Origin of the sequence: Streptomyces sp. Ag109_O5-10 (assembly GCF_900105755.1) — a bacterium.
GTDB lineage: Bacteria > Actinomycetota > Actinomycetes > Streptomycetales > Streptomycetaceae > Streptomyces.
This window is the reverse complement of sequence record NZ_FNTQ01000001.1, coordinates 5,533,364-5,764,049: the sequence shown is the minus strand read 5'-3', so window position 1 is coordinate 5,764,049 and position 230,686 is coordinate 5,533,364. Positions and strand designations below refer to the sequence as shown.

Here is a 230,686-nt window from a genome sequence, read left to right as displayed (position 1 = left end):
CGCGCACGGCCTCCTTGAGGGTGCCGGTGAGGTTCTCGGGGTTGGTGTTGTCGGCGATCCAGCGCAGCGGCGAGTCGGCGGGGGCGCCCACCAGGTCCTCGCGGGCGGAGTGCACGACCCCGCGGATGTCGGCGACGACGGCGTTCTTCACGCCGGCCGCGAGCAGCAGCTTGAGGATGGCCGTACCGGCCGCGCCGGCGCCGGACATGACCACCTGGATGTTCTCCATCGCCTTGCCGGTGCAGCGAAGTGCGTTCGTCAGGGCGGCGAGGACGACGATCGCGGTGCCGTGCTGGTCGTCGTGGAAGACGGGGATGTCGAGGGCCTCGCGGAGGCGGGCCTCGATCTCGAAGCAGCGGGGCGCGGAGATGTCCTCCAGGTTGATGCCGGCGAACCCGGGGGCGATCGCCTTGACGATCTCGACGATCGCGTCGGTGTCCTGGGTGTCGAGGCACAGCGGCCAGGCGTCGATGCCGGCGAACCGCTTGAAGAGGGCCGCCTTGCCCTCCATGACCGGCAGAGCGGCCTTCGGGCCGATGTTGCCGAGGCCCAGGACCGCGGAACCGTCCGTCACAACCGCAACGGAGTTGCGCTTGATGGTGAGGCGGCGCGCGTCCTCGGGGTTCTCCGCGATCGCCATGCACACGCGGGCCACGCCCGGGGTGTAGATCATGGAGAGGTCGTCACGGTTGCGGATGGGGTGCTTGGACTGCATCTCGATCTTGCCGCCGAGGTGCATGAGGAACGTACGGTCCGAGACCTTGCCGAGGGTGACGCCCTCGATGCCGCGCAGCTGCTGCACGATCTGGTCGGCGTGCGCGGTCGAGCTGGCGGCGATGGTGACGTCGATACGGAGCTTCTCGTGGCCGGACGCGGTGACGTCGAGGCCGGTCACCGAGCCTCCGGAGGACTCCACGGCGGTGGTGAGCTGCGAGACGGCGGTTCCGCTCGCGGGCACCTCCAGCCGGATGGTCATCGAGTAGGAGACGCTGGGCGCCGTTGCCATGGCCGACTTCCTTCGTTGTTCACCGTGTCGCTGGTTTTGCCGTCCGATCGTCGCACCTACCGTCGGGTAGGCGTTAGCCGGGCCTGATTACGTACGTATTGTTCGCGCAAAAAGAGGCCCACGTCACTGGGTGACGTGGGCCTCTTCCTGCGTTCATGACACCGACCCGCCATGCTCGCCTCGCGGCAAGTGGTCGCTCGTAGCGACGAAGGTTGGGCCCGGGGGCTTGGATCGGGCCGGTGTCACGACAAGGCTAACAAACAGATCCCGCGCGGCCATTCCCGTCCGGGGACTTCACAGGAAAACCCTGGCGGAACCAGCCGAACGGGCCTGCCACGGACCGCGGGAAGCGGCCCCGCCGTCAGTCCCTGAGCAGGTCCGGCACCCCCGCCGCGTCCGGCACGTCCCGCTCCCCGGAGACCACCGTCAGCTGCTGCGTCGCCCGGGTGAGGGCCACGTACAGCACGCGCAGCCCGGCCGGCGACTCGTCGGCGATCTCCGCGGGCGAGACGACGACCGTGGCGTCGTACTCCAGGCCCTTGGCCTCCAGGCTGCCGAGGGCCACCACCCGGTCGCCGAGCCCGGCCAGCCAGCGGGCGGCCTCGGCGCGCCGGTCCATGGCGACGACCACGCCGACCGTGCCGTCGACCAGGTCGAGCAGTCGCTCGGCCTCGGCCCGCACGGTCTTCTCGAGCGAGTCGCGAGCGACGCTGAAGCGGGGCTCGACGCCGGTGGAACGGACCGCCGAGGGGGCCTTGGAGCCGGGCATGGCGAGGGCCAGGACCCGGGCCGCGAGGTCGGCGATCTCGGACGGGTTGCGGTAGTTCACCGTGAGCTCGAAGCGGCGGCGCGGGCGGCTGCCCAGGGCCTCGTCGCGGGCCTCGGCCGCCTCGTCGGGGTCGGACCAGGAGGACTGGGCCGGGTCGCCGACGACCGTCCAGGTCGCGTGCCGGCCGCGGCGGCCGACCATCCGCCACTGCATCGGGGTGAGGTCCTGCGCCTCGTCGACGATGACGTGGGCGTACTCGACCCGTTCCTGGGCGAGCCGCTCGGCGCGCTCGCGCTGCGACTCCTCGCGCACCGGCATCAGCTCCTCCAGGCCGGTGAGCTGGTCCAGCGGGTCGAGGTCGCGCCTCTTCCGGGGGCGGGCCGGGGTGCCGAGGATGGCCTGGAGCTCGTCCAGCATGGCGATGTCGTGGACGGTGAGGCCGTCCCGCTTCAGGGAGCGGGCCACCCGGCGGACCTCGCCGGGGTTGAGGATGCGGCGGGCCCAGCGGCCGAGGCGTCTCTCGTCGGCCATGGCGGCTAGGACGGCCTGCGGGGTGAGCTCGGGCCACCAGGCGTCGAGGAACTCGATGAAGGGGTCCTCGGCGAGGATGTCCTCGTCGAAGGAGGAGCGCAGTTCGGCGGCGAGCTCCGGGTCGGTGTGCCGGCCGGCCGCGCCGGAGCGGGCCCACAGGGCGTCCAGGAGGAGCTTGCGGGCGCGGGGGCGGAGCAGGTTGACCGGGGCCGTGCCGCCCAGCGCGTTGTGCCGGATGCGGTCGAGTTCCTCGGCCTCCAGCTCCAGGCGGCGGTTGAAGGCGACGACCCTGAGCCGGGTCGGTGAATCGTTCGGCTCCAGGGCGCCGCGGGCGGCCCTGCGCAGCACCCGGAGCATCCGGGAGGAGCCCTTGGCGCGGGCGGTGGCCGGCGTGTCGTACAGGGTGGCCTCGGCGCCGTCGACCAGGGAGCCGATGGCGCGGATGGCGACCTGGCCCTCCTCGCCGAGGGACGGGAGGACGCCCTCGGTGTAGGCGACGAGGAGCGGGGTCGGGGAGACGATCAGGATGCCGCCCGCGTACCGGCGCCGGTCCTGGTAGAGCAGGTAGGCGGCGCGGTGCAGGGCGACGGCGGTCTTGCCGGTCCCGGGGCCGCCCTCGACGTAGGTGACGGAGGCGGCGGGGGCGCGGATGACCAGGTCCTGCTCGGCCTGGATGGAGGCGACGATGTCCCGCATGGTGTGGCTGCGGGCCTGGCCGAGGGCGGCCATCAGCGCGCCGTCGCCGATGACGGGCAGTGTGTCGCCGTCGAGGAAGGCGGTCAGCTCGGGGCGCATCAGGTCGTCCTCGACCCCGAGCACCCGGCGGCCCTTGGAGCGGATCACCCGGCGTCGTACGACACGCCCGGGATCGACCGGGGTGGACCGGTAGAAGGGCGCCGCGGCCGGGGCCCGCCAGTCGATGACCAGCGGGGCGTAGTCCTCGTCGAGGACGCCGATGCGGCCGATGTGCAGGGTCTCGGCGATGTCGGCGGTGTTGTCGTCGCGGACCGCGCCCTCGGCGGGTTCCACGGCGGTGTAGGCGCCGTCGGGACCCTTCTTGCCGTCCTTGCCGAGGAGCAGGTCGATGCGGCCGAAGAGGAAGTCCTCGAACTCGTTGTTGAGCCGGTTCAGGTGGATACCCGCCCGGAAGACCTGCGCGTCGCGTTCGGCGAGCGCGCCGGGGGTTCCTACCTGACCGCGTTTGGCCGCGTCCTCCACCAGGAACTCCGCCTCGTGGATCTTCTCCTCGAGACGGCGGTACACCCGGTCGAGGTGTACCTGTTCGACGCTGATCTCACGGTCTCGGACGGAATCCTGGGCCGCGTCCTGGAGCGAGTCCTGGACGGAGTCCTGTGCGGAATCCCGATCCGAGCCGTGAGAGCCGACCGCGGATTGCTGAGCCTGAGCGGCCACCGGGCCCCCTTCTGACGTGCTGGGCAGCCGTCAACCGTACGCGAAGGGGGCCCGCCGAAGCTACGCGCTGACCGAGACGAGCTTCTTCCCGTCGAAGGTCATGACCTCGAAGTGGTCGATCTGGTTGGGGGTGAAGGCGGCCCCGCCGTGCACGTAGAGGGGCTCCTTGGCCTTCGCCGACGCGGCGTCGGTGATGCCGTATCCCCAGGTCGGGACGGACCAGGACGTCACCGTCTCGCGCTCGCCGTTCTTGCCCACGGCGATCAGCGAGCACTTCTTCGGGCCGGTGACGTTCTTGAGCTGGAGGACCGCGTGGGTGCCCCAGTCCTTCTTCTCCAGGGCGACGGTCGCGGTGACGTGGGTCGTCGGGTCCGTGGCCGTCTTCTTGTCGGTCATGGTCTGGAAGGCCGCCTGCGCGGGTCCCGTGGCCATGTCCGCGGTGCCGCTGTCCGAGGAACCGCTCAGCGCCACGCCGGCCGCCGTGCCGCCGGCGATCAGCACGACCGAGGCGGCCAGTGCGAAGATGTTCCGCCTGCTGCGGACCTTGCGCTTCTCGGAGACCTCCACGACGAGTTTCTCGACCATCCGCGGGCTGGGCCTCGCGGACAGCGACTCACCGATGGACGGATTGCTTCCGGAGCCCGGCAGATCCGCCAGGGCCGCGAGCATGGGCTCCATTCCGGCCAGCTCGTCGAGCTGCTGGGCACACCATTCGCACCCGGCCAGATGGGCCTCGAAAGCGGTTGCCTCGGCGTCATCGAGAATCCCGAGCGCGTACGCGCCGACAGTCTCGTGCTCATTGGGCACCGGAGATTCCTGCATAGCACCAGACATACCCGAACCACCTGTGCCGAACCCGCCGTGCCCCCCGTACACACTCATCACGCCGTCACCCCCCGCTCCTCCAGTGCCAGCTTCATCGACCTGAGGGCATAGAACACCCGCGAACGGACGGTGCCGCTGGGTATACCCAGCGTTTCGGCCGCCTCGTTGACGGTACGCCCCTTGAAGTACGTCTCGACGAGCACCTCCCGGTGGGCCGGGGTCAGGTCGTCGAGCGCGTCCGACAGCGTCATCAGCCACAGCGCCTTGTCGATCTCGTCCTCCGCGGGGATGACCTCCAGCGGCGACGGATCGACCTCCTGCGGCCGGGCCTGCCGGCTGCGGTGACCGTCGATGACGATGCGGCGAGCGACCGTCACCAGCCAGGGGCGTACAGATCCGGTCGCCCGATTGAGCTGGCCGGCGTTCTTCCAGGCACGGATGAGTGTCTCTTGCACGACGTCCTCGGCGCGTTGCCGATCACCGGCGACCAGCCGAAGGACATACGCAAGGAGAGGTCCGGCGTGCTCCCGGTAGAGAGCACGCATCAGCTCCTCATCAGGCTCCGAGGGCTGGGACATGCGATGTCGGGCCCTCGATCCACGTTCATTGGCCACGGCCGCATCCTTGCGCACGCCCACCTCCGGTGTCCGGGGGTTCCCCCAGTCGGTCGCTCCCCCACCGGTACGGAAGTGACTCGCGGTGTGTTCAACAAGACCCCACATTTTTCCGCGAGGTGACATGACGAGCGGGACATGACCCCACATTCCCACCGCGTGATCTTTACATTTCCGACACAACGTCGAAGGCGGCCGGGCTGCCCGTACTCACCCGTCACCAAACGGAGTGTTGTCGAAATCACTTTCGCGGAGCTTCGATGAAGATCCGGCAGAAGCCGCGAATGGGGCGGGAGTTGGCGTGCGGGGTGACGGCGGTCACGCGCGGGCGAGGGCGGCGCGGCGCCGGTGCCGGGCCACCCGCTCGCGGTTCCCGCAGACCTCGCTGGAGCACCAGCGGCGCCTGCGCCCCCGTGAGGTGTCCAGATACACCAGAGGGCAGTTGTCGCCCTCGCACTCCCTGACCGCCGCCCGCGCGACGGGATCGGTGAGCAGCTCGACCGTGTCCCGGGCGACGGCGGCCAGCAGCGCCGCACAGCCCGGCGGCCCGGCCAACTCCCGGACCAGGTAGCCGTCCTCGCCGGGCACGGCGCGCGGGGCCGGGGGCGCCGCGGCGCGGGCGACGTCGTTGACCCGGGCGAGCGCGAGGCCGTACGACCGGACGCCCGGGGTGTTCGTGCCCCGCACCAACTGCCCCACGGAGCCCCGCAGTTCCCGGAAACCGACCAGCCAGCCGGCGTCGGCGTGGGCCAGCGGGGTGCCCGGCGGGACGAGTCCGGATCCGGTGATCCAGGCCCGCAGCGGTTCGAGCCCGTCGAGCCGTTCGCCGGGATGCGTGGTCGCGAGCAGATCGAGACAGATCCGCCCGGCGTCGAAGCGCAGCTCGGACGCGGACGCGGTCGCGGCCGTACCCAGTGCCATGTGCCTGTCACCGCCTAGGACAGGGGAACCGTTCCGTTCACAGTGCCCGGTGCGGCGGGCAGCCGGAAGTCCTCGTACCGGTGTTCCGCCTTTCCGCTGGTCCGCCTTTCCGCGGCGTTCCCGTGCGACCCCGCCCGCAGCGGGGTCGCCGGAGCCCGGGACGCGGGCCGTCCCCGTTCGGTCCGGATACCCCGGCAGGCCTCGCCGCCCCCCGCCGCGGGCCGTGACCCTGTGTCCTGCGAACGCACAGCGAGCCGCCCCAGGGGGGACCCGTGAGGGACGGCGGTTCAGAAAGGACAGTTCATGAGCATGCGCACCCGGGTCGTCGCGATGGCGACGGCCGTACTGCTGGGCGCCGGCGGTCTGGCCCTGGCGCCGGCCGCGACCGCCGCCGCGCCCTACCACGGCATCGACGGGGGCGGCGCCGTCACCGACGACTGGCAGGACGAGGAGAACCTCGGCGTCGACGACTACGCCGAGAGCAACGCCACGGCCCTGTGGGAGACCGTGCTGTGGGCGGACGGCGCCCAGTACCAGGACGACGACGGCGACTCGCACCCGTTCGAGAAGAGCAAGATCGACGGCTCGTTCGGCCCCGAGACCGAGTCGGCCACCCAGTGGTGGCAGGAGCACTTCGGCCTGTCGGACAACGACGGCGTGGTCACCGAGCAGAGCTGGACCTTCGCCCAGCAGCGGCTCACCGGCCCGGCCGCGGGCAGCGCCGTCACGTTCCACGGCACCGCGCACAACGCCACCCTCAAGCGGATCAGCAACAAGTACCGGGTGCGCATCAAGGGCACCGGTTCCTGGAAGATCGCGTACTACGACCAGCGCGGCTGAGCCGGCCGCCGGGGCGGGCGGCCACGGTGTCGCCCGCCCTGCGGGGCAGCGCCCACAGCAGCCCGGCGGCCAGCACCGCGGCGAGGGCGGACGCGACGACGGCGGCGATCCGCCACCGCCGCTGCCCTGTGGGGGCCTCGGGTGGCCCGGCGGAGTCCGGCGGCCGGGCCACCGCGTCCGCCGCCGGCTCCGACGCGCCCTGCGGCCACGCCTGCTCGGCCAGCTCCCACAGCGCCAGCAGCCGCGCCTGGTCCCCGCCCGCCAGCCCGCACAGCACCTGCGCCGCGCTCCTCGGCGGCAGTCGGTCCCCGCTCAGATAGCGCTGCCAGGACGACTTGCTGTACGCGGTGCGCCGGGCCAGTCCGGCGAGGCTGAGCCCGGTACGGCCCTTCAGGACCCGCAACTGCTCGACCAGATGCCGAGCCTCTCGCGGCAGCGTGGTCGGCAAGGGCTGCCAGCGTGTCATGTTCCGTCCCCGTCCCCCGTGTGCCGTCCCCCGTGTGCCGTGGTCCGGCGCCAGCGTGCCGCGCACCGGCCGGAATCCGGCAGAGCGCACACCCGCGGAGCGGGGCACGGCTCGCCGCACGCGCGCGGTCGCACGGGACGGCCCGGCGCGCCCGGGAAGGGACGGGCCGGAGTGACGGGTCACCGGCCGCCCGCTACGGCCCGCCGCCGCCGGGCGGTCCCCAGAACGTCGTACGCCGGTCAGCCCGTCCGCTCGTCGCCCGTGGCGAGGAACCGCCGCACGTACTCCCCCGGCGGCAGCCCGCTCTCCCGCATGAGGGAGAAGACCTCGGCCCCCTCGCCCGGCGACCCGTCGATGCGGAACGACTCGACGAAGCGCACGTACTCGACGTCGTCGAGCGCCTCGCAGTACTCGATCGCCTCGCTCTCCGCACGGCCGATCGCCTCGTCCGGCGAACCGGCGGTCCACAACGTGACCCGCTCCTCGTACACGCCGAGGACGCGGTGCCGGAACACGCACCGCACTCCGTACCAGGCCGAGTCCGCTTCTCCGGACATCGCCGTCCCCCCCTCTGTCGGCAACGACTGCGCAGGTCACGGTGATACCAGTCCGGGTATCCGGTCACGACAGCGCCCCGGTTCGAGCGCCGACGGCCCCGGCAGCCACGACGTCGTCCCCCATTTCCCCCGTCCCCCCATGACCGGGGCCGGCGGCCAGGGGCCGTCGGCTCAGGCGTCCGCGTACTTCGCGTCCGCCGCCGGGTCCAGCGCCAGCCGGTACCCGCGCTTGACGACGGTCTGGATCAGCTTCGGCGCGCCGAGGGCCGTACGCAGGCGGGCCATCGCCGTCTCCACCGCGTGTTCGTCGCGGCCGGCACCCGGCAGGGCCCGGAGCAGTTCGGCGCGGGCCACCACCCAGCCCGGCCGCCGCGACAGCACCCGCAGCAGGGACATCCCGGCCGGCGGCACCGGCTTCAGCGCGCCGTCGACGAGGACCGCGTGCCCCCGGATCTCGACGCGGTGACCGGCGATGGGCAACGCCCGTGCCCGCGAAGGCAGTTCCTGGCAGAGGAGCTGCACGAGGGGGCCGAGCCGGAAGCGCTCCGGCTGGACGGTGTCGACGCCGAGGGCCTGGAGCGGCAGGGCCGTCACGGGTCCGACGCAGGCGGGGACGACGTCGTGGCCGAGGGCGGCGAGCAGGTCGCCGAGGAGTCCGCGGTGCTCGGCGCGGGAGACGAGGGAGGCCGCGGCGGGCGCGCTGGTGAAGGTGATCGCGTCGAGCGAGCGGGAGACGACGGCGTCCAGGAGCCGGTCCACCGGGCCCAGGTCCTCCGGCGGCATCCACCGGTACACCGGCACCGGCACCACCTCCGCGCCGGCCGCCCGCAGCGACTCCACGAACCCCGGCAGCGGCTCCCCGTGCAGCTGTACGGCGATCCGCCGGCCGTCCACGCCCTCCTCCAGGAGCCGGTCGAGCACCTCGGCCATGGACTCGGAGGACGGCGACCACTCCTCGGTCAGCCCGGCGGCCCGGATCGCCCCCTTGACCTTGGGCCCGCGGGCGAGGAGTTCCACGTTCCGCAGCCTTTGCAGCAGTTCCTCTCCGAAACCCCACCCGTCGGCGGCCTCGACCCACCCCCGGAACCCGATCGCGGTGGTCGCCACGACGATGTCCGGTGCCTGGTCGATGATCTCCTTCGTGGCGGCGAGCAGCTCGCCGTCGTCGGCCAGCGGCACGATGCGCAGGGCGGGGGCGTGCAGCACGACGGCACCGCGCCGCTGCAGCAGCGCTCCGAGCTCGTCGGCGCGGCGCGCGGCCGTGACCCCCACGGTGAACCCCGCGAGGGGGCCGGGCCGACCGGGGTCCGGCCGCTGCTGCTGTTCCTCGTCCATGGCTGCACTCCTAGCTGACCCGCATGCCGAACGAGCCTGTCAACGGCGCATGACAGGCTCGGTTCGGGTTCATGTCACCAGTGTTACGTCACACCTCGGCATAGCTGAGCTGCGCCTTTGCCTCCGTGGCGGCCGCGGCACGCTCCGGCGCGGCCGGCCGGCGAAGGTATACGGCCCAGGTCACCGCGAAGCACAGGCCGTAGAAGACCAGGAAGGCGACGAAGGCGCCGGTGCCGGAACCGTAGGAGAGGAACGACTGCCGGAAGGCGAGGTTGATGCCGACGCCGCCGAGCGCGCCGACCGCGCCGATGAGCCCCATGGAGGCACCCGAGAGCCGCCGCCCGTACGTGACCGCCTCCTCACCTTCCAGCCCCTTGGCGAGCGCCTTGGTGTGGAAGATGCCGGGGATCATCTTGAACGTCGAGCCGTTGCCGATGCCGGCGAGCGCGAACAGCAGGACGAACGCGACGACGAACAGGGGCAGCGACTTCCGCATGCCGGCGGCTACCAGGACGGCGGTGGCGGCGGCCATGCCGACGTAGTTGTACAGAGTGATCTTCGAGCCGCCGTACTTGTCGGCGAGCCAACCGCCCACAGGACGGACCAGGGAGCCGAGCAGGGGGCCCATGAAGGTGAGGTAGGTGGCCTGGAGCGGCGTACGGCCGAACTGGTTCGTGAGCACCTGCCCGAAGGCGAAGCTGTAGCCGATGAACGACCCGAACGTCCCGACGTAGAGGAAGGACATGATCCAGGTATGGGCGTCCTTGGCGGCGTCCACGGCGGCGCCGGTGTCGTTCCTGACGTTCTCGATGTTGTCCATGAACAGGGCGGCGCAGACGGCGGCGACGACGATCAGCGGGATGTAGATCCCGAGCAGCACGCGCGGGCCGCCGTTCGCACCGATGACCGCGAGGGCCACGAGCTGGATCGCGGCGACACCGACGTTGCCGCCGCCCGCGTTCAGCCCGAGGGCCCACCCCTTCTTCCGCAGCGGGAAGAAGGAGTTGATGTTGGTCATGGAGGAGGCGAAGTTACCGCCGCCGATCCCGGCGAGGAGCCCGATCCACAGGAACGTGTCGAACGAGGTCCCCGGCTTCATCACCGCGAACGCGGCGACGGTCGGGACGAGGAGGAGGCCGGCCGAGACGATCGTCCAGTTGCGGCCGCCGAAGATCGCCACGGCGAAGGTGTACGGAACGCGGGCGACGGCACCGACCAGCGTGACCATCGAGGTCAGCAGGAACTTGTCGGCCGGGGTGAGCCCGTACTCCGGGCCCATGAAGAGCACCAGCACGGACCACAGAGTCCAGATCGAGAACCCGATGTGCTCGGAGAGGACCGAGAAGACCAGGTTCCGCCGGGCGACCTTCTCGCCGGTCGCGTTCCAGAACGCCTCGTCCTCCGGATCCCACTCCTGGATCCAGCGACTACGGGAAGTGGGGGTAGGGGCTGGGGCTGGGGCCGTCATGACGCCTCCACGGTGCTCCGCGTGCTCGGTCTGCTACGAGTGACTAGGCCACGAAGGTAGGGAGGCGTCGTTTCCGCGCTGTGGCTCCGGGTGACCGGAAGGGAACGTTGCTCTCACCCTGGGCAGGGGGCGGGTGAGAGGTCGTCCGGGGCGGGTCCGGTCGACGGGGCGTCAGCGGGGCGGGTACGGAGGCTGCTGGGGCTGCTGGGGCTGCTACGGCTGCTGCTGGTAGGGGCCGGGGGTGTACGGACCGGCGGGCGGCTGGGGAGCGCCGTACGGACCGGCGGGCGGCTGGGGCGGGGCGTAGGGGCCGGGGGCCGGCTGGGGCGGGGCGTAGGGGCCGGGGGGCTGCTGACCGTAACCGGCGCCGTAGGGGCCAGGGGGCTGCTGCGGCCAGGCCTGCGGGGCCGGAGCGGGCGCCGGCATGGGCATGGACGTCGGCATGGACGTCGGCATGAACGGAGGCATGGACGTAGGGATTGGCATCGGCATCGGCGTGCCGGGGGGCAGATACCGCACCCGCCCGCCCTCGCCCGTCACCGGCACGAACCCGGCGGCCTGGAGCCGCTGCGCGAACTTGGCGTTGCGCCCGCGCGTGACGAAGAACCCGAGCCCCATGACCGCCATGAGCAGAACCCATACGACCCCGGAGACGACGAAGGCGCCCGCACTCCCGCCGGCGCGCGCCGCTGCCAGCACCAGCCCGAGGGTGATGCCACCGGCACCGAGCAGCATGCGCTTCTCGGCGTTCTTCCCGGTGAGGTCGAACTGGATCCGGGCCTTGAGGAGTTCGACGGCGTCCGGGACGAGGGGCGGCAGCGAGACGCCGTCGGCGGCGTTCGGGTACTGCGCCCAGTTCTGCGCGGCGCGCGCACGCCCCTGCGGGCTGTGGTCCGGCACGATCAGGAGCTTGAGGACGTTGTTGCGGGAGCCGGTGTGACGGGCGTCGGCGTACTCGTACCCGAACTGCTGGGCGACGAAGGCGAGCCGGGCGAGCTTCTTCACGGAGGCCCAGGCGTTGGTGAGCTCGACGGGCTCCCCACTGGCCATCAACTGGAACATCTTTCGTACTTGCCGCGCGCTCATCGCATCCGCTCCCCGTCGGCCGAGCCATTCTTTTCACTTCTGCAACCAAGGAAGTGTTCCATGCGGCATGCACCGAGAGAACGGCCACCGGTTGGATTGACCCGGGCTTGACTCACCGTCAGCGCTGGCGGACCTCGAACCAGAGCAGCTTCCCGGCACCGCGGTCCAAGGGCCCAACGTCCCCGACGGACAGGCTGCCCCACGAGTCCGCGTACTCCTGCACGAGCCGCAGGCCCCGCCCCTGCTCGGCTTCCGCCGGGACGTACGGCACACGGTCCCGGGGAGACTCCCTGAAGGGGGCGGGGATACGCGGGTGACTGTCCCAGACCCCGACCCGCAGCCGTCCGTCCGCGAGAGCGGTGAGCCGGAGGGAGGCGGGGCCGCGTGTGTGCCGGTAGGCGTTGGTGACCAACTCCGAGGCCAACAACTCGACGGCGTCGAGGGCCTCGCCTCTGCCATGACCACTGAGCACCGCTCGTACGGTCATACGTGCGACGCGTGCCGCGCGGGGATCACGGGGCAGGCGAAGGGCGTACGTCCAGGTGTCGGGCAGGAATACGGTGTCCACGAGGACCTCCGCCGAGAGACGGGACTCGGGTTCGCCCAACGACCACGCCGAGCGGTGGCTCTGCCGCGGGGGTGCGCTTCCGGCTTATGGGCGGGGGGAGTTGGGCGGTACAGGCACTACAGTAGGCCGCGATTGGGAGATACATCTCCACAATCAGGAAGATGTGCCCGCGTTTACCTCTTGTGGGTTATAAGAGAGCCGCACACCAGCCGGGAAGGACATGCCGTGCCGCCGACCAGCAACCCCACTCTGCGTCAACGGCGTCTCGGTACCGAGCTGCGCAAACTCCGTGAGCGATCCGGCCTCACCGTCACCCAGGCCGCTGCGCTCCTGGGCGTCAACCAGGGGCGTGTCAGCATGATCGAGACAGGCCGCAGCTCCCTCAGCTCCGACCGGGTCCGGTCACTGGCCTCGGCGTACGACTGCTCGGACGGGGCTGTGGTCGACGCCTTGGCCGCGATGACCGGACGCCGGACTGGCGGCTGGTGGGAGGAGTACCGGGAACACCTCCCGGCCGCGTTGGTCGACCTGGCCGAACTCGAGCACCACGCGACCGGTTTGCGGGTCGCCCTCGCGATGCACGTACCCGCATTGCTGCAGACCGCCGACCATGCCCGTGCCCTTTTCCGGGCCGTGGTGCCGCCCATGCGGCAGTACGAGATCGAGCATCGCCTCACGCACCGCATGAAACGACAGGGGATCCTCCACCGCGAGAAGCCGCTTCCCTATACGGCGATCATTCACGAGTCGGCTCTCCGCATCCGGTTCGGAGGCTCCGACGTCAGGCGCGGCCAGCTCAAGCACCTCCTCGACATGGGCGAGCTGCCGAACGTGACCGTCCGGGTGATCCCCTTCGATGCGGAGTACTACCCGAGCACGGGCCAGTCCTTCGACTACGTCGAGGGCCCGGTCCCCCAGCTCGACACGGTGCAACTCGACACCCATCACGGCGGGTGCGGATTTCTCGACGGGGAGGCGCAGTTGAGCAAGTACCGTGCCGTGCTGGACCACATGGAGTCCTGCGCGCTCGGCCCCGCCGAGTCGCACGACTTCGTCCACAGCCTCATCCAGGACATCTGAGAGAGACCGTGCACATACTCCACTGGCGGAAGTCGACCTACAGCGGCGACAGCTCGAACTGTGTCGAGATAGCCACCTCCCCCGCCGCCGTCCACATCCGCGACTCGAAGCGCCCCGTGGGCCCTCACCTCAAGGTCAGGCCCCCCACCTGGACCCACTTCCTCTCCTCCTTGGTGCAGCCCCGGTAACGGTGATCGCATGGGAACGGACATCCACGGCTGGATAGAGTGCCGCACCTGGCGCGAGGGCCTGCCCCACGACGAGACGGCGTGGGCCCCGGCCATCAGCCTCCCGATGCTGGGGATGCCGAGGGACTACGACGGCTTCGCCTGCCTCTTCGGCGTACGCGACTTCGACGCCACCTGGCACCCGGTGGCGGCGAACCGAGGCCTACCGCCGGACACGTCCCCCGAGGTCCGCGAGGAGCACGCCGCCTGGACGGGATCGGCGTTCGCAGAGACCTGGCTGACCTGGCCGGAGGCGAGGGCGATCGACTGGACGGAGCCGGCGGTCCCCCGCACCACCCACATCGCCCGCTATCACCGCGCCCCGGACGGCACCCTCCGCCTGGTCCACCACCACGACTGGAGCAGAGGCTTCGCTCGGGCGAGCGGCGTCAACACGCTCACCACGTCCCCCGCGGACCTGGCCGGCCTCCACCCCGAGGGCACGGAATGGACCACCGGCACCACGGTCTACCGAACCGAACGCCTCCGCCGCCGTGACGCGGTCCCGGAGGACGGCCCGTGGGCGCCGGTGTGGACGGTGATGGAAGCGTTGGCGGGGGTGCACGGCGAGGAAAAGGTGCGGTTGGTTGCGTGGTTCGACGAATGACCTGTCGCCTGAACGCCGTGCACCGCACCGCTCAGCAGTCACGCCACCGGCTACGGCGATGTCACCTCCAGTGCAGCGACTTGGCAACCGCCTCGAACAGCTCGACCATGGCGTCGGCGAACATGTCCAGGGGAGTCGAGAAGGTGAGCAGGAGGACCGCTTCGGTGCCCGGGACGCCGACGGCGTAGTCGACCACTGTCACCGGCAGCCGGCTGCCGGAGGAGTCATCGGCTTCCGGGACCGTACGGGTGCGACGCGTGGTCGCCGGGCCGGCGAAGGGTAGTTCGACGGCCGTGACCTGTTGCGAACGGCCTTGGGCGTCCAGGCGGAAACCCTGGTCCGGAGGGACGACGGTGACCAGGAGTGAGGAGGACAGGGGCACCGGCCCGATGGACGTCGTGGAGATGTAGAGCTCCACACCACCGTTCTCGTAGCCCTCTTCGGCACGGGCGAGAAGCGCTTTGCTGAATTCCCGCTTGAGCAGTACCGCATCATCCTGACCCTCGAAGACCCGTTCGGCCAGTGCTTTGATCGGCCCTTTCCAGCCGTCGGGCTCAAGCGGAATCCGGAACCAGCCGTCCGGAACAACGAGGCCGTAGTCGGTGGGCGGGGCGAGCCCGCCATCGGTGGGCCCGTGGGCGACGGCGTCCGGCATTCCTCAGTCTTCCTTGACTTCAGCGAGTTCCAGCGACTCGGCCAGCGTCTGGGCCAGTTCCAGCAACGCTTCACCGAAGACGAGATTCGTCCACGACATGCGGAACACAAGGACGTTGTCGACCTGCGGCGGAATCACCGCGTAAGTAACCGTCTCCATCATCGTCTTCTTCTTGAAGAGCGAGCCGGTCTCGACGGAGAGGAGTTCCTGGACCCGTACCCCCTGGCCGGCAGGCAGATTGACCTCTGTCACGCTGCGCCGCTCAGGAGACGTGGGCAGAACATCGTTCAGGAGGTCGGGGAGTCGGTCCAGGGACCGGTAACCGTCCCCGTCGTAGTCATGGACCTCGTAGACGGCGGTCAGTGCTTTGGCCGCGTCGAGCACATAGGCATAGGCGAAGGTGGGGTCACCCAGATCAGCCGTCTCCGCCACACGTGCCAGCGTCGAGGCCAGTTCGCGGAGCTCGCTGCGCGGAGCCTCCGCACCCAGGTGGTCCCTGGCAGCCTGCTTCGCCCACTCGCCGAACTCAGCGTTCTCACCCACGGGAAGCCTGATACAGCCCTCCGGCTCGGAGATCAGGCACTGCCACACCACGTCAACGCTCACCCGGAAATCGTCCTCGCGGTCAGGAGCCCACTGTCCAAGCGGACTTCCACTTGTTGTACGGGTTGTTCCACTCCGTGAGGCCATGGAGCTTGTCATTCCCGTCGATGACTGTCGCCGCGACAGTGTAACCAAGCCACCTCTGCCCAGCAGATCGCACATAGTCGGTGAACTTCACACCGCCCATGCTTTCGAACTTGCCGAGAATCGGAACCTCTTTCAGTGCCTTGCTGGACTCGACCCACTCCGGGTTACCAAAAGGCCTGGCTCCCCGCCAAGCGTCCCTGCCGAAGAGTTTCCCCACGTCCTTGAAGTCCTTGAGGCCCTTCACGGCATCCGCCGTGTCCTGGTAGATCACCTTGGGATTCAGGACGTGCTTGAACTCCCTGAGTTTCCCAAAGGCTCCCGGCAAGTCGCCCGCGAGTCTCCGCGACGCCTCCTCGGCGGCCTGGTTCGCGGCTTTGGCGGCCTTGCCCTTCAGCGTGTTGGCCGCCTTCGCCGATCTACCGGACAACGAGTTGGCGGCGAGAAAGTCCGCCCGGGCGGAACGACTCGCGGTCTGCACTCCCCGTACACCGGCGGCAGCCGCCTTGCCCGCGCTCAGTGCGGCGCGTCCCAGCCCGAGCGTGAGCAGGGCCACGCCGTCCAGAACCAGGTCGGCGATGCTCGCGTCGCCCGAGAAGACGAGCACCAAATGACAGGCGAGGGACACCACGGTCGCGAGGAGAGCAATCGCGTCCAGGACACCCGCCAGCGCCCAGCCGATCACCGGGATCCAGCCCACCAGCAGCGAGGCGAGGGCACAGGCTGTCGCCACCCAGCCGGCGATGTCCGCGATGCTCTTGAGCGCTCCCTTGATGTTCTCCCAGGTGGAGTCCTTCAGTTTGTCGTGGTCGATGAGTGCCTCAAGAGCGCGAGCCGCCTTCTCCCCGGCCCGGTTGCGGGCGTTCTTGGCGTCGTGCACCCGCTTGATGGCATCGTTGACACGACCGTCGACCTCGTCTCGCTTCGTGGTCAGATCGTGCTTCTTCTGCTCGTAGTCGCCTGCGGACTTGTCCAGGGCGTCGAGCGACTTGTCGAGACGATCCCGCTCCTCGCGGTCGCGCTCGGCGTCGTTACGCGCCTTGTCCGCGGCCTGCTGGGACGACGCCAGGACGGAGGCGTACTTCTCGTCCGGCCGGTCCGTCTGCTCACCCAAGAGGTCGGCAGCCGTCTCGAAGCGATCCAGGACCTTCTTCAGCCGTCCGGCAGTCCCCTCGGCCGTCTTGCGGAACTCGTTCGCGGCATCACTCTGCCAGCCGTCCACACCGCAGAGGGCTTCGATGTTGCCCGTCTGTCTCCTGATGGCATCGGCCACCGAGCGGAATCGCCGACCCAGCTTCGCCACAGCCTCGGGGTCCCCGGACACCGGGTCGGAGTCCAGCTCGACCGGTGACCAGTCTTTCGGACGGGACATCATCCCCCTTGTCTCTGGGGCTTCTTCTCCTGCTTGCGGACCGCGTTGGCGAGGTCGGTGTCTATCTGCTCGTAGGCCTGGGCCGCGGCCTTCGTGATGGCCGCGAGCTTGGCCAACTCCCCTTCGAGCTTCCCTCGCTTGTAGTCCCAGTTGTCAGCGAAGTCGTCGAGCCGGTCCGTGAGCTCCTCGTGACCTACGACCTCCCGGCTCCAGCCGTACTCGCTCTTGTCATCGAGCCCTTGCAGCTCCTCGACGATCTTCTCGATACCCGTGGAAACACTCTTGAGCACGTCGAGATCGTCGATCCTGGTCCGATCGCCCACGACGCCTCCTACGGCCGGAAGGCTCCGGCCGGCTCATCGCTCACCTGTTGACGGACTGGATCTCCTGCACGATGACATCCTGGGTGGCCCCGAAGGTCCCGTCGTCCAGGTTTCCGCCCGTCCCTCCCGTGCCCGTCCAGCTGATCTTCCAGGTGATCGTGGCCTTGAGCGGGTACGAGCCCGTGCCCGAGGACCGCAGGTACTTCACCCCGCAGGGTGGCGTCTCACCGGCCTTCCCCTTGGCGTAGGCCTCACCGATGCTGCCGTTCCTGAACTCGCAGACACCCGAAGCGGGATACGTCACCGCATCCGAGGTGCCAGGGTCGATCTTGAGGGAGTACGGCGTGGCGGTGGTCGTGGCGCTGATGCCCAGCACGGGAACGGACGCGGTGACGGAGACAGGCTTGAACTCGGCACCGTCCAGCCAGGCCCAGGTGGGGAGGTTGACCTTCGTCTTGTCGGCCGGGGCCAAGGTCACCTTCGTACTGGGGACGCGGATCTCGTTGTAGGCGAGCTGCGAGAGGATCTCCGGGGTGACCGCCTGGGGTATGTCCGCCGGCGGGTTGTCACCCGTGTCCACCCAGAAGATCGGTTTCGTGCAGTCAAGCGCGCCGGGGTCTCCCTCACGTCCCTTCGTGACGTACGAGTCCCACCAGTAGCCCTTACCGGCCTTGTCCTTGTTGAAGTCCTTGTACGGCTTCCCATTGACGTAACGGTCACGCTGCGTGGCATCCCACTCGTAACCGGTCGAGTCGGCCTCCCAGATCGGCGTCAGGTAGGCCTCAAGGGCGCCGGGTGAGAATTTGGGCGCGTAGTAGCAGGCCGGAGGGGTCCAAGTCGTGGTCGGCGTCACTGCGCCGGTCGTTGCGCCGGAACCGTTCTTGGAGAGGTCATAGACGACGCCTGCCGTCGCCGAGATGTCGCCTTTGCCGTCACTTCCACCGGATGTATTCGTATTGGGATCGCCGTTTGTGCTGCCCCCGGGTCCGTAGCCCGCGAACGCCTGGGCCGGGCAGGCCAATAGAGCCATTGCGGCGAGTATGACAATTGCTGAGTTCCGGTACCTCATGGCTGGCATACCGAGCTCCCCCGCTGCGACGTCAGCTTCTCAGTGATCCAGACACCCTGCTTGTTGAGTTGAAGCAGGCTGCTGTAAAGGACGTAGTCGTCCTTCGAAGCCTTGGTGACCTCCGTCTTCCCGGTCTTCAAGCTCTTGTTGTAAGCCTTGGTCTGATCCTCGCAGTAGACAAGACCTGCGGTCCCATCGTCGTTGATCTGAACCTTGGCATCGAAGTACCGCTTGGCTCCGGTAATCCGGCCTTTGTAGTCGACAAACTCCTGAATGAATTTCTGGCTACCGGCAGCGGCCAAGCCCTCGGAGTAGAAGCGGTAGGCCTTGTCGAGCGGAGCCTGCTTGGCGATCGCCATATCCACGGCCTTAATGAACTGCTCACTATCACCGAGGACGGCATCCTTCTTGCTGTCGCCCGTCTTTGCCCACTCAAATGTATACGTCAGATCCGACGGCAACGTGATCTTCGGACGACCGCCGGTGGCCGCCGAAGCCGAAGCACTGGGCGAAGCCGAAGTCGACGCCCCCGTGTCCGCCCCCGCGATCTTGTCGTTCGACTTGGACTTGCCTCCGTCACCTCCGCCGCACCCGGCAAGCAGCAGTGCGGCCGCCACACCGGCGGTGGCTGTCGTGAGCAAGCGGCGGGAACGGCGGGTCACGGTGGGCTCCTGGTGGGGCGGTTGGGGTCTGCGAAGCAGCGAATACGGTATCGGGGTCCATCCGGAATGCACCAGAGCGATTTGCTGCACATCGGCCGAACGAACCGCACACGGCACACCATAGCCGGGCAACTCGCCGCCTCTACCACGGCTTTGGTGCCGTCCCGTGACATCGTCGCGACCCTCGGTTGGCCTCCGCAAAGGGCTGCCGACAGGGCAGGCTCCCGGAACACGGGACGACCCGCAGGTCCAGACGGGGGCACCGATCCGAGCCGTAGCCGCCGATCCGAGCCGTAGCCACAGATCGGCCTTCACCTCGTACGGGCGAGCCCTGTAACTTCACGTGTGCACAGGTTTGTTGATGAGGCGTACGCGACGGGGGTTGCGGGATCATGGCGGGGTACCGACCGGCGGACTGGCATCCACTCGACCTGGACAAGGACCCCACACCCGGCGACCCACAACGCGTCCGCACCCTCGCCCAGCAGCTCCACACCTTCGCCGACGACGTCTCCGACGCCCTGCGTCTGGTCAAGGGCATGGCCGGCGAGGACACCCTTCTGCAGTGGGCCGGCAAGTCGGCCGAGGTGTTCAAGGAGCAGTTCAAGGACGTCCCGAAGAACCTGAAGAAGCTGAAGAAGTCGTACGAGATGTGCGGCGATGCACTTGCGGACTACTGGCCGAAGCTGGAGCGGGCTCAGGCCCTGGCCGACAGGGCCCTGGTCAAGGCCAAGGAGGCGCAGTCTGACCTGTCGTCGGCCAAGTCCCGTCTGTCGTCGGCCGATTCGTGGGTGACCCGGGCCACCAAGGAAGCCGACAAGTACAAGGACGATCCCACCGGCAGCAAGTCGGACGCCGACAAGCCGGACGAGGGCAAGGTGCGGGCCGCCACCCGGGACGTGCAGAGCGCCAAGTCCGCCCATACTCAGGCCCAGTCGGACGTCACCACCGCCCAGAGTGCCCTGGACGCCGCGAAGAAGATGGCCGAGGACGCGCGGAAGATGCGCGACGACGCGGCCGGGGAGGCGAAGCGGAAGATCGACGAGGCCTCCGACGCGGGGATACCGAACCGGCACTGGTGGCAGGACGTCGGGCACTGGTTCGAGGACAACTGGGACACCATCGTCACCGTCTGCAAGGTCGTCGTCGCCGTCGTCGGGATCATCGCGATGATCATCGGCGGGCCGATCCTCGGTGCCATCGTGCTGGTGGCCGCGCTCGTGGTGCTCGCGGACACCCTCTACAAATACTCCAAAGGCCAAGCGTCCCTATGGGACGTCGCGTTCGCCGCCATGGACTGCATACCCGGCGGCAAGGGCATCACCTCCCTCGGCAAACTCGCCAAGGGCGTCAAGGAGATGAAGAACCTCCGCGGCGGCATGAAGGCCATGAGTCTCGCCGTCCGCGGGCTGGGCAAGAACGCCCGCAGCATGCTCGCCGAGGGGGGCGAGGGGGCGTTCAACCGGCTCAAGAGCGTCGTGCGCTCCAAGGGCAGCGACCCCGTCGACATGGCCACCGGCGCGATGTACCTCCCGCAGACCGACATCGAGCTGCCCGGCCTGCTGCCGCTGGCATTCACCCGCCACGTCGCCTCCGACTACCGCTGCGGCTGGTGGTTCGGACCGAGTTGGGCCTCGACGCTCGACGAGCGTCTGGAAATCGACGAGCGCGGCGTCGTCCACGTCACCGAGGACGGCCTTCTCCTCGCCTACCCCCACCCCACCGCACCGCACACCCCGGTCATGCCGGAGGCCGGCCCCCGCCGCCCCCTGACCCGCCACGACGACGGCGGCTACCGCATCACCGACCCCCTCACCGGCCACACCCGGCACTTCGCGCGCCCCGCCGCCGACGGCACCGCCCTGCTCACCCGGATATCCGACCGCAACCAGCACACCATCACCTTCGAGTACGACGAGCACGGCACCCCGCTCGCCATCCGCCACTCCGGCGGCTACCACCTCAAGCTCACCACCGACGAAGGACGCGTCACCACCCTCGCCCTGGCCCAGGCCGCCGAGGACGGCTCGGACATCGTCATCAAGCGCTACGGCTACACCGACGGCAATCTCACCGAGACCGTCAACTCCTCCGGCCTGCCCCTGCGCTTCACCTACGACGACCGTCTGCGCGTCACCTCCTGGACCGACACGAACAACAGCCGCTACGCCTACGCCTACGACGACCACGACCGCTGCGTCGCCGAGGGCGGTGAAGCCGGTCACATCGCCATCACTCTCGACTATGACGGCACCGACCCCGCCTGGCCCGGCTGCCGCGTCACCACTCTCACCACCGTCGAAGGCGCCGTCACCCGCCGCTTCGTCGTCAACGCCAACAGCCAGGTCATCGCAGAGATCGACCCTCTCGGCCACACCACCCGCACCACCTACGACCAGCACCACCATGTTCTGACCAAGACCGACGAGCTTGGCCAGACGACCCGCTTCGCAATCAACGCGTACGGTCAGCCCACCAAGATCACTCGCCCGGACGGGCGAGAAATTCGTGTGGAGTACGACAACTTCTGCCTACCCACCCTGGTCGTCGGTCCCGACGGGGGTGTCAATCGGTGGAGCTATGACGATCGTGGCAACCGCATCGTCGCAAGCAACTCTGCTGGAGTGGTCACTCGTTTTTCGCACGACGGCTGGGGCCGACTCACCTCAGTCACCGACGGGCTCGGCCACATCACGACGGTCGTGTGTAACCGCGCAGGTCTCCCTGTGGAGATCAGCGACCCATCGGCCGCCACAACCCATCACGCCCGAGACGCCTTCGGCCGGCCTGTCACCATGACAGACGCGACCGGTGCCGTCACCCATCTGAAGTGGAGCGTCGAAGGACGGCTCCTTCGTCGTACGGCACCCGACGGCACCACGGAGTCATGGACCTACGACGGTGAGGGCAACTGCACCAGCCACGTCGACCCCATGGGCGGGACGTCGCACTTCGAATACACCCACTTCGACCTGCTGACCGCCCGCACCGGTCCAGATGGGGCTCGGTACGAGTTTGTCCACGACACCCAACTGCGCCTCACCGAGGTCGTCAGCCCCCGAGGTCTGAAGTGGACATACGAATACGATGCGGCCGGCCGGCTTGTTCGCGAGACGGATTTCGACGACCGCACCCTCACCTTCGCGTACGACGCGGCGACTCGACTTGTGTCCCGCACGAACGCCCTTGGTCAGACGGTCGAGTTCGAGCGAAGCGCGTTGGGACAGGTCATACGGAAGGACGCGGCAGGTCAGGTAACCACGTACGTCTACGACGAGGCGGACCGCTTGACCCAAGCGATCGGCCCCACGTCGGCGCTCACCCTCGTGCGTGATCCTCTCGGCCATGTGCTTTCGGAGACCGTCTCCGGCCGCACGACGCGGTACGAGTACGACTCGCTCGGACGTCGTATCGCTCGCACAACCCCCAGTGGGGCGCGCAGCAGTTGGGCGTACGACGCATCGGGAAACCGCACCGGCATGGTGTCGTCCGGCCGGTCGGTCGACTTCGTCTACGACACGGTCGGCCGTGAACTGGCCCGCACCGTCAGCGGAGCCCTGACCCTGGAACAGTGCTACGACCCCGCTGGGCGCCTGACGAATCAGACGCTGACGGATTCGCAGGGCAGCCTCATCCAGCATCGGACATATCGGTACCGCGCCGACGGTAACGTCATCGGCATCGACGACCGTCTGGCCGAAACCCACAGCTTCGAGCTGGACGGGGCAGGCCGCGTGACCGCTGTTCGGGCCGAAGACTGGACGGAGCGGTACGCCTACGACGAGATGGGCAACCAAACCACTGCTGAATGGCCGACGGCTCACGAAGATCTGGGGGCGGTAGGCGACCGCGAGTACACAGGCACACGCATCACCCGCGCTGGACACGTTCGCTACGAACACGACGCTCTCGGCCGCATCGTGATGCGTCAGAAACCGCGGCTGTCTCGCAAACCGGACACCTGGCGCTACGCATGGGATGCCGAGGACCGCCTCACTTCGGTCATCACTCCGGACGGCACACAGTGGCGTTATGAGTACGACCCGTTGGGCCGTCGCGTAGCCAAGTTCCGCATGGCCGACACCGACGAGGAGATCGTCGAGCGCGTCGACTTCACTTGGGACGGCACCGTTCTGTGCGAACAGACGACGAGTGCCGTCGGTCTCCCCAACCGCACGACCCTCACCTGGGACCACCAGAACCGCCGTCCCATCGCGCAGACCGAACGCATCACCGCGGACGAGATGCCTCAGGAGGAGATCGACTCCCGCTTCCTCGCCATCGTCACCGACCTGGTCGGCACACCGACCGAACTCGTCGACGAACATGGCCGGGTCGCCTGGCGTTCTCTGAGTACGGTCTGGGGAAAGAGCGCCCGCTCTCAGAGCGGTACTGCTTATACCCCACTCCGCTTTCCTGGACAGTACTACGACCCGGAGACAGCCCTCCATTACAACTACTTTCGCCATTACGATCCGGAAACAGCCAGGTATCTGACAGCGGACCCGTTGGGGCTCACCCCGGCTCCGAACCCGATGGCGTACGTTCACAACCCCCTTACGTGGACAGATGCGCTCGGACTCGCGCCGGACTACCCACTGGGCGAAAGAGGGAACCCCTTCGGCAGCAGAGCAGACGCCGAGAGATCCGCGTTCGAAGTTGCCGGAGTGCCGCACGGGACCACTCCGGACGCAGAGTGGGTGGTCATGGGGGACAAGAATTACAAGAACATGCCGGGATACGTTTACTCCAAGGATCCGACACACTGGGGAAATTTTCGCCAGTTCGAGACGGATAACGGCGCGCGTGTCATCGTGGAACACACTCACGACCCGGCTGGCCCCCACTTCCACGCAGGCGCACCCAAGGGACAGACTCCAGAAGAGCGGAGCCGTAACTTCGTCAACTTCGGCTGGAATAATACTCAGGAAGGGTACAGCACCATGGAGCGCTACCGGGCCCTGGACAAGCCTGGCGGAGACCATCACTTTTTTTACCAGCAATGAGTTTCAGGGGTTGCCATGGATGCAGAAATCAAGTCCCGATTCACGAACGCCGGCCTGGAAGTGGTCGCTCGATACACAGGCGATGACGGCCCGTCCGCGGAAGAGGCGTTTCGTCGGGTCGTGCACGTCGATACCACACCGGTACAGAGATTGCAGAAGCGCGGACCGGACGCGGCTCACCGGGTCGACGATGCCTGGAAGGCCCGTGCACGTGAAGGAGGAGTCGTAGCCGATGATGGATCGTTTCTTGCAGCGGCCAGTATGAGCTACGGGTGGGTTCAGGTCAGGCTCACCCCGAGGACCAATATTTCCGCGTTGGCGGACCAGGGAGGGGAACTCCTCTTCATCGCCCGTTCCTTGAGCGGTCACCGGGTCTGCGCAGCCAGTACCGAAGGCTCCGAATACTGGATCCTTGAATTGGATTTTCCCGAACAGGAATAGCAGGGCGATCGACAGGACGGGTGTCCGCCGCCCAACCGAGGAGAAGCCGTCAACGAGGCACCCCCGCCGTCGGGCTTCGACCTAGGGCACATGGACGTCCGCCGCGACCGGGGAGAGGCGAGTTCGCGGGACCGCTCGCGAGCGCCGTGCACACGGGGACAAAGCGCTTCGCGAGAGGCCGGCTCCCGCTGCTGCCCGAGGAGGACGCGGGGCGAGAGGATCTGGAGAAGTCCCTGAACGAGTTCGGGAGTTTCGTGGAACAGCTACGTCGAGGGGAACGCCGGTGAGCAGTAGTGCCCCCGACCCCTGGGTGGTCCTTGTTCAGGAGGAGTCCGCCGAGGTCCGGCGGCAGTTGTCCGAACTGGCAGAAAAGGGCGGCCGAGTCCACCACTTCGACGCCCGCGACCTGATGACCGCGCAGGGCGTCTTCCGCGCCTTCGCGGAAACCCTGCGCTTTCCCGGCTACTTCGGCGGGAACTGGGATGCCCTGGTCGACTGCCTGGGCGACCTGTGCGGCGAGGTCACAGGAGGAGGAGCGGGGATCGCGGGCGTGGTGCACGGCGCGGATCTCCTGCTGCGGACGGAACACTTCCCCCTGTTCGTATCGGTTCTCTGCCAGGGCGCCGACCGCGCGAACTCGGCGGTGGACCTCGACGGCGACCCTCTGGACCGACCCGCCGTCGCCGCACACTTCTTCCTCGAATTCCGCGATTTCGATGGCGAGAAGATCGCGGCCCGTGTTGAGCAGCCCGACCTGATCGTCACCCTGGGGGACGGGTTCGTGCGAGCGGCACTGAATCCCGAGGAATGGCACTGAGGGAGCCCTGAGTCTCCGGCTGATCAGCGCGCCCGCCGGCGAGCTCGTCGCCTCTCCGGTCCGCTCGGCCACAGCCGTGCCCGGCGCCCCGCCGCAACGTCCTCGACCCACCCGAACGCCACCACCGCCACCCCGATCAGCGGCCAGACCACCACGAACATCCAGAAGCCGTAGGTGGAGTCGAGCAAAGACGCCGCCCGGTCCGATCCCATGAAGGGGAGGTTGTAGGCCTGGTCGGTGATCGGGACCGTTGCCGTGATCAGCATGTTGTGCCAGAGGTAGATCGTCACCGCGCGGTTGTTGGACACGGTGACGAGTCTGTCCCAGCGGCGGAGGCGCGGTGGCAGTTCCCGCCAGGACGGGGCGTACTGCAACAACACCACCACCGCCCCGAACGACCAGCAGGCCTGGGCCAGCGGGATGTCGTTGAGGTCCCAGCCGTCGGGGCCCTGGTGGCCCGACGCCCACCACAGGCCCGCCGCCATCACGAGGCAGGACAGCGAGACCGCCGCGTAGCGCGGGACGCGGGCCAGTGTGCCCTCCTGGTGGGCGAAGCCCAGGATCCAGCAGCCGCCGTACACCGCGAAGTCGGTCACCGCGTTGCCCGTCTCGCCGGGGATGGAGATCAGGCCAGTGCCGATCGCCGCCGTCAGTGCCAGGGGGGCCAGGACCGTCGGCAGCGGGGCCCTGCGGAACGCCCGCAGCAGCAGCGGCGACAGCAGGACGAACCACAGGTACGCGCGCAGGTACCAGAGCGGGCCCGCCGCCTGTTCCGCCCACGTGTCGTCCAGCAGGCCCGCCGCCGAGCCGAGGTGTTCGGGGTACGGCGGAGCGCCGATCGGGAGGACGTAGAAGGCGAGTCGGGACCAGCCCCTCCAACCGCCGCCCACGTCCGGGTCCTTGAAGGGGTGCCAGCCCGCCGTGAACATCATCGTCAGCAGGACCGCGCCGAACAGCCAGAGGGGTGGCAGGAGACGGCGGAGCCGGGAGCGGATCACGCTGCCCGGCGGGCGGTTCAGGCTGCGGGCCATCAGGGAGCCGGCCAGCGCGAACATCACGCCCATCGAGGGGAAGAGGACGGTCAGCCAGGGCCAGCCTAAGAGGTGGTAGACCACCACGCGGAGCAGGGCCAGGGAGCGGAGGAGGTCGAGGTAGCGGTCCCGGCCGCCGCCGGTGCCGGGCCTGCCCGGTGCGACCGGGGTCACTGCTGCCTGGGTCATGCCGCCGGCCTCTCCCCCGCGGCGCGCGGCGCCGCCCCCACCAGGCCCGTCCGCCGCAGCTTCTGCCAGCGCAGGCGGCCGCCGGTCAGCGCCGTGATCCAGGACTGGAGGAGCACGACGTACATGAGCTGGCGGTAGAGGATCTGCTGGAGCGGGAGCGAGACGAGGTGGGTCATGCGTTCGCGGTCCAGGCGGAAGGCGTAGGCCGCGCAGACCGCCTGGACCGCCAGGATCCCCAGCCAGGCGCCGATCGTCTTCTGTGTCGGGCCGAAGACGATGCCGTAGAGGAGGAACGCGTCGATCAGCGGGGCGAGGAGTGGGGCCACGACCATGAACAACGACACCAAGGGCAGTCCCACCCTGCCGAAGCGGCCGGACGGGCCGCGGTCCAGCAGGGCGCCGCGGTGTTTCCAGATCGCCTGCATCGTGCCGTACGACCACCGGTAGCGCTGGGACCAGAGCTGGGAGACCGACTCCGGGGCCTCCGTCCAGGCCCGGGCCCGTTCCGCGTAGACCACCCGCCAGCCCGCGCGGTGGATCGCCATCGTGATGTCGGTGTCCTCGGCGAGGGTGTCGTCGCTCATGCCGCCGACCTGTTCGAGTGCGGTACGGCGGAACGCGCCGACCGCGCCTGGGATGGTCGGCATGCAGCGCAGCACGTCGTACATCCGGCGGTCCAGGTTGAAGCCCATCACGTACTCGATGTGCTGCCAGGCGCCGATCAGCGAATCCCGGTTGCCGACCTTGGCGTTGCCGGCGACCGCGCCGACGCCGGGATCGGCGAAGGGCTGGACCAGTTCCCCTACCGTGGCCGGTTCGAAGACCGTGTCGCCGTCCATCATCACGACGATGTCGTGCCGGGCGTTGCGCAGGCCCCGGTTGAGGGCGGCAGGCTTGCCCTCGTTCTCCTGGCGGATCACCCGGACGCCCGGCAGGTGCAGGTTCTCCACGATCCGTGCCGTGCCGTCCGTCGACCCGTCGTCGACGACGAGGACCTCGACGGGGTGTTCGCTCGCGGTCAGTGAACGGACCGTGCTCTCGATGCACTTGGCCTCGTTGTAGGCGGGCACGAGGACGGAGACCGGTTCGGTCACGGGGCGGCGGCCCCAGCGGAAGCCCTTGCGGCGGACCCTGCGGGCGTGCAGGGCGGAGAGCCAGAGCATGAGGGCGAAGCGGGCCAGCACCGACGCGCCGACCACCGCCAGGCCGACCACCAGCAGGCCCGTGATGCCGTCCGCCGCCTGGACCAGGAAGATCCAGGCCCTGCCCTGCCAGAGGTCGGGGCCGGTGACCGGGGTGTGGGCGCTCGGGGCGTGCAGGGCCTCGGTGAGGTTGTCGAAGCTGTAGCCCTGCTTCTGCAGGAGGGGCAGGAACCTGTCCAGGGCCTCGACCGTCTGGTGGCGGTCGCCGCCCGAGTCGTGCATCAGGACGATCGCGCCCTTGCCGTCGCGCGGGGTGGCGTTGCGGACGATCCGGTCGGCGCCCGGCTTGCGCCAGTCCTCGCTGTCGATGTCGTTGACGACCGTGATGTAGCCGCGGGTGCCGATGTACCGGGTCACCGGCCAGGACCGGTTGTCCATCGCGTCGGCGAAGGAGGAGTACGGCGGCCGGAAGAGGGAGGTACGGACGCCTGCCGCGCCGGTGATCGCCAACTGGGTCTGGGACAGCTCCCAGTCCATGCGCCGCTTCGACTGGTACGACAGGTCGGGGTGGCTGAAGGTGTGCACGCCGACCTCGTTGCCCTCGGCCACGATGCGCCGGACCAGCGCCGGGTAGCGCGAGGTCATGGTGCCGGTGACGAAGAAGACGGCGTGCGCGTGGTGCTTCTTCAGGACGTCCAGGACCCTCGGGGTCCAGGCCGGGTCGGGGCCGTCGTCGAAGGTGAGGACCAGGTGGTGGTCGGGGAGGCGGAGGGAGGTCGTACGGCCGTTGCGGGTGTCGACGACCGGGCCGCCGTCCAGGATCTTCGCCGGGACCCTGTCGGTGGCGGCCTCGGGACGGATGCGGTGGTCGGCGAGGATCTCGCTGTGCACGTAGCCGCGCAGCATCAGCATCGCCATCAGGGCGGCGAGGACGAGGACCGGCAGCGTCAGGCGCAGGGAGAGGCGGCGGCGCCGGGCGGAGTCGCCGGCGGTCGAGCGGCGCCGGGCAGCGCCGGCGGTCGACCGGCGCCGCGGGGCGCCGGCGGTGGAGCGGCGTCGCGGGGCGTCGGCGGTCGGGCGTCGCCGCGCGGCGTCCGCGACGGCCGGGCGGCGCCGGGTGCGGGGCGCCATCACAGGACGGGAGCGGAGGTGGAGGCGCCGTGGGTGCGGGTGTGCCGGTGCGCGCCCTGCGCGACCGGGCCGCCGGTCGGGGCGGCCGACTCACTGGGCGATGCCGGGGGCGGCGAGGAGGCGGGAGAGGCGGGCGGTTCCGAGGAGGGCGGCACCGTGGAGGGCGGGGCGGACGTGGACGACGAGCCCGGCTTGGGCGAGGAAGCCGTCGCCCCCGCGGACGACGTCACCAGCGCGGACGCCGACGCGCTCGGCCCGGTGGACCCCTTTCCGTTCCCCGGCGTCCGGGAGGAGGCGCCTGACGACGGGGTCGTGCCGCCGCGTACGGCCGGGCCGGCCACCGAGGCGCCGTCGTCCGAGGTCCGGGGCGAGTGCGCGGGCCGCGGCGAGTCGTCGACCTTGCCGGCCGGCCTGTCTGCGTTCTGCCCCGGCACCGGCAGCCAGGGCGCGTCGGAACTCCCGGACAGCAGGGTGACGACGATGACCACCGCGTAGACCGCGCAGGCGAGGCCGAGGGCGATCCCCGCCCTGCGGAACCGGCGACTGCGGCGCCCCGACGCGTCGACGAAGACGGGGGCCGGGACGAGGACGTCGGGAGGGCCCGAGCCATCGGAGGCACCCGCGCCCCGGGAGGCGCCGGAGACCTCCGCCGCGGCGGACCCTGTCGGCCCCGTCGGTCCTGTCGGCCGTATTCGTACGACACCGACGTCGTTCTGGACGGTCACCTCGTCCGGGTCGTGGACGGGGTCCGGGTCCGGGCCACGCAGGAACACCGGGATCGGCGGCTCGACCACGCTCCACGGGTCCCGTAACGCGGCGGTCCGCAGCACCTCGGTCGCCCCGCCGGCTCCACCCGCTCCCGCCGACGCGCCGCCGTCACCCTCACCGCCACCGGCGCCGGGTATGCCCGCCTCCACCCCGTCGTCCCCCGCCACCGGCACATCCCGGGCGTCCAGGGCCACCTGCGGCATGTCGGGTTGGGTTTCTTCTCGCCAATTCTTCACGCGCGTACATCCCCCCACGGGAGTGTTCCGGGCGCACTGACGAACCCGAGCACACGTCAACGGAACGGGCCCCCACCCGCTCCGAGCGCCCCCTTGCAACTCTCCGCGCTCGGGCCCATGAAGCTAGCGCACGGGGGAGATCCGTGTTCCCGATGTGTCATTTGTGGTCGTCCATCACCTCTTGATCACTGGCTGGAATCCATCCATCGGGCGGACGCCGGAGCCACCGTTCCGCCCGCCCGATCTCGGCGGCGGCCCGCCGCAACGCGTCGACTCCCGGATGTACCAGCCCCTTTCGCCACACGAGCGACACAGGCGACAACGGGACCGGATCGACCAACGGCCGCGACACGCTCCCAGGTATGGCCGGAAAACCCACTACCGCGAGGATGGGATACCGATCCTTGGCCATGACTCGCCGGAACTCCTCCTCTCCGACAGCCAGCGGCAGCGGCGGCGCGACCGCGGTGTCTCGCCCCCCGAAGAGGTGAAAGGCCAGGTCGGTCCATTCCAGGGTGCGCTCGTTCCCCGCGCCGGCGTATATCGTCTCGCCCGCGAGCGCGGCCAGCGGCACCGCGTCCAGGGCCGCGAGCCGGTGCTCGGAGGGGAGAATTACGGCCATGGGTTCGAACCGCACGGGCTGGTGTTCGAGCCCGGAGCGCAGCGCGGGGTCCAGTCCCGCGAACCGCCCGAAGGACGCGTCGAGCCGCCCCGCGAGGAGTTCGGCCGCCGCCCCGGTGAGCCCGCTCTCGTAGCGGGCCATCAGCTCGCAGTCCGGGGCGAGTTCGCGGGCCCGGTACAGGACGCGGCGGGCGGTCTCCAGGCCCGGGGAGTTGAGGTCCACCAGCAGCGGCCGGGCCTGCCCGAACGCGGCGAGCAGCGCGTCCTGGGCGGCCAGCACCCGACGGGCGTACGGCAGCAGCCGGGCCCCGTCGGCGGTGAGGCTGACCTGCCGCGTGCTGCGCAGGAACAGCTCGGCGCCCAGCTCCCGCTCCAGCCGCCGTACGTCACGGCTGAGCGCCTGCTGGGCGACGTACAGCCGGGCGGCGGCTCGGGTGAAGTGCAACTCCTCCGCGACGGTCACGAAGACGCGCAGCAGCCGGGGTTCGATGTGGGCGGGCGAGGCGGGTGCGGACATCTCGCGAACTTACAACACAGGTGCGTGAATCGGCGCCGAGCAGGTGTTGGACCCCTTGATCGGTCCGGGGCGACGGTGGTGTCCATGCCGAAACCGACCCAGCCGGGCCCCCGCGAGATCATCCACACCGTCACCGCCGACTCCCTCGTCACCGTCGACTTCAGCCCCCGGTTCGACGGCCCGTCGCAGCCCCACCCTCGCCCCCGCCTTCGCCCACCCGGCCCCTACCGCCGCCTCTTCGCCCTCCCCGGCACCCGGGCCTTCACCGCCGGGAACCTGCTGGCCCGGCTGCCCATGGGCATGTTCAGCGTCAGCGCCGTCGTGATGATCGCCGGGTCGCGCGGCTCGTACGCCCTCGCCGGTGCCGTCACCGCGACCGGCCTCGCCGCCACCGGTCTCGCCGGGCCCTGGATCGCACGGCTCGTCGACCGGTACGGGCAGGCCCGGGTCGCCGTACCCGCGACCGTCACCGCCGTGCTCGGCAGCCTCGCCCTGCTGCTCTGTGTCCGCTACGGCGCCCCGGACTGGACGCTGTTCGCCGCCTACGCGGCCACCGCCACCACCCCCAACCTCGGCGGCATGTCCCGCGCCCGCTGGGCCCACCTGCTGCGCGACGACCCGGGCGCCCTGCACACCGCGAACTCCTTCGAGCAGGCCGCCGACGAGCTGTGCTTCATGCTCGGGCCGGTCCTCGCCTCCTTCCTGACCGGCACGTTCTTCCCGGAGGCCGGCACGCTGGTCGGCGCGGTGCTGCTGCTCACCGGCGCGCTGCTGTTCGCCGCCCAGCGGGCCACCGAGCCACCGATTCGGCCCGGGCCGGCCGGCACGCGCACCCCGCTGCGCATCGGCCCGCTGCTGGTCTGCTTCGTCGCGACCGGCGCGGTGTTCGGTTCGATGGAGGTCGTCACCATCGCCTACGCGGACGCCCAGGGCCACCGTTCGGCGGCCGGTGCCGTACTGGCCCTCCAGGCGGCCGGTTCGTGCGCGGCGGGGCTGCTGTACGGGGCGCTCCGGCCGACGGCACGGGCCGAACACAGGCTGCCGGTCTGCCTGTTGTCCATGGCGGCGCTGATGTCGCTGCCGCTGCTCGCCGCGCGCGCGTTCGACAGCCTCTGGGCTCTCGCCCCCGCCCTGCTCGTGGCCGGCATGGCGACCGCCCCCACCATGGTGACCGCGATGACCCTGGTCCAGGACCGTACCCCCGAGGGCCGCCTGAACGAGGGGATGAGCCTGGTCGTCACCGCCCTGCTGACCGGCATCGCCTGCGGCTCCGCGCTCGGCGGCTGGGCGGCGGACCACGTCTCGCCGACGGCCGCCTTCGTCACCCCGGCCGCGGCGGCCGTCGCAGCCCTGGCCGTCAACGCGGTCAGTCGAATCGCTTCGCCCAATTCCCGCCGCACCCATTGACGCCTACACAGCCCGCACCTACCGTCCATCGTCGAAGCGCTTCGACGTCCTCCATCGAACCAATTCGACGTGGGACGAGCACCATCCATCCGACTCCCCGGAGGCATTGGATGTTGACGGCACGAAGGCGGACCACGACCGCGGCGGCGATCCTCGCCGGATCGCTGCTGCTCACCTCCTGCGGCGGCTCGGGCGGCAGCACGTCCGACGGGAAGACGCTCAGGCTGTGGCACTACGAGGGTCCCACCAGCGCGATGGGCGTCGCCTGGAACGAGGCGATCAAGGAGTTCGAGGCGACCCATCCGGGCGTGCGGGTGAAGTACGAGGAGAAGAGCTTCGAGCAGATCCAGAAGACCGCGCAGATGGTCCTGAACTCCTCCGACGCCCCGGACATCATGGAGTACAACAAGGGCAACGCGACGGCGGGCCTGCTCTCCAAGCAGGGGCTGCTCACCGATCTGACCGCCGAGGCGGCCAAGCGGGGCTGGGACAAGAAGCTCAGCGCGGGCGTACGCACCACCAGCCAGTACGACGCCGACGGCGTGATGGGCTCCGGCAAGTGGTACGGAGTGCCCAACTACGCCGAGTACACCATGGTTTATTACAACAAGGACCTGTTCGCGAAGTACGGGATCGCCGAGCCGAAGACGTTCGACGACCTGACGGCGGCCATGGACACGTTCGTCGCGAAGGGGATCACCCCGCTCGCCGACTCCGGTTCCGAGTACATGGCCCAGCAGTACCTCTACCAGCTGGCGCTCTCGAAGGCCGACCGCTCGTGGGTCGACGCCTACGAGCTGTACCAGGGCAAGGTCGACTTCCACGACCAGGCCTGGACGTACGCGGCGACCACCTTCGCCGACTGGGTGAAGAAGGGCTACCTCGCCAAGACGTCGTCGGGGACGACCGCCGAGCAGGCCGGGGTCTCCTTCATCCAGGGCAGGTCGCCGATCCTGTTCTCCGGCAGCTGGTGGTACGGCCGCTTCCAGTCGGAGGCCAAGTTCGGCTGGGGCAGCTTCCTGTGGCCGGGCTCGGACCTCACGCTCGGCTCCGGCGGCAACCTCTGGGTCGTGCCGAAGAACTCCCAGAACAAGGACCTCGCCTACGACTTCATCGACATCACCCTGTCGAAGAAGATCCAGAACCTGCTCGGCAACAAGGGCGGAGTCCCGGTCGCCGCGGACGCGAGCGCCGTCACCGACCCCAAGTCCAAGGAACTCATCGCCCACTTCAACACCGTCAGCAGGCGCGACGGCCTCGCCTTCTACCCCGACTGGCCGGTCGCCGGCTTCTACGACACCCTCGTCTCCGAGACCCAGAAGCTGATCACCGGCAGCGAGAAACCGGACGCCTACCTGAGCAACCTCCAGGCGGCGTACGACAAGGGCACCAAGTGAGGGGGGTGCGCCGGGACTCGTACGCTCCCTTCCTCCTCCCCGGCGCCCTAGCCTTCCTCGCCGTGGTCGTCGTCCCGTTCCTGATGAACACGGGCGTGAGCTTCACCGACTGGCAGGGCGTGGGCAGCCCGCACTGGTCCGGGCTCGCCAACTACCGTGAGCTGCTGCACGACTCCGAGTTCTGGGCGTCCTTCCGGCACAGCCTCTTTATGGTCGTCGCGATGGCCGCGGTCCCGACCGCGCTCGGCCTCCTCCTCGCCGCCGCCCTGTTCGACTACGTCGGCAAGCACTTCGGCACCCGGATCGCGGCCGTCCTGCGCGCCTGCTTCTACCTCCCGCAGGTGCTGCCGGTCGCGGTCGCCGGCATCGTCTGGAGCTGGATCCTGGCCCCCGACGGCGGCTCCCTCAACGCCCTGCTCAAGGCCGTCGGGCTCGGCTCCTGGCAGCAGGACTGGCTCGGCGACCCGGACCTCGCCCTCTACACGGTCATGGGTGTGCTGGTCTGGGTGCAGATCGGCTTCCCGCTGGTCGTCTTCATGGCCGGGCTCGGCCGCGTCGACCCCCAGCTGTACGAGGCGGCCGAGCTGGACGGCGCCGGCTGGTGGCGCCGCTTCCGGCACGTCACCCTTCCGCAGATCCGCCCCGAGGTGTACGTGGTCCTGACCTGGTGCACGATCGCCGCGCTCAAGGTCTTCGGCGCGGTGTACGTCCTGACCAAGGGCGGTCCGGGCGGGGCCACCGACGTCCCCTCCTACTTCTCCTTCACCACGTTCTTCGAGAAGACCCAGGTCGGCTACGGCTCGGCGATCTCCACGGTCCTCACGGTGATCATCCTGGGCCTGGCCGTGCTGGGCCTGCAGCTGCAGAACCGCGCGGAGGCGACATGACCGCCCTGCGCCGCTACCCGGTGCTCCTCGCCCTCTGCCTCGCCGCCCTCTTCATGGTCGTCCCGTTCCTGATCGTGGCGGTCAACGCGGTCAAGTCCCCCGCGGAGTACTCCCAGAACGGCCCGCTGAGCCTTCCCCACGGCCTCTACCTCGACGGCCTGAAGGACTTCTGGCAGCGCGTCGACTACACCCGGAAGCTGGTCAACTCCGTCCTCATCAGCGGCTCGGTCGCCCTGCTCGCCACCGCCCTGTCCGTCCTCAACGCCTACGCGATCGGCATCGGCCGGATCAGGGGCCGCACCTGGGTGCTGGCCTTCTTCGTCCTCGCCAACCTGCTGCCGCAGGAGGCGCTGGTCTACCCGCTCTACTACCTGAGCAAGCAGGCGGGCCTCTACGACACCCGGCTCAGCGTGATCATCGTGTTCACGGTGATCCAGTCGGCGTTCGGGACGTACCTCCTCTCCGCCGTCCTCGGGCAGTTCCCGCGCGAGATCGTCGAGGCGGCCCGGATCGACGGCGCGAACAAGTGGCAGATCCTGGTCCGGATCGTCGTCCCCGTGAGCCGCCCGACCCTGGGCGTGCTCCTGGTCTTCTTCTTCATCTGGACCTGGAACGAGTTCCTGCTGCCGCTCGTCATGCTGATCTCCAACGACAACCAGACGATCTCCGTCGCCCTCGGCGTCCTCCAGGGCCAGCGCCTGATGGACGCCACCATGACCAACGCGGCCGCCCTGCTCGGCGTGCTCCCGGCCGTCGTCTTCTTCCTCGTCTTCCAGCGGACGCTCACCCGGGGGATCGCCGTGGGGGCCGTCAAATAGGAGGTTCGTGCGTGAAGTTCACCGACGGCTACTGGCTGCTGCGCGAGGGCGTCACCGCGGCCCACCCGGTCGAGGTCCTCGACGTCACCGCCACCGACGGCGCTCTGGAGATCCACGCCCCGACCCAGCCCATCCGCCACCGCGGCGACCTGCTGAGGGGACCGCTCCTGACGATCAGCGCGCACGCCCCGATGCCCGACGTCGTCGGCGTCACCTTCACCCACTTCGAGGGCGAGCGGCCACACGGACCCCAGTTCGAGCTCCAGAAGGGCGACGTCGCGTCGCAGGTGGCGTACGACGACGAGTACGCGACCCTGACCTCCGGCGCGCTGACCCTGCGGCTGAGCCGGACCGCCCCCTGGCGGCTGGACTTCCGCGCCGGCGGCCGCACCCTCACCTCCAGCGGCCCCAAGGGCATGGGCATCATGCGGGACGCCGCCACCGGCGCCCACTACCTGCGCGAGCAGCTGAACCTGGGGGTGGGCACCGCGGTCTACGGCCTCGGCGAACGCTTCGGCCCGCTGGTCAGGAACGGCCAGGTCGTCGACATCTGGAACGCCGACGGCGGCACCGCCACCGAACAGGCCTACAAGAACGCCCCCTTCTACCTCACGGACGCGGGCTACGGCGTCTTCGTCGACCACCCGGGGAAGGTGTCGTTCGAGGTCGGCTCGGAGGCGGTGTCGCGGGTCCAGTTCAGCGCGGAGTCACAGCAGTTGACGTACTACGTCATCCACGGCCCGACCCCCAAGGACATCCTGCGCACGTACACGGCCCTGACCGGCCGCCCGGCGCTGCCGCCCGCCTGGTCGTTCGGCCTGTGGCTGTCCACGTCCTTCACCACCTCGTACGACGAGAAGACGGTCACGTCCTTCATCGACGGCATGCGGGAGCGCGGACTGCCGCTGTCCGTCTTCCACTTCGACTGCTTCTGGATGCGGGAGTTCAACTGGTGCGACTTCCGCTGGGATCCGCGGGTGTTCCCGGACCCGGAGGGGATGCTGGGGCGGCTGCACGAACGCGGACTGCGGGTGTCCGTCTGGATCAACCCGTACATCGCGCAGCGGTCGCCGCTGTTCGCCGAGGGGAAGGAGCTGGGGCACCTGCTGCGGCGACCGGACGGGAGTGTGTGGCAGTGGGACCTGTGGCAGCCGGGGATGGCGCTGGTGGACTTCACGTCGCCGGCGGCGCGTGACTGGTACGCGGGCAAGCTGGAGGCCCTGCTGGCGCAGGGTGTCGACTGCTTCAAGACCGACTTCGGGGAGCGCGTCCCGGTGGACGTGGCCTGGTCCGACGGCTCGGACCCCGAGCGGATGCACAACTACTACACCTATCTCTACAACCGGACCGTCTTCGAGGTGCTGCGCAAGCACCGGGGGGAGGGCGAGGCGGTCGTGTTCGCGCGGTCGGCGACGACCGGGAGCCAGAAGTTCCCCGTGCACTGGGGCGGGGACTGCGAGGCGACCTACGAGTCGATGGCCGAGTCGCTGCGCGGCGGCCTCTCGCTGGGCCTGTCCGGCTTCGGGTTCTGGAGCCACGACATCGGCGGCTTCGAGGGCACCCCGACACCCGCGCTGTTCAAGCGGTGGCTGGCCTTCGGGCTGCTGTCCTCGCACAGCAGGCTGCACGGGTCGTCGTCGTACCGGGTGCCATGGCTGTTCGACGAGGAGTCGGTGGACGTGCTGCGGCACTTCACGCGGCTGAAGCTGAGCCTGATGCCCTACCTGTACGAGGCCGCGCGCACCGCCTCAGCGGAGGGGGTGCCGGTGATGCGGGCCATGGTGCTGGAGTTCCCGGACGATCCGGGGTGTGCGCATCTGGAGCGGCAGTACATGCTGGGGGCGGATCTGCTGGTGGCGCCCGTCTTCGACGACGAGGGGTATGTGACATATTACTGTCCGCGCGGCACCTGGACCCATCTCCTGACCGGCCGGACGGTCACCGGCCCCGGCTGGGTCCGCGAGCGCCACGACTTCCTCAGCGTCCCCCTCCTGGTCCGTCCGGGCGCGGTGATCCCGGTCGGCGCGGTGGCCGACCGCCCCGACTACGACCACGCCGACGGGGTGACCCTGCGGGCGTACGGCCTGGAGCGCGGCGCACAGGTCACGGTCCCGGTCGGGGACGTCACCTTCACCGTCGTACGCGAGGGGAACACCCTGCGGGCCTCGTGCAGTGAGCCGGTTTCGGACTGGAGCCTGGCGGCCGGGGAGCGGACGGCGCGGGCGTCGGCCGGTACCGGGTTTCTCTCGCTGGAGCTGGGCTGATGGTGAAGATCACGGACGTGGCCCGGCACGCCGGGGTCTCCCCCAGCACCGTGTCCTACGCGCTCAGCGGCAAGCGTCCGATCTCGGAGGAGACCCGGCGCCGCATCCAGGCGTCCATCCGCGAACTCGGCTACCGCCCCGCACGCCGGCGCCCGCGCCCTGGCCAGCAGCCGCTCCAACGTCCTCGCCCTGGTGATCCCCTTACGCACCGGGATCCACGTGCCGGTGGTGATGCAGTTCGCGGTGTCGGTGGTGACCACGGCCCGCCGGTACGACCACGACGTGCTGCTCCTCACCCAGGAGGAGGGCGAGGAGGGGCTGCACCGGGTCGCCGACACGGCGCTGGTGGACGCCCTGATCGTGATGGACGTGCAGCTGCACGACCCGCGGCTGCCGCTGCTGCGCGCGCTGGAACGGCCGTCGGTGCTGATCGGCTTTCCTGCTGACGCGACCGGTCTGACCTGCGTCGACCTGGACTTCAGGGCGGCCGGTGAGTTGTGCGTGGAGCGGCTGCGGGCCTCGGGCACCGGGTGGTCGCGCTGGTCGGCTCGCCGCCGGAGGTGTACGTCCGGGAGACCGCGTTCGCCCAGCGGGTGGTCCAGGGTTTCACGGCCGCCGCCGACCGCAACGCGATGGCGTCCTCCCTCCACCCCTGCGAGGCCACCCCGGCCGGGGCTCGCCGGGTCGCCGAGCAACTGCTGCGCGAGCAGCCGGCGTTGACGGGAGTCGTCGTCCACAACGAGGCGGCCCTGGAGCCCCTGGTCGACGCCTTCGAACACCTCGGCCTCCGCGTCCCCACCGACCTGTCGATCACCGCGATCTGCCCGGACGAACTGGCGGCGGGCCTGCGCGTCCCGGTGACCTCGGTGGCCCTGCCGGCCACGGAACTCGTCGAGCGGGCGGCGGAGTTGCTGATGCGGAAGCTGGGCGGCGACGGGGAGGTGCCGGAGGCGACCCTGCTCGCGCCCCGCCTGACGGAGCGGGCGAGCACGGCACCGCGCGAGGCTCTCTGACGGCACACGCGAAACGGCGTTCCGTTCCGGGAACCACCCCGGAACGGAACGCCGTCCTCCGCGTCACCGAATACGCCGGCTAGCCCTGATCGACCATGAACTTGACGGCGTCCACCACGTACTCGCCGTAGTGAAGGGCCGAGCCCAGTTCCTCGAGCCGTGCGTAGTGCTCCGGCGAGACCGCCGCGCCGTGTCCGGTACCGGATTCCGCCATCGCCCGCAGCAGCAGCCGGAAGGCCAGGTCAGGTGTGCAGTGCCGGAGGCACTCGGCCAGGTCGCGCCTGACCTCGTCCGGCACGAACCGGGCGGCTGCGATCTCGGCGAGCACCGCGTCCGCCAGTTCCTCACCACCGGTCGTGCCCGGCACGTCGGGCGGGCCGACGCCGTCCGCCGTGTTCCTGGCCAGCCAGGCGTCGCAGAGCGCGATGAGCGTCTCCATCCACTGGGCCCCCGACGTGACACCGGTGGGCCCTCCGGAGAAGAAGGCCGGCCTGGTCGCCGTCCCGGCCAGCCACAGCGCCTCGATCGTTGTCGAGGGAAGGCGCAGCAGCAACCGCGCGTCGTGCCGGACCGCGAGAACGGCGCCCGGGGCCAGCTCGTCCCACAGGTGGTACTCGGCCGCCGCGCGCGCCGTGGGCCCGTTGTGCGACCAGTCCTCGTGGAACTGGCTCATCAGCCATGTCAGGCCGAAGTCGAACTCGTCTGTCCGGTGCACGTGTCGTCACCTCCTGGATCGGGAACTAGACCGGAAACGCCGTGAACACATAGAAGCCGTTCTTGTGTCCTTTCGCTCTCTTGAGCACGATCTTGTACGTGTTCCCGGCGGGGGCGATACTACGATCCGCCTTGGCCACGTAGCCGAGGGAGCCCGACCCGAAGGTACCGGTCAGCGGCTTCTCCCGCGCGCTGCCGCGGAGCCACTTCTGGATCTCCGCCGCCTTGCCGGCCAGGGCGTCGTCCACGACCGCCTGGGCCGTCGCGAGGTCCTTGAACACGCCGTTGGGGCCACCCTTGCTGACAGCGAGGTCGATCGCTCTCTGCTGGGAGGTGACGAACCCGGCTGCCGTACCGGCCGTGTGTTCGTCGAGGGTGTGCGCCAGCCCGCTGAACTCCCGCGCGTCGGCAACGAGGTTGTTGCAGTTGTGGACGAGAACCGGGTCGGCGCCGGCCACGACGTAGAAGGTGTGCAGGCCGGACACCGTCAGGTCGAACACGGTCACCGGCGCCGCGTCGTTCCGGTCGAGCACCGCGGTCACTGCGCGACGGGTCCCGTTGGGGGCCCGCAGGCTGTCGTCGGCGCGCAGGTCGGACGCCAGGGTCCAGCCACGGCCGTCGACGTAGAACCGGTGCCCCGGTGTGCTCGTGAGGCGACCGCCGCCCGTCAGGGTGATGGTCAACAGCTCCCGGGCCGGATGCGAGAACGTGTCGGTGACCGGCTCGCCCACGGTACGCCCGGTGGCGGGGTCGGTGGCCAGCAGCAGGTCGCCGAATCGCACGTCGCGGATGGCCTTGCGGCTGCCGTCGGCGAGGACCACTTCGGTGCCGCCGGGGAAGCTGTTCGTCGGGCACGCCGTGCGCAGTTCCTCGTAGACCTGTGCGTTGTGCTCGATCTCGGAGAGCGTGCGGGCGTCGACGTCCAGTGCGCGCAGCGCCTTCAGGGCGTCGTCGATGCCGATGCCGGTGCGCAGGGCGGTGTCGACGGCGCGGATCGCATCGGTGATCTTTCCGATCGGGCCGCCCAGCGGAAGCCAGGTGGCGGCCCAGGCGCAGTCGCCGTAGCTGCCGTCACCGGTGCCGGTGACCTTGTGCCAGCATCCGGTGAAGTCGTCGATGATCGAATGGTAGAGGCCCGTCCACAGGTCCTTGGTCGCCTCCCAGGAGGAGATCTTGACGTTCTTCTTCAGGCCCTTGAACGTCTTGGTGGTGAGGAAGTACGTGTCCTCGGCGGGGCAGCCCGCCTCGGTCGCCGGGACGTCGGGGTTCTCGCAGTAGTAGTAGCTGACGACCGCGTCGAAATGCACTTCGAAGACCAGGTCGCAGGGCAGGTGGGAGCAGTCGTCCGGCAGCCGCTGCGGGTCGCCCTGCTGCTTGATGTCGTCGATGACGGAGAACACGCCGCCGACCCCGGTTCCGGTCCCCGCGCCGGTCTGGACCTGCTTGTTCGCGTCGGCGGCCGCCGCCTGGTCGGCCGCCTGCTGTGCCGACTCGGCGTACTTCTGGGCGTCCTTGGCCGCCTCCTCGGCCGCGGTGGCCTCGGCGTCGGCGCGGTCGGCCGCGGCGCGGGCGTCCTTCGCGGACTGCTCGGCCTCGGCGGCCGCCGTGCGGGCCGCGTCCGCGTCGAGGGCGGCCTGGTCGGCGGAGGCACGGGCGTCCTTGGCGTAGCCCTCGGCGTTGCCGGCCGCCTGGTCGGCGGCCGCCGCGTCGGCGGTGGCCTGCTGGTCGTACTCGATGGTGCGCGCCAGTGACTTCTGCGCGTCCGCCGCGTACTGCGCCGCTTCGGACGCGTAACCCAGCGCCTCCTTCGAGGACCTGCGGGCGTCGGCGGCGTGACCGGCCGCCTCGGCGGCGATCGTGTACGCGGCCTTCGCGTCGCCGGTCGCCGAGTCGGCGAGGCTCTGCGCCTGTGCGGCGTTCTTCTGCGCGTTGGCGGCGTGCGCCTCGGCGACGGCCTGCTGCTGCTGGGCGATCGTCTTCGACGACTGGCCCGTCAGGACGGCGAGTCCCGCCGCGGAGTCGGTGTCCACGTAGGGCGAGCCGAGCTGGATCGCGTCGTTGGCCGGTGCGGCGACCTGCTGCGCGGAGGCTCCGGCGTCCTCGGCCGCCTGCGCGGTGGTGTACGCGTGACCGACCGCGTCGGCCGCGCCGGCGACCGCCTTGACGGCCTCGGCCTGGGCCGCGTCGGCCTGCTTCTTCGAGTCGGCCGCGTGCTGCTCCGCCTCGTCGGCCAGCTTGACCGCGGTACGGGCCGCGTCGGCCGAGGCCTGGGAGGCCTTGATGGCGTCCGCCGCCGCGCTGGTCGCGGTGCGCACCGCCGCGTCCGCCTTCAGCTTGGCGGCCTGGGCGTCGTCCGCGTCGGAACGGGCCCGCTTGGCCGCCGCCTCGGCACGGGTCGCCGCGGCGTCGGCGTCGGCCGCGGCCTGGCTCGCCGCGTCGGCTTCGGCACGGGCCGACGTCGCCGCCGTCTCCGCGTCGTCGGCCGCCTGGTCCGCCTGGTCGGCCGCCGCCCGTGAGTCGGTCGCGGCGTCGTCCGAGTCGTGCGCGTCGGCGTAGGCGTCCTTGGCGTCGGCCTTCGCGCGGGCCGCGTTCGCCTTGCTCTGCGCGTCCCACGCGTCGTCCGACTTGCCCTTGGCCCGGTCCCGTGCGGCCTCCGCGTCCTGACGCTTGGCGCGGGCGGTGGACTCGGCGGTGTCCGCCCGGTCCTTGGCGTCGGCGGCGGTCTTCGCGTACCCCTCGGCGTTCGTCTTGTGCTGCGCGGCCTCGGCCTGCTTGGCCGCGGCGGTCTCCTTCTCCGCCTTCGCCGTCTGCTCCTCGGCCTCGGCCGAGAGCCGCTTCGCGTGCGCGGTGGCGGCGGCCGCCTTCGCGTCGGCCTCCGCCTGCTGGGTCTCGCCGAGCTTCGCCTTCGCGGTGTCCCGCGCGGCCTTGGCGGTCCGCGCCTGTACGGCGGCCGCGTCGGCGGCGGCCTTCGCCTGTGCGTTGGCCTCCTGTGCGGCGGCCGTACGGAACGCGGCCTTCGACTGGGCCGCCTGGGTCACCGCGCGGGCGGCGATGGTCGCGCTGTCCCCGGCGGACGCCTTGGTCGCCGCGTAGGCGGTGTCGCCGGCCTTGGACAGGGCGTCGAGCGCGGCCGCCGACGCCTTGGTGACCTGGGCCTTCTGCTGTCCGACGAGCAGGCCCCGGCCGCGCGGGGCGCCCGCCTGGTCGGCGATCGTGTAGGCGGCCTGGGTGGCGGTGTCCGTGTCGGTGGCGGCCTTCTTCGCCGCGGTCACCTGCGCCTTGAGGAGGTCGAGCTGGGTCTTGGCCGCGGTCTGGGCGTCGGTGACGCCCTTCTTCGCCTTGTCGAACTGGGCCTTGGCCGGGTAGCCCAGCTTGTCGGTGCCGTTGTGGCCGGAGGGGGCGAAGTCGAACTTCTGCGGGTCGGTGCCCTTGCAGTCCCACATCCGCGCGTCACGGCCGTTGTCGTAGGTCGCGAGGTCCAGGCAGTTGCCGGTGCCCGGGTTGTACAGGCGGCTGGTCCCGTGGGTGCCGTACTCCCACTTCTGGGCCGCGCTCTTGCCGTTGCAGGTCGAGATCTGCACGACGGTCCCGTTCGCGGTGCCGCCGCCCTTCACCTCCAGGCACTTGCCGGAGTTGACGTTGACGAGCGCGTCGCCGCTGATCGTCCACTTCTGCCCGGCCGAGCCGTTGCAGGTGTAGATCTGCACCGGCGTGCCGTTGTCCTTCTTGCCGCCGCCCACTTCGAGGCACTTGTCGGCGGCCCCGTGCGCGTGCACGATCATCGGGCTGTCGCCGATCCAGCCGGGGCCGCCGGCCGACCAGTAGTCCTGCCAGCGGGCGAGGCGGTCGGCGATCCAGGACTGGCCGAGCAGTTCGCCCAGCGCCTTGGAGCCGGTGGCGAGCGCCTTGGTGGCGTCGCGGTTCGCGTTGAGGATCCGGTCGCGCTGGCCGGCCTGGGCGGCGATCTCCCGCTGCCACTCGGCGGACGCGTCCGCGACCTCCCTGCCGAGGACCCGGTTCGGGTCGACGGGGCTGAGCCAGTCGCAGGAGGCGAACCGTGACTTCAGGTCCTCCACGGCGATGCGGTACTCGACGCTGCCCGGCTCGGGCGCGGTGCGGGGGAAACCACCGGAGGAGAGGAAGACACGGGCGTCGTCGGTGCCTGTCGGAGACAGGGAGGAGTTCACCAGGCCGTCCCACGCCTGGTGTTCTGCGTAGGCCTGCTGCCACTGCGGGGCGGGGAGCGAGGGGTCCGGGTCACCGCCGTAGAGCGGGGTGCCGAGGTCCTTGACCGCCTTCACCGTGGCGCCGTCGGCCTTCGGGGTCGGGTCCTTGTAGAAGTCGTCCTCGGCCTTCCAGAACTGGGCCGCGATCCACTGGCCCAGGCCGGTCTGCTCGAAGAAGCCCGGGCCCGTGCCGGTGGTCCCCGGTGGCCAGTGGAATCCGGTCTCGGTGAACCCGGCCGGGGTGCTCAGGCCGTCGAGCGGCTTCTCCCAGACGTCGACGTACGCGTTGAGGGCGTCGCCGGCCTTGTCGGCGGCGTCCTTGTCCTTGTCGTACGCCGTCGACAGCGGGGTGGTGTTCCAGTACTCGCGGTTCGCCGCGGTGTGCAGCTTGTCGGGGGTCTGGTCGAGCCCGTCCTGCGCGGTGCTGAACATCGCGGTGCCGCCCGTGCGCAGCACCTCGGCCATCAGGCACTGGTCCTGGCGGAGTTGCTCGGCGGCCTTGGCGTCGAAGCCGTCGTAGCTGTCAGCCACCGGGCTGAAATCGGGCGCCCGGTGAGGGGTGAGGTCCGGTCGGCCGGCGACCGTGGCGAGTACGGCGAGCGCGAGGACGGAGGGGACGAGTCGGCTGAGACGGCCCGTTTTCCGCGTAGGGGGCATGACAAGGCCGGGTCTGGAACGCAAAGGAGCACCCCGTTTTTCCATGAAGAGGGCAGGCGGGGGCCCCGCTGGAAGAGGTGACGTGTGCCCGTGGCGACGGTCAGAGCCGCCGGCCCCTCCCCATGGCGACGATGTTCCCCCGGTCGCTGATGGACGCGCGCGGAAGCGGAGTGGTCAGCTCGGCTCAGCACACGCATCAGACCTTAGTAAGTCTGTGCGATATTTGTGAATGGTTTTTGACCAGCCGGATCAATCATCTTCACACGACCGCGCTGCGTCCCCCTGTGGCCCCGCGAACACGACGAGGGCCCGGTGGTCTGTGACCACCGGGCCCTCGCAACATGGAGATTGTGGAGATGGCGGGAATCGAACCCGCGTCCAACGGTGCGGAACCAGGGCTTCTCCGTGTGCAGTTCGCTGTGATTTTCTCAGCCCCGGCGATCACGCGAACAAGTCGCCGACGGGCTCAGTCACTGTTAGATTTCCCTCTTCACCCCGTGACCGGGATCAAGGTTTAGTCCCCTAGCTGATGCCAGGATCCGGGTCGGGAACAGCCCCGGGCTGACACTCCCTGTATAGGAGGCTCGCTGTCGCTACCTGAGATCAGGCAGCGAGGGCGAAGGCCTGCTGGGAGGAATCGCGCTTGGAAGTGGCGATTATTTTTTTCGGCCTGTGGTTTACGAGATCATGGCCGCTTTCTCGACACGCTTCCCCTGCCTCGACATCCGCTGTCGAAACCGATCATCCCCATGTTGATTTTTCAATCTTCACACCGGCTTCCCCCGGTGTTGGTGCCATCGTACGTGAACAACGCACGCCGATGCCACTACATTCCCGCGGGCCTAGGCCTCCCGCTGGCGCCGCTTCGCCGCCGCGATGGCGCGCCCCGCCTCCCGGCGGTCCTGCTGCTCGCGCAGGGTCTGCCGCTTGTCGTACTCCTTCTTGCCTCGCGCGAGGGCGATCTCCGCCTTGGCCCGGCCGTCCCTGAAGTACAGGGCGAGGGGCACGATCGTGTGACCGGTCTCCTGGGCCTTGGCCTCCAGCTTGTCGATCTCCTCCCGGTGCAGCAGCAGCTTGCGCTTGCGGCGCACCGAGTGGTTGGTCCAGGTGCCCTGGCTGTACTCCGGGATGTGGGCGTTGTGCAGCCACGCCTCGTTCCCGTCGATCTGCACGAAGCCGTCGACCAGCGAGGCCCGGCCCTGCCGCAGCGACTTCACCTCGGTGCCGGACAGGACGAGGCCGGCCTCGTAGGTGTCGATGATCGCGTAGTCGTGCCGCGCCTTCTTGTTCTGCGCGACGATCTTGCGCTTGCCGCCCTTCTCGCCGTCCCTGGCTTTGGCGGCCGTCCCCTGCTGCTTCTGCTGGGACTCTTTCGGTACGTACATTCCCTTGGCCATAGTGCCCTCCATTTTCGCACTACGGAGGGGGTGCGAGGGAAGCGGTTAAGCGGGCTACTAGGTGCTACGAGGGGTCGCCCAGTCCGCTCAGCACGGTCTCCGCCCGCTCCAGCGCCCCGGAGGACACCTCCAGGTCGGGGGTGATCCCCCGGCCGTCCACGGCGTGATCCGAGGGGGTGCGGTAGTGACCGACGGTGAGCTCGGCGACCGAGCCGTCGGGAAGGCGGGTGGGCATCTGGATGGAGCCCTTGCCGAAGGTGCGGGAGCCGAGGACGACCGCGCGGCCGCGGTCCTGGAGGGCGCCGGTGAGCATCTCGGCGGCGCTCATGGTGCCGCCGTCGACGAGCGCGACCAGGGGTCGCACGGTGTCGCCGCCGGGTTCGGCGTGCAGGGAGCGCTGGGCGCCGTTCACGTCGTAGGTGGCGACCAGGCCGCCGTCGAGGAAGGCGGAGGCGGCGGTGACGGCCTCGCTGACCAGGCCGCCGGAGTTGCCGCGCAGGTCGAGGACGATCCCGCCGTTGGCCGGGGCCTCCCGGACGGCGGTGCGCACCAGCTCCCCGGAGCCCCTGGTGAAGGCGGAGACCTTGATGACGGTGATGCCGGGGGCCGGCTTGCGCACGGTCACCGAGTCCGTCGAGAGCAGCGCCCTGCGCAGGGTCTCGCTCCACGCGCGCGTGCCGCGTTCGAGAGCGAGGGTGACGGTCGTACCGGCGCGGGCATCGGTGGCGTCGCCGCGCAGTAACGAGACGACGTCGGTGACGGGCCGCCCGTCGACGTCCTCGCCGTCGATGCTGCGCAGCCGGTCGCCCTTCCTGATCCCCGCGGCGGCCGCGGGCGACCCGGCCTGCACCTTGGCCACGTCGATCCGCCCGTCCGCCGTCCGCCGGGTCCACAGCCCCACGCCCGTGTACTGGCCGTCGAGTGCGTCCTCGAACTCCCGGTACTCGCCCTCGGAGTAGACCGCGGCCCACCGGTCCCCGCTGCGGCTCACGGCCCGTTCCGCCGCCTCCATGGGGGACTTGCCGTCGGCCATCGCCTCGGCGGCTGCCTTCGCGACGTCCTCGTGCCCGGCGGCCGGACGTGCGGCCCCGGTGGGCGTCTTGCGGTCGGACTGCCCGGGGTCCGGGAACGCCCCGGTGGCCGCCCCGGTCACCAAGAGCCCTGCGAACACCAACGTCAGAGCCGCCCCCCGGCGAACCCGGCGGGGCTGACAGAACAGCTCTCGGCCTGACATGCGGGTGAGTCTAGGACAACGCAAGAGGGCCGCACGGGCTGTTGCCCGTACGGCCCTCTTGGCATGCGTCACACCTTCAGGTACTTGCGCAGCGCGAAGAACGCGGCAAGCGCGGGCATCAGAAGGCTCGTTGCGAGGATCAGCGGGAGCTTGGTCAACACCGCGTCCCAGCCGATGAAGTTGATCAAGTTCAGCTTGTGGGACAGGTCCAGGCCGTGATCGATGATGAAGTACCGGGCGATCACGAGGAATCCGCAGGCGACCGTGCCGCCGATCAGGCCGGCGACGGCGGCCTCCGCGATGAACGGGGCCTGGATGTAGAAGCCGGAGGCGCCGACCAGGCGCATGATGCCGGTCTCGCGCCGACGGCTGAACGCGGAGACGCGCACCGTGTTGACGATCAGCATCAGGGCGACCACCAGCATCAGGGCCATGACCATGCGGGCCGCCCAGTTCATGCCGTTGAGCAGGCCGAAGAGGTTGTCGAGGATGCCCTTCTGGTCCTGGACCGACTGGACCCCGTCACGGCCGTCGAAGGCGGTCGCGACGACCTGGTACTTCTCCGGGTCCTTGAGCTTGATCCGGTACGACTCCTGCATCTGGTCCGGCGTGAGCGAGTCGGCGAGCGGCGAGTCGCCGAACTGCTCCTTGTAGTGCTTGTACGCCTCGTCCTGGGACTCGTAGGTGACCTTCTCGACCACCGACATCTTGCCGAGGTCGGCCTGGATCTGCTTCTTCTGGTCCTCGGTGACGGCGCCCTTGGCACAGTTGGGGTCGGACTCGGCGTCGCTCTTGTTGCAGAGGAAGATCGAGACGTTGACCTTGTCGTACCAGTAGCCCTTCATGGTGTTGACCTGGTCGCTCATCAGGAGCGAGCCACCGAAGAGCGCCAGGGACAGGGCGACCGAGACGACGACCGCGAAGGTCATCGTCAGATTGCGGCGGAGACCGACTCCGATCTCCGACAGTACGAACGAGGCGCGCATGGCGTCGGGTTATGCCTTTCCGTGGACGGTCGCGGTCAGTGCTGGTAGCCGTAGACGCCTCGGGTCTGGTCCCGGACGAGGCGGCCCTTCTCCAGCTCGATGACGCGCTTGCGCATCTGGTCCACGATGTTCTGGTCGTGGGTGGCCATGATCACGGTGGTGCCGGTCCGGTTGATGCGGTCCAGCAGCTTCATGATGCCGACCGAGGTCTGCGGGTCGAGGTTGCCCGTGGGCTCGTCCGCGATCAGCAGCTTGGGCCGGTTCACGAAGGCGCGCGCGATGGCCACGCGCTGCTGCTCACCGCCGGACAGCTCGCCGGGCCTGCGGTCCTCCTTGCCGCCGAGCCCGACGAGGTCGAGCACCTGGGGCACGGACTTGCGGATCTCGCCCTTCGACTTGCCGATGACCTCCTGGGCGAAGGCCACGTTCTCGGCGACCGTCTTGTTGGGCAGCAGGCGGAAGTCCTGGAAGACCGTCCCGAGCTGGCGGCGCATCTGCGGCACCTTCCAGTTGGACAGCCGGGCGAGGTCCTTGCCGAGGACGTGCACCTGGCCGTGGCTGCACCGCTCCTCGCGGAGGATCAGCCGCAGGAAGGTGGACTTTCCGGAGCCGGAGGATCCCACGAGGAAGACGAACTCGCCCTTCTCCACTTCCAGGGAGACGTCCCTGAGTGCGGGGTGGGTCTGCTTGGGGTAGACCTTGGAGACATTGTCGAATCGGATCACGGATGCACCACGGGTCGCCGGGGGTAGATGAGCGTGACCATACGCGAGTCGGGTGAGGAAGCGCAGGCGCCGGTCACAGTTGGGTGAGGCTTGTGCGGTTTTGTTCCGGGGCAGTCTTTCCGGAGCACCCAGGAGGGCCGGTGTGAGGTCCGCGGACGGCCGCGCCCTTTCCGGGGGAACCTGGCACAGTGGGAGGGGAACGTTCTCGTTCCGCGGAACGTTGTGTGGGTAATGGCCGGTGCTAGGAGGGCGAGCGCATGACGTACGACCGGTTGGTGTGCGCGAACTGCGCGGCGCCCGTGAGCGAGGGCCGGTGCCCCGTGTGCCGTGCCAATCGCGAGCGTCTTCAGCAGGAGAGTTTCCTCGGCGGTCTGAACCCGATGGCACTCATCGGGCTGCTGGCGGTACTGATCGCCGCGGTGGCGCTGCTGGCGGCGCACCAGACCGCGTAACGAAGCTCACACGCGAAGCTCACCCAAGAGCGACCGAGGGGCCCTGAGCCGCTGCTCAGGGCCCCTCGTCCGTTGCGGTGCGCATACGCTCCGTGAGCGGACGACTACCGTCAGGCGGCAGCGCCGCCGCGTCCGCCCACGAGACGCGGCAGGACGCGGAAGCCGATACCGCCGGCGATCATCGTGGCGGCGCCGACCAGGAGGAAGGCCGTCTGCCCGGCACCGGTCTCGGCGAGCTGCTTGCCGCCACCCTGGGCCTCGGTGTTCGAGGACCCGGTGTCGGTGAGCGCCGAGGTGCCGGCCTCCTGCGCGGAGGTGCCGGAGTGGCCGTCGGTGCCGGTACCGCCGGAGGTCGAACCACCGGTGGACGAACCACCCGAGGTCGAACCACCCGAGGTCGAGCCGCCGGAGGTCGAGCCGCCGGTGGACGAGCCACCCGAGGTCGAGCCGCCGGTGCCGCCGCCGCCCGTGGTCGAACCACCGGTCGTCGAACCGCCGGTGGTCGAGCCGCCGGTGTCACCACCGCCGGTGGTCGAACCGCCGGTGTCGCCGCCACCGGTGTCCGTACCGCCGGTGTCGGTGCCACCCGTGTCCGTACCGCCGGTGTCCGTACCGCCGGTGTCCGTGCCACCGGTGTCCGTACCGCCCGTGTCGGTACCACCGGTGTCCGTGCCACCCGTGTCGGTACCACCGGTGTCCGTACCACCCGTGTCCGTGCCGCCGGTGTCCGTGCCGCCGGTGCCGCTGGTACCCCCGTCGTCACAGGTCGGGTCCACGACGATGTCGCACGGTGCGCCCGTGCCCCCGTCGTCGTCGCCGGTGTCGACGGTCGCGCCGACACCGCTGTCGGTCACGCTCACGCCGATGTCCAGGGCGGAAGCGGCGCCGGCGGCCGTGAGAGAGGCGCCGGCTGCGATCACTGCGCCGGCGGCTATCCGCGCGACGCGGAGACGCGTCTTCTTCGTCATATGGTTGCTACCCCCAGTAGCTGATCGTCAGTGCGGCGGCGCTCGGGGCCGGTGCTCGACGGAGACAGCTACGAATATTCAAGGCCCCCGGTTCACATGCGCCCCAGAGATACGCATGCCACACTTCACCCTTCCGATTTTCCAAGGGCACGTCAAGGCCGTTGCGCGCGCGATGTCCAGTTGCGCACCCAATGCCGGGAGTTGAAGCGTGTGAGTGTGACGTAAACCCCAGACATACGAGAACTGCCGCCCGGTGGGCGGCAGTTCCAGATCGGTCGACTCACCCTGGGCGAGTCGACAAAGCTACTTCTCCTGCTGCTTGCGCCAGCGAATTCCGGCCTCCAGGAAGCCGTCGATCTCGCCGTTGAACACGGCCTCGGGGTTGCCGACTTCGTACTCGGTGCGCAGGTCCTTGACCATCTGGTACGGGTGCAGCACGTACGACCGCATCTGGTTGCCCCAGGAGTTGCCGCCGTCGCCCTTGAGGGCGTCCATCTTGGCCTGCTCCTCCTGGCGGCGCCGCTCCAGGAGCTTGGCCTGGAGGACGTTCATCGCGGTGGCCTTGTTCTGGATCTGCGACCGCTCGTTCTGGCAGGAGACCACGATCCCGGTCGGGAGGTGCGTGATGCGCACGGCGGAGTCGGTGGTGTTGACGCCCTGGCCGCCGGGACCGGAGGACCGGTACACGTCGATCCTGAGCTCGCTCTCGTCGATCTCGACGTGGTCGGACTGCTCGACGACGGGGAGCACCTCGACACCGGCGAAGGAGGTCTGCCGTCGGCCCTGGTTGTCGTACGGCGAGATGCGCACGAGGCGGTGCGTGCCTTGTTCCACGGAGAGGGTTCCGTAGGCGTACGGCACCTGCACGGCGAAGGTGGTCGACTTGATGCCGGCCTCTTCGGCGTACGACGTCTCGATGAGCTCGGTCTTGTAGCCCTTCTGCTCGGCCCAGCGCAGGTACATGCGCTGCAGCTTCTCGGCGAAGTCGGCGGCGTCGACGCCACCGGCCTCGGCACGGATGTTGACCAGGGCTTCCCGGGAGTCGTACTCCCCGCTGAGCAGGGTGCGGACCTCCATCTCGTCCAGCGCCTTCTTGACGGCGGCGAGCTCGGACTCGGCCTCGGCGCGGGTGTCCGGGTCGTCCTCCTCGTCGGCCATCTCGAAGAGCACCGCGAGATCGTCGATCCGTCCGCGCAGCACCTCCGCCTTCCTGACCTCGGCCTGGAGGTGGCTCAGCTTGCTGGTGATCTTCTGCGCCTCGTCCGGGTTGTCCCACAGGGACGGCGCGGCCGCCTGCTCCTCGAGCACGGCGATGTCTGCCCTCAGCTTGTCGAGGTCCAGAACGGCCTCGATCGACTCCATGGTCGAGGAGAGGGACTTGAGCTCTTCGGATACATCGACGACTGCCACGCCTCCAGCGTAACGGCTCCGCCAACCGAGGATGGCCGACGGGCACCACCGCCCGTTCGCGGGTCCGGGCCGACCCCGGGTCCTTGCCGGGGTCCGCGGCGAAGCCTCGCGGCGGGTGGCCCACGGCCCACCGAGCCAAGCGGGCGCCGCTCCCCCACGGGGTCCGGGGCAAAGCCCCACACGGCGGTGACCCCACGGCCTACCGAGCCGGACGAACGGCCAGGCCACCCCCCACGACCCCACGGGGTCCGGGGCGGAGCCCCGTGGCGGTGGGCTGTTGCCTACCGGGTCGGGTGGGTGGGTGGGAAAGGCCGGCGGAGCCACCGGCAGGTCACGGCGTTGACGAGCTGTGCGTCTCCTTCGGCGGAGCCGAGTCGTCGCCCGACGTCGCCAGCCACGCCCCGACGCCGACAGCGGCCGCCACCGCGACCCCCGCCACCGCGAACGTCACCCTCCGTCGTCGCGCCGCGACCCGGTGCCGTGCCGACCCCGGCCGCGGAGCCCCCGACGCCCTGGGCACCCGCGCCGTGCCCCGGGCGCCGCCCGCCAGCTCGTCGGGGCCCGGTACCCGCATCGACGTGTGCGTGTCCCGGTTGGAGTCCGGCTTCGCGCCCGGCACCAGGGAGACGGCCCCCCGGCGCCGTACCCGCTGCTCCTCCGCGGCGGGCGCGGCGGCGGCCGACGACTCCTCGGTCTCCTCCGGCGTCTCCGTGTCCGGCTCGTCGACGTCCAGCGGCGGCATCCCGGCCAGCATCGGCAGCTGCTCCCGCAGCCGCGCGGCCAGCTCGGAGGCCCGCAGCCGGGACGCCGGCGCCTTCGCCAGGCACTGGACGAGCAGCTGCCAGAGCTCCTCGGGGATGCCGGGGAGGGGCACGACGGTCTCGGTGACGTGGCGGCGGAGCACCGCGCCGGGGTGGCCGCCGCCGAACGGGGTGAAGCCCGCGAGGAGCTCGTACAGGACCGTCGCGAGGGCGTAGATGTCCACCGAGGCGCGGGGCGGCAGGCCCTCGACGATCTCCGGGGCCAGGTAGTCCGGCGTGCCGATGATCTTCGTGGCCCGGGTCCGCTTCGGGGAGTCGATGAGCTTCGCGACGCCGAAGTCGGTCAGCAGGGCGGGGTGGGCGCCACCGGGGCCCAGCGGGCCCTGCATGTCGAGGAGGACGTTCTCCGGCTTCACGTCCCGGTGGACGACGCCCGCCGCGTGCGCCGCCGCCAGCCCGTCCGCGACGTCCGCGACGATGGCGACGGCCGCCTCGGGCGCGAGCCGTCGCTCCCGGTCCAGGCGGGTGCGCAGGTCCGTGCCGCGGACCAGGTCCATGACGAGGGCGAGGTCGTTGCCGTCGACGACGAGGTCACGGACGGACACCACGTGCGGGTGGTCGAGGCCCAGCAGTGCCGTGCGCTCCTGCACGAAGCGGCCCACCAGCTCCTCGTCGGACGCGAGATCCTCGCGCAGCAGCTTGATGGCGACGGGCCCTTCCGGCCCCTCGCCCAGCCACACCGTGCCGGCGCTGCCCCGCCCCAGGATCTGGTTGGCGGTGTACCGGCTGCCGATCTTCCGTGCCAAGACTGCTCCTACAGACGCGTGTTGCCGACAAAAGTACGCGTCCGGCGAGCCAACCTTCACCACAGAGGCGGAAATCACCCGCCAGGTGTCGACAAATCCACAGAGTCGCGGCCGGTTCCGGCAGTCAGTTGCCGGAACCGTTGCCCAGGTTGCTGATGAAGCTGCCGATCGACTTCGTCCAGTCCTTCAGCTGGCTCCAGTAGCCCTCGCCCTGTCCGACCCACGTGTGCACCGGGGTCAGGTCCCAGATCAGCCAGCCCGCGACGAACAGGATGACGACCAGGAACAGGCAGCCCTTGAGGCAGCCGAGCCCCGGAATCCGCATCGGGTTGGCGCTGCGCTGCCGCGGCTCGCGCGGGGCCCGCTGCGGCTCGGCCGGGGGCGCGTAGCGCTGCTGGGGCTGCTGCGGCGGGGCGTACTGCTGCGGCCGGCCGCCGCCGTACCCGGCGGGCTGCTGGCCGTACCCGCCCTGTCCGCCCTGCTGTCCGCCCTGCTGTCCGCGCGGCTGCGGGCGGCGTACCGGCTGCTGCTGCGGAGCCTGGCGCTGCGGCGGCTGCTGCGGCCGGGCCACCTGGCGCTGCGGCCGGCGACGGAGGGGGTCCTCGCCGGGGTCGAGGTACTGGACCTGGGTCTGCTCGTTGCGGTCGCGGGCCGCGCGGAGCTGGGTCTGCCAGGGGTGCGGCTGCTCGGGCTGCTGCTGGCCGGGCTGCCCCGGCCGGCCCTGGGGCATCGGCGGCATGACGGCCGTCGGGTCGGCGGCGCCGGTGTTGGGGAGCACCGCGGTCGGGTCGGCGGCGCCGAACGGCCCCGGCCCGCCGGTGTGCGGCAGGACGCTGGTCGCGGCGTTCGGGTCGTACGCGCCCATCGGCGTGCCGGTGTTCGGCAGCACCTGGGTAGGGTCGGCCGAACCCGGCACGGCAGCCGGTGCCGGGTCGGGGGCGAGCAGCGCGCCGACGCCCTCGGCGGCCGCGATCTGCGCGGAGTTCGCGTGCACGCCCACGCCCTCGGCGACGACCCGCAGGCCGCGCGCGAGGTTCTCGGCGCTCGGGCGGTCGTCGGGGTTCTTGCGCAGGCACCGTTCTATGACCGTCCACAGCGGGTCGGGGACGGTGGAGGGGCGGCGGGGCTCGGCGCTGAGGTGCTGGTGCAGGACTTCCAGGGCGCTGCCGCCGGAGAACGGCGGGCGGCCGGTGACCAGCTCGTACAGCAGGATGCCGGCGCCGTAGATGTCGACGGCGGAGGTCTGCGGACGGCCCTCGGCGGACTCCGGGGCGACGTACGCGGGCGTGCCGACGAACTCCTGGGTGCGGGTCAGCCCCGGGGAGTCGGCGAGGCGGGCGATGCCGAAGTCGGTCAGCATCGGGTGCATCTGGCCGTTGTACTGGGCGAGCAGCACGTTGGCGGGCTTCAGGTCGCGGTGCACCACGCCGTCGGCGTGGCTGACGGCGAGCGCGTCGGCGACCTGGGCGGTGAGCAGGGCGGCGGCGACGGGGGTGAAGGGGCCGTTCTCGCGCAGGTAGCGGTGCAGGTCGGGGCCGTCGACGAGGTCCATCACCAGGGCGAGGAGATCACCCTCCACGACGAGGTCCCGCACCCGGACGATGTTCGGGTGGGTGAGCCGGAGCAGGACGGAGCGCTCCCTGAGGAAGCGCATCACGATGTCGGGGTCGCTCGCGAGCTCTTCCTTGAGGACTTTGATCGCGACGGTCTCGCCGGGCTGGCCGGGCACGGCCGCCTCGGCGCCCGCGGTCTCCCGCTGGCGGGCACGCCAGACGGTACCGGTGGCGCCGCGTCCCAGCGGCTCCTCCAGGAGGTACTTGCTGCCTACCGGCCGCACGTCATGCGCTCCCTGCTGCTTGCTGAATGGCTGGCTGCTGAATGTCTCCGACCCGTGTGTCCGACCCACTCTAGTGCCGTGGTGCCTGGGAACGGGCTGTCGTCCGGCTCTGCTTTCCCCTCCCCGGTAGGGGGCCGATAAGCGTCCCGACGTATCCCCATACGTTGGCGTTCCGGCCTCCGTTCGATGGAAAGACGCTTGCTTCGGTCCGCTGGTTGCCGGGCTCGGACGTGACCGATCTCAAGTGATCGCGCGCACGGTATTGGTCAGGCACTTTTGGGGGCAGAGCTGACCAATCAAGATCACTTACCATCGGGGCGTGGGCGCGTTGTCAGTGGCAGGTGCGAGGATGCGCTTGACAGCAGAACTGGCCGACGTGCTCGTGGCGGTGGGGGGAATTCCGCGCCCGCGCAGAAGGGACCGCTGACGGCGATGCAGATCCGGCTGACCGTCGTAGACCCGCTGGGCCCTGCCGCGCAGCGGGGCCGGGCCGCGAGCCGGGACGTGCTGGTGACGGCGCCCTCGGGCACGGACCTGGCCGCGGTGGCGTCGGGGCTGGCCTCGGCGGTCACCGGGGACGGCAGTCTGGGCGGCCGGGAGCCGAGCGGTGCCCCGGTCGTGCTGTACGCCGGGACGGAGCGGCTGGACGCCCGCCGCCGGATCCTGGGCGAGCCCCCGCTGGTCGACGGCGCCGTGCTGTCCCTGGGCGCCCCCGCGGCCCCCGAGCCGCATCCCGAGCTGGACGACGCTCCGACCCAGCTGCACGTGATCGCCGGCCCGGACGCGGGCGGGGTGCACCTCCTGCACGGCGGCCAGATCACCATCGGCCGCTCCGCCGAGGCCGACGTCCCGCTGGACGACCCGGACGTCTCCCGGCTGCACTGCGCGGTCACGGTCGCCGCCGACGGCCGGGTCTCGGTCGCCGACCTGCACTCCACCAACGGCACCGCCCTGGACGGCACCCGCGTCACCGACCGCCCGGTCCGCCTCACCCCGGGCTCGCTCCTGCGCATCGGGGAATCGGCCCTGCGGCTTACGCCGTCCGGGGGGCCGGGGGCCCGGGTGGGCACGGAACCCGACGGAGACGGGTGCGTGCGGGTGCTGACGGGCGGCGGGGAGACCTACGGCGACGGTTCCGCCGCCGTCGGGAGCGGCACGGCCGCACCGGCCGGCCGTACCCACCACGCCTACGGCACGGCGGGCTGGGGAGCCGCCGGCGGGGCGGCCGGCAGCCAGGAGCACGGCCTGGCGGAGCCACCGGTCGTACCGGCTCAGGGGGACGCGCCGGGGATCGAGAGCCGGGGCGGGCAGCCGTCGGCCGACCGCGCCGACGGGCCGCCGTGGACCGGGCGGGCAGGTGGGGCCGGGGCCGGCGGGCACGCGGGCGGATTCCCGTCGTCCGCGCAGCAGCGGGGCGAGCCACCGTCGGCCGGCCGCGAGTACGACGGAGACCGGCACGGACACCGGTCGACCGGGAACCGCGGCACGCTGCCGGGCCCGCGCGGCGCCGCCGGGTACGACTCGGGCGCCGCACACGGACCCGAGGACGCGTACGGCGCCGGTGCGCCCCACGGGCACGGGTCGGGAACCGCATACAGCGCCGGTGCGCCCCACGCCTCAGCCGCCCCGTACGACCCCGACCCGGCGCAGGGCCCCGGCACCGCACCCGGCTCCCGCGTCGGCCATCTCCCAGGCGACACACACGCAGGCCACTCCGGAGTGCTGGACGACCGCCCGGGTCCCTCCGGCAGCGCCGCGGACGCCGGAAGCAGCCGAAGCTCCACAGGCGCGGGAGGCACCGCCGCCCGCCCCACGGCCCCCGACCCCGCCGAGGGCACCGCTCTCGCCCTCGACCCCGCCGACGCCCCGGCCCCCTCCGGCAGGCGCAAAGGCACCCCCCTCCGCGGCACCGAGGCCCCCGCCCTGCCCGGCCCCCGCAGGCGCGGCGGGCTCGGAGCCTGGGCCCGGCGGCTGGCCGGCGGCCGCGGTGAGCCCCCGTCGGCCGCCGACGCCGAGACGGCGCCGCAGGACGGCCCCGCCGCGTCCCCCGGTGTGCCCGCCCGGCCGGAGACCTGGCCCGACCCCGCCGCCCTGCTGCTGACCGCGCTCGGTCCCGGCCCCCGCCTCTGGGAGCGCGGCCCCGGCCACCCGGAGGCGCTCACCGTCCGGCTCGGCACGGCGGACCGCCCGACCCCCGACGGCTCGGGCCTGCTCCCCGCCGTCCCGGTCACCGCCGATCTGCGCGAGGCCGGCGGCCTCGGCCTGGCCGGTCCGCGCACCCGCCTGGCCGGCCTGGCCCGCGCGGTCCTGGCCCAGCTCGCCGCTCTGCACTCGCCCGACCTGCTGGAGATCGTCCTGATCAGTGCGGACCGGGCCCGCCCCCTGGAGGAGCGCACGGCCGAATGGTCCTGGCTCGGCTGGCTCCCGCACGTCCGCCCGGGGCACGGCCAGGACTGCCGCCTGCTGCTGGCCTACGACCGTGAGCAGGCGGCGGCCCGCGTGGAGGAGCTGCTGCGGCGTACGGAGGAGCTGTCCGCCGCCCGCAGACCGGCCACCCCGTCCGACCGCCCCACCCCCGCGCCGGTCCCCGCTCCGGCCCGTACGGCGGCGGACGCCGCGTCCCCCGAAGCCGCCAAGGGCCCTTCCTGGGCCCGGCACGACCTGGGCACCGACGACGACGGCAAGGGCGGTTTCCCGGGCCCGTACACGGTCGTCGTCGTGGACGGCGATCCCGGCGGCTCCGCACTGCGCGAGGCGGTGGCGCGGCTGACCGTGGCCGGGCCGCGTGCCGGGGTGCACGTCCTCTGCCTGGCGGAGACGGTCCCCACCTCGCCCACCTCCCCGGTCGACCGGACCTACGAGGAGGCGTGCGCGGTGACACCGACGTTCCGTGAGTGCGGGGCGGTGGCCCTGCTGAGCGGCGACGTGGCGACGGCGCTGCACCTCATGCGGGTCTCCGCCGGCGGCCGCACCGGCCAGGCCGGTCCCGCCGGCCCGGTCGGTCCCGGCACCCTGGCCGCGGTGGACGCGGTCTCCGCCGCCTGGGCCGAGCGGTTCGCGAGGGCGCTGGCCCCGCTGCGCCCCGACGGCCCCGGCGCCGACCGGCACCCGCGCATGGCCGCCCCGCTCCCCCGGTCCGCCCGGCTGCTGGACGAATTGGGGCTGGCCAGGGCCACCCCGGCCTCGCTGATGGCCCGTTGGGCGGACGCGGCCGACGACACCGAGTCGCTGGGCGGCCGGGCCCGGGCGGTGCTCGGCGCGGGACCGCGCGGCCCGCTCACCGCCGACCTGGTGGCCGAGGGACCGCATGTGCTGGTCGAGGGCCCGCCCGGCAGCGGCCGTACGGAGCTGCTGCGGGCGGTGGTCGCCTCGCTGGCCGCCGCCGAGCGCCCCGACCGGCTCGGGATCGTCCTCATCGACGGCCGCGACGGCGTCGGGACGGGCGCCGGGCACGGCGAGGGCCTGCGGGTCTGCACGGACATACCGCATGTCACGACGCACCTGACCGCCAACGACCCGGTGCGGATGCGCGAGTTGGCGCAGTCGCTGAGCGCCGAGCTGAAGCGGCGGGCCGAGTTGCTGGGCCGTTCCGACTTCGCCGACTGGCACGCGCAGCGGGAGATCTCCGGCCGTATCGTCCCGCAGCGCGCCCGTCCCGCCGCCTCGGGCGCCGCCGACATAGAGGCCCCGCCGAGTTCGACGCTCCGGCTGCGCCCGGCGGCCGGTGCCGTGGCCCGTGGCCGTACGGAGGCGCCGCCGCCCCCGCTCCCCCGGCTCGTGGTCGTGGTCGACGACCTGGACGCCCTGGTCTCCCCCGCGCTCGGTTCACCGGGCCGGCCGGCCGCCGGCTCCGTGATGCGGGCACTGGAGGCGGTGGCGAAGGAGGGCGAGCGGCTCGGCGTCCACCTGGTCGCGGCGGCCGGCACCGGCGGCCGTACCGCGGAGACGGAACCGGCCCGGCAGGCCACCCTGCGCGTCGCCCTGGACACCCCGTCCGACGGCCCCGACGAGCCGGCGCCGGGCCGTGGCCGCCTGACCACCCCGGACGGCCGCACCACGGCGTTCCAGACGGGCCGCGTCACGGGCCGCATCCCCCGCACGGCGACCCAGCGCCCCACGGTGGTCCCCCTCGACTGGCAGCGCATGGGCGACCCCCCGACCCGCCGCCCCGTCCGCGAACTCGGCAACGGCCCGACCGACCTGGCCCTGCTGGCGAGCGCGGTGGAGCGAGCGGCGAAGGAGGTCTCCGCGGCGGAGGTCCCTTCCCTTCTGTGATCGGGAGCACAATCCCGGGTCACTGATCACAACGCGATCACGATCTCCCGCGCTGACCTGTCGGCCCACTTGCCGCGTGCGCGGCCCCCGCGTACACCGGAGCGCACGGGACAGAGTTCTGACGTTCAACGAAGAACGACGAACGGGGAAGTGATGCGCGGTAACAGCAGCACCGTCCGGACACACAGGGCCCTCGCCACACTCGCCGCCCTGCTCGCGGGATCCCTCGCGCTGGCCGCATGCGGAAGCAACGACAAGAAGTCCGGCGGCGACACCAGCACCGGCGCCACCCGGTCCAGCACCCTCAGCCTCCCGAAGCTCGACGGCACCACCCTCGAAGTGGCCGCCGTCTGGACCGGGCAGGAGCAGAAGAACTTCAAGCAGGTGCTCGCGGAGTTCGAGAAGCGCACCGGTGCGAAGGTCACCTTCGTGCCCGCCCAGGACCCGATCATCAACTTCCTGGGATCGAAGATCGCGGGCGGCCAGCCGCCGGACATCGCGTTGCTGCCGCAGCCGGGCGCGATCAAGCAGGCCGTGCAGAAGGGCTGGGCGAAGCCGCTGAGCGCCGACACGGTCACGGAGGTGCAGAAGAACTACTCGCAGGGCTGGCAGGACATAGGCAAGGTCGGCGGGAAGCAGTACGGCGTCTACTACAAGGCCGCCAACAAGTCGCTGATCTGGTACAACGCGAAGGTCTTCGAGAACGCGGGCGCCAAGGAACCCAAGACCTGGCAGGACCTGCTGACGACGGCGCAGGCGGTGTACGACTCGGGCGTCACCCCGTTCTCGGTCGGCGGCGCCGACGGCTGGACGCTGACGGACTGGTTCGAGAACGTGTACCTCTCCCAGGCGGGCCCGGAGAAGTACGACCAGCTCGCCCAGCACAAGATCAAGTGGACCGACCCGTCGGTGAAGCAGGCGCTGACCACCCTGGCCCAGGTCTGGGGGAAGAAGGGGTACGTCGCGGGGAACGCGTCCGGCGCGCTGCAGACCGAGTTCCCGGCCTCGGTCACCCAGACCTTCACCGGCGGCGACCAGCCGAAGGCGGCCATGGTGTACGAGGGCGACTTCGTGCAGGTCAACATCGGCGAGACCAAGGCGAAGGTGGGCACGGACGCCAAGGTGTTCCCGTTCCCGTCGGTCGGCTCAACGGCCCCCGTGGTCTCCGGCGGTGACGCGGCGGTGATCTTCAAGGACTCGAAGGGCGCCCAGGCGCTGGCGAAGTTCCTGGCCTCCCCGGACGCGGCGACGATCCAGGCGAAGCTCGGCGGCTACCTCTCGCCGAACAAGAGCGTGCCGAACTCGGCTTACCCGAACGAGGTGCAGCGCACGATCGCCAAGTCGCTGATCGCGTCCGGTGACGACTTCCGCTTCGACATGTCCGACCAGGCCCCGCAGGCGTTCGGCGGCACCCCGGGCAAGGGCGAGTGGAAGGACCTCCAGGACTTCCTGCAGAACCCGACGGACGTCGCGGGCACCCAGGCGAAACTGGAGAAGGACGCGGCGGCCGCCTACGGCAGCGGAAGCTGACCCGGCGATGGCCGCACCCTCGACCACGGCCCCCGCTCCACCGGGCCGCCGCAGAAGCGTGACCGGCACCCGCAGGAGCGTGGCGGTTCTCTTCCTCCTCCCCGCCCTGGTGCTGCTCGGCGCGCTCGTGGTCTACCCGATCGGGTACTCGCTGATCCGCAGCTTCTACAACGCGAACGGCGACGGGCTCGCCGGCTTCGACAACTACAAGGCGATCTTCACGGACGACGGCATCCGCACCGCCCTGAAGAACAACGTGATCTGGGTGGTGTTCGCGCCGACCGTCTCCACGGCCCTCGGCCTGATCTTCGCGGTGCTGACCGAACGGGTCCGCTGGGGGACGGCGTTCAAGCTGGTCGTCTTCATGCCGATGGCGATCTCGATGCTGGCCGCCGGGATCATCTTCCGCCTCGTCTACGACCAGGACCCGGGCAAGGGCGTCGCCAACGCGGTCTGGGTCGGCATCCACGACACCTTCGCCCAGTCCTCCGCGTTCCCGAACGCCCACCCGGGCCGCGAGTCGCCCCTCAAACCGGACCAGGGCGGCTTCATCACGGCGGCGACCGTCCACACCGGGCAGACCGTCACCCTCCCGCTCGTCGGCGTCGCCCCCGACCAGATGCCCGACGGCGCCAAGAAGGCGGTGGCGGCGAAGGCCGACCCGGGGAAGATCACCGGCACCACCTGGCAGGACTTCACCCGCGGCAAGGGCGTCGGTACCCTCGGCGCCCCCGACCCGTCCGAGCTCGGCTACGACGGGATGCGGATCGAGGCGGTCAAGGGCGGCAAGGTGGTGGCATCGACGAAGGCGGCGGCCGACGGCACCTTCACGCTGCCCGCCGCCGCCGACGGGGCACAGCTCCGGCTGCCCGCGAGCAACTTCAAACAGCCCTACAACGGCGTCGACTGGCTCGGCCCGTCCCTCGTCACCCCGGCCATCATCGGGTCGTACGTGTGGATGTGGGCCGGCTTCGCGATGGTGCTGATCGCGGCCGGCCTGGCCGGGCTGCCCCGGGAGCTGCTGGAGGCGGCGCGGGTCGACGGAGCGACCGAGTGGCAGGTGTTCCGCAAGGTCACCATCCCGCTGCTCGCACCGGTCCTCGCGGTGGTCACCGTCACCCTGATGATCAACGTCCTGAAGGTCTTCGACCTCGTGTACATCATCGCGCCGGGCTCCTCGCAGGACGACGCGAACGTGCTCGCCCTGGAGCTGTACCGCAAGGGCTTCTCGGAGGGCCAGCCGGGCATCGCGAGCGCCATCGCGGTGTTCCTGCTGCTGCTCGTCATCCCGGTGATGTGGTTCAACGTGCGCAGGCTGCGGCGGGAGGAGCGGCGATGAGCTGGCTGCTGAACAAGATCAACGGCGGTCTGGTGCGCGTCCTCCTGATCGTCGTCGCCCTGTTCTGGCTGGTGCCGACGATCGGGCTGCTCGCCTCCTCGCTCCGGTCGCCGGACGACATGAGCGCGAGCGGCTGGTGGCACGTCTTCGCCAAGCCCTCCCAGCTGACGTTCGACAGCTACCAGAAGCTCCTGGAGAACGGTGACATCACCCACTCCCTGTGGAACACGGTCCTGATCACCGTCCCGGCGACGGTCCTGGTCGTGGTCATCGGGGCGCTGGCCGGTTACGCGTTCGCGTGGATGGAGTTCCCTGGCCGGGACTGGTGGTTCCTGGTCGTGGTCAGTCTCCTGGTGGTACCCGTCCAGGTGGCGCTGATCCCGATCGCCGAACTCTTCGGGAAGATCGGCCTGTTCGGGACGATCTTCGGGGTGATCCTCTTCCACGTCGGCTTCGGGCTGCCGTTCGCGGTGTTCCTGCTGCGGAACTTCTTCGCGGAGATCCCGCGCGAGCTGCTGGAGGCGGCCCGTCTCGACGGAGCCGGTGAACTGCGGCTGTTCGCGCGGGTGGTGATGCCGCTCGGCGGGCCGGCGATCGCGAGCCTCGGCATCTTCCAGTTCCTGTGGGTGTGGAACGACATGCTGGTCGCGCTGGTGTTCACCAAGTCGGGCACCCAGCCGATCACGGTCGCGCTGCAGACCCAGGTACGCCAGTTCGGCAACAACGTCGACGTCCTCGCGCCCGGTGCCTTCATCTCGATGGTGATCCCGCTGGCCGTGTTCTTCGCGTTCCAGCGGCAGTTCGTGTCCGGAGTGATGGCGGGCGCGGTCAAATAACCGCACAAGCGGTCGTCAGCAGGGGCGGGCCGGCCACCGGCCCGCCCCCGCCCGTTCACGGAACGTAACCCACATGACCTAACGAACCGTAACCAAATCATTCCATTGGCCGTTCCCGGGCAGAACGCCCGCGCCGACCGACCCATGGATGCCCCTTGCCCAGGTTCAGTGTCATTGTCCCCGCGTACCAGGTCCAGGCGTATCTGCCCGAGTGCCTGGACTCGGTGCTCTCGCAGTCGTACCCCGATCTGGAACTGATCGCCGTGGACGACCGCTCGCCGGACGCCTGCGGCACGATCATCGACGAGTACGCGGCCAGGGACGCGCGGGTGAAGGCCCTGCACCTGCCGGAGAACCAGGGCCTGGGCGGGGCCCGCAACGCGGGGATGGCCCAGGCGCGCGGCGACTACCTCCTCTTCCTGGACAGCGACGACACGCTGACGTCGGACGCGCTGCGGGCGATCGCCGACCGGATCAAGGAGACGGGCGATCCGGACCTGCTCGTGTACGACTACGCGCGGACGTTCTGGACCGGCCGGGCGGAGCGCAACAAGCTCGCGGCGCAGCTGGCCGAGGAGGGTCCGGCGCCCTTCCGGCTCGAGGACCGGCCCGGTCTGCTCCGCGTGCTCATGGTGGCCTGGAACAAGGCCTACCGGCGGGAGTTCGTCGAGGAGAACGGCCTCGGCTTCCCGCCCGGCTTCTACGAGGACACGCCGTGGACCTACCCGGCCCTGCTGACCGCCGGGTCGATCGCGACCCTCGACCGGGTCTGTGTGCACTACCGGCAGCGACGGCAGGGCAGCATCCTCTCCACCACCAGCCGCAAGCACTTCGACATCTTCGAACAGTACGACCGGGTCTTCGCGTTCCTCGCCGAGCGGCCGGAACTGGCGAGCTGGCAGCCGGTGTTGTTCCGCCGCATGGTCGACCACTTCACCACGGTGTTCACCAGCCCGAACCGGCTGCCGAAGAGCAGCCGCGGCGAGTTCCTGCGCACGGCCCGCGCCCACTACCGGCGTTACCGGACGGGCGGCTCGAACGTCCCGCTCCGCACCCGGCTCCGCCACGGCCTCGTCCACTACGGCCTGCACCGCACCTACGGCGCCCTGCAGTGGGCGATGTCCGCCCGCCGCCGCGCGGTCAAGGCCGGCGTGAAGTCCGTCCGCGGTCTGCGCTCGGCCCTGCTCCAGCTGCACTACCGGATCCAGCTGCGGCTCCCGCTGCGCGCCGACCGCGCGGTCTTCGCCGCCTACTGGAACCGCGGGCACGGCTGCAACCCGGGTGCGCTGGAGGCGGCGTTCCGCACCCACGCACCGCACGTCCGCACGGCCTGGATCGCCCGCCCGGAACACCACCACACGATCCCGCCGGGCCCGCGCCGGCTGCGGCCGGGCACCTTCGCCTACTGGACGGCGCTGGCCCGCTCCAAGTACCTGGTCAACAACGTCAACTTCGACCGGCGGCTGAAGAAGCGCCCCGGCCAGGTGTTCGTGCAGACCCAGCACGGCACCCCGCTCAAGCACATGGGCCTCGACCTCCAGGAACACCCGGCGGCCGCCACCGGCATGGACTTCGAGGAGCTCCTGCGGGGCGTCGACAAGTGGGACTACGTCCTGTCCGCCAACCGCCACACCACCCTGACCTGGGAGCGCGTCTACCCCGGCGGATACCGGACCCTCGAGTACGGCTACCCGCGCAACGACGTCTTCCAGTCGGCCACCTCGGCCGACGTCACCCGGATCCGGCAGTCGCTCGGCGTCCCCGAGGGCGCGGTCGCCCTCCTGTACGCCCCCACCCACCGCGACTACCGGCGCACCCAGCGGGCCGCCCTCGACCTGGACCGGATCGTGCGCCGCCTCGGCCCGCGGTTCGTGATCCTGGCCCGCGCCCACTACTGGCACGGCGGCCCGCTCGCCTCCGGGGGCCGGGTGATCGACGTCAGCGACCACCCCAGCGTGGAGTCGCTCTGCCTGGCCGCGGACGCGCTGGTCACCGACTACTCCTCCCTGATGTTCGACTACGCCAACCTGGACCGGCCGATCGTCGTGCACACCGAGGACTGGGACGCCTACGACGCGGCCCGCGGCACCTACTTCGACCTGCGCTCCAGCCCGCCGGGCGCGGTCGCCCGCACCGAGGACGAGCTGATCGACATCTTCGCCGGCGGCCACTGGCGCGGCTCCCGCTCCGCCCAGCTGCGCGCCGCCTTCCGCGAGCGGTTCTGCCGGTACGACGACGGACGCGCCGCCGAGCGGGTCGTACGGCACGTGGTGCTGGGCGAGACGGCCGGGCTGCCGGAGTTCATCCCGCTGACGGACCGGCACCCCGTGCCCTCGGCGGCCTCGGGGCTCACCCACTCCCCGCTGGCCACCGTTCCGCAACCTTCCGGCCATCTGCCCGTCACCGAGAGCCGTTGATCGCCGTTTGCCTTGCAGGGAGTTCTCTCATGCCCCCCAGCACCTCGCGGCCCACTCCGTCCCGGCCGTCCACCTGGCGGCCGACGGGAAGGCCGGGCCGCAGGCACACCTGAGAAAGAGCAGCATGCCCCGCTTCAGCATCATCGTCCCGTCCCACGGGGTCGCCGGCCGGCTGTCCCAGGCGCTGGACTCGGTCCTCGGCCAGTCCTTCGGCGACCTGGAGCTGATCCCGGTCTGCGACGCGCCCGACGCCCCGGCCGCCTCGGTCGCCGCCGCCTACGCCGAACGGGACTCCCGGGTGGCGCCGGTGCACTCACCGCCGTCCGCCGGGCTGAGCGGGGCCCGGAACACCGGGATGCGGGCGGCGCACGGCTCGTACCTGCTCTTCCTCGACGGCGACGACGTCCTGGTCCCGGGCGCGCTGGCGCTGCTGGACGCCCGGCTCGCCGAGACCGGTGACGTGGACGTCCTGTACGCCGAGCACGAGCGCGCCCCCTGGTGGGAGGGCGAGCCGGGCAACCCGGCGGCGCCCTTGCTGGCGGGCGTCCCGAGCGGCGCGTTCGCCCCGGACCGGGCGCCGCGGCTGACGGGCGTGGCCCTGCCGGCCTGGAGCGCGGTCTACCGCCGGTCCTTCCTGACCGAGCGGCGGCTGAGCTTTCCGGACGGGCACTTCACGGACCTCGGCTGGGGCGGCCTGACCACCGTCGCCGCCGAGCGGATCGCGGTGCTGCGCTCGGTGGTCGTACGGCACCGGCTGCGCCGGCAGGGCAGCCGGCTCAACCTGCCGGGGCCGCACCAGCACGAACTCCTCGACCAGGCGGAGCTGGTGCTCGAGCGGGCGGCCGCGCTGCCGGGCGACCGGGCGCGGGCGCTGTTCGAGCAGGTCTTCGCGGTGGTGCTGCGGACGGCCGCGCGGCCGGAGCGGATGCCGTCCGGGCACCGGGCGTTCTTCCGGCGGGCGGCCCGGCTGCACCGCGCCCACCGCCCCGAGGGGTTCCGGATGCCGGGCGGGAGCGTGGGGGTCCAGCACCGGCTGCTCGCGGCGGGCGCGTACACGGCGTTCCGCGCGCTGCGCGGCGCCAACCGGATCACGGCCGGGGCCGCCGGACGGCTGCCGCGCCCGCACATGCCGCTCACCCGGCTCCGGTACGCCCTCGACCTGCGCCGCCCGCTGGACCCGAACCTCGCCGTGTACTGCGCGTACTGGGGGCGCGGCTACGTCTGCAACCCGGCCGCGATCCACGCCGTGGCCCGCGAACTCGCCCCGCACATCCACTCGGTGTTCCTGGTCGAGGCCGGCCAGGAACACAGCGTGCCGGACGACGTGGAGTCCGTGGTGATCGGCAGCCACCGGTACTGGGAGGTGCTGGCCCGCGCCAAGTACCTTGTCAACAACGCCAACTTCGCCGAGGGGGTCGTCAAGCGGCCCGGCAGCGTCCATGTGCAGACGCAGCACGGCACCCCGCTGAAGAAGATGGGCGTCGACCAGTCGACGTACCCGGTGGTCGCCGCGCGGACCGGCAGCTTCACCAAGCTGCTGGGCCGCGTCGACCGCTGGGACTTCAACCTCTCCTCCAACCGCCACTCCACCCAGACCTGGGAACGCGCCTTCCCCGGCTCCTACCAGACCCTGGAGTACGGCTATCCGCGCAACGACGTCTACTACACGGCCTCCGGCCACGACGTGGTCCGGGCCCGCCGCAGGCTGGGCGTCCCCGACGGCAGGACGGCCGTGCTGTACGCCCCGACCCACCGCGACCACCACACCGGCTTCGAGCCCGGCCTCGACCTGGAGGCGTTCTGCGAGGCGGCCGGCGAGGACGTCGTCGTGCTGCTGCGCGCGCACTACTTCTACGACCGGGGCCGGGCGGCGGGCACCGGCCGGGTCATCGACGTCACCGCGCACCGCTCCGCCGAGGACGTCTGCCTGGCCGCGGACGCGTTGATCACCGACTACTCCTCCATCATGTTCGACTACGCGAACCTGGACCGGCCGATCGTGGTCTACGCCGACGACTGGGATGTCTACCGGCAGACCCGGGGTGTCTGCTTCGACCTGATGGCCGAGCCGCCGGGCCCGGTCGCCCACACCCCCGAGGAGCTGGCCCGGATCTTCCGCGAGGGCTCCTACCGGGGCCCGGAGTCCCGGCAGTTGCGCGCCGAGTTCCGCGCCCGGTACTGCCAGTTCGACGACGGCCTGGCCGCCGAGCGGGTGGTGCGGCGGGTGTTCCTCGGCTGGCCGCCGGAGGAGATCCCGAAGGTGATCCCGCTCGCCGAACGCCTGCCCGCCCCGGCCGCGACCCTCGTCAGGAGCTGACCGTGCCCCGACTCAGTGTGATCATCCCCTGTTTCAAGGTGCAGGGCTTCCTCCGCGAGTGCCTCGACTCGGTCCTGGAGCAGTCCCTCCACGACATCGAGGTGATCGCCGTCGACGACCGCTCCCCGGACGGCAGCGGCGCGATCCTCGACGAGTACGCGGCCCGCGACCCGCGCGTGAGGGTCCTGCACCTGCCGGAGAACGTCGGCCTCGGCCGCGCCCGCAACGCCGGAATCCCGTACGCCACCGGTGACTTCCTCCTCTTCCTGGACAGCGACGACACCCTCACGCCGGGGGCGCTGCACGCGGTCGCCGACCGGCTGGCGGAGACCGGCGACCCGGACGTGCTGGTCTTCGACTACGCCCGCACCTACTGGTGGGGCGGGACCCGGCGCAACGCCCTGGCGGAGGTGCTGAGTGCCACCGACGGCGTCTTCACGGCGGCCGAACGCCCGGAGATCCTCGACCTGTTGATGGTGGTGTGGAACAAGGCCTACCGGCGCGGCTTCGTCGAGGAGAACGGCTTCCGGTTCCCGCCCGGCTACTACGAGGACACCCCCTGGACCTTCCCGGTCATGCTCAGCGCGGGCCGGATCGCCACCCTCGACCGGATCTGCGTCAACTACCGGCAGCGACGGCAGGGCAGCATCCTCTCCACCACCAGCCGCAAGCACTTCGACGTCCACGACCAGTACAAACGGGTCTTCGCCTTTGTCGACGCCCACCCCGAACTGGCCGGCTGGCGGCCCCGCCTGCACCGGAGGATGAGCGAGCACTGCCTGGACATCCTCGCCAAACCGGACCGCCTGCCGCCCGCCGCCAGGGCCGAGTTCTTCCGGCGGACGGCGGAGCTGTACCGGGCGTTCCGGCCGGAGGGGGCCGAGCCCGGTGACCTCGGTGACCTTGACGTGCTGGCGGGGTCGTACACGTCGTACCGGCTGCGGGAGCAGGCCGGGCGGGCCAAACGGGCGGGCGGCGGGCAGGCGCTGCGGGTGCGGCGGGCGGCGGGGGCCGGGGCCCGGCGCGCGCTGACCTCGCTCCGCGGCCGACGCCCGTTGGACGAGGACCTGGTCCTGTACTCGGCGGCCTCGCACCAGGGGCTGCGCGGCGACCCGGCGGCGGTGTACCGGGCGGCCCGGGTGATCGCCCCGCGGCTGCGCGGCGTCTGGGTGGTGCGGGACGCGGAGGTCGCGGCGGAGCTGCCGGCCGGCGTGGACCACGTACTGCTGGACTCCCCGGAGTACCTGCGGCTGACCGCCCGCGCGAAGTTCTTCGTCAACGACGTCAACTGGCCCGGCGCGCTGGTGAAACGGCCCGGCAGCGTGCACGTCCACACCCACCGGGGCACCCCGCTCAAGTACCTGGGCGCCGACCTGCTGGGCAAGCCCGGCGCCCGGCTCGGTTTCGACGTGCCGCAGATGCTGCGCCGGGCCGACCGCTGGGACCACAGCCTGGTCGCCAACCGCCACTCGGAGCTGGTGTGGGAGCGGGCCTACCCCTGCCACTTCGCGTCGGCCCGCACCGGCAGCCCGCGCAACGACGTGCTGGTCACCGGCGGCCCGACGGACTTCCGGGCCCGGCACGGCATTCCGGCCGGCCACACCGTGGTGCTCTACGCGCCGACCCGCCGCGACTACGTACGGGGCGGTCACGTCGACCGGATCGACCTGGCCCGGTTCGCCGCCGACCTCGGGGAGGGGCACACGCTGGTGGTCCGCCTGCATCCGGCCCTCGCGACCGGTCCGGCGCGCGGGCTGGGCCTGGCCGAACTGCACCGGCGCGGCGTCGTGGTCGACGCCACCGGCGAACCGCACGCCGAGGAGGTCATGCTGGCCTCGGACGCCCTGGTCACCGACTACTCCTCGATCATGTTCGACTACGCCAACCTGGACCGTCCGATCGTGGTGCACGCCGACGACTGGCCGACGTACACCGCGAGCCGGGGCGCCTATCTCGACATCACCGCCGAGGCGCCGGGCCATGTCTCGCGCACCTACCGGGAGCTGGCGTGGCTGTTCGCCTCGGGCGGCTGGCGGGACGAGGAGTCGGCGCGGCTGCGGGCCGATTTCCGGTCCCGGTTCTGCGAGTTCGACGACGGCCGGGCCGCCGAACGGGTCGTACGGACGCTGCTGCTCGGCGAGGCGATGCCGGATCCGCCCGGCCGGGTGCCCGGTCCGGCCGGGGCGCGTGACCTGCTGGCGTCGACGTGAGACCGCGCACCTGGGTGCTGGTGCTGGCCGCCGTCTTCGCCCTGCTGCAACTCGCCGACGTCACCGGCCGGGACACGCCGGACTCCAAGAACTACGTGTCGTACGCGCTGACCCTGGCCGGGGCGGGCCAGCGGGAGGCGGCGGTCCGGACGGTGGACTGGGTGTGCGCCGGCAAGGCGTCGGCGGCGGAGCGCGCGCGGCGCGTGGACGTGCTGCGCTTCCGCGCACCGAGTCCGGCGGGCCGGGTGTTCGCGGAGTGCCGGGCCGGTGAACTACGGCGGGTGGAGCGGCGGTTGCGGGCCGGGGGCGCGCAGACGGACGGGCACGTCGTGCCGTTCGTGGCCCCCCGGCTGCGGCGGATCTTCGAGGTGCGGCCCGGGTACCCGGTGTTCCTGGTGCCGTTCGTCACCGTGTTCGGGGTGACCTGGGGGGTGTGGCTGGCGAGTGTGCTGGTCGCGGGCGCGGGCGGGGTGCTGGTCTTCCTGGTGCTGCGGACGGTGTCCGTGCCGGTGCCGCTCGCGCTGACCGGGCAGGTCCTGTACTACGTCCTGCCGGTCGGCACGACCGCGATGCGGCCGATGACGGAGGGCCTGATGCTGGCCCTGACCCTGACGGCGCTGTGGGGGTGCGCGCGGGTCCTGACGGGCCGGGCGGGGACGGTGCCGGTGGCGGGCGCGTTGCTCGCGCTGGTCGCCGTGAAGCACTCGCAGGCGCTCTTCCTCGGCGCGTGCCTGGCCGGGGCCGCGGCGGTGGTCGCGTTGTGGCGACGCCGCCGGCACGGGCCGCGTCCCGGCGGCGGACGAAGTCCCGGTAGCGGGCGGAGTCCCGGGCGTGGGGTGGCCGCAATCGCGGTGGTGGGGTGCGGGGCGGTGGCGGCCACCCTGCTCCTGGCCCGGTTGCTGCGCTACCCCTCCGAGGCGGAGAGCGTGCAGGACCTCCTGACCGGCCACTACACCCACCCGGACCGGGTCCACCCGTGGCCGGAGTTCCTCCATCTGGAGTTCGGCTTCTGGGTCGAGTGGCTGCGGCGGCAGCTGACGGAGCCGCTGTTCCTGGCCCTGCTGGCGGCCGGGGCGTGGGGAGCGCGGCGGCGGCCCGCCTTCGGCGTCTTCCTGCTGGCGGCCGCCGGGACCGGGATCCTCACCCAGGCCGGACACCCCGACATCACCGTCTTCGGCGACCGGATGATCGTACTGGCGTGGCTGCTGCCGGTGGTGGGCGTGCCGCTGCTCCTCGAACCGCTGGTGCGCAGGCCGGTGCCGGTTCCCGTACAGGGGGCGCCCAGGGCGGTCGGCGTCACTCGATGAGGTGATGGACGGCAGCGCGGCCGGGGCGGACGGGAACACTTGGCAAATGGTCCGTCCCGTCCGTTTCCGCCGGTGAGCACCGGCGCCCTGCTCCGGCGCGCCACGCCCGGCTCCACCGCCCTGCGCGGCGGCCGCGTCCGCAGGCTCACCCCCTACCAGGTCTTCGGCCTGCTGTTCTGGCTGCTGATGACCCTGGCGTACTGGCGGGTGCCGCCGTGCTGCGAGGCCGGGCTGCACGCGGCGGCGGTGGTCCGGCTGCTGGCCGGCCTGACGGACACCGCCGCCTCCCCCTACGTACTCGCCCAGGCCGCGCTCGCCCGGCTGACCGGGCTGACGGGGTGGCAACTGCTGCGGGTGTGCGGCCCGCTCAATCTGCTGGTCCTGCTGACGGGCCTCGGCCGGCTGGTGCGCGTCCTCACCCCGCGCCCCTGGGCGCCGGTGCTGGCGCTGGGCTTCGTGTCCGTGCTGTGGGGCACGCGGCCGGCGTGGGGCGGGGGCTCACTGGCCCTGCTGCCGCTGACCGGCAGCCTCGGCTACCCGTCCGCGTTCGCCCTCGGCCTGACCCTCTGGGCCTGGGCCCTGACCGGTGCCCGCGCCCGCGATCTGCGCCGGGTGCGCTACGTCGGCCCGAGCGGCCTGCGCAGCCTGTCCGGATACGCGGCGCTCGGCCTGCTGTACGGGACGGTGACGCTGGTCGACCCGGTGACCGGGGTGGGCGCGGCGGCCGGGGCGCTGGCGTTCGTGACGGGGTGGCAGCGGGGGTGGCGGGCCGCGGTGTGGGAGCGGTGGGCGCTGCTGTGCACGGTGGCGACGGCCGTGCTCGCCTTCGGGACGCACGCGCGCGTGCCGCCGCCGTCGGCGTACGGGCCCTATGCCGGCCTGGGCGAGTGGGCCGGCCAGTGCTGGCTGGCCCTGCTCGGGATCCCGGCGCTGTGGCTGCGGGCCCGGCGGGCGGGCAGCCCGGTGCAGCGGGGGGCGGTGGGGCCCGCGGCCTGGCGTGACCCTCTCGTGCTGCTGTTCGCCCTGGAATGCCTGGTGCTGGTGTGCGGTCGGCTCGCCGGGCTGCTCGGGCTCGTGCTGCTGGCGCCGCAGTGCGCGCTCGCCCAGGAGCTGGCGGCGGAGCGACCCTGGTGCCGGTGGCGGCGGGTGCTGGGCTGGGCCGCGGCCGGCGGGGTCTGCCTGGGGTTCGTGGCCGCGCAGGCCGGGGCGGTCGTACCGCGCTCGGTGGACCCGGTCGGCTTCGCGCAACCGCCGCGCTGGCCGTCGTACGACTGGGCGGCCCGGCACATCGGGCCGGGCGAACCGGTGGTCACGGACGCCTACTACGCCGTGCGGCTGCTCCCCGGGTACGGCATCGCGCTGACCGACGGCCACGACCACCGCCCTCGGGTGCGCTGGCTGCTGCTGACGCGGCAGGAGCGGCTGCCCGCGGGGGCGGTGGTCGTGGACTGGAGCCGGCGAACCGGGGAGGTGCTCGCGCGGCTCACCCGGACGGGGGACACGTCCCCGGTACCGCTGGTCACCCGATCGGTTACTCGATGACGAGCTCGACCGGGATGTTGCCCTTGGTGGCCTTGGAGTAGGGGCAGAAGTCGTGGGCCTGGTGGACCAGCTTCTCGCCGGTCTCGTTGGCGAGCGCCTCGGGAAGCTCGACGCGCAGGGTGACCTTGAGCGCGAAGCCGCCGTCGGACTCGTCCTTGCCGATGCCGACCTCGGCGGTGACGGAGATCTCGCCGGTGTCGACCTTGGCCTGGCGGCCGATGGCGCCGAGGGCGCTGGCGAAGCAGGCGGCGTAACCGGCGGCGAAGAGCTGCTCGGGGTTGGTGCCCTGGCCGTTGCCGCCCAGCGCGGGCGGGAACGCCAGCGCGAGGTCCAGCTGGCCGTCCGAGCTGACCGCCCGTCCTTCCCGGCCGGTGGCGGTGGCGGCTGCGGTGTAGATGGCGTCCATCGAAGACCATCCCTCTCGAAGTGCTCGAAGTATCGGAGTCCGGCGGCTCCCGTTCCCGCCGCCCTGACGACCACAAGTAGAGCACACAATTCAATTGCCCACAACTAAATGACTCGCAAGCGCTACGCTTGAGCCATGACCGCGACGACCCCGCTCCCCGGCTCCGCCCCGAGCCCCGCCCCCGAGGCGGAGTGGCTCCGCCTGGACCGCCAGATCTGCTTCTCCCTGCACGCGGCGTCCCGCGCCTTCAACGGTGTCTACCGCGTGATCCTCAAGGACCTCGGGCTCACCTACCCGCAGTACCTGGTGATGCTGGTGCTGTGGGAACAGGGCGACCTCCCGGTCAAGAAGCTCGGCGAGCACCTGCGCCTGGACTCCGGCACGCTGTCCCCGCTGCTCAAGCGCCTGGAGGCGGCGGGCCTGGTGCGCCGCGAACGCAGCACGCGCGACGAACGCTCGGTGGAGGTGCGCCTGACCGAGGAGGGCGCCGCGCTGCGCGAACGGGCACTGGAGGTGCCGCGGCGGATCGTGGCGGCGACGGGCTTCGACGTGGAGGAGATCCGGGACCTGAAGGAGCGCCTGGACCAGCTGACGGGGACCCTGGACGCGGCGGCCGCGGAGGCGCCCCTTTAGGGGCGCGGGGCTGTTGCCGCTGTGCGGCTGCCGCCGCGTGGGCGCGACCAGTCCCCGCCGGTCTGCACTGCGGACTCCTCCGAACCCGCCCGAATCGGCCGCACATACAGCCGCAGCGCGATCCGGTCGATCACCATTTCCTGCCGCAGCACGAACTCCTGGTTCAGCACGGCCCACTTGGCCCGCTCCGTCGCGAGCCGCGGCCGGTACCCGCTCACCAGCGCGTACTTCTCCATCACCGCCCACACCTCGTCCACCCCTGCCAACCGCCGCCGCAGTGTCCCCACCCCCACCTCACGCCCGTACAACGTCCCCGACCGCGGCCCCGGCTCGGCCAGGGCGACGTCCTTCGTGGACCTGAAGTCGGCGGGATAGGCGAGCTCCGCCCCCCGCGCGTGGGCCGGCAGGAACAGCACGGGGTCGCCGGGCCGCAGCACACGGGCCACGGCCGCCGCGACCGCCCCGAGGTCGTCGGGACGGGTGCCCGGCACCCGGTCCGCCCGCAGCAGCGGCACCTGGTGGGTGAAGGCGAGCAGCACCGCCAGGACCCCGGCCAGGGTGAGCGCGGGCGACCTGGGCGCCGTCTGCGCGCCGTGGGACCAGAGCCGGCCCAGCACCCGGGCGACCTGGTCCGCGCCGAGCGCCACCAGCAACGGCGCCCCGGCCAGCGCGTACAGCACGTACCGGTCGACGTACAGCGGGGTGAGCTGCGAGGCCAGCATCAGTGCCACCGGCGGCAGCACCGCGAGGGGCAGCGCGACCGCCGCGAGGGTCACCTCGCCGCGCCGGCCCACCAGCCGCGTCAGCCCCAGCAGCCCGAGCGCGAGGCACGCCCAGTACACCCCGTCGGTCGGTCCGAGGTACTGGCGCAGCAACTCCTGGGCGGTCTCCACGTCCGGCTCCCGCAACCAGGCCACCTGGGCCGACTGCCCGCGCGAGACCACGACCATCGGCAGCAGCGACAGCGCCACGCCCCCGGCCGCGCAGCCCCACCTGCGCCACACCCTTCCCGACGAACGGGCCAGCGCCAGGGTTCCCGCGTGCGCGAGCAGCAGCAGGACGGCGAACTCGTGCAGCCAGCAGGTGAGTACGAGCACGGCGCCGTACCACCACCACAGCCGCCGCCCCTCCTCCCGCACCGCCCGGACGAGGAGCAGCGTGGCGCCGGTGGCCCCCGCGGCGACCAAAGCGTACGAGCGGCCCTCCTGCGCATAGTGGCCGACCAGCGGGGTGACCGCATACAGCAGCCCGGCCCACAGGCCGACGCGCGGCCGGGCCAGGCGCATGCCGAGGGCGGCGACCAGGGCCGCGGTGCCGGCCGCCGCGCACACCGAGGGCAGCCGCAGGACGACCTCGCCGGGGTGGCCGGGGTCGGCGGCGAGGACGACGTGCATCAGCAGGTAGTACAGACCGTGCACGGCGTCGACCTCGTGCAGCAGCCGCCAGATCTGCGGCACCGTACGCCGGGCGACCTGGTAGGTGACGGCCTCGTCGCGCCACATGCCGCCGCGGTGCAGCCCCCAGAACCCGACGGCGAGCATCACCGCGGCCGGGACGGCCACGGCGAGGAACCGGGCGGCCCGCGGCCACCGGGGCGGGCCGCCCAACGGGCGCGGCCGACTCCGTGGAGCCGGCCGGCTGTCGTCTTCCGTTCGTGTCGTTCGCGGATGTGCTTTTACGAGAGGCCCGATACTCACCACGGCCCGATCTTTTGCGATTAGCCAACCTTTGCCGGGTAATGACGGCGTATCGGCATGGATACACCATCCGCGCGGCTTACGCTCGCGGTCGATGAATCGCCACCCGTGCACTCCGCTTCCGCGCGTCTTGTTCGCCTCTTCTGTTCGACTCCCGCGTCTGCGCCGCCCGTCCGGCGCCTCGCGTCTCTCCCCCCGGCTCCCCCCGCGCCGCGTCCCGCCGCTCCTCCGCCTCGCCGTCGCCTGGGCCACCACGCGCGCGCTGATGCTGTGGCTCCTCGCCCACAACAACGAGCGACGCCTGGGACACGGATCGGTCGCGCGCGAAGTGTGGCGGCTCTACTTCCACTGGTACGGCGTGCTGTCGCACGGCGCGTTCCCGGCGCACGACACGCTGTGGCAGTACCCGCCGGGTGCCGGCGCGGTGCTGCTGGCGCCGGGGCTGGTGCCGGAACTGAGCTACTTCCAGGCGTTCGTGGCGCTCACCCTGGCCACCGACGCCCTGGTCACGGCGGCACTGGCCCGCGCGGGCCGGCGCCCCGGCCGCACCCTGCTCGGCGCGGCCCTGTGGACCGGCGGCCTGCCGCTGCTGCTGCACCTTCCGCTGGCCCGCTACGACGTGGAGGTCACCGCCTTCGCCGTGCTCTCCCTGCTGGCGCTGGAGCGCTCCACGCGCGCGTGCGGTGCGCTCGCGGCACTGGGCGCGCTGGTGAAGGTGTGGCCGGCACTGGTGCTGCTCGGCCTGGAGCGCGGACGCCCGACCCGCAGGGCGTGGCTGACCGCGGCCTTGACCGGAACCGTGACCCTGGCGGTCTTCGTGGTGTCGTTCCGCAACCCGCTCGCGTTCCTCCGCCAGCAGGGCGGCCGGGGCGTGCAGGTCGAGTCGCTCGGCGGGACCGCGCTGAGCCTCGCGCGGCACGCGGGCTGGCGGGGCACCACCCGCTACCAGTACGGCGCCATCGAGCTGGTCGGCCCGCACGTGCGCGCGGTCGCGACCGCGTCCCTCGCGCTCACCGCGGCCGCCTTCGCGCTGCTGCTGCTGTGGCGGATCCGGGCCCGGCACTGGACGCCGGCCACCCCCTACGACGCGGCACTGAGCGCCGTTCTCCTCTTCACCGTCACCAGCCGGGTGATCAGCCCGCAGTACATGATCTGGCTGGTGGGCCTGGCCGCCGTCTGCCTGACCTCGCGGCACACCACCCAGCGGCCGGTCGCCGCGCTGGTCCTGGCGGCGACCGCGCTGAGTGCCGTCGCCTACCCCGCGTACTACGCCGAGGTGGTCCACTGCACCTGGACCGGCTGCCTGCTGATGCTGGCCCGCAACGGCCTGCTGGCCACCGCCGCCGTGCTCTCCCTGACCCGGCTGTGGCGCGCCACCCGCCGCCGCGAGGACACGTCGGGTGTCCGCATGACCGCGGTGCGTCAGTACGCCCGTCCGCGCATGTCGGCGGCACCTGGTTCACTGAGGAGTGACCGCGGCTGACCAAAACGCGGGCGGACGAAACACCACGGGCCAACTCACGGAGGGGACGGCCGCACATGACCTGGCTGATCACCGGCGGCGCCGGTTACATCGGGGCGCATGTCGTACGCGCGATGGCGGAGGCGGGCGAGCGGACGGTGGTGTACGACGACCTGTCCACCGGCATCGCCGAGCGCCTGCCGGAGGACGTGCCGCTGGTGACGGGCTCCACGCTCGACGGTGAGAAGGTCGCGCGGGTCCTGGCCGAGCACGAGGTCACCGGGGTCGTGCACCTGGCGGCGAAGAAGCAGGTCGGCGAGTCGGTGGACCGTCCGCTGCACTACTACCACGAGAACGTCGAAGGCCTGCGCGTCCTGCTGCAGGCCGTGACGGAGGCCCGGGTCCCGTCCTTCGTGTTCTCCTCCTCCGCGGCGGTCTACGGCATGCCGGACGTCGAGCTGGTGACAGAGGAGACGCCGTGCGTGCCGATGTCGCCGTACGGCGAGACGAAGCTGGCGGGCGAGTGGCTGGTCCGCGCGACGGGCCGGGCCACCGGCCTGGCCACGGCCTCGCTCCGCTACTTCAACGTGGCCGGCGCGGCCCGCCCGGAACTCGCCGACGTCGGCGTCTACAACCTGGTCCCGATGGTCTTCGAGAAGCTCACGGAGAACGCCCCGCCGCGCATCTTCGGCGACGACTACGCGACCCCGGACGGCACCTGCGTCCGCGACTACATCCACGTGGTGGACCTCGCCGAGGCCCACGTGGCCGCGGCCCGCGCCCTCCAGGCCGAGCCGGGCCGCACTCTCACCCTCAACATCGGGCGCGGCGAGGGCGTCTCGGTCCGCGAGATGATCGACCGCATCAGCACCGTCACCGGCTACGACCTCCCCCCGGCCGTCACCGCCCGCCGCCCCGGCGACCCGGCCCGCGTCGTCGCCTCCGCCGACCGCATCACCACCGAACTCGGCTGGAAGGCCAAACACGACGTCCACGACATGATCACCTCAGCCTGGTCCGGCTGGCTGCGCCTGCATCCGGAGGCGGGCCGGGGCTGAGCCCGCGTACCCTGCGGGGATGCCCCGCCTGACCCGCCCCTCCCGCCTCGACCGTGTCCTGGGCGCCGTCATCGGTTCCGCCGTCGGCGACGCCCTGGGCGCTCCCTTCGAGTTCGGCCCCGAGGGGGCCTTCTCCGCGCGGTTCCCGGGGGAAGGTCACGGTGGCGAGATGTGCGGGGGCGGCGGGTGGGAGCCCGGCGAGGCGACCGACGACACGCAGATGGCCGTGCTGGTCGGGGAGTCCCTGGTGGAACGGGGCGGGCTCGAACTCCCGGACGTCTTCGGGCGGTTCCAGCGGTGGGCGGCGGCCGAGCCGAAGGACATCGGGCTGCAGACCGAGGCCGTGCTCGGCAGCGGAGACCCGTGGGACCTCGCCGCCGCCCTGCACTTCCAGACCAGCCGGCGCGCCGCGGGCAACGGAGCGTTGATGCGTGCCGCGACGTCCGGGGTGTACTTCGCGGCCCTGGGCCGGGACGGCACCATGGACGCCGGCCGCCGGCTGGCGGCGCTCACCCACGGGGACCGGGCCGCCTGGGAGGGCACCGCCATCCTGCACGAGTTGCTGCGGATCGCCCTGTCCGGAGACGACCCGCTGACCGCCGTTCCGGAATCGCTGGATGCGGTCCATCCCGGTCACCGTGACAGGTACGCCATCGTCCTCGACCCCGGCTGGCACCCCGACCTCGCGACCGAGTTCAACGGCGCCGTGTGGCCCTGCCTCGGCTCCGCGGTGTGGGCGCTGCGGACCACCTCCTCCTACGAGGAAGCCGTCCGGGCAGCCGTCGACCTGGGCGGCGACACGGACACCGTCGCGGCGGTCACCGGCGCCCTGGCCGGTGCCGTCCACGGCGTCGGGGCCGTACCGGAGCGGTGGACGGACATCCTGCACGTGCCGCTGCCCGGGTTCGGCGACCGGGTGCTGCGGACGGCGGACCTGTCGGCACTGGCCCGCCGCCTCGGGTCCTGAGGCCCCGTCACTCCACCGTCCTGCGGGCCCGTTTGAGTTCCTCGGAGACGGCCCAGACGTCGGCCACCGGGCCCACGTGGGCGAGTTTGTCGGGGTTGAGGACCAGGCGGACGGCCTGGATGTGGCCGTCGAGGATGTCGAGGGAGAAGGTCTGGAGGACCCTGCCCTGGCGGTCGCGGAGGATCGCGCCGGGCTGGCCGTTGACCTCGTGCCGCTCGGCGGTGACCTCGATGCGGGCCAGCGCCGGGAAGACGGCGGCGAGGAGCCGGGCCACGTTCTGGGCGCCCAGGACCGCGCGGGCCAGCTGCGGGGCCTTGCCGCCGCCGTCGCCGACCAGCGACACGTCGGCGGCGAGCAGGTCCTGGAGGGCGGCCACATCGCCCTCGTGGAGGGCCGCGAAGAAGCGCGCGGCCAGTTCCTCGCGTTCCCTGCGGTCCGCCTCGAAGCGGGGGCGGCCCTCGGCCATGTGGCGCCGGGCCCGCACCGCCAGCTGGCGGCAGGCCGACTCCGAGCGGCCCACCGCCGACGCGACCTCGGGGAAGCCGAAGTCGAACACCTCGCGCAGGACGAAGACCGCGCGCTCCAGGGGGCTGAGCCGTTCCAGGAGCAGCAGGGCCGCCATCGACACCGAGTCGGCCAGCTCCGCCGACCTGACCGGGTCCTCGTAGGGGTCGGCGAGCAGCGGCTCGGGGAACCAGGGTCCGACGTACTCCTCGCGGCGGACCCGGGCCGAGCGCAGTACGTCGATCGAGATCCGGGTCACGGCGGCCGACAGGAAGGCCTTCGGCGACCTGATCTCCGCCGGTGAGCCGGCGAAGCGCAGCCAGGCCTCCTGGACGGCGTCCTCGGCCTCGACGACGCTGCCCAGCAGCCGGTACGCGATCGAGAACAGCAGCGGCCGCAGTTCCTGGAACTCCTCGGTCCTGGACTTCATGTCCACTCCCCCATGCCCATGCCCATGTCCCGTCGAAAGTGCCAGAAGTTCCGGACGTTCAGAAGGAGCCCGGGCCGAACCGGCCCACCGCGACGACCAGCGCGAGGATCAGATAGAAGAGGTTCAGCGCCACGAACGCCCGCTCCCCGCGCCGGCCGTGGGTGATCATCGCACCGGTCATCAGCAGGACCCAGGACGTGGCGGTCACCGGCACCAGTACCGGCGCGACGCCGGTGACGGCGGGCACGACCAGGCCCGCCGCGGCCAGCAGCTCGAGGACGCCCAGCGTCCGTACGAAACCGTCGCCGACGTCACCGGTCCAGCCGCCCCCGTGCGCCGCGGCCAGCTTCTCCCTCGGCACGAACGTCTTGCTGATCCCGCCGGCCAGTGCCACCGCGGCGAGCAGCCCGGCGGTGATCCACAGCGCGAGGTTCATCGTCCACTCCCTGTTCGAGGATGCCTGCGCCCTCTACGACGAGACGGCCGCGCGGCCTGTGACATCCCCGGTCCGAGTGGTCACAGCGCCTTGAGCGCCTCCGTGGTCCCGCGGGCCAGCGCCGCCAGGTACCCCTTCGGCAGCTTGGGGGTGCGGATCACCACCGAGCGCCAGTACAACGGACCGGAGATCAGGTCCATCGCAAGGTCGTCGTCGATGCCCTCGGCGAGTTCACCACGCCGCTGCGCCGCCTCGATGATCTTGCTGGCGACGCCCTCCTGGCCCTCGCGCAGCGTCTTCTGCATGGCCTCGGCGATGTCGGGGTTGCGGGCCGCCTCGGCCTGCAGGTCGGGGATGATCTGGGAGGCGACCGGGTGGCGCAGCGCACGGGAGGTGACCTCGTACAGCAGCCGCAGGTCGCCCTCCAGGGAGCCGGTGTCGGGCACCGGCAGGCCCAGCACGGCGAGGGCGGAGACGACGTCGAGGACCAGGTGCAGCTTGGAGCGCCAGCGGCGGTAGACGGCGGTCTTGCCGACGCCGGCGCGGCGCGCGATGCCCTCGATGGACATCCGGGCGTACCCGACCGCCGCGAGTTCCTCGAAGACGGCGGCCCGGATGGCCTCGGTCACGTCCTCGCGGAGGACGGCCGCCCCGGCGGGGGCTCGTCGGCGCGGACGCGTCTGGGACTCCTCGGCGTTCGTCGTCATGCCTCACAGCATAGGGGCGTAACGACGAAACGGTTGCGTTCCGACGGCTCTCACCACCCGATCGCCGCAACCGCTCCTGCTGAACGACACCCAGCTCACCGCCGTATCGAACACCGCTCCGGTCCGCCCTCCACAACGAATCGGTCGCGGCCCGACCTCGGGAGTGTCACGGCGCACACGTCTCCGTGACGACGAAACGGTTGCGTTCCGACGCCAACTCGGCCTACGCTCCCGTTGCGACGAAACGGTCCCGTCCCGACGTAAGAAAACGTGAAGAAAAGCGTAAGTGAACGCCGGGTGACGGGGCCGGGCGATCAGCCGGACGCCGCAGCACCCCCACCCCCCGAGTGAGAAAGCAGCGGATGTGACCCAGGTTCTCCACACACCGCCCCCGACTCCGGTCACGGCCGAGGACGACCTCGCGGCGCTCGCCGCCCGGCACGGCCTCTCGGTCAGCGGCGCCCGCCCCTCCCTGCCGGCGTACATCCGCCAGCTGTGGGAGCGGCGCCACTTCATCACCGCTTTCGCCACCGCCAAGCTCACCGCCCAGTACGCCCAGGCGAAGCTCGGGCAGGTCTGGCAGGTCATGACCCCGCTGCTGAACGCGGCGGTGTACTACTTCATCTTCGGTGTCCTGCTGCACACCAAGAAGGGCGTGCCGGACTACATCCCGTTCCTGGTCACGGGCGTGTTCATCTGGACGTTCACGCAGAGCTCGATCATGGTCGGCACGCGCGCGATCTCCGGCAACCTCGGCCTCGTCCGGGCCCTGCACTTCCCGCGGGCCGCGCTGCCGATCTCCTTCTGCATCCAGCAGCTCCAGCAGTTGCTGTTCTCCATGGCCGCCCTGGTCGTCATCCTGCTCTGCTTCGGCGTGCCGCTGGCCGCCTCCTGGCTGCTGGCGATCCCGGCGCTGATCCTGCAGTTCAGCTTCAACGCCGGCGTGGCGATGATCATGGCCCGGTGGGGCGCCAAGACCCCGGACATCGCCCAGCTGATGCCGTTCGTGCTGCGCACCTGGATGTACGTCTCCGGCGTCATGTGGAACATCGACAAGCTGACCGGCCAGCACAGCGGCCTGCCGAGCTGGGTGAACCCGGTACTCAAGGCGCAGCCGGCCGCGGTCTACATCGACCTCATGCGCTACGCCCTGATCGACAGCTTCCACGCGCACCAGCTTCCGCCCCACGTCTGGGTCCTCGCGACCGGCTGGGCCCTCGTCGCCGGCGTCGGCGGCTTCATCTACTTCTGGAAGGCTGAGGAGACGTACGGCCGTGGCTGAGAACGCGAGCGACACCCCCAGCATGACCGACACCCCCTCCGTGCGTGAGTCCCGCACCGTGAGCGACGTCCCCACCGTCATCTGCGATGGCGTCGACATCGTCTACCGGGTCAACGGGACCGGCTCCGGACGCGGCTCCGCCACCGCCGCCCTCAACCGCATGCTGCGCCGCAAGCAGGTGGAGCAGGCGGCCGGCGTCCGCAAGGTGCACGCGGTCAAGAACGTCTCCTTCGTCGCCTACAAGGGCGAGGCGATCGGCCTGATCGGCACCAACGGATCCGGCAAGTCGACCCTGCTCAAGGCGGTCGCCGGCCTGCTCCCGGTGGAGAACGGCGCCATCTACACCGACGGCCAGCCCTCGCTCCTCGGCGTCAACGCGGCCCTGATGGGCGACCTGACCGGCGAGAAGAACGTCTACCTCGGCGGCCTCGCCATGGGCATGTCCCGCGAGGAGATCAAGGAGCGCTACCAGGACATCGTCGACTTCTCCGGCATCAACGAGAAGGGCGACTTCATCACCCTCCCGATGCGCACCTACTCCTCCGGCATGGGCGCCCGGCTCCGCTTCTCCATCGCCGCCGCCAAGGACCACGACGTCCTCCTCATCGACGAGGCCCTGGCCACCGGTGACGCGTCCTTCCGCATGCGGTCCGAGGAGCGGATCCGCGAGCTGCGCCAGCACGCGGGCACGGTCTTCCTGGTCAGCCACAACAACAAGTCCATCCGCGACACCTGCGAGCGGGTGCTGTGGCTGGAGCGCGGTGTGCTGCGCATGGACGGGCCCACCGAGGAGGTCCTCGCCGAGTACGAGGCCTTCACCGGCGACAAGTCCGACAAGACCAAGGCGAAGCCCAAGCCGTAGCCGAAGGCCGCCGCCCAGCCTTCCTGGGGCAGGTCCCGCCCACGGACGCGACATGAAAGGCGCCCCGAGCCGTCACCGGCTCGGGGCGCCTTTCATGTCGTACGGACACGACTGCGGCTGCGCTCCTACGAATGTGTGCGCAGCAGCGTCCGCATGGTCCGCATGGCCACCGAGAGGTTGGCCAGGTCGAAGGAGTCCGAGCTGCGGATCTCCTCCAGGGTGGTGCGGGCCCGGCCCAGGATCGCGGCGTTCTTCTGCTCCCAGGCCTGGTAGCGCTGCTCGGGCGTCGACGCGCCGTTGCCCGCGGCGAGCACGTCGGCGGTGAGCATCGCGTGGGCCGAGTACAGGTCCTCGCGGATGGAGGCGCGGGCCATCGACTGCCAGCGGTCGGCCCGCGGGAGCTCGATGATGCGGTCCATCAGCTGGGTGACGCCGAGCCGGTCGGCGAGGTCGTAGTAGACCTCGGCGACGTCCAGCGCCTCCTTGCCCGTGCGGTCGGCCACCGAGACGATGTCCAGCGCCGGGAACGCGGAGGAGAAGCCGGCCACGCGGGTGGCGAGTTCGGCGGGCACGCCGGCGCCGGTCAGCTCGTCGTACACGTGCTGGTACCACTCCAGGTCCGCGCCGCGCAGCAGCTTCGGCAGCTGCTGCCAGACCTGCTCGACCCGCTCCGAGAAGAAGTCGACGGTCTCCAGGAGCTGGAGCGGCTGCGGCCGGTTGTTGAGCAGCCAGCGGGTGCCGCGCTCCACCAGGCGGCGGGAGTGCAGCCGGATCCGGGTCTGGACGGCCGCGTCGACCTTGTTGTCCAGCTCCTCGACCGCGTCCCACACCGGGGCCGAGCGGAAGATCGCGCGGGCCGCGGTCTGCGCCCGCACGATCTCCTCCATGGAGGCCCCGGTCTCCTCGCGCAGCCGGTGCAGGTAGGTCGTGCCACCGGTGTTGACCGTGTCGTTGACCAGCACCGTGGTGGTGATCTCGCGGCGCAGCGGGTGGGTGGCGAGCGCGGCGGCGAACCGCTCGCGCAGGGCCGTCGGGAAGTACGCGTGCAGCAGGCTGCTCAGGTACGGGTCGTCCGGCAGCGTGGTGGCCAGCAGCTCGTCGGCGACCGTGATCTTCGTGTACGCCATCAGCACGGCCGTCTCCGGGCCGGTCAGACCCTGGCCGGTGCCGATGCGCTCGCGGATCTGGCGGTCGGAGGGCAGGAACTCCAGAGCCCGGTCGAGGTGGCCTTCCCTGACCAGGTGGCGCAGGAACCGCTGCTGGGCGTGGAGCATGTCCCCGGACTGGGCGAGCGCATTGGCGATCGCCACGTTCTGCGCGTAGTTGTTGCGCAGCACCAGGGCGCCGACCTCGTCGGTCATCTCGGCGAGCAGCTTGTTGCGCTGCTTGACCGTCATGTCGCCGTCCGCGACCACGCCGTTGAGCAGGATCTTGATGTTCACCTCGTGGTCGGAGGTGTCCACGCCGGCGCTGTTGTCGATGGCGTCGGTGTTGATCTTGCCGCCCTGGCGGGCGAACTCGATCCGGCCCAGCTGGGTCAGGCCCAGGTTGCCGCCCTCTCCGACGACCTTGACCCGCAGGTCGGCGCCGTCGACGCGGATGGCGTCGTTGGCCTTGTCGCCGACGTCCGCGTTGGACTCGGTCGACGCCTTGACGTAGGTGCCGATGCCGCCGTTCCACAGCAGGTCGACCGGTGCCGCGAGGATCGCCTTCATCAGGTCGGCCGGGGTCAGCTTGGTGACCTTCTCCTCGATGCCGAGGGCCTCGCGGATGTGGCTGTTGACCGGGATGGCCTTGGCGCTGCGCGGGAAGATCCCGCCGCCCTGCGAGAGCAGGTCGGTGTCGTAGTCGCCCCAGCTGGAGCGGGGCAGGTCGAACAGGCGGCGGCGCTCGGCGTAGGAGGTGGCCGCGTCCGGGTTCGGATCGATGAAGATGTGCCGGTGGTCGAAGGCGGCGACCAGGCGGATGTGCTCGCTGAGCAGCATGCCGTTGCCGAACACGTCGCCGGACATGTCACCGATGCCGACGACCGTGAAGTCCTCCGTCTGGGTGTCGACGCCCAGCTCCCGGAAGTGCCGCTTCACGGACTCCCAGGCACCGCGCGCGGTGATGCCCATGCCCTTGTGGTCGTAGCCCGCGCTGCCGCCGGAGGCGAAGGCGTCGCCGAGCCAGAAGTTGTAGCTGCCCGCGACCTCGTTGGCGATGTCGGAGAACGTCGCGGTGCCCTTGTCGGCCGCGACCACCAGGTAGGTGTCGTCCTCGTCGTGCCGGACCACGTCCTGCGGGGGCACGACGTCGCCGGCCACCATGTTGTCGGTGATGTCGAGCAGTGCCGAGATGAACGTCTTGTAGCTGGCGATGCCCTCCGCGAGCCACGCGTCCCGGTCCACGCCCGGGTCGGGCAGCTGCTTGGCGACGAAGCCGCCCTTGGCACCGACCGGCACGATGACGGTGTTCTTCACCATCTGCGCCTTCACCAGGCCGAGGATCTCGGTGCGGAAGTCCTCACGCCGGTCGGACCAGCGCAGACCGCCGCGCGCGACCTTGCCGAAGCGCAGGTGCACGCCCTCGACGCGCGGCGAGTACACCCAGATCTCGAACGCCGGACGGGGCGCCGGGAGGTCCGGGATGGCCTGCGGGTCGAACTTCATGGAGACGTACGAGTGCGGCTTGCCCTCGGCCGTCTCCTGGAAGAAGTTGGTGCGCAACGTCGCCTTGATGACGGTCAGGAAGGAACGCAGGATGCGGTCCTCGTCCAGGCTCGCCACCTGGTCGAGGGCCGCGTCCAGCTCTTCCAGGAGGGCGTCGGTGATCTCCAGGCCGGCCTTCTGCCGGTCCGGCGACATCCGCGCCTCGAACAGGGAGACGAGCAGCCGGGTGGTGTGGACGTTGTTGCGGAGGGTGGTCTCCATGTAGTCCTGGGAGAACGTGGAACCGGCCTGCCGCAGGTACTTGGCGTACGCCCGCAGCACCATCGCCTGCCGCCAGCTCAGGCCGGCGCTCAGCACCAGGGCGTTGAAGCCGTCGTTCTCCGCCTGGCCGGTCCACGTCGCCGCGAACGCGTCCTGGAAGCGCTCACGGCCGTCGTCGCCCAGGTAGTCGCCGTTGCCGCCGCCGGACACCTTCGGCATGCGCAGCCCGAAGTCGTAGATCCACGCGGTCGTCCGGTCCGAGCAGCGCAGCTCGTACGGCCGCTCGTCCGTCACCTCGACGCCCAGCCGGCTCAGGACCGGCAGCACGGCCGACAGGGAGATCGCCGCGCCCTTGCGGTAGATCTTGAAGCGGCGCTCGCCGGGGGCGGCGCCGACCGGCTCGTAGAGGCTGAGGGCGAAGTCGTTGCCCGGTTCCTCGGTGAGCCGCTCCAGGCGGACCAGGTCGGCGACCGCCGCGCGCGGGGTGTGGTCGGCCTTGTAGCCCTCGGGGAAGGAGTTGGTGTAGCGGCGCTGCAGCTCGGCCGCGCGCTCCTCGCCGCACTCGGCGTTGAGCGCCTCGGCGAAGGCGTCCGACCAGGAGCGGGCCGCCTCGACCAGGCGGGCCTCGATGCGGTCCTTGTCGGCGTCGGACAGCTCGGGCAGCTCGGTGCCCTGCGGGACACGGACGACGAAGTGCAGCCGGGAGAGGATCGACTCGGTGTTCCAGGCGGTGAAGTCGACGCTGGTGCCGCCGAGCTCCTCCTTCAGGATGTCGATGATCCGCAGCCGGACGCCGGTGGTGTAGCGGTCGCGCGGGAGGTAGACGAGGGCCGAGTAGTAGCGGCCGTACTCGTCCTGGCGCAGGTACAGCCGCAGCCGGCGGCGCTCCTGGAGGTAGAGCACGCTCGTGACGATCGACTCCAGCTCCGGGACCGGGGTCTGGAACATGTCGTCGCGCGGGTAGGTCTCCATGATCTGCATCAGGTCGCGGCCGTCGTGGCTGTTGGGCGAGAAGCCCGCCCGCTCCAGCACCTCTTCGACCTTGCGGCGGATGACCGGCACCCGGCGCACCGACTCGGTGTAGGCGGCGGACGAGAACAGGCCCAGGAAGCGCCGCTCACCCACCACGTTGCCGTCCGCGTCGAACTTCTTGACGCCGACGTAGTCCAGGTACGACGGCCGGTGCACGGTGGCCCGGCTGTTCGCCTTGGTCAGGACGAGGAGCTTGTGCTCACGGGCCTTGGCGCGCGCGTCGGCGGGGAGCCGCTCGAAGGAGGGGCTGACCGGGTGGCCCTCCTGACCGGCGTGCTGCGGGTCGGAGCGCAGGATGCCCAGGCCGGTGCCGGGCACGGCGGCCAGCGAGTCGTCCTCGCGCAGCTGGTACTCGCGGAAGCCGAGGAAGGTGAAGTGGTCGTCGGCCAGCCAGCGCAGCAGCTCGCGGGCCTCCTCGACCTCGGGGCGCGGCAGGTCGGCCGGGACCGGCTCCTCGCCGAGGTTCTCGGCGACGCGGACGGCCGCCTCCCGCATCTTCTCCCAGTCCTCGACGGCCTCACGGACGTCGGACAGCACGCGCAGCAGGTCGGCGGTGATCTGCTTGAGGTCGGAGCGGTCGGTCTCGCGGTCGATCTCGACGTGGATCCAGGACTCGGTGTACGTGTCGTGCGGCAGTTCCTCGCCCATGGCCGGGGTGGGGAGCACCTCGATCATGTTGCCGGTGAGGTCGCGGCGGACGGCGATCTGGGGGTGGATGACGACGTGGATCCCGCGCCCCTGCCGGGTCAGCTCATTGGTGACCGAGTCCACGAGGAAGGGCATGTCGTCGGTGACGACCTCCACCACGGTGTGGGTGCAGGTCCACCCGTTCTCCTCGACGGTCGGGGTGTGGACCCGGACGTTCGCGGTGCCCTGCGGGCGGGTCTCGGCGAGGCGGTAGTGCGAGACGGCCGCGCCGAAGACGTCGACCGGGTCGCGGTCGGCCAGGTCCTCCGGTGCGGTGTGCAGGTAGTAGCGCTGGAGGAACGCAAAGACGGACTCCTGATCCGCCTCTCCCGTCGTCCCAGTCGGTAGGTGCCCCCCGGCCGGGCTGTTCTCAGCTACCCGGGCGGCCCGATCGAGCAGCTCGGCCTTGGCTTCGTCCAGCTTGGTCTGCATTGTCCTCTGGCTCCTGTCGCGCGCCATTGCGTGACGTAGAAGGAAGTACGGGCTCTTCCCCCTGCGGCTCGACGCCACGGCCGGGGTCTCCGGTCTGCTCCGACGCTATGCCGCAAGGTGAGACGAGCGGGGGGTATTGAGCCATATTTGAGCCGCTCCGCAGGTGTGATGCTGCTCTCGGCAGCGCTCCTGCCTGGGCCGCCTTCGGCGCCCTCCGCCCGGGGAGACCAGCGACCGCCACCCGGTCACGGAGGTGTTCCGTGCTCACCGGGCGCAGGGCAGGGGCACCGATGCCCCCGCGAACTATCGCGCTGATCACGCCACCAAGGCTATCGCTCCCGACCGGGGGGCCGTCATGAGCCGTATGTGTACAAAACAGGGGGTGGAACTTTGACGTTCTGCACAGGGGCGCCGCGCCTGCTCGGTTGATGTGGGGGTTGGGGGGTGGCTGAAAACCGATGGTAATGGTGCGGACGCGTGGGGGCTGCTCGCGCAGTTCCCCGCGCCCCTTTGGGGCGCGCTGCCCGGCCGCGTCCATCCAGCCGCGGGCAGTCGTGCCGCTGGGGCGACGGGGGTCCCCCGCTCGAGCGAAGCCGAGAGTGGGGGAGGGTGGGCGCGGCCGGCACCCTGCAAGCGCCGGTAAGCGTCCCCACCCCCCGGCCCCAGCCCACCGGCACAGGCTCACGCCACCAGGCGCTCCGCCTCCTCAACGGCCTCCGCCAGCGAGTCCACGACCGGCACTCCGGCCTGCTCGAGGCTCGCCCTGCCGTGCGACCCGCCGGTGTACAGCACCGCCTTCGCCCCCGCCGCCCGCGCCGCCACCGCGTCGTCCGCCGCGTCCCCGATCACCACGGTCCGACCCGGCCGCACATCCGCCAGCTGCCGCAGATGCCGCACCATGTGCTCGGCCTTGCTGCCCCCCGACGGTCCGACCCGACCGTCCACCCGTATGAAGTGCGGCTCGATCCCGAACCCGCGCACCAAAGGGACCAGTTCGTCATGCGCATACATGCTCAGCAGCGACTGGCTGCGCCCCGCCGAACGCCACCCCGCCAGCAGCTCGGCCGCCCCTTCGGTCAGCCCGCACCTGACGCGGTGCTCGGCGTAGTACCGGTGAAAGATCACGTCCATGACCTCCCACTCGGCCTCCGTCGGCAGCCGCCCCATCAGCCGCTCGTAGAACTTCGGCACCGGCACGCAGTACAGCGCCCGGTACTGGTCCAGTGTGATGGGCGCCAGGCCCAGCTCGGCCGAGGCCGCGTTCGTCGCCCCGATGATCGCGTCGTTGTCGTGGAACAGCGTCCCGTTCCAGTCCCAGACAATGTGTGCGCTTTCGTGCTTCCCCATGCCAAAAACGCTACCCGCCGTCACTGACAATCAAGACCGTCGGCACATCACCGCAGGTCACAGGCGCCCTCGTCGGGCCGCGTCCGTCTCGCCTCAGCCGTCGAGCCCCACCAGGCTCGGGATCTCCTGCGTGGCGTACCAGAGCAGCTCATGGTCTTCGGCCCCGTCCACGACGAACTGGGCGTCGTCGTCACCGCCGTCCGCAGCCGCGAGCGCCCCGGCGGCCGCCGTCACGTCCTCCTCGGCGTCGTCGGAGTCGACGTGCACCGAGGCCGCCCGCGCCAGCGCCACCGTCCCGGTCACCCGGACCTCGCCCAGCGCGGCCGGGTCGAGCCCGCGGTCCGGGTCGGCCGCCGCCGCGCCGTCGGGCACGTCGACGGCGACCACGACCCGGCGCCGCGCCGCGCCCGGGTCGGCGGCCAGCAGTCGCAGGGAGGCCAGCGCGGCCCGGTTGAGCGCGGCGTACTCCAGTTCCTCTATGTCGTCGGAGAGGTACCACTCGCGCAGCGCCGGGGTGACCGCGTAGGCGACGAACGGACCGGTCCCCAGCTCGCCCGTCTTGTGCGCCTCGGCAAGCCCGGGGAGGGTCAGGGGGACGTAGACGCGCATGGCTGGGCCGCTCTCTTCCGGACTCTTCACTCTGCTTCGGCATGGCCCCCGGGGAAGGCCTGGCGCCTTCCGGAGGGCCTTCAGGATACGTGCGGGCGTCCCCTTTCGGGTCCCGGGCGGTGACGTCGGGGGCGTCCACCCGGCGCCCCTGGATTCACCCGGTACTGCCGCCCGCCCAGCGGGTTTCCGGCACCTCCGGCCACTCGGATAGGTGAACATTCCCGGACCTCCGGCACGGACCGCCGTCGCCTTGCTGACGCCCTCCCGGCCCCGTACAAGATCCGTAACCGAAAGTTACCTCCCGGTACCCGCCGGGCCCGCCGAACGGGGACCCCCATGAACAAGGTCATGACCAGGACCGCCCAGCTCCGCCCGGCCACCCGGCCCCCAGGCCGCCGCGACTCCCGCCGTCCCGGCGCCCCCTCCTCCCGCCGGCCGCTCACGCCTCCGGCGGCCCCGCCGGGCCCCCGTCCCACCGACCTCTTCGCGGAGCGTCTGCTGGCCGTCCTGAGCGGCCGCCGCCCCGTCCACTGGATGCTCCGGCACACCGCGGGACCGGCCTACGACGACCTGGCCCGCCTCGCCGAGCGCGGCCCCCTGCGCAACCGCGGCGCCGACCCCGTCGTCCGCGACATCGGCTACTACGTCCCCCGCTCCGGCGCCCTGGAGGTCTTCGCCCGCATCGCCGCGGGCGACCGGCTGCGCGCGCTGGCCTTCCGCCTGGAGCAGGGCGTGGACCTGCGCTGGCGCTGCACGGCGGTGGAGATGGGCGGCCCACGCCCGCCGCACGGCCCCTGACGGCCGGAGCCCGGCCGGGGGCCCGCCGTGACCACCCCATGCCGAAGGGCCGGCCCCCCTGTCCAGGGTGACCGGCCCTCGCGAACGCCCGTAGGCGCCGGGTTACTTCCTGCGGCCGCGGCGGCTCTTCGCCTGCTTGCGACGCTCGGCGCGCGTCAGGCCGTCGGCCTCGGAGCGGGCCGGCTCGTCGTCGTAGTCGAAGTCGCCCTCGACGATGCCGCCCTCGCCGTCCACCGTGGCGGCCGAGAAGTGCATGCCCCGCCGCTGCGGCGCCTCGAGACCCTTCGCCCGGATCTCGGGACGGGAACCCGCCTGGGCCGGCACCGCGTCCTGGACGCCCTCCACCGCCTCGACGTCCTCGACCGGGACCTCCTCGACCTGCTGCTCGACCTGGACCTCCAGGTTGAACAGGTAGCCGACGGACTCCTCCTTGATGCCGTCCATCATCGCGGTGAACATGTCGAAGCCCTCGCGCTGGTACTCCACCAGCGGGTCCTTCTGGGCCATCGCCCGCAGGCCGATGCCCTCCTGGAGGTAGTCCATCTCGTAGAGGTGCTCGCGCCACTTGCGGTCCAGGACCGACAGCACGACCCGGCGCTCCAGCTCACGCATGATCTCGGAGCCGAGCTGCGCCTCACGCGACTCGTACTGCTCGTGGATGTCGTCCTTGATGGACTCGGAGATGTACTCGGCGGTCAGGCCCGCACGGTCGCCGGCCGCCTCCTCCAGCTCTTCGACGGTGACCTTGACCGGGTAGAGCTGCTTGAAGGCGCCCCACAGGCGGTCGAGGTCCCAGTCCTCCGGGAAGCCCTCGGCGGTCTCCGCGCCGACGTACGCGTCGATCGTGTCGTCCATGAAGTGGTGGATCTGCTCCTGCAGGTCCTCGCCCTCCAGGACGCGGCGGCGCTCGCCGTAGATGACCTCGCGCTGGCGGTTGAGCACCTCGTCGTACTTCAGGACGTTCTTACGGGTCTCGAAGTTCTGCTGCTCGACCTGCGACTGCGCGGAGGCGATCGCGCGGGTGACCATCTTGTTCTCGATCGGCACGTCGTCCGGCACGTTCGCCATGGACATCACGCGCTCGACCATCTGGGCCTTGAACAGGCGCATCAGGTCGTCGCCGAGGGAGAGGTAGAAGCGGGACTCGCCGGGGTCGCCCTGACGCCCGGAACGGCCGCGCAGCTGGTTGTCGATCCGGCGCGACTCGTGCCGCTCGGTGCCCAGGACGTAGAGCCCGCCGAGTTCCTTGACCTCCTCGAACTCCGCCTTGACCGCCCGCTCGGCCTTCTCCAGGGCGGCGGGAAGGGCCTGCGCCCACTCCTCGATGTGCTCGTCGGGGTCGAGGCCGCGCTGGCGCAGCTCCGCCTCGGCGAGGTCCTCGGGGTTGCCGCCGAGCTTGATGTCCGTACCACGGCCCGCCATGTTGGTGGCCACCGTGACGGCGCCCTTGCGGCCGGCCTGGGCGACGATCGAGGCCTCGCGCTCGTGGTGCTTGGCGTTGAGGACCTCGTGCTGGATGCCGCGCTTGGAGAGCTGCTGCGAGAGGTACTCCGACTTCTCCACGGAGGTCGTGCCGACCAGGATCGGCTGGCCCTTCTCGTGCTTCTCCGCGATGTCGTCGACGACCGCCTCGAACTTGGCGACCTCGGTGCGGTAGATCAGGTCCGACTGGTCCTTGCGGACCATCGGCCGGTTCGTCGGGATCGGGACCACGCCGAGCTTGTAGATCTGGTGGAACTCGGCGGCCTCCGTCATGGCCGTACCGGTCATGCCGGACAGGCCGGGCAGCTCCTTGCCGCTGTGGTCGTGGCGCTTGTAGAGGCGGAAGAAGTTCTGCAGGGTGATCGTGGCGAGCGTCTGGTTCTCGTCCTTGATGTCCACCCCTTCCTTCGCCTCGATCGCCTGGTGCATGCCCTCGTTGTAGCGGCGGCCGGCGAGGATACGGCCGGTGTGCTCGTCGACGATCATGACCTCGCCGTCGAGGACGACGTAGTCCTTGTCCCTCTTGAAGAGCTCCTTCGCCTTGATGGCGTTGTTCAGGTAGCCCACCAGAGGCGTGTTGACCGACTCGTAGAGGTTGTCGATGCCCAGCCAGTCCTCGACCTTGCTGACGCCGGACTCGTGGATGGCGACGGTGCGCTTCTTCTCGTCGACGTCGTAGTCGCCGGTCTCCTCCTGGCCCTTGAGCGGGTTGCCGGCCTCGCCCTTCTTCAGGCGCAGGACCAGCTTGGCGAAGTCGCCGTACCACTTGGTGGCCTGGTCGGCCGGGCCGGAGATGATCAGCGGCGTACGGGCCTCGTCGACCAGGATGGAGTCGACCTCGTCCACGATGGCGTAGTTGTGGCCGCGCTGGACGAGCTCGTCCTGGGCCCACGCCATGTTGTCGCGCAGGTAGTCGAAGCCGAACTCGTTGTTCGTGCCGTACGTGATGTCACACGCGTACTGCTCGCGGCGCTGGGCCGGCGTCATGTTGGCGAGGATGCAGCCGACGGTCAGGCCCAGGAACTTGTGGACGCGGCCCATCATCTCGGAGTCGCGCTCGGCCAGGTAGTCGTTGACCGTGATGAGGTGGACGCCCTTGCCCGCCAGCGCGTTGAGGTACGCGGGCAGGGTGCCGACGAGGGTCTTGCCCTCACCGGTCTTCATCTCGGCCACGTAGCCGAGGTGGAGGGCCGCACCGCCCATGATCTGCACGTCGTAGTGGCGCTGGCCGAGGGCGCGCTTGGCGGCCTCGCGGACGGTGGCGAACGCCTCGGGGAGCAGGTCGTCGAGGCTCTCACCGTCGGCATAGCGCTGCTTGTACTCATCGGTGAGGGCCCGCAGCTCGGCGTCGGAGAGGTCGACGAAGTCCTCTTCGATGGAGTTGACCTGGTCCGCGATGCGGTGCAGCTTGCGCAGGATCTTGCCTTCGCCTGCACGCATGATCTTCGAGAGGACGGACACGGGGGTTAGTCTCCTTGCCGGTCGGGCCTGGGAGGGTCGGTTTCCATTTGACGTACTGAGCAACGGCCATCGTATGCGAGGACCCGGCCGTGTCGGGAGGCCTGGCGGTCCGACGACCGTCCGCCGCTTTCCTGCGGGCCCTGCGAGCCCGTTTCACGCTTCACCCGGGACAACGGCCGGGATACACGGATAGTGCCGCGCCGGAGCCAGGAATTGCGCGAAATGTGATCACTTGCTCACGGAGAGCGAAATCGATGGCGTACCGGACGGGGGGCGAGCAGAATCAGCCGATGGAACCCGTCACGCTCACCACCCCTCGTCTGCTGCTGCGCGCGGTCGGCCCGCAGGACACCGATGCGGTGTACGCGGCCGTCCAGGATCCCGACATCCAGCGCTGGACGACGATTCCCTCGCCCTACCTCGCCGAGCACGCCCGCAGCTTCACGGAGCAGATGGTCCCCGACGGCTGGTCCGAGGGCTCGATGTTCACCTTCGGGGTCTTCCTGCCGACGGGCGGGCTGGCCGGGATGCTCGCCCTGACCATGCGCTCCCTCGGCACGGCCGAGGTGGGTTTCTGGACCGCCAAGGAGCACCGCGGCCACGGCTACACCGCCGAGGCCACCCTCGCGGCCGCCCGCTGGGCGTTCACGCGGATGGCTATCGACCGGGTCGAATGGCGTGCCGAGGTCGGCAACCACGCCTCCCGCGCGGTCGCGCAACGCGCCGGCTTCACCCTCGAGGGCACCCTCCGCTCCTCCCTCAACAACAAGGGCGTACGACGCGACTGCTGGGTCGGCTCCCTGCTCCCCTCGGACCTGGGCCTGCCCTCCGCGGCGCCCTACCTGCCGACCCCCTCGCAGGGCTGAAACCCCAGCTCGCGCGGGACTGTCAGTGCCACCCTCTATCGTCCGACCCATGACGACCCTCCCGCGCCCCGCCGCCGTCCTCTCGGCGGACGAAGCCCGTCGTATCGCGCTGAAGGCACAGGGCTTCCTCGGCGCCCCCGACCGCCGTGCCGGCGTCCGGGGCGTGCTCCGCCACCTCGGCGCGGTCCAGCTCGACACCATCTCGGTCCTCGCCCGCTCCCACGAGCTGATCCCGTACGCCCGCCTCGGCCGGGTCGGCCGCCGGACGGTCGACGCCGCCTACTGGACGGACACGCACGCCTTCGAGTACTGGTCGCACGCCGCCTGCATCCTTCCCATCGAGGAGTGGCCGCACTTCGCCTTCCGCCGGCGCGCCTACCGCGACCGCCCGCACTGGAGCCACGACCTCCCGGACGGCGTCTACGACCAGGTCATCAAGCAGTTGCGCGGCGAGGGTCCGCTGACCGCGACGGAGCTGGGCGGCGCGAAGAAGACCAGCGAGTGGTGGGACTGGTCCGGCACCAAGGTCGCCGTGGAGCGCGCCCTGATGTACGGCGAGGTGGTGTGCGTCGAGCGGCGCGGCTGGAAGCGGGTGTACGACCTGGCCGAGCGCGCCGTCCCGGCCGAGCTGCTCCACGACGAGCTGGACGACGCCGAGTGCCTGCGCCGCCTGGTCCGGCTGGCCGGTCAGTCGCTGGGCGTCGGCACGCGCGCGGACATCGCCGACTACCACCGGCTCAAGGGTGAGCAGGTCGACGCGGTGATCGCCGACTCGGGTCTGGTCCCGGTGGAGGTGGAGGGCTGGGGGAAGCCCGCCTGGGCCGACCCGGCGGCCCTGGCCGCACCCCCGCGCGGCCGGCACCGTACGACGCTGCTCTCCCCGTTCGACTCCCTGATCTGGGACCGGGCGCGCACGGAGCGGATCTTCGGCTTCACCCACCGCCTGGAGGCCTACGTCCCGAAGCCGAAGCGGGTGTACGGCTATTACGCGATGCCGGTGCTGGCCGGCGGCCGGCTGGTGGGCCGGGTGGACCCGGCGCGCGAGGCGGGCGGCGTCCTGGTGGCCCGCCAGGTCACGCTGGACGGCCCGAAGGCGGTACCGGCGGTGGCGGAGGCACTGGTCGAGGCGGCGAGCTGGGTGGACTGCACGACAGTGCGCGTGGAGCGCGTGGACGCCCCCGGGCTGCGCGAGCCGCTCCTCAAGGAAGTGGCCCGTGCCCTGATCGCCGCGCTGCGCTGACCGTTACCCGCGTCGAGGCCGAATGCGGTTACCTCAGCGGATTTCGAGGATCTTCTCCCGCATCGCGTAGACCACCGCCTCCATCCTGGAGTGCAGCTGCAGCTTCTCCAGGATGTTGCGCACATGGTTCTTCACGGTGTTCTCGGAGATGAACAACTCCTTCGCGATATCGCGGTTGTTCATCCCGGTGGCGACCAGCTTGAGCACTTCGAGTTCACGGTCGGTCAGCCGCGGTGCCGGCACCAGCCGGCGCTCGTCGGTGCGCTGGATCATCGACTTGAACTCGGTGAGGAGTTTCGACGCCATGGACGGGCTGATCTGTGACTGGCCGTCGGCCACCGCGCGAATTGCGGTGGCCACCTCGTCGGTGGAGATCTCCTTGAGGAGGTATCCGGTCGCGCCCGCTTTGATCGCGTCGTAGAGGTCGGCTTCCTCGTCGCTGATCGTCAGCATGATGATCTTCGCGCTGGGCGCGACCTCCTTGATGGAGGTGCAGGCCTCGATGCCGCCGCGCTTGGGCATCCGGACGTCCATCAGCACGATGTCGGGCAGCAGGTCGGCGGCCTTGTCGACGGCCTCCGCGCCGTCACCCGCCTCTCCGACGACCTGGATGTCCTCCTCGGCGGCGAGCACGATCTCCAGTCCGCGGCGGAAGAGGGCATGGTCGTCGACGACAAGGACTCTGATCGGTTCCTTGCGTGGAGTACCGCCCGCGTCCGGGCTGATGCCGACGACGCCGCCGTCGGCATCACCGTCCCGCATCGGTCCGAAGCTGTCCGCCATCGTTCCTCCCCCTGAAGGCTGTGGCCTGTGGTGCTGTGCCATCCGCCAACCCAAGGCAGCGGCCCACCGGTTGGTCCGCCCTGGCCATGATTCCATGTCCGGACGACAACGGGGTGACCGAGCAGGGCGCGAAGTGGTCGCACACCGGTGCCCCTGGGGGCGCACACGCGCTTCCAGGGGCACGGGCTCACCTGCCGGCCGGGCCGGTCAGCCGCCCAGCGTCCCGCCCGCCGCGGGCGGTTGCACCTCGGCGACCATCGGGTCCGTGTTGAGGTGGATAACACCGTAGTCGTACGCGTGCCGCCGGTAGACGACACTCGGCTCCTTGCTCTCGGAGTCGACGAACAGATAGAAGTCGTGTCCGACCAGTTCCATCTCGTAGAGGGCCTGGTCGAGGGTCATCGCAGCGGCGACATGCGTCTTCTCGCGGACGACCAGGGGGCCTTCGCCCTGCACCTCGAGGGAGCCCACCTTCTTCGTGGGCACTCCGTCCGCGTCCTCGGAGTGGACGGGGGTGCCGTTCCCGTTGAGCGTCGCCGCGCCCGGGACGTGGTCGGGGACCTCGGCCGCCGAGATCCGCCGCGCGCCACGGCGGGAGAACCGCTTGTCGTGCTGCTTGCGCAGCCGCGCGTCCAGCTTCTCCGCCGCCAGGTCGAGTGCCGCGTACGGGTCACTGGCCGCTGCCTCCGCCCGGATCACCGGACCGCGGGAGCGGAGCGTGATCTCCACTCGGTCGCAACGGTCGGCCTGTCGGGGGTTGGGCTCCTTGGACACCTCGACGTCGAGGCTGATCACCTTGCCGTCGAGCTTCTGGATCTTCTCCAGCTTCAGCTTCTCGGCCACGTGCTTGCGGAACCGCTCGGGCACCTCGGTCTTGCGGCCCTTGACGACGATGTCCACGCAGAACTCCGTTCCCGGATCACTCCGCTGCACTGCGGAGCATCTCCCTTTTTGCACCCAGCCCCGGTGAACCCCGGAGCCTCGGACTCGGCGACTTCACCTCCTCCCCCATGGGCAAGATCTACACCCCGGCACCGCGATGATTGCGGAAAACCCGCGGTACGGCATTCGGATAGGGGGACATGGCCTGCGGCTTTCTCCCTCACAACCGAACATATCTCGCCCGGACGGATGTCGTCACCCTCTACTGATGCGTACCTCCATTCAGGTGAATTGATCCCGTCACTACCTGCAACGATGTACGTTCGCGGTCAGTTCCGGTTCATTTCGAAAGAATCCGGTGCGGCCGCGACCACAGCGGCACGCACCGGCCCTGCGAGGCCGTTCACCTCGGCCTTTCCCGATGCGTTCCGTGCCCACTTCGCCCGCTCTTCCGCCGGTCCGGTCTTCCGTTCCTCCCTTCCTGCCCAGGCCGCGCGCCGATACACAGCCGTTGTCGTCTCTCCTGCCCCTTCGGCCTGTGTCGCCTCCCGCACCGCACGCGCCGCCTCCGCGAGGGTGGCGCCCGTGGTGACGAGGTCGTCGACCAGGACGACCCGGCCCCCGGCCAGCAGCCGGGCGCCGCCCGCCGTCACCTCCAGCGCGCCCGCGAGATTCGCGTACCGCTGCCGGGCGTTGAGCCCCGACTGGTCGGCGACGGCCCGCCGCTGCCTCAGCACCGGGACCACCCGGGCCGGGGTCCCGGCACGCCGCAGCTCCGCGGCCGCCGCGAGGGTCATCCGCCGTACCGGATCATGACCCCGGGCCCGCACGGCCCACGGTGCGGACGGTACGGGGACGAGCAGCACGGGCCCGGACGCGCCGGTGCCACCCGCCGTACCGTGCCAGGAAGCGACGGTCCGTACCGCCCGGCCGTCCCGAAGCCCGGCCGGGCCGTCCTGGAAACCGGCCCGCAGCCCGGCCCGCACCGCTCCCGCCAGCGCCGCGCCCAGCGCACCGGCGAGCGCCAGTGCACCGCGCTCCTTGTGGGCGAGGAGAGCCGCCCGTACCTCGTCCGCGTAAGGGGCCGCCGCGTACACCTGCGGCAGCCCGGACGGCTCCGGCACCGGTCGCACCCGGCGCGGTACGGCCCCGCTCAGGGCGGCACGGCACCCGTCGCAGAGCACCGTGCGAGACGTCCCACAGCCTCCGCACTCGGCCGGTAGCACCAGGTCGGTGAGGTCCTGCCACCACCCCCGCATGTGCCCACTGTGCCAACGACCGGCCCGACCGGCCACCCTTGTGGACAACTGTCTGTGGACAACTCCGTGAGACCCGCACAGCCCGTCACCCACACAGGTGAGAAGGGACGTTGCCGTTCCGGAGAACGGTGGCCCGGGGCGCCCGACGGCCCTCGTCCCCCCGCGCGAACGGCCGCCGCCACAGAACAGCCGCCCCGCCGGCTCGGCGCCGGACCGGGACGGCCTCTCATCGACAGCGCGGGGCTCGGCCCGGCGCGGGGGCTCAGCCCGGATAGACCGGCACCGACCCGTCCTTGACCACCTTCTGCCACTGGTCCCCGGACGGCAGCCGGACGATCCCGTCGTCATGCGAGTCGGCCACCAGCGGCACCCGGTCGTCCTCGGACGCGGCGATCGCCAGGACGCCCGTGAGCGCCGCGGGCGCCGGCCCGTCCGGCGTCGAGCCGTCGATCTGGACGTACCGCGTCTGCTGCACGCCGCCCTGCTCGCGCCCGACCACCACGAGCCTGCTGTCCCCCGCCCAGGACATCGCGGTGACCTCCTCGGACCCGGGGGTCGCGGAGCGCAGTTCCAGGACCGACACCTCCTGCTGGTCGTCGGACTTGGTGCGCTCGATCCGCCCGACGAGCAGCGACTGCTTGCCGTCCTTCTCGACGACGAGCGCGATCCGCACCCCGTCCGCGGCGACCCGCAGGTCCTTGATGCGGCCGTCCAGTTCGGGCATCTGCACGGCCACAGGCTGGCCCACGCCCTGCGCCAGCATGTACAGCTGCGGCCTGGCGGGATCCCGGTCGGCCACCCACAGGTCACCGCGGGCGTCCCAGCTCGGCGCCGTCAGCCGGTCGTCCTCGGTCGCACCGTGGCTGGTCAGCACGGCGCCGCCCAGCGAACCGTCCGGCGCGAGCGAGGTCACGTACAGGGACCTGCCGTCGCTGCTGACCCCGGCCGCCCTCCGCTCGTCGCGGGCGACCGCCACCGTCCCCAGCGGCTTGGCGCCCGTGCCGAACGGGCCCGGTACCGCGACCGCGCTGGTGCCGGTGGCGCCGGCCGCCATCCGCACCAGCCGGTGCTTGCCGTCGAGGAAGTACAGGTAGTCGGGGCGCTTGGTGGACGCACGCCAGGCGGTCGACTCGGCCTGCTCCTCGGAGATGTCGCACATGCGGGCGCCGTTGACGGACTGCAGCGCGACCGAGTCCACGGTGGGCGTCAGGTTGCGCAGCGTGAAGAGCAACTGGGTCGCCATCTCGCCGCACTTGACGGAGCCGATCCGGGACGCCTTGACGTTGAGCGGCACCGTGAGCCGGTTCTGGTCGTCCGGCGTCAGCCCGGACACGCCCTTCTTCAGCGCCGTACGGGTCGGGAAACTCGACCGGACCACCGGACCGAGCCAGGTGGTGGGACCGCTGAGCAGCGACCGCACCAGCTGGGTCGTCGGATCCACCCGGCTGCGCACGAAGACGGGATCTGCGACGGCCACCGGCTGACCGGTCTCCCCGGCCGACGTGTCCGAGGCGAAGTAGTACTTGTTGACCGACGTGTAGTTGCGCTGGAAGTCGGACCTGCCCATCACGACACCCTGCGGCAGCGAGTCGATGCGCCACTGCCCGCTCTTGGCGTCCCTCGTCAGATGCACGGTCCTGCGGTACGACCCGTCCGCGGGCGTGTACGCCTGCTGCGCGTCGACGGTGGCCACCCGGCTGCCCTGGAGCGTGTAGGTGATGCTGTTCGTGCCCTCGCGGCCGGCCGGGCGCGGGTCCGTCTGAATGCTCGGCCCGTTGGCCAGCACCATGGCCTGCGACTCCGGCTGCCAGATCTTCGCGGTGGCCTTGGTCAGGTACTGGCGAGCCGTGTCGTAGTTCGGATCGTCACTGGTCAGGGCCTCCAGAAAGCCCTGCACGATCTCCGTGGACGAGGCGTCCTGCTGCGGCGGCATGGCGAAGACCCGCACCTGCGTGTCCTGCCGCGGCGTCGACTCGACGTTCCGCAAATCGCCGCTGTCCGGCATGGAGGCACAGCCCGCCAGAACCACGGCCCCACAGGCGGCGTACGCCACCGCGCGCGCCGGTCTGCGCCGGGCGCTCCCCTCGCGGTCAGCGCCCACGAAATGCCTCCCCTGGCTTGTTCGACTCATCCGCCCCGTCGTCCTGACCCGACTCGGGCCGGCCCTCCTGACGCCGGACGCCCTGGGCCGGCCGGGGCACCACGCGCGCGCCGTTGCCGGGCAGCGCGGTCGGGTCGGCGGTGGGGGCCACGGCGGCCGTCCGCTGCGTCATCGGGGCGAGCGACGCCCCATGGCCGCCGCCGGGCTGCACCGGCACGGTGGCCCGCTTGTCCTCGCCGCCGCTCGGCAGCCCGGCCTCGCCGAGCCCCCGGTTGCGCCGGGAGTCCTTGGGCTCCAGAGGTATCGGCGAACCCCGCAACGGCTCGTCCGCCGTCCTGGGCAGCGTCAGCCGGAACTGCGAGCCACCGCCCGGTTCCCCCCACGCCTGCAGCCAGCCGCCGTGCAGCCGCGCGTCCTCCAAGGCGATCGACAGCCCCAGACCCGTACCGCCGGTGGTACGCGCGCGTGCCGGGTCGGCCCGCCAGAAGCGGCTGAAGACGCGGGTCGCCTCGCCGGGCTTGAGCCCGACACCGTAGTCGCGCACCGCGATGGCGACCGCCCCGCCGGCCGAGGCCAGCTTGACGACGACGTCCTTGCCCTCGCCGTGCTCGACGGCGTTGACGACCAGGTTGCGCAGCACCCGTTCCACGCGCCGGGGATCCGCCTCGGCCACCACGGGCTGCAGATCGCCGACCACGCGTATGCGCGTGCCCTTGCGCTCCGCGAGCGGCGCGGCCCCGCTGACCACGCGCCGTACGACCACCCTGAGGTCTATCGGCTCCGCTTCCAGCGCCGCCGCACCCGCGTCGAAGCGGCTGATCTCCAGCAGGTCGGCGAGGAGCGACTCGAACCGGTCCAGCTGGTCGGCGAGCAGCTCCGCGGACCGCGCGGTCACCGGGTCGAAGTCCTCGCGGGCCTCATGGATGACGTCGGCCGCCATCCGGACGGTCGTCAACGGCGTCCGCAGCTCGTGCGAGACGTCCGACACGAACCGGCGCTGCATCCGCGACAGGTCCTCAAGCTGCTGGATCTTCAGCTGGAGGTTCTGCGCCATCTTGTTGAAGGCCTCGCCGAGCCGCGCGATGTCGTCCTCGCCGGTGACCTTCATCCGCTCCTGGAGCCGCCCGGCCGACAGCCGCTCGGCGATCCCGGCCGCCATCCGCACCGGAGTGACGACCTGCCGTACGACGAGCCAGGCGATGGCCCCGAGGAGAACGACGACGAACAGCCCGGCGGTCGCCAGCGTGCCCTTGACCAGGCTGAGGGACTTCTCCTCCTGGGTGAGCGGGAAGAGGTAGTACAGCTCGTACGGATCGTTGTTCAGGTCGCTGACCTGCTTGCCGATGACCAGTGCGGGCTGCGACTCCTTGTCGTCCGTGTAGATGATCCGGGTATAGCTCTGCGCGGCCGTCGTATTGCCGTTGATCCGCGTGCGCAGGTCGTCGGGCACGCTGGCCGTCGGGTCGACCTGCCCGGACGCGCGGGTGCGCCCACCGCCGCTGTTGTTGTCACCCGCGGGCAGCGTGACCACGTCGAAGGCGCCCTGGCCGCCGCTGGAGAGGGACTCGACGAGGTCGCTCATCCACGAGGTGACGTTCTGCGACTGCCGGCCGTCCGCGGACACCGCGGCGTCGCCGGTGCCGGTCGCTGCTTCGTCGGCCTTCTGCTTGGCCACCGCGAAACCACCGGTGGCCTGGCTCTGCGAGGCCTTCACCTTGGCGTCCAGCAGGCCGTTGCGCACCTGACCGATGACGACGAAACCGAGCAGCAGGACGACACCCAGCGACATCAGCAGGGTCGTGACGACGACCTTGAGCTGGATGTTGCGCCGCCACAGCCGCATGACCGGCAGCAGCGGCCGCCGCACCCAGCGCACGAACAGGCGCAGCACCGGACTGCCCTGAACCCCGCCCTGGAGCAGTCCGCCCTCGAAGAGCGGCCGCCAGCGCGTACCGAACCGCTTCCCGCCGACAGGCCGCTCCGGACGGTCCCCGGACCGGCCGGGGGCCGAAGCGGCACTGTCACCGGACATGTCAGCTCGGTCCCGCCTTGTACCCGACACCACGCACGGTCACCACGATCTCCGGCCGCTCCGGGTCCTTCTCGACCTTGGAGCGCAGCCGCTGGACGTGAACATTGACAAGGCGGGTGTCCGCCGCGTGCCGGTAGCCCCAGACCTGTTCCAGGAGCACCTCCCGCGTGAACACCTGCCACGGCTTGCGGGCGAGCGCGACCAGCAGGTCGAACTCCAGCGGGGTCAGCGCGATCGACTGCCCGTCCCGCTTCACCGAGTGCCCGGCCACGTCGATGACCAGGTCACCTATGGCGAGCTGTTCCGGCGCCGGCTCCTCCGACCTCCGCAGCCGGGCCCGGATCCGGGCGACCAGCTCCTTCGGCTTGAACGGCTTCACGATGTAGTCGTCCGCGCCCGACTCCAGGCCCACGACCACGTCGACGGTGTCGCTCTTGGCCGTGAGCATCACGATCGGCACCCCGGACTCCGCCCTGATCAGGCGGCACACCTCGATACCGTCCCGACCGGGCAGCATCAGGTCCAGGAGCACCAGGTCGGGCTTGGTCTCACGGAAAGCGGCCAGCGCCTTGTCGCCGTCGGCTACGAAAGACGGCTCAAAACCTTCACCACGCAGCACGATGCCGAGCATCTCGGCCAGTGCGCTGTCGTCGTCGACGACAAGGACTCGTCCCTTCATAAACGACATCATCCCATTCTCATAACGGTGAAGGTTGCGCAGGTGACCAGGGTCACCGGCCAGTGACCTTAGTCGTACTGGAGCGTCACTGTCTGCCCCCGTCCGCCGACGTCGATGCCAGCGGTGCATGTCAGCTCGCCCGCCCAGTGACCGTGCCGAGGTTACCGATCGCGCTACCGCAACTGTCCGAGCTCAGCCGCGCAGCCGCGCTCTGCTGTCAACCGAGACGGAAGGAGAACTGCTCTGCCGGGGAACCTCGCGCCCATCGTCCACACAGATGTGCCGACGCTGCCCCCACGCACGCCCTCTACGGACTCGCGGCCGGGAACGGTGCCCCTCCATCCGGTGCCGGCCGATCCCCCGCCGCAGGCTCTGTTCCGACCGGGGCCATGATGTGCCGTGCTCGGCTCATGCGCCCGGCGGAGCGGAGCGCAGCCGGCTTGACCATGCCGCGGGTGATCAAGGATGAGGGACTCAGCAGGACGAACCCGAAGGGGCTGCGGAAATCCGCGGCACGCTCCTGGTGCATCTCACAGTCCACCCCCGGATCGTGAAGGCGATTCTGCGACACAGCCGGATCGCCACGACGACGGACATCTACGCTGAAGCCCTGGACCCGGAGGTGAGCGCCGCGGTGGGACAGCTCGACCACCTGCCTCGGCAGCCGGCTCGGATCCGGGAGCTGGGAGCCGATCGGTCCGAGTCCGACGCTCGTTGATGTAGCCGTTGGATGTCACGGCCCCTTGGCCTGCGAATCACCGCAGGCGGAGGGGCCGGTCCCGTCGGTCGAGCCGACGTCATCCATTGGCTAAATCGTTACCTGGCGTGACCTGGCGCACAGCTCCGCGAGAGCCTCAGCCGTCACGGGCGAAACGACGCCCTCCTCGGTGACGATCGCCGTCACCAACTCGGGCGGCGTCACGTCGAACGCCGGGTTGTACGCCTGGGTCCCCAGGGGGGCCACCGGTATCCCGCCTCCCGGTCCCGTCACCGGCACCTGCGGTGCTGTGAGCTCGGTCACCTCGTATCCGGGGCGCTGTTCGACCTCGATGGAGGCCCCGTCCGGTGTCTCCGGATCCACCGTCGTCAACGGCGCCACCACGATGAACGGCACATGGTGGTACCGCGCGAGCACCGCGAGCGGATAACTCCCCACCTTGTTCGCCACCGATCCGTCGGCCGCGATCCGGTCCGCTCCGACCAGCACCGCGTCCACCTCCCCCGCCGCGAACAGCGAACCGGCCGCGTTGTCGGTGAGCAAGGTGTACGCCATGCCGCTGCGAGCCGCCTCGTATGCCGTCAGGCGAGCGCCTTGCAGCAACGGACGCGTTTCGTCCACCCAGAGCCGCCGCAGCCGCCCCGCCCGGTGCGCCCTGAGGGCCACCGCGAACGCCGTGCCCTCTCCGCCGGACACCAGCGAACCGGTGTTGCAGTGGGTGAGGATCCGGTGCCCTCCGCCGGGCAGCAGCTCCTCCAGGAGCGCCAGCCCGTGCCCGGCCATCCGGGCGCTGGCCTCGGCATCCTCCCGGTGCAGCGCCCGCGCCGCGTCCAGCGCCGCCGCGGCCGCCGCCCCGCCGTCCCCGCTCTCGGCCAGGGCGGACCGGTACGCCGACGCGGCCCTGCGCACCCCGGCCGACAGGTTCACGGCCGTCGGCCGGGCGCTCGACAGCGCCGAGGCGGCCTCGTCCACGTCGAAACCCCGCGCGGCGGCGAGCGCCACGCCGTACGCCCCCGCTATCCCGAGCACTGGCGCACCGCGCACCGCGAGCGAACGGATCGCCTCGACCAGCGCCGACGCGTCCGTGCACACCAGCTCGACCTCCTCCACCGGCAGTCTGGTCTGGTCGAGAAGGACCACCACGGGACCTTCGGGCGGCTCCTCCCACCGGATCACTGGCATTCCCGTCGGCCGCTTGTCCTCGCCGGTTTGCGCGTACTGATCAGCCATGCGCTCAGTCTGCCCCGTATCCGGCGGACAATTGAAGGTGCGCAGCCTCTACCGCGGCCGGTCACTGGGCGCCCACCCCATGGCACGATGGCAGCCAACCTGCCACCGCGCTCGCGGACGGGCACCGTGAAGGAGCTTCGATGAACGACACTCCGGGCTGGGCCTCGCCCGGATCCGCCCCGTCCGACGGGCGGGAACCCGGCGCGTCCGCCCCTGCCGACCGCCCCGTCCCCGCAGGGCCTGTCCAACCGCCCACCGATCAGCCGCCCACCGATCAGCCGGCCACGGATCCACAGGGCTCCGGCTCGCAGTGGTCCACGGAACAGCCGCCGCCCGGCCAGTGGTCCACGCCCACCGGCGCCCCGGCACCGGGCCAGGCACCGCCGCCCCCACCCCCGGGCCCCGGCTGGGGCGGCCAGCCCCCCGGCGGCGGTTACGGAGGCTACGGAGGCCCCGGCGGATACGGCGGCCCCGGTGGCTACGGCCCTCCCGGGGGCTACGGAGCCTGGGGCGGCGGCTGGGGCGGTCCCCCGCCCGCCGCCAAGCCCGGCGTGATCCCGCTGCGCCCGCTCGGCGTCGGCGAGATCCTCGACGGCGCCGTCTCCACCATGCGCACCTACTGGCGCACGGTCCTCGGCATCTCGCTGACCGTCGCCGTCATCACCGAGGTCGCGGTGATCCTCCTCCAGGGCCTCGTCCTGAACGACACCCAGACCACCGACGCTCTCAACGACCCGAGCGCCTCCCTCACGGAGATCAGCCGCGCCGCCGGCGAGGTCGTGATCAGCTCGGGCGCGGTCCTGCTGATCACCCTGGTCGGCACCATCATCGCGACAGCCCTGCTGACGACCGTCACCAGCCGCGCCGTGCTCGGCAAGTCCGTCACCATCGGCGAGGCCTGGCGCGACGCCCGCCCGCAGGTCTTCAAGCTGTTCGGCCTCATCCTCCTGACCGGGCTCATCGCGGTCGGCGTCCTGCTCGTCGGCGCACTGCCCGGCATCGTCGTCGCGCTCGCCGGCGGCCCGGGCGGCGCCATCGCCGCCCTGCTCGTCCTCGGCATCCTCGCCGGTGCCGTCGTCACCGTGTGGCTGATGGTCCGCTTCTCGCTGGCCTCGCCCGCCCTGATGCTGGAGAAGCAGGGCATCACCAAGTCCCTGGGCCGCTCCACCAAACTCGTCCGCGGCTCCTGGTGGCGGGTCTTCGGCATCCAGTTCCTCGCCTCGATCATCGCCAACATCGTCTCGTCGCTCGCCGTGATCCCCTTCACCCTGATCGGGGCCTACGCCGGCGGCAACGGCCTGACCGGCTTCCTGGAGAGCACCAACAACAACTACGGCTGGACGTTCCTCGTCATCGGCGGCATCGGTTCGGTGATCGGCTCCATGCTCACCTTCCCGATCAACGCGGGCGTCACCGTGCTCCTCTACATCGACCAGCGCATCCGCCGCGAGGCCCTCGACCTCGAACTGGCCCGCGCCGCAGGCGTCGAGAACTACGGCGCCGGCACCCCCGGCACCGTCCCGGGGAGCTGATGCGGTGAGCCTGACGGGGGGAGTCCTCGCAGCGGTGCCCGCAGCCCTGCCGCGCGCCGCCGACGAGGCCGTACGAGGCCTGTCGCGAGCCCGGCACACGGCGCTGTGGGCGCTGACCGGCTCGGACGGCCAACCACCCGTGACCATCCCGCGCGACCCGGCACGGGAGGCGGCACGGCGTGAACTGTCCAAGCGGATGTACCACGAGAACGACCCGGGGCTGTTCCAGCGCGCCCTGAACGCCGTCCTGGACTGGGTCGACCGCCTGCTCTCCGCCGCCGCGTCCGCGACGCCCGGAGGCGCACTGGGCCTGGTCGTCGTGGTCCTGGCCGTCATCGCCGTCGTGGGTGCCCTGTGGTGGCGCCTGGGCACCCCCCGCCGCCGGCCCGTCTCCGCCGCCACCCTGTTCGACGACCGCCCCCGCAGCGCCGCCGAACACCGCGCGGCCGCGGAGGCACACGCCGCCCAGGGCCACTGGAACCAGGCCCTCCAGGAACGCATGCGCGCCGTCGTCCGCGCCCTGGAGGAACGCGCCCTGCTCGATGTCCGCCCCGGCCGTACCGCCGACGAGGCCGCCGCCGAAGCGGGCCGCGCCCTGCCCGCCCACACCGACCGGCTGCGCGCCGCCGCCCGGGAGTTCGACGACGTGACGTACGGCGGCCGCCGGGCGACCCAGGCGTCGTACGACCGCATCGCCGAACTCGACCACGACCTCGAACGCACCAAGCCGGTCCTCACGGGCAGCGCCAACAGCTCCAGCAGCGCCCACAACCCGGCCCACAACGCCCGCCAGGGGGCCGCCGAATGACCACCGGCGTAGCCTTCCCGGCCACCTCCACCACGCCCACCACCCGCCAGGTGTGGACCCGCAGCCGGGGCATCGTCCTCGCCCTGGTGCTCGTCCTCGCCGGAGCCGTGGCCATCGCCGTGATCCGCTCCGACACCCGGCACGGCGACCTCGACCCACGCTCCGCCGATCCCTACGGCAGCCGCGCCGTCGCCGAACTCCTCGCCGACCGGGGCGTGGACACCCGTGTGGTCACCACCCTGGCCGAGGCCCGCGCCGCGACCGGCCCCGACACCACCCTCCTCGTCGCCGTCCCCGACCTGCTGACCCCGCACCAGCAGTCCCTGCTGCAGGGATCGACGGCCCGGTCGGGCGGCCGCACCGTGCTGGTCGCGGCCGGCAGCACGTCGGTCGAACGGCTCGCCCCCGGCGTCACCGCCGACCCCGCCAACAGCGACCGCTCCACGCTCAACCCGCACTGCACACTGACCGCGGCCCGGCGGGCGGGCAGCGCCGACACCGGTGGCATCCGCTACACCACCACCCACCTCGACGCGAACACCTGCTACCCCAGCCAGCGCCTGGCCACGCTCCTCCGCATCCCCGCGGCCTCCGGAAACGGAGACACCGTCGTCCTCGGCGCGCCCGACATCCTGCTCAACGACCGTCTCGACAAGCAGGGCAACGCCTCGCTCGCCCTCCAGCTCCTCGGCTCCCGCCCCCATCTCGTCTGGTACCTCCCCTCGCTCTCCGACGCCACGGCCACCGGCACCGGCGACCAGAAATCCCTGTTCGACCTGCTGCCCTCCGGCTGGCTCTGGGGCACGCTCCAGCTCTTCATCGCCGCCGCAGTCGCCGCCCTCTGGCGGGCACGCCGGCTCGGCCCCCTGGTGCCCGAGAAACTCCCCGTGGCGATCCGCGCCTCCGAGACCGTCGAAGGCCGCGCCCGCCTCTACCGCAAGGCCAGCGCCCGCGACCGCGCGGCCGCCGCTCTTCGCTCCACCGTCCGCACCCGTCTCGCCCCCCTCGTAGGCGTCCCCGTCTCCCAGGCACACGCGCCCGAGGCCCTGCTCCCCGCCCTCTCCGCGCACCTGCACGGCGACGGACGGACCCTGCAGGCCCTGCTCTTCGGACCGCCGCCCGCCGACGACGCGGCCCTCATCACCCTCACCGACCAGCTCGACGCCCTCGAAAGAGAGGTACGCCGTCCATGATGGACCCGACCACTGACAACGCCGGGAACACCGGGAACCCGGCCGACGCCCGGGCCTCCCTGGAGGCCCTGCGCGCGGAGATCGCCAAAGCCGTGGTCGGCCAGGACCCCGCCGTGACCGGCCTCGTCGTCGCGCTCCTCTGCCGCGGACACGTTCTCCTCGAAGGAGTCCCCGGAGTCGCCAAAACGTTGCTCGTCCGCGCCCTCGCATCCGCGCTCGAACTGGAGACCAAACGCGTCCAGTTCACCCCCGACCTCATGCCGAGCGACGTCACGGGTTCCCTCGTCTACGACACCCGTACCGCCGAGTTCTCCTTCCAGCCCGGCCCGGTCTTCACCAACCTGCTCCTCGCGGACGAAATCAACCGCACTCCGCCCAAGACCCAGTCGTCCCTCCTCGAAGCCATGGAGGAACGTCAGGTCACCGTCGACGGCGTCCCGCGTCTCCTTCCCGATCCCTTCCTGGTCGCCGCGACCCAGAACCCCGTCGAGTACGAGGGCACGTATCCCCTCCCCGAAGCCCAGCTCGACCGCTTCCTCCTCAAGCTGACGATCCCTCTCCCTTCCCGCCAGGACGAGATCGACGTCCTGACCCGCCACGCCGAGGGCTTCAACCCGCGCGACCTGCGCGCCGCCGGCGTGCGCCCCGTGGCAGGCCCCGCCGACCTCGAAGCCGCCCGAGCCGCGGTCGCCAAGACGAACGTCTCCCCCGAGATCACCGCGTACGTGGTCGACATCTGCCGCGCGACCCGCGAGTCGCCGTCCCTCACCCTCGGCGTCTCCCCGCGCGGCGCCACCGCCCTCCTGGCCACCTCACGCGCCTGGGCCTGGCTGACCGGCCGCGACTACGTCATCCCCGACGACGTCAAGGCCCTCGCCCTGCCCACCCTCCGCCACCGCGTCCAACTCCGCCCCGAGGCCGAGATGGAAGGCGTGACCGCCGACTCCGTCATCAACGCGATCCTCGCCCACGTCCCGGTCCCCCGCTGATGCCCCTCACCGGACGCGCCGCCCTCGTCGCGGCCATCGGATCGATCCCGATCGGCATCTGGGGACCGAGCTGGACGGGCATCCTCGCCGTCGACGGCACACTGGCTCTGGCCTGCGCCTGCGACTTCGCCCTTGCCGCTCCGGTACGACGCCTCGTGCTCACCCGCTCCGGCGACACGTCCGCCCGCCTGGGCGAGACGGCGGACGTCACTCTGACGGTGACCAACCCGTCCCGGCGACCACTCCGGGCCCGGCTCAGGGACGGCTGGCCGCCGAGCAGTTGGCAGTCCGGCACCGAGGTCGAGGCCTCGCGCCACCAGCTGACCGTCCCCCCGGGCGAACGCCGGCGTGTCACGACCCGCCTGCGCCCGACCCGCCGCGGCGACCGCCAGGCGGACCGCGTCACTGTCCGCTCCTACGGCCCCCTCGGCCTGTTCTCCCGCCAGGGCGGCCACCAGGTGCCCTGGACCGTACGGGTTCTGCCCCCGTTCACCAGCCGCAAGCATCTGCCGTCGAAACTCGCCCGATTGCGTGAGCTCGACGGCCGCACCAGCGTGCTGACCCGCGGCGAGGGCACAGAATTCGACAGCCTTCGCGAGTACGTTCCCGGTGACGACACCCGCTCCATCGACTGGCGGGCAACGGCCAGGCAATCGGCGGTCGCGGTACGCACCTGGCGTCCTGAGCGTGACCGGCACATCCTTCTCGTACTCGACACCGGACGCACCTCCGCCGGCCGAGTCGGCGACGCGCCCCGCCTGGACGCCTCCATGGACGCGGCCCTCCTCCTCGCCGCCCTCGCCTCGCGCGCGGGCGACCGGGTGGATCTCCTCGCCTACGACCGCAGGGTCCGCGCTCTGGTCCAGGGCCGCGCCGCAGGCGACGTCCTCCCCTCCCTGGTCAACGCGATGGCCACGCTGGAGCCCGAGCTCGTCGAAACGGATGCCCGCGGCCTCACCGCCACGGCACTCCGCACGGCTCCACGGCGGTCCCTGATCGTCCTCCTCACGACGTTGGACACCGCTCCGGTCGAACAGGGTCTGCTTCCCGTGCTCTCCCAACTCACCCAACGACACACGGTTCTCCTCGCTTCCGTGGCCGACCCGCACATCGCCCGCATGGCGACGGCTCGTGGTGACGCCGACGCGGTGTACGAGGCAGCGGCGGCCGCACAGGCCCAGAGCGAACGGCACCGGACCGCAGAACAACTCCGCCGACATGGCGTGACGGTCGTGGACGCGACGCCTGACGACCTCGCTCCCGCGTTGGCAGATGCGTATCTGGCATTGAAAGCGGCGGGCCGGCTCTGATACTCGAATGGCCGGAGCCGCAGTCGGCTCCGGCCATTCCTTAAACGCAAAAGAGCCCCACACCGTGAGGTGTGGGGCTCTTTCCAATATTTGTTCGGCGGTGTCCTACTCTCCCACAGGGTCCCCCCTGCAGTACCATCGGCGCTGTGAGGCTTAGCTTCCGGGTTCGGAATGTAACCGGGCGTTTCCCTCACGCTATGACCACCGAAACACTATGAAGTTAGACCGGAAAAAGACACGGTCGTTGCCTCAGAACTAACACAGTGGACGCGAGCAACTGAGGACAAGCCCTCGGCCTATTAGTACCGGTCACCTCCACCAGTTACCTGGCTTCCAGATCCGGCCTATCAACCCAGTCGTCTACTGGGAGCCTTACCCCATCAAGTGGGTGGGAGTCCTCATCTCGAAGCAGGCTTCCCGCTTAGATGCTTTCAGCGGTTATCCCTCCCGAACGTAGCCAACCAGCCATGCCCTTGGCAGAACAACTGGCACACCAGAGGTTCGTCCGTCCCGGTCCTCTCGTACTAGGGACAGCCCTTCTCAAGACTCCTACGCGCACAGCGGATAGGGACCGAACTGTCTCACGACGTTCTAAACCCAGCTCGCGTACCGCTTTAATGGGCGAACAGCCCAACCCTTGGGACCGACTCCAGCCCCAGGATGCGACGAGCCGACATCGAGGTGCCAAACCATCCCGTCGATATGGACTCTTGGGGAAGATCAGCCTGTTATCCCCGGGGTACCTTTTATCCGTTGAGCGACGGCGCTTCCACAAGCCACCGCCGGATCACTAGTCCCGACTTTCGTCCCTGCTCGACCCGTCGGTCTCACAGTCAAGCTCCCTTGTGCACTTACACTCAACACCTGATTGCCAACCAGGCTGAGGGAACCTTTGGGCGCCTCCGTTACTCTTTAGGAGGCAACCGCCCCAGTTAAACTACCCATCAGACACTGTCCCTGATCCGGATCACGGACCCAGGTTAGACATCCAGCACGACCAGACTGGTATTTCAACGACGACTCCACAACCACTGGCGTGGCCGCTTCAAAGTCTCCCAGCTATCCTACACAAGCCGAACCGAACACCAATATCAAACTGTAGTAAAGGTCCCGGGGTCTTTCCGTCCTGCTGCGCGAAACGAGCATCTTTACTCGTAGTGCAATTTCACCGGGCCTATGGTTGAGACAGTCGAGAAGTCGTTACGCCATTCGTGCAGGTCGGAACTTACCCGACAAGGAATTTCGCTACCTTAGGATGGTTATAGTTACCACCGCCGTTTACTGGCGCTTAAGTTCTCAGCTTCGCCCACCCGAAAGTGAGCTAACCGGTCCCCTTAACGTTCCAGCACCGGGCAGGCGTCAGTCCGTATACATCGCCTTACGGCTTCGCACGGACCTGTGTTTTTAGTAAACAGTCGCTTCTCGCTGGTCTCTGCGGCCACCCCCAGCTCGAGGAGCAAGTCCTCTCACCAAGCGTGGCCCCCCTTCTCCCGAAGTTACGGGGGCATTTTGCCGAGTTCCTTAACCATAGTTCACCCGAACGCCTCGGTATTCTCTACCTGACCACCTGAGTCGGTTTAGGGTACGGGCCGCCATGAAACTCGCTAGAGGCTTTTCTCGACAGCATAGGATCATCCACTTCACCACAATCGGCTCGGCATCAGGTCTCAGCCTTGATGTGCGACGGATTTACCTACCGCACGGCCTACACCCTTACCCCGGGACAACCACCGCCCGGGCTGGACTACCTTCCTGCGTCACCCCATCACTCACCTACTACAAGTCTGGTCCGTCGGCTCCACCACTCCCCTCAACTCCGAAGAGATCAGGGCGGCTTCACGGACTTAGCATCGCTCGGTTCGATGTTTGACGCTTCACAGCGGGTACCGGAATATCAACCGGTTATCCATCGACTACGCCTGTCGGCCTCGCCTTAGGTCCCGACTTACCCTGGGCAGATCAGCTTGACCCAGGAACCCTTAGTCAATCGGCGCACACGTTTCCCACGTGTGAATCGCTACTCATGCCTGCATTCTCACTCGTCAACCGTCCACAACTACCTTCCGGTGCTGCTTCACCCGGCAGACGACGCTCCCCTACCCATCCCAGAAGGCGTTGGCCCTATATTCTGGAATGACACGACTTCGGCGGTACGCTTGAGCCCCGCTACATTGTCGGCGCGGAATCACTAGACCAGTGAGCTATTACGCACTCTTTCAAGGGTGGCTGCTTCTAAGCCAACCTCCTGGTTGTCTCTGCGACTCCACATCCTTTCCCACTTAGCGTACGCTTAGGGGCCTTAGTCGATGCTCTGGGCTGTTTCCCTCTCGACCATGGAGCTTATCCCCCACAGTCTCACTGCCGCGCTCTCACTTACCGGCATTCGGAGTTTGGCTAAGGTCAGTAACCCGGTAGGGCCCATCGCCTATCCAGTGCTCTACCTCCGGCAAGAAACACACGACGCTGCACCTAAATGCATTTCGGGGAGAACCAGCTATCACGGAGTTTGATTGGCCTTTCACCCCTAACCACAGGTCATCCCCCAGGTTTTCAACCCTGGTGGGTTCGGTCCTCCACGAAGTCTTACCTCCGCTTCAACCTGCCCATGGCTAGATCACTCCGCTTCGGGTCTTGAGCGTGCTACTCCAACGCCCTATTCGGACTCGCTTTCGCTACGGCTACCCCACACGGGTTAACCTCGCAACACACCGCAAACTCGCAGGCTCATTCTTCAAAAGGCACGCAGTCACACCACAAGGATGCTCCCACGGCTTGTAGGCACACGGTTTCAGGTACTATTTCACTCCCCTCCCGGGGTACTTTTCACCATTCCCTCACGGTACTATCCGCTATCGGTCACCAGGGAATATTTAGGCTTAGCGGGTGGTCCCGCCAGATTCACACGGGATTTCTCGGGCCCCGTGCTACTTGGGTGTCTCTCAAACGAGCCGTCAATGTTTCAGCTACGGGGGTCTTACCCTCTACGCCGGACCTTTCGCATGTCCTTCGCCTACATCAACGGTTTCTGACTCGTCTCACAGCCGGCAGACTGCAAAAGAGAGATCCCACAACCCCGTATACGCAACCCCTGCCGGGTCTCACACGCATACGGTTTGGCCTCATCCGGTTTCGCTCGCCACTACTCCCGGAATCACGGTTGTTTTCTCTTCCTGAGGGTACTGAGATGTTTCACTTCCCCTCGTTCCCTCCACACTGCCTATGAGTTCAGCAGCGGGTGACAGCCCATGACGACTGCCGGGTTTCCCCATTCGGAAACCCCCGGATCAAAGCCTGGTTGACGACTCCCCGGGGACTATCGCGGCCTCCCACGTCCTTCATCGGTTCCTGGTGCCAAGGCATCCACCGTGCGCCCTTAAAAACTTGGCCACAGATGCTCGCGTCCACTGTGCAGTTCTCAAACAACGACCAGCCACCCGTCACACACCGCTTACGCGATGCTTCACCGGGGCCGGCGACTGAAGGAAGATCATTCCCTCAGACACCCAACAGCGTGCCCGGCCAACTCCCGTCCGGAGATCATGCGTTCCACGCTCTGACGAGCAGTACTAGCAGCCTCCGACCCGAAAACCTGGCCGAGTAGTCAACGTTCCACCCATGAGCTGACCACCGTCGGACATCTGCCGACGTAGTGGCTCTGGCTGCCTCGCGGCAGCTAGATGCTCCTTAGAAAGGAGGTGATCCAGCCGCACCTTCCGGTACGGCTACCTTGTTACGACTTCGTCCCAATCGCCAGTCCCACCTTCGACAGCTCCCTCCCACAAGGGGTTGGGCCACCGGCTTCGGGTGTTACCGACTTTCGTGACGTGACGGGCGGTGTGTACAAGGCCCGGGAACGTATTCACCGCAGCAATGCTGATCTGCGATTACTAGCGACTCCGACTTCATGGGGTCGAGTTGCAGACCCCAATCCGAACTGAGACCGGCTTTTTGAGATTCGCTCCACCTCACGGTATCGCAGCTCATTGTACCGGCCATTGTAGCACGTGTGCAGCCCAAGACATAAGGGGCATGATGACTTGACGTCGTCCCCACCTTCCTCCGAGTTGACCCCGGCGGTCTCCCGTGAGTCCCCAGCACCACAAGGGCCTGCTGGCAACACGGGACAAGGGTTGCGCTCGTTGCGGGACTTAACCCAACATCTCACGACACGAGCTGACGACAGCCATGCACCACCTGTACACCGACCACAAGGGGGCGCCTGTCTCCAGACGTTTCCGGTGTATGTCAAGCCTTGGTAAGGTTCTTCGCGTTGCGTCGAATTAAGCCACATGCTCCGCCGCTTGTGCGGGCCCCCGTCAATTCCTTTGAGTTTTAGCCTTGCGGCCGTACTCCCCAGGCGGGGAACTTAATGCGTTAGCTGCGGCACCGACGACGTGGAATGTCGCCAACACCTAGTTCCCACCGTTTACGGCGTGGACTACCAGGGTATCTAATCCTGTTCGCTCCCCACGCTTTCGCTCCTCAGCGTCAGTAATGGCCCAGAGATCCGCCTTCGCCACCGGTGTTCCTCCTGATATCTGCGCATTTCACCGCTACACCAGGAATTCCGATCTCCCCTACCACACTCTAGCTAGCCCGTATCGACTGCAGACCCGAGGTTAAGCCTCGGGCTTTCACAATCGACGTGACAAGCCGCCTACGAGCTCTTTACGCCCAATAATTCCGGACAACGCTTGCGCCCTACGTATTACCGCGGCTGCTGGCACGTAGTTAGCCGGCGCTTCTTCTGCAGGTACCGTCACTCTCGCTTCTTCCCTGCTGAAAGAGGTTTACAACCCGAAGGCCGTCATCCCTCACGCGGCGTCGCTGCATCAGGCTTTCGCCCATTGTGCAATATTCCCCACTGCTGCCTCCCGTAGGAGTCTGGGCCGTGTCTCAGTCCCAGTGTGGCCGGTCGCCCTCTCAGGCCGGCTACCCGTCGTCGCCTTGGTGAGCCATTACCTCACCAACAAGCTGATAGGCCGCGGGCTCATCCTTCACCGCCGGAGCTTTACAACCCAGGAGATGCCTCCCAGGCTCATATCCGGTATTAGACCCCGTTTCCAGGGCTTGTCCCAGAGTGAAGGGCAGATTGCCCACGTGTTACTCACCCGTTCGCCACTAATCCCCACCGAAGTGGTTCATCGTTCGACTTGCATGTGTTAAGCACGCCGCCAGCGTTCGTCCTGAGCCAGGATCAAACTCTCCGTGAATGTTTACCCGTAATCGGGTCGACACCACGAGAGCGGAACAGTCGGAGGAATGATCCGACCGTTCACAGCGTCCTCGCTGTGTATTCTTCAAAGGAACCACGCCCCGACCATGACGGCCGGAGACGGGGTATCAACATATCTGGCGTTGACTTTTGGCACGCTGTTGAGTTCTCAAGGAACGGTCGCTTCCTTTGTACTCACCCTCTCGGGCTTTCCTCCGGGCTTCCCTTCGGTGTTTCCAACCTTACCAGATCCGTTTTCCGTTCCGTTCCCGGTCGGAATTCGTTTCCGGTGGCCGTTGGAGGGCCTTTGCCTTATCGATTGCCTTTCGGCTCTCTTTCGGCGATTCCGACTTTATCAGAAGTTCCTGGCCGGTCTGACCGGCCACTCATTTCTGAGTAAATCGGAGGTGGCTTCAATGTCTCGGAGAGAACTCTCCGTTGTGAAGCAAGATCGATTCTAACGATCGGCCCTGAACCTGTCCAGTTCTAGGCAACTGTTTGAATCTACCTCCCCATCCCACCCGTGTCAACGGGTCTTCCGGGGCGAAGAGGAGACTAGCAGCTCACGGGAGGTCTCCGCACATCAGGCGGCCGTAGGAACGAGCGCGCTGCGCTCGGCCTCTTCGAGGTCACCTGTCTCACCGGCCCGGGCGGCGCGGCCACCGACGACGAAGACGTAGGCCAGGAAGGCCAGCTCGGCCACCACTCCGATGCTGATGCGCGCCCAGGTCGGCAGGCCGGACGGGGTGACGAAGCCTTCGATGGCGCCGGAGACGAACAGGACGAGCGCCAGCCCGATCGCCATGGCCACGGCGGCGCGTCCTTCTTCGGCCAGGGCCGTACGGCGACTGCGTGGGCCTGGGTCTATAAGGGTCCAGCCGAGGCGGAGTCCGGTGCCCGCGGCCACGAAGACCGCAGTGAGTTCCAGCAGCCCGTGCGGGAGGACCAGGCCCAGGAAGGTGTCGAGGCGGCCGGCCGAGGACATCAGGCCGAAGCCGACGGCCAGGTTCAGCATGTTCTCGAAGAGGATCCAGAGGACGGGGAGACCGAGAAAGACGCCCAGGACCAGACACATCGCGGCGGCCCTGGCGTTGTTGGTCCACACCTGGGCCGCGAAGGAGGCGGCGGGGTGGCTGGAGTAGTAGGTCTCGTACTCGCCGCCGGGGCGGGTCAGCTCGCGGAGCTGGCTGGGGGCCGCGATGGTCGACTGCACGTCCGGGTGGGTGCCGATCCACCAGCCCAGAAGGATCGCGATGGCCGTGGATATGAGCGCGGTGGGCACCCACCAGTGGCGGGAGCGGTAGACGGCGGCCGGGAATCCCTGTCCGAGGAATCGGGCGACATCGCGCCAGGACGCGCGGCGGGTGCCTGTCACGGCACTGCGCGCGCGTGCCACGAGCTGGCTGAGGCGTCCGGTGAGCTGTGGATCGGGGGCGCTGGACTGGATCAGGGAAAGGTGGGTGGCGGTGCGCTGGTAGAGCGCGACGAGTTCGTCGGCCTCTGCTCCGTTGAGGCGTCGCTGGCGGCGGAGGAGCGCGTCGAGGCGGTCCCACTCGGCTCGGTGTGCGGAGACGAAGACGTCGAGGTCCATCGGGTCTGCCTGCTCCTCGGCTGGTCGTCGACTGCCTGTCGTAGCAATGTCGCAGCTGTCAGCTTGTCGTACTGCGGCGAGATGCGCCCTCAGCTTGGCAGACTTGTGCTGTACAGGGCGGACCAGGGGAAGGCGGCGGGCGTGAGTGAGCTGGTGACGGGCGAGGCGGTGGCGCTCGAACTGCGTCCCGCGAGGCTGCCCAGCAGGGCACTCGCCGTGATGCTCGACCTGCTCGTGGCCTTCACCGTGTACATCGGTGTGTCGATCGGTCTGGCGGCGGCCACGGCCTCGCTGGACGACGCGGCGCAGGTCGCCCTGGCGATCGCGGCCTTTCTGCTGGTGCTGGTCGGCGCGCCGATCGCGGTGGAGACGCTGAGCCACGGGCGTTCGCTCGGGAAGTTGGCGTGCGGGCTGCGGGTCGTGCGGGATGACGGCGGGCCCATCCGGTTCCGGCATGCGCTGGTGCGGGGCGCTCTCGGCGTGGTCGAGATCCTGGCGACGTTCGGGGTCGTCGCGTGTATCGCCTCGCTGGTCTCGGCTCGTGGACGGCGGCTCGGGGACGTGTTCGCGGGGACCCTGGTGGTGCGGGAGCGGGTGCCCGTCGGGCAGACCCGCTTCGTTCCGCCGCCTCCGCCCTGGCTGGCGGGTCGTTTCGCCGAGCTGGACCTGTCGGCCGTTCCCGATGCGCTGTGGCTCGCCGTCCGGCAGTACCTGACGCGGATGCAGCAGCTCGATCCGCAGGTCTCGTGGTCGATGGCCGCGCAGCTCGCGGGGGATCTCGCGACGCGGACGGGTGCCCCGGCTCCGACGGACATTCCGCCGGCCGCGTATCTGGCGGCGGTGGTGCAGGAGCGACAGGCCCGGGAAACCCGGCGGGCCTTCGCCGGCCAAGCTGCTCCGTCCGCCGGTGCCCCGAACGCGTACGCGCCCCCGGCACCCCTTTCGCCCCCGGCCCACGCACCCGCACCCGCACCCGCACACATGCCCATTCCCATGCCCATGCCTGCCGTGCCTGTCCCGCAGCCGCCGGCCGGGCCCGTGGCTCCTCCCGCGGCGGCGGCCGAGCGGCCGGCCACCGGGTTCGCGCCGCCGGCCTAGGCGTGGCCCCGCCCGTCGGATCCGCAGCTCAGTCCGCGGGGTCGGTGAAGAACGTCGGCGGTGACCGCAGGTCCTCCAACTCGATTCCGGGGGCCGCCAGAACCACGTCGCCGGCGAGGTGAACAGGGTGCTGTTCGCCGGTGTCCAGGGCTGTGACCTGGTATTCGTCCACGGTCAGCGGGCCGTTGTCAGTGGCGTGTGCTTCTCTTTTCAGCAGGGCCCAGGACTGGTCCACGGTGCGCGGGGCGAGGACCGGGGCCGTGAAGGCCACGAGGCGTACGCGGGTCGCGGCGGCGGAGGGGGTGAGGCGCAGGAGACGGGCGGTGGCGACGAGGAACGCGGGGGACGTGCCGGTGAAGGCGTGGGCGCGCACATTGCCTTCGGTGGCGTGGGCGCCGGTGGGGTCCGTGCGGACCCAGGTGACGCCGTCGAGGGCGGCGCCACGGACCTGCCAGCCCCCGGCGTGGAGTTCCAGGCGGATGGGGCGGCCGAGGTCGTCGAGGGCGAGATCGACGGAGCCGCTGTGGTCACCGGAGGGGGTGGTCACTTGGGAGACATAACGCCAGCCGGAGGGGCCGGGGGCGCACTGGAAGTGTTCTTCGCCGAGGGGGGTGTGATCGTGCGGATCGTGGAGCGAATAGCGGCCGCGGGGCATGGGGGTCCTGGGGCTTGACGGGGCGTGGGTCCGGCGCTCGGACCCGCGGTACGGCCGCGCGGGCGGTCGGCGGGCCAGGGCGGGCCAAAGGGGCAGGCCCCCGGCACGGGGGTGCGGGGGCCTGTCTCGGCGGACCGGAGGACCCGCCGCCGGGAGAGCGCGTCAGTGCACGGGTGCGCGCTCCCGGTGGGCGGGACTCGGACTCAGTAGCGGTAGTGGTCCGACTTGTACGGACCCTCGACCTTCACGCCGATGTACGAGGCCTGCTCGGGGCGCAGCGTCGTGAGCTTCACGCCGAGCGCGTCCAGGTGCAGGCGGGCGACCTTCTCGTCGAGGTGCTTGGGCAGCGTGTAGACGCCGACCGGGTACTCGTCGGGCTTGGTGAACAGCTCGATCTGGGCCAGGGTCTGGTCCGCGAAGGAGTTGGACATCACGAACGAGGGGTGGCCGGTGGCGTTGCCCAGGTTCAGCAGGCGGCCCTCGGAGAGGACGATGATCACCTTGCCGTCGGGGAACTTCCAGGTGTGGACCTGCGGCTTGACCTCGTCCTTGACGATGCCGGGGATCTTGGCGAGGCCGGCCATGTCGATCTCGTTGTCGAAGTGGCCGATGTTGCCGACGATGGCCTGGTGCTTCATCTTGGCCATGTCCGAGGCCATGATGATGTCCTTGTTGCCGGTCGTGGTGACGAAGATGTCGGCCTTGTCGATGACCTCGTCGAGGGTCGTGACCTGGTAGCCGTCCATCGCGGCCTGCAGGGCGCAGATCGGGTCGATCTCGGTGACGATCACGCGGGCGCCCTGTCCGCGCAGGGACTCCGCGCAGCCCTTGCCCACGTCGCCGTAGCCGCAGACGACCGCGGTCTTGCCGCCGATCAGGACGTCGGTGGCGCGGTTGATGCCGTCGATCAGCGAGTGGCGGCAGCCGTACTTGTTGTCGAACTTCGACTTGGTGACGGCGTCGTTGACGTTGATCGCCGGGAACAGGAGGACGCCGTCGCGCTGCATCTCGTACAGGCGGTGGACGCCGGTCGTGGTCTCCTCGGTCACGCCGCGGATCTCGGAGGCGAGCTGGGTCCACTTCTGCGAGCCGTCCGTGATGGTGCGGTGCAGGAGTTCGAGGACGACGCGGTGCTCGTCGGACTCGGCGGTGTCGACCGAGGGGACCTTGCCGTCCTTCTCGTACTCGACGCCCTTGTGGACGAGGAGGGTGGCGTCACCGCCGTCGTCGAGGATCATGTTGGGGCCGCCGGTGGGGCTGTCCGGCCAGGTCAGGGCCTGCTCGGTGCACCACCAGTACTCCTCCAGGGTCTCGCCCTTCCAGGCGAAGACCGGGATGCCCTGCGGGTTGTCGGGCGTGCCGTTCGGGCCGACGGCGATGGCGGCGGCCGCGTGGTCCTGGGTGGAGAAGATGTTGCAGGACGCCCAGCGGACCCGCGCGCCCAGGGCGACCAGGGTCTCGATCAGGACGGCGGTCTGCACGGTCATGTGCAGGGAGCCGGTGACGCGGGCGCCGGCCAGCGGCTGGGTCTGGGCGTACTCCTTGCGGATCGCCATCAGGCCGGGCATCTCGTGCTCGGCGAGGGTGATCTCCTTGCGGCCGAAGTCGGCCAGGGAGAGGTCGGCGACCTTGAAGTCCTGTCGGTTGTCGACAGTCGTCATTGCGAGCTGCTCCTCGGGTTGGGTCGAGGGTGGGTACGGCTGGTCTGCGCGGCGGCGGACACAGGGTGCCCGAGAAGAGGACACAGGCATGCCCGCGTACGCGCAGCGCAGTCCGTCGGAGGCCCTCTCTCCCTCGGACGGTCCGCCTGGGACCGCCCGACCGCCATCAGCAGCGACGTCTGGCTCCGTCCCAAGCTACACCGGAGGAGCGGGCCGCCCCCAGTCCGCCTCCGAACAGATCACGCCGTTCGAGGGGGTCAGTGGCCGGCGGGGTGGGGGGTCGGGCCGCCCGGGGTGGCTTCCGGGTCGGCACCCTTGGCGGCTTCCGCCTCGCTGTAGATGTCGGGTTCCAGGTAGATCACGCGGGCGATGGGGACCGCGGTGCGGATGCGGGCCTCGGCGGCGTTGATGGCCCTGGCGACCTCGGCGGCCGTGTCGTCGTGCTGCACTGCGATCTTGGCGGCGACGAGGAGTTCCTCGGGGCCGAGGTGGAGCGTGCGCATGTGGATGATGCCGGTGACGGTGTCGCCGTCGACGACCGCGGCCTCGATCTTCCTGACCTCCTCGGCGCCGGCGGCCTCGCCGAGCAGGAGGGACTTGGTCTCGGCGGCCAGGACGAGGGCGATCAGGACGAGCAGGACACCGATGCAGACGGTGCCGATGCCGTCCCAGACGCCGTCGCCGGTGAGTACGGCGAGGCCGACGCCGCCGAGGGCGAGGACCAGGCCGATGAGCGCGCCGAAGTCCTCCAGGAGGACGACGGGCAGTTCGGGGGCCTTGGCGCGGCGGATGAACTGCGACCAGGACAGCTTGCCGCGCAGTTCGTTGGATTCCTTGATGGCCGTCCTGAAGGAGAAGCCCTCGGCGATGACCGCGAAGACGAGGACGCCCACCGGCCAGTACCAGTGTTCGACCTCGTGCGGGTGGCTGACCTTCTCGTAGCCCTCGTAGATGGCGAACATGCCGCCGACGGAGAAGAGCACGATGGAGACGAGGAAGGCGTAGATGTACCGCTCGCGGCCGTAGCCGAAGGGGTGTTGCGGGGTCGCCTCGCGCTGGGCCTTCTTGCCGCCGATGAGCAGCAGGAACTGGTTGCCGGAGTCGGCGAGCGAGTGGACGCCCTCGGCGAGCATCGACGAGGAGCCGCTGAACGCGAACGCGACGAACTTCGATGCCGCGATCGCGAGGTTGGCGCCGAGTGCCGCCACGATCGCCCTGGTGCCGCCTGACGCGCTCATGAGTTCGCGTTGCCCCTTCTCGTTCTCGTCTTCGCCGGTTCTCGTCGCCGCCGGGACCCGTCTTTGCCCGTGCTTTGCCGGTGGGCCATTCTTGCAGCCCCCGTGACGGGAGATACGGCCCCCCTCAGACGACGACCGTGGCCCGGAACACCGTGCCCGCGCCCGACACCTCCGCCTTCTCGGCCGCCGGGACGAACACGGAACGGCCGGGGGCCAGGTCGTACTCGCCGACGCGCACCGCACCGGCCGTGCAGAGCAGGATCTGCGGGGTGGGCAGGGTCAGGTCGTGGGCCACGGTGCCCTCGGGCAGGACGTACCGGGAGAGCCGGAACTCGTCGATCGGCGTCTCGTAGACCTCCTCGCCGTCCGGGGCCGCCTCGGGACGCAGGACGCCGGCGTCGCCCGCCTCGAAGCGGACGATGCGCAGGAGTTCGGGGACGTCGATGTGCTTGGGGGTCAGCCCGCAGCGCAGGACGTTGTCGGAGTTGGCCATGATCTCGACGCCGAGACCGTTGAGGTAGGCGTGCGGGATGCCGGCGCCGAGGAAGAGGGCCTCGCCGGGCTGCAGACGGACGTGGTTGAGGAGCATGGCGGCGATCACGCCGGGGTCGCCCGGGTAGTGGTGGGCGATGTCGGCGTAGGGCAGGTACTCGCCGCCCAGGCGAGTGCAGGCGGCCGTGGCCTCGGCGACAGTGCGGGCCATCTCCTCGCGGTCGGCGGTCAGGATCGCGGTGAGGACCTCGCGCAGGGCCGCTTCCTCGGGGTGGGCGCGCAGCAGGTCGACGTACGGCTTGAGGGAGTCCACGCCGAGGCCGTCGAGGAGTTCGGCCGTCCGCTCCGGCGCGCGGAAGCCGCACAGGCCGTCGAACTCGGTGAGCGCGCAGATCAGTTCGGGCTTGTGGTTGGCGTCCTTGTAGTTGCGGTCCGGGGCGTCGACCGGGATGCCGCGCCGCTCCTCGTCCTCGTAGCCCTCCCTGGCCTGCTCCAGGTCGGGGTGCACCTGGAGGGAGAGCGGGGCGCCGGCGGCGAGGATCTTGAGCAGGAAGGGCAGCCGCGGACCGAACCTGGCCACCGCCTCATCGCCGAGTTCGGCCTTCGGGTCCGCGTCGATGACCTCGACGAGCGTGCCGCGCGCGGTGCGCGAGGGGGCGCCCGGGTGAGCGCCCATCCACATCTCCGCCTGCGGTTCACCGCTCGGCTCGACCCCGAGCAACTGCGGGATGGCGGTCGGGGAACCCCAGGCGTAGGGGCGGACGGTGTTGTCGAGGAGGTCCATGACGTCTCTCTGCGGTTTCTCTCTGCGGGCGGGGCGGGCGGGCGGCAGGCGTGGGCAACGGCGTGGCGCGGCACGGCTCACCTGTTCACCGTGTGTTCGCCCACCGGTTCGCCCTCGGTACGGCCCTCAGGCCGTCTTTCGTACGGCGGGTCAGGTGCCGGTGTCCACTTCAGGCCCCCGAAGCGAGCGCCAGGTAAACGGCGGCGAAATCCGTGACGGCGATCAGTTCCGCCAGGGTCTCCAGCTCGTCGCCCGCCTCGGGTTCCAGCTCGCTGATGGCGGTGTCGTGACTGAGGGCGAGGTCGCGGGCCGCGGGTGCGGCGGTGAGGCCGCCGATGGGGCGGTCACGGAGCAGCACCACGCGCGCGTGCAGCGCGGGCGACTCCTCCACGCGGTCGCGGAAGAAGTCGTCGGGGTCGGCGCTGGCGGCGAGCGGCCCGGCGAGCAGGGCGGTGTGGGCGGCCAGGGCCTCGGGGAGCTCGGCGACCAGGGCGGGGCGGCCGGCCAGTTCGGCGAGTGCGGCTGCGAAGCGGCGGCCGGCCGGGCCTGCCGACTCGCCCTCGGTCCAGACCACGGGGAGCGCGTCGGCGAGTTCCGCGGCGAGGGTCTTGGCCGGATTGCTGTAGGTCACGATGGCCGGACCGCAGCGCTCGGCGATGTGGTCGAGGCGGTCGGCGACCTTCTCCAGGGCGTCCGGCGGGGCGGCGAGCAGGCCGACGCGGTCGAGGAGCGCGAGCAGCGGGGTGAGCAGCGCCCACAGGACGCCCGGGGAGGAGCCGGCGAGCGGCTCGCCGTGGTCGTACGGGGCCGTCGCCATCGGCATGAACAGGCCGTGGGCGCCGGCCACCGCCTCGGCGAGCGGGGTGTCGGCGGGGGCGACGGCGGCGACCGAGCAGCCGCGTCGGTAGGCCTGGTCGGCGAGGAGGGAGAGGCTGGGTTCGGTGCCGTCAGGGGTGGCGATCAGCAGCAGGTCGACGGAGCCGGCCCAGCCGGGGAGTTCCCAGCGCAGGGCGCCGGCGGCCGGGGCGACGCCGGTGGGCGCGAGCCGGGTGACGGGGCTGCCGGGGCCGGCCAGCGTGCCGAGGAGGTCGGCGGCGTGGGTGGCGGCGACGCCGGGGCCCGCGATCAGGACGGCGCGGGGGCGGCCGTCCGGCTTCAGCTCCTGGACACCGGCCTCGGTGGCGTGCCGGGCGGCGGTACGGACGCGGGCGCCCGCCTCGGCCGCACCGCGCAGCAGACCTCGGCGGTCGGCGTCCGCGAGGGCCTCCGGGGTGTCGAGCAGCGTTTCGTCGAGCATGGAGCGGCCTCCGGTTGCCGGGGTCCTGGTGTTTCGCGGTTGTGGGGTCCCGCTGCCTACGCCGGGCGGCGGGCCTCGTCGACGAGGAGCACGGGGATGCCGTCGCGGACCGGGTACGCCAGGCCGCAGTCCTGGCCGGTGCAGATCAGCTCGGGGTCCTGCTCCTTGAGGGCGGCGTGGCAGGCCGGACAGGCCAGGATCTCCAGGAGGCCGGCTTCGAGCGGCATGCGGGTTCCCTTCGGAGTGGATGTTCGCGTGCGGTCAGGTTACCGCCGGTGGGGTGGGTTGGGCTGGCCGTGGCTGAGGACGGCCGTCGGCCGGGGTGACCGGCCAGGGGGCTCGGCCCCCTGCCCCCGAGACCTTTGCCCGCACACCACCCGACTCGGTCGATCGAGAAGCGAGGGCGGGGCGAGGGGAATCGGCCGGTTGAGAGGGCCCGGGACACCGGGGGCCCGGACGCCGATGGGGGGGCGATGTGCCGTCTGCGGACTGCGGCGCCGTTGTGGCTGGTCGCGCAGTTCCCCCCGTCCCTTCGGCCGCTGGACGTGCTGCCTAAGGGACGAGGGGATTCCGCCGGACCCGTCCGGCGTCGTGGCGAGGAGTCAGGGTCAGGCCCTGATGATGGCCAGTACCTCGTCGCGCACCTTCGTCATCGTCGCCTCGTCCCTTGCCTCCGCGTTCAGGCGGAGCAGCGGTTCCGTGTTGGAGGGGCGGACGTTGAACCACCAGTCGGCGGCGCTGACGGTGAGGCCGTCGAGGTCGTCGAGGGTGACGTCGTCGCGGTCGCCGTAGGCCGCGCGGATCGCGGCGAGGCTGGCCTGCTGGTCGGCGACCGTGGAGTTGATCTCGCCGGAGCCGGTGTAGCGGTCGTACTGGGCGACGAGGGCGGAGAGGGGGCCGGGCTGGCCGCCGAGGGCGGCGAGGACGTGCAGGGCCGCCAGCATGCCCGTGTCGGCGTTCCAGAAGTCCTTGAAGTAGTAGTGGGCCGAGTGCTCGCCGCCGAAGATCGCGCCGGACCTCGCCATCTCGGCCTTGATGAAGGAGTGGCCGACGCGCGTGCGGACGGGGGTGCCGCCGTTCTCCCGGACCACCTCGGGGACGGTCCAGGACGTGATCAGGTTGTGGATGACGGTGCCCTTGCCGCCGTTCCTCGCCAGCTCCCGTGCGGCCACCAGAGCCGTGATCGCCGAGGGGGAGACCGGTTCGCCGCGCTCGTCCACGACGAAGCAGCGGTCCGCGTCGCCGTCGAAGGCCAGGCCGAGGTCGGCCGACTCGGCGCGTACGCGGTCCTGGAGATCCACGATGTTGGCGGGGTCGAGCGGGTTGGCCTCGTGGTTCGGGAAGGTGCCGTCCAGCTCGAAGTACATCGGGACCAGGGTCAGCGGCAGGCCCTCGAAGACCGTCGGGACCGTGTGGCCGCCCATGCCGTTGCCCGCGTCGACCACGACCTTCAGCGGGCGGACGGAGGTCAGGTCCACGAGTGAGCGCAGGTGGGCCGCGTAGTCCGACAACGTCTCGCGGGAGGTGATGGTTCCCGGCGTGGCGGCCGGCTCGGGGGCGCCCTCCTGCGACCAGCGCTCGGCCAGCTCCCGGATCTCCGTCAGGCCCGTGTCCTGGCCGACCGGTGCGGCTCCCGCGCGGCACATCTTGATGCCGTTGTACTGCGCCGGGTTGTGCGAGGCCGTGAACATCGCGCCGGGCAGGCCGAGGGCGCCCGAGGCGTAGTACAGCTGGTCGGTCGAGCAGAGGCCGATCTCGGTGACGTCGACGCCCCGGGCCGCCGCACCGCGCGCGAAGGCGCGGGACAGACCGGGCGAGGAGGGCCGCATGTCGTGGCCCACGACGATCGCGGCGGCACCGGTCACCTGGACGAACGCGGCACCGAACAGTTCGGCGAGCGTCTCGTCCCACTGATCCGGAACCACTCCGCGTACGTCGTACGCCTTCACGATCTGTGACAGATCAGCTGCAGCGGCCACAGGCCAACCCTCCTGGATTACTTTTGGTCGCCCCAAACTACCTGTCCCGGATCCGGGTCCGGCATCGGCTCCCCCAGCGGATCCGTCACGGACACCTGGCTGTGATCTGCGGTGATCCGGTGCGGACCGGATCCGGAACGGTCTCAGTCGGTCATGGTCGGCCCAAGTCGGCCGCAGTCGGCCCCCGTCCCCGCTCCCGTCCCGGCGCACGGCAGCATCCGGCCCAGCACCGGCAGCATCCGGCCCAGCACACCGCGGGAACTGTTGGCGGCCGCCGGGAGCTCGGGCGAGTGGCCCGACGCGTGGGCGGCGCTCATCTGGAGGGCTCCGAGCTCACGGTGGCGACAGCGCGCCGCAACTCGCGTACGGTCGCCGCGCGTTCCGCGACGGTCACGCGCGTGTGCACGCGCAGGACGGCTGCGTGGCGACGCCGGCGAACAGGACCAGCGAGCGTGCGACCCGTGGAGACGACCGGCCAGGTGAAGAGATTTCCTCCGACCGATTCGCCCTTCGGGTTGACGACGTCCAGGAGCGGCCAGTCGTAGACCCGGTTCGCCTTCGCCACGGCCAGTCCCTGGAGACGTGGTCGGAGACAGCCGAACACTGGGCGGCGGGGCGGCGAAGGCGACTCCGCACGCCAGGGCCGCGACCCAGGTCCCGCGGAGCCCGCGCACATGCGGACCCCGCCGAGCAGGATCAGGACGGTCAGCAGCGGAAGGACGGCGACGAGGGCGGGCAGGCCGAGCAGTGCGCATCACGAAATGCGCTCGAGCGGCTAACGGCTAGCGGCGGCCTGAACGCGTGTGTCAGTTGTCCGGTGACCGCAGTACCCGCAGGTGGCCGCGCCGGGCGACCTCCATCGGGTCCGCGCCGCGACCGCCGCCGCCCGCCTCGGCCGCCCGCTCCTGGGGGCGGGCCGCCTCGCGCACGGCGTTCGCCAGCGCTTCCAGGTCGTCCCCGCTCGGACGGGCGGGAGCCGAGCCGTCGAGGAGCCGGACGACCTCCCAGCCGCGCGGCGCGGTGAGGCGCTCGGAGTGCTCGGCGCACAGGTCGTAGCAGTGGGGTTCGGCGTAGGTGGCGAGCGGGCCGAGGACCGCGGTCGAGTCGGCGTAGACGTACGTCAGCGTCGCGACGGCGGGTCGGCCGCAGGCGGTTCGCGAACAGCGACGTACAGGGCTCACGACGTTGGACGGTACCGCACTCTTGAGCGGGCCGCGACGACTCTCCCCCAGGTCACTCCACCGTGTCGTACTGTGAAACGCCCCACACACCCCTTCCGACACGCCCTGCTGACCTGCGTGGAACGGATCGTAGGGGGTCAGGGTCGGCACCTCATTCGTTCACGAGTCGGTACAAACACCGCCAATTGGCTTGAGTTCGCCGGTCTCGTGGAGATACGGAAACGAGCCCAACCTTGGCCGGAATGGTCATCCTGTGACATGCCGTCCCGGGCGGTGTCGGTGCGAGGAGCGGCGCGGCCGGAGCCCGCGAGGACTACGCTTCACCAGTGATGGACAACCGTGTACCGCCCCGTGCCGCCGGCCCCGGGCCCCGTCGACGCGACCGCCACGGGCGGGGCATGCGCGGGCCGATCGCACCACCTCAGGTGCCGCTGGCCGCGAGCCGCGCCGACGTGTTCGCGGACTTGGTGCAGGACTCCGTGGATCGCCTGGAGCGGCGCTGGCCGCAGCTGGCCGACATCGATTTCCTGGTGCTCGAAGTGCCCCGGCTGCAGGACCGGCACGGCGAGAGCTGGGACGACGAGGGGGTGCCGCTGGGCGGCATCATTCCCGCGCGCGAGGGACGCCGGGCGCGCGTGGTCGTCTACCGGCGGCCGGTCGAGATCCGCACCAAGGGGCGCGACGAGCGGGCCGCGCTGGTGCACGAGGTCGTGGTGGAGCAGGTCGCCGAGCTGCTCGGCCTCACCCCGGAGACCGTCGACCCCCGTTACGGCGAGGACTGAGTCCCCGGCGGCCGCCCGCGGCCGTCCCGGTCCCCCTTCGCGCGCCTACTTCTGCAGCACCGCCACGTCCTGGTCCGCCTCCGGCACGGCCACCGTGCCGCGGTCGTCCGGGAGGGTCTGGATCGTGAAGCCGGGGACCCCGCCCTCGGTGGCCGCCAGGGTGCGGGCGCCGTAGACCGGGCCGCCGGAGACCGTCTCCACGGTCAGGGCGTAGGTGCCCTTCAGCCCGGACGGGACCGGGGCGTCGACGTTCTGGGTGGTGCCGGACTTGATCGTGAACGTCTTGGACACCGCCGTGCCGCCCTCACTGCCCGCCGACGCCGTGACCTTGACCTGAGCGGTCGCGGTGGGCGCGGTCAGGGAGAGGGTGGTGCCCTTGCCGCTGTTGTCGGCGGACGTCGCGCGCGTGCCGACCGGGGCGGTCGCCGGGATGTACGCGGTCTCCTGGTTGCTGCCCTTGCCGCGGGTGACGCGCAGCGCGGCCACCACCGGGACGGACTGGTCGGAGGGGGTGAGGATCAGCGAGCCCGCCTCGCCGCGCGTGACGTCGCCGAGGTCGGTCGCGGTGGTCATGCCCGCCTTGACGTGCAGTGTCTCGTTGCCGGCCGGGGTGATCGTGCCGTCCGGGGAGGCGAGGCGCACCTTCAGGTCCGCGTCGTTGTCGCCGGTGGTGAAGGCGATCAGCCGGACGTCGGTGGCGTCCTTGGGGATGCCGGGCAGCACCAGGCTGCCGGACGGGTCGGCGGAGGCGGCCAGCCAGTCGCCGCCGGTCTTGTCGTCCAGGGCCTGCACGCTCGCGCCGACCCGGCCGCTGCGCACGCTCACGTGGACGGTCAGGTCGGTCTGCCGCTCGTCGGTGAGCGTGGACAGCAGGACCGGCTCGCCGGCGTGCGGCGGGACCGTGATGCCCTCCCCCACCGAGGACTTGAGCTGGCCGTCCTTGCCGTACAGCTCGACGTCGACCACGGCGGCGCTGTCGTCGGGGTTGGTGAGGTGCACGTAGTCGGTGCGGCTCGCGGCGGTGCTGGCGCCGGGGAACCAGAAGTCGGTGTCGGCCGCCGTGCAGTTGACCCCCTGGAGGCCGCGCCCGGAGCCCGCGGCGACCTCGGTGGTCTCCTGGACCGTCCAGCCGGGCGCGTACTTGCCCTCGGCGGTGCCGACGTAGGCGGGCTCGTCGGCGCCGGAGGCGTCCCCGGTGGCCGGCGTGCCGGGCGTCTTGGGGCTGAGGACGGGCTTGGCGGCCTTCTTCTTCTTGCCGCCGCTGCTCCCCGTCCCGTCCGCCGACTGCTCGGTGGCGGCCTGGAGGCCGGCCTTGCCGTCGCTCGTGGTGCCCTTGGTGACGGGCGTGAACGACGTGTACGAGGTCTCCGCGATGTCGGACAGGCTGGGCGCCGGGCACAGCAGCGTGGAGCGCTCCACCGGCAGCTGGGCGGCCGCCTCCGCGGTGTGCGCGGGGGTGGCGGCCGGCGCGCTGAGCTCGGCGAACCCGGTGACCGCCGCGAGGGCGGCCGTACCGGCGAGCAGGGACAGGGTGGTGCGGTTCACTGCTGGCTCCCGTCGTGGTGCTCGCCGCCGGTGCCGTGCTGGTGCTGGGCGCCCGGGTCGTAGGCGGGGTCGTAGGCCGGGTCGTAACCCTGCTGGTACGTCGGGTCGTACGCCGCCTGCCCCTGCTGGCCGCCGTAGGCGTACGGGTCGTACTGGCCGGTCTGGTAGGGGTCGTAGGTCTGCTGGTCGTAGCCGCCGGTCTGGTACTGGCCGGTGCCGGCGCCCTGGTACTGGTCGGCGTAGCCGGTGTCGTAGCCGTCGGCCTGCGGATAGGACGCCGGGTCCCACTCGTCGTACGACTGCTGCTGCGGGACGGCGGCCCGGCTCTCGTCCGCCGGGGCCGTCGCCGGGAAGCCGGTGCCCTCCGCGGTCTCCTGGAACTCCTGGGTCTGCGGGGTCTCCTGCAGCTCCTCCTCGGCCTCGGCCTGGGCGCGCAGTCGGCGGGCGCGGCGGCCCTCGCCGTCGACGGCCTGGGCCGGGATCGGCTGCTCCTCGGGGAGGTCGTCGTCGACGTCACGGCGGCGGCCGGGCAGGGCGAGGACGACCAGGACGACGGCGAGCGCGCCCTGGACCCACAGCCAGAGGATGTGGGTGAACGGCGTGTCGTAGGTGACGTCCAGCTTCCCGCCCCCGGAGGGGAGTTCGAAGCCCTGGGCCCAGCCGTCGACGGTGGTGCGGGTCAGCGGCTTGCCGTCCAGGGTGGCCGTCCAGTCCGGGGAGGCCGAGTCCGCCAGGCGCAGGACGCGGCCGTCGGCGCCGGCCGGGACGGTGGTGTGGATGTCGACGGGGCCGGCCGCAACGGAGACGGCGGTACCGGAGCCGTTCGCCGGCACGATCGTCGCGCGGGAGACCTGCTGGTCGACGCGCCACAGGGCGCCGCCGTTCTGCTGGCTGAGCCGGGACAGGCCGGGGGTGGCGTCGAGCACGCGCGTGATGTCGCGCGGCGCGCCCTTGTGGACCAGGACGTAGCGCACCGCGAACCCGCCGAGCTGGTCGGCCTGGTCGGCTCCGGAGCCGGCGACCAGGTTGGCGACGACCTTGTCGAGCTGGGCGTTCTCGCCGTCGGCGGCGGCCACCTCGGCGTCGCCCATGCGGGCGCCGGAGCCGCGTACCAGCATGTAGGTCACCCGCGCGGTGCTGTCGCTGTCCAGGACAAGGGTGCGGACCTGGTCGGTGGTGGAGCTGTCCTCGGCGACGAAGGCGGGCACCTGGGTGGGGTCGCGGCGCTCGACCGGGCCGTCGGCGCCCGCGATCATCCAGCCGGCGGCGAGCAGCAGCGGGCCCGCGGCGGCGGCGAAGGCGATCAGGGCGGCGACCGGCTGGCGCCAGCCGAAGCTCTGCTCGGCGACCCGCGAGCGGGCCCCGTCGGCGCCGAGGGCGGCGGCGGACAGGATGGCGATGCCGTAGACGAGGGTCGCGGGGCCGGCCCAGGTGGACTTGTTGGACAGGACCGCGAAGACCAGGCCGACCAGGGCGATCGCCCAGGCGGTGCGGATCGCCGACTGGCGCTCGGAGCGCAGCAGGGCGGCGAGCGCGGCCAGGACGACGCCGACGAGCAGCAGCCCGTCGACGGTGCCGGGGCCGCCCGGGCTGGCGCCGAGCAGGTCGAGGGCGGAGGCGGCCGAGGAGCCGTACTCCAGGCCGGCCTCCCGGAAGAAGCCGAACGGCAGCAGGGTCAGCGACCAGGGGGCGAGGACCAGCAGCGGCGTGCCGAGCTGGGCCAGCAGCCGCAGGCCGGAGGCGACCAGGTCGGAGCGGCGCACGGCGAGCACGGCGAGGCCGAGGACCAGGGCGATCGGCCAGACGATCGGCGTGAACGCGGTGGTGAGGGTCAGCAGCAGCGCGTACGCCCAGGTGGCGCGCCAGCTGCCGCGGGCCCCGGAGGCGTGCGTGAGGCCGCTCGCCGCGATCCCCGCGCGGGCGATCAGCGGCAGCAGGACGGCGAGGACGGCGGTGCCGATGCGGCCCCCCGCGAGGGCGCCGGTGGCGGCGGGCAGGAAGGCGTAGGCGATGGCCGCCCAGGCGCGCAGCAGGCGCGAGGTGACCAGCGGGCGGGAGGCGAAGTAGGCGGTGAAGCCGGCCAGGGGCACCGAGGCGACCAGGAGCACGGTGACCGCGAGCCCGGTCGAGCCGAACAGCAGTGAGGCGAACGAGGCGATGATCGCGAGGTACGGCGGCGCGGCCGGGGTGCCGCCGGCGCCGACCGCGTGCCAGGCGTCCAGGTAGCGCGACCACAGCTCGCTCGCGGCGGCCGGGGCGGGCAGCAGCGAGCCGCCCGCGAGGGCACCGGAGCCGAGCAGGGCGCGGCAGGCGACGAGCGAGAACAGCAGCAGCACCAGGAAAAGCACAGGCCCCGGTTTGCGGGCGATGCGCTTGAGCCGGGCGAACTGCTCGATCTCCAGGAAGTCGGCGTCGTCGCCGCCGGGCCCGGACTCGACCGCACCGCCGTGCCGGCCGGCCGCGGAGATCTCGTCGTCGGCGCCGAAGAGGTTGCCCGCGACCTGTTCGACGGTGGCCCGGACGGTGGCGCCGGGCGGCGGGAACAGGGGGCGCAGCTCGCCCTTGTCGAGCTGGGAGCGGCCGCGCCTGCGCCGCCCGGCGATGATCCGCTCGGGTCGCAGCAGGGTGCCGAGGAGGCCGCGGATCTCGTCGAGGGCCTGTCCGGGGACCTTACCGACGAGGTAGGCGACGGTGCGCAGCAGGGTGCCGAGGACCAGGCGGAACAGGATCCAGGGCAGCACGGCCGTACGGGCGTTGACCAGCAGGGTGTAGATGGCGCCGGCCTTGTCGACCTTGTGCGGGGAGGTGGCGGTGCGGCCGGCGCAGTCGACGGTGCGGCGCTCGCGGGAGGCGGCCTCGGCATGCCGTACGACGGCCTCGGGGGCGATCAGGACGCGGTGTCCCGCGTTGTGCGCGCGCCAGCACAGGTCGACGTCGTCGCGCATCAGCGGCAGCCGGCGGTCGAAGCCGCCGAGCTCCTCGAAGACGTCGCGGCGGATCAGCATGCCGGCGGTGGAGACGGACAGGACGGGCCGCACGTGGTCGTGCTGGCCCTGGTCCTGCTCACGGCGGTCCAGGCCGGTCCAGCGGCGGCCGGAGTTGGCGATGGTGACGCCGACCTCCAGGAGCTGCCGCCGGTCGTACCAGCCGCGCAGCTTGGGGCCGACGACCGCCACGTCGTCGCGGCCCAGCTCCAGCTCGTTGTCGACGACGCGGAGCAGCTGGGCCAGGGCCTCGGGTTCCGGGGCGCAGTCGTCGTGCAGCAGCCACAGCCACTGGACCGGCTCCCCGTAGGGCAGCTCGGGCATGTCGTAGGCGTCGTCGCGCCACTGGCGGGTGACCGGGTCCCAGCCGCTGGGCCGCTTCAGGTACGGCAGGTCGTCCGGGGTGAGGACGGGCGCGGTGCGGCTCGCCTCCTCCACGGCCTGGCCGAAGCCGGTGCGGCGGGCGAGGTGCAGCACGTTCGCGTCGCCGAGGGAGGCGGTGAGCTGCTGGGCGGAGTCGTCCGCGCTGCCGGTGTCGGCCGCGACGGCGTACTGGACCGGGCGCTCCTGGCCGAGCAGCCCGGCGAGCGCGTCGGGCAGCCAGCGGGCGCCGTCGTGGGAGACGAGCACCGCGGTCACCACGTGACGCGGGAACTCGGGCGGGCGGGTCGGGTCAAACCCCGCTGTGGCAGCGGCTGCTTCGGCTGCCGTGTGGCTGTGCACGGACATCGAGGTACGGGCCCCGGTTCGATGGACTGCGGTGGACTCCTGCGCCCGCTGGTGGCGGCGAGGCGTCTCGGACGAACGCCCACACTATCGGCTGGGCATGTCGACGGCCCGCCCCCTGTGGACAACCCACGGGCGACGGGCCGTTCGCGCAGCTCGGATGTGTGCGTCGTGTGGACGTCCGCCTCGGACGGCAGCCACCGCCGGTCAGACGGCGGCCTTCTTGAGGCGGCGGCGCTCCCGCTCGGAGAGTCCGCCCCAGATACCGAACCGTTCGTCGTTGGCGAGGGCGTACTCGAGGCACTCGGAGCGCACCTCGCAGGCGAGGCAGACCTTCTTGGCCTCTCTGGTGGAGCCGCCCTTCTCGGGGAAGAAGGACTCGGGGTCGGTCTGGGCGCACAGCGCGCGCTCCTGCCAGCCGAGTTCCTCGTCCGCGTCGTCGACCAGCAGTTGCTGCACCAGCTCGGTCATGTGCGCCCCTCGTCTGTCTTTCACGTCCCCGTGTCCGGCCGTTACCGATTTCGGCTGAACGACACGAGTGAAATTACAAGTGTGCTGCTCCGGGCGAGTCAAGCCGAGATCTGCTATTGGGCCCGTTATTCACTCTGCGGAACCAAGGCCGTGCGGAAAGTGTTCAAATCGGCATAAACCTTGACATGCAGACGAGGCCCCGCTCGGAGCCTCCGACCCCATACAGAGCTTGTACGGAGAAGGACGCCCAGATGTTCGATCGCGTTCCGAAGTGGCTCGCGCGCCCGGTTGTGCGCCATGTGTCCCGGGTGCCCGCTGAGCAAACCTTTCGGCAGCGAGATGGACCGGATGAGGTGAACCGTGTCCCACATACCGGGCTTCGAGTTGACACGGAGGGTGTGAACCGATGTCCTTGTGGGCATGCTCGCGCACTTGGCACTCACCTCGACCCGCACCGCCGGGTCCCACGGTGCTGCCCGGGCTCGCTGTAGCTGTTGCTGTTCCAGCTGTTGAGCCGTAGCCGTCCCCGACCGCTCCCGCTCCGGCTGCAGACCGAGTCCCCCGGACTCGGTCTTCGCTTTTCGTTCCCCGCTGACCTTCTCACTGAGGAACCACCGCACCCCCATGAACAGCGACAACGACCTCCAGATCGCCGGCGACATCCTCGAAGTCACGCACCTGCTGCAGCCCCCGCGCGAGCACCCGGTCACCGTGGCCGAGTTCGCCGGCCTGGCCCGCGCGATCGCCGCCGACCGCGCGCAGTGGGAGCACCTCGTCCAGTACGACGCGACGAGCCGCTGGTACCACCGGCTGCGCACCGGCCCCGGCTACGAGGTGTGGCTGCTGTCCTGGGTGCCCGGGCAGGGCAGCGGGCTGCACGACCACGGCCGCTCCTCAGGCGTGCTGACCGTGCTGGAGGGCGCGCTCACCGAACGCACCGAGCGCGGTACGCGCGCGCTGGGCGCCGGCGCGCAGCGGGTGTTCGCGCCGGGGTACGCGCACGAGGTCGTCAACGACGCGCTGGAGCCCGCGGTGAGCCTGCACGTCTACTACCCGGGGCTGACCGAGATGCCGATGCACACGACCGCGGCCGCCGCCTGCGAGGCCCGTCCCGTGACTGCGTGACGCGTTGTCGGACCCGCCTGCAAGACTTGGCGCATGCGCATTGTGGTTCTGGCAGGCGGCATCGGCGGTGCCCGGTTCCTGCGCGGTCTCAAGCAGGCCGTGCCGGACGCCGACGTGACCGTCATCGGCAACACCGGGGACGACATCCACCTCTTCGGGCTGAAGGTCTGCCCGGACCTCGACACGGTGATGTACACCCTCGGTGGCGGTATCAACGAGGAGCAGGGCTGGGGGCGGGCCGACGAGACCTTCCACCTCAAGGAGGAGCTCGCCGCCTACGGGGTGGGGCCGGACTGGTTCGGGCTCGGCGACCGGGACTTCGCGACGCACATCGTGCGCACCCAGATGCTGGGCGCCGGATATCCGCTGAGCGCGGTCACCGAGGCGCTGTGCGACCGCTGGAAGCCGGGCGTGAAGCTGATCCCGATGACCGACGACCGGGTCGAGACCCACGTCGCCGTCGAGGTCGACGGCGAGCGCAAGGCCGTGCACTTCCAGGAGTACTGGGTACGGCTGCGGGCGGGCGTCCCCGCCGAGGCGGTCGTCCCGGTCGGCGCCGAGCAGTCCAAGCCCGCGCCCGGCGTCCTGGAGGCGCTCGCCGAGGCGGACGTGATCCTCTTCCCGCCGTCCAACCCGGTGGTCTCCGTGGGCACGATCCTCGCGGTGCCCGGCATCCGGGAGGCCATCGCGGACGCCGGCGTGCCGGTGGTGGGCCTCTCCCCCATCGTCGGGGACGCGCCGGTGCGCGGGATGGCCGACAAGGTGCTCGCGGCGGTGGGCGTGGAGTCGACGGCGGCGGCGGTCGCCGAGCACTACGGCTCCGGGCTGCTGGACGGCTGGCTCGTCGACTCCGTGGACGCGGGCACCATCGCGCGCGTGGAGGCGGCCGGCATCCGCTGCCGGGCCGTACCGCTGATGATGACCGACCTGGACGCGGCCGCGCAGATGGCCCGCGAGGCGCTGGCGCTGGCCGAGGAGGTGCGCGGGGCATGACCGACGCGATCGACACGGCCGGGACGACCGGCACGGCCGACGCGGTGCCCGCGTACCGGGTGTGGGCACTGCCCGGGCTCCCCGAGGTCCAGCAGGGGGACGACCTGGCGAAGCTGATCGCCGCGGCCGAACCGGGGCTGGCCGACGGGGACGTGGTGATCGTCACCTCCAAGATCGTCTCCAAGGCCGAGGGACGGATCGTCCAGGCCCCCGACCGGGAGGCGGCGATCGACGCCGAGACGGTGCGGGTGGTGGCCCGGCGCGGGACCCTGCGGATCGTGGAGAACCGGCAGGGCCTGGTCATGGCCGCGGCGGGCGTGGACGCGTCCAACACCCCTGCCGGGACCGTGCTGTTGCTGCCCGAGGATCCCGACGCCTCGGCCCGCGCCGTCCGCGCGGGCCTGCGGGACGCGCTGGGCGTCAACGTCGGCGTCGTCGTGACGGACACCTTCGGGCGACCCTGGCGCGCGGGGCTCACGGACGTCACCATCGGCGCCGCCGGCGTGGAGGTGCTGGACGACCTGCGCGGGGGTGTGGACGCGTACGGCAACCCGCTGGTCGCGACGGTCGTCGCCACGGCCGACGAACTGGCCGCCGCGGGCGACCTGGTCAAGGGCAAGGCGACCGGGATGCCGGTCGCCGTGGTGCGGGGCCTGGCCCATGTCGTGTCCGACGCCGGCGACGACGGGGACGGCGCGCGAGTGCTGGTCCGGGACGCGGCCACCGACATGTTCCGGCTCGGCACGTCCGAGGCGGTCCGGGAGGCGGTGACGCTGCGGCGGACGGTGCGGGCGTTCACCGACGAGCCCGTCGACCCCGGGGCGGTGCGGCGGGCGGTCGCCGCGGCCGTGACCGCGCCGGCACCGCATCACACGACGCCGTGGCGGTTCGTGCTGCTGGAGTCGGCCGGGGCGCGCACGCGGCTGCTGGACGCGATGCGGGACGCGTGGATCGCCGACCTGAGGAGGGACGGCAAGTCGGAGGAGTCCATCGCGAAGCGGGTACGGCGCGGGGACGTGCTGCGGAACGCGCCGTACCTGGTCGTGCCCTGTCTGGTGATGGACGGGTCGCACACGTACGGGGACGCACGGCGGGACGCGGCCGAACGGGAGATGTTCGTGGTCGCCGCGGGGGCCGCGGTGCAGAACCTGCTGGTCGCGCTGGCCGGGGAGCAGCTCGGGTCGGCGTGGGTGTCGTCGACGATGTTCTGCCGGGACGTGGTGCGGGACGCGCTCGCGCTGTCGGCCGAGTGGGATCCGATGGGAGCGGTCGCGGTGGGGAAGGCCGCGGAGGCTCCGCGGGAGAGGGCCCCGAGGGAGGCCGGGGACTTCATCGAGGTGCGGTGAGCCGCTCTGCGCCTGCGGTCCGGGTGAGTTCGGATTCGTGGTCGAGTGCGGCTTGAGCGTGGCTGATCGCGCATTTACCCGCGCCCCCGGAAAACGGGGCGCCTGAGGCCTAGGATTCCTTGGATGGCTGGTCGGTTTGCTTCTGGGCCCACGCGTACGACGGTGCGGGGTGGGCAGGTCGTCGTGCCTGCCGGTGGTGTTCCGAAGCAGGCCGTCGCGGCGGGGCGGGTTCGGGTGTGGAAGCCCGACGGGGTTCTTGATCTGGGGCTGGTGCTGGGACCGCTGCGGCGGGGGCCCGGGGATCCGACGTTCAGGGCCGGCCGGGACGGGTCGGTGTGGCGGGCGAGTCTGACGCCTGCCGGGCCGGGGACGCTGCGGGTCGCCGGGTACGGCGGTGAGGTGCGCGGGCAGGCCTGGGGGCCGGGGGCCGAGTGGCTGCTGGAGCAGTTGCCGGAGATGCTCGGTGCCGCCGACGACCCGTCCGCGTTCGTGCCCCGGCACCGGGTGGTGGCGGCGGCCCGGCACCGGCGGCCGGGGCTGCGGCTGACGCGGACCGGGCTGGTGCTGGAGTCGTTGATCCCGTCGGTCCTGGAGCAGAAGGTCACCACCGACGAGGCGTACCGGGCCTGGCGGCTGCTGGTAAGCAGGTTCGGGGAGCGCGCGCCGGGCCCGGCGGGGGTCGCCGAGCGGCCGATGTGGGTGATGCCGGCGCCGCGCACCTGGGCGCTGATCCCTTCCTGGGAGTGGCACAAGGCCGGGGTCGACGACAAGCGGGCCTCGACGATCCTGCGGGCGGTGCGGGTCGCCGCGCGGCTGGAGGAGGCCATGGGGATGGCGGCGGAGGCGGCGCAGGCGCGGCTGGAGGTGGTGCCGGGGGTGGGGCCGTGGACGTCCGCGGAGACCGTGCAGCGCAGTCATGGGGCGGCGGACGCGGTGACGGTCGGGGACCTGCACCTGCCGGGGATCGTCGGGTTCGCGCTGGCCGGGGACCGGCATGCCGACGACGAGATGATGCTGCGGCTGCTGGAGCCGTATGCGGGGCAGCGGCATCGGGCGGCCCGGCTGATCCTGCTGAGCGGGCACACGCCGGCGAGGCGGGCACCGCGGATGCCGAAGGGGGACATCGGCCGGTTGTGAGCTGGGTCGGCCGACAAGCGCCCCGCGACTGAGGCGCCCCGTAAGGGGCGCGGGGAACTGCGGGGTCCGCCGACAAGCACCCCGCGACTGAGGCGCCCCGTAAGGGGCGCGGGGAACTGCGGGGTCCGCCGACAAGCACCCCGCGACTGAGGCGCCCCGTAAGGGGCGCGGGGAACTGCGGGGTCCGCCGACAAGCACCCCGCGACTGAGGCGCCCCGTAAGGGGCGCGGGGAACTGCGGGGTCCGCCGACAAGCACCCCGCGACTGAGGCGCCCCGTAAGGGGCGCGGGGAACTGCGGGGTCCGCCGACAAGCACCCCGCGGCTGAGGCGCCCCGTAAGGGGCGCGGGGAACTGCGCGACCAGCCCCCACCCGCCCGCAGGGGAACCACTTCCCCATGAGGCATGAGGGGTCCGGGGGCGCAGCTCCCGTGGGCGGTGTCCCCGGACCCCGCCGCACGACTACCGGTCCGAGGAGAACCGCACCGCTCCCGCCGGGATCATCGCGTCGCACCACACCCGCGCGCCGTCGCGGAGTTCGTTGTCGGCACCGATGACCGCGCCGTCGCCGATCACCGTGCCGGTGAGGATCGAGCGTTCGCCGACGCGGGCGCGGTTGCCGATCAGGGAGTCGGTGATGACGGCGCCGGGTTCGATCACGGCGCCCGGGAGGATCGTCGAGCCGAAGACCCGCGCGCCCGCCGCCACGAACGCGCCCTCGCCCACCACCGTGCCGCCGGTCAGCTTGGCGTCCGCGGCGACCCGGGCCGTGGGGAGGACGAGGCGGTCGCCGCAGCGCCCGGGGACCGCCGGGGACGGGGCGCGGCCGAGGACGAGGTCCGCCGAGCCGCGGACGAAGGCCGCGGGCGTGCCGAGGTCGAGCCAGTACGTGGAGTCGACCATGCCCTGGAGGTGGGCGCCGGCCGCCAGGAGCTCCGGGAAGGTCTCCCGCTCCACCGACACCGGGCGGCCCGCCGGGATCGTGTCGATGACCGAACGGCGGAAGACGTACGCCCCCGCGTTGATCTGGTCGGTGACGATCTCCTCGGGTGTCTGCGGCTTCTCCAGGAAGGCGAGGACCCTGCCGGTCCCGTCGGTGGGGACGAGGCCGTACGCGCGCGGGTCCGTCACCTTCGTGAGGTGCAGGGAGACGTCGGCGGACGTCGACTCGTGCGTGGCCACCAGGGCGCGGATGTCCAGTCCCGTCAGGATGTCACCGTTGAAGATCAGGACCGGGTCGTCGGGGCCGGAGTGGAGGCGGGCGGCGACGTTGCGGATCGCGCCGCCGGTGCCGAGGGGCTCCTCCTCGGTGACGTACTCGATGTGCAGGCCGAGTGCCGCGCCGTCGCCGAAGTACGGTTCGAAGACCTCCGCCAGGTAGCTCGTCGCGAGGACGATGTGCTCCACGCCCGCCGCTCTGGCTCTGGCCAGTTGGTGCGTCAGGAACGGCACGCCGGCCGCCGGGACCATCGGCTTGGGCGTGTTGACCGTGAGCGGGCGCAGCCGGGTGCCTTTGCCGCCGACCAGGAGGATCGCTTCTGTCACCTGTCGTCTCTGCTTCCTGCCGGGACCGGCCGAACTCTGTGTCGGCCGGCCAGTGTATGCAGACCGTGCGACGGCGCCCTCGACGGCCGCGTGGTGCCACGCGGCATGGCTGTGCGGTTTTCCCCCGACTGCCCCCGACGGCGTCGACCGCCGGCCCCGTACTCAGCGCCCCTGAAGGTGCGCTGAGCTGGTGCGGGCCGAGCCGAGCTTGGCGTAGAGCTTGGCGCCTGGGCAGTCGGTGGCGTACCCGTCCCTGTGGCCGGAGATCACGTTCAGTCGTACGTTCTTCCCCTTTGGGTAGAGATTGCCACCCCCGGACTTCAGATATGTCTTTCCCTTCGGATTGGCCCCGAAGAGCCCGAGTTTCCACGCCGTGAGCTTGGCGATGCCGGTCACGGCGGCCGCGGGCGGCTTGTGCGAACCGAAGGTGCCGATCACCGCGATACCCATGCTGTTGTTGTTGAACCCGAGGGTGTGGGCGCCCCTGACGGCCTTCGCCGCTCCCCCGGCGCGGCCCTCGTAGATGGTTCCGCACTTGTCGACGAGGAAGTTGTAGCCGATGTCCCGCCAGCCCATGCTCACGACGTGGTAGCGGTAGATACTGCGGATGACGGACGGGGCGTCGGAGCAGCGGTAACCGTTGCCGGAGTCGGTGTGGTGGACGAAGGCCGCCTTGACCTTCCCCGTGTAGACGAACCCCTTCTCGCGCAGCGACTCGTCGGCGCCCCAGCCGCGGCGGGTGACGATCCTCGGGCGCGGTCCGATGTGCGGCTTCGCGAGCGGGGCGGTGCCACCGCCGAGTTCGCGGTATTCGCGTTCGGTGTCCGCCCGGCTGAGCGCGGGGATCTCGGTGGCGGCGAAGGAGACGAGGTCCGCGTTGACCGCGGCCGCCGAGTCGACCCCGGTGTCGGTGCGCGGGCTGTCACCGGGCAGGCCCTCGGACGGGGCCTCGTCGCCGGGGTCGACGAGTTCGAGGCGCAGGCCGGCCGGGAGCAGGTCGCGTCCGACGCCGGGGCCGGGGCCGGCCTCGGCGCGTACGCGTACGTCGACTCCGTCCGAGACGCCCACCCACAGGGGCGCGGTGGCACCGTGCACCCGCCCGGAGGAGGCCTCCGCCGTGTCCGGGTCGGCGCCGTGGTCGGCGTTGTGCGTGTCGACGTCCTGCCAGCCCGACCAGCGGCCGGTGGCCGCGGACCGGGTGCGGACCTGGACCTGGCCGCGCAGTGCGGTGCCCGGGTCGTCCCAGCGGACGCCGACGAGCGAGAAGTGCCGTACGCCGGTGCGGTAGAGGCCCTGTTCGGGGACCTGGCCGAGGACACGCTCGCGGGTGCGGGAGGTGAGGGGCAGCGACCGGGTGCTGCCGGACAGGACCGTGGTGGCGGGGCGGGCGGTGGTCGTCGTGGCCCGGTCCGCGGGGGCGGCGACCGCGGACGGCATGTTCAGCACGACCGGCGGGAGGGTGAGGGCCGCCGCGCACGTGACGCCGATCGAGCAAGTCAGGAATCCACGCATGTCCTCGATCTTGAACACGGTCAGATGAAAGTGCCCATCGGGGAACTGACGGTCCGTCGGGAACCGCTACGCCGAACCGGTGGCCCCGCCGGCCGGTGCGGGCGCCGGGCGCGGCGTACGCTTGCGCGGGTGAACGCCACCGATCGCACCCCTGCCGACCTGCTGCGTTCCGCGCTCGCCGCGGATCCCGGACGCCCCCTGGTGACCTTCTACGACGACGCGACGGGCGAGCGCGTCGAATTGTCCGTGGCCACCTTCGCCAATTGGGTGGCGAAGACGGCGAATCTGTTGCAGACCGATCTCGCGGCGGGGCCGGGCGACCGGGTCGCCCTGCTGCTGCCCGCGCACTGGCAGACGGCAGTGTGGCTGCTGGCCTGTTCGTCGGTGGGCGCGATCGCCGACGTGGCCGGGGAGCCGGCGGCGGCCGACGTGGTCGTCAGCGGGCCGGACTCGCTGGAGGCGGCGCGGGCGTGCCGGGGGGAGCGGGTCGCTCTCGCGCTGCGGCCACTGGGCGGCCGGTTCCCGCAGGTTCCGGAGGGGTTCGTCGACTACGCCGTCGAGGTGCCGAGCCAGGGGGACCGGTTCGTGCCGTTCTCCCCGGTGGACCCGGAGGAGCCCGCGCTGATCGTCGCGGGGGCGGAGCTGAGTGGCGCCGAGGTCGTGGAGCGGGCGCTCGGGGACGCGGCGGGTCTGGATCTGACCGGGCCGGGGTCGAGGTTGCTGTCCGGGCTGGGGTACGACACGTGGGAGGGCTTGAGCGCGGGGTTGTACGCGCCGCTCGCGGTGGGGGGGTCGGTGGTGCTGTGCCGGCATCTGGGGGAGCTCGGGGAGGAAGGGGTCGCGAAGCGGATCGAGAGCGAACGGGTTACGGCTTCCGCTCGCTGAGGTGGCGCTTCGGCTGCGGCCGGGTGGGGGCCCTTCGCGCAGTTCCCCGCGCCCCCGAGAAAGCGGGACCGGACACTGGCGTCAGCGGCCGGCCGCCTCCTCGGTGGAACCGCTCACCCGCGTGGACCAGTTACTCCGGCTTCGGCTCTCGTCCCGGGGCACTGTGGAGGAGTGACCGACGTCGTAGGGGCATCCGCCACCGGGTCCGGGCTTGCCCGGCGGCGGCGTCGGCGTTGGGTGCGGGGGGTGTCGGTCGGACTCGGCGTGGTGCTCGTCGGGGCCGTCGGCGGCGGCTGGGCGCTGTACGCGAAGCTGAGTCACAACATCACCGCCGACGAGGCGGCCGAGGCCGAGCTCGCCCGGTACGAGCGGGAGCGGCCCACCGCACTGGTGCGGGGCGCGCAGAACATCCTGCTCATCGGGTCGGACACCCGCGCCGGGGACGGCAACGGCCGCTACGGCAAGGACTCGGGCACCGAACGCTCCGACACGACCATCCTGCTGCACCTCGCCCGCGACCGGCGCAGCGCCACCGCGGTCTCGCTGCCCCGGGACCTGATGGTGCACGTGCCCGGCTGCCTGCGCGCGGACGGGCGGCGCACCGAGCCCTCGTTCACGTTGTTCAACTCGGCCTTCGAGGCGGGTGGTTCGGCCTGCACCATCCGTACCGTCGAGAAGCTCACGGGCATCCGGATCGATCACCATGTCGTCGTCGACTTCAGCGGGTTCAAGGACATGGTCGACGCGATCGACGGGGTGCAGGTGTGCCTGAAGAAGCCGATCGACGACAAGGCGGCGAAGCTGCGGCTGCCCGCCGGGCGGGTCACCCTCGACGGGGAACAGGCGCTGGGGTACGTCCGGGTGCGCAAGTCGCTCGGGGACGGCAGCGACACCGCGCGGATGGACCGCCAGCAGCAGTTTCTCGGGGCGCTCGTCAACAAGGTGCAGACCAGTGACGTACTGCTGAATCCGGCGAAGCTCTACCCGCTGCTGGACGCGGCGACCTCCGCGCTCACCACCGACCCGGAGCTGGCCAGTCTGCGCGGGCTGTACCAGCTGGTCCGGGGGCTGCGCGACGTCCCGACCGATCAGGTGCAGTTCCTCACCGTGCCGCGGGAGCCGTATGTGTACGACTCCAACCGCGACCAGCTGGTGGCGGGCAAGGCCGACGCGCTGTTCGCGCTGCTGCGGGCGGACCGGCCGGTGAAGGTCGTCAGGAAGAGCGCGTCCTCCGCCGGGGACTCCTCGGCGTCCGCGTTTCGCGGCAACACCGCCGCCGAGGACAGGTGCGAGTAAAGCACCCGCCAAGGCGGCGAACTTCCGCGCCGTTCATTGTCAGTTAAATGAGATGGATTGCCCGGTTGTAGGGACGACGAATTTGTCACTGGCGTCACTCGACGCTGAACTGGGCGGATAGTGTGAGCGCTCCGGTGCACCCGGCCGCGAGGTCCGTCCTGGGGTCGCGCACCGCGAAACGTGACCGAGCGCCTTGGTGGGGGGAAGGCGCCGCGTGGCCCCGACGGAGGATTCGGACAACCGTGGACGCGCAAGGCCGTGGGCGGGCGGACAACATCGATCCCGCAGACCAGTGGGTGCTCAATCCGAACACCGGTGAATACGAACTGCGACTGACGCCTTCCGCACCGCAGTCGCCGGTACCCGGACCGCGCAGGCCGGCCTCGCCGGGCGCCGGCGCGGGCGGCTCCCGGGGGACCGCGGGACCGGAGATCCCGGGGCAGCGCAGACGGCGTACCGAGCCCGAGCCGCCGGCGGGGCGGCGCTCGCGGCGGCAGCCGGTGAAGAAGAAGTCGAAGGCCAAGAAGGTCCTGCTGTGGACCGGCGGGACGATGGCCTTCGTGCTGGTCGCCGCCTCGGCCGCCGGCTACCTCTACATCAAGCACCTCAACGACAACATCACGTCCGTCTCCGACGACGGCGCGAGCACCGGTGGCTTCAGCAAGGACAAGGCCATCAACCTGCTGATCATCGGCACCGACAAGCGGACGGGCTCGGGCAACGAGGGCTACGGCGACGCCGGCAGCGTCGGGCACGCCGACACCACGATCCTGCTGCACATCTCCAAGGACCGCTCGAACGCCACCGCGTTGAGCATCCCGCGCGACCTCATCGTCGACGTGCCGGACTGCCAGACGAAGCAGTCGGACGGGAGCGAGAAGGTCATCGCGGGCACCGAGAACGTCCGGTTCAACACCAGCCTCGGCCAGGACGGCCGTACCGCCAGCTGCACCGTGCGCACGGTGACCGAGCTGACCGGCATCCAGGCCGACAACTTCATGGTGGCCGACTTCAACGCGGTCAAGACGCTGACCGACGCGGTCGGCGGGGTCGAGGTGTGTCTCGCCAAGAACATCGACGACTCCGACTCGCACCTGAAGCTGTCCAAGGGCACCCACAACATCTCCGGCGAGACCGCGCTGGCGTTCGTGCGCACCCGGCACTCGGTCGGCTTCGGCGGCGACCTGAGCCGGATCCAGCTCCAGCAGCAGTTCCTGAGCGCCCTGATGCGCAAGCTCAGCTCCAACTCGACGCTCACCAGCCCGACCAAGCTGCTGAAGCTGGCCGAGGTCGGCACCAAGGCGCTCACCGTCGACTCCCAGCTGGACAGCATCGGCAAGCTGAAGGACCTCGGTCTGGAGCTAGGCAAGCTCAACCCGAAGAACCTGACCTTCACCACCATCCCGGTGCTGGACAACCCGGCGGAGAAGGTGAAGGCGACCGTCGTGCTCAACGAGACGAAGGCCCCCGCCGTGTTCCAGGCGATCAAGGACGACGTCTCCTTCACGGCCGTCAAGAAGAAGCAGGCGCAGGCGAGCAAGGACGCTGCCGCCGCCCGCCTGGAGGGCAGCAAGTCCGCGGCCTCCGCGGTGCGGGTGCGGATCCTCAACGGCGGGGCCCCGCCCGGCAGCGCCCAGGAGACCCTCAGCTGGCTGCAGAACCAGGAGGGCGTCCTCAAGTCGGAGAACGCCGGCAACGCGGACGCCGAACTCAGCAGGACCACCCTGGAGTACGCGCCCGACCAGGCCGACCAGGCGCGTGAGCTGGCCAGTCTCATGGGGCTGTCCGGGTCGGCCATGAAGCCCGGCAAGAGCGTGGTCAACTCCCAGGGCCTGCCCGCGATCACCCTGACCCTGGGCAAGGACTTCCAGGGGGCGGGGACCTCCCTCACCACTCCGACGAAGGCGCCGGACGTGGACAGCAAGACGACTGCGGACAAGGTGACCTGCGCCAAGTAGGTCGGCGCGACGGTGAGTTACGTCGCACGTGCGCCAAGTAACAGCGAATTGGCAGGTAACCCTATGGGTCCGTCACGCGTCTAACCGGGCGCGGGGCGGACCCCGTGTGGTCCGTGTGGCGTCCGACGGGGGGCGTGGCGGCGGGCCTGTGCGCGCAGGGCGCAGGGTGGGGAGGGCAGGGCGTTGACGCAGAGCGATGTGCGGGGGGAGGTGCCTGCGGTCGAGGACACGATGTCCCTCGCACCGAAGGCACACAGAGCGCCGAAGGCGCCGGGCGCGCCCGGCGGCACCGGCGGCGGGCGCCGCGAGGGCGGCCCGAACGGCGGCCGGGGAAAGCGCGGCCGGCGGGTGCTGCGCTGGTCGGCGACCGTGCTCTCGGTGGTGATCCTCGGTACGGCCGGCGCCGGTTATCTCTACTACCAGCACCTGAACGGCAACATCCAGAAGGGCGAGCGCGACATCGGCGACGCCAAGGCGCGCAAGACGGCGGCCAACGCGGCCGGTCAGACGCCGCTGAACATCCTGCTGATCGGCTCCGACAGCCGTAACTCCGACGAGAACGTGAAGCTCGGCGGCGCCAAGTACGACCGGGGCAGCCCGCCGCTCGGCGACGTGCAGATGCTGATCCACCTGTCGGCGGACCGGAAGAGCGCGGCGATGGTGAGCATCCCCCGGGACACCCGCGTCGACATACCCAAGTGCACGGACCCGAAGACAGGCAAGGTGTACCCGGCGGCCAACACCATCATCAACGAGTCGCTGGCCCGCGGCGGGGCCGGCTGCACGCTGGCCACCTGGGAGAACCTCACCGGGGTCTACATCGACCACTGGATCACGATCGACTTCGCGGGCGTGGTGAACATGGCGGACGCCGTCGGCGGCGTCGACGTCTGTGTGAAGCAGAACGTGTGGGACCGGCCGACGGCCGCGGTGCCCGGCGGCTCCGGGCTGAAGATGACGGCCGGCACGCACAAGGTGAAGGGCGAGAAGGCCCTGCAGTGGCTGCGCACCCGGCACGCCTGGGGAAGTGACCCGCTGCGGGCCAAGGCCCAGCACATGTACCTGAACTCGATGATCCGGACGCTGAAGGGGCAGAACGTCTTCACCGACACCGGCAGGCTGATGGACCTGGCCGAGGCGGCCACCAAGTCGCTGACGGTCTCCAAGGAGATAGGCACCCCGAAGAAGCTCTACGACCTGGGCATGCAGCTCAAGTCGGTGCCGACGGACCGCATCACCTCGCTCACGATGCCGAACCTCCAGGACCCGCAGAACAAGGACCACCTCGTACCGGACACCGCCAACGCAGACAAGATGTGGCAGATGCTCCGTGACGACGTGGCGTTCGACAAGAACGGCGGCGCCGAGAAGGGCGGGAAGAAGACCACGGCGAGCAGCCGGCCCGCCAAGGAGCCGTCCGTCCCCGCGGGCAGTCTCGGCGTGCAGGTGCGCAACGCCACCGGTACCGCCACCGAGGCCGCGGTCCCCGGCCGGGCCCGGACGCTCGCCCAGGAGCTGGCCGCCAAGGGCTACACCGGGGCGGTGACGGACACCTCGGGGGGCGCGGAGTCGGTGGAGAAGACGGTGGTCCAGTACCCGAGCGCGGACCTGGAGGGCGACGCCCAGGCGGTCGCCAAGGCGCTGGGCATCCCCACGAGCCAGGTCCAGCAGACCACCGATGTGTCAGGGGTCACGCTCGTCGTCGGCGCCGACTGGCGGGAGGGGACGGCGTACCCGAAGCAGGCCGCGCCGAAGGCCGGTGACCTGCCGGACAACACCGACGCGATCAACGGTTCGGACACCAAGCAGTGCATGGACGTGTACGCGCCCTATCGCTGGTAGCGGGAGCCCGCAGATCCGCACAGGCAGGCACAGCTGACTCCTCAACCGCCGCATGACACCGCCGCCACGTCCAGGAGCCCGGGAGTTCCGGGTGTGGTGGCAGGTGTGAGCGGCGGGGCGGACAAGGTGGTGCGCAGCAGTGTGCGGGGGGGGAGGTGTCCGACGTGGTGTCGGTCGAGGACACCAGGGCCGTGCAGGCACGTCGGCCCGGACTGCACCTGGTGAAGTCCGGGCCGCCGGTGCTCAGTTCGTGGCGGAGGAGCTGAGCACCGCGGGCCTGCGGGACGCGATGACCCGCTTCGCCAGCGACCGGGGGCTGGTCAGGAAGCCGTACCCCCACGACATGTGCATCGTGGCGAGGGCGACCGGAATCCGCAGCCGTGCCTTCAGCGGGAGCCCCTTGCCGGCCGGGAGGGACCCGGCGACGATCGCCGCCAGATAGCCGCCCGGGATCACGAGGCCGAACGGGGTGACCAGCGCCCCGACGACGATCCCCGCGGCTATCGCGCACACCGCCACCGGCGGGGCGAGGTAGCGCAGGTTGATGGAGCCCTCGTGGTAGCGGGCGACGACGTGCCGCCAACGGCCGTAGTCCTTGTACTGCTTGGCGAGCGCCTTCACGCTCGGCCGCGGCCGGTACGACACCTTCAGCTCCGGCGAGAACCAGATCAGGCCGCCGGCCTCACGGATCCGGAAGTTCAGCTCCCAGTCCTGGGCGCGGATGAACTCCTCGTTGTAGCCGCCCTGTTGCTCCAGCGCCTCGCGCCGGAAGACACCCAGGTAGACCGTGTCGGCGGGACCGGCCTGCCCACCCGTGTGGAAGGCGGCGTTCCCGACGCCGATCCTCGAGGTCATGGCCGCCGCGACCGCGTGCTCCCAGTCGTTCTCGCCCTCGGCGTGCATGATGCCGCCGACGTTCATCGCGCCGGTCTCCTCCAGGAGCCGCACCGCGGTGGCGATGTAGTTCGGCGAGAGCATGCCGTGGCCGTCGACGCGGACCACGATCGGGTGCCGGGAGGCCTTGATCGCGGCGTTCAGCGCGGCCGGGGTGCGCCCGGTCGGGTTCGGGACGGTGTGCACGCGCGGGTCCTCGGCCACGAGCGCGGCGGCGATCTCGTCCGTGCGGTCCCTGGACGGACCGAGGGCGATGACGACCTCCAGCTCGCCGGCGTACTCCTGCGCGAGGATCGCTTGGACGGCCCCACGCAGATGCCGCTCCTCGTCGAGGACAGGCATGATCACAGAGACTGCGGGGTGCCGCACGTCGGGCTTGGCGTTCATAGGAGGCTCACGTTACCGCGAACGGGGGACACCGGTGCGCGCCGCATCGACGGTACCGCGGGCTGAAGGTCGTATCGGCCTACCGTGCTCACGGATCCCACGTACGGCCTCGTCCGGAGGTGTCCTTTGTCCGCCAGCCCGCCCCGGTCCCCCGCCCGGCCCGCCCCGCCGCAGCGCAGACCGCAGCCCACCCGTCAAACCCCGCGGCCGCCGGTACGACCCGCAAGGCCCCGGCGGCCGCGCTGGGCCATGCGGGCGGTCACCACACTCTCGGTGGTGGTGCTGGCGTCGGCCGGGATCGGACACTCGGTGATGGCCGGCCTGGACGCGGACATCGCCCGGGTCGACCCCTTCAAGGACATGAAGAACCGTCCCGCCGCCGGCCACGGCATGAACGTCCTGCTGGTCGGCACCGACGGCCGCGACAAGATCACCGAACGGGAACGGCGCAAGTACCGGCTGGGCGGGGCGCCCTGCCACTGCACCGACACGATCATGATCGTGCACATCTCGGCGGACCGGGAGCGGGCCACCGTGGTCAGCCTGCCACGCGACTCGTACGCCGAGATCCCGGCCCGTGTGGACGAGACGACGCACCGCACCTACCCGGCCCACCCCATCAAGCTGAACGCGGCCTACGCGGAGGGCGGCCCGCAGCTCACCGTCCGCACGGTCGAGGACATGACCCACCTGAAGATCGACCACTACCTGGAGGTCGACTTCATCACGTTCATGCGGACCGTCGACGTGCTCGGCGGGGTCCAGGTCTGCACCGCCCTGCCGTTGAAGGACTCCTACACCGGCCTGAACCTCTCCCCCGGCACCCACACCCTGGGCGGCGGCCAGGCCCTGCAGTACGTCCGCGCCCGGCACATCGACGCGGCGAGCGACCTGGGCCGGATGAAGCGGCAGCAGCGGTTCCTGGCGGCGCTGATCGAGCGGGCGACGTCGAGCGGGGTGCTGCTCAACCCGATCCGGTTCCGGGACGTGACACGGGCGGTGCTGGGGTCGGTACGGGCGGACACCGGGTTCGGCACGGACGAGCTGCTGGACCTCGGCCGGGCGATGCGCAGCTTCTCCCCGTCCTCGTCGGAGTTCACGACGGTTCCCATCGGGCAGCTGGCCTACCCGGTGAAAGGCATCGGCTCGACGCTGAAGTGGGACCGGGCCGGGTCCGACCGGCTGTTCCGGTCCCTGCGTGATGACCAGCCGCTCGCCCCCGCACCGGCGCCGGCGCCCGCGGCGTCGCCGAAGCCGCAGGGGCCGCCGCCCGCGACGGTGGAGGTGGCGCCGGCCACGATCCGGGTCCAGGTGGAGAACGGCACGGCCACGGCGGGGGTGGCGCGGCGGATGGACGCGGCGCTGGCGGCGACGGGCTTCGCGACGAACCACCGGCCGGTGACGGCCGCCCACCGCGACCTGAAGCGGACGGTCGTCTCCTTCGACCCGCGCTGGGACCGCTCGGCCCGCTCCCTGGCCGCCGCGCTCCCGGGCAGCGAGTTGCGGGCCGTGCCGGGGCTCGGGCCGGTGCTGCGGGTGACGGTGGGGGCGGACTTCAAGGGGGCGGTGCGGAAGGTACGGGTGGACGAGCCGGCACCACAGGGAGCCGCCGCTGTCATCCGGGGGGACGAGAAGGTGTGCTGAGGGTCCTCGGCCGGGTGCGGGTGCGTGGGGGTTGCTCGCGCGGTTCCCCGCCCCCCAAAAAAAGCAGGGGGTTGCGCGGCACCCCCCGCTTTCAGCGGGGCGCGGGGCGACGACGCACCGCCCTAGTCCGCGTACCCCTCCGCCACCCTGCGTTCGCGCAGCTCACGGATCTCCCGGCGCCTCGCCAGCCGGTGTGTGCGCCTGATCTGGGCCTCCTGGTAGCGCCGGCGGTCCCGGTCCGTCTCCGGCAGGACCCGCGGCACCCGGCGCGGCTTGCCGTCCGCGTCGACCGCCGCGAAGACGAGGTAGGCCGAGCCGACCTGGGTGGCCGGGGTCGACTCGTTCCAGCGCTCGGCGAGGACCCGGACCCCCACCTCCATCGACGTCCGGCCGGTCCAGTTGACCTGGGCCTTGACGTGGACGAGGTCGCCGACGCGAACCGGCTCGAGGAACACCATCTCGTCCATGGACGCGGTGACGGCGGGGCCGCCCGAGTGACGGCCGGCGACCGCGCCCGCCGCGTCGTCCACGAGCTTCATGATCACACCGCCGTGCACCGTCCCGAGGAGGTTGGTGTCGCTGTGGGTCATGATGTGGCTCAGCGTGGTCCGGGAGGCGGACGTCGGCTTGCCGGGTATATCGGGTTCCGCCTCGGGGGCCTGGTCTGTCATGGCCCCCACCTTATGCCGAGGCGACAATCGCGGAATTTGTGTCGGGTTCGCAACAGCGGTGCCCTGATTTTCCTACGGCCCTTGTAAGAGACACAGGGGCTGCCTGCACACTGGGGCCCATGAGCGAATGGCCCGAGGGATGGTCGGACGGCAACCGCGGCAACCAATACGGCCGCGGTAGTGCGGGCGCGCAGCCCGAGGGCGCCCGCGTGATGCGCCAGGTACGGCGCGGGGAGCCGTCGGCACCGCCGTACGGCGCCCCGCAGCAGGGCGGCGGGTACCCCGGGGTCCCGCAGCAGCCGTCGTACAACGGCGGGTACGACGACGGTGGCGGGTACGACGGCTACGACAGCGGCTACAACACCGGCCAGGTCTACGGCGGCGGCCCGGGGGGCGATGGCCCTTCCGGCACGCGCGAGCGTGAGCCGCGGCCGGCTCCCAACTGGCGCAAGCGGATCAAGTGGACCGCGATCGTCGTGGTGAGCGTGCTGGTCGTCACATCCGTCGCGACCTACTTCTGGGCCGACTCCAAGCTGCACCGGGACGTCGACCTGTCCAAGGTGATCGACCGGCCCGCGGCGGGCAAGGGCACCAACTACCTGATCGTCGGTTCCGACAGCCGCAAGGGCATGTCGGCCGAGGAGAAGAAGAAGCTGCACACGGGGTCGGCCGAGGGCCAGCGCACCGACTCGATGATGATCCTGCACGTCGGCGACAACGGCGACACCCTGGTCTCGCTGCCCCGTGACTCGGACGTGGAGATCCCCTCCTACAAGGGGTCGACGTCCGGCAAGGTCTACCCGAACACCGGCCGTCACACGAAGCTCAACGCGGCCTACGCCGAGGACGGCCCGACCCTCCTCGTCCGCACGGTCGAGTACAACACCGGCCTGCACATCGACCACTACGTGGAGATCGGCTTCGCCGGTTTCGCCGACATAGTGGACGCGGTCGGCGGTGTCACGATCACCATCGACCAGGGCTTCAAGGACAGCTACTCGGGCGCGAACTTCAAGGCGGGCAAACAGACCCTGAACGGCGAGGAGGCGCTGGCCTTCGTCCGTACCCGGCACGCCTTCGCCGCGTCCGACCTGCAGCGCACCAAGAACCAGCAGAAGTTCCTGGCGGCCCTGGCCCACCAGGTGGCCACCCCGTCGACGATCCTGAACCCCTTCAAGCTCTACCCCACCCTCGGCGCGGGACTGGACTCCCTCACCGTCGACAAGGACATGAGCCTGTGGGACCTGGCGTCGATGTTCTTCGCGATGAAGGGCGTCAACGGCGGCGACGGCACCTCGATGAACATGCCGGTCTCCGGCTCCACCGGCGGCAACCTCGTCTGGGACAAGGCGAAGGTGAAGACGCTGGTCGACGAGCTGAAGAACGACCAGAAGGTCACCGTCAGCGGCAACTAGGCCGGGGCGGCGGCAGCACATGGGGAAGGGCCTGGCGCCCTTCCCCATCGCCGTACTCGGTCGCGACGAGCGTCACATGGCCATGGTCGCCATGGAGCGGCACATCTCGGCGCAGCGGCGACACGCCTCCGCGCAGCGCTTCATCTGCGGGTCGTCGGGCATGGACATACACGCCTCGGCACACATGTCACACGCTTTGGCACACATCGCACACATCTCGGGCGAGAGCGGCGAACGCCGCATCATCATGTCGGCGCACATACGGGTCGCCTCGGAGCAGTCCATGAGCGCGCGCATGATGCGCATGTGGGCCTGGCCGCCCTCCATCGACATGCAGGAGCTCAGGGTCTCCTCGCACATCGTGTGGGTGGCCATGCACGTGTTGACGCACTCCTGCATCTGCTTGGACATGGCCGTCATGGGTCCGGTCTGGGTCATGGCTCCTCCAGGGGGTGGGCGGGGTTCCAGGGGGTCCCCGTGTGCTTCCCGTCCTAAGCCCGACCGTCGGGTAGTGCCAGTCGAGTGCGCCGGACGGAACAGACGCCCCGAGGGGTGAGCCGTACCGGTCGTGGAGTCCTCGATGCTCCGGAATCGGCCCCCGGCAAAGAGGCCTTGGGCAGCCGGCCCCGCCAGGCCGAGACCGACCGCGCCGGCCGGCCATCCACCGCTGAGCACGAAGACCTCGGACAACTCCGCGAGAACGACGCACAGTCGAAGCGGGCGAACGAGATCTGAAGGCCGCCTCGGTGTCCTTGCCCAGGAGACCGACCATCCCTGGACAGGGCCGATCAGGCGATCGACCGCCTGGGTGACAGGGGTCTCGGGACCCGCGTACGACAACAGCCCCCGGCGTCATGCCGGAGGCTGTGTTGTCTGTGCGGGCCAGTCGCCGTTTCAGCCCGGCATCCGGCCAGGAATCCCTCAGCATGGTCCTGGCAACGGCCTTGGTCAGGCCGCGACAGGCAGGAAGCCGAGGAGGCCCCTGCGGACCATCGAAGCGCTTTTGACCTGCAAAAATCCAGCTACGGAAGGTTCCTCGCCATCACGATGCGCTGAACTTGGTTGGTGCCTTCATAGATCTGGGTGATCTTCGCGTCGCGCATCATGCGCTCGACCGGGTAGTCGCGGGTGTAGCCGTAGCCGCCGAGGAGCTGGACGGCGTCCGTGGTGACCTCCATGGCGACGTCGGAGGCGAAGCACTTGGCCGCCGCGCCCTGGAAGGTGAGGTCGGCGTCGCCGCGCTCGGAGGCGGCCGCGGCCTGGTAGGTGAGGGCACGGGCGGCGGCGATCTTCATGGCCATGTCGGCGAGCATGAACTGGATGCCCTGGAAGTCGGCGATCGGCTTGCCGAACTGCTTGCGCTCCTGGACGTAGCCCTTGGCGTAGTCGAGGGCGCCCTGGGCGACGCCGAGGGCCTGGGCGGCGATGGTGATGCGGGTGTGGTCGAGGGTCTTCATCGCGGTGGCGAAGCCGGTGCCCTCGGCGCCGATCATGCGGTCGGCGGGGATGCGGACGTTGTCGAAGTAGACCTCGCGGGTCGGCGAGCCCTTGATGCCGAGCTTCTTCTCCGGAGCGCCGAAGGAGACGCCCTCGTCGGACTTCTCGACCACGAAGGCGGAGATGCCCTTGGAGCGCTTCTCGGGGTCGGTGACGGCCATCACCGTGTAGTACTCGGAGACGCCCGCGTTCGTGATCCAGCGCTTCACGCCGTTGAGGACGTAGTGGTCGCCGTCGCGGACCGCCTTCGTCTTCATGCCGGCCGCGTCGGAGCCCGCCTCCGGCTCGGAGAGGCAGTACGAGAACATCGCGTCGCCCTTGGCCAGCGGCGTGAGGTACTTCTTCTTCAGGTCCTCGGAGCCGGAGAGGATCACCGGGAGCGAGCCCAGCTTGTTCACGGCCGGGATGAGGGAGGAGGAGACGCAGGCGCGGGCGACCTCCTCGATCACGATGACCGTGGCGAGCGCGTCGGCACCGGCCCCGCCGTACTCCTCGGGGACGTGCACGGCCTGGAGCTCGTTGGCGACCAGGGCGTCGAGCGCCTCCTGGGGGAAGCGGGCCTCCTCGTCGACCGCGGCGGCGTAGGGGGCGATCTTCGCCTCGACCAGCGCGCGAACGACGTCCCGGAGCATGTCGTGCTCCTCGGACGGGCGGTACAGGTCGAAGTCAGCCGATCCGGCCAAGGTCTCTCACTCCAGACGCAGTGGTGCTGACGCTAATTACTGTTAAGTAACTCAAAGTTTAGAGCGCGGCCCACGGAACGGTGACGTGAGGTACGCGACAGCGGGAAAGTTGCCCGCGAGGGGGCCCGGTTATGCTCGGCCCCGCAGCAGCACCAACATCCCCGAGCTGGAGCATTCCATGAGCCTCAAGATCACCGTGATCGGCACCGGCTATCTCGGCGCCACGCATGCCGCGGCCATGGCGGAGCTCGGCTTCGAGGTGCTCGGGCTCGACGTCGTACCCGAGAAGATCGCGATGCTGGAGCGCGGCGAGACCCCGATGTACGAGCCGGGGCTCGACGAGCTGCTGCGCCGGCACGTGGCGGGCTTCGAGGGCTCCTCCGGGCGGCTGCGCTTCACCACCGACTGGGCCGAGGTGGGCGCGTTCGGCGACGTCCACTTCGTCTGCGTGAACACCCCGCAGAAGCACGGCGAGTACGCCTGCGACATGTCGTACGTGGACTCCGCGATCGCGTCGCTGGCCCCGCATCTGACCGGGCCCGCGCTCGTCGTCGGCAAGTCGACCGTGCCGGTCGGCTCGGCGGAGCGGCTGGCCGCCTACCTCGCCGAGAACGCGCCGGCCGGCGCCGAGGCCGAGCTGGCCTGGAACCCGGAGTTCCTGCGCGAGGGCTTCGCCGTCCAGGACACCCTGCACCCGGACCGGATCGTGGTCGGCGTGCACAGCGAACGCGCCGAGAAGCTGCTGCGCGAGGTGTACGCGACGCCGGTCGGCGAGGGTACGCCGTTCGTGGTGACGGACTTCCCGACGGCCGAGCTGGTGAAGACCTCCGCGAACTCCTTCCTGGCCACGAAGATCTCCTTCATCAACGCGATGGCCGAGGTGTGCGAGGCCGCGGGCGGGGACGTGGCCAGGCTGGCGGAGGCGATCGGGTACGACGACCGGATCGGGCGGAAGTTCCTGCGTGCCGGGATCGGGTTCGGCGGCGGCTGCCTGCCGAAGGACATCCGCGCCTTCATGGCCCGTGCGGGTGAGCTGGGCGCCGACCAGGCGCTGACCTTCCTGCGCGAGATCGACTCCATCAACATGCGGCGCCGCGGCCAGATGGTCGAGATGGCCCGGGAGGCGCTGGGTGGCGGGTCCTTCCTCGGGAAGCGGGTCGCTGTGCTCGGCGCGACGTTCAAGCCGGACTCGGACGACGTCCGGGACTCGCCCGCGCTGAACGTGGCCGGTCAGATCCATCTGCAGGGCGGCCAGGTGACGGTGTACGACCCGAAGGGGATGGCCAACGCGGGGCGGCTGTTCCCGACCCTTGGCTACGCCGGTAGCGCCGAGGAGTGTGTGCGGGGGGCCGATGTGGTGCTGCACCTCACCGAGTGGCGGGAGTTCAGGGAGCTGGATCCGGCGGCGCTGGGAGAGGTGGCCGCGGCGAAGGTGATCCTCGACGGGCGGAACGCGCTGGAGCCGGAGCTCTGGCGGCGGGCCGGGTGGACGTATCGCGCGATGGGGCGTCCGACCGCCTGAGACCGCGGGTGCGCGACGACACCGGTTCGGCCGAGGCTCAGTCGGCCGAACCGGTGTCTTGTTGCATTCTGCATCACGCGGCACGTGCGTATCCGGTGAACCGGGCTGCGGGCGGGAGACAAGTCCGTGTCCCGGCGAACCGCGCCAAGATCCCGAAACCGGCCGAACCGACGCATTCGCCGCGTCGATCTCCCACTGCCGTTGTGGAGTCGATCACGGGACACGTCGCATGAGGACTGCTTCCGGTGGGGCGGTCGCCTACACCCACCCCTAGGGCGCGAGGAACTCGGCCAGCGGGAAGGAACGATGGCGGCGCGGCGGAACCAGGTAGTTCTGCCGGTGGGTCGTGTTCAGGACCGAGTTGATGCCGGCGTGGGTGCTGCGCGGCGAGACGGGGAGCGCCGTGTCGGGATAGTGACCGTCCATGGCGAGCCGCACGGCGTTGAAGACTCCGATCGTCGGCTGGAACATGATGAAGTGCAGTCCCGCCGCCGGCTTGGTGCTGTAGCGGTCGCCCGCCGGATCGGACGTGTAGTGGAACGGGTTGTCCAGCGTGTCGAAGTCGCCGCGCACCGGAATGGTGGTCCCCGAGGGATATGACTTCCCGTAGTTGGTGGTCTCCCGCCTGAGGGTGCTGTCCACCGGCGACATGCTCCCGGTGTGGCCGAAGGAGTGGTACCGGTCGACCCCTTCCGCCACCTGGGCCTCGGTCGGCCCCGGCGGTTGCAGGGCGAACGTACCCGGCGCGGGCGCGGGCTTGAGGCCCGGTTGGAGCATCGCCCGGACGCGGTCCGCGTACTGGGGATAGTTCTTCTCGTACCAGGTCTCCAAGTCCTGGAACAGGTGCGAGAGATGCATGGTGGTGCCCTGTTTGAAGTAGCCGTTGGGCCATTGGTCGGTGAAGCCGGGCAGGGTCTCCAGACTCGGGATGTTGTCGGGTCCCATGTTCGACACCAGGGTGGTGGCGAAGCCCAGGAAGCCCTGCGACTGCCGGGGAATCGACTGCGCGCCGGGGATGTTCGCCGCCAGCGCCAGCTTGCTCGGCAGGCCCTGCTGCCCGTAGAAGCCGCCCCCGGAGAAGCCCTGGCGGATGCTGGTCACCTTGAACAGGCTGCCCGCCTGATCGCTTCCGGACCCGAAGATCGCGTCGGTGGCCGCCTCGATATTGGCGAGCTTGTCGCCGCGGAGCAGCACCGCCACGTCATTCTGTTCCAGGCGGACCGGCCCGAAGCCGGGCGGAGGCTGGTCGCTGGGAAATGTCCTGGCGTCCTGCAATGCGTAGACGGTACGCCCCTCCGACTTGGAGGTCATCAGATCGACCGGCAGATAGGCCGGGTAACGCGTTCCCGCCTTGAAGAAGTCCGACCCCTTGCCCAGGGCCGGGATGTAGTGGTGGAAATAGGGAATCCCCCAGGCCACCGTGACGCCCACTCCGGTCGGATCGGACGGATATTCACGTTCCAGGGCCACGAGGGCGGATTCGAGATGGTGCTGCGCCTCCTGCAAGGCCTTGGCATTCGCCGGAACGTTCAGCTTCGCGGTGACGACATGATCGTGCAGGGCCGGCACCCGGACCGCGATGGTTCCCTTGCTGCTCTGCACGGCCGAGTCGTCGACCATGATCACCTGCTCGTTCGGCAGGATGTACTGCTCCTGGATGGGCGGACCAGCGGGAGCGGCCCGGCGGTCCGGCGGTTCCGCGATCGCGTCGATCATCTTGTAGATGCCGGCGGATGCCAGAGCGGCACCGAAAGTTCCCGCCGTCCCCTGGAGAAGGCGTCGCCTGTTCAAGGCTCTTCGCGATCCCCCCGCACGCTCATCGTCGTTTCCGCCTGTCATGATTCCCTCACTGTGGGACAGGTGTCAGCCGCCGTCCGGCATCGAATTACCGGTCCGCCCGAATGGCCGTGATCTGTTTCCCGCCACGACATGAACGGGAGAGGTCGGTGGTCAATTACTGGGACGCACCGCCCGATTGCTTTCGCCTTCGAGCCGCCACGATATAAGCACACGAGCCCCCGGGCCCTCGAAGCCAACACGCCGCCGGGTCCTCGAGGCCGACCCGTTCCGGCGCTACCGGAAACCAACTCCCAACAGAACGGCGCCCGTCGGATTGGGCGTGCCGAACTTGGTTAGGAAGTCCTTGAGACAGCTCCCGCCTCAAGGAGGAAGTCATGGCTCTCGCCAAGCTCGGCGTCGTCGTCCTGGACTGCCCCGACCCGTCCGCACTGGCCGGTTTCTACGCCGGCGTGCTGGGTGGCACCGTCGAGGGGGACGGGGACTGGGTGGACCTGGCGCTGCCCGGCGGCCAGGCGCTGGCGTTCCAGAAGGCACCCGGATTCGTGGCGCCGCGGTGGCCCACGCCCGACGACTCGCAGCAGTTCCACCTGGACCTGATGGTGGACGACCTGGACGCGGCCGAGAAGGGGGTGCTGGAACTGGGCGCGAAGCCGCTGGACACGGCAGACCGGGAGCGCACCTTCCGGGTGTACGCCGACCCGGCTGGGCACCCGTTCTGTCTCTGCGCCTGCTGACCCGTCCCTGAGCCCGCCGACTGTCCCTGTGCCCGCCGACCGAGGAGGATCCGTGGCATCCATCGCCCGCCTGCGCAACGTGGTGCTCGACTGTCCCGACCCGCACGCGCTGGCCGCCTTCTACGCGGCCGTCGCCGGCGGTTCCCCGGTGGTCGAGGAGGAGGACTGGGTCGTGCTGCGGCTGCCGGACGGGCTGCGGCTGTGCTTCCAGCTGGCGGAGGGGTACACCCCGCCCGAGTGGCCGCGCGCCGACCACGGCTCCCAGCAGTGCCATCTCGACTTCGACGCGGGGCCGGCCTGGGAGGACGTCGACGCGGCGGAGAAGAAGGTGCTGGCCCTCGGGGCGCGGCTGCTGCGGCGGGAGGAGGACCCGGTGGCGGAGGACTTCCGGGTGTTCGCCGACCCGGCCGGGCATCCCTTCTGCCTCTGCCGGATCGGCTGATCAGGCCTCGGTGTCGGCCGGGCGAGGCGGGTTCGGGTCCCTGCGGCGCTGGGTCGCACGTGCGGTGAAGTCGGCGCGGCGCAGGGCCCGCTGAACGTTTCCCCAGGTCAGCAGGGACAGTTCGGTCTCCGACCAGCCGCGGCGGAGCAGTTCGGCGACCAGGAGGGGGTAGCGGGAGGTGTCGTCGAGGTCGCGGGGGTGGGCGGCACCGGAGTCGAACGTGCCGGACAGGGCGACGCACTCGGGGCCCGCGACCATGCGGACGTGGTCGAGGTGGTCGGCGACGTCCGGGAGGGCCGGCCCGGTCTGCTCGGCGCTCAGCGGCACCATGCACACGCCCTTGTGCTCCCCCAGCTGCCCGAGCAGCTCGTCGGAGAGGTTGGCGGGGTGCGGGCGTACGGCCGCGGCGGCGGAGCGGGTGCACAGGACCGGCGTCTTGGAGAGCGCCAGCGCCCGGGCGAGGGCGGCCTCCGGGGCGCCGGACAGGTCGGCGAGCACCCCGAGCCGGTTCATCTCCCGGACCACCTCCTCGCCGAACCGGCTCAGCCCCGACTCGCCCGCCCAGACGGCACCGGCCAGGGAGAGCACGCGCAGGCCCAGGGACTGCAGGACGCGCAGGATGCCGAGGGAGTCGCCGACGGCGGCCGCGGAGGCGGGGCCGAGGACGACGGCGACCCGGCCGCAGTTGCGGGCGTCGATGACCTGCCCGGCGGTGCGCACCAGCCGGAGCCCCTCCGGGTGCATCTCGACCACCCGGCGCACCAGGTCCAGCTGCTCCAGGGTGGCCCCGACGGCCCGGTCGCCCCACTCCCGCGCCGGCAGGTCCAGCGACCAGAACAGCGCGCCCACGTGCCCCTCGCGCAGCCGGGGCACGTCCGTGGCCACGGCCGTCTCGCCCAGCTCCAGGTCGTACCAGGGCAGCGCCCCCAGCGCCCGGGGCAGCCCGCAGTAGCCGTCCGCGACCGGATGCGCCTCCAGCAGCGCGTGGGCCCGCTCCAGGAACGCGGCGCCGGACTCCATCGGGAACGGGTCGTCCGGGAGGCGGTCCTCCCTGCCGACCTCGGTCGTGGTGTGGATGTCGTGCTGGAGGTCGGCCATGAAGGGCTCCGTACGTCGTCGTGAGCTACGTCGTGAAGGGGCTGTAGCTCACCGTCGCACGCCCGACCGGGAGGGTTCCTGGTGGACGGGGCGTTCGGGGGTACGCCCCGAACGCCCGGCCCGTCCGACCGGCTTCCGCCGGGTCAGCCGTCCAGGTCGGAGATGGTCGCGTGGGACGGTCCCCGCGTCTCCTGGAGGCCGCGGGCCACGTCCTCCGCCGCGCCCAGCACCCGGACCGCGTTCTGCCAGGTCAGCTTGGCCAGGTCGGACCTGGACCAGCCGCGGTCCAGCAGCTCGGCGACGAGGTTGGGGTAGCCGGAGACGTCGTTCAGGCCGTCGGGGGTGAAGGCGGTGCCGTCGTAGTCGCCGCCGATGCCGAGGTGGTCGATGCCGGCGGCCTCGCGCATGTGGTCGAGGTGGTCGGCGATCGTGGCGGTGGTGGCGACCGGGCGGGGGTGGCTCTCCTCGAAGGCCCGGTGGATCTTCATCGCGTCCTCGGTGGTGTCGAGGTGGTGGAAGCCGTGGGCGCGCATGTTGTCGTCGGCCGCTGCCGTCCAGTCGACCGCCGCCTGGAGCACGAACTTCGGCACGAACGTCACCATCGCCATGCCGCCGTTGCCGGGGAGGCGTTCGAGGACGTCGTCCGGGATGTTGCGGGGGTGGTCGCAGACGGCCCGGGCGGAGGAGTGGGAGAAGATCACCGGGGCGGCGGTGGTGTCCAGGGCGGCGTGCATGGTCGTGGCCGCCACGTGGGAGAGGTCGACCAGCATGCCCAGCCGGTTCATCTCCCGCACGACCTCGCGGCCGAAGGCCGACAGGCCGCCGACGTTCGGCTCGTCGGTCGCCGAGTCCGCCCAGTCGTTGTTGTCGTTGTGGGTGAGCGTCATGTAGCGCACGCCCAGCTCGTACAGGCCGCGCAGGGTGCCCAGCGAGTTGTCGATGGAGTGACCGCCCTCCGCGCCCATCAGGGAGGCGATACGGCCCTCGGCGCGCGCCGCCTCCATGTCGGCGGCGGTCAGCGCGGCCCGCAGGTCGGCCGGGTAACGGGCGATCAGCTGCCGTACGCAGTCGATCTGTTCGAGGGTCGCCGGGACCGCGCCCGGCAGGTCCGAACGGACGTACACCGACCAGTACTGCGCACCGACCCCGCCCTCCCGCAGCCGCGGGATGTCGGTGTGCAGGTGGGCGTTCTGGTGGACGGCGATGTCGCGGGCGTCGAGGTCGTAGCGGACCTGCTCGCGCAGTGCGTACGGCAGGTCGTTGTGGCCGTCGACGACCGGGAACTCGCGCAGCAGGGACCGGGCTTCATCGAGGGACGTCATTGCGTGTTACTTCCCGGAGTCCTACTTGCCGAAGCCGAAGCCGCTCGGTCCCTCGACCTTGGCCCGTAGCCGCTTGCCCTTCTCGGTGGCCTGGTCGTTGAGGTCCTGCTGGAAGTCGCGCATCTTCTGCAGCAGGTCCTCGTCGTGGGCGGCCAGGATGCGGGCGGCCAGCAGGCCCGCGTTGCGGGCACCGGCGACGGAGACGGTGGCGACCGGGACGCCGGCCGGCATCTGCACGATGGACAGGAGGCTGTCCATGCCGTCGAGGTACTTCAGCGGGACGGGCACGCCGATGACCGGGAGCGGGGTGACGGAGGCGAGCATGCCCGGGAGGTGGGCCGCTCCCCCGGCACCCGCGATGATCACCTTGAGGCCGCGCTCGGCGGCCTGCTCTCCGTAGGTCACCATCTCGCGCGGCATGCGGTGCGCGGAGACGACGTCCACCTCGTACGCGATCTCGAACTCGTCGAGGGCCTTGGCGGCGGCCTCCATGACGGGCCAGTCGGAGTCCGAACCCATGACGATGCCAACAAGGGGGCTCATTCGGTGATCGTGCCTCTCAGGTAGCCGGCAGCGTGACGTGCGCGCTCGAGAACGTCGTCCAGGTCGTCGCCGTAGGTGTTGACGTGGCCGACCTTGCGGCCGGGCTTCACGTCCTTGCCGTACATGTGGATCTTCAGTTTGGGGTCGCGGGCCATGCAGTGCAGGTACGCGGAGTACATGTCCGGGTAGTCGCCGCCCAGGACGTTGACCATGACCGTCCAGCGGGCGCGCGGGCGCGGGTCGCCGAGGGGCAGGTCGAGGACGGCCCGCACGTGGTTGGCGAACTGGCTGGTGATCGCCCCGTCCTGGCTCCAGTGGCCGGAGTTGTGCGGGCGCATCGCCAGTTCGTTGACGAGGATGCGGCCGTCGCGGGTCTGGAACAGCTCGACGGCCAGGTGGCCGACCACGCCCAGTTCCTTGGCGATCCGCAGGGCCATCTCCTCGGCCTGCAGGGCGAGGGACTCGTCCAGGTCGGGAGCGGGCGCGATCACGGTGTCGCACACGCCGTTGACCTGCTGCGACTCCACCACCGGGTAGGCGACGGCCTGGCCGTGCGGGGAGCGTACGACGTTGGCGGCCAGCTCGCGGACGTAGTCGACCTTCTCCTCGGCGAGGACCGGCACGCCGGCCCGGAAGGGGTCGGTGGCCTCCTCTGCGGTCTCGACGACCCACACGCCCTTGCCGTCGTAGCCTCCGCGCACGGTCTTCAGGACGACGGGGAAGCCGTCGCCCTCGGCCGCGAACCGGACCACGTCCTCCTGGTCGGTCACGATCCGGTGCCGCGGGCACGGCACGCCGATCTCCGTGAGCTTCGCCCGCATCACGCCCTTGTCCTGGGCGTGCACCAGCGCCTCCGGGCCGGGGCGCACGGGGATGCCGTCCGCCTCCAGGGCCCGCAGGTGCTCGGTCGGCACGTGCTCGTGGTCGAAGGTGATCACGTCGCAGTCGCGCGCGAACGCACGCAGCGTGTCCAGGTCGCGGTAGTCGCCGACGACGACATCGCTCACCACCTGGGCCGCGGAATCCTGGGGGGTGTCACTGAGGAGCTTGAACCTGATGCCCAGCGGGATGCCCGCCTCGTGCGTCATACGCGCGAGCTGACCCCCGCCGACCATGCCGACTACCGGGAACGTCACGCCCCTAGGGTATCGGCCACTTCGGGGTGGCCCGTTTCCGAGCCCGCGACCAGTGCTCTTACCCGCCGCTTCGGCTCCTCTTGCCCCGCTTTTCCCGGGCCTTTCCGGACCTCTTCCCAAGCCTTTCCCGTCCTGTGTCGCCATCCAGAGGCATCGGAGATACTGGGTCGTTAGAGTGGCTGGGTCGCAATACCTACGGACGGGAGCCCGCACAACCATGGAACATGGTTCCTCGGGGCTGCACAGGCTCGTACGCGAGGTCGCCAAATTCGGCGCGGTCGGCGGGGCCGGCATTCTCGTCAATCTCGGCGTCTTCAACCTGGTCCGGCACGTCACCGACCTGCCGGTGGTGCGGGCGAGCGTCATAGCGACGGTCGTCGCGATCGTCTTCAACTACCTCGGCTTCCGCTACTGGACGTACCGGGACCGCGAGAAGAGCGGCCGCACCAGGGAACTCACCCTGTTCCTGCTGTTCAGCGCGGTCGGCCTGGTGATCGAGAACGGTCTGCTGTACCTGGCCACCTACGGCTTCGGCTGGGACAGCCCGCTGCAGAGCAACGTCTTCAAGTTCGTCGGCATCGGCGTGGCGACCTTGTTCCGTTTCTGGTCGTACCGCACGTGGGTGTTCAAGGCGCTGCCGGCGCGTGAGGCGGTCGCCGACGCGGAGGCCATCCTGGAGCGGGCCACCGACACCGGGCAGCCCGCGCAGCGGGTCCGCTAGCGCTTCCTCACCGGACCATCGGCAGATCGTCCGCCGGCTTGTGCGCCGGCGGGGTGCGGGACAGGAACAGGCCGAACACCGGCGGCTGGGCCTGGAGCAGCTCCAGACGGCCTCCGTCGGCCTCCGCGAGATCGCGTGCGACGGCCAGCCCGATCCCGGTGGAGTTGCGGCCGCTGATGGTCCGCTCGAAGATGCGGTTGCCGAGGTCGGCCGGCACCCCCGCCCCCTCGTCGGTCACCTCGACCACGGCCTGGTTGCCGGTGACCCGGGTGCGCAGGGCGACGGTGCCGCCCCCGTGCATCAGGGAGTTCTCGATCAGCGCGGCCAGCACCTGCGCCACCGCGCCCGGCGTGCCGACCGCACGCAGGTGCCGCTTGCCGGAGCTGACGATCGCCCGGCCCGCGCTGCGGTAGGCGGGCCGCCACTCGGCGAGCTGCTGCTGGATGACCTCGTCCAGGTCGAAGGAGACGGCGGAGCCGGTGCGCGGGTCCCTGGAGTTCGTCAGCAGCCGTTCCACGACGTCCGTGAGCCGCTCCACCTGCGTGAGCGCCACGTTCGCCTCCTCCTTCACGATGTCCGGGTCATCCGTGAGGGTGATCTCCTCCAGTCGCATGGACAGCGCGGTCAGGGGCGTGCGCAGCTGGTGGGAGGCGTCGGCGGCGAGGCGCCGCTCGGCGGTGAGCATCCGTCCGATCCGCTCGGCGGAGGAGTCGAGCACGTCGGCGACCCGGTCCAGCTCGGGGACGCCGTACCGCTTGTGCCTCGGACGCGGGTCGCCGGACCCCAGCCGCTCCGCGGTCTCCGCCAGGTCGGTGAGCGGGGAGGCCAGCCGGTTGGCCTGCCGGATGGCGAGCAGCACGGCGGCGATCACGGCGAGCAGCGCGACGGCGCCGATGATCAGCAGCGTACGGCCGACCTCCCGGGTCACCGTCGACCGCGGCTCCTGGACGGTGACCGTCTCGCCTTCCTCACCGTCGGCCGTGTAGTGGATGACATCGCCCTCGGGCTTGGCCCCGAGCTCGATCGGCGCCTTGCCGGGGATCCGGATGACGGCGTACTGCTCACTGCCGACCTGGCTGCGCAGTATGTCGGCGGTGATGTCCTCGTCCCCGAGGATCCGGCTGTCGACGATGCTGGCGAGACGCAGCGCCTCGGAGTCGACGCGTTCCTGGGCGCTGTTGCTGATGGTCCGGCTCTCGACGATCACCAGGGAGACGCCGAACACGGCGATGACGACGAGCACGACGGCGAGGGTGGACTGGATCAGGCGACGACGCACAGCACTCTCCGGGGAACGGCCACTTCAGCGCCCCCGAGGGGGCGCGGGGAACCGCGCGACCAGCCCACCGCGAGGCCGGTCGCACACACCACATCAGCCACCCACGGCGCGACGCGCGTAGCCGACCTAGCTCTTCTCGAAACGGAACCCGACCCCGCGCACGGTGGCGATGTACCGCGGGTTCGCCGCGTCGTCGCCGAGCTTCTTGCGCAGCCACGAGATGTGCATGTCGAGCGTCTTGGTGGACGACCACCACGTGGTGTCCCAGACCTCCCGCATCAGCTGGTCCCGCGTGACGACGCGGCCCGCGTCCCGCACCAGCACCCGCAGCAGGTCGAACTCCTTCGCCGTGAGCTGGAGCTCCTCGTCGCCCATCCACGCCCGGTGCGACTCGACGTCGATGCGCACCCCGTGCGTGGCCGGCGGCTGCGCCGGCTCCGCGGCACCGCGCCGCAGCAGCGCCCGCACCCGGGCGAGCAGCTCGGCGAGGCGGAACGGCTTGGTGACGTAGTCGTCCGCGCCCGCGTCGAGACCGACGACGGTGTCCACCTCGTCGGCCCGCGCGGTCAGGATGAGGATCGGCACGGCGTGGCCCTCGGCACGCAGCCGGCGCGCCACCTCCAGGCCGTCCATCCCGGGCAGCCCGAGGTCCAGCACGACCAGGTCGACGCCGCCCTGCATTCCGGCGTCGAGCGCGGTGGGTCCGTCCTCGCGCACCTCCACCTCGTAACCTTCCCGGCGCAGTGCGCGGGCCAGCGGCTCCGAGATGGACGCGTCGTCCTCGGCGAGCAGTACACGGGTCATGGGGTGATGGTAGTCCGATTACGCGCAGTACTGGAGTGTGATCGGCACCAGGGATTCTTACCTTGGGGCACAGTGGTACGAACCTGTGGGCGAAAGGTGCGATCGTAGGAGGGACCTTCGAAACCGGGTGCGAGGTTCCCCCGACACCTGTGATCCGTGTCTCAAGTCCTTCCATATCCGGCAGTGTCCTGACGTACAGTGACGTGAACGCCTGTAGTACACCCGGGGACCTTTGGCGGGCATCTCGACGCTGAAGGTCTCTTTTGTGTGCGGGCTGGCCTGCCAGCCTCGAAAGGAATGACCTCTGGCCGGGCTCCGGACGCGACACAGCGTCACGGGGCGTGGATCCCGGTGGTCGCCGTCCGCCGCTCCCTGATCCGGGGCGGGCTCCCCCTGGGCGTGGGGTGGACGGTACGACCCGCCGGTGCCGGCCGCTCCCCCCACGGGCGCGCACAGCCCCACCGCGCGCTCCGACCAGCAAGGAACGACCATGGCGTCCAGCCTGACGAAGGACTCGGTCCGACCGGGCACCCCCGGTTCCGAGAAGACCTTCTTCGGCCACCCCCGCGGACTGGCCACCCTCTTCATGACCGAGATGTGGGAGCGATTCTCCTACTACGGCATGAAGGCCCTGCTCCCGCTGTACCTGGTCGCTCCCGGCGGCCTGCACATGAGCGCGGCCACGGCGACGGCGATCTACTCCGTGTACCTGTCGCTCGTGTACCTGCTCGCCCTGCCGGGCGGCTGGTTCGCCGACCGTGTGCTCGGTCCCCGCAAAACGGTCGCCGTCGCGGGCACGATCATCATGCTCGGTCACCTGACGCTGGCTCTGCCCAGCGCCGGCACCTTCTTCGCGGGCCTCGGCCTGGTCGCCATAGGTTCCGGTCTGCTGAAGGCCAACATCTCCACGATGGTCGGCCACCTGTACGACGGCCCGGACGATCCGCGCCGTGACGGTGGCTTCACGCTCTTCTACATCGGCATCAACGTGGGCGCGTTCGCCGCGCCGTTGGTCATCGGCACGGTCGGCGAGAGCTACAACTGGCACCTGGGCTTCGCGCTCGCCGCGGTCGGCATGGCGCTGGGTCTCGCCCAGTTCCTGCTCGGCACCCGCCACCTGAACTCGCGCTCGGACATCGTGCCGACGCCGCTGTCCGCCGCGGAGAAGAAGGCGACGCTGACGAAGGCCGGCTTCTGGGCCGCCGTCGCCGCGGTCTTCTACGTCGTCGTGGGTGTCTCCGGCGTCTACACGCTGAACTGGCTGCTGGTCCCGATCACGATCGCCGGTCTGCTGATCCCGGTCGTCGTCATCGCCCGCATCAAGCGCGACAAGGACCTGGACCGCGCGGAGCAGTCCAAGATGAGCGCGTACATCTGGTTCTTCGTGGCCGCCGCCGTCTTCTGGATGATCTACGACCAGGGCGGCTCGACCGTCTCGCTGTTCGCCGACGCGTCCGCCAAGAACACCATCTTCGGCTGGAACTTCCCGGTCTCCTGGTACCAGTCCGTCAACCCGGTCATGATCATGGCGTTCGCGCCGGTGTTCGCCTGGGCGTGGCTGGCGATGGCGCGGCGCGGCAAGGAGCCGAGCACGGCCGTGAAGTTCGCCGGTGGTCTGGTGCTGATCGGTGCGTCGTTCTTCCTGTTCCTCGCACCGCTGTCGATCGCCGACGGCGGGCACAAGGCCGCGGCGATGTGGCTGGTCGGGATCTACTTCGTGCAGACCGTGGGTGAGCTGCTGCTGTCCCCGGTGGGTCTGTCCGTGACGACCAAGATGGCGCCGGCGAAGTACGCCTCCCAGATGATGGGCGTGTGGTTCCTCGCGGTCACCGCGGGTGACGCGACGACGGGTCTGCTGTCCATCGCGGGCGTCGACCTCAACAAGACGGGGATCGTGGCGCTCCAGGCGGCGCTGGCGGTGCTTGCCGGTGCGGCTGTGTGGATGTACCGGAAGAAGGTTCGCGAGCTTATGGGAGACGTTCACTGACGTCTTCGACAGAGGGCCACCCCGTTCTTTTGAACGGGGTGGCCCTCTTGCGTTGTCGGCTAACGGTTCGTGGCGGCTGATCGCGCCCACGCGGCGGAGCCGCACATCACATACGGTCCCGCGCCCCCAAGGGCAGGTGGGTCACCTGGTCCTCTTTCGGGGCATGAAGGTGAAGACCGCGCCGCCCAGCAGGATCGCCGTTCCTGCCACCAGACCCAGCGCCTTGAGCGCCCCGTTGCTGCTGTCGCCGGTCTCCGCGAGGCCACCGGTGCTGCTCGAACTGCTCGACGAGCCGCCCGAGGTCGACGAACCCGAGGCTCCGCTCGCCTGCTGCGTCGTGTCCAGGGTCAGGGAGACCTCCGTCCTGGTCGGCGTGCACGTCGTGGTCGTGCCCAGGGCCTCGACCGTCAGGACGCCCGGTGACAGCGTCGACTCGCCGCTCGCCCCCGGCTTGTACGTGCCCGTCAGGTCGGGGATCTCGATCGGGTCGCCGGACTTGATGGCGGAGGAGTTGGTGGGGCCCTCCACATGGACCGTGCCCTTGTCGGCACCGCCCAGGACCACCTCCATCGACGGCTTCACGGAGCCCGCCGGGATGTCGGCCGGGCTGTCCATCACGGACCCGTTGAACTGCACGGTGAGGGCGAAGTTCCCGCCGTCCTTCTTGGCGTTGATCTGCACCGGCGAGGTCGCGCTCTTGTCGCCGATGGGGGTCTTGCAGGCGTAGGGGATGTCGACCTCCTTGCCCGTGAAGTCGGTCTGGCCGCTGCCCGTGCCGTCGGAGGCGGACGCGGAAGCGGAGGACGAGGCCGACGCCGAGTCGGAAGGGGATGCCGAGCCGGAGGGGGACGCCGACGCCGGCGTGGTGCCCGACGGGCTCGCCGACCCGCTCGAACCGCTGCCCGACACCTCGATCGTGGCCGCCTTCTCCACCGTGCCCGTCGGGGTGCACACCGTGTTCGTCCCGTACGCGTTGACGGTGTACGCGTCCGGCGTGAGCGTCACCTCGCCGGGTGACGTCAGTTTCAGCGAGCCCGTCATGTCGGACAGCACCATGTCGCCGCCCTTGGGGATCGCCGGGTTCTCGCGCGGCCCCTGCAGGGCGACGTCGGCGGTCTGCGCGCCGGCCGCCTTGACCGTGCCGGACGGCTGGACCGTGTTCGCGGGCAGGTCGATGATGTCCGGGTTCTTGGACGCGGCCTGCACGAACTTCCAGGTGACGTCGACGGTGTCACCGACCTTCGCCGTGGCGGGCGCGGTGATCTCGACCTTGGTGGTGCCGTCGATCGGGTCGGCGACCCCGGCGGGCGGTACGCAGTGGGTGGCGTACGACACCTCGGCCGCCTGGGCGGTCCCCGCGGCCGTGCCGAGCAGGACGCCCGCTCCGGCGAGGACCAGGGCGGCCGCCGCCGCGCCCGCTCTGGCCGGTACCGGTGTCACTCTCCTTCGCATGATCACGTCGGTCCTTTCGTCGTCGGAGTCGTGGGACTCGCGGAACTGTCGTCGTGCGGTGCGGAGAGCCGCCCGGCCGTCGCGCCCGGACCGGAGTCCGGGGTGAACCACGGCAGGGTCGATGGGGTGGCGGCCGTCGGGGGTGCGGGCTCGGGGGCGCGCAGGCGCGGCACGCGGAGGACCGGGCGGGGCACTCCCCGGTGCCGGACGCCGCCGGCGCGGGGCGGCCGTACCCGGTCCACCACCGCCATGCCGATGCGGAAGACGGCCGCCGGTACGACCACGCAGAGCAGGAGCCAGAAGAGCGTCACGCCCCAGGGGCGGCCGACTCCCCAGGGCTGCTCGGCGAGGACCCTGCCCTCGTACCTCAGGGAGACGGTGTAGTCGCCGTGTGCCCCGGCGGAGAGTTCGACCGGCAGTTTGACCTGGGCCTTCTTGCCGGGTGCGAGGGTGCCGCGCCACTGCTGCTCGTCCCACTGGGGGGCGAACACGCCGTGTGCGGTGCCGACCTGGAAGACGGGGTCCTTGAGGGTGGAGGTGCCCGCGTTGCCGATGGTGAAGACGAGGGTGCGGGTGGGGGGTGCGCCGAACCAGGTCAGCAGGCCCGAGGAGCCGTCGAGGCGGGTGTCGGTGAGCATCGACAGGCGGCCGCCGGTCGACTCGGCGGGCAGTGCCCTGACGGGGTGTCCGGCGACCTGGAAGGCGACGTCCGCGTCGGCACTGGCACCGGTCACGGTGGCCACGTGCACCACGCAGGGGCAGGGCACCGGCGGTTCGGCGACCGGGAGCCGCTTGCCGAAGGAGCCGTCGGCGTCGGTGGTGACGGCCCGGCCGTCGGCGTTGGCGCAGGAGTTGGTGCCGCCGAGCACACCACGGGACGGGCTGGCCTGGCCGCAGACCAGCATCATCAGCAGGGTGTGCGGCCGCCAGCCGGTGCCGCTGACGGTGACCGAACCGCCGGTGCCCGCCTGGGACTCGGAGACCTTGACGACCGGCCCGGCGGCGGCTGCCGCTGCCGCCATGGGCACGAGAAGCAGCGAGAACACCGCCGCCAGCGCCGTGAGCGCCGCCAGCACCGGGACCGGACTCGGGACCGCACGCACCCTCACCTCGCCGCTCCCGTCAACTCGACGTTCATGGAACCGGGTTCGGCGAGCCGCCCGGCCCGCCGCCCGCGCAGTCGTACGACCGCCACCGCGGCCCCCGCCGTGAGCACCCCCGCGACGGCCGCGACCCCGCCCCAGGGCACGAAGCGTGCCTCGGTGCCCGCCGTGTCGTGCGCGCCGTCCGCCGCCGTCGCCGTCAGCCGGACGTCGGCCGCGTCCAGGGCGGGGTGGCCGGGCCAGGGCTCGCTGAGCTCGGTGCGGGTGCCGGGGGCGAGCCGGACCGGGAGGGTGCGCGCGGCCCGGTCCAGGAGGACCCGGCCGAACAGGCCCCGGGCGCGCACCGCCAGCTTCGGCGCGAGCACGGTCGTTCCCCGGTTGACCAGCTCGTACGTGATGCGGTCACCGTGCACGGAGACGTGTTCGACGGTCAGCGCGGAGAGCTCGGGACCGCCGACGCGCAGCCGGAGGCGGGCGGTGACGGTGCGGCCGCCCGTGTCCTTCGCGACGAGCGTGCCGGTGCGGTCGCCGGGGGCCGCGCCCGCCGGGACGGTCACGGTGAAGGGGACGTCGGCGCGGGTCCGGGCGGGGACCCGGACGGTCGGCTCGGCGAAGGTGACGGGGACACCGCTGCCGGTCAGCCGTACCGTGACGGGGTGTCCGCCCGGGTTGGTCACCGACACGGTGTCCTGGAGGGCCGATCCGGGCGTGCCTTCGGCGTAGAAGGAGGGACGGCCGCCGCCCGCGGGCGCGAGGGACCAGTCCCCGGCGGCCGAGGCGTGCGGGGCGGCCGCGAGCAGGGCCAGCGCGGCGAGGCCGAGGACACGCGCGGCGGACCGGGCTGTGGACGAGGGCGGGGCGGACGGCATGGGCGGCTCCAGCGGTCGGACCCGGAGGTCAGCGGCGTGCGGTCTGGTTCCGCCGGGTCAGCCAGAGGGTGCCCGCCGCCCCGGCGAGCAGCACGGTGCCGCCGAGGGTGCCGAGGGCGACGAACGAGTCCTCGGGACCGGTCTTCGGGAGGGTGCCTCCGGAGTCGGTGCCGGTGCTGCCGGACGACGACGAGCCGGACCCGCCGGAACTGTTCGACCCGCCGCCCGCCGCGGTCACGTCCAACGTCAGTGACGGGCCGGGGTTGTTGGTGGGGTTGCAGGTGGTCGTCGTACCGAGCGCCTTGATGGTGAGCGTGCCCGCCGTGAACGTCACCTTGCCGGACTTCTCCGGGGTGTACGTGCCGCTCAAGTCATTGATCTTGATGGGGGTGTTGGCGGGGATCGCGGCCTGGTTGGCGGCGCCGGTGACGTTCAGGGTGCCGCTGTCGGCGCCGCCGAGCCTGACGGTGGCGCTCGGGTTCATCGCGCCCTTGCCGAGCTCGACGGGGCTGGAGGAGACGCCCTTCTGCCAGGACATCGTGATCTTGTATCCGCTGCCGCTCCGGACCCCCTTGATGTCGATCGGGGAGACGGCGCTCTTGTCGCCGATCGGCGTCTTGCACTGGTAGTTGACGTTGACGACGGTGGCGTGCGCCGCGGGGGCGGCGAGCAGCACCGCCGATCCGGCCAGGGCGGCGGCGGACGCGAGCACGGCGGCACGTTTCGGGTACGACGACACGGTCGGTCCACCCCATTCGCTACTGACGAGGTATCAGATTCGGCCGTCAAGGTACGCCGGGGCCCATGAGGAGGGAAGAGAAAGGGCGTGGCGGAAGTGTGGGGATGCCGAAGCGCCCCGGAAGCGCCCCGTAGGGGCGCGGGGACCTGCGCGACGAGCCCCCCGCCGGCCGTCAGCCGAAAAGCGACGCAACTCGGCGTCCGCTTACGCCGGTGCCCCCAACTCCGCCCACACGGTCTTCCCGGCCGCCCCGGCCTCCCGCACCACACCCCAGTCCAGACACAGCCGTTGCACGATGAACATCCCGTGCCCTCCCGGCCGCCCCGCCCGGTGCGGCGTCCGCGGCGCCGGTTGCCCGGCGCCCCGGTCGGACACCTCCACCCGGATCACCTTCCGGTCGCAGGCCAGGAACAGCTCGTCAGGTCCCTCCGCATGCAGGCACGCGTTGGTGACGAGCTCGGAGACGACGAGCAGCACGTCCTCGGCGGCGGCCCTGCGGTCGGCCGTCGCGGCCGGCAGCCACCCCCACGCATGCAACGCCTGGCGAGTGAAATCGCGGGCGAGCGGTACCACCCCGCTCTCGCCGTGGAGGCGCAGCCTGCGGACCTGACGACCCCCCGCCGAGGCCGGCAGCTCGTCGGACGCCGCCCCCTCGGACACCCCCGAAGCGCCGCTGGGCTCCGGGCCGCGGTCGCCCGGCGGGTAAGGCCGGGTGGTGCTCATCAGCGCTTCACCTCACCGATTCACCGATTCACGTGGACAATTTCGGGTTGCTGCAGTTCGTACGGGCCTGGCGGCCCGATCGACTCGAACGGGCCGGGCCGGGCGGCGACATATCCAGAATCTCTCCTGCCCGAGCGATCCACGGGAACACCCCCCGGTTCCGGATGCCGGGCCGGCCGGGCCTCAGCCCTCGCCGCCGGTACTGCGGGTTCCGCCGGTTCCGCCGCTGCCGTCCTCGTCGGCCAGCGCCGCCTCGACGGAGTCGTGGACGGTGAAGACCGCCTCGGCGCCGGTGATCTCGAAGACCCGCGCGACGACGGGCAGCATCCCGGCGAGGTGCACCCCGCCCCCCGCGGCCTCGGCCCGCAGCCGGGCCCCGAGCAGCACGTTCAGTCCGGTGGAGTCGCAGAACTCGAGGCGTGAGCAGTCGACGACCAGGCGTGAGAACCCCTTGCCGAGGAGATCGTCGAGCGGTTCGCGCAACAGGTCGGCGGTGTGGTGATCGAGCTCACCCGCCGGAACCACGACGGCGCTGGGGCCCTCTTCCCGCACTTCCACCAGAAGCCGGCCCGACTGTGCGCTGCCGACCGTCCCGTGGTCCATTGCCGTCTCTCTCCCGAGGTCGTGACCGCTTTTGCCACCGTCTGACCGTTGTCTGACGATGCCCACCGATGTCCGCCGAACGCCGTGTCGACGCCCTCGAACATTACGCCTTCTGCACGCAACCCGACACCCGAACTACCTCTCGAAACCGGGCAAACTACAATAGAACGGACTTGCGAGTGGCTCGGCGGAGCGGGTAGGGCTAGTAGGGACACGCAACCGACACGGCCGGCTTTGGAGGCGCCGCACACCGCAGTGCACGCAACGGCTCCGGCAGCCTCATTGCCGAGAACGATGGAGGACACCATGTCACCCCGGCTCGACGCCTCGTACCCCCTGACGGCGACGTCGACACCCCCACCGGAACCACTGGATGCCATCGAGGGATTCTTCGCCGACCTCGGACTCCCGGAGATCCCCCCGTACGACGAGGTCGACGCGGTCGACGCGCGAGCCCTGTCCAAGACCCTCTTCGAGCGGCTGGAGTCGCTGGAGGAAGGCACGCACGAATATTCGTACGTCCGCAACACCCTGGTGGAGCTGAACCTCGCGCTGGTCAAGTTCGCCGCCTCCCGCTTCCGTTCCCGCAGCGAGCCGATGGAGGACATCATCCAGGTCGGCACCGTCGGCCTGATCAAGGCGATCGACCGCTTCGAGCTCTCCCGCGGCGTCGAGTTCCCCACCTTCGCGATGCCCACCATCATCGGCGAGATCAAGCGCTTCTTCCGCGACACGTCGTGGTCGGTGCGCGTCCCGCGCCGCCTCCAGGAACTCCGTATCGACCTCGCCAAGGCGGGCGACGAACTGGCCCAGAAGCTGGACCGCTCCCCCACCGTCGCCGAACTCGCGGAACGCCTCGGCCTCTCCAACGAGGAGGTCGTCGAGGGCATGGCGGCGTCCAACGCCTACACCGCCTCCTCCCTGGACGCGCAGCCCGACGAGGACGAGTCCGAGGGCACCCTGGCGGACCGTATCGGCTACGAGGACCACGGCCTGGAGGGCATCGAGTACATCGAGTCCCTGAAGCCCCTCATCGCCGGACTCCCGGCCAGGGACCGCACCATCCTCTCCCTCCGCTTCGTCGCGGGCATGACCCAGTCGGAGATCGGCGACGAACTCGGGATCTCCCAGATGCACGTGTCGCGCCTGCTGTCCCGCACGCTCGTACAGCTGCGCAGGGCGCTGACCCTGGAGGAGTAGGCCCCGGCCCGACCGCCGCGCCGCCGGGGCGACGGGGATCCCCCCACCGGCCCCCGCCCCGGCCCGCAGCGTCTTTGGCCAAAGGTCTCCCGCTACCGCGAGTCACACCCCAAACTGGCCGGTACGTCAGGAAGGGCGGCCGCGAGAAGGGGTGCACGATGGTCCAGGACATCCAGGGCGACCCGCCCTCGGACGCACGCCTGACCGAGCTCCTGCGCACCCCCACGGCCACCGCCTATCCGGCCCTCCAGCAGCTCCGCGCCCGCCACCATCCCGCGGTCCTCGCCTACGCCCGCCTCTGCACGGCCGGCGACGCGGCAGCCCGCCGGCTCGCCGCGCAGACCTTCACCACCGCCGCCCGCGACATCGCGCGCGGCGCCGAGCCGGTCGTACCGCTGCGCCACCACCTGCTCCTGCTCACCGCCCGGCTGGCCGCCGACTGGTCCGGCGGCGAACAGTCCGCCGCCCTGGACCCCACGTTCCTGCTCGTCCTGAACTCCTCCGGTGCGCCCGGCGGCCCGACCCCGCCCCTGCTCCCGGCGTTCCAGTCCCTGCCGTCCCGCACCCAGGGCCTGCTCTGGTACGGCGTGCTGGACCGGGAACCCGCCGAGCGCACCGCGACACACCTCGGCCTGACCCCCGAGGACGTCAGGTACGGCATCGCGCCCGCCCTCCAGGCCCTGTCCCAGGCCTGCCTGCGCGCCCGCCTGGCCACCTCGGACGACCCGCGCTGCGCGGACTTCCGCCGCCTGATCGAGGAGTCGGTGCGCCCGGAGAACCCCCGCCACAGCCCCGACCTGCACGCGCACATGGCCCACTGCCCGCACTGCACGGCCGCGTTCGAGGAGCTCGGCGCGCTCCGCGACACCCCGCGCGAGACCCTGGCCGAGGGCCTGCTGCCGTGGGCCGGAACGGCGTACGGCGGCAGCGAAACCCCGCCCGCCCCGCCCGCCGGCCCCGACCCCGCCCCATCCCGGCAGCGCCGCCAGCCGTCCCGCCGCATGCTCCTGACCTCCACGGCACTGGGCGTGGCCCTCGTCCCGCTGTTCCTCGTCCTCCTGACGCACCGGGACACCCACACCCCCGACCCGGCCGCGGCCACCCCGCCCGCGCCCAGTCCACAGGTGACCGTGACGGCGACGGCGACGGTCTCTTCCCCGGTGCCGTCGGGGGGCTCCCCCACGGCGAGCGCCAGTGGCAGGTCACATACCGCCACCCCGACCCCGTCCCGCCGTACCACCCCGACGCCCACCCCCAGCCCCACCCCCAGCCCCAGGCCCAAGCCCCCGGGGACGTCCTACGCCCAGGTCGTGAACCTCGCCACCGCCCGCTGCCTGGACGTCCGCGACGGCCAGTTCGACAACGGCACCGACGTGATCACGGCCCCCTGCTCCGGCTCCGACACCCAGCGCTGGCGGGTCGATCCGGACCGGGGTGTCCTGCAGTCCGCGGCGGACCCCGACTTCTGCCTGGACAGCCGGGGTTCGGTCGACAAGGGCGTCGGCATCTGGAGCTGCTCCTCGGTGGACGGCGACCACGGCGACAACCTCCGCTTCACCGTGACCCCCGACGGCGAGATCCGCCCGGAGATCGCCCTCGAAACGGCCCTCACCCCGACCGGCGGCGACGGCCTCTCCCTGGACCGGGTGACCGACGAAACGCTCCAGCGCTGGCGGGCGGGGGCCGGCTGACTCAGCCGACGACCCGGACGCCGTTCCGCCACACCCCGCTGACCAGCGGCACCCCCGGCCGGTAGGCCAGGTGGACGTGGCTCGGGGCGTCCAGGAGGAGCAGGTCGGCGCGGGCGCCCGGGGCGAGGCGGCCGATGTCGGTCCGGCGCAGGGCGGCCGCACCGCCCGCCGTGGCCGACCAGACCGCCTCGTCGGGGGTCATGCGCATGTCCCGTACGGCCAGGGCGATGCAGAAGGGGACGGAGGAGGTGAAGGAGGAGCCGGGGTTGCAGTCGGTGGAGAGGGCGACCGTCACGCCGGCGTCGAGGAGGCGGCGGGCGTCCGGCCATGCGGCGCGGGTGGAGAACTCGGCGCCGGGCAGGAGGGTGGCCACGGTCCGGCTGTGGGCGAGGGCGTCCACGTCCGCCGCCGTGAGGTGGGTGCAGTGGTCGGCGCTGGCCGCGTCGAGCTCCACGGCGAGCTGGACGCCGGGGCCGTAGGAGAGCTGGTTGGCGTGGACGCGCGGGGTCAGGCCCCTGGCCTTGCCCGCGGTGAGGATGGTCCGGGCCTGGTCGCCGTCGAAGGCGCCCTTCTCGCAGAAGACGTCGATCCAGCGGGCGTACGGGGCGCAGGCGTCGAGCATCTCGCCGGTGACGAGGTCGACGTAGGCGGCCGGGTCGTCGGCGTGGTCGGGCGGGACGATGTGGGCGCCCAGGTACGTCACTTCGTCGGTGTGCCGGGCGGCGATGCGCAGGGCCCGGGCCTCGTCGGCGGCCGTCAGGCCGTAGCCGGACTTCGTCTCGAAGGTGGTGGTGCCCTGGCGGAGGGCCTCGGCGAGGTAGTGCGTGAGGTTCCGCTCCAGCTCCTCGTCCGTGGCGGCGCGGGTGGCCGCGACGGTCGTCCGGATGCCGCCCGCCGTGTAGGAGCGGCCGGACATGCGGGCGTTGAACTCCTGGGTGCGGTCGCCCGCGAAGACCAGGTGGGAGTGGGAGTCCACGAACCCCGGCAGCACCGCACGGCCGCCCGCGTCGACCCGATTGTCAGTGGCGGGTGCTTTGCTGGATTCACCGGTCCACACGACACGGCCGTCCTCTATGACGACGGCCGCGTCCTGGATCAGGCCCAGGGGGGAGTTGTCACCGAGGGAGGGGTCGTTGGTGACCAGCGTGGCGATGTCGGTGATGGCGGTGCTGCTGCTCATGGTGTCCTCGTCGGAGTCCTGGGATTCCTGGTGGGGGCTGGTCGTCAGGCGCGAAGGGCCTCGACGGCCCGCGCGAGGGCCTGCGGCACATCGGGTACGAGGGTGTGCGCGCCGTCCCGTACGACGTGCCGGCCTCCGACGACCGTGTGCCGTACGTCCGCCGCGGTCGCCGCGAATACGGCCGTCTCGGCGCCCAGTCGCGGGAGCGGCCCCGCGGTTCTGACGGAGTCGAGCGCGATCGTCGTCAGGTCGGCGCGCATGCCGGTCTGGATGGCGCCCGCGTCGTCCCAGCCGAGGGCGGCGTGCCCGTCGGCGGAGGCGGCGCGCAGCAGGGCGGCGGCCGTCCAGTGGCCCCGGGTGCGGGTGCGCAGCCGCTCGTTCAGCTCCATCGCGCGGGCCTCTTCGAGCAGGTCGATGACGGCGTGGCTGTCGGAGCCGAGGGAGAGCGGCGAGCCCGCGCGCTGCAGGGCGACGGCCGGTCCGATGCCGTCGGCCAGGTCGCGCTCGGTGGTCGGGCACATGCAGGTGCCGGTGCCGGAGCCGCCGAGCAGTGCGATGTCCTCGTCGGTCAGGTGGGTGTTGTGGACGCCCGTGGTGCGCGGGCCGAGGACGCCGTGGTCGGCGAGCAGCCGGGTGGGGGTGCGGCCATGGGCGGCCAGGCAGGCGTCGTTCTCCGCCGTCTGCTCGGACAGGTGCACGTGGAGCGGGGCCCGCCGCTCCTCGGCCCAGCCGGCCACGGTCGCCAGCTGCCCGGCCGGCACGGCCCGTACGGAGTGGACCGCCGCCCCGATCCGTGCGTGATCCCGTTCCTTGAGAACTGAACAGCGTTCGGCCCAGGCCTCCGCGCTGCCGTCGGAGAAGCGCAGCTGGTGGGCGTTGGGCGGCTCGCCGAAGCCCGAGGAGAGGTAGGCGGTGTCGAGGAGGGTGATCCGGATCCCGGCGTCGGCGGCCGCCGCGATCAGCGCCTCGCCCATGGCGTTGGGGTCGGCGTACGGCGTGCCGCCGGGGGCGTGGTGGACGTAGTGGAACTCGCCGACGCAGGAGACGCCCGCCAGCGCCATCTCCGCGTACACCGCGCGGGCGAGCGCGTGGTAGGTCTCCGGGGTCAGCTCCTCGGCGAAGCCGTACATCAGCTCGCGCCAGGTCCAGAAGGTCCCGGAGCCGACCTGGACGGTGCCGCGCAGGGCCCGGTGGAAGGCGTGCGAGTGGGCGTTCGCCAGGCCGGGGAGGGTGAGGCCGCGCAGCACCTCGGCGCCGGGCGGCGGCGCGGGCACCTCGGTGCGCACCGCCGTGATCCGGCCGTCGGCCACCTCCACGGCGACACCCGGCTCGACGTGCGTGTCCAGCCAGGCGTGCTCCAACCAGTACGTCGTCCGTGTCGTCACGCGCAGGCCAGCCCTTCCAGTACGTCGGCGAGCGCCCTCACCCCGGCCACGCAGTCGTCCTCGGCCGCGGACTCGGCCGGCGAGTGCGAGACGCCGGTGGGGTTGCGCACGAACAGCATGGCGGTAGGGATGCTCCCGGAGAGGATCCCGGCGTCGTGTCCGGCCCCGGTGCCCAGGACGGGCACGGTGAGTCCGGTGTCCCGGCCGAGGATGCGCCCGAGCTCGTCGCGCAGGGCGTGGTCGAACTCGACGACCGGGGTGAACGACTCGCGGACCACGTCCAGGTCGATGCCGTGCGCCTCCGCGTACTCCCGGGCCGCCTTCTCGATGCCGCCGACGACGGTGTCGAGGGTGGCCTGGTCGGCGGCGCGGGAGTCGAGCCAGCCACGCACCAGGGAGGGGATGGCGTTGACGCCGTTCGGCTCGACGGCGATCTTGCCGAAGGTGGCGACGGCACCGGCGAGTTCGGCCTCACGGCGGGCGGCGAGCACGGTCTCGGCGTACGACAGCATGGGGTCGCGCCGGTCCACCAGGCGCGTGGTGCCGGCGTGGTTGGCCTCGCCGCGGAAGTCGAACCGCCAGCGTCCGTGCGGCCAGATGGCGCTGGCGACGCCGACCCGGTCGCCGGAGAGGTCCAGCGCCCGGCCCTGTTCGACGTGCAGTTCGACGAAGGCACCGATGCGGGCGAGCCGCTCCGGGTCGGGGCCGATGGCGTCGGGGTCGTAGCCGGCGGCCGCCATGGCCCGCGGCAGCGTGACGCCGTCCCCGTCGGTGAGCCGGTGGGCCTGCTCGACGGTCAGGTGCCCCGCGGTCAGCCGGGACCCGACGCAGGCGAGCCCGAACCTGGCGCCCTCCTCGTCGCCGAAGTTGACGATGGCGAGGGGCCGGGTGAACTCGGCTCCCCTCCCCCGGAGTTCGTCGAGCGCGGCGAAGGAGGACACGACGCCGAGGGGGCCGTCGAAGGCCCCGCCGTCCGGCACGGAGTCCAGATGCGACCCGGTGACGACGGCGTTCCCGGCCGCCGGATCCCCGAGCCAGGCCCACTGGTTCCCGTTGCGGTCGACCTCGTACGCCAGCCCGCGCGCCTCGGCCTGCTCCCGGAACCAAACCCGGCAGTCGGCGTCGGCCCCGGTCCAGGCGAAGCGCCGGTAACCGCGGGAGCCGGAGTGCCGGCCGACCGGGAGCAACTCCTTCCACATGGAGTGGAAGGAGGCCGCACCGCCCTCGGCCCGTACAGGCTGTGGGCGGTCGTTCCGCAGGGCGGAACGGGTGGGCACAGCCGCACCCGCACCCGCACCCGCACCCGCACCCGCACCCGCACCCGGCGACGAGAGCTCGGCCCCCACCGAAGAGTCCCCGCTCTTCGTCACGCGTCGTCACCCTCACGCATCGGCACCCGGACCCCGCGCTCCTCGGCGACCGACTCCGCGATGTCGTACCCGGCGTCCACGTGCCGGATGACGCCCATGCCGGGGTCGTTGGTCAGCACTCGGCGGATCTTCTCGCCGCCCAGCTTCGTGCCGTCGGCGACGGTCACCTGCCCGGCGTGGATGGAGCGCCCCATGCCGACGCCGCCGCCGTGGTGGATGGAGACCCAGGACGCGCCCGACGCCACGTTGACCATCGCGTTCAGCAGCGGCCAGTCGGCGATCGCGTCCGAGCCGTCCAGCATGGCCTCGGTCTCGCGGTAGGGGGAGGCCACGGAGCCGCAGTCGAGGTGGTCGCGGCCGATCGCCAGCGGCGCGGCCAGCTCGCCGCTCGCGACCATGTCGTTGAACCGCTCGCCGGCCTTGTCCCGCTCGCCGTAGCCGAGCCAGCAGATGCGCGCCGGCAGGCCCTGGAAGTGGACCCGCTCGCCGGCCAGCTTGATCCAGCGGTGCAGGGACTCGTTCTCCGGGAAGAGGTCGAGGATCGCCTTGTCGGTCTTGGCGATGTCGGAGGCCTCGCCGGACAGGGCCGCCCAGCGGAAGGGGCCCTTGCCCTCGGAGAAGAGCGGGCGGATGTAGGCGGGCACGAAGCCGGGGAAGGCGAACGCCCGGTCGTATCCGGCCAGTTGCGCCTCGCCTCGGATGGAGTTGCCGTAGTCGAAGACCTCGGCGCCTGCGTCCATGAAGCCGACCATGGCCTCGACGTGGCGGGCCATGGACTCGCGGGCCCGGGTGGTGAAGCCGGCCGGGTCCTTGGCTGCGGCGTCGGCCATGTCCTCGAAGGCGATGCCGACCGGCAGGTAGGACAGCGGGTCGTGCGCGGAGGTCTGGTCGGTGACGATGTCGATCGGGGCGCCCTCGGCGAGCATCCGGGGCAGCAGCTCGGCCGCGTTGCCCAGCAGGCCGATGGAGAGCGGGCGGCGGGCGTCGCGGGCCTCGGTGGCCAGCTGGAGGGCGTGCTCCAGGCTGTCGGCCTTCACGTCGAGGTAGCGGTGCTCGATGCGGCGTTCGATGGCACGCGGGTCGCAGTCGACGCAGATCGCGACGCCGTCGTTCATGGTGACCGCGAGGGGCTGGGCGCCGCCCATGCCGCCGAGGCCCGCGGTGAGGGTGATGGTCCCGGCGAGGGTGCCGTTGAACTTCTTGGCGGCGACGGCGGCGAAGGTCTCGTAGGTGCCCTGGAGGATGCCCTGGGTGCCGATGTAGATCCAGGAGCCGGCGGTCATCTGGCCGTACATGGTCAGGCCGAGGGCCTCCAGGCGGCGGAACTCCTCCCAGTTGGCCCAGTCGCCGACGAGGTTGGAGTTGGCGATGAGGACCCGCGGGGCCCACTCGTGGGTCTGCATGACGCCGACCGGGCGGCCGGACTGGACCAGCATGGTCTCGTCCTGCTTGAGGGTGCGCAGGGTGCGGACCATGGCGTCGAAGGAGCGCCAGTCGCGGGCGGCCTTGCCGGTGCCGCCGTAGACGACGAGCTTGTCGGGGTGCTCGGCGACCTCGGGGTCCAGGTTGTTCTGCAGCATCCGCAGGGCGGCTTCCTGCTGCCATCCCAGGGCGCTCAGTTCCGTACCGCGCGGTGCTCGTACGGGGCGGGGTCCTGACATGGTCTGCCTCCTAGCGACTGCCGGCCAGTGCGATGTTCCTGTTGTTATTCACATCCTGGCTCCCTGAATAGAACTAGTCAATACATCCGGTCCGCCAGCACCGCCGCGTTCCGGATGTTTGGCTGGACTTATGGGTCTCAAGGGTGTGGAAAATGACATGTCGGAGGACGACGGCGAGCGGGCCGGGCGGCGGGACGACGCCGTTCGGGCGGCGGTGGAGCAGGGACTGCTGGGGCCGGATGCGCCGATCGTAGGCCTGCTGGACGTGGCGGGCATCCGCGCGTCGGCCGCGGAGCTGCACCGGGCGTTCGAGTCGGTCGCGGCGCCCGGCACCGCGGTCCTGCACGCCTTCGCGGTGAAGGCGAACCCGCTGGTCCCGGTGGTGCGGCTGCTGGCCGGCGCCGGACTGGGCGCCGAGGTGGCCAGCGCGGGCGAGCTGGCGCTGGCACGGGCGGCCGGGGTGCCGGCGGAGCGGATCGTGTTCGACGCGCCCGCGAAGACGGCGGCGGAGCTGCGCGAGGCACTGGCGCTGGGCGTCGCCGTGAACGCGGACAACGCGCAGGAGCTCCGGCGGCTGGACGCCCTCGTGAGCGCGGGGGGCACCGCTCCCCCGCCGCTCGGGATCCGGGTGAACCCGCAGATCGGCGCGGGCACCATCGGGGCCACCTCCACCGCGACCGCGACCTCGAAGTTCGGGGTGGGGCTGCGGGACGAGGGGGCCCGGGAGTGGGTCGTCCGGGCGTTCGCGGAGCGGCCGTGGCTGACGCGGCTGCACGCGCACACCGGGTCGCAGGGGATCTCGCTGTCGCTGCTGGCGCGGGGCGTGGCGGAGACGTACGCGCTGGCCGAGGAGATCAACGCGCGGGCCGGGCGGCGGCAGGTCGACACCCTGGACATCGGGGGCGGGCTTTCGGTCAACTTCGCCTCCGAGGCGACGCAGCCGACCTTCGCGCAGTACGCGCGGCTGCTGGCGGAGGCGGTGCCGGGGCTGTTCGACGGGCGGTACGGGCTGGTGACGGAGTTCGGGCGGTCGCTGCTGGCCCGGCACGGCACGGTGGTGGCGCGGGTGGAGTACACGAAGAGCTCCGGCGGGCGGCGGATCGCGGTGACCCATGCGGGGGTCCAGGTGGCGCCGCGGACGGTGTACGTGCCGGGGGCGTGGCCGCTCCGGATCGCCGCGTACGACGCGAAGGGGCGGCCCAAGGAGGCGGCGCCGGTGGTGCAGGACGTGGCGGGGCCGGCCTGTTTCTCGGGCGACCTGCTCGCCGAGGGGCGCCTGCTGCCGCCGCTGGAGCAGGGCGACCTCGCGGCGGCGCTGGACACCGGGGCGTACTACTTCGGCAGCCACTACTCCTACAACTCCCTTGCCCGGCCAGGGGTTTACGGCTTCGCTCCGGACGGCGACGGGAGCGTGGCGTTCGCCGTCGTACGGGAGGCGCAGACGGTCGCCGAGGTCGTGGCCGAATCCGGAGGGGCGCACGCCGACGCGCTCACCACCCTGCGCGCAACCGGGCGCCGTTGAGACACCTCGGACAGCGGCGATCAACTGGTGCGAAAAGCAGCCCAGTTGACCAACACTAGCCTGCCGGACGCATGTTCCACTGGAAAATGCCAAACGCCTCACCCCTCACGCACACGTTGCGTAGTGTCTGCGTCACTCAACCGGAGACCCACGCGGCGGGAGGGGAGCCTCGGTGCCCGGAATCGACGAGTGCTTACTGGAAGCCATGCGACTGCCCGGTGCCCGGGGCGCCGCGCTGGTCGACTGGACCAGCGGGCTGGCCCTGGGCACGGTCGGCGAGGCGCCCGGCGGCGACCACGAGACCACCGCCGCGGAGGCCGCCGAGCTGGCCCGGCTGGCCGCCGAGCACGGGGCGTTCAGCACGGAGGACGACACCGAGGTGAGCCCCCCGGTGGAGGACCTGATCGTCAGCAACCGGGACAGCTACCACCTGCTGCGGTTCGTGGTCACGTCCTTCGACGCCACCGTGTTCCTGCACCTGTGGCTGGCCCGCGAGGACGGCAATCTCGCCCTCGCCAGGATCCGGCTCGGCGAGATGGCCGAGCGGCTGGTGCTGGGATGACCGTGGTCGAGACACCCCCGCCGCTGCCGGTCCGGGACCGGACGGCCCTGCCCGGGAGAGCGGCCGGCGTGCTCTCCCCGATGCTGATACGCCTCGCCGAGGAGCGGGCCACCGGTGTCCTGGTCCGCGAGCACGGCACCCTGCACCTGGCCGAGGGCCGCGTGGTGCACGCCGAGAGCCCGCACGCACCCGGTCTCGACGTGCTCCTCACGGCCCGCGGCACGCTCGACGCGGCGGCCTGGCCCTGGACCGACGACATACCCGCCGCCGTCCGCCGGCTGCTCGCCGCCGGCCTGCTCCCGCGCGGCGCCATGGAGCTGTGCCGGCTCGGCGCCCTGTACGACGCGGGGTACTTCGCACTGGCGCCCAGCAGCACCCCGGGCCGGTTCCGGTACGGCACCACGGCCGCCGTGGAACCGCTGTCCGCCGTCCCCGTCGCCGCCCTGGAGCGCGAGACCCTGCGTCGCCGCGCGCTGCTGCACCGCATCTGGCCCGACCCGTCGGGGGACGGCGCCCCGCTGATCCGCGCCGACCCGCTCGCACCGCCGCCGGTCACCCCCCGGCAGCGGGCGGTCCTGGACCGGGTGGACGGCGTCCGCACGGCCCCGCAGATCGCCCGGGAGCTGGGCAGGCCGGCCTTCCACACGCTGGTGGACGTACGGCGGCTGGCGGCGGCCGGACTCCTCGCCCCGAGGAACACCGCGCCCGTCCCGCCTCCGCTTCTCCCCGTCACCGACCCCGACATCGCGCTGCTGAAGAGGCTCAGGGATGCGCTGGAGGCCCTTTGAACGGCACCGCCCCGCCGAGAGGAGACAGCTGATGGCGGCAGAACCCGGCAGCTCCGACAGAGAGGCCGTCCTCGACGAACTGCGCCGGTTACGCACCCGGATGCCCCAGCTCACCGGCGCCCTCGCGGCCGGTGTCGACGGCCTGGTCGTCGCCCACGACTGCCCGGGCGTCGACCCGGAGGGCCTCGCCGCGCTCACCGCGGCCGAGCTCGGCGTCGCCGTCCGGGTCTCCGACGCCACCGGCAAGGGCGAGCTCAGGGAGCTGCTGGTGCGCGGCGAGGACGGCTACGTCGCCACCTACGCCGCCGGCCGCAGCGCCGTGCTCACCCTGCTCGCCGAGGACCGGGTGAACGTCGGCCGGCTCCACCTGGAGGGCCGCCGGGCCGCCGCCCGGATCGGCGAGGTGGTGGACGCCGCCGAGGCCGCCGCCAAGGCCCTGCGCCCGGCCCGCGCCACAGCCACACGGACCAGAACCACGCGCACGCCACGGACCAGCACCACCACCGACGCGCGCACCGCAACCGACAGTTGAAAGGAACCAGAAAGTCATGGCCAACACCGAAACCGCCCTGAAAGAGTGCCTCACCTCCATCGAGGGCGCGACCGGCGTCGCGCTCGTCGACTACACCAGCGGGATGGCGCTGGGCACGATGGGCGGCAGCAAGACCTTCGACCTGAACGTGGCCGCGGCCGGCAACACCGACGTGATCCGCGCCAAGATGCGCACCATGGAGCACCTCGGCCTCAAGGGCGAGATCGAGGACATCCTGATCACGCTCACCAACGCGTACCACCTGATCCGGCTGCTCAAGGGCCGGGGCGGCAACGGCCTCTTCCTCTACCTGGTGCTCGACCAGTCCCGCGCCAACCTGGCGATGGCCCGGCACCAGCTGAAGAAGATCGAGGAGGACCTGGAGGTCTGACCGGGCCTCACACCAGCGCCGCGGTGCGGCGGCGGGCCCCGCCCGGGGCCGCGTCGCCCGCCGCGATGCCGGTAGCGCGGTACGCCTTGACGGCCTTGCCCGCCGGACGGCCGCCGCGCCTGTCGAGCCAGTCGACGCGCAGCCACACGAGCTGCTCGCCGGCCCGCTCCCGGCGGCCCAGCCAGGCCGCCTTCAGGCGCAGCCCGGTGCCGGTCCCGGCGAGCAGCATGCCGCCTGCCGCGGGCACCACGAAGGCCGAGCCGAGGGCGACGGCGAAGGCCAGCAGCAGCCACCAGCGGTGCCCCCGGCGCCAGTTCCGCACGGTCACCGCACGGTCCTGGAGCACGTCGTGCTTGCCGGCCCGGGCGGCCCCGTGCAGCAGGGCGATGTACCGCTTGCGGCGGGTGAGCGCCACGACGGCGGCGCCGGCGATGAACAGCGCGGCCCCCGCCATGACGCCGACGCGGCGTCCGGTGAACCCCGGCGGCAGTACCCCGACGCCCGCGGCGAACACCCCTGACCACCACAGCGGCGCGGCCCCGGCCCGTACGACCACGGCCACCCGGGCCAGGCCCTGTCCGCCGCGCCCCTCTCGTCCCGCACGCGCCATGTCCGCAGCCTCCTCGCAGGTGTCGGTCCAGTCCGTAGGGCGGGACGCTAACCAGCGAACGTGAGACGAGTCTTAAAGAAGCCTTCGGCGCGGGTTCACTCCACGAACAGGCCCCGCGTCGCCGCCCGGGTGTCGAACTCCTCGAGCCGGGCCTGCGCGTCCGGCAGGTCGTCGCACATCGCCTCCAGGAGCACCCGGCCGAGCAGCATCGGCGCGCACGCGGTGTCGAAGGCGAGCCCGGTGCCGACGGCGGCCGGCAGCAGCAGGTCGGAGACCTTGGCGACGGGCGCGAAGGCGGAGTCGGCGACGGTCACGACGGTCAGCCCGGACTCCTTGGCGTAGCCCAGGGTGTCCACGACCTCGCGCGGGTGCCGGGGCAGCGCGAAGCACAGCAGCGCCGAGGCCCCGGCGATGACGGCCGCGTCGATGCGGTCGTGGATCATCGTGCCGCCCTCGTTGAGCAGCCGGACGTCCGGATGCACCTTGGCGGCGAAGTAGGCGAAGCCGTACGCCTGCGAGGCGGCGGCGCGCAGGCCGAGGACCGGCAGCGGCCGGGAGGCGGCCAGCAGCCGGCCGGCCTGCTGCACCGGGCGGGGGTCGGCGAGCACCTCGGCGAGATGCCTCAGGTTCTCGATCTCGGCCTCGACGGCCTGCTGGTACTCGTTGTACGAGCCGTTGCCGGCCGCCTGTTCGGCGGGGACCACCTCGCGCAGGTGCTTGCGCAGCGCCGGGTAGCCGTCGAAGCCGAGGGCGACCGCGAACCGGGTGACGGAGGGCTGGCTGACCCCGGCCAGTTCGGCCAGCTCCACGCTGGACAGGAAGGGCACGTCGGCGGCGCGCCGCACCATGCTGTGCGCGATGCGCCGCTGGGTCGGCGTGAGCCGGTGCCCCTCGAAGAGCGCCTGCAAGCGAGTCGCAGGGCTGTCGGTCACGTTCATGACGTGCTCCCCCTCCAGATGTCCGTGAACCGGTCGAGCAGCCCGGCCGCCGCGGTGACGTCGTCCGTGAGCGGCCGGTCGGCCGGGTCCGCCTCCAGCGCCGCCTCGGCGAGCTCCAGCGCCCGTCCCGCCCCGAGCCCGGGGTCGGGACGCAGCTCGCGCTGGCGCAGCGCCCGTACGGCGGCGACGAGTTCGCAGCCGACCACCAGACGGTACGCACGGCAGGCGCGCAGCGTTTGACGGGCGGCGAGCGAGGCGAAACTGGCCTGTTCCTCGACGCCTCGGGAGAGTACAGCGTGCCCGAGGGAGGCGGGCGCGGAGAAGGCGCGCAGGTCGCCGAGGGCGGCGCCGGCGGCGTACTCCAGGATCATCACGCCGGAGGAGGCGGGCTCGTGGTCGGCGAGGAAGGGGCGCAGGCGGGTGAAGGCGGGCTCGTTCAGGGAGGAGAGCCGGGACGTGGACAGGCGCGCGACCTGGGTGACGGCGAGCCGGAAGTGGTCCAGGGCGAGGGCGAGCTGGGCCTGGTAGAAGCCGCCGTGGTGGTAGGCGGCCAGGTCCTCGGGTGAGATGAGGGGGTTCTCGGCGGCCGCGTTGATCTCGATCGCCAGCACCCCCTCCAGGGCGTCGGCGGCGTCGTGGGCCGGGCCGTGGATCTGGGGCAGGCAGCGGAAGCCGTACGGGTCCTGGATCCGGCCGAGCGGCGGGGTCGGCCGGTCGGCGGCGCCGATCAGCTCCCGCATCCGGCGGGCCACTTCGACGCTGCCCCGGTGCGGGCGGGCGGCGTGCACGGGCGCCGCGAACGCCTCGTGGGAGCCGTCGACGGCCAGCAGCGAGAGGGCCGCCACCACCTGGGTGGCCTCGATCAGCCCGCGCAGTTCGTGCAGGGCGAGCGCCGCCTGGCCGAGGGTGAGGGCGTTGCTGCTGATCAGGGCGAGGGCGTCGTTGTTGTCCAGTCGCTGGGCGGCCGGCGCCCCGGTGCCCCGCCAGGGGTGCTCCCCCGCCAGCGCGAGGCCCATCTGGGCGAGCGCCGCGATGTCCCCGGTGCCGACCGAGCCGAACTCGTTGACGACCGGGTGGGCGCCCGCCTCCAGCGCCTCGCACAGGGCGGTGATCACGCTCGGCCGCAGCCCGGCACCGCCGGCCAGCAGCTGGTTGGCGCGCACCGCGAGCATCGCGCGGACCTGACGGGCGGGCAGTTCGTCGCCGATCGCCCCGGCGTGGCTGCGCAGCAGCCGCAACCCGTGTCCGGCGGCGGCCTCGGTGGGCACGTCCTCGTTCCGGTTGGCGCCGACGCCGGTGGAGCGGCCGTAGACGCGGCCGGTCGCGGCGATCTGCCGGGCGGCGTTCCAGGACTCCTCCGCGCGGCGCATCGCCTCGGTGCCCGGGACCGGGCGGGCGGTGCCGTCGGCGAGGCTGACGACGTCCTCGACGCCCATGCCGATGCCGTCGAGGACCACCAGGCCGGAATGCGCTATTCCAGGAGTGTCCACGATACGAGACGACATCACGCCCAAACCTCCCTCAATCCGGACATCCGATCTTGCCCATCGGTCATCCGTTACCTCGGATTAACGCGAGACCGTTGACAACCTATTCACCTACCGAGAACTCTGCATGACGTTATGCAGCCGGGCAAGGGACATCTCATGATCCAGTTCGACGCGGTCCACAAGCGCTTCCCCAACGGCACCACAGCAGTTCACGATCTCTCCCTGGAGATGCCGGAGGGCGGGGTCACCGTCCTGGTCGGCTCCTCCGGTTGCGGCAAGACCACCACCCTGCGGATGATCAACCGGATGGTCGAGCCGACCTCCGGCACGATCAGGGTGAACGGCAAGGACGTCACCGAGCAGGACGCCGCGGAACTGCGCCGGTCCATCGGGTACGTCATCCAGCAGGCCGGCCTCTTCCCGCACCGCACGGTGCTGGACAACGTCGCCACCGTCCCGCTGCTGCTCGGCTGGAACCGGAAGAAGGCCCGCGCCCGCGCCGCCGAACTCCTGGAGACCGTCGGCCTCGCCGCCGACGCCGGCAAGCGCTACCCGCACCAGCTCTCCGGCGGCCAGCAGCAGCGCGTCGGCGTGGCCCGCGCGCTCGCCGCCGACCCGCCCGTGCTGCTGATGGACGAGCCGTTCGGGGCCGTCGACCCGGTGGTGCGCACCCAACTCCAGGACGAACTGCTCAGGCTCCAGAAGGAGTTGAACAAGACCATCGTCTTCGTCACGCACGACGTCGACGAGGCGGTCCGGCTCGGCGACCGGATCGCGATCTTCCGCACCGGCGGCCACCTGGTCCAGTGCGCCCCTCCCGAGGAACTCCTGGCCCGTCCGGCCGACGACTTCGTGGCGGGCTTCCTCGGCGCCGAGCGCGGCCTGAAGCTGCTCTCCCTGAAGACCCTCGCCGAGGTCCCGCAGGGCCCGGCGCCCCAGGGCGGCACCTGGACCCTCGTCCTCGACGCGGCGGGCAGGCCCCTGCACTGGGCCGCGAAGGACGCCGAACTCCCCGTCCGGCCGCTGACCGACGACGACTCCCTGCTCGCGGCGCTCGACGAGTCGATCGCCTCCCCGACCGGACTCGTCGCCCGCGTCGACGCCGAGGGCAGGCTCACCGGCGTCTCGTCCCGCGACGACATCCACGCGCACGCCGGCCAGGCGCACAGCGCGGCCCGGGTGGTGGCGGCATGACGATCGACTGGTCGTGGATCGGCGACCACACCGACGACCTCACCAGCCTCACCCTCTCCCACCTCCAGGCCGCCATGACCGCCGTCTTCTTCGGCCTGGTGATCTCGCTGCCGCTCGCGGTCCTCGCCCACCGGGTCCGCCCGCTGCGCGGCTTCCTGCTCGGCCTGTCCAACGTGCTCTTCACGATCCCCTCGATCGCGATCTTCGTGCTGCTGCTCCCGGTCAGCGGCCTGACCCGGACCACGACCGTCATCGGCCTGACCGTCTACACGCTGGTGGTCCTGCTGCGGAACACGGTCGAGGGCCTGGACTCGGTCCCCGCGAAGACCAAGGAGGCGGCGAAGGCGATGGGCACCCGCCCGCTGCGCACCCTCCTCACCGTCGAACTCCCGCTGGCCCTCCCCGTGATCATGGCGGGCGTCCGGATCGCCACGGTCATGTCCATCTCGCTGGTGAGCGTCGCCACCTACATCGGCGACGGCGGCCTCGGCCAGCTCTTCACCGACGGCTTCCAGCGCGACTTCCCGACCCCGGTGATCGTGGGCGTGGTCCTCACGATCCTGCTCGCGGTGGTCGCGGACGCGCTGCTGGTGGCGCTCCAGTACGTACTGACCCCGTGGCGGCGGAGGCGAGCCTGACATGTTCGAACTCTTCAAGAACCTCGGCACCTGGCTGACCAGCGGCTCCCAGTGGGCCGGGCAGGACGGCATCGCCCACCGCCTCGCCGAGCACCTCCAGTACTCGCTCCTCGCGACCCTCATCGCGGCCGCGATCGGCCTCCCGATCGGCCTGCTGATCGGCCACACCGGCAAGGGCGCGTTCCTCGCCATCAACCTGGCATCCTTCGGCCGCGCCCTGCCGACCGTCGGCCTGGTGGTGCTGGTCTTCCTCGCGGGCGGCCTGTCGATGCTGCCGGTGTACGTGGCGCTGGTCGCCCTCGCGGTCCCGGCGATCGTCACCAACACCTACGCCGGCATGACCGCCGTCGACCCGGACGTGAAGGACGCGGCCCGCGGCCAGGGCATGCGCGGCCACCAGGTCCTCCTCCACGTCGAACTGCCGCTCGCCCTCCCCCTGATCATGACGGGCCTGCGCCTCGCGCTCATCCAGGTCGTGGCCACCGCCACCATCGCCGCGTACGTCTCCTTCGGCGGCCTGGGCCGCTACGTCTTCGACGGACTCGCCCAGCGCGACCTCGTCCAGGTGCTCGGCGGCGCGGTCCTCGTCGCGCTCGTCGCCGTCGTCCTCGACCTGCTGCTGAGCAGCCTGCAGCGCTTCCTCTTCCGCCACCGCACCGCCTAGGGAACCCGCCCATGAACCGTCGTACCCTCCTCGGTGGCCTGCTCGCCGCCGGTTCCGTCCCCGCCCTCGCCGCCTGCTCCAGCGGCATCACCTCCCTGAACGAGAGCAGCGGCTCGACCGCCGGCGGCGGCTCCAGCAAGGGCGGCATCACCATCGGCACCGCCAACTTCACCGAGAACCAGGTGCTCGGCTACCTCTACGCGGCCGTGCTGGAGAAGGCCGGCGTGAAGGTGAAGGTCCGCCCCAACCTCGGCACCCGGGAGATCGTGATCCCCGCGCTCAAGGCCGGCGACATCGACCTGCTGCCCGAGTACCAGGGCGCCCTCCTCAACTACCTCGCCCCGAAGGACGCCTCCGCCGAACCGGGCACCATGCAGAACGCGCTCACCCTGGCGCTGCCGGCCGGGCTCCAGGTGCTGCCGTACGGGCAGGCCGCCGACTCCGACTGCTTCGTCGTCACCCGGGCCACCGCGCGGAAGTACGGCCTGACCTCCCTCGCCGACCTGGCCAGGCAGAACGGCAAGCTGGTCATCGGGGCCGCGCCCGAGGTGAAGAAGCGCCGGGTGGGCGCGGTCGGCCTCCAGGAGGTGTACGGCGTCGAGTTCAAGGAGTTCAAGTCGCTCGACTCGGACGGGCCGCTGGTCAAGGGCGCGCTGAAGAAGGGCGACGTGGACGTGGCGAACCTGTTCACCACCGACACCGACATCGCGGCCAACGACTGGGTGGTGCTCGCCGACCCGAAGAACCTGATCCCCAGTCAGCACATCGTCCCGCTGATCGCCGACCGCAAGGCCGACGACACCGTCCGCAAGGCGCTGGCCGAGCTCGGCAACGTCCTCACCACCGAGCAGCTCACCCAGCTCAACAGCCAGGTGGACAACGACAAGAAGGACCCGGAGGACGTGGCGGCCGCCTACGCGAAGCAGCACGGGCTGGCCTGACGGGGAACGCGCGGGCCGGCGGGCGGGGCACGGGCACCCGCCGTGCTCACACCGCCCCCACCGCCTCGCCGACCGCCGCGCGTGCCGCCGTCTTCAGCGGGGCGTCCGGGTCCGCGATCCGGCCCGGATCGACCGGGGTCGCGGCGGTGATCAGGCGCCTGGCCTGCGCGAGGTCCCGGGGCCGGTCCACGGCCAGCACGGCCGTCAGCCGGTCGCCGCGCAGCCGGCACACGCTCCAGCCGTCCCCGCCGCCCGACGTACCGCGCAGCGTCAGGGTGTTCCCCGGCACCGGCGTGGCCCGCGTACTGCAGGACCCGTCCGCGGGCCGACGCCTGTCGCACGGAGGCGCCGGCGCCCTGTCCGGCGGGGTGAGGGCGATGACGGCGGCCCTACTCGCCGGCCGCCGGGAGCCGTTCGAGGACGCGGTCGCTGCCCTCGGGGTGGAAACGGGCCAGCCGGCGCGGCGGCACGATGCTGGGCAGCAGCAACTGCCACATGAGGGTCGTCCGCTCGGGCAGATCCGCACGGCCGGACAGCACCTGGGAGCTGAGCTGGAGTCCGGTCCAGGAGCCGACGATCAGCGCGGCCACCGGCTCGCAGTCGATGTCGGCCTTGACGTCCCCACGCTGCTGGGCCTCGACCAGGCACTTACGGAAGACGTCGATCCACTTCGTGTACGGCTCGCTGACGATTCCGGTCTTGGAACTCTGGTCGGTGACCAGCCGGATGCCCGCGCGCACCTGGACGTTCTCCACCAACTGCCGCGCCATGCGGTGGAGTATGTCGATGACGGACTGCACGCCCAGGCCGCCCACGTCCGCGGCGGAGTCCAGGACGGAGAACTGCTCGTCGATGAGGACCTGGGCGAGCTCCTCTTTCGACGTGAAGTGGAAGTAGAGAGCGCCCTTGGTCACCCCGGATTCCTTGACGATGTCGCCGAGGGTCGTGCCGTGGTACCCCTCCGCATCGAAGGCGCGCGCGGCGCCTTCCAGGATGGCGGCGCGGGTGACCTCCGCGCGTTCCTGCCTGGCCATGGATCCAACCCCTTCACTACGTGACCCGAGCTGTCGCCGCGTCGTCCTCCCCTCAGGCAGATCACGGCCCGCTCCTGGTCCTGAGTTTGCCCTCCCCTCACACAAAAAACCAACTAACTGGTACTGTTTTTCGCGACGTTCCTCCCGCCCTCCAGTACGTTCATCTCGACATCTGCGCAGGTCAGACACGCTCTCAGAGGGTATCGACGCGCCCTCCCCCTCTCCTTGACCAGAGAGAATCCGCGTCGTTCGGCGCTCCGGAGCTCTTCCTTCAGTCAGTCCCCCGCGCGGTCGCCCTCTTCGTGCTCAGGGACGCCAAGGAGGCCCCCGCCGGGGCACCGGCCGCGGCCGACGCCGCGGCGGCGAACGCCCCTGTCTGACGTCACGTCAACCGGCCGCAGCGTGACCGGGCCACCGGTCGCGCTCCGCCGCATTCTCCGCGCGGCCACCGGCTGCGAGGATCGGCCGAACCCTACGTATGCGAAAGAGGTTGCACCGTGGCGGACCGGATCCGGGTGGGAGTCGTGGGCGCACCCGCCGAACGCGGCCGGGCCCGCGGCATCCACCTGCCGGCGCTGTCGGCGCTGGACGACTTCGAGATCGCCCCCTGACCGGCCGGGTACGACAGGGGCCGCCTCCCCGCGGGGAGCGGGGCCCCTGTCGCGCGTTCCCGGCGGCGGGATCCGGCGGGTCGGTCAGGCCGTCGGCGCGGCCGCCTCCCGCATGGGGTCTTCCGGGCCGGGGGACACGGCGACGATACGGCGTCCTGTGTCCCGGGCCATCCCCTGACGTCCCCTCGAAAACGGCGGAACCCCCTGGCCCGGCGGGCGTCGCCGCCGGGTATCGCGCGGTCGATGATCCGGCCAAGGCTCCTTAAATCGAGACAGAACGTAATGTTTCCGCCGCGTAGAGTGATGGCCATCATCAGCGCCAGCACCTGAGGAAGCGTCATGGCCCCGAACCCCACGGCCCTTCCGACGGCCACCGCCGTCGGCGCGCCGGCCGTCGCCCTCGCACCGGCGGCCGTCGTCCCCGACTCGGCGAGCGCGGCCCTCGACGAACTGCTCCAGGGCAACCGGCGGTACGCCACCGGCCGCGTCCGCCGCGGCCGGGCCGCCGCACCGGCCCCGTTCGCGGTGGTGCTCGGCTGCGTGGACTCCGGGACCGCCCCGGAACTGGTCTTCGACCAGGAGCTCGGCGACCTGCTGACCATGCGGACGGCCGGGCAGGTGCTGGACGAGGCGGTGCTCGGTTCCCTCCAGTACGGCGTGCAGGAACTGCGCGTCCCGCTGGTCGTGGTCCTCGGCCACGAGGGCTGCGGGGCCGTCGCCGCCACCCTGGCCCGGCTGCGCACCGGCGCGCCCGTCCCCGGTCACCTGGAACTCCTCGTCGACGAGATCGCACCGGCCGCCCGCCGCACCAGGGCGCTGCCCGGTGACTGGGCCGAGCACGCCATGCGGGCCCAGACGATGTGGGCGCGGGACGCGATCCGGGCGGATCCCGGGTTCGCGGGGGCTTCGGTGGTCGCGGCCCGGCTCGACGCCGGCAGCGGGCTGGTGTCGCTGCTGCCCTGAGGGCGGTCCCCCCGCCGGATGCGGGGGATTTCCCCAGTGCGACGGGCTTTCTGGGCCCCTACGGTGGACGCCATGACGGACGTTCACGACACCGAGCTGAAGAAGGACCTCGCCGCCACCCTGCACGCCCGCAGGGACCTGGGGCCGGAGTACGAGTCGGAACTGGTCGACTCGTTCCTGGAGAAGATCGACCGGCGCATCGACACCGCGGTGGAGCGCGGGCTGCGCAGGGGCCTGGCCGAGCAGCAGATGCAGGCCGCCCGGGGTGCGGGCCGGACCAGGGGCACCGACTCCTGGGGCGAGCGCTTCGGCTTCGGGATCGTGTCGCTGGTGCTGGCGATCCCGCTCTCCGCGATCAGCGGCGCGTTCGGCGGCGTGACGGGGGTGATCGTCACCTGGATCGGCATCGTCGGCGTCAACGCGACCCAGGCCGTCCGTCTCAACCCCGGCCTGTTCCAGCGGGACGGCCGCGGCCGGGGAGACTGACCGGCACGGCACCGGACCGCCTCACACCTGCCGGGTCGGCTGGACGACGACCTGCCGCAGGTTGACGTTGCGGGGGCGGCTCACCACGTAGCCGACCAGGTCGGCGAGGTCCTCGGCGGCCAGCGCGCCCATCCCGTCGAACATGCCCGCCACCTGCTCGCGCAGCTCCTCGCCCTCGATGTGGGTGCCGAGCTCGGTGTCCGTCAGACCGGGCTCGACGTTGGTGACCCGCACGTCACGCGGCCCGAACTCGGCGCGCAGGGACTGCGAGAGGAAGGTGACGGCGGCCTTGGTGGCGCCGTACACCGCGAAGGTGGGGAAGACGAGGTGGGCGCCGATGGACGACACGTTGACGAGGTCGGCGGTACGGCCCTCGGCCGCGGCCGCCACCAGGTCCCCGGTGAAGGCGCGCAGCACTCGCAGCACACCGGTCACGTTGGTGTCGAGCATGCGCTGCCACTCGTCGATACGGCCGTCGTCGACGGGGTTGGGCAGCATGACGCCGGCGTTGTTGACGACGAGGTCGACGCGTCCGTAGGCCGCGTGCACGGCGTCGGCCGCCGCCTGCACGGAGGCGTCGTCGGTGACGTCGGCGACCACGGCGAGGGCCTCCCCGCCGTTCGCCCGGATCTTCGCCACGACCGTCTCCAGCCGGTCCGCGCGCCGGGCGAGCAGCGCCACCCGGGCGCCCGACTCCGCGAGCCGGAGGGCCACGGCCGCCCCGATCCCGCTGGCGGCGCCGGTGACGACGGCGGTACGGCCGGACAGGTTGTCGTACGACATGAGGTACTCCCTGGTGAAGTGCCGCCGGGTCCGCCCCGGTGGCGTGTCTCCACACTCGCCGGAGCCGGGCGGCCTACCCAGGGCTGAGCTTTTCCTGGGTCTGGCAGAACCAGGTTGGAAGGACGCGGTTCCCCTACGATCGAACCCATGGACGGGGAACTCGGAGACTTCCTGCGCTCGCGCCGCGCCCGCATCCAGCCCGAGGAGGTGGGGCTGACCTCGCACGGGCGGCGCCGCGTACCCGGCCTGCGCCGCGAGGAGGTGGCGCAGCTGGCGGGAGTCAGCGTCGACTACTACATCCGCCTGGAGCAGGGGCGCGGGCCTGGGGGCCCCTCCCGGACGAAGTCCGGGGGAGTGTCGGACGCGGTCCTGGACGCCATCGCCCGCGTCCTGCGCCTGAACGAGACCGAGCACGCCTACCTGCTGACGGTGGCCCGGCCGCACAGGAAGGGCAGCACCGCGCGCCCGGCCCGGCCCCGCGTCCGCCCCGGCGTACAGCTGCTGCTGGACGGCATGGAGCGGACGCCCGCGTTCGTGCTGGGCCGCCGGATGGACGTGCTGGCCTGGAACGCGCTCGGCGACGCGGTGAACGGGTTCAGCGCCCTGGCCCCGGCCGAGCGGAACATCCCGCGCCAGGTCTTCCTCGGCCCCGCGGCCGCGGGCTTCTACCCCGACTGGGCCGCCGTCGCCGCCCAGACCGTCGCCAACCTGCGCATCGACGCGGGCCGCCACCCCGACGACCCCCGCATGGCCGCGCTGGTCGGCGAGCTCTCCCTGAAGAGCGCGGACTTCCGCCGGCTGTGGGCGGACCACGAGGTCAGGGAGTGCGCGTACGGCACGAAACGCATCCAGCATCCGGTGGCGGGCCTGCTGACCCTCCCCTACGAGACCCTCACGGTCCCGACCGACCCGGACCAGACGATCGTGGCGTACACCCCGGAGCCGGGCTCGGAGACGGCGGAACGGCTGGCACTGCTGGGGAGTTGGACAACGACGCGTAGGCCGGAAGTGAACCGGGAAATGTAATGCGCGGGGACCGCCGCACCCCCTAGAAGGGGGGCGGGACGACGGCGGTCCCCGCGAGAGACGTGGACCGGGTCAGGGCCGGGTCTCACGTCCGGGCGTCCATGGAGGTCCGGGAGCCGCTCCGGAGGTCCTTGGACGTTCGGTGCCGGCCGGGGCGGGGAGCCGCTCCCGCCCTGCCGACATCCACTAATCTGCCGGACCCGTGTTAAGCGGGTGCTGCGCGCACGTGACACGCTCGTACCACTTCCGCGAAGTCCACCACGCGGACGGGGAACGGCAAGTTCCGCGGTGTCACGGGCCGTTCACCGGACGTTCGCTACTGCTTGCCGCCCTTGGCGAGAAAGGCCAGCAGGTCCTGCCGGCTGATGACGCCGGTGGGCTTGCCCTCGACGAGGACGATCGCGGCGTCGGCCGCGCCCAGCACCGTCATCAGGTCCCCGACCGGCTCGCCGGAGCCGACCTGGGGCAGCGGGGCGCACATGTGCTTCTCCAGCGGGTCCTCCAGGGAGGCGCGCTTGCTGAACAGCGCGTCGAGCAGCTCGCGTTCGACGACCGAGCCGACGACCTCGGCGGCCATCACGTCCGGGTGGCCGGCGCCCGGCTTGACGACGGGCATCTGCGAGACGCCGTACTCGCGCAGCACGTCGATGGCCTGCCCGACGGTCTCGTCCGGGTGCATGTGGACGAGGGAGGGGATGGTCCCGGCGGCCTTGTCGCTCAGGACGTCGGCGACGCGGGCGCTGGGGCCCTCGTCCTCCAGGAAGCCGTAGTCGGCCATCCACTCGTCGTTGAAGATCTTGCTGAGGTAGCCACGGCCGCTGTCCGGCAGCAGGACGACGACCACGTCGTCCGGGCCGAGCCGCTCGGCCACCCGCAGCGCGGCCACGACGGCCATCCCACAGGAGCCGCCGACCAGCAGGCCCTCCTCCTTCGCCAGCCGCCGGGTCATCTGGAAGGAGTCCTTGTCCGACACCGCGACGATCTCGTCGGCGACGGTCCGGTCGTAGGCGGTCGGCCAGAAGTCCTCGCCCACGCCCTCGACGAGGTACGGGCGGCCCGACCCGCCGGAGTAGACGGAGCCCTCCGGGTCGGCACCGATGACCTGTACCCGGCCGTCACTGGCGTCCTTCAGGTAGCGCCCGGTGCCGGAGATGGTGCCGCCGGTCCCCACGCCCGCCACGAAATGGGTGATCTTCCCCTCCGTCTGCTCCCACAGCTCGGGGCCGGTCGAGTGATAGTGCGAAAGGGGGTTGTTCGGGTTGGAGTACTGGTCCGGCTTCCACGCGCCGGGCGTCTCGCGGACCAGCCGGTCGGAGACGTTGTAGTACGAGTCCGGGTGCTCCGGGTCGACGGCGGTGGGGCAGACCACGACCTCGGCGCCGTACGCCCGCAGCACGTTGATCTTGTCGGTGCTCACCTTGTCGGGGCACACGAAGATGCACTTGTACCCCTTCTGCTGGGCCACGATCGCCAGGCCCACGCCGGTGTTCCCGCTGGTCGGCTCGACGATGGTCCCGCCCGGCTGCAGCTCGCCGCTCTTCTCCGCGGCCTCGATCATCCGCAGCGCGATGCGGTCCTTCACGGACCCGCCCGGGTTGAAGTACTCGACCTTGGCGAGCACGGTGGCCTGGATGCCCTGGGTGACGCTGTTGAGCCGCACCAGCGGGGTGTTGCCGACGAGGCTGATCATCGAGTCGTGGAATCGCACCGTTGTCTCCGGTTGCTTGCAAAAGATGTGGTCCTGTTTGTGCCGCCAGCCTAAGGCCCCGCTCCGGAGGTTCACTCCCCGTTGAGATTGACGCACGGGCTGTACGGGGCAAGGAGTGGATGAGCGGCAACGAGGAGGTGGCGGCGACGCATGACGAACATGTCGAGGGCGCGGGTGGCCCGGCGGATCGCGGCCGGGGCGGCGTACGGCGGTGGCGGGGTCGGTCTGGTCGGCGCGGCCGCGGTGGGCCTGGTGCTGGCCGAGGTGCGGATGGCCAGGACGGCAGTGCACAACGGCACCAGCGGCGGCCGGGTGCCGGTGGCGGACGGCCGCTACGGCGACGGTTACGGCGCCTCAGGTGAGCCGCCCATCCGACTGACCATGCTCGGCGACTCCACGGCCGCCGGGCAGGGCGTGCACCGCGCCGCCCAGACCCCGGGCGCGCTGCTGGCGTCCGGCCTCGCCGCGGTCGCGGAGCGCCCGGTGGTGCTCAGCAACGTGGCGCTCCCCGGGGCTCAGTCCGACGACCTGGACCGCCAGGTCGCCCTGGTGCTGGGCACGGCCTCGCCCGTCCCCGACGTCTGCGTGATCATGATCGGCGCCAACGACGTCACCCGCCGGATGCCGCCGACCCGCTCCGTCCGCCACCTCTCGGCGGCCGTCCGCCGGCTGCGCACGGCGGGGGCGGAGGTGGTGGTCGGCACCTGCCCCGACCTGGGCACGATCGAGCCGGTACGGCAGCCCCTGCGCTGGCTGGCCCGGCGGGCGTCCCGGCAGCTGGCGGCGGCCCAGACCATCGGGACGGTGGAGCAGGGCGGCCGCACGGTGTCGCTGGGCGACCTGCTCGGCCCCGAGTTCGCGGCCCATCCGCGCGAGCTGTTCGGCCCCGACAGCTTCCACCCCTCGGCGGAGGGGTACGCCACGGCGGCGATGGCGGTGCTGCCGACGGTCTGCGCGGCCCTGGGCCTGTGGCCGGCCGAGGAGGAGCGTCCCGACGTCACGCGCCGCGAGGGCTTCCTGCCGGTCGCCCGGGCCGCGGCGGAGGCCGCGGCCGAGGCCGGCACGGAGGTCACGGCGGCGATGCCGACGGGCCCGCGCGGACCGTGGGCCCTGCTGAAACGCCGCCGGCGCCAGCAGGTGGAGCCCCTCCCGTCCGACCCCGCTTCCGAAGAGGCGAGGTCGAGGGCGGGTACGACCGACTAGGGGTGACGGGGACGCTGACAGGGGGCGGCTGGACAGCGCCCCGTAAGGGGGCGCGGGGAACTGCGCGACCGGCCCCCACCGGACCCGCACGGACCCACCTCCCCCCGGCAGCCACAAAGCAAGCGCTTAGAAAGTGCGGTCAGTGTCACACTCCGACACCGGTGACCGATGACTTACGTACAGGTAACTTCCGAAGCGGCCCTGCCAACCCCCTCATTGGAGCCGTGATGCCCGAAGCCGTCATCGTCTCGACCGCCCGTTCCCCGATCGGCCGTGCCGTCAAGGGCTCCCTGAAGGACCTGCGCCCCGACGACCTCACCGCGACGATCATCCAGGCCGCCCTCGCCAAGGTCCCCGAGCTGGACCCGCACGACATCGACGACCTGATGCTCGGCTGCGGTCTCCCCGGCGGCGAGCAGGGCTACAACCTCGGCCGGATCGTCGCCGTGCAGATGGGCATGGACTTCCTGCCCGGCACCACGATCACCCGCTACTGTTCCTCGTCCCTGCAGACCAGCCGCATGGCCCTGCACGCCATCAAGGCCGGCGAGGGCGACGTCTTCATCTCGGCCGGCGTCGAGATGGTCTCCCGCTACGCCAAGGGCAGCTCCGACGGCCTCCCGGACACCACGAACCCGATCTTCGCCGAGGCCCAGGCGCGTACCGCCGCCACCGCCGCGTCGACCGGGTCCACCTGGCACGACCCGCGCGAGGACGGCCTGCTCCCCGACCCGTACATCGCGATGGGCCAGACCGCCGAGAACCTGGCCCGCATCAAGGGCGTCACCCGCCAGGACATGGACGAGTTCGGCGTCCGTTCCCAGAACCTCGCCGAGGAAGCCATCAAGAACGGCTTCTGGGAGCGCGAGATCACCCCGGTCACCCTCCCCGACGGCACGGTCGTCAGCAAGGACGACGGCCCGCGCGCCGGCGTCACCCTGGAGGGCGTCGCCGGCCTGAAGCCGGTCTTCCGCCCCGACGGCCTGGTCACCGCCGGCAACTGCTGCCCGCTCAACGACGGCGCCGCCGCCGTGATCATCATGAGCGACACCAAGGCCCGCGAGCTGGGCCTGACCCCGCTCGCCCGCATCGTGTCCACCGGTGTCACCGGCCTCTCCCCCGAGATCATGGGCCTCGGCCCGGTGGAGGCGAGCAAGCAGGCCCTGAGCCGCGCCGGTCTCACCATCGACGACATCGACCTGGTCGAGATCAACGAGGCGTTCGCCGCCCAGGTGATCCCCTCCTACCGCGACCTGAACATCCCGCTGGAGAAGCTGAACGTGAACGGCGGCGCCATCGCCGTCGGCCACCCCTTCGGCATGACCGGCGCCCGCATCACCGGCACGCTCATCAACTCCCTCCAGTTCCACGACAAGCAGTTCGGCCTGGAGACGATGTGCGTCGGCGGCGGCCAGGGCATGGCGATGGTCATCGAGCGTCTCAGCTGAGTCCCGCACGGCCCCCGCTTCATCCCTGAGTGACCGTCACGGGACCCACCGTGACATCGCGGCCCGGTGTTCGAGAAAACCCCGAACGCCGGGCCGATTTGTGATCCAATCTCCCCCAGGATGTGACGTATCTCCCTCCTGGGGGGTATCACCGCAGGTCAGCGTAGCTGTCCAGGTAAACGCCAGGACCAAAGTCCTGTCCGTTTCGTGACGTTACGCACTGACAGCTTGATAGTCCACCCTTCAAGCTGATGTAGGAAGTCGGGGGTCGACTTTGAACCGGGAGTACGTCAGTGAGCGCCATGCCGATCGCCTTGCTGCTCACCACGGCCGCCACGGGCGCCGTGGGCGTCGCTGTCCTGCGCACCGTACTGAAGCTGCGCCGTCAGGTCGCCGAGCTGCACACCCAGCTTGCCCAGAACCAGGCCGCGACGCTGCGCGCCCTCATGCCGGCGGCTCGCAGCCATGCCGACGCCGAGGAGATACGCGCCGCCGTGGCGGAGGCGCTGGCCGAGGAGCGGGAGCGGGAGCTGGCCGAGGCACGTGCCTTCTGGGCCGCGCAGGAGGCGCGTGACGCCTCCGACGCGCCGTCACTGCTGGGCCTGGCGGACGGCGAGCCGTTCCTGCCCCGGCAGACGGACTTCGTGGGTCTGGAACCGGTCGCCGAGCCGACCGCGGACAGCGACGAGTTCGCCGGGGAGTCCCCCGAACTGGCGGCGGCCCGCCGCCGTCACCCGTCCCATCCGGACTTCGTACCGGTGCAGTCGCCGGTGGTGAACGACCACGAGCGTACGGTCGCGACGCTGGAGCAGCTGGCCGAGTCCCAGGTCGAGCTCTCCGACGTCCGCCCGGGCCCGCTGGGCACGCTGGACGTCTACGTCTTCGCCGACGGCACGACCCTGTGCATGACGCCGGGGCACCGGGAGACGGCGGAACGGCTGGCCGCGGCGCTGGGCGCGGGCGAGACGCCGTACCTGCTGGGCGGCTCCGGGATCTCCGGCGCCTACACGCTGACGTTCGCGTGCGGGGAAGAGAACGTGTACATCCTGGCGGACCGGGTCATAGCGTCGCTCTGACGTGCGATGTCGGGCGCGGGTGCGTGGGGGCTTGTCGCGCCGTTCCCCGCGCCCCTGAAAAGGGGCGCTCCAGTGCGCCCCGTCAGGGGCGCGGGGAACTGCGCGAGCGACCACGACGGCGTCGCACCCGACCACGCGCCGCCGCCTCACACCCCCGCTCTTTTCTGCGCCTCCGCCACCAGGCGCACCGCATCCCCCACCTCGGCGTCGTTCTTCAGCACCACCGCCAAGTCGTTCCCGGCCACCGTGATTTGGTCGGCCACCGCGAACATCCCCGCGTCCGGCATCTCCCGGCTCTCCGCGCCCGGCTCCTCGACGGCCTGCGCCCAGCGGGCCAACTCCCTCGCCAGTCCCAGCGCCTCCGCAGCGGCGCCCCGCTGCAGCCGGCTCTGCGGTGCCGCCCTCAGCTTGTCGGCGAAGTGTTCCACGGCACGGGTCAGAGGCGTCGTATCAACCACGCCGTGAGCGTAACGCGTGCCACCGGCTGTCCTGTCACGACTGTTGCCAACACGCCAACACTCAGGCACGGTGACGTGAAGGACCGGCTACAACCCCCTTTGCGCACCGGAGGCGCCGATGTCCCAAGTCTTCTCCGAGGAGACCCATCGCAACATGCTCGCCCGCATCCCCCACTGCACCGGTCGTGAAGTGTCCGACTGGCTGCGTACCGTCGACGAAGGCCCGGCCCTCTTCCGCTTCGAGGAGAAGGTCAGCTGGCTCCGCCACGAGCACAACCTCGCGTACGGCCACGCGAAGGCGTTGATCCACGAGTACGACCTGAGGAGGGCCGCGCGCAAACTTCTCTAGGCGCGCACGCACACAGACGGCGAAGGGCCCCGGGGCGGTGCCCCGGGGCCCTTCTCACTTCTCCTGGCGCGGCTAGTCCCTGCTGAAGATCGCCACCAGGCGCAGCATCTCGATGTAGATCCACACCAGCGTCATGGTGAGGCCGAACGCGGCCAGCCAGGCCTCGTTCTTCGGGGCGCCGTAGGCGATGCCGTCCTCGATCTGCTTGAAGTCGAGGGTCAGGAAGAACGCGCCGAGCAGGATCGCGATGATGCCGACGATCGCGCCGAGCGGGCCGAAGCTGCGCAGTCCGCCGTTGTCGGCGACGCCGAACGCGACCAGCAGCAGGTTGACCGCCATGACCAGCACGAAGGCGATGGCGATGGCCATGCCGATGCGGGCGTAGCGGGCGGTGACGCGGATCCAGCCGGCCTTGTAGACCAGCAGCGTCGCGGCCGAGACCGCCAGGGTGCCGAGCACCGCCTGGAACGGGGCACCGCTCCACTGGCTGTTGTACATCTCGCTGATGACGCCGAGGAAGACGCCCTCGAAGGCGGCGTATGCCAGGATCAGCGCGGGCACCGGGGTGCGCTTGAAGCTCTGGATCATGGCCAGGACGAACGCGACGATCGCCGAACCGACGGCCAGGCCGTAGCTGGTGGCCGAGATCGGCAGCAGCGCCCAGGCGAGGATCGCGCCGACGGCGACCGTGCCGAGCGTCATGCCCGAGCGCATGACGACGTCGTCCATCGTCATCCGGCCGGTGGTGGCCGGCGCCTGCGGCGGGGCGCCCTGCTGGAGGTCCTGCTGGGCGTACGGGTTGTTCGCGTACGGGTTCTGCGCGTACGGGTTGCCCTGTGCGTACCCGGCCTGCGGCGCGGTGTTGAAGCCCGCGTAGCCGTTGTCGCGGCTGAACCCCCGTCGCGAGAAGACCGGGTTGCTGCTCCTCATTTCACTCCTCCATGGCCACCTCGCGCGGCCTTGGCGTCAAGAGTAATGGATTGGCAAAAGTCTGACCCTACTACCTGCGGAGGATCTTTCCCTCACCGTGCTGCGCAACACGCTACGCGGAGCCCTGATTCCCGGCCACGGAGGGCTTCATTCCATGACGAAGCCGGAACACGACCGGAACCGGCCGGAGATCCCTCAGGCGTCCAGCGGGAAGCCGGTGTACGCCTCCGCCAGGTCGGTCTCGGCCGCCCGGGAGGAGGCGATCCGGCCGAGCCGGGCCAGCTGGAGCCGGGCGTCGAAGGGGCTGTCGCCGGGACCGGGGTGGAGCATGCTCGTCATGTCGTACGAGAACCGCTCGGCCTGCCAGACGCGGCGCAGGCAGGTCGCCGAGTAGGCGTCGAGCAGGTGCGGGGAGCCCGTCTCCCTCTCGTGGGCCAGGGCGCGGGCGAGGGTCACGACGTCGCCCACCGCCAGGTTGAGCCCCTTGGCGCCGGTGGGCGGCACGATGTGGGCGGCGTCCCCGGCGAGCAGGAGCCGGCCGTGCCGCATCGGCTCATGGACGTACGACCGCATGGGTGTGACCGACTTCTGGGTGATCGGTCCGCGCTCCAGGCGCCAGTCGTCGTCGGTCTCGAAGCGCCGCTCCAGCTCGTCCCAGATCGCCTCGTCGGTCCAGTCCCCGGCATCCGTGCCGGCGGGGACCTGGAGGTAGAGGCGGGAGACGGACGGGGAGCGCATGGACAGGAGGGCGAACCCCCGCTCGTGGCGGGCGTAGACCAGTTCGTCGTGGGAGGGGGCGACGTCGGCGAGGATGCCCAGCCAGGCGTAGGGGTAGGTGCGTTCGAAGACCCGGGAGAGGGGCTCGGGGAAGGCGGCGCGGGCGACGCCCCAGAAGCCGTCGCAGCCGGCCACGTAGTCGCACTCCAGGACGTCCTCCCGGCCCTCGTGCCGGTAGCGGATCCGCGGCCGCTCGCTCTCGGCACCCTCCACCGCCAGCGCCTCCGCCTCGAAGAGCAGTGGGCCGCCCTCCTTGAGCTGGAGGGCGATGAGGTCCTTGCAGACCTCGGTCTGGGCGTACACCGTCACGGACCGACCGCCGGTGAGGCCCGGGAAGTCGACGCGGTGGCGCCGCTTCGCGAACCGCAGCTCGATGCCGTCGTGGCGCAGTCCCTCGCGGTCCATGCGCTCCCCGGCGCCGGCCGCGCGCAGCACGTCCACCGTGCCCTGCTCCAGGATCCCGGCGCGCTGGCGGTGCTCGACGTAGGAGCGGTCGCGGCTCTCCAGGACGACCGAGTCGATGCCCGCGTTGTGCAGCAGCCGCGCGAGGAGGAGCCCGGCGGGTCCGGCTCCGATGATGCCGACGGTGGTGCGCATCGGTGGTTCCCTTCGACGTTCGTCCCGGTGTTCGCCAGTGCTCACCATTGTTCGCCTGGTGAAATTTACTTCACATTGTTCCCCTGAGTCTCCGTCCGGTCATACCCCATGTCAATGGACGCGCCCGATGTCAATGGACGCGCCCGATGTCGGCGCGGCGCACGCGGCCGGCCGCCGGGTCCGCGGAAGGCGGTCGTGGGCCCGGCGGCCGGTGTGCGGGAACCTGCGGGACGGGTCAGTGACCCGGCCAGCCGTCCAGGTGGCGGTGGAGGGTGACGTCCTTGCCCGGGTCGCCCTTCGGGGCGTTCGCGACCGCGTCGTGCAGGACGGCGGTGACCTCGGCGGCGAGCCCGTCGGCCTTCGTGCGCAGTTCGTCGGCGGGCAGGGTGGAGCGGGTCAGCGCGTCGAGCCGGCGGTGGATGTCCGCCAGCTTGTTCTGGGTGGCCCTGTCGAAGCGCAGCGCGGTCGGCGTGGAGACCACGAACTGGTAGGCCCCGGCGAGGGTCTGACAGCCCGTGCACTCCTTGTTGGCGGCGTCGCTGAGGTTCACGGCGTTCAGGTGGGTGTGCTCCCCGGCGATCGTGACGATCTGGAAGGAGAGGGCCACCGAGCGGCAGTGGTCGTCCGCCGAGCAGCCCGCCGAGACGGCGTTGGCCTGGTTGCGCACGCCGGCGGCGTTCACGGTGCCGAACTGGCGGACCGTGAAGGAGTCCCGGATCTGGGTGTGGTGCCCGCGGTCGGCGTGGCTGAAGACGTGGTCGGAGACGACCGCGGCGTGCGGGGCCGCGGTGGCCGCCTGCGCGGGTACGGCGGTGGCCGCCCCGGCGACCCCGGCGGCGAACAGGCCGATCCGGACGGCGCGCCGGGTGAGCGGACCTGGGGTGGTGCGGGTTTTTCGGTGACTGCTCATGGAGTGCTCCTGTGCTCCTGCGGAAGATTGTTCGAGACGGCCTGTCAGGACGTGGCCGGGGCCGGGCTCGGCGGCGGGTCGGTGGCCGGCGGCGGGGACGGGCTGGGGGTCGGGGACACCGGGACGCTCTCCGACGGAGTGGGCGTCGGCGACGCCGGAACGCTCTCCGGCGGCGAGGACACCGGCTCGGTGACCGGCCCCCCACTGGCGGGCGCCTGCGACTTGGTGGGGCCGGTCTGCCCGGGGCTGCCGGGCACGGAGGCGGAGGGCGACGCCGAGGCGGACGCGCCGCGCGGGGTCTCCCCGGCCGAGGGCCCGGCACTCGCTCCGGCCTGGCCGGACGGCCCACCGGACACGGTGTCCGAGGGGGCGCCGGAGTCCGCCGGGCGGTCCGGGGTCGAGGCCTGCCGGGCCGGCGGCGGTTCCGTGGTCGGCACCCCCGGCTGGAGGATGGGGGCGATCGGCGGCTGCTTGGGCAGCGGCTTCGGGGTCACCCCCGACACCCAGGCGTAGCTGAGCCCGGTGAGCCCGGCGAGGGCGAGGGCGCAGATCGCCAGCCGGAGCCTCGGCCGGCCCGCCGTGGAACGCTGCGCGGCGCGGAAGATCCGGCCGCCCATCTTCACGGACAGGTAGACGACACCGGCCATCGGGCACAGCAGCATCACGCAGCCGATCGTCCCGACCAGCCCCTCGACCACCTGGCCGTGCACGAACGCACCGCCGGTGCCGAGGAGTTGCTCGGTCAGCGAGCGGGTCATCGTGGTGAGGATGCGCGGCAGGTTCCACAGCGCGTACCCGAGTTCGCCGATGATCAGCGGGACCATCGTCAGCACCCAGGTGGCGACGATGGCCCGCGCCGACTTCTTCAGCCCGGCGACCTCCTGACGTGCCCGGTCCCCCCTCGGTCCCGGCACCAGGCCCAGCAGGATCGGCTTGATCTTGCCGTACAGGTCCGGGACCCCGGCCAGGTCGCCGAGGATGTAGTAGCCGTCCAGCCGTACGGCCGGCATCAACTGTTCCATGATCTCGAAGTGCCCGAGATACACCGTGGCCAGGAAGAACTGGGCCCCGGTGGCGAAGTAGGCGCCGGCCATCGCCAGCATGAAGACGACGTTGAAGTAGACGCCGCCCAGGTCGGTGCGGAGCCGGCCGCTCCGTCCGATCCGGTAGACGTCGGTGACGTCGGTGTACATCGAGGGCCAGATGAGGAAGAGCCCGCACCCGATGCAGCCGGGCCGGGCTCCTCCGTATCTGCACGCGGAGGCGTGTCCGAACTCGTGGAAGACGAGGGAGGCCACGGTGAGCACGAAGACGACGAGGATCAGGACCGGCTGGTCGAGCACCTCCAGGACGGGCTCGATCGCCCCGAAGTACCCGAACAGCCAGACGTCCATGGCTATCGCCGAGCCGAGCACCAGCGCGACCACGGCCGGCCGGTGCAGCCACGCCAGCGAACGCGCGATCTTCGCCGTCCGCTTCTCGTTGAAGATGACCCGGTGGCCCTTGAGGGCGAGCAGCAGGTCGGAGCGCGGGGCGTCGACCTCGTCGTCCTCCTGGCCCTCCGGGACCGTCACGCCCAGCGGTTCCAGCTTCTTCTCGACGAGGTAGCGGATGTTCTCGCCGCTGACCTCGCGTCCGAAGCGGGCGCTGACCCGGTGCGCGATGGCCTCGGCATCGCGGACGCCGTCGACCGACGACGCCACCAGGTACAGCAGTCTGGACAGCTGCACGACCTGCCCGTCCCCCCGACGGGCGATGTACTTGGGCTCGGTGAACCCCGACCCCTGGTACTCGCCGTGCAGCCGCAGCCCCGCGCTGAGCCTCGGGACCGGCGACGGCGGGTCGACCACCGGCAGGGTGCCCGTCGCCACCTGCTCGTAGGTCACCGGCCAGCCGCCGGGTCCGGGCACCGGGCCCGTGTCGTAGAGTGCGGCGGCTCCGTCCCCGAGCACCGTCATGTGTGGTCTCCCCCCGGATCCCCGATGTGTTCCCCCCCGAACCGCCGGGAGCGCCACCGCCGGGGCGACGGCGGTGGCGCTCCTGGGAACTACTGGGTGACGCTGATCGTCTGGGCGGCCGACGACTCGGCGGACGACCAGGCGCTGTGGTCGTTCAGCGCGGCGGACTGGTTGGACGCCTCGATGTTCGCGATGTGCTTGGTGACGTTGACCGTCTTGCCGAAGCTGAACTTCAGGCGGCCGAGGGCCTCACGGCCCGGGAGCAGCTCGGCGGACTCGTTCTCCAGCTCGTTCATGTCCATGCTCATGACGGATGTCCCTTCGTTTCGTGTGCGGTGAGGTTGAGGTCGATCTCGGTGCCGGCGCCGTGCGCCAGGGCGGTACTACTGGTGGACGCTGATGGTCTGGGCGGCGCCGGAGTCGGCCACCGACCACGACGAGTGGTCGTTCAGCGCGGCGGACTCGTTGGCGGCGCTGATGTTGGCGACGTGCTTGGTGACGTTGACCGTCTTGCCGAAGCCGAACTTCAGCTTGCCCAGGGCCTCACGACCCGGCAGCAGCTCCGCGGACTCGGCCTCGAGCTCATGGGCGTCCATCATGATCATTTCCCCCTCAGGGATAGACATTTCCGATCGGAACGAGTCAGGTTCCCCCCGGACTCTGTCCAATCTGGTCGGACGTGCTGTCCAACGAGATTGGACACTACGGGCTCGGGAACCCGCCGCGCAACCCCTTCGGAAAATCACCCTCTCGGCCGAACGCCTACCCGCCCGTAGAATCGGCCGCGACATGGCAGGACCCCGCAGGCGGCGAGCAGGAAGTGACGGTCAGTGGCCAACGCACTGCAGCAGTTGATCCGCGAGCACCTCGACCGCAAGGGCTGGTCCTACGGCGACGTGGCACGGCGCGGCGGCATCCCCCGCTCCACCGTCCACCACCTGGCCACCACCGAGCGCGTGGTCCGCATGCCCCAGGCCACCACCCTGGAGGGCCTGGCCAAGGGCCTGGAGCTCCCGCTCGAGGCGGTGCGCCGCGCGGCCGCCGAGGCCTGCGGGATCCACGTGTACGACACCTCGCCGGCCGCCGGCGCGGACGGCTCCGCGGACGCCGGCGCCGCCGACCCCGAGGTCGCGCTGCTCATCGCCAGTGTCCAGAAACTGTCGGCCGACGACCGCCGGCACGTCACGGCGCTCGTCGAGTCGCTGCTGGACCGCGCGCCCCGCGAGAAGTGAGCGCCGCCGGACCCTTCCCGGGCACTCTTCCGTCAAGTCGGAAAAAGAATCCAACTCCGCACGAAAGCCTCAAGATCCGCCGCTAGTCTCTGCCTCACTGCCCGGGAGACGCGAGAGCCGCACGACCACGGGCTCTCAGGGGGACATGTGTTGTTCGTGCACGGCGGACCGGCGACGGCCGTGGTCCGCAAACCCGACGGCGAGTCCGTCGTCCTGCTCTCCGGGGAACTGCCCGAGGTCCTGACCGACACCTCGGTCACCGAACTCCTGGACCTGGCCGCCGCCATCCTGGACCCGGCCGAACTCGCGCTCTTCGAGGAGTGCCTGCGCGCCCTGCGCCGCAACGGCATGCGCGCGGGCCGCCGCGTCGAGGTGGACGGGGCGGTCCTGACCGTCTACGAGGGGTGAGCCCCTCGGCGCGCGGCCGGCACGTCACGCGCGGCGGGAATCCGAATTGTTAGTTCCAAGGTCACGCTCTTTATCACAGTAGCGATTAAGGGCGCCGTAAAGAATGACAGCATAGCCGACGCGGCCATGAGTGGCGCGTTCTTTGCCCTTGCCAATGCCGACAACTGTTCATATGATCGCGATATCGAACTACCTGCGCTAGCACTCAACGGGGGAGTCACATGGCGAGGCAGCACGAGGGTATGCCGTCGTTTGTCAGGGATGCCTTGATGCGAGGGCGGCGACGATGACGGTCGCCCTGGAACTCGACGGCCGCGTCCTGGTCCGTTCGGGCCGGGCGGCCGACGAAATCGACATCCGCGACCTCGCCCTTCTCGAACCAGCGGAGATGGCCAGGTATGCAACTTTCCGTGACAACGTTCGCGGAGCGCGCTACGCCGCCGCGCACGCGGCGGTCCGCCGGCTGTTCGGGGAACTCCTGGACTGCGCCGCCGGGGAGATCCGCTTCGGCCGGCACGCCTGTCCTGGCTGCGGCGCACCCGGCCACGGACGCCCGTTCATCCGACGGCCACGGACCTCCTGGGAGCTGAGTCTGTCCAGGTCAGGGCCCTACTGGCTGTGTACGGCCGCCGACGGGATGCGGATCGGGGCCGACATCGAGATGCTGCGTCCGGTGCGTGTCGGGCGCTTGACGGAGGCCGTCCTGACCCGCAGCGAACGGTCGTTCCTGGCCGAACTGCCGACCGAACGGCTGCAGCAGACGGAGTTCCTCCGCTGCTGGACGAGAAAAGAAGCCGTGACCAAGGCGAGCGGAATCGGCATCGAGGCGGCACTGGGCCGTCTCGACGTCAGGCCTGCAGAGCCTCGTGCGCTGGTCCGGCACAGCGTCAGCGGGTGTCCCACGGACACCTGGGTGGTCCAGGACCTGCCCGCCGGTGAGGATCACCGGTCCGCCATCGCATTCTCCGCGGAATCAGCGAGTCCGGGTCCCGCCGCACAGGCCGCCTGACCTGTTTCTCGTTCATCATTTGTTCATACTCAATACGACACGTCGACGGCCTACCGCTGCCGAAAACCGGGCGCCTCAATTGACGCACCGGTTCTGAGACTTGTTCAAAGGAGTTTTACATTGGGAACTCAGCCGAACAGTGCTGGGTTGCACGTCGCCCTGATAATCCAGAACACGATTCACCGCTATGGCATTGAGGGCATGATCCGCTCCCTCGACGGAATCAGCTCGGTCCACAGCGCCAACTTCGGCGTCGACGAAATAAGAACCTGGGAACGCCGGCAGTTCGACGCGGTGCTGGCGTCCGCGGACGATCTGGCGACCGACGACGCCCGCGACGCCATCCGCGGACTGTGCGGCCGCGGCATGAGGGTTCTGCTGCTCGTCGACGGCCCGGACGGACTCGACGTACCGTGGCTGGCGCAGAGCGGGGCACAGGGATTCGTCGACTGGGCCGGGCTCGAACCGCGGATCCTCGCCGATGCCGTCACGGACGTCACGGCGGGCAAGTTCTACGTGTCGGCCACCCTGGCCCGACGGCTTCTGGGGCGGGCCGGCCCGAATCCGCTCGACAGCGCCCAGCCCTGGGGCCCGGCCGGCGCCACCCTGACACCACGTGAGCTCCAGGTTCTCCGGCTGGTGGCACAGGGGCTGAGCAACAAGCAGGTCTCGCGTCAACTGCAGATATCGGAACACGGCGTGAAGCGGCTCGTCGGCAACGTGCTGGCGAAGCTGAACTGCCCGAACCGCACGCTCGCCGTCGTCCGGGCGATGGAGGACGGCCTGCTGGCGGTGTGACCGGCCACGGCCCGGCGTCCGCCGGCCGGGCGTGCACGGCCCGGCCGGCCGCCGACGCGGGACGCGTGCGGAGTGTCGGCACGCGTCCCGGCCGACCGGCCGCGATCACCCGCCCACCCGGGCGAGAGCGTCCGCGTACTCGGGGCTCGGGTTCAGGGACACGGCGATCCGCAGGTGCACCCTGGCCTCCTCCCGGCGGGTCTGGCGCTGCAGGCACCGGCCGAGCATGAACCTGGCGTAGTCGTCGGTCGGGTTCGCCTCGACGATCCGCCGCAGCACCTCTTCGGCCCGCCGGAGCTGCGCCGAAGCGAAATAGCACCGTGCGGTCAGCAGAAGTACGGCGGAGTCGCCACCGAACTCGCCGGACCACGGCTGCAGCACCCGCAGCGCCTCCAGCGGCTCGCGCGCCTCCAGCAGCCGGCCCGCTTCCCGGTACGCGGCCACCGGGTCCGGCGCCTGCACGGTTCCGAGCGGCTGCGCCCCGTCCCCCGGCGGGTCCGAGCGCCGGTCATCGGCGGCCTGGCGGAGGAAGTCGAGGATCGCCTCCGGGTCCTGCGCTCCCGCGAGTGCGCGCCGCCCGACCACGAACGTGGGTACCGCGGTGACCCCGACGGTCGCTCCCCGCGCCGACTCCGCGCGCACCTGCGCCCCACCCTCCCCGGTCGCCAGGGCCTCGCGGGCGTGGCGGAAGCCGGCGGCCTCCGCCGCGGCGGCCAGGACGGCGTGGTCCCCCAGGTTCTCCCCGCGCACGAAGTGAGCCCGCAGCAACTCCGACTTCACGGCATCCTGCAGGGCGTTCCCGCCGTGCCGGCGTGCCAGGGCCTCGAGCCGGTGGGCGTCGAAGGTGCTGACCCGCCACCGCGGCCGCCAGGCGAATCCCGGCCCCTCCGCCTCCGCCAGTTCCGCGAGGAAGGCCGCGCGGGTCTCGGCACTGTGCAGTTCCTCACGGCGCCGGGCCGCCTCCTCGTCGCGCGGTACGGCGATGCGCGGGGCCATCGGGTCGACCTGGTAGGGGTGCCAGATCACCTCGGGCCGCTCCCGGCCGTCGGCCTCCCAGAGCTCCAGGGCACGCTGCAGGCGGTGCCTGCCGAGACAGCACCAGGGACAGGTCAGGTCGGCCCAGGCGTTGATGTGCACCGTCGTCCTCCGGATAGTGCCGCGACGAACCAGCGGCCCACTGTACAACATGTGTCGCTTATCCATTCGGTGTCGTTCAGGCGGTAGTCTGGCAAGGTGTTGGAACCCACTGCAGAGACCTCGGGCAGCCGCGTCGACCCTCGGGTGCTCAGGACGCGTGCGCTGCTACGGACGGCGGCGCTGGAACTGGCATCGGAACGCGACGCCGACACCATCACGATGGCCGACATCGCGGAACGGGCCACCGTGAACCGGGCCACGGTCTATCAGCACTACAAGGACCGGGACGAGCTGCTGCTCGCCGCCATGGAGAGCGAGATCACCGCTCTCGCCCGCGCGGCCGCGCGCTGCCCGCTCGCCTACCCGCCGGACCGGATGCCCGCCGAGCTCGTCGAGCTCTTCCGGCATGTGGAGTCGAACGCCAGGCTCTACCGGCAGATGCTGGGACCTAACGGTACGGCCAGGTTCGTCAACCATCTCCGTGACCTGCTCGCCGACGAGGTCACGGCGCAGATGGACGCGGCGAGTACCCGGTCCGACGGGGCGCCGCCGAACGACCTGCGGGCGCACTACGTCGCAGGCGCCTTCGTCGGCCTGATCACCCGATGGCTGACGAGGCCGGACCCGCTGTCCGCCGAGGCCGTGGCGGCCGCTGCGTGGGAGGGACTGCGGCGCGCCTCCTGAGGTCGCCGGCCCGTTCCGCCTCGCCGGCCAGCGCGTGCGCGGCCCGCATGCCCTCCTCCACCGCCCGCACCGCGTTCAGGCCCCGTGCGTCGGCCGCGCCGCCCGCCGACCGGTGCGCGACGCCCGCCGCGGCCAGCACCGGCCGCAGCGCGTCCACCGGTGACTGCCCCGCCGCGACCACCACCGTGTCGGCCGGGACGAGCCGCTCCGCCCCGTCGGCGTCCCGCAGCAGCACCCCCTGCGGCAGCACGGCGCGGTACCGCACCCCGGTCAGCCACCTGACCCCGTGCCGACGGAGCTCGGCCAGTACGGCCCACCGGGTGCTGCGGCCCATGCCCTCGCCGATGCGTCCCGAGCGGCGCAGCAGGCACACCTCGTGGTGCCGGCCGGCCAGGAGATGCCCCAGGTCGACCGCGACCCCGCCGCCACCGATCACCACCACCCGGCGCCCGAGCTCGCCGGGGTGGCGGAAGGCGCGCTGGTAGTCGACGACCTGCGGCAGATGTTCCCCGGGCAGGCCCGCCGGACGGGGGACGACCCCGGTCGCCAGCAGCACCCCGTCGAAGCCGCGCAACAGGTCCGCGTCGGCGGCGTCGAGCGGCCGGTTCAGGTGGACCCGCACGCCGAGCCTGCGCAGCTCGGCCGCGAAGTACCGGACGGTCTCGCCGAAATCCTCCTTGCCCGGGACGAGCCGCGCCAGCCGGAACTGCCCGCCCAGCTCGTCGGCGGCCTCGAAGAGCTCGACGTGGTGTCCGAGCGCGGCCAGCGCCCGGCCGCCCTCCAGACCGGCCGGGCCGCCGCCGACCACCGCGAGCCGGGCGGGACGGGGCTGCCGGCGTCCGTGGGACCGCCGCGGGAACTCGAGCTCCCGCCCGGCCCGGGGATTGACCATGCAGGAGACCGGATCGTCGCCCAGCGAACGGTCGATGCACGCCTCGTTGCAGGCGATGCAGATGTTGGCCGGCGCCCGGCCCGGACGCCGTGCCTTGCGGACGATCTCCGGGTCCGCGAGGAAGGGCCTCGCCATGGAGACGAAGTCGGCCTGTCCCGAGGCCAGTACCCGTTCGGCGAGCTCCATCCGGTTGATCCGGTTGGAGGCGATCACCGGTGTCTCCAGACCGGCCGCCCGCACCGCCCGGCGGATCCGGGCGGCGTGTCCGGTCCACGCACCTGGCCGCACCAGGCTCTGCACGGTCGGCACCCGGGACTCGTGCCAGCCCACGCCGATGTTCAGCGCGTCGGCCCCGGCCCGCGCCAGCGCGACCGCGAAGTCCTGGGTCTCCGACGGAGGGGTGGAGCCGGGCATCAGGTCCGCTCCCGAGACACGGAAGAGCACCGGGAAGCCGGGACCGACCGCGGCCCGTACGGCGGCCATGACGGCCAGGGGGAACCGCATCCGCCGGGTGGCGTCGCCGCCCCACGCGTCGTCCCGCACGTTGGTCAGCGGGGACAGGAACTGGTTGAGCAGGTACCCCTCGGAGGCCATCACCTCGACCGCGTCGAACCCCAGGGCCCTGGCCTGGTGCGCGCCGTCGGCGAAACGGCGGATCACCGTCTGGATCTCTGCTTCGTCCAGCATCTTCGGGGGCTCCCCGCCGGACCGGCCGGCCAGCGCCGACGGCGCCACGGGGGTGTGCCCCGTGGCGTCCCCCGCGGCGTACCGGCCGGCGTGGAACAGCTGGAGCGCGATCCGCCCGCCCTCGCGGTGCACCGCCTCCGCCCAGGCGGCCAGGGCGGCGTGCCGGGCGGGGTCGTCGATCCTGGCGTAGAGCCGTCCGCCCGAGCCCTCCGGGCTGACCGCGCAGCCACCGGTGACGATGAGGCCGGCGCCGCCGCGGGCCCGTTCCGCGTAGAACGCCGCCATCGCGGCACCGCCGTCCGCGCGCGCCTCCAGATTGAGGTGCATGGCGCCCATCACGATCCGGTTGGCGGTCCGCAGCCCACCCAGCGAGCCCGGGCGGAAGACGTGGTCCAGCACCTACGCCTCCCAGGTGGGCCGCTCGCCCAGGCTGAGCGGCGCCGTGGTGTCGGCGAAGAACGGCGGGGCGACCACGCTCAGCCCGCCGTCCACCACCAGAGTCTGGCCCGTGATGTACTCGGCGCCCGGCGAGAGCAGGAAGGCGACGGAGTCGGCCACCTCCTGGACCGAGCCGGGCCGCCCCTTCGGAATGCGTTCGAGCACCGTGGCCATGTCGGCCATCCCCGGCACCCCGTAGAAGTACTCCAGGGAGTCGGAGTCGATCAGGCCGCCGTTGACCGCGTTCACGTTGATGCCGTAGGGGGCGAACTCCATGGCCATGTACCGGACCCAGGACTCGAGGGCGGCCTTCATGGAGCCGAGCGCGGCGTACGTCGGGTAGGCGCGGATGCTGCCGTAGCTCGACAGGGCCACGATCCGGCCCCCGGCGTCCATCAGCCGGACCGCCTGCTGCGCGCCGAGCACGAACGGCCGCAGGTTCATGGCATAGGTGCGGTCCAGATGGTGCGGCTTGAGGTCCAGGATGTTCTTGAAGGCGCCGGCCGCCGCGTTGGACACGAAGTGGTCCAGCCGTCCGAACTCCTCCTTCACCACGGCGAAGAGGCTCTCCACGCCCTCCACGGTCTCGACGTCGGCCCGCACCGCGAGACCGCGCCCGCCCGCCTCCTCCAGTTCGGCCACGGTCTTCTCGGCCAGGTCGGCGTTCTTCTTGTAGTTCACCACGACGGTGGCGCCGCCCCGGCCGAGGGTGAGCGCAAGCGCCCGCCCGATGCCGCGGGAGGCACCGGTGATCAGCGTCACCCGGTCCTGGAAGCTCCCGTCCCGAGCGGTCATCGGGTCACCTCCGTCCGGCTCAGGAGCTCGCGGAAGACGACGGTCTTCTGGATCTCGTTGGTGCCCTCCTCGAAGCGCTGGGCCCGGGCGTCCCGGTACACCCGCTCGATCGGGCTGGACCTCCAGTAGCCGGAACCGCCGTGCACCTGCAGGGCCTTGTCGGTGACCCGCCCGAGCATGTCAACCGCGGTCAGCTTGGCCATCGACGAGAGCATCGAGGCCTCGTCCGCCCCGGCCTCCCAACGGCGGGCCGCGTGCAGGGTGAGCTGCCTGGCCGCCTCGATGTCCGCCTCGTTCTCGGCCAGCATGAACTGCAGGGCCTGCCGCGAGGTGAGCGGCCGGCCGAAGGTCACCCGGTTCCGGGCGTACTCCAGGGCGAGTTCCTGGGCGCGCCGGGCCAGCCCCACGCAGCTCATCGCCACCGAGATCCGTGAAGGGGTCAGGAACCCGCCCAGGGCGACCGCGAGGCCGTCCCCCTCGGCACCGAGCCGGTTCGCCACCGGGACCGGCGTCCGGTCGAAGGCCAGCCGGGCGTGGTCGGTGCCGGTGACACCCATGGTCTGCGAGGTGTCCTCGACGGTGACCCCGGCCGCGTCCCGCGGCACCATGAGGGCGACGGTGCCCTCGTGTCCCGTACTGCCGGCCAGCCGCGCGGCCAGCAGCCAGTAGTCGCACCGTACGCCGAAGGTGATGAGGTGCTTGGCACCGCTCAGGTAGTAGGTGTCGCCCTCCCGGACCACGCTGGAGCGGATGTCGGCGCCGGTGCCCGCGTCCGGCTCGGTGAGCGTGAAGGCGACCTTGAGCCGGCCGGCGACGGAGGGCAGCACGAACCGCTCCCGCTGTTCCGGGGTGGCGAACCGGTCCATCGCCCGCCAGGTCCCGTTGACCACGTGCACCACCATGCGCAGGGAGCCGTGGGAGCGGGAGAACAGCTCCATCAGGTCCATCCACTGCGGGAAGGAGAGGCCACGCCCGCCGTACTCGCGCGGGGCGGCCAGCGACAGGTAGCCCAGTTCGCGCAACTCGGTCCAGAGGTCCTCGGGGACCGTGCCGGTGCGCTCGATCCGCTGGGCCCACTCCTCGGCCGGTCCCGCCACGTACGCGGCGACCTGGGCGCGCAGTTCCTCGAACTCGGCGGGCGCGATGCCCGGCGCCGCCGGTGCGACCTCGGTGATGCTCATGCCTTCTGCTCCTGGAGTGCGGGTGCGCAGCGGGCTTCGGCCCACTGCCGGAGAACGAACTTCTGGACCTTGCCGGCCGGATTGCGGGGCAGCCGGTCGACCAGCTCCAGCCGCTCCGGCCAGTAGTGCTTGGAGACCTGGTGGTGGTCCAGGTACTTGCGCATCGCCTCCAGGTCGAGGTCGGCGCCGTCGACCAGCGACACGAAGGCGCAGGCGCGTTCGCCGAGCCGCTCGTCCGGTGTGCCGACCACCGCGACCTCGTCCACCGAGGGGTGCTGGTGCAGCAGTTCCTCGATCTCGGCGACGGGGACCTTCTCCCCGCCCCGGTTGATCACGTCCTTGACCCGGCCGGTGATCCGGACGTAGCCGTCGGAGTCGATGACGGCGAGGTCCCCGGTGCGGTACCAGCCGTCGGCCGTCCAGGCCTCGGCCGTCAGGTCGGGACGGTCCAGGTAGCCCACGAACCCGGTGGGGGACCGGACCTCGAAGTTGCCCTCGAGGCCGGCCGGCAGCGCCTGTCCGGCGTCGTCGGTCACCCTGAGCCCGACCCCGGACATGGCCCGGCCGTCGGTGCCCCAGGCCTTCTCGGGCGGGTCGTCCGGAGCGGAGAGCGACCCCAGGCAGGTCTCCGTGGTGCCGAACGCGCCGCAGATCGCCGTGCCGAGCACCGAGGTGGCCCGCTCGGCCAGGTTCCGCGGCACCGCGGCTCCGGTCACGACGAAGGTACGCAGCGTCCGCGCCGTGCGCTCCCCCGCCTCGACCTCCTTCAGCAGATCGGCCAGGAACGGTGTCGCCGCCTGGACGAAGGTGGCACCGTGTTCGGCGACCGCCCGCAGCGCGGTGCGGGGGTTCCAGTGCGCCTGGACCACCTGGGGGACCCCGAGGGCGACGGCCAGCCACATCCCGTAGAGGAACCCCGTCTGGTGGGCCAGCGGGGACGGGACGAAGACCACGTCGCGGTCGTCCAGTCCGAGCCGTTCGGCCTGCAGCCGGGCGGCGTGCCCGAGCGTGTCGTTCCGGTGCAGGACGCCCTTGGGCTCGCCGGTGGTCCCCGAGGTGAACAGCAGCTGTGCGAGGGCGTCGGAGGCCGGCCGCCGGGCGGCGAGTGCCTCGCGGTCGACGTGCGCGGCGGCGGTCGTGGCACCCCAGTCGTGCCAGGCCGGTCCGGAGCCGTCGGCGGGCAGCTCCACCTCTTCCCCGTCGGCCGACACCACGGCCACATGGCGGACCCGGGCCCGGCCCGCCGGGTCCTCGGCGAACCAGGACTCGGTCTCCCTGCGGTGGTCCCGGTTGCGGAAACTGTCGGCGATCAACAGCACGCGGGCGCCGGAGCGGCGCAGGGCGAAGGCCATCTCCCGTTGCCGGAGGATCGGCATGAGCGGGCAGCAGACGGCGCCGATGCGCAGTGCCGCGAGCGAGACCTCCACGAACTCGGCCCAGTTGGGGAGCTGGTAGGCGACCGACTCGCCCGGCCGCACACCGAGGGCCAGCAGGGTGGCGGCCGCCCGGTCGACCCGCTGGTCGAGCTCCCGCCAGGTGATCTCGGTGTCGTACCCGTCCCGCACGTCCACCAGGGCGGTGTCCGCCGGGCGGTGCGCGGCCCAGTACCGCAGGTGCTCGGAGGGCGAGGCGGGCGACGCCGGCGCGCGTCCCTGCTCGACGGAGAGCCGCAGCCCCAGGCCTGTCAGGTCCGACAGGAACCCCGGATAGGAGATCCGGTAGGCCTGCGGGTAGGTGAGGGAGGTGACGCCGTGTGCCCGGGTGCCGGCCAGGGCGAGCGACATCAGGATCCGGTGGTCGTTGTACGAGGACAGGCGCGCGCCCGTGAGGGTGGGCACCCCCCGCACCCGGAGCCGGTCGCCCTCCAGGGTGAGGTCGGCGCCCATCGCGTTCAGCTGGAGCATCGCGGTGACCCGGTCGGACTCCTTGAGGCGGACGTGTCCCACGTGTTCGAAGACCGTCTCGCCTTCGGCCAGGGCGGCCAGGGTCGACAGCACCGGGAGCATGTCCGGGACCTCCCGGCAGTCCACCGTCGTGCCGCGCAGCCGGGTGCCGTCGTGGCGGATGCGGACACCGCCGGCCGCCGGGTCCACGGTCATCGGCACGCCCATGCGCCGCAGGACGTCGAGAAGGCCGATCTCGGGGTGGTCGTGCGGGTCGCCGTCGAGCCGGGTGATGCCCCGCAGGAGCACGTCGGAGGGGTGGAGGGCGGCGGCCGCGATCCCGAACGCGGCGGAACCGATGTCCGGCGGCAGGGTCAGGTCGGCCGGTCGGGCGCTCTGTCCGGGCTCGATCTCGAACCGCCGCCAGTCGCCGGACACGCTCACCCGGAGTCCGAAGCGACGCATCATCGCCACCGTCAGCTCCACGTACGGGCGCTCGTTCAGCTCGCCGCGCACCTCCACCACGGTGGGGCCGGTGGCGAACGGGGCGAGCAGGAGCAGCCCCGAGATCCACTGCGACAGGGTGCCCGGTATCACCACCCGGCCGCCGGTGGGCCGGCCGGGGGTCACGTGCACGGGCGGGCAGCCGTCCGCGGAGTCCAGGGAGACGCCCAGTTGCCGCAGCGCGTCGAGCAGCGGGCCGACCGGTCTGCGCCGGAAGTACTTCTGGCCGGTCACGGTGACGGGGGCCTCCGCCAGCGCGGCGAGACCGAGCATGAAGTACAGCGTGGTGCCGGAGCTGCCGGCGGTGACGGTCGCCCGGCGCGGGCGGTAACGGCCGCCCCGCACGACGTACGTGTCGCCCTCGACGTCGATGCGGGTGCCGAGGTCGCGCAGCAGGCGGACGGTGTACTGGACGTGGCGGGCGTCCGAGACGCCCTTGATCCGGCTGGTGCCGTCGGCGAGCGAGGCGAGGATCAGCGCGCGGTGCACGTGGTACTTGGAAGGGGGGACCAGCAGCTCGCCGTGCAGCGGCTTTCTGGTCGGCCTGACCATGAGATGCATGAACTGCCTTTCCGGCTCGTCGAGTCGGGGCGGGAGAGGGCCGGTCAGGCCGGGATCTCACCGCGTTCGAGGTAGGCGACGGCCTTTCCGACGGTGGTGAGCCTGTCGAAGACGGCGTTGGGCACCTCGGTGCCGAAGCGGCGCTGGACCAGGACGAACAGCGACACGACGGTCAGCGAGTCCAGGCTCAGGTCGTCGGTGAACGAGCTGTCCGGCGTGACGTCCTCCGCCGGGATCCCGGCGACCTCGTCGAGGATCTCCTTGAGGATCTGCAGGGTGTCGCTCTGCACAGCGGTCATGACGGGTTCTCCTTGTTCGGTGCGGCCGGTGCGGCCGGTGCGGTGGAGGCCGGGACGGGTGGTCCGGCGGGTGCCGGCGGGAGCCGGACGACCTGGCCGGCCCAGACGAGGCCGGTGCCGAAGGACAGCAGCAGGGCGAGCCCGCCGGGCCTCGCCTCGCCGGAGGCGAGCAGCTCCTGGATGGCGAGCGGGATCGACACCGCGGAGGTGTTGCCGTGGATCTCGACGCTGCGGGCCACCGCGACGTGGCCGGGGATGCCGAGCCCCTTGACCAGCTCGTCGGTGATCCGCGCGTTGGCCTGGTGCGGGACGAAGGAGTCGAGGTCCCCGACGGTCACCCCGGCCCGTTCCAGCGCCTGTTCGGCCACGGGGCCGAGCTGGTAGGCGGCCCACCGGAAGACCTCGCGGCCGTCCATGGTGATCACCGGCCAGCCGGGGGCGGGGGTGTCGCGCAGCGCGGCCCAGGAGTGGCTCTGCCGGATGGTCTCCTTGTGGGATCCGTCGGAACCCCAGACCACCGGGCCCACGCCGGGCCGGTCGGTGGGCCCGACCACGGCGGCGCCGGCTCCGTCGCCGAAGAGGAAGGCGGTGTCCCGGTCCTCCTGGTCGAGCAGTTCGGAGAGCCGTTCCACGGCGATGACGAGCACGTACCGGGCACTGCCCGCCGCGACCATGTCGGACGCCAGCGACAGCCCGTAGCAGAAGCCGGCGCATCCGGCCGAGATGTCGAAGGCGCCCGGTGCGACGGCGCCGATGCGGTGGGCGACACCGGCCGCGAGGGAGGGGAACTGGTGCAGGTGGGAGACGGTGGACACGATCACGCAGCCGACCTCGTCGGCGGCGATCCCGGCGTGTTCCAGGGCCCGTTCGGCAGCGGTGGCGGCCATGAACTCGACCGTCTCGGTCGGTTCGGCCCAGTAGCGGACCCGGATCCCCGAGCGGCTGCGGATCCAGTCGTCCGAACTGTCGATCCGCTCGCAGATCGCCTCGTTGGTGATCTGCCGCGACGGCAGGTAGGTGCCGATACCGAGCAGGCCGGTCAGGGCTCCCCGGAAGGCCTGGCCCCGGTCCGGTGGCGGGGTGCTCACGCCGCCACCGCCTCGAAGTCCGCCGCCCCGCACCAGCGGACCAGCGCCACGCCGACGTTCAGGCCCGAGCCGAACGCGGCGAGCACCACCAGGTCGCCCGGAGAGAGCCGGCCGAGGTCCTCGGCCTCCCGCAGGACCAGGGGGACGCTGGCGCCCGAGGTGTTGCCGTACTTCTGGATGTTGGTGACGGTGCGGTCGTCCGGTACGCCCAGGGCGGCCATGATGCCGCGCACGATGTACAGGTTCGCCTGATGGAGGGCGAACAGGTCGACGTCCGAGGGCTTTTGTCCTGCCCGTTCCAGCAACGTCTCGATGAGCACGGGCACTTCACCGACGGCGAAGTCGTGCACGGCCTTGCCCGAGAGTGAGGCGAAGTTGTCGCCGAAGGCGCTGGTCAGCGGACGGCCGTCGCGCAGGGTCCGCTTCTCGCGGGCCACCCAGACGGCCTGGTAGCGGGACGGGTCGCTGTGCAGCAGCGTGCGGCCGACGCCCCGGCCGGGACGGCAGCGCTCCAGCAGGTAGCAGGCGGCGCCGTCGCCGAAGATGACCGCCGGTCCGGGGTCCTTCCAGTCCATGGTCCGGGTGTTGACGTCGGCGAGCACCACGGCGACCCGCCGGTACTCGCCGGAGGCGAGGTACTTGGCGCCGACGTCGAGGGCGAACACGCCTCCCGGGCAGGCACCGCTGTTGACGTCGAACCCGGTGGCCCCGTGGGCGCCGGCCTTCTCGATCACCAGCATCGCCGTGGGCGGTGCCATGTTGTCCGGTGTGTAGGTGCCGCAGACGACGAGGTCCACCTCGGAGGGGTCGATGCCCGCCCGGGCGCAGGCGTCCTTGAGCGCGGCGGCCCCCAGGTCCGAGGTCCACTCGTCCTCGGCGGCCATCCGGCGTGTCTCCACGCCGATGTTCTCCCTGATCCAGTCGTCCCGGGTGAGGAGGATCTCCTCCAGGTCGGCATTGCTGACCGTCTTCTCGGGGAGATATCCGCCGACCGCCCGAATTCCCACGCCCCAGGACCGCTCCAGCGGTGCTCCGAATATGTCCATTCGAGGTTTCCTGTTCATTTCTGTGAAGCGGTTCAGATGATCCGGCGTGCGTTCTCCCGCCGATTTGCCCTGGCCTTGCGCCATGCGTCGACCGCCTCCGCCAGAAGCGCCGGATGGCCCGCAAGCACCTCGCCGAGGGCCTGTTCCGCGGCATTCGCGTCGGCGAGATAGTCGATCGTCTGGGCGCCGTCGCGGGCTCGTACGACGTTGTCGCCCAGGACGACGACCTTGCCGTCGGGCAGGGTGCGCGAACAGAGCACGCTGCCGGTCAGCGGAGAGTCCTCCGCCGCCAGGTGGAAGTCGACGATCCAGGCGTAGTCGGGGATGTCCAGCGGCTGCTCGGCGAAGCGGTAGACCGGCGTCCAGACCCCGTCCGCGCCGGCGCGCAGCAGGGTCGGACCGTCGTCCTCGCGTACCACGCGGAACGTCCAGCCGGCCTGCTCCTGAGGGGCCCCGGAGATGTCCAGGGGTTCCGGCGCGGAGAGCATCAGGAACCCCACGTCGACCAGCCAGGTGGTGCCCTCGGCCGTGACCAGCAGCACCAGGTGGTCCCAGTGCGGCCACCACTCGCCGCTGACCCGCCACATCTGCGCGGCCACCAGTCGCACCTCGAAGCCGGCCTCCCGCAGGAAGCGGCCGAACAGCGGGGTGGCCTCCAGGCAGGTGCCGCCGCGGCGGCGCCGGACGAGTTTGTCGAAGATGTCGGCGTACTCCAGCGAGGGCCGGACCCCTTCGAGGGATTCGAGCATCTCGTAGGGAACGGCGCGCAGATGGGCCGTCAGCAGGGCCCGCAGGCAGTCCACGGTCGGCTCGACCGGACCCTCGTGGCCCAGTCGGCGCAGATACTCGTCCCAGGGGAGCCGGAGCTGCCCGGAATCCGGCGGCGCGGCGGAATGGGAAGCGAATTCCAAGGGGTTCTCCGATAGCTCGGGATACGGGAGTCCGGCTGTTCCACGAAACGTTGTCGTGGTGAATCCTGAGGGACCGGATTCGCGCTTATAAGACCCGACTGCCCTGCTCGATGGTGCACCCCGATGACGTCGCCCTCCGGTGAGATTCGGGTACCTGGATCAGGTCTTGGCCGCGCCGCCCGGGCGCGCGACAGTACGGAATGCGCCCGGTGACGAACTCCGTTCGGGCCCGTGACCCAGGAGAAGAGACCTATGGAGAGCAAGGCCGTGCGGGCCGACGTGCCCGGGCCGGCACCGGAACTCGTGCCCCGCAGTCTGCTGTCCGTTCCGCCCTCGCTGGTGGACCGGCAGCTCGTCACGCGGATGGGCATCGAGATCGTTTCGTGGGACGCGGACCGCCTGGTCGGCACGATGCCCGTGGAGGGCAACCAGCAGCCGTTCGGCTGGCTGCACGGGGGCGCGAACGCGGTGCTCGCCGAGACCCTCGGATCGGTCGCGGCGGGCATCCACGTCGCCCCCCGGGGAACGGTGGCCGGGCTCGAACTGTCCTGTACCCACCACCGGCCGGCCCGCAGCGGCCTCGTGACCGGTGTCTGCACTCCGCTGCAGCAGGGGGACCGGGTGGCGACGTACCAGGTCTCCATCACCGACGACCGCGGGCGGCTGACGTGTACGGCCCGGCTGACCTGCCTGGTGTACAAGCGCTGAACCCGAGAGAGGCGAACGCATGTCGACGCATGTTGCGCGGCGGCCCGGCAGCGCGGGTGACAGTGCCGCAGCCCCGGAGCCGGATGCCACGGTGTTCCGCCGGGCGATGGGTCATCTGCCCACCGGCGTGACGGTGATCACGGCCGGCAGCGGCGGGGCCACCGAGGCGGTGACGGCGAGTTCGGTCACCTCCGTCTCGCTCGACCCCCTGCTGGTGCTGGTCAGCATCGGGGCGAACGGACGGCTGCGCGGTGCGATCGAGGACGCCGGCGGCTTCGCCGTGAACGTTCTCGCCGAGGACCAGGCGGAGCTGTCCGCGGCGTTCGCCGCGCGGGACCGGCCGCGCGGCCTGACCGCACAGGAGCGCCTCGGCGGGCGGGTCGGCGACAGCGGGCACGTGCTGCTCGCCGACGCCGTGTTCTCGCTCGAGTGCCGCACCGAGCACTGCTACCCCGGTGGCGACCACGTGCTCTTCCTCGGCCGGGTCGGCGCCGTGCACGTGGCCGATCCCGTCCGGCCTCCGCTGATCCACCATCAGGGCGGTTACGCCGCCCTCAGACACTGACCGAATCCGTGAACCGATCGAGGAAAGAGAAGGAGCACAGGACTGTGGGACGTTCGGTACTGGTCACAGGCGGCAACCGCGGCATCGGGCTCGCGGTGGCCCGGAGGTTCGCCGCGCACGGCGACGCCGTGGCGGTCACCCACCGCGGCTCGGGCGCCCCGGAAGGACTGCTCGGCGTCAAGTGCGACGTCACGGACGCCGCCCAGGTGGCCCAGGCCTTCGCCGAGGCGGAGGCGGCGCACGGACCGGTCGAGGTCCTGGTCGCGAACGCCGGCATCACCGAGGACGGGCTGCTGATGCGGATGGACGACGAGCAGTTCTTCCGCGTGCTGGAGACCAACCTCGGCGGCGCCTTCCGGGTCGCCCGTCAGGCGTCCGTCGACATGGTGCGGCGGCGCGCCGGCCGGATGATCTTCCTGTCCTCCGTGGCCGGCCTGCGCGGCTCCGCGGGCCAGGCCAACTATGCGGCCAGCAAGGCCGGCATGGTCGGCATGGCCCGTTCCCTGGCCCGTGAGTTCGGCCCGCGCGCGATCACCGTGAACGTCGTCGCCCCCGGACTCGTGGACACCGACATGACCGAAGGGCTCGGGGAACAGCGCCGGGAGCGGATCCTCGGCGAGGTGCCGCTCGGCCGCAGCGCCTCCGCCGAGGAGGTCGCCGAGGCGGTGTTCTGGCTGGCCTCGCCGCAGGCGGCGTACGTGACCGGTGCCGTCCTGCCGGTGGACGGCGGGCTCGGCATGGGCCACTGACCCCACCCGTCGGCGGCACGACCAGGGCGGCGGCCCCCGGAGTGGTCCGGGGGCCGCCGCGCGCTGCCGTCACCTGCCGTGCGGCTATTTCGGCGCGGCCACCGGGCGGCCGAGCAACGTGGCACCGTGCTGCTCGGCCCAGGCGCGGGTCTGCTGCGAGGTCCACTCCTGAGACGCCGTCAGCCCGCGCAGCGAGCCGTTGAAACGGGGCGCGACGAACCGGGCGAGCAGCTCGAAGCTGTGCTTCATCCGCTCCCGTGGCGCCCAGTCCTGGACCGTGACCAGGAGCCGGCCGAAACCGCCGGTGGCCTCCTGGACGCGCTCCACCGCCTGGATGGCGTCGTCGACCGAGCCGATGATCGCGCCGTGGTTGTCGACCGCCGCCTCCAGCGCCTTGCGGGCGTCGGCCCGCGACAGCGCGATCGGCAGGCCGAGGGTCTGCGCCCAGTACTCGTTGCGATACCGCAGCCAGCCCTCGACGACGTCGCGGAACGCCTCCTCCCTCGTCTCGGCGATGTGCACCGGAAGGGTGATCCGCCAGTCGGCGCGGTTCGCGGTACGGCCGTGCTCGGCGGCGGCCTCCTCGGCGTGCTGCCACTGCGCGCGCAGGTCGCTCGGCGAGGTGCCCGGACGCGGTGTGCCCAGCGAGAGCGGGCTGATGCCGTGCTGCCCCGCCAGCCGCATCCCGCTCGGCGAGGAGGCGCTGGAGACCGCGACCGGCAGGCCGGCGCGGGAGTACGGGCGCACCTGGAGCCTGGCGTCGCGCAGTTCGAACCAGTCGGTGCGCCGGGTCAGCGGCTCCTCACTGTTGAGCAGATGAAGAATCACCTCCAGGGACTCGGCGGTACGCGGGCGGGTGTCCACCGGGTCGATGCCGAGGATGTGCATGTCGGAGGGGAGCGATCCGGCGCCGACCCCGAGCATGAAGCGGCCCCGCGTCATGTGGTCGAGCTGGACGGCGCGCGAGGCGACCATGAACGGGTGGTGGTACGGGAGGCTGGTGACCCCGGTACCCAGCCTGATGTGGCGGGTGCGCTCCGCGGCCGCGGCGATGAAGAGCTCGGGCGAGCTGATCGTCCCCCAGCCCGCCGAGTGGTGCTCGCCCACCCAGAACTCGTCGAAACCGAGCTGGTCGAGCCACTCGATCAGCTCCATGTCCCGCCACATGGTCAGGGTCGGGTCCTCGCCGAGCGGGTGGAGCGGCGAGAGGAAGGCACCGAAGCCGATCCGGTCCATCTGAGGCTCCTTCTGTGGTGTGTCAGTGGTTCGCGCCGGCGCCGGACCGCGCCTGGTTCGCCATGGCCCGCGCCAGCAGCGGCCTGATCTCGGGCTGGCCCAGTGCGAGCACCTCGAATTCGGGAGCCCGCTCCCGCTCCGGTGCCGCCTGGTCCGCGCTCGCGGGGGTGTTGGTGGCCTGGAGCGACTGGAGTCCCTCGATGTAGGGACGGCGAGCCCGCTCGAACTCGTCGAGCCCCTGGGTCCCCTGCCCGCTCAGGGCCAGGTCGACGGCCTCCGCCAGGCAGACGGCGTCCTGGAGCGAGGTGTTCATGCCCTGGCCGGCGAAGGCGTGCATGCCGTGTGCGCTGTCGCCGAGCAGCACCACGTTGCCCGACGTCCAGGTCTCGGCCCGGACCGAGAAGTGCTGGACGCGGCGTACCTGGTCCCAGTCCGTGATGTGCTCGGCGAGCCAGGGCGCGAGCCGGGGCACCACGTCGGACCACACCTTCACCAGGCCCTCGACCGGGCCGTCGAGCACGCCTGCCGCCGTGGCCGCGTCGGTGATCCACACGATCACCAGTCCGTCCTCGCCCCGGCGGGTCTCCAGCAGATAGCCGTGCGCGCCGAAGTGCGCCCGGGTCAGCTCGTCCCAGTCCGGCGGGATCGGCACGCCCGCGTCCAGGTACCCGCCGCCCGACGCCGTGACGTCGGCGCCGATCCCGGCCAGCTCGCGGACGACGGAGTTGCGGCCGTCTGCGGCGAGCAGGTACGTCGGCCGGTACTCCTTGGTCCCGGCGGCCGTACGCACCGTCAGCGAGCGGGGGCCGCCCGGAGGTCCGCCGAGCCCTTCGACCTCGGCGCCCCAGACCAGCCGCACGTTGGGCAGCTCGGCCAGCTCGGCCAGCATCCCGGCGAGCAGCGCCCCGGGCCGCAGCGACAGCGCGTAAGGGACGGGGCAGCCGGCGAGTTCCTCGTACCGGTACCGGCCCGCGAGGCCGCCGCCGAAATAGGCCTCGGCGCCCAGCAGCCGGCCGGCGCCGGCCGAGGCGGGGCCGAGCAGGCCGACCTGGTCCAGCAGGCCCAGGGTGACGGGCTGGACGATGACGGATCCGCCGGCCGCCGGTGCGGCGCCGGCCGGATCCGGCCGACGCTCCAGGACGGTGACCCGCCGGCCCCGGCGGCCGAGCAGCAGCGCCGCCAGCAGGCCGGCCGGGCCCGCGCCGACCACACAGCAGTCGGGAGCGGGCTCGTTCTCTTCGGGTTCCTCCGACGGAGGGGGCACCTTCAAGGTGGACACACTTCCTCTCGTACTCGTGACTGTGCTCGTGCGCCGTCCTCGCGCGCCGTGCTCGTGGCCCTTCGTGCCGCTCCCGGGGAATGTCACGGGGCGAGGGGCCCGACGCGGAAGCGGTCGGGTCCGGTGCTGTGGATCACCGTCTGCGTCACGCGACCGCTCCGCACCCGGTCGGCGGCCTGCGCCGTCTCGACCAGGGCCCGCAGCCAGCCGAACGGCGCGCTCCACGGCACCGTCGGACCGGCCGGCCGGTCCGGCTCCTCCGGCAGGCCGCACAGCTCGGGCAGGCCGGTCCCGGTACGGCGCAGCAGCAGGGCCACCGCCGCGTCCCCGGCCGGCAGCGCGTCGAGGCCGTCCTCGGCCGCGGTGCGGCCGTGCACCCAGGTGGCCCGCTCGCCCGGTGCCGTCTCCACCCCGATCACCAGGACCTGTTCCACGGCGTCCTGGTCGAGCAGCAGGTCGGCCGCGCGGAAGGCCTCGGTGGCCAGGTCACCGCCGGCGGAGAGGCAGGTGAGCTGTCCGGTGATGCCGTACCGCTTGGTCAGGTGACCGAGGATCGACGTGGTGACGGACTGGAAGAACA

General features: G+C 71.2%; 189 protein-coding genes, 3 rRNA genes, 1 other RNA gene and 1 pseudogene (2 of these 194 cut by a window edge). 80 read left to right on the top strand and 114 right to left on the bottom strand.

Going from position 1 to position 230,686, the window contains the following annotated elements; genetic code table 11:
• From BLW82_RS26350 to BLW82_RS26330, 5 genes are all read right to left on the bottom strand, one after another.
• Positions 1 to 1,006 carry the 5' portion of an NAD-dependent malic enzyme gene (locus BLW82_RS26350; protein ID WP_093502362.1) on the bottom strand. Its footprint begins 398 nt before the window's first position, so only the first 1,006 of its 1,404 coding nucleotides appear in the window; the start codon lies at positions 1,004 to 1,006; its stop codon lies off the left edge, out of view.
• A 361-nt stretch (positions 1,007 to 1,367) separates the two neighbouring features.
• The gene (locus tag BLW82_RS26345; RefSeq protein ID WP_177233071.1) at positions 1,368 to 3,719 is read right to left on the bottom strand and encodes a HelD family protein; all 2,352 of its coding nucleotides are present in this window, start codon (positions 3,717 to 3,719) and stop codon (positions 1,368 to 1,370) included.
• 60 nt (positions 3,720 to 3,779) lie between these two features.
• Complete coding sequence (locus BLW82_RS26340) at positions 3,780 to 4,601, bottom strand: anti-sigma factor family protein (protein ID WP_305729054.1); 822 nt, start codon at positions 4,599 to 4,601, stop codon at positions 3,780 to 3,782.
• A complete protein-coding gene (locus tag BLW82_RS26335; protein ID WP_010039908.1) occupies positions 4,601 to 5,122 on the bottom strand; it encodes a sigma-70 family RNA polymerase sigma factor in 522 nt (173 codons plus the stop codon). Before BLW82_RS26335 ends, BLW82_RS26340 begins: the two co-directional genes overlap by 1 nt.
• Before the next feature lie 354 nt (positions 5,123 to 5,476).
• Positions 5,477 to 6,079, bottom strand: a complete 603-nt coding sequence (locus tag BLW82_RS26330) for a CGNR zinc finger domain-containing protein (protein WP_093502356.1) — start codon at positions 6,077 to 6,079, stop codon at positions 5,477 to 5,479.
• 303 nt (positions 6,080 to 6,382) lie between these two features.
• Here BLW82_RS26330 and BLW82_RS26325 point away from each other — a divergent pair, with 303 nt between their 5' ends.
• Positions 6,383 to 6,919, top strand: a complete 537-nt coding sequence (locus BLW82_RS26325; RefSeq protein ID WP_093502354.1) for a peptidoglycan-binding domain-containing protein — start codon at positions 6,383 to 6,385, stop codon at positions 6,917 to 6,919.
• Here BLW82_RS26325 and BLW82_RS26320 read toward each other — a convergent pair.
• The 6 genes from BLW82_RS26320 to BLW82_RS26295 all read right to left on the bottom strand — a co-directional run bounded on the left by BLW82_RS26320 (position 6,870) and on the right by BLW82_RS26295 (position 12,399).
• The gene (locus tag BLW82_RS26320) at positions 6,870 to 7,385 is read right to left on the bottom strand and encodes a helix-turn-helix domain-containing protein (protein WP_093502352.1); all 516 of its coding nucleotides are present in this window, start codon (positions 7,383 to 7,385) and stop codon (positions 6,870 to 6,872) included. The genes BLW82_RS26325 and BLW82_RS26320 overlap by 50 nt on opposite strands.
• Before the next feature lie 239 nt (positions 7,386 to 7,624).
• A complete protein-coding gene (locus BLW82_RS26315; protein WP_093502351.1) occupies positions 7,625 to 7,942 on the bottom strand; it encodes a hypothetical protein in 318 nt (105 codons plus the stop codon).
• A 171-nt stretch (positions 7,943 to 8,113) separates the two neighbouring features.
• Entirely contained in the window at positions 8,114 to 9,277 is a 1,164-nt protein-coding gene (locus BLW82_RS26310) for a uroporphyrinogen-III synthase (protein WP_093502349.1), read from the bottom strand.
• Positions 9,278 to 9,365: 88 nt separating this feature from the next.
• Positions 9,366 to 10,745, bottom strand: coding sequence for a nitrate/nitrite transporter (locus BLW82_RS26305; RefSeq protein WP_093502348.1), 1,380 nt, complete (start codon positions 10,743 to 10,745; stop codon positions 9,366 to 9,368).
• A gap of 213 nt (positions 10,746 to 10,958) precedes the next feature.
• Positions 10,959 to 11,831 (bottom strand): hypothetical protein, encoded by an 873-nt coding sequence (locus BLW82_RS26300; protein WP_093502346.1) that lies wholly within the window; start codon positions 11,829 to 11,831, stop codon positions 10,959 to 10,961.
• A gap of 118 nt (positions 11,832 to 11,949) precedes the next feature.
• Positions 11,950 to 12,399 carry an ATP-binding protein gene (locus BLW82_RS26295; protein ID WP_093502345.1) on the bottom strand — a complete coding sequence of 150 codons (450 nt, stop codon included), beginning with the start codon at positions 12,397 to 12,399 and terminating at the stop codon, positions 11,950 to 11,952.
• Between the two features lie 225 nt (positions 12,400 to 12,624).
• Here BLW82_RS26295 and BLW82_RS26290 point away from each other — a divergent pair, with 225 nt between their 5' ends.
• Genes BLW82_RS26290 through BLW82_RS26280 form a run of 3 tightly spaced genes read left to right on the top strand, consistent with a single transcriptional unit; the run spans position 12,625 to position 14,313 of the window.
• The gene (locus BLW82_RS26290; RefSeq protein WP_093502343.1) at positions 12,625 to 13,479 is read left to right on the top strand and encodes a helix-turn-helix domain-containing protein; all 855 of its coding nucleotides are present in this window, start codon (positions 12,625 to 12,627) and stop codon (positions 13,477 to 13,479) included.
• Between the two features lie 8 nt (positions 13,480 to 13,487).
• Positions 13,488 to 13,667, top strand: coding sequence for a DUF397 domain-containing protein (locus tag BLW82_RS26285; protein ID WP_093502342.1), 180 nt, complete (start codon positions 13,488 to 13,490; stop codon positions 13,665 to 13,667).
• A gap of 10 nt (positions 13,668 to 13,677) precedes the next feature.
• Positions 13,678 to 14,313, top strand: a complete 636-nt coding sequence (locus tag BLW82_RS26280; protein ID WP_093502341.1) for a hypothetical protein — start codon at positions 13,678 to 13,680, stop codon at positions 14,311 to 14,313.
• A gap of 61 nt (positions 14,314 to 14,374) precedes the next feature.
• Here the strand turns inward: BLW82_RS26280 and BLW82_RS26275 are convergent, their stop codons facing one another.
• The 6 genes from BLW82_RS26275 to BLW82_RS26250 all read right to left on the bottom strand — a co-directional run bounded on the left by BLW82_RS26275 (position 14,375) and on the right by BLW82_RS26250 (position 19,081).
• On the bottom strand, positions 14,375 to 14,968 hold the full coding sequence (locus BLW82_RS26275; RefSeq protein WP_093502339.1) for a hypothetical protein: 594 nt from the start codon (positions 14,966 to 14,968) through the stop codon (positions 14,375 to 14,377).
• A 3-nt stretch (positions 14,969 to 14,971) separates the two neighbouring features.
• Positions 14,972 to 15,574: a hypothetical protein gene (locus BLW82_RS26270; RefSeq protein WP_093502337.1), complete on the bottom strand. Its 603-nt coding sequence runs from the start codon at positions 15,572 to 15,574 to the stop codon at positions 14,972 to 14,974.
• 19 nt (positions 15,575 to 15,593) lie between these two features.
• Positions 15,594 to 17,030: a putative T7SS-secreted protein gene (locus BLW82_RS26265; RefSeq protein ID WP_143063719.1), complete on the bottom strand. Its 1,437-nt coding sequence runs from the start codon at positions 17,028 to 17,030 to the stop codon at positions 15,594 to 15,596.
• A complete protein-coding gene (locus tag BLW82_RS26260) occupies positions 17,027 to 17,317 on the bottom strand; it encodes a hypothetical protein (protein WP_143063718.1) in 291 nt (96 codons plus the stop codon). The genes BLW82_RS26265 and BLW82_RS26260 overlap by 4 nt, the downstream gene beginning before the upstream one ends.
• Positions 17,318 to 17,390: 73 nt before the next feature.
• Complete coding sequence (locus tag BLW82_RS26255; protein ID WP_093502330.1) at positions 17,391 to 18,428, bottom strand: hypothetical protein; 1,038 nt, start codon at positions 18,426 to 18,428, stop codon at positions 17,391 to 17,393.
• On the bottom strand, positions 18,416 to 19,081 hold the full coding sequence (locus BLW82_RS26250; protein WP_256215960.1) for a hypothetical protein: 666 nt from the start codon (positions 19,079 to 19,081) through the stop codon (positions 18,416 to 18,418). The genes BLW82_RS26255 and BLW82_RS26250 overlap by 13 nt, the downstream gene beginning before the upstream one ends.
• A gap of 392 nt (positions 19,082 to 19,473) precedes the next feature.
• Between BLW82_RS26250 and BLW82_RS26245 the strand changes: the two genes are divergently transcribed.
• The 3 genes from BLW82_RS26245 (at position 19,474) to BLW82_RS26235 (ending at position 25,345) form a co-directional block, all read left to right on the top strand.
• A complete protein-coding gene (locus tag BLW82_RS26245; protein WP_093502328.1) occupies positions 19,474 to 24,087 on the top strand; it encodes a DUF6531 domain-containing protein in 4,614 nt (1,537 codons plus the stop codon).
• A 15-nt stretch (positions 24,088 to 24,102) separates the two neighbouring features.
• Positions 24,103 to 24,528, top strand: a complete 426-nt coding sequence (locus tag BLW82_RS44010) for a hypothetical protein (RefSeq protein ID WP_143063717.1) — start codon at positions 24,103 to 24,105, stop codon at positions 24,526 to 24,528.
• 283 nt (positions 24,529 to 24,811) lie between these two features.
• On the top strand, positions 24,812 to 25,345 hold the full coding sequence (locus BLW82_RS26235; protein WP_256215959.1) for a barstar family protein: 534 nt from the start codon (positions 24,812 to 24,814) through the stop codon (positions 25,343 to 25,345).
• 23 nt (positions 25,346 to 25,368) lie between these two features.
• On the opposite strand, the gene BLW82_RS26230 is transcribed toward BLW82_RS26235, so the two are convergent.
• The 4 genes from BLW82_RS26230 to BLW82_RS26215 form a co-directional block, all read right to left on the bottom strand.
• Positions 25,369 to 26,565, bottom strand: coding sequence for an acyltransferase family protein (locus BLW82_RS26230; protein WP_093502324.1), 1,197 nt, complete (start codon positions 26,563 to 26,565; stop codon positions 25,369 to 25,371).
• Positions 26,562 to 28,664: a bifunctional polysaccharide deacetylase/glycosyltransferase family 2 protein gene (locus BLW82_RS26225; protein ID WP_371131509.1), complete on the bottom strand. Its 2,103-nt coding sequence runs from the start codon at positions 28,662 to 28,664 to the stop codon at positions 26,562 to 26,564. The genes BLW82_RS26230 and BLW82_RS26225 overlap by 4 nt, the downstream gene beginning before the upstream one ends.
• A 173-nt stretch (positions 28,665 to 28,837) precedes the next feature.
• A complete protein-coding gene (locus BLW82_RS44005) occupies positions 28,838 to 29,809 on the bottom strand; it encodes a TrbL/VirB6 family protein (RefSeq protein WP_093502320.1) in 972 nt (323 codons plus the stop codon).
• Positions 29,810 to 29,999: 190 nt separating this feature from the next.
• Complete coding sequence (locus BLW82_RS26215; protein WP_093502318.1) at positions 30,000 to 30,980, bottom strand: LysR family transcriptional regulator; 981 nt, start codon at positions 30,978 to 30,980, stop codon at positions 30,000 to 30,002.
• Positions 30,981 to 31,064: 84 nt separating this feature from the next.
• Between BLW82_RS26215 and BLW82_RS26210 the strand changes: the two genes are divergently transcribed.
• From BLW82_RS26210 to BLW82_RS26185, 6 genes and pseudogenes are all read left to right on the top strand, one after another.
• Positions 31,065 to 32,387, top strand: a complete 1,323-nt coding sequence (locus BLW82_RS26210; protein WP_107408576.1) for an MFS transporter — start codon at positions 31,065 to 31,067, stop codon at positions 32,385 to 32,387.
• A 110-nt stretch (positions 32,388 to 32,497) separates the two neighbouring features.
• Entirely contained in the window at positions 32,498 to 33,784 is a 1,287-nt protein-coding gene (locus BLW82_RS26205; protein WP_093502316.1) for an ABC transporter substrate-binding protein, read from the top strand.
• A complete protein-coding gene (locus tag BLW82_RS26200; RefSeq protein WP_093502314.1) occupies positions 33,781 to 34,671 on the top strand; it encodes a carbohydrate ABC transporter permease in 891 nt (296 codons plus the stop codon). Before BLW82_RS26205 ends, BLW82_RS26200 begins: the two co-directional genes overlap by 4 nt.
• Entirely contained in the window at positions 34,668 to 35,489 is an 822-nt protein-coding gene (locus BLW82_RS26195; RefSeq protein ID WP_093502312.1) for a carbohydrate ABC transporter permease, read from the top strand. The genes BLW82_RS26200 and BLW82_RS26195 overlap by 4 nt, the downstream gene beginning before the upstream one ends.
• An 11-nt stretch (positions 35,490 to 35,500) precedes the next feature.
• Positions 35,501 to 37,753: an alpha-xylosidase gene (yicI, locus tag BLW82_RS26190; RefSeq protein WP_093502310.1), complete on the top strand. Its 2,253-nt coding sequence runs from the start codon at positions 35,501 to 35,503 to the stop codon at positions 37,751 to 37,753.
• Positions 37,753 to 38,766, top strand: a pseudogene (locus tag BLW82_RS26185) (LacI family DNA-binding transcriptional regulator). The gene yicI and the pseudogene BLW82_RS26185 overlap by 1 nt, the downstream one beginning before the upstream one ends.
• A 79-nt stretch (positions 38,767 to 38,845) precedes the next feature.
• Here BLW82_RS26185 and BLW82_RS26180 read toward each other — a convergent pair.
• The 7 genes from BLW82_RS26180 to ftsE form a co-directional block, all read right to left on the bottom strand.
• The gene (locus tag BLW82_RS26180; protein WP_256215958.1) at positions 38,846 to 39,481 is read right to left on the bottom strand and encodes a hypothetical protein; all 636 of its coding nucleotides are present in this window, start codon (positions 39,479 to 39,481) and stop codon (positions 38,846 to 38,848) included.
• A gap of 25 nt (positions 39,482 to 39,506) precedes the next feature.
• Positions 39,507 to 44,363 carry a ricin-type beta-trefoil lectin domain protein gene (locus BLW82_RS26175; protein WP_093502308.1) on the bottom strand — a complete coding sequence of 1,619 codons (4,857 nt, stop codon included), beginning with the start codon at positions 44,361 to 44,363 and terminating at the stop codon, positions 39,507 to 39,509.
• Positions 44,364 to 44,711: 348 nt separating this feature from the next.
• Positions 44,712 to 45,112, bottom strand: a transfer-messenger RNA (tmRNA) gene (gene ssrA, locus BLW82_RS26170).
• A gap of 93 nt (positions 45,113 to 45,205) precedes the next feature.
• Positions 45,206 to 45,748, bottom strand: coding sequence for an SsrA-binding protein SmpB (gene smpB, locus BLW82_RS26165; protein ID WP_093508269.1), 543 nt, complete (start codon positions 45,746 to 45,748; stop codon positions 45,206 to 45,208).
• A 76-nt stretch (positions 45,749 to 45,824) separates the two neighbouring features.
• A complete protein-coding gene (locus BLW82_RS26160; protein ID WP_177233069.1) occupies positions 45,825 to 46,994 on the bottom strand; it encodes a S41 family peptidase in 1,170 nt (389 codons plus the stop codon).
• 68 nt (positions 46,995 to 47,062) lie between these two features.
• The gene (gene ftsX / locus BLW82_RS26155) at positions 47,063 to 47,980 is read right to left on the bottom strand and encodes a permease-like cell division protein FtsX (RefSeq protein ID WP_093502304.1); all 918 of its coding nucleotides are present in this window, start codon (positions 47,978 to 47,980) and stop codon (positions 47,063 to 47,065) included.
• A gap of 35 nt (positions 47,981 to 48,015) precedes the next feature.
• Complete coding sequence (gene ftsE / locus BLW82_RS26150; protein WP_093502302.1) at positions 48,016 to 48,705, bottom strand: cell division ATP-binding protein FtsE; 690 nt, start codon at positions 48,703 to 48,705, stop codon at positions 48,016 to 48,018.
• Between the two features lie 257 nt (positions 48,706 to 48,962).
• On the opposite strand from ftsE, the gene BLW82_RS26145 reads away from it, so the two are divergent.
• A complete protein-coding gene (locus BLW82_RS26145) occupies positions 48,963 to 49,157 on the top strand; it encodes a hypothetical protein (protein ID WP_089106595.1) in 195 nt (64 codons plus the stop codon).
• 110 nt (positions 49,158 to 49,267) lie between these two features.
• Here BLW82_RS26145 and BLW82_RS44585 read toward each other — a convergent pair whose 3' ends face one another.
• The 4 genes from BLW82_RS44585 to BLW82_RS26125 form a co-directional block, all read right to left on the bottom strand.
• Positions 49,268 to 50,125: a hypothetical protein gene (locus tag BLW82_RS44585; protein WP_093502300.1), complete on the bottom strand. Its 858-nt coding sequence runs from the start codon at positions 50,123 to 50,125 to the stop codon at positions 49,268 to 49,270.
• A gap of 303 nt (positions 50,126 to 50,428) precedes the next feature.
• Entirely contained in the window at positions 50,429 to 51,535 is a 1,107-nt protein-coding gene (prfB, locus tag BLW82_RS26135) for a peptide chain release factor 2 (RefSeq protein ID WP_093502298.1), read from the bottom strand.
• Positions 51,536 to 51,866: 331 nt separating this feature from the next.
• Complete coding sequence (locus BLW82_RS26130; RefSeq protein WP_093502296.1) at positions 51,867 to 53,102, bottom strand: serine/threonine-protein kinase; 1,236 nt, start codon at positions 53,100 to 53,102, stop codon at positions 51,867 to 51,869.
• Positions 53,103 to 53,226: 124 nt separating this feature from the next.
• On the bottom strand, positions 53,227 to 54,939 hold the full coding sequence (locus BLW82_RS26125) for a serine/threonine-protein kinase (RefSeq protein WP_093502294.1): 1,713 nt from the start codon (positions 54,937 to 54,939) through the stop codon (positions 53,227 to 53,229).
• Between the two features lie 432 nt (positions 54,940 to 55,371).
• Here BLW82_RS26125 and BLW82_RS26120 point away from each other — a divergent pair, with 432 nt between their 5' ends.
• The 9 genes from BLW82_RS26120 to BLW82_RS26080 all read left to right on the top strand — a co-directional run bounded on the left by BLW82_RS26120 (position 55,372) and on the right by BLW82_RS26080 (position 72,712).
• The gene (locus BLW82_RS26120; protein ID WP_093502292.1) at positions 55,372 to 59,214 is read left to right on the top strand and encodes an FHA domain-containing protein; all 3,843 of its coding nucleotides are present in this window, start codon (positions 55,372 to 55,374) and stop codon (positions 59,212 to 59,214) included.
• A 153-nt stretch (positions 59,215 to 59,367) separates the two neighbouring features.
• Positions 59,368 to 60,744, top strand: a complete 1,377-nt coding sequence (locus tag BLW82_RS26115) for an ABC transporter substrate-binding protein (protein ID WP_093502291.1) — start codon at positions 59,368 to 59,370, stop codon at positions 60,742 to 60,744.
• 7 nt (positions 60,745 to 60,751) lie between these two features.
• Positions 60,752 to 62,083 carry a carbohydrate ABC transporter permease gene (locus tag BLW82_RS26110; protein ID WP_093502289.1) on the top strand — a complete coding sequence of 444 codons (1,332 nt, stop codon included), beginning with the start codon at positions 60,752 to 60,754 and terminating at the stop codon, positions 62,081 to 62,083.
• The gene (locus BLW82_RS26105; RefSeq protein ID WP_093502287.1) at positions 62,080 to 62,919 is read left to right on the top strand and encodes a carbohydrate ABC transporter permease; all 840 of its coding nucleotides are present in this window, start codon (positions 62,080 to 62,082) and stop codon (positions 62,917 to 62,919) included. The genes BLW82_RS26110 and BLW82_RS26105 overlap by 4 nt, the downstream gene beginning before the upstream one ends.
• 155 nt (positions 62,920 to 63,074) lie before the next feature.
• Complete coding sequence (locus tag BLW82_RS26100; RefSeq protein WP_093502286.1) at positions 63,075 to 65,336, top strand: bifunctional glycosyltransferase/CDP-glycerol:glycerophosphate glycerophosphotransferase; 2,262 nt, start codon at positions 63,075 to 63,077, stop codon at positions 65,334 to 65,336.
• A gap of 124 nt (positions 65,337 to 65,460) precedes the next feature.
• Complete coding sequence (locus tag BLW82_RS26095; RefSeq protein ID WP_093502284.1) at positions 65,461 to 67,653, top strand: bifunctional glycosyltransferase family 2 protein/CDP-glycerol:glycerophosphate glycerophosphotransferase; 2,193 nt, start codon at positions 65,461 to 65,463, stop codon at positions 67,651 to 67,653.
• Positions 67,654 to 67,655: 2 nt separating this feature from the next.
• Positions 67,656 to 69,863 (top strand): bifunctional glycosyltransferase/CDP-glycerol:glycerophosphate glycerophosphotransferase, encoded by a 2,208-nt coding sequence (locus BLW82_RS26090; protein WP_093502282.1) that lies wholly within the window; start codon positions 67,656 to 67,658, stop codon positions 69,861 to 69,863.
• On the top strand, positions 69,860 to 71,170 hold the full coding sequence (locus tag BLW82_RS26085) for a hypothetical protein (RefSeq protein WP_093502280.1): 1,311 nt from the start codon (positions 69,860 to 69,862) through the stop codon (positions 71,168 to 71,170). The genes BLW82_RS26090 and BLW82_RS26085 overlap by 4 nt, the downstream gene beginning before the upstream one ends.
• 72 nt (positions 71,171 to 71,242) lie before the next feature.
• The gene (locus tag BLW82_RS26080) at positions 71,243 to 72,712 is read left to right on the top strand and encodes a hypothetical protein (protein WP_093502278.1); all 1,470 of its coding nucleotides are present in this window, start codon (positions 71,243 to 71,245) and stop codon (positions 72,710 to 72,712) included.
• On the opposite strand, the gene BLW82_RS26075 is transcribed toward BLW82_RS26080, so the two are convergent.
• Complete coding sequence (locus tag BLW82_RS26075) at positions 72,702 to 73,118, bottom strand: organic hydroperoxide resistance protein (RefSeq protein ID WP_093502276.1); 417 nt, start codon at positions 73,116 to 73,118, stop codon at positions 72,702 to 72,704. The two genes, BLW82_RS26080 and BLW82_RS26075, sit on opposite strands and share 11 nt — an antisense overlap.
• 135 nt (positions 73,119 to 73,253) lie before the next feature.
• On the opposite strand from BLW82_RS26075, the gene BLW82_RS26070 reads away from it, so the two are divergent.
• Positions 73,254 to 73,751 carry a MarR family winged helix-turn-helix transcriptional regulator gene (locus BLW82_RS26070; RefSeq protein WP_093502274.1) on the top strand — a complete coding sequence of 166 codons (498 nt, stop codon included), beginning with the start codon at positions 73,254 to 73,256 and terminating at the stop codon, positions 73,749 to 73,751.
• Here the strand turns inward: BLW82_RS26070 and BLW82_RS26065 are convergent.
• The gene (locus tag BLW82_RS26065) at positions 73,748 to 75,358 is read right to left on the bottom strand and encodes a glycosyltransferase family 39 protein (RefSeq protein ID WP_371131404.1); all 1,611 of its coding nucleotides are present in this window, start codon (positions 75,356 to 75,358) and stop codon (positions 73,748 to 73,750) included. The two genes, BLW82_RS26070 and BLW82_RS26065, sit on opposite strands and share 4 nt — an antisense overlap.
• A gap of 355 nt (positions 75,359 to 75,713) precedes the next feature.
• Here BLW82_RS26065 and BLW82_RS26060 point away from each other — a divergent pair, with 355 nt between their 5' ends.
• The 3 genes from BLW82_RS26060 to BLW82_RS26050 are packed head-to-tail and all read left to right on the top strand — an operon-like array spanning position 75,714 to position 78,935.
• Entirely contained in the window at positions 75,714 to 76,931 is a 1,218-nt protein-coding gene (locus BLW82_RS26060; protein ID WP_256216231.1) for a glycosyltransferase family 87 protein, read from the top strand.
• 56 nt (positions 76,932 to 76,987) lie between these two features.
• Entirely contained in the window at positions 76,988 to 77,968 is a 981-nt protein-coding gene (galE, locus tag BLW82_RS26055; protein WP_093502270.1) for a UDP-glucose 4-epimerase GalE, read from the top strand.
• A 19-nt stretch (positions 77,969 to 77,987) separates the two neighbouring features.
• Complete coding sequence (locus BLW82_RS26050; protein WP_093502268.1) at positions 77,988 to 78,935, top strand: ADP-ribosylglycohydrolase family protein; 948 nt, start codon at positions 77,988 to 77,990, stop codon at positions 78,933 to 78,935.
• Positions 78,936 to 78,942: 7 nt separating this feature from the next.
• Here BLW82_RS26050 and BLW82_RS26045 read toward each other — a convergent pair whose 3' ends face one another.
• The 3 genes from BLW82_RS26045 to BLW82_RS26035 all read right to left on the bottom strand — a co-directional run bounded on the left by BLW82_RS26045 (position 78,943) and on the right by BLW82_RS26035 (position 81,012).
• Positions 78,943 to 79,869 (bottom strand): RNA polymerase sigma-70 factor, encoded by a 927-nt coding sequence (locus tag BLW82_RS26045; protein WP_093502266.1) that lies wholly within the window; start codon positions 79,867 to 79,869, stop codon positions 78,943 to 78,945.
• Between the two features lie 58 nt (positions 79,870 to 79,927).
• On the bottom strand, positions 79,928 to 80,305 hold the full coding sequence (locus tag BLW82_RS26040; RefSeq protein ID WP_093502264.1) for a DoxX family protein: 378 nt from the start codon (positions 80,303 to 80,305) through the stop codon (positions 79,928 to 79,930).
• 80 nt (positions 80,306 to 80,385) lie between these two features.
• Positions 80,386 to 81,012 (bottom strand): TetR/AcrR family transcriptional regulator, encoded by a 627-nt coding sequence (locus tag BLW82_RS26035; RefSeq protein ID WP_093502262.1) that lies wholly within the window; start codon positions 81,010 to 81,012, stop codon positions 80,386 to 80,388.
• A gap of 364 nt (positions 81,013 to 81,376) precedes the next feature.
• On the opposite strand from BLW82_RS26035, the gene BLW82_RS26030 reads away from it, so the two are divergent.
• Positions 81,377 to 82,294, top strand: a complete 918-nt coding sequence (locus BLW82_RS26030; RefSeq protein ID WP_093502260.1) for an ABC transporter permease — start codon at positions 81,377 to 81,379, stop codon at positions 82,292 to 82,294.
• A gap of 22 nt (positions 82,295 to 82,316) precedes the next feature.
• On the top strand, positions 82,317 to 83,156 hold the full coding sequence (locus BLW82_RS26025; protein WP_093508267.1) for an ABC transporter ATP-binding protein: 840 nt from the start codon (positions 82,317 to 82,319) through the stop codon (positions 83,154 to 83,156).
• Between the two features lie 125 nt (positions 83,157 to 83,281).
• Here the strand turns inward: BLW82_RS26025 and BLW82_RS26020 are convergent, their stop codons facing one another.
• From BLW82_RS26020 to BLW82_RS26010, 3 genes are all read right to left on the bottom strand, one after another.
• Positions 83,282 to 88,219, bottom strand: coding sequence for an NAD-glutamate dehydrogenase (locus BLW82_RS26020; RefSeq protein ID WP_093502258.1), 4,938 nt, complete (start codon positions 88,217 to 88,219; stop codon positions 83,282 to 83,284).
• A 681-nt stretch (positions 88,220 to 88,900) separates the two neighbouring features.
• Positions 88,901 to 89,566, bottom strand: coding sequence for an HAD family hydrolase (locus BLW82_RS26015; RefSeq protein ID WP_093502256.1), 666 nt, complete (start codon positions 89,564 to 89,566; stop codon positions 88,901 to 88,903).
• Between the two features lie 93 nt (positions 89,567 to 89,659).
• Positions 89,660 to 90,175 carry a DUF6912 family protein gene (locus BLW82_RS26010; RefSeq protein WP_093502254.1) on the bottom strand — a complete coding sequence of 172 codons (516 nt, stop codon included), beginning with the start codon at positions 90,173 to 90,175 and terminating at the stop codon, positions 89,660 to 89,662.
• A gap of 336 nt (positions 90,176 to 90,511) precedes the next feature.
• On the opposite strand from BLW82_RS26010, the gene BLW82_RS26005 reads away from it, so the two are divergent.
• Positions 90,512 to 90,973: an Rv3235 family protein gene (locus BLW82_RS26005; protein ID WP_093502252.1), complete on the top strand. Its 462-nt coding sequence runs from the start codon at positions 90,512 to 90,514 to the stop codon at positions 90,971 to 90,973.
• A gap of 102 nt (positions 90,974 to 91,075) precedes the next feature.
• On the opposite strand, the gene secA is transcribed toward BLW82_RS26005, so the two are convergent.
• The gene (secA, locus tag BLW82_RS26000) at positions 91,076 to 93,916 is read right to left on the bottom strand and encodes a preprotein translocase subunit SecA (RefSeq protein ID WP_093502250.1); all 2,841 of its coding nucleotides are present in this window, start codon (positions 93,914 to 93,916) and stop codon (positions 91,076 to 91,078) included.
• Between the two features lie 290 nt (positions 93,917 to 94,206).
• Here secA and BLW82_RS25995 point away from each other — a divergent pair, with 290 nt between their 5' ends.
• Both BLW82_RS25995 and BLW82_RS25990 read left to right on the top strand, forming a co-directional pair.
• A complete protein-coding gene (locus BLW82_RS25995) occupies positions 94,207 to 94,782 on the top strand; it encodes a GNAT family N-acetyltransferase (RefSeq protein WP_093508266.1) in 576 nt (191 codons plus the stop codon).
• 49 nt (positions 94,783 to 94,831) lie between these two features.
• Entirely contained in the window at positions 94,832 to 96,022 is a 1,191-nt protein-coding gene (locus BLW82_RS25990) for a winged helix-turn-helix domain-containing protein (protein WP_093502248.1), read from the top strand.
• Positions 96,023 to 96,055: 33 nt separating this feature from the next.
• On the opposite strand, the gene BLW82_RS25985 is transcribed toward BLW82_RS25990, so the two are convergent.
• The 7 genes from BLW82_RS25985 to mtnA all read right to left on the bottom strand — a co-directional run bounded on the left by BLW82_RS25985 (position 96,056) and on the right by mtnA (position 105,706).
• Complete coding sequence (locus BLW82_RS25985) at positions 96,056 to 96,805, bottom strand: response regulator (protein ID WP_093502246.1); 750 nt, start codon at positions 96,803 to 96,805, stop codon at positions 96,056 to 96,058.
• A 207-nt stretch (positions 96,806 to 97,012) separates the two neighbouring features.
• The gene (gene hpf / locus BLW82_RS25980; protein ID WP_256215957.1) at positions 97,013 to 97,705 is read right to left on the bottom strand and encodes a ribosome hibernation-promoting factor, HPF/YfiA family; all 693 of its coding nucleotides are present in this window, start codon (positions 97,703 to 97,705) and stop codon (positions 97,013 to 97,015) included.
• Between the two features lie 311 nt (positions 97,706 to 98,016).
• Positions 98,017 to 98,946, bottom strand: a complete 930-nt coding sequence (locus BLW82_RS25975; RefSeq protein WP_093502242.1) for a ComF family protein — start codon at positions 98,944 to 98,946, stop codon at positions 98,017 to 98,019.
• A 262-nt stretch (positions 98,947 to 99,208) separates the two neighbouring features.
• Positions 99,209 to 101,047, bottom strand: a complete 1,839-nt coding sequence (locus BLW82_RS25970) for an LpqB family beta-propeller domain-containing protein (RefSeq protein WP_093502240.1) — start codon at positions 101,045 to 101,047, stop codon at positions 99,209 to 99,211.
• Positions 101,037 to 103,079 (bottom strand): MtrAB system histidine kinase MtrB, encoded by a 2,043-nt coding sequence (gene mtrB, locus BLW82_RS25965; protein ID WP_093502238.1) that lies wholly within the window; start codon positions 103,077 to 103,079, stop codon positions 101,037 to 101,039. The genes BLW82_RS25970 and mtrB overlap by 11 nt, the downstream gene beginning before the upstream one ends.
• Before the next feature lies 1 nt (position 103,080).
• Positions 103,081 to 103,770 (bottom strand): two-component system response regulator MtrA, encoded by a 690-nt coding sequence (gene mtrA, locus BLW82_RS25960; protein WP_198948386.1) that lies wholly within the window; start codon positions 103,768 to 103,770, stop codon positions 103,081 to 103,083.
• A gap of 796 nt (positions 103,771 to 104,566) precedes the next feature.
• Positions 104,567 to 105,706 carry an S-methyl-5-thioribose-1-phosphate isomerase gene (gene mtnA, locus BLW82_RS25950; RefSeq protein ID WP_093502236.1) on the bottom strand — a complete coding sequence of 380 codons (1,140 nt, stop codon included), beginning with the start codon at positions 105,704 to 105,706 and terminating at the stop codon, positions 104,567 to 104,569.
• Positions 105,707 to 105,846: 140 nt separating this feature from the next.
• On the opposite strand from mtnA, the gene BLW82_RS25945 reads away from it, so the two are divergent.
• Genes BLW82_RS25945 through BLW82_RS25925 form a run of 5 tightly spaced genes read left to right on the top strand, consistent with a single transcriptional unit; the run spans position 105,847 to position 111,538 of the window.
• Positions 105,847 to 107,238, top strand: a complete 1,392-nt coding sequence (locus tag BLW82_RS25945; protein ID WP_093502234.1) for a DUF7847 domain-containing protein — start codon at positions 105,847 to 105,849, stop codon at positions 107,236 to 107,238.
• Positions 107,239 to 107,242: 4 nt separating this feature from the next.
• Positions 107,243 to 108,046 carry a DUF4129 domain-containing protein gene (locus BLW82_RS25940; protein WP_093502231.1) on the top strand — a complete coding sequence of 268 codons (804 nt, stop codon included), beginning with the start codon at positions 107,243 to 107,245 and terminating at the stop codon, positions 108,044 to 108,046.
• Complete coding sequence (locus BLW82_RS25935; RefSeq protein ID WP_093502229.1) at positions 108,043 to 109,239, top strand: DUF4350 domain-containing protein; 1,197 nt, start codon at positions 108,043 to 108,045, stop codon at positions 109,237 to 109,239. The genes BLW82_RS25940 and BLW82_RS25935 overlap by 4 nt, the downstream gene beginning before the upstream one ends.
• Positions 109,239 to 110,228, top strand: a complete 990-nt coding sequence (locus BLW82_RS25930; protein WP_093502228.1) for an AAA family ATPase — start codon at positions 109,239 to 109,241, stop codon at positions 110,226 to 110,228. Before BLW82_RS25935 ends, BLW82_RS25930 begins: the two co-directional genes overlap by 1 nt.
• Positions 110,228 to 111,538, top strand: a complete 1,311-nt coding sequence (locus BLW82_RS25925; RefSeq protein WP_093502226.1) for a DUF58 domain-containing protein — start codon at positions 110,228 to 110,230, stop codon at positions 111,536 to 111,538. Before BLW82_RS25930 ends, BLW82_RS25925 begins: the two co-directional genes overlap by 1 nt.
• A 92-nt stretch (positions 111,539 to 111,630) precedes the next feature.
• Here BLW82_RS25925 and rrf read toward each other — a convergent pair.
• The 4 genes from rrf to BLW82_RS25900 form a co-directional block, all read right to left on the bottom strand.
• Positions 111,631 to 111,747, bottom strand: a 5S ribosomal RNA gene (rrf, locus tag BLW82_RS25920).
• Positions 111,748 to 111,817: 70 nt separating this feature from the next.
• Positions 111,818 to 114,925, bottom strand: a 23S ribosomal RNA gene (locus tag BLW82_RS25915).
• A 301-nt stretch (positions 114,926 to 115,226) separates the two neighbouring features.
• Positions 115,227 to 116,751: ribosomal RNA gene (locus tag BLW82_RS25910) — 16S ribosomal RNA — on the bottom strand.
• Together the 16S, 23S and 5S rRNA genes form the textbook arrangement of a ribosomal RNA operon.
• Positions 116,752 to 117,336: 585 nt before the next feature.
• Positions 117,337 to 118,344, bottom strand: coding sequence for a stage II sporulation protein M (locus BLW82_RS25900; RefSeq protein ID WP_093502222.1), 1,008 nt, complete (start codon positions 118,342 to 118,344; stop codon positions 117,337 to 117,339).
• 141 nt (positions 118,345 to 118,485) lie between these two features.
• On the opposite strand from BLW82_RS25900, the gene BLW82_RS25895 reads away from it, so the two are divergent.
• Positions 118,486 to 119,442: an RDD family protein gene (locus BLW82_RS25895; RefSeq protein ID WP_093508265.1), complete on the top strand. Its 957-nt coding sequence runs from the start codon at positions 118,486 to 118,488 to the stop codon at positions 119,440 to 119,442.
• A 28-nt stretch (positions 119,443 to 119,470) separates the two neighbouring features.
• Here the strand turns inward: BLW82_RS25895 and BLW82_RS25890 are convergent, their stop codons facing one another.
• From BLW82_RS25890 to BLW82_RS25850, 10 genes are all read right to left on the bottom strand, one after another.
• Positions 119,471 to 120,097, bottom strand: coding sequence for a hypothetical protein (locus BLW82_RS25890; RefSeq protein ID WP_093502220.1), 627 nt, complete (start codon positions 120,095 to 120,097; stop codon positions 119,471 to 119,473).
• Between the two features lie 203 nt (positions 120,098 to 120,300).
• Entirely contained in the window at positions 120,301 to 121,758 is a 1,458-nt protein-coding gene (gene ahcY, locus BLW82_RS25885; protein ID WP_093502218.1) for an adenosylhomocysteinase, read from the bottom strand.
• Between the two features lie 257 nt (positions 121,759 to 122,015).
• On the bottom strand, positions 122,016 to 122,996 hold the full coding sequence (locus BLW82_RS25880) for a cation diffusion facilitator family transporter (RefSeq protein ID WP_093502216.1): 981 nt from the start codon (positions 122,994 to 122,996) through the stop codon (positions 122,016 to 122,018).
• Positions 122,997 to 123,120: 124 nt separating this feature from the next.
• Entirely contained in the window at positions 123,121 to 124,272 is a 1,152-nt protein-coding gene (manA, locus tag BLW82_RS25875) for a mannose-6-phosphate isomerase, class I (protein ID WP_093502214.1), read from the bottom strand.
• Positions 124,273 to 124,441: 169 nt separating this feature from the next.
• Positions 124,442 to 125,569, bottom strand: a complete 1,128-nt coding sequence (locus tag BLW82_RS25870) for an SIS domain-containing protein (RefSeq protein ID WP_093502212.1) — start codon at positions 125,567 to 125,569, stop codon at positions 124,442 to 124,444.
• Positions 125,570 to 125,625: 56 nt separating this feature from the next.
• Entirely contained in the window at positions 125,626 to 125,796 is a 171-nt protein-coding gene (locus BLW82_RS25865; RefSeq protein ID WP_093502210.1) for a Trm112 family protein, read from the bottom strand.
• Positions 125,797 to 126,177: 381 nt separating this feature from the next.
• Entirely contained in the window at positions 126,178 to 127,548 is a 1,371-nt protein-coding gene (locus tag BLW82_RS25860; protein WP_093502208.1) for a phosphomannomutase/phosphoglucomutase, read from the bottom strand.
• Positions 127,549 to 127,691: 143 nt separating this feature from the next.
• Positions 127,692 to 127,865 carry a hypothetical protein gene (locus BLW82_RS44580; protein ID WP_177233068.1) on the bottom strand — a complete coding sequence of 58 codons (174 nt, stop codon included), beginning with the start codon at positions 127,863 to 127,865 and terminating at the stop codon, positions 127,692 to 127,694.
• Complete coding sequence (locus tag BLW82_RS25855) at positions 127,862 to 128,113, bottom strand: hypothetical protein (RefSeq protein WP_093502206.1); 252 nt, start codon at positions 128,111 to 128,113, stop codon at positions 127,862 to 127,864. Before BLW82_RS25855 ends, BLW82_RS44580 begins: the two co-directional genes overlap by 4 nt.
• Before the next feature lie 241 nt (positions 128,114 to 128,354).
• Entirely contained in the window at positions 128,355 to 128,729 is a 375-nt protein-coding gene (locus BLW82_RS25850) for a DUF3499 domain-containing protein (protein WP_218162383.1), read from the bottom strand.
• A 329-nt stretch (positions 128,730 to 129,058) separates the two neighbouring features.
• Here BLW82_RS25850 and BLW82_RS25845 point away from each other — a divergent pair, with 329 nt between their 5' ends.
• Complete coding sequence (locus BLW82_RS25845) at positions 129,059 to 129,511, top strand: metallopeptidase family protein (protein ID WP_093502204.1); 453 nt, start codon at positions 129,059 to 129,061, stop codon at positions 129,509 to 129,511.
• A 45-nt stretch (positions 129,512 to 129,556) separates the two neighbouring features.
• Here BLW82_RS25845 and BLW82_RS25840 read toward each other — a convergent pair whose 3' ends face one another.
• The 3 genes from BLW82_RS25840 to BLW82_RS25830 all read right to left on the bottom strand — a co-directional run bounded on the left by BLW82_RS25840 (position 129,557) and on the right by BLW82_RS25830 (position 135,237).
• The gene (locus BLW82_RS25840) at positions 129,557 to 131,056 is read right to left on the bottom strand and encodes a DUF5719 family protein (RefSeq protein WP_093502202.1); all 1,500 of its coding nucleotides are present in this window, start codon (positions 131,054 to 131,056) and stop codon (positions 129,557 to 129,559) included.
• A complete protein-coding gene (locus tag BLW82_RS25835) occupies positions 131,053 to 134,769 on the bottom strand; it encodes a glycosyltransferase family 2 protein (RefSeq protein WP_093502200.1) in 3,717 nt (1,238 codons plus the stop codon). Before BLW82_RS25835 ends, BLW82_RS25840 begins: the two co-directional genes overlap by 4 nt.
• A gap of 204 nt (positions 134,770 to 134,973) precedes the next feature.
• Positions 134,974 to 135,237: a WhiB family transcriptional regulator gene (locus BLW82_RS25830; protein WP_003975777.1), complete on the bottom strand. Its 264-nt coding sequence runs from the start codon at positions 135,235 to 135,237 to the stop codon at positions 134,974 to 134,976.
• Between the two features lie 624 nt (positions 135,238 to 135,861).
• Between BLW82_RS25830 and BLW82_RS25820 the strand changes: the two genes are divergently transcribed.
• The 4 genes from BLW82_RS25820 (at position 135,862) to BLW82_RS25805 (ending at position 139,838) form a co-directional block, all read left to right on the top strand.
• Entirely contained in the window at positions 135,862 to 136,362 is a 501-nt protein-coding gene (locus tag BLW82_RS25820; RefSeq protein ID WP_093502198.1) for a cysteine dioxygenase, read from the top strand.
• Between the two features lie 33 nt (positions 136,363 to 136,395).
• Positions 136,396 to 137,355 (top strand): 2-phospho-L-lactate transferase, encoded by a 960-nt coding sequence (gene cofD, locus BLW82_RS25815; RefSeq protein WP_093502196.1) that lies wholly within the window; start codon positions 136,396 to 136,398, stop codon positions 137,353 to 137,355.
• Positions 137,352 to 138,701, top strand: coding sequence for a coenzyme F420-0:L-glutamate ligase (locus BLW82_RS25810; RefSeq protein WP_093502194.1), 1,350 nt, complete (start codon positions 137,352 to 137,354; stop codon positions 138,699 to 138,701). The genes cofD and BLW82_RS25810 overlap by 4 nt, the downstream gene beginning before the upstream one ends.
• A gap of 123 nt (positions 138,702 to 138,824) precedes the next feature.
• Positions 138,825 to 139,838, top strand: a complete 1,014-nt coding sequence (locus tag BLW82_RS25805) for a DNA-3-methyladenine glycosylase family protein (protein ID WP_093502192.1) — start codon at positions 138,825 to 138,827, stop codon at positions 139,836 to 139,838.
• Between the two features lie 460 nt (positions 139,839 to 140,298).
• On the opposite strand, the gene BLW82_RS25800 is transcribed toward BLW82_RS25805, so the two are convergent.
• Positions 140,299 to 141,381, bottom strand: a complete 1,083-nt coding sequence (locus BLW82_RS25800) for a mannose-1-phosphate guanylyltransferase (RefSeq protein WP_093502190.1) — start codon at positions 141,379 to 141,381, stop codon at positions 140,299 to 140,301.
• A 162-nt stretch (positions 141,382 to 141,543) separates the two neighbouring features.
• Positions 141,544 to 142,893 (bottom strand): peptidoglycan recognition protein family protein, encoded by a 1,350-nt coding sequence (locus BLW82_RS25795; RefSeq protein ID WP_093508263.1) that lies wholly within the window; start codon positions 142,891 to 142,893, stop codon positions 141,544 to 141,546.
• 129 nt (positions 142,894 to 143,022) lie between these two features.
• On the opposite strand from BLW82_RS25795, the gene BLW82_RS25790 reads away from it, so the two are divergent.
• From BLW82_RS25790 to BLW82_RS25775, 4 genes are all read left to right on the top strand, one after another.
• Positions 143,023 to 143,778, top strand: a complete 756-nt coding sequence (locus tag BLW82_RS25790) for a TIGR03089 family protein (RefSeq protein ID WP_093502188.1) — start codon at positions 143,023 to 143,025, stop codon at positions 143,776 to 143,778.
• A 171-nt stretch (positions 143,779 to 143,949) separates the two neighbouring features.
• Positions 143,950 to 145,074 (top strand): LCP family protein, encoded by a 1,125-nt coding sequence (locus tag BLW82_RS25785; protein WP_256215955.1) that lies wholly within the window; start codon positions 143,950 to 143,952, stop codon positions 145,072 to 145,074.
• Positions 145,075 to 145,316: 242 nt separating this feature from the next.
• Positions 145,317 to 147,032: an LCP family protein gene (locus tag BLW82_RS25780; protein ID WP_093502184.1), complete on the top strand. Its 1,716-nt coding sequence runs from the start codon at positions 145,317 to 145,319 to the stop codon at positions 147,030 to 147,032.
• 231 nt (positions 147,033 to 147,263) lie between these two features.
• Complete coding sequence (locus BLW82_RS25775; RefSeq protein ID WP_093502182.1) at positions 147,264 to 148,874, top strand: LCP family protein; 1,611 nt, start codon at positions 147,264 to 147,266, stop codon at positions 148,872 to 148,874.
• Between the two features lie 243 nt (positions 148,875 to 149,117).
• Here BLW82_RS25775 and BLW82_RS25770 read toward each other — a convergent pair whose 3' ends face one another.
• Positions 149,118 to 150,155 carry a glycosyltransferase family 2 protein gene (locus BLW82_RS25770; RefSeq protein WP_093502180.1) on the bottom strand — a complete coding sequence of 346 codons (1,038 nt, stop codon included), beginning with the start codon at positions 150,153 to 150,155 and terminating at the stop codon, positions 149,118 to 149,120.
• A 249-nt stretch (positions 150,156 to 150,404) separates the two neighbouring features.
• On the opposite strand from BLW82_RS25770, the gene BLW82_RS25765 reads away from it, so the two are divergent.
• On the top strand, positions 150,405 to 151,799 hold the full coding sequence (locus BLW82_RS25765; protein ID WP_177233067.1) for an LCP family protein: 1,395 nt from the start codon (positions 150,405 to 150,407) through the stop codon (positions 151,797 to 151,799).
• Positions 151,800 to 151,921: 122 nt separating this feature from the next.
• Here BLW82_RS25765 and BLW82_RS25760 read toward each other — a convergent pair whose 3' ends face one another.
• The gene (locus BLW82_RS25760) at positions 151,922 to 152,470 is read right to left on the bottom strand and encodes an acyl-CoA thioesterase (RefSeq protein ID WP_177233066.1); all 549 of its coding nucleotides are present in this window, start codon (positions 152,468 to 152,470) and stop codon (positions 151,922 to 151,924) included.
• A 119-nt stretch (positions 152,471 to 152,589) separates the two neighbouring features.
• Here BLW82_RS25760 and BLW82_RS25755 point away from each other — a divergent pair, with 119 nt between their 5' ends.
• Positions 152,590 to 153,885: an LCP family protein gene (locus BLW82_RS25755; protein WP_093502174.1), complete on the top strand. Its 1,296-nt coding sequence runs from the start codon at positions 152,590 to 152,592 to the stop codon at positions 153,883 to 153,885.
• A gap of 72 nt (positions 153,886 to 153,957) precedes the next feature.
• On the opposite strand, the gene BLW82_RS25750 is transcribed toward BLW82_RS25755, so the two are convergent.
• Both BLW82_RS25750 and BLW82_RS25745 read right to left on the bottom strand, forming a co-directional pair.
• Positions 153,958 to 154,323, bottom strand: coding sequence for a four-helix bundle copper-binding protein (locus BLW82_RS25750; RefSeq protein ID WP_093502172.1), 366 nt, complete (start codon positions 154,321 to 154,323; stop codon positions 153,958 to 153,960).
• Between the two features lie 584 nt (positions 154,324 to 154,907).
• Positions 154,908 to 156,065 carry an acyl-CoA dehydrogenase gene (locus BLW82_RS25745; protein ID WP_093502170.1) on the bottom strand — a complete coding sequence of 386 codons (1,158 nt, stop codon included), beginning with the start codon at positions 156,063 to 156,065 and terminating at the stop codon, positions 154,908 to 154,910.
• Between the two features lie 178 nt (positions 156,066 to 156,243).
• Here BLW82_RS25745 and BLW82_RS25740 point away from each other — a divergent pair, with 178 nt between their 5' ends.
• On the top strand, positions 156,244 to 157,587 hold the full coding sequence (locus BLW82_RS25740; RefSeq protein ID WP_093502168.1) for a UDP-glucose dehydrogenase family protein: 1,344 nt from the start codon (positions 156,244 to 156,246) through the stop codon (positions 157,585 to 157,587).
• Positions 157,588 to 157,857: 270 nt separating this feature from the next.
• On the opposite strand, the gene BLW82_RS25735 is transcribed toward BLW82_RS25740, so the two are convergent.
• Positions 157,858 to 159,303: a DUF7405 family protein gene (locus BLW82_RS25735; protein WP_218162382.1), complete on the bottom strand. Its 1,446-nt coding sequence runs from the start codon at positions 159,301 to 159,303 to the stop codon at positions 157,858 to 157,860.
• 458 nt (positions 159,304 to 159,761) lie between these two features.
• Between BLW82_RS25735 and BLW82_RS25730 the strand changes: the two genes are divergently transcribed.
• On the top strand, positions 159,762 to 160,121 hold the full coding sequence (locus BLW82_RS25730) for a VOC family protein (RefSeq protein ID WP_093502164.1): 360 nt from the start codon (positions 159,762 to 159,764) through the stop codon (positions 160,119 to 160,121).
• Between the two features lie 52 nt (positions 160,122 to 160,173).
• Entirely contained in the window at positions 160,174 to 160,563 is a 390-nt protein-coding gene (locus tag BLW82_RS25725) for a VOC family protein (protein WP_093502162.1), read from the top strand.
• Here BLW82_RS25725 and BLW82_RS25720 read toward each other — a convergent pair whose 3' ends face one another.
• From BLW82_RS25720 to BLW82_RS25705, 4 genes are all read right to left on the bottom strand, one after another.
• Positions 160,564 to 161,661 carry a dipeptidase gene (locus tag BLW82_RS25720; protein WP_093502160.1) on the bottom strand — a complete coding sequence of 366 codons (1,098 nt, stop codon included), beginning with the start codon at positions 161,659 to 161,661 and terminating at the stop codon, positions 160,564 to 160,566.
• A gap of 143 nt (positions 161,662 to 161,804) precedes the next feature.
• Positions 161,805 to 162,983, bottom strand: a complete 1,179-nt coding sequence (locus tag BLW82_RS25715; protein ID WP_093502158.1) for a dipeptidase — start codon at positions 162,981 to 162,983, stop codon at positions 161,805 to 161,807.
• Between the two features lie 21 nt (positions 162,984 to 163,004).
• Positions 163,005 to 163,526, bottom strand: coding sequence for a 5-(carboxyamino)imidazole ribonucleotide mutase (gene purE / locus BLW82_RS25710; protein WP_093502156.1), 522 nt, complete (start codon positions 163,524 to 163,526; stop codon positions 163,005 to 163,007).
• The gene (locus tag BLW82_RS25705) at positions 163,523 to 164,662 is read right to left on the bottom strand and encodes a 5-(carboxyamino)imidazole ribonucleotide synthase (protein WP_093502154.1); all 1,140 of its coding nucleotides are present in this window, start codon (positions 164,660 to 164,662) and stop codon (positions 163,523 to 163,525) included. The genes purE and BLW82_RS25705 overlap by 4 nt, the downstream gene beginning before the upstream one ends.
• Before the next feature lie 217 nt (positions 164,663 to 164,879).
• Between BLW82_RS25705 and BLW82_RS25700 the strand changes: the two genes are divergently transcribed.
• A complete protein-coding gene (locus tag BLW82_RS25700; protein ID WP_093502152.1) occupies positions 164,880 to 165,383 on the top strand; it encodes a GtrA family protein in 504 nt (167 codons plus the stop codon).
• A gap of 7 nt (positions 165,384 to 165,390) precedes the next feature.
• Here BLW82_RS25700 and BLW82_RS25695 read toward each other — a convergent pair whose 3' ends face one another.
• Positions 165,391 to 166,662, bottom strand: coding sequence for an ATP-binding protein (locus BLW82_RS25695; protein ID WP_093502150.1), 1,272 nt, complete (start codon positions 166,660 to 166,662; stop codon positions 165,391 to 165,393).
• 126 nt (positions 166,663 to 166,788) lie between these two features.
• Complete coding sequence (locus BLW82_RS25690) at positions 166,789 to 167,466, bottom strand: response regulator transcription factor (protein ID WP_016436346.1); 678 nt, start codon at positions 167,464 to 167,466, stop codon at positions 166,789 to 166,791.
• Positions 167,467 to 167,956: 490 nt separating this feature from the next.
• On the opposite strand from BLW82_RS25690, the gene BLW82_RS25685 reads away from it, so the two are divergent.
• Positions 167,957 to 169,453, top strand: coding sequence for an oligopeptide:H+ symporter (locus BLW82_RS25685; protein WP_093502148.1), 1,497 nt, complete (start codon positions 167,957 to 167,959; stop codon positions 169,451 to 169,453).
• 141 nt (positions 169,454 to 169,594) lie between these two features.
• Here the strand turns inward: BLW82_RS25685 and BLW82_RS25680 are convergent, their stop codons facing one another.
• From BLW82_RS25680 to BLW82_RS25655, 6 genes are all read right to left on the bottom strand, one after another.
• Positions 169,595 to 170,905 carry a hypothetical protein gene (locus BLW82_RS25680; RefSeq protein WP_093502146.1) on the bottom strand — a complete coding sequence of 437 codons (1,311 nt, stop codon included), beginning with the start codon at positions 170,903 to 170,905 and terminating at the stop codon, positions 169,595 to 169,597.
• 2 nt (positions 170,906 to 170,907) lie between these two features.
• Complete coding sequence (locus BLW82_RS25675) at positions 170,908 to 171,927, bottom strand: hypothetical protein (RefSeq protein WP_177233319.1); 1,020 nt, start codon at positions 171,925 to 171,927, stop codon at positions 170,908 to 170,910.
• 83 nt (positions 171,928 to 172,010) lie between these two features.
• Positions 172,011 to 172,877 (bottom strand): COG1361 family protein, encoded by an 867-nt coding sequence (locus tag BLW82_RS25670; RefSeq protein ID WP_093502144.1) that lies wholly within the window; start codon positions 172,875 to 172,877, stop codon positions 172,011 to 172,013.
• A gap of 28 nt (positions 172,878 to 172,905) precedes the next feature.
• Positions 172,906 to 173,616 carry an LPXTG cell wall anchor domain-containing protein gene (locus BLW82_RS25665; RefSeq protein WP_093502142.1) on the bottom strand — a complete coding sequence of 237 codons (711 nt, stop codon included), beginning with the start codon at positions 173,614 to 173,616 and terminating at the stop codon, positions 172,906 to 172,908.
• A 204-nt stretch (positions 173,617 to 173,820) separates the two neighbouring features.
• Positions 173,821 to 174,339 carry an ATP-binding protein gene (locus tag BLW82_RS25660; protein WP_093502140.1) on the bottom strand — a complete coding sequence of 173 codons (519 nt, stop codon included), beginning with the start codon at positions 174,337 to 174,339 and terminating at the stop codon, positions 173,821 to 173,823.
• 183 nt (positions 174,340 to 174,522) lie between these two features.
• The gene (locus BLW82_RS25655) at positions 174,523 to 174,942 is read right to left on the bottom strand and encodes an STAS domain-containing protein (protein ID WP_093502138.1); all 420 of its coding nucleotides are present in this window, start codon (positions 174,940 to 174,942) and stop codon (positions 174,523 to 174,525) included.
• Between the two features lie 306 nt (positions 174,943 to 175,248).
• Here BLW82_RS25655 and BLW82_RS25650 point away from each other — a divergent pair, with 306 nt between their 5' ends.
• Both BLW82_RS25650 and BLW82_RS25645 read left to right on the top strand, forming a co-directional pair.
• Positions 175,249 to 176,142: an RNA polymerase sigma factor SigF gene (locus tag BLW82_RS25650; RefSeq protein WP_093502136.1), complete on the top strand. Its 894-nt coding sequence runs from the start codon at positions 175,249 to 175,251 to the stop codon at positions 176,140 to 176,142.
• Between the two features lie 158 nt (positions 176,143 to 176,300).
• Positions 176,301 to 177,833 carry an RICIN domain-containing protein gene (locus BLW82_RS25645; RefSeq protein ID WP_093502134.1) on the top strand — a complete coding sequence of 511 codons (1,533 nt, stop codon included), beginning with the start codon at positions 176,301 to 176,303 and terminating at the stop codon, positions 177,831 to 177,833.
• A gap of 1 nt (position 177,834) precedes the next feature.
• Here the strand turns inward: BLW82_RS25645 and hutI are convergent, their stop codons facing one another.
• The 4 genes from hutI to hutU all read right to left on the bottom strand — a co-directional run bounded on the left by hutI (position 177,835) and on the right by hutU (position 183,429).
• Entirely contained in the window at positions 177,835 to 179,013 is a 1,179-nt protein-coding gene (gene hutI, locus BLW82_RS25640; protein WP_093502132.1) for an imidazolonepropionase, read from the bottom strand.
• A 44-nt stretch (positions 179,014 to 179,057) separates the two neighbouring features.
• Positions 179,058 to 180,404 carry a formimidoylglutamate deiminase gene (locus BLW82_RS25635; RefSeq protein WP_093502130.1) on the bottom strand — a complete coding sequence of 449 codons (1,347 nt, stop codon included), beginning with the start codon at positions 180,402 to 180,404 and terminating at the stop codon, positions 179,058 to 179,060.
• Positions 180,395 to 181,597 (bottom strand): allantoate amidohydrolase, encoded by a 1,203-nt coding sequence (locus tag BLW82_RS25630; protein ID WP_177233318.1) that lies wholly within the window; start codon positions 181,595 to 181,597, stop codon positions 180,395 to 180,397. Before BLW82_RS25630 ends, BLW82_RS25635 begins: the two co-directional genes overlap by 10 nt.
• A 167-nt stretch (positions 181,598 to 181,764) precedes the next feature.
• Positions 181,765 to 183,429: a urocanate hydratase gene (hutU, locus tag BLW82_RS25625; RefSeq protein WP_093502126.1), complete on the bottom strand. Its 1,665-nt coding sequence runs from the start codon at positions 183,427 to 183,429 to the stop codon at positions 181,765 to 181,767.
• 157 nt (positions 183,430 to 183,586) lie between these two features.
• Between hutU and BLW82_RS25620 the strand changes: the two genes are divergently transcribed.
• From BLW82_RS25620 to BLW82_RS25600, 5 genes are all read left to right on the top strand, one after another.
• Positions 183,587 to 184,951 carry a type III PLP-dependent enzyme domain-containing protein gene (locus BLW82_RS25620; protein WP_371131402.1) on the top strand — a complete coding sequence of 455 codons (1,365 nt, stop codon included), beginning with the start codon at positions 183,587 to 183,589 and terminating at the stop codon, positions 184,949 to 184,951.
• 172 nt (positions 184,952 to 185,123) lie between these two features.
• Positions 185,124 to 185,513: a hypothetical protein gene (locus BLW82_RS25615; RefSeq protein WP_089102296.1), complete on the top strand. Its 390-nt coding sequence runs from the start codon at positions 185,124 to 185,126 to the stop codon at positions 185,511 to 185,513.
• Positions 185,510 to 186,301, top strand: a complete 792-nt coding sequence (locus BLW82_RS25610) for a hypothetical protein (protein WP_093502122.1) — start codon at positions 185,510 to 185,512, stop codon at positions 186,299 to 186,301. The genes BLW82_RS25615 and BLW82_RS25610 overlap by 4 nt, the downstream gene beginning before the upstream one ends.
• 31 nt (positions 186,302 to 186,332) lie before the next feature.
• Positions 186,333 to 186,833 (top strand): roadblock/LC7 domain-containing protein, encoded by a 501-nt coding sequence (locus BLW82_RS25605; protein ID WP_093502120.1) that lies wholly within the window; start codon positions 186,333 to 186,335, stop codon positions 186,831 to 186,833.
• Positions 186,834 to 186,849: 16 nt separating this feature from the next.
• Positions 186,850 to 187,224, top strand: coding sequence for a roadblock/LC7 domain-containing protein (locus BLW82_RS25600; RefSeq protein WP_093502118.1), 375 nt, complete (start codon positions 186,850 to 186,852; stop codon positions 187,222 to 187,224).
• 7 nt (positions 187,225 to 187,231) lie between these two features.
• Here the strand turns inward: BLW82_RS25600 and BLW82_RS25595 are convergent, their stop codons facing one another.
• From BLW82_RS25595 to BLW82_RS25585, 3 genes are all read right to left on the bottom strand, one after another.
• On the bottom strand, positions 187,232 to 187,834 hold the full coding sequence (locus BLW82_RS25595; RefSeq protein ID WP_093502116.1) for a hypothetical protein: 603 nt from the start codon (positions 187,832 to 187,834) through the stop codon (positions 187,232 to 187,234).
• Between the two features lie 95 nt (positions 187,835 to 187,929).
• Positions 187,930 to 188,772, bottom strand: coding sequence for a MurR/RpiR family transcriptional regulator (locus tag BLW82_RS25590; RefSeq protein WP_093502114.1), 843 nt, complete (start codon positions 188,770 to 188,772; stop codon positions 187,930 to 187,932).
• On the bottom strand, positions 188,769 to 190,277 hold the full coding sequence (locus tag BLW82_RS25585) for an aromatic amino acid ammonia-lyase (protein ID WP_093502112.1): 1,509 nt from the start codon (positions 190,275 to 190,277) through the stop codon (positions 188,769 to 188,771). The genes BLW82_RS25590 and BLW82_RS25585 overlap by 4 nt, the downstream gene beginning before the upstream one ends.
• Positions 190,278 to 190,418: 141 nt before the next feature.
• Between BLW82_RS25585 and BLW82_RS25580 the strand changes: the two genes are divergently transcribed.
• Genes BLW82_RS25580 through BLW82_RS25565 form a run of 4 tightly spaced genes read left to right on the top strand, consistent with a single transcriptional unit; the run spans position 190,419 to position 193,699 of the window.
• Positions 190,419 to 191,456 (top strand): ABC transporter ATP-binding protein, encoded by a 1,038-nt coding sequence (locus BLW82_RS25580; RefSeq protein ID WP_093508261.1) that lies wholly within the window; start codon positions 190,419 to 190,421, stop codon positions 191,454 to 191,456.
• Positions 191,453 to 192,094 (top strand): ABC transporter permease, encoded by a 642-nt coding sequence (locus tag BLW82_RS25575; RefSeq protein WP_093502111.1) that lies wholly within the window; start codon positions 191,453 to 191,455, stop codon positions 192,092 to 192,094. The genes BLW82_RS25580 and BLW82_RS25575 overlap by 4 nt, the downstream gene beginning before the upstream one ends.
• Position 192,095: 1 nt before the next feature.
• The gene (locus BLW82_RS25570; protein ID WP_093502108.1) at positions 192,096 to 192,758 is read left to right on the top strand and encodes an ABC transporter permease; all 663 of its coding nucleotides are present in this window, start codon (positions 192,096 to 192,098) and stop codon (positions 192,756 to 192,758) included.
• An 11-nt stretch (positions 192,759 to 192,769) separates the two neighbouring features.
• Positions 192,770 to 193,699, top strand: coding sequence for an ABC transporter substrate-binding protein (locus tag BLW82_RS25565; protein WP_093502107.1), 930 nt, complete (start codon positions 192,770 to 192,772; stop codon positions 193,697 to 193,699).
• 46 nt (positions 193,700 to 193,745) lie between these two features.
• Here BLW82_RS25565 and BLW82_RS25560 read toward each other — a convergent pair whose 3' ends face one another.
• Together BLW82_RS25560 and BLW82_RS25555 are read right to left on the bottom strand one after the other, a co-directional pair.
• Complete coding sequence (locus BLW82_RS25560; RefSeq protein WP_371131401.1) at positions 193,746 to 193,988, bottom strand: oxidoreductase C-terminal domain-containing protein; 243 nt, start codon at positions 193,986 to 193,988, stop codon at positions 193,746 to 193,748.
• A 100-nt stretch (positions 193,989 to 194,088) separates the two neighbouring features.
• Positions 194,089 to 194,733, bottom strand: coding sequence for a ScbR family autoregulator-binding transcription factor (locus tag BLW82_RS25555; RefSeq protein ID WP_093502105.1), 645 nt, complete (start codon positions 194,731 to 194,733; stop codon positions 194,089 to 194,091).
• Positions 194,734 to 195,683: 950 nt separating this feature from the next.
• Here BLW82_RS25555 and BLW82_RS25550 point away from each other — a divergent pair.
• Both BLW82_RS25550 and BLW82_RS25545 read left to right on the top strand, forming a co-directional pair.
• Complete coding sequence (locus BLW82_RS25550; RefSeq protein WP_093502103.1) at positions 195,684 to 196,307, top strand: carbonic anhydrase; 624 nt, start codon at positions 195,684 to 195,686, stop codon at positions 196,305 to 196,307.
• A 72-nt stretch (positions 196,308 to 196,379) separates the two neighbouring features.
• Entirely contained in the window at positions 196,380 to 196,793 is a 414-nt protein-coding gene (locus tag BLW82_RS25545) for a hypothetical protein (protein WP_093502101.1), read from the top strand.
• 21 nt (positions 196,794 to 196,814) lie between these two features.
• Here the strand turns inward: BLW82_RS25545 and BLW82_RS25540 are convergent, their stop codons facing one another.
• Positions 196,815 to 197,576, bottom strand: coding sequence for an SDR family oxidoreductase (locus BLW82_RS25540; RefSeq protein ID WP_093502099.1), 762 nt, complete (start codon positions 197,574 to 197,576; stop codon positions 196,815 to 196,817).
• Between the two features lie 147 nt (positions 197,577 to 197,723).
• On the opposite strand from BLW82_RS25540, the gene BLW82_RS25535 reads away from it, so the two are divergent.
• A complete protein-coding gene (locus BLW82_RS25535; RefSeq protein WP_093502097.1) occupies positions 197,724 to 198,602 on the top strand; it encodes a helix-turn-helix transcriptional regulator in 879 nt (292 codons plus the stop codon).
• 316 nt (positions 198,603 to 198,918) lie between these two features.
• Here the strand turns inward: BLW82_RS25535 and BLW82_RS25530 are convergent, their stop codons facing one another.
• Positions 198,919 to 200,310 (bottom strand): cystathionine beta-synthase, encoded by a 1,392-nt coding sequence (locus BLW82_RS25530; protein ID WP_093502095.1) that lies wholly within the window; start codon positions 200,308 to 200,310, stop codon positions 198,919 to 198,921.
• A 150-nt stretch (positions 200,311 to 200,460) separates the two neighbouring features.
• Between BLW82_RS25530 and BLW82_RS25525 the strand changes: the two genes are divergently transcribed.
• The 3 genes from BLW82_RS25525 (at position 200,461) to BLW82_RS25515 (ending at position 204,037) form a co-directional block, all read left to right on the top strand.
• A complete protein-coding gene (locus BLW82_RS25525; protein ID WP_177233065.1) occupies positions 200,461 to 201,513 on the top strand; it encodes an SGNH/GDSL hydrolase family protein in 1,053 nt (350 codons plus the stop codon).
• A 227-nt stretch (positions 201,514 to 201,740) separates the two neighbouring features.
• Positions 201,741 to 202,961: an acetyl-CoA C-acetyltransferase gene (locus tag BLW82_RS25520; protein WP_093502093.1), complete on the top strand. Its 1,221-nt coding sequence runs from the start codon at positions 201,741 to 201,743 to the stop codon at positions 202,959 to 202,961.
• A 293-nt stretch (positions 202,962 to 203,254) separates the two neighbouring features.
• A complete protein-coding gene (locus BLW82_RS25515; RefSeq protein ID WP_093502091.1) occupies positions 203,255 to 204,037 on the top strand; it encodes a hypothetical protein in 783 nt (260 codons plus the stop codon).
• Between the two features lie 146 nt (positions 204,038 to 204,183).
• Here BLW82_RS25515 and BLW82_RS25510 read toward each other — a convergent pair whose 3' ends face one another.
• Positions 204,184 to 204,495, bottom strand: coding sequence for a hypothetical protein (locus tag BLW82_RS25510; protein ID WP_093502089.1), 312 nt, complete (start codon positions 204,493 to 204,495; stop codon positions 204,184 to 204,186).
• Between the two features lie 118 nt (positions 204,496 to 204,613).
• On the opposite strand from BLW82_RS25510, the gene BLW82_RS25505 reads away from it, so the two are divergent.
• Complete coding sequence (locus tag BLW82_RS25505) at positions 204,614 to 204,844, top strand: DUF4287 domain-containing protein (RefSeq protein ID WP_093502087.1); 231 nt, start codon at positions 204,614 to 204,616, stop codon at positions 204,842 to 204,844.
• 72 nt (positions 204,845 to 204,916) lie between these two features.
• Here BLW82_RS25505 and BLW82_RS25500 read toward each other — a convergent pair whose 3' ends face one another.
• The 6 genes from BLW82_RS25500 to BLW82_RS25475 form a co-directional block, all read right to left on the bottom strand.
• Positions 204,917 to 205,774 (bottom strand): Bax inhibitor-1/YccA family protein, encoded by an 858-nt coding sequence (locus BLW82_RS25500; RefSeq protein ID WP_093502085.1) that lies wholly within the window; start codon positions 205,772 to 205,774, stop codon positions 204,917 to 204,919.
• 195 nt (positions 205,775 to 205,969) lie between these two features.
• The gene (locus tag BLW82_RS25495) at positions 205,970 to 207,148 is read right to left on the bottom strand and encodes a 4-hydroxybenzoate 3-monooxygenase (protein WP_093502083.1); all 1,179 of its coding nucleotides are present in this window, start codon (positions 207,146 to 207,148) and stop codon (positions 205,970 to 205,972) included.
• 235 nt (positions 207,149 to 207,383) lie between these two features.
• Positions 207,384 to 208,058, bottom strand: a complete 675-nt coding sequence (locus BLW82_RS25490) for a hypothetical protein (protein ID WP_093502081.1) — start codon at positions 208,056 to 208,058, stop codon at positions 207,384 to 207,386.
• Between the two features lie 44 nt (positions 208,059 to 208,102).
• Positions 208,103 to 210,016 (bottom strand): zinc metalloprotease, encoded by a 1,914-nt coding sequence (locus tag BLW82_RS25485; RefSeq protein ID WP_093502079.1) that lies wholly within the window; start codon positions 210,014 to 210,016, stop codon positions 208,103 to 208,105.
• A gap of 89 nt (positions 210,017 to 210,105) precedes the next feature.
• Positions 210,106 to 210,324, bottom strand: a complete 219-nt coding sequence (locus tag BLW82_RS25480; RefSeq protein ID WP_093502077.1) for a hypothetical protein — start codon at positions 210,322 to 210,324, stop codon at positions 210,106 to 210,108.
• Positions 210,325 to 210,399: 75 nt separating this feature from the next.
• Positions 210,400 to 210,615 (bottom strand): hypothetical protein, encoded by a 216-nt coding sequence (locus BLW82_RS25475; RefSeq protein WP_177233064.1) that lies wholly within the window; start codon positions 210,613 to 210,615, stop codon positions 210,400 to 210,402.
• A gap of 231 nt (positions 210,616 to 210,846) precedes the next feature.
• Here BLW82_RS25475 and BLW82_RS25470 point away from each other — a divergent pair, with 231 nt between their 5' ends.
• The 4 genes from BLW82_RS25470 to BLW82_RS25455 all read left to right on the top strand — a co-directional run bounded on the left by BLW82_RS25470 (position 210,847) and on the right by BLW82_RS25455 (position 213,463).
• Entirely contained in the window at positions 210,847 to 211,248 is a 402-nt protein-coding gene (locus BLW82_RS25470) for a helix-turn-helix domain-containing protein (protein WP_093502075.1), read from the top strand.
• Positions 211,249 to 211,395: 147 nt separating this feature from the next.
• Positions 211,396 to 211,656 (top strand): hypothetical protein, encoded by a 261-nt coding sequence (locus BLW82_RS25465; RefSeq protein WP_256215954.1) that lies wholly within the window; start codon positions 211,396 to 211,398, stop codon positions 211,654 to 211,656.
• Positions 211,657 to 211,942: 286 nt separating this feature from the next.
• Positions 211,943 to 212,665 carry a 4'-phosphopantetheinyl transferase family protein gene (locus BLW82_RS25460; protein WP_093502071.1) on the top strand — a complete coding sequence of 241 codons (723 nt, stop codon included), beginning with the start codon at positions 211,943 to 211,945 and terminating at the stop codon, positions 212,663 to 212,665.
• 201 nt (positions 212,666 to 212,866) lie between these two features.
• Positions 212,867 to 213,463 (top strand): response regulator transcription factor, encoded by a 597-nt coding sequence (locus BLW82_RS25455; protein WP_218162381.1) that lies wholly within the window; start codon positions 212,867 to 212,869, stop codon positions 213,461 to 213,463.
• A 105-nt stretch (positions 213,464 to 213,568) separates the two neighbouring features.
• Here the strand turns inward: BLW82_RS25455 and BLW82_RS25450 are convergent, their stop codons facing one another.
• Positions 213,569 to 214,600, bottom strand: coding sequence for a DsbA family protein (locus BLW82_RS25450; RefSeq protein WP_177233063.1), 1,032 nt, complete (start codon positions 214,598 to 214,600; stop codon positions 213,569 to 213,571).
• 96 nt (positions 214,601 to 214,696) lie between these two features.
• Between BLW82_RS25450 and BLW82_RS25445 the strand changes: the two genes are divergently transcribed.
• A complete protein-coding gene (locus BLW82_RS25445) occupies positions 214,697 to 215,284 on the top strand; it encodes a TetR/AcrR family transcriptional regulator (RefSeq protein ID WP_256215953.1) in 588 nt (195 codons plus the stop codon).
• On the opposite strand, the gene BLW82_RS25440 is transcribed toward BLW82_RS25445, so the two are convergent.
• The 8 genes from BLW82_RS25440 to BLW82_RS25405 are packed head-to-tail and all read right to left on the bottom strand — an operon-like array spanning position 215,199 to position 225,569.
• A complete protein-coding gene (locus BLW82_RS25440) occupies positions 215,199 to 217,262 on the bottom strand; it encodes an oxidoreductase (RefSeq protein WP_093502067.1) in 2,064 nt (687 codons plus the stop codon). The two genes, BLW82_RS25445 and BLW82_RS25440, sit on opposite strands and share 86 nt — an antisense overlap.
• Entirely contained in the window at positions 217,263 to 218,096 is an 834-nt protein-coding gene (locus BLW82_RS25435) for a 1-cyclohexenylcarbonyl-CoA reductase (RefSeq protein WP_093502065.1), read from the bottom strand.
• Positions 218,093 to 219,277: an acyl-CoA dehydrogenase family protein gene (locus tag BLW82_RS25430; RefSeq protein WP_093502063.1), complete on the bottom strand. Its 1,185-nt coding sequence runs from the start codon at positions 219,275 to 219,277 to the stop codon at positions 218,093 to 218,095. The genes BLW82_RS25435 and BLW82_RS25430 overlap by 4 nt, the downstream gene beginning before the upstream one ends.
• Positions 219,274 to 222,225: a 3-phosphoshikimate 1-carboxyvinyltransferase gene (aroA, locus tag BLW82_RS25425; protein WP_093502061.1), complete on the bottom strand. Its 2,952-nt coding sequence runs from the start codon at positions 222,223 to 222,225 to the stop codon at positions 219,274 to 219,276. Before aroA ends, BLW82_RS25430 begins: the two co-directional genes overlap by 4 nt.
• 44 nt (positions 222,226 to 222,269) lie before the next feature.
• Positions 222,270 to 222,524: an acyl carrier protein gene (locus tag BLW82_RS25420; protein WP_093502059.1), complete on the bottom strand. Its 255-nt coding sequence runs from the start codon at positions 222,522 to 222,524 to the stop codon at positions 222,270 to 222,272.
• Positions 222,521 to 223,612 (bottom strand): beta-ketoacyl-ACP synthase III, encoded by a 1,092-nt coding sequence (locus BLW82_RS25415; RefSeq protein ID WP_093502057.1) that lies wholly within the window; start codon positions 223,610 to 223,612, stop codon positions 222,521 to 222,523. The genes BLW82_RS25420 and BLW82_RS25415 overlap by 4 nt, the downstream gene beginning before the upstream one ends.
• Positions 223,609 to 224,658: a 3-oxoacyl-ACP synthase III family protein gene (locus BLW82_RS25410; RefSeq protein WP_093502055.1), complete on the bottom strand. Its 1,050-nt coding sequence runs from the start codon at positions 224,656 to 224,658 to the stop codon at positions 223,609 to 223,611. The genes BLW82_RS25415 and BLW82_RS25410 overlap by 4 nt, the downstream gene beginning before the upstream one ends.
• Before the next feature lie 32 nt (positions 224,659 to 224,690).
• Positions 224,691 to 225,569 (bottom strand): arylamine N-acetyltransferase family protein, encoded by an 879-nt coding sequence (locus tag BLW82_RS25405; RefSeq protein ID WP_093502053.1) that lies wholly within the window; start codon positions 225,567 to 225,569, stop codon positions 224,691 to 224,693.
• Positions 225,570 to 225,821: 252 nt separating this feature from the next.
• Between BLW82_RS25405 and BLW82_RS25400 the strand changes: the two genes are divergently transcribed.
• The 3 genes from BLW82_RS25400 to fabG are packed head-to-tail and all read left to right on the top strand — an operon-like array spanning position 225,822 to position 227,591.
• Positions 225,822 to 226,277, top strand: a complete 456-nt coding sequence (locus BLW82_RS25400) for a PaaI family thioesterase (protein ID WP_093502051.1) — start codon at positions 225,822 to 225,824, stop codon at positions 226,275 to 226,277.
• Between the two features lie 19 nt (positions 226,278 to 226,296).
• Positions 226,297 to 226,842, top strand: a complete 546-nt coding sequence (locus BLW82_RS25395) for a flavin reductase family protein (RefSeq protein ID WP_093502049.1) — start codon at positions 226,297 to 226,299, stop codon at positions 226,840 to 226,842.
• 44 nt (positions 226,843 to 226,886) lie between these two features.
• Positions 226,887 to 227,591, top strand: coding sequence for a 3-oxoacyl-ACP reductase FabG (gene fabG, locus BLW82_RS25390; RefSeq protein ID WP_093502047.1), 705 nt, complete (start codon positions 226,887 to 226,889; stop codon positions 227,589 to 227,591).
• Between the two features lie 84 nt (positions 227,592 to 227,675).
• On the opposite strand, the gene BLW82_RS25385 is transcribed toward fabG, so the two are convergent.
• The 3 genes from BLW82_RS25385 to BLW82_RS25375 all read right to left on the bottom strand — a co-directional run.
• Positions 227,676 to 228,827 (bottom strand): LLM class flavin-dependent oxidoreductase, encoded by a 1,152-nt coding sequence (locus BLW82_RS25385; protein ID WP_093502045.1) that lies wholly within the window; start codon positions 228,825 to 228,827, stop codon positions 227,676 to 227,678.
• A gap of 22 nt (positions 228,828 to 228,849) precedes the next feature.
• Complete coding sequence (locus tag BLW82_RS25380) at positions 228,850 to 230,091, bottom strand: FAD-dependent oxidoreductase (RefSeq protein ID WP_256216230.1); 1,242 nt, start codon at positions 230,089 to 230,091, stop codon at positions 228,850 to 228,852.
• A 98-nt stretch (positions 230,092 to 230,189) separates the two neighbouring features.
• Positions 230,190 to 230,686, bottom strand: the 3' portion of a protein-coding gene (locus BLW82_RS25375) for a beta-ketoacyl synthase chain length factor (RefSeq protein ID WP_256215952.1). 385 nt of this gene lie beyond the right edge of the window; 497 of the gene's 882 nt are visible here — the last part of the coding sequence; its start codon lies beyond the right edge, outside the window; the stop codon is at positions 230,190 to 230,192.

Coding starts and splice junctions, on each gene's coding strand:
- BLW82_RS25755 (WP_093502174.1), top strand. CDS start 152,590: ATGAGCGAATGGCCCGAGGGATGGTCGGACGGCAACCGCGGCAACCAA.
- BLW82_RS26115 (WP_093502291.1), top strand. CDS start 59,368: ATGCGCGGTAACAGCAGCACCGTCCGGACACACAGGGCCCTCGCCACA.
- BLW82_RS25535 (WP_093502097.1), top strand. CDS start 197,724: ATGGACGGGGAACTCGGAGACTTCCTGCGCTCGCGCCGCGCCCGCATC.
- BLW82_RS25775 (WP_093502182.1), top strand. CDS start 147,264: ATGTCCCTCGCACCGAAGGCACACAGAGCGCCGAAGGCGCCGGGCGCG.
- BLW82_RS26040 (WP_093502264.1), bottom strand. CDS start 80,305: ATGAACCTCGCGCTGTGGATCACCGCCGGGCTGCTCGCCGCGGTGGCA.
- BLW82_RS25480 (WP_093502077.1), bottom strand. CDS start 210,324: ATGAGCATGGACATGAACGAGCTGGAGAACGAGTCCGCCGAGCTGCTC.
- BLW82_RS25520 (WP_093502093.1), top strand. CDS start 201,741: ATGCCCGAAGCCGTCATCGTCTCGACCGCCCGTTCCCCGATCGGCCGT.
- BLW82_RS26070 (WP_093502274.1), top strand. CDS start 73,254: ATGACCGCGACGACCCCGCTCCCCGGCTCCGCCCCGAGCCCCGCCCCC.
- BLW82_RS25870 (WP_093502212.1), bottom strand. CDS start 125,569: ATGCTCGACGAAACGCTGCTCGACACCCCGGAGGCCCTCGCGGACGCC.
- BLW82_RS25485 (WP_093502079.1), bottom strand. CDS start 210,016: ATGACGGTGCTCGGGGACGGAGCCGCCGCACTCTACGACACGGGCCCG.
- BLW82_RS25555 (WP_093502105.1), bottom strand. CDS start 194,733: ATGGCCAGGCAGGAACGCGCGGAGGTCACCCGCGCCGCCATCCTGGAA.
- BLW82_RS25770 (WP_093502180.1), bottom strand. CDS start 150,155: ATGAACGCCAAGCCCGACGTGCGGCACCCCGCAGTCTCTGTGATCATG.
- aroA (WP_093502061.1), bottom strand. CDS start 222,225: ATGCATCTCATGGTCAGGCCGACCAGAAAGCCGCTGCACGGCGAGCTG.
- BLW82_RS26325 (WP_093502354.1), top strand. CDS start 6,383: ATGAGCATGCGCACCCGGGTCGTCGCGATGGCGACGGCCGTACTGCTG.
- BLW82_RS25505 (WP_093502087.1), top strand. CDS start 204,614: ATGTCCCAAGTCTTCTCCGAGGAGACCCATCGCAACATGCTCGCCCGC.
- BLW82_RS26035 (WP_093502262.1), bottom strand. CDS start 81,012: ATGACGACGAACGCCGAGGAGTCCCAGACGCGTCCGCGCCGACGAGCC.
- BLW82_RS44580 (WP_177233068.1), bottom strand. CDS start 127,865: ATGAGCGCCGCCCACGCGTCGGGCCACTCGCCCGAGCTCCCGGCGGCC.
- BLW82_RS25575 (WP_093502111.1), top strand. CDS start 191,453: ATGACGATCGACTGGTCGTGGATCGGCGACCACACCGACGACCTCACC.
- BLW82_RS25525 (WP_177233065.1), top strand. CDS start 200,461: ATGACGAACATGTCGAGGGCGCGGGTGGCCCGGCGGATCGCGGCCGGG.
- BLW82_RS25990 (WP_093502248.1), top strand. CDS start 94,832: ATGACGACCCTCCCGCGCCCCGCCGCCGTCCTCTCGGCGGACGAAGCC.
- BLW82_RS26050 (WP_093502268.1), top strand. CDS start 77,988: ATGCCCCGCCTGACCCGCCCCTCCCGCCTCGACCGTGTCCTGGGCGCC.
- BLW82_RS25735 (WP_218162382.1), bottom strand. CDS start 159,303: ATGATCGACGCGATCGCGGAACCGCCGGACCGCCGGGCCGCTCCCGCT.
- BLW82_RS25595 (WP_093502116.1), bottom strand. CDS start 187,834: ATGGCGCGTGCGGGACGAGAGGGGCGCGGCGGACAGGGCCTGGCCCGG.
- BLW82_RS26245 (WP_093502328.1), top strand. CDS start 19,474: ATGGCGGGGTACCGACCGGCGGACTGGCATCCACTCGACCTGGACAAG.
- BLW82_RS26315 (WP_093502351.1), bottom strand. CDS start 7,942: ATGTCCGGAGAAGCGGACTCGGCCTGGTACGGAGTGCGGTGCGTGTTC.
- BLW82_RS25395 (WP_093502049.1), top strand. CDS start 226,297: ATGTCGACGCATGTTGCGCGGCGGCCCGGCAGCGCGGGTGACAGTGCC.
- BLW82_RS26110 (WP_093502289.1), top strand. CDS start 60,752: ATGGCCGCACCCTCGACCACGGCCCCCGCTCCACCGGGCCGCCGCAGA.
- BLW82_RS26160 (WP_177233069.1), bottom strand. CDS start 46,994: ATGTCAGGCCGAGAGCTGTTCTGTCAGCCCCGCCGGGTTCGCCGGGGG.
- BLW82_RS25660 (WP_093502140.1), bottom strand. CDS start 174,339: ATGAGCACCACCCGGCCTTACCCGCCGGGCGACCGCGGCCCGGAGCCC.
- BLW82_RS26300 (WP_093502346.1), bottom strand. CDS start 11,831: ATGAGCGCGCGGCAAGTACGAAAGATGTTCCAGTTGATGGCCAGTGGG.
- BLW82_RS25540 (WP_093502099.1), bottom strand. CDS start 197,576: ATGTCGTACGACAACCTGTCCGGCCGTACCGCCGTCGTCACCGGCGCC.
- BLW82_RS26265 (WP_143063719.1), bottom strand. CDS start 17,030: ATGATGTCCCGTCCGAAAGACTGGTCACCGGTCGAGCTGGACTCCGAC.
- hutU (WP_093502126.1), bottom strand. CDS start 183,429: ATGTCAGGACCCCGCCCCGTACGAGCACCGCGCGGTACGGAACTGAGC.
- BLW82_RS25475 (WP_177233064.1), bottom strand. CDS start 210,615: ATGATGGACGCCCATGAGCTCGAGGCCGAGTCCGCGGAGCTGCTGCCG.
- BLW82_RS26010 (WP_093502254.1), bottom strand. CDS start 90,175: ATGCGCGTCTACGTCCCCCTGACCCTCCCCGGGCTTGCCGAGGCGCAC.
- BLW82_RS26020 (WP_093502258.1), bottom strand. CDS start 88,219: ATGCAGACCAAGCTGGACGAAGCCAAGGCCGAGCTGCTCGATCGGGCC.
- BLW82_RS26310 (WP_093502349.1), bottom strand. CDS start 9,277: ATGGACGAGGAACAGCAGCAGCGGCCGGACCCCGGTCGGCCCGGCCCC.
- BLW82_RS25645 (WP_093502134.1), top strand. CDS start 176,301: ATGGTCCAGGACATCCAGGGCGACCCGCCCTCGGACGCACGCCTGACC.
- ahcY (WP_093502218.1), bottom strand. CDS start 121,758: ATGACGACTGTCGACAACCGACAGGACTTCAAGGTCGCCGACCTCTCC.
- BLW82_RS25650 (WP_093502136.1), top strand. CDS start 175,249: ATGTCACCCCGGCTCGACGCCTCGTACCCCCTGACGGCGACGTCGACA.
- mtrB (WP_093502238.1), bottom strand. CDS start 103,079: ATGTCCGGTGACAGTGCCGCTTCGGCCCCCGGCCGGTCCGGGGACCGT.
- BLW82_RS26195 (WP_093502312.1), top strand. CDS start 34,668: ATGACCGCCCTGCGCCGCTACCCGGTGCTCCTCGCCCTCTGCCTCGCC.
- cofD (WP_093502196.1), top strand. CDS start 136,396: ATGCGCATTGTGGTTCTGGCAGGCGGCATCGGCGGTGCCCGGTTCCTG.
- BLW82_RS25925 (WP_093502226.1), top strand. CDS start 110,228: ATGCCCCTCACCGGACGCGCCGCCCTCGTCGCGGCCATCGGATCGATC.
- BLW82_RS25545 (WP_093502101.1), top strand. CDS start 196,380: ATGACGGACGTTCACGACACCGAGCTGAAGAAGGACCTCGCCGCCACC.
- BLW82_RS25890 (WP_093502220.1), bottom strand. CDS start 120,097: ATGCCCCGCGGCCGCTATTCGCTCCACGATCCGCACGATCACACCCCC.
- BLW82_RS25500 (WP_093502085.1), bottom strand. CDS start 205,774: ATGAGGAGCAGCAACCCGGTCTTCTCGCGACGGGGGTTCAGCCGCGAC.
- BLW82_RS25975 (WP_093502242.1), bottom strand. CDS start 98,946: ATGCGGGGGTGGTGGCAGGACCTCACCGACCTGGTGCTACCGGCCGAG.
- BLW82_RS25435 (WP_093502065.1), bottom strand. CDS start 218,096: ATGACCGCTCGGGACGGGAGCTTCCAGGACCGGGTGACGCTGATCACC.
- BLW82_RS25600 (WP_093502118.1), top strand. CDS start 186,850: ATGGCCAACACCGAAACCGCCCTGAAAGAGTGCCTCACCTCCATCGAG.
- BLW82_RS26230 (WP_093502324.1), bottom strand. CDS start 26,565: ATGACCCAGGCAGCAGTGACCCCGGTCGCACCGGGCAGGCCCGGCACC.
- BLW82_RS25680 (WP_093502146.1), bottom strand. CDS start 170,905: ATGCGAAGGAGAGTGACACCGGTACCGGCCAGAGCGGGCGCGGCGGCG.
- BLW82_RS26305 (WP_093502348.1), bottom strand. CDS start 10,745: ATGACGGCCCCAGCCCCAGCCCCTACCCCCACTTCCCGTAGTCGCTGG.
- BLW82_RS25675 (WP_177233319.1), bottom strand. CDS start 171,927: ATGGCGGCAGCGGCAGCCGCCGCCGGGCCGGTCGTCAAGGTCTCCGAG.
- BLW82_RS25810 (WP_093502194.1), top strand. CDS start 137,352: ATGACCGACGCGATCGACACGGCCGGGACGACCGGCACGGCCGACGCG.
- BLW82_RS44010 (WP_143063717.1), top strand. CDS start 24,103: ATGGATGCAGAAATCAAGTCCCGATTCACGAACGCCGGCCTGGAAGTG.
- BLW82_RS26025 (WP_093508267.1), top strand. CDS start 82,317: ATGACCGACACCCCCTCCGTGCGTGAGTCCCGCACCGTGAGCGACGTC.
- BLW82_RS25750 (WP_093502172.1), bottom strand. CDS start 154,323: ATGACCCAGACCGGACCCATGACGGCCATGTCCAAGCAGATGCAGGAG.
- BLW82_RS44585 (WP_093502300.1), bottom strand. CDS start 50,125: ATGACGAAGAAGACGCGTCTCCGCGTCGCGCGGATAGCCGCCGGCGCA.
- BLW82_RS25880 (WP_093502216.1), bottom strand. CDS start 122,996: ATGAGCGCGTCAGGCGGCACCAGGGCGATCGTGGCGGCACTCGGCGCC.
- BLW82_RS25565 (WP_093502107.1), top strand. CDS start 192,770: ATGAACCGTCGTACCCTCCTCGGTGGCCTGCTCGCCGCCGGTTCCGTC.
- BLW82_RS26045 (WP_093502266.1), bottom strand. CDS start 79,869: ATGAAGTCCAGGACCGAGGAGTTCCAGGAACTGCGGCCGCTGCTGTTC.
- BLW82_RS25985 (WP_093502246.1), bottom strand. CDS start 96,805: ATGGCGGACAGCTTCGGACCGATGCGGGACGGTGATGCCGACGGCGGC.
- BLW82_RS25630 (WP_177233318.1), bottom strand. CDS start 181,597: ATGTGGAAGGAGTTGCTCCCGGTCGGCCGGCACTCCGGCTCCCGCGGT.
- BLW82_RS25490 (WP_093502081.1), bottom strand. CDS start 208,058: ATGAGCAGTCACCGAAAAACCCGCACCACCCCAGGTCCGCTCACCCGG.
- BLW82_RS25580 (WP_093508261.1), top strand. CDS start 190,419: ATGATCCAGTTCGACGCGGTCCACAAGCGCTTCCCCAACGGCACCACA.
- BLW82_RS26205 (WP_093502316.1), top strand. CDS start 32,498: ATGTTGACGGCACGAAGGCGGACCACGACCGCGGCGGCGATCCTCGCC.
- BLW82_RS26320 (WP_093502352.1), bottom strand. CDS start 7,385: ATGACACGCTGGCAGCCCTTGCCGACCACGCTGCCGCGAGAGGCTCGG.
- manA (WP_093502214.1), bottom strand. CDS start 124,272: ATGGACCTCCTCGACAACACCGTCCGCCCCTACGCCTGGGGTTCCCCG.
- BLW82_RS25590 (WP_093502114.1), bottom strand. CDS start 188,772: ATGAACGTGACCGACAGCCCTGCGACTCGCTTGCAGGCGCTCTTCGAG.
- BLW82_RS25585 (WP_093502112.1), bottom strand. CDS start 190,277: ATGTCGTCTCGTATCGTGGACACTCCTGGAATAGCGCATTCCGGCCTG.
- BLW82_RS44005 (WP_093502320.1), bottom strand. CDS start 29,809: ATGCCGCAGGTGGCCCTGGACGCCCGGGATGTGCCGGTGGCGGGGGAC.
- BLW82_RS25845 (WP_093502204.1), top strand. CDS start 129,059: ATGGACAACCGTGTACCGCCCCGTGCCGCCGGCCCCGGGCCCCGTCGA.
- galE (WP_093502270.1), top strand. CDS start 76,988: ATGACCTGGCTGATCACCGGCGGCGCCGGTTACATCGGGGCGCATGTC.
- hutI (WP_093502132.1), bottom strand. CDS start 179,013: ATGAGCAGCAGCACCGCCATCACCGACATCGCCACGCTGGTCACCAAC.
- BLW82_RS26280 (WP_093502341.1), top strand. CDS start 13,678: ATGGGAACGGACATCCACGGCTGGATAGAGTGCCGCACCTGGCGCGAG.
- smpB (WP_093508269.1), bottom strand. CDS start 45,748: ATGTACGTACCGAAAGAGTCCCAGCAGAAGCAGCAGGGGACGGCCGCC.
- BLW82_RS25670 (WP_093502144.1), bottom strand. CDS start 172,877: ATGCCGTCCGCCCCGCCCTCGTCCACAGCCCGGTCCGCCGCGCGTGTC.
- BLW82_RS25995 (WP_093508266.1), top strand. CDS start 94,207: ATGGAACCCGTCACGCTCACCACCCCTCGTCTGCTGCTGCGCGCGGTC.
- BLW82_RS26175 (WP_093502308.1), bottom strand. CDS start 44,363: ATGCCCCCTACGCGGAAAACGGGCCGTCTCAGCCGACTCGTCCCCTCC.
- BLW82_RS25730 (WP_093502164.1), top strand. CDS start 159,762: ATGGCTCTCGCCAAGCTCGGCGTCGTCGTCCTGGACTGCCCCGACCCG.
- BLW82_RS25865 (WP_093502210.1), bottom strand. CDS start 125,796: ATGCCGCTCGAAGCCGGCCTCCTGGAGATCCTGGCCTGTCCGGCCTGC.
- BLW82_RS25460 (WP_093502071.1), top strand. CDS start 211,943: ATGACGGTCGCCCTGGAACTCGACGGCCGCGTCCTGGTCCGTTCGGGC.
- BLW82_RS26330 (WP_093502356.1), bottom strand. CDS start 6,079: ATGGCACTGGGTACGGCCGCGACCGCGTCCGCGTCCGAGCTGCGCTTC.
- BLW82_RS26255 (WP_093502330.1), bottom strand. CDS start 18,428: ATGCCAGCCATGAGGTACCGGAACTCAGCAATTGTCATACTCGCCGCA.
- mtrA (WP_198948386.1), bottom strand. CDS start 103,770: ATGATGTCGTTTATGAAGGGACGAGTCCTTGTCGTCGACGACGACAGC.
- BLW82_RS25830 (WP_003975777.1), bottom strand. CDS start 135,237: ATGACCGAGCTGGTGCAGCAACTGCTGGTCGACGACGCGGACGAGGAA.
- BLW82_RS26095 (WP_093502284.1), top strand. CDS start 65,461: ATGCCCCGCTTCAGCATCATCGTCCCGTCCCACGGGGTCGCCGGCCGG.
- BLW82_RS26060 (WP_256216231.1), top strand. CDS start 75,714: ATGCTGTGGCTCCTCGCCCACAACAACGAGCGACGCCTGGGACACGGA.
- BLW82_RS26275 (WP_093502339.1), bottom strand. CDS start 14,968: ATGCCGGACGCCGTCGCCCACGGGCCCACCGATGGCGGGCTCGCCCCG.
- BLW82_RS25700 (WP_093502152.1), top strand. CDS start 164,880: ATGGAACATGGTTCCTCGGGGCTGCACAGGCTCGTACGCGAGGTCGCC.
- BLW82_RS26210 (WP_107408576.1), top strand. CDS start 31,065: ATGCCGAAACCGACCCAGCCGGGCCCCCGCGAGATCATCCACACCGTC.
- BLW82_RS25655 (WP_093502138.1), bottom strand. CDS start 174,942: ATGGACCACGGGACGGTCGGCAGCGCACAGTCGGGCCGGCTTCTGGTG.
- BLW82_RS25945 (WP_093502234.1), top strand. CDS start 105,847: ATGAACGACACTCCGGGCTGGGCCTCGCCCGGATCCGCCCCGTCCGAC.
- BLW82_RS26335 (WP_010039908.1), bottom strand. CDS start 5,122: ATGTCCCAGCCCTCGGAGCCTGATGAGGAGCTGATGCGTGCTCTCTAC.
- BLW82_RS26105 (WP_093502287.1), top strand. CDS start 62,080: ATGAGCTGGCTGCTGAACAAGATCAACGGCGGTCTGGTGCGCGTCCTC.
- BLW82_RS25610 (WP_093502122.1), top strand. CDS start 185,510: ATGACCGTGGTCGAGACACCCCCGCCGCTGCCGGTCCGGGACCGGACG.
- BLW82_RS25620 (WP_371131402.1), top strand. CDS start 183,587: ATGTCGGAGGACGACGGCGAGCGGGCCGGGCGGCGGGACGACGCCGTT.
- BLW82_RS25400 (WP_093502051.1), top strand. CDS start 225,822: ATGGAGAGCAAGGCCGTGCGGGCCGACGTGCCCGGGCCGGCACCGGAA.
- mtnA (WP_093502236.1), bottom strand. CDS start 105,706: ATGGCTGATCAGTACGCGCAAACCGGCGAGGACAAGCGGCCGACGGGA.
- BLW82_RS25495 (WP_093502083.1), bottom strand. CDS start 207,148: ATGCGCACCACCGTCGGCATCATCGGAGCCGGACCCGCCGGGCTCCTC.
- BLW82_RS25420 (WP_093502059.1), bottom strand. CDS start 222,524: ATGACCGCTGTGCAGAGCGACACCCTGCAGATCCTCAAGGAGATCCTC.
- BLW82_RS25900 (WP_093502222.1), bottom strand. CDS start 118,344: ATGGACCTCGACGTCTTCGTCTCCGCACACCGAGCCGAGTGGGACCGC.
- BLW82_RS25430 (WP_093502063.1), bottom strand. CDS start 219,277: ATGAGCATCACCGAGGTCGCACCGGCGGCGCCGGGCATCGCGCCCGCC.
- BLW82_RS26120 (WP_093502292.1), top strand. CDS start 55,372: ATGCAGATCCGGCTGACCGTCGTAGACCCGCTGGGCCCTGCCGCGCAG.
- BLW82_RS26340 (WP_305729054.1), bottom strand. CDS start 4,601: ATGAGTGTGTACGGGGGGCACGGCGGGTTCGGCACAGGTGGTTCGGGT.
- ftsX (WP_093502304.1), bottom strand. CDS start 47,980: ATGCGCGCCTCGTTCGTACTGTCGGAGATCGGAGTCGGTCTCCGCCGC.
- BLW82_RS25805 (WP_093502192.1), top strand. CDS start 138,825: ATGGCTGGTCGGTTTGCTTCTGGGCCCACGCGTACGACGGTGCGGGGT.
- BLW82_RS25685 (WP_093502148.1), top strand. CDS start 167,957: ATGGCGTCCAGCCTGACGAAGGACTCGGTCCGACCGGGCACCCCCGGT.
- BLW82_RS26215 (WP_093502318.1), bottom strand. CDS start 30,980: ATGTCCGCACCCGCCTCGCCCGCCCACATCGAACCCCGGCTGCTGCGC.
- BLW82_RS25935 (WP_093502229.1), top strand. CDS start 108,043: ATGACCACCGGCGTAGCCTTCCCGGCCACCTCCACCACGCCCACCACC.
- BLW82_RS25795 (WP_093508263.1), bottom strand. CDS start 142,893: ATGCGTGGATTCCTGACTTGCTCGATCGGCGTCACGTGCGCGGCGGCC.
- BLW82_RS25570 (WP_093502108.1), top strand. CDS start 192,096: ATGTTCGAACTCTTCAAGAACCTCGGCACCTGGCTGACCAGCGGCTCC.
- BLW82_RS25835 (WP_093502200.1), bottom strand. CDS start 134,769: ATGTCCGTGCACAGCCACACGGCAGCCGAAGCAGCCGCTGCCACAGCG.
- BLW82_RS25690 (WP_016436346.1), bottom strand. CDS start 167,466: ATGACCCGTGTACTGCTCGCCGAGGACGACGCGTCCATCTCGGAGCCG.
- BLW82_RS25605 (WP_093502120.1), top strand. CDS start 186,333: ATGGCGGCAGAACCCGGCAGCTCCGACAGAGAGGCCGTCCTCGACGAA.
- BLW82_RS26075 (WP_093502276.1), bottom strand. CDS start 73,118: ATGGACGCCATCTACACCGCAGCCGCCACCGCCACCGGCCGGGAAGGA.
- BLW82_RS26015 (WP_093502256.1), bottom strand. CDS start 89,566: ATGGGGAAGCACGAAAGCGCACACATTGTCTGGGACTGGAACGGGACG.
- BLW82_RS25760 (WP_177233066.1), bottom strand. CDS start 152,470: ATGACAGACCAGGCCCCCGAGGCGGAACCCGATATACCCGGCAAGCCG.
- BLW82_RS25410 (WP_093502055.1), bottom strand. CDS start 224,658: ATGGACATATTCGGAGCACCGCTGGAGCGGTCCTGGGGCGTGGGAATT.
- BLW82_RS25550 (WP_093502103.1), top strand. CDS start 195,684: ATGGCCCCGAACCCCACGGCCCTTCCGACGGCCACCGCCGTCGGCGCG.
- BLW82_RS25765 (WP_177233067.1), top strand. CDS start 150,405: ATGCGGGCGGTCACCACACTCTCGGTGGTGGTGCTGGCGTCGGCCGGG.
- BLW82_RS25455 (WP_218162381.1), top strand. CDS start 212,867: ATGATCCGCTCCCTCGACGGAATCAGCTCGGTCCACAGCGCCAACTTC.
- BLW82_RS26005 (WP_093502252.1), top strand. CDS start 90,512: ATGAACAAGGTCATGACCAGGACCGCCCAGCTCCGCCCGGCCACCCGG.
- BLW82_RS25740 (WP_093502168.1), top strand. CDS start 156,244: ATGAGCCTCAAGATCACCGTGATCGGCACCGGCTATCTCGGCGCCACG.
- BLW82_RS25720 (WP_093502160.1), bottom strand. CDS start 161,661: ATGGCCGACCTCCAGCACGACATCCACACCACGACCGAGGTCGGCAGG.
- BLW82_RS25715 (WP_093502158.1), bottom strand. CDS start 162,983: ATGACGTCCCTCGATGAAGCCCGGTCCCTGCTGCGCGAGTTCCCGGTC.
- BLW82_RS25930 (WP_093502228.1), top strand. CDS start 109,239: ATGGACCCGACCACTGACAACGCCGGGAACACCGGGAACCCGGCCGAC.
- BLW82_RS25820 (WP_093502198.1), top strand. CDS start 135,862: ATGAACAGCGACAACGACCTCCAGATCGCCGGCGACATCCTCGAAGTC.
- BLW82_RS25385 (WP_093502045.1), bottom strand. CDS start 228,827: ATGGACCGGATCGGCTTCGGTGCCTTCCTCTCGCCGCTCCACCCGCTC.
- purE (WP_093502156.1), bottom strand. CDS start 163,526: ATGAGCCCCCTTGTTGGCATCGTCATGGGTTCGGACTCCGACTGGCCC.
- BLW82_RS26145 (WP_089106595.1), top strand. CDS start 48,963: ATGACGTACGACCGGTTGGTGTGCGCGAACTGCGCGGCGCCCGTGAGC.